207 protein-coding genes, 2 tRNA genes, 8 pseudogenes and 1 other annotated feature (2 of these 218 only partly in view) are annotated in these 227,508 nt (G+C 59.5%); of the genes and pseudogenes, 115 read left to right on the top strand and 102 right to left on the bottom strand.

All coding sequences use genetic code 11. The annotated features are described in order from the left end of the window. The 17 genes and pseudogenes from RBH10_RS18040 to RBH10_RS17960 all read left to right on the top strand — a co-directional run. A protein-coding gene (locus RBH10_RS18040; RefSeq protein ID WP_281036271.1) for a DUF2163 domain-containing protein crosses the window boundary here: on the top strand, window positions 1–44 show its 3' end. Its footprint begins 841 nt before the window's first position; only the last 44 of its 885 coding nucleotides appear in the window; its start codon lies beyond the left edge, outside the window; the stop codon is at window positions 42–44. Further along, window positions 41–475, top strand: coding sequence for an NlpC/P60 family protein (locus RBH10_RS18035; protein WP_281036272.1), 435 nt, complete (start codon window positions 41–43; stop codon window positions 473–475). The genes RBH10_RS18040 and RBH10_RS18035 overlap by 4 nt, the downstream gene beginning before the upstream one ends. A gap of 17 nt (window positions 476–492) precedes the next feature. Further along, window positions 493–4,178 (top strand): annotated as a pseudogene (locus RBH10_RS18030) (glycoside hydrolase/phage tail family protein). 34 nt (window positions 4,179–4,212) lie between these two features. Next, on the top strand, window positions 4,213–4,419 hold the full coding sequence (locus RBH10_RS18025; protein WP_045022833.1) for a hypothetical protein: 207 nt from the start codon (window positions 4,213–4,215) through the stop codon (window positions 4,417–4,419). 138 nt (window positions 4,420–4,557) lie between these two features. Next, a complete protein-coding gene (locus tag RBH10_RS18020) occupies window positions 4,558–4,812 on the top strand; it encodes a hypothetical protein (protein WP_045022834.1) in 255 nt (84 codons plus the stop codon). Window positions 4,813–4,907: 95 nt separating this feature from the next. Further along, complete coding sequence (locus tag RBH10_RS18015) at window positions 4,908–5,579, top strand: response regulator transcription factor (RefSeq protein WP_003512135.1); 672 nt, start codon at window positions 4,908–4,910, stop codon at window positions 5,577–5,579. Next, a complete protein-coding gene (locus tag RBH10_RS18010) occupies window positions 5,569–6,969 on the top strand; it encodes a HAMP domain-containing sensor histidine kinase (RefSeq protein WP_045022835.1) in 1,401 nt (466 codons plus the stop codon). Before RBH10_RS18015 ends, RBH10_RS18010 begins: the two co-directional genes overlap by 11 nt. Window positions 6,970–7,076: 107 nt before the next feature. Next, on the top strand, window positions 7,077–7,505 hold the full coding sequence (locus RBH10_RS18005; protein WP_281037358.1) for a hypothetical protein: 429 nt from the start codon (window positions 7,077–7,079) through the stop codon (window positions 7,503–7,505). 143 nt (window positions 7,506–7,648) lie between these two features. Then, window positions 7,649–8,812, top strand: coding sequence for a c-type cytochrome biogenesis protein CcmI (gene ccmI, locus RBH10_RS18000; protein WP_281036274.1), 1,164 nt, complete (start codon window positions 7,649–7,651; stop codon window positions 8,810–8,812). Then, window positions 8,809–9,321 (top strand): cytochrome c maturation protein CcmE, encoded by a 513-nt coding sequence (ccmE, locus tag RBH10_RS17995; RefSeq protein ID WP_281036275.1) that lies wholly within the window; start codon window positions 8,809–8,811, stop codon window positions 9,319–9,321. Before ccmI ends, ccmE begins: the two co-directional genes overlap by 4 nt. Then, a complete protein-coding gene (locus RBH10_RS17990; protein WP_281036276.1) occupies window positions 9,318–11,309 on the top strand; it encodes a heme lyase CcmF/NrfE family subunit in 1,992 nt (663 codons plus the stop codon). Before ccmE ends, RBH10_RS17990 begins: the two co-directional genes overlap by 4 nt. Continuing rightward, window positions 11,306–11,770 carry a cytochrome c-type biogenesis protein CcmH gene (locus tag RBH10_RS17985; protein WP_281036277.1) on the top strand — a complete coding sequence of 155 codons (465 nt, stop codon included), beginning with the start codon at window positions 11,306–11,308 and terminating at the stop codon, window positions 11,768–11,770. The genes RBH10_RS17990 and RBH10_RS17985 overlap by 4 nt, the downstream gene beginning before the upstream one ends. A gap of 156 nt (window positions 11,771–11,926) precedes the next feature. Further along, window positions 11,927–13,480 (top strand): Do family serine endopeptidase, encoded by a 1,554-nt coding sequence (locus RBH10_RS17980; RefSeq protein WP_045022840.1) that lies wholly within the window; start codon window positions 11,927–11,929, stop codon window positions 13,478–13,480. A gap of 302 nt (window positions 13,481–13,782) precedes the next feature. After that, window positions 13,783–14,541, top strand: coding sequence for a response regulator transcription factor (locus RBH10_RS17975; RefSeq protein WP_082065983.1), 759 nt, complete (start codon window positions 13,783–13,785; stop codon window positions 14,539–14,541). Between the two features lie 9 nt (window positions 14,542–14,550). After that, entirely contained in the window at window positions 14,551–15,960 is a 1,410-nt protein-coding gene (locus RBH10_RS17970) for a HAMP domain-containing sensor histidine kinase (protein WP_281036278.1), read from the top strand. 190 nt (window positions 15,961–16,150) lie between these two features. Continuing rightward, a complete protein-coding gene (locus tag RBH10_RS17965) occupies window positions 16,151–16,576 on the top strand; it encodes a thiol-disulfide oxidoreductase DCC family protein (RefSeq protein WP_281036279.1) in 426 nt (141 codons plus the stop codon). Beyond that, window positions 16,573–17,217, top strand: coding sequence for a DUF4166 domain-containing protein (locus RBH10_RS17960; protein ID WP_281036280.1), 645 nt, complete (start codon window positions 16,573–16,575; stop codon window positions 17,215–17,217). The genes RBH10_RS17965 and RBH10_RS17960 overlap by 4 nt, the downstream gene beginning before the upstream one ends. A gap of 78 nt (window positions 17,218–17,295) precedes the next feature. Here the strand turns inward: RBH10_RS17960 and RBH10_RS17955 are convergent, their stop codons facing one another. Continuing rightward, window positions 17,296–18,156: a MipA/OmpV family protein gene (locus RBH10_RS17955; protein ID WP_281036281.1), complete on the bottom strand. Its 861-nt coding sequence runs from the start codon at window positions 18,154–18,156 to the stop codon at window positions 17,296–17,298. Window positions 18,157–18,474: 318 nt separating this feature from the next. Here RBH10_RS17955 and RBH10_RS17950 point away from each other — a divergent pair, with 318 nt between their 5' ends. Next, on the top strand, window positions 18,475–21,441 hold the full coding sequence (locus tag RBH10_RS17950) for a bifunctional [glutamine synthetase] adenylyltransferase/[glutamine synthetase]-adenylyl-L-tyrosine phosphorylase (protein ID WP_281036282.1): 2,967 nt from the start codon (window positions 18,475–18,477) through the stop codon (window positions 21,439–21,441). 221 nt (window positions 21,442–21,662) lie between these two features. On the opposite strand, the pseudogene RBH10_RS17945 reads toward RBH10_RS17950, so the two are convergent. From RBH10_RS17945 to pepN, 3 genes and pseudogenes are all read right to left on the bottom strand, one after another. Then, window positions 21,663–23,998 (bottom strand): annotated as a pseudogene (locus RBH10_RS17945) (PAS domain-containing sensor histidine kinase). A 192-nt stretch (window positions 23,999–24,190) separates the two neighbouring features. Continuing rightward, window positions 24,191–24,514, bottom strand: coding sequence for a carboxymuconolactone decarboxylase family protein (locus RBH10_RS17940; RefSeq protein WP_045022507.1), 324 nt, complete (start codon window positions 24,512–24,514; stop codon window positions 24,191–24,193). Between the two features lie 143 nt (window positions 24,515–24,657). Further along, a complete protein-coding gene (pepN, locus tag RBH10_RS17935; protein ID WP_281036283.1) occupies window positions 24,658–27,306 on the bottom strand; it encodes an aminopeptidase N in 2,649 nt (882 codons plus the stop codon). Window positions 27,307–27,819: 513 nt separating this feature from the next. Between pepN and RBH10_RS17930 the strand changes: the two genes are divergently transcribed. Next, window positions 27,820–28,758, top strand: a complete 939-nt coding sequence (locus RBH10_RS17930) for a DMT family transporter (protein WP_045022511.1) — start codon at window positions 27,820–27,822, stop codon at window positions 28,756–28,758. A gap of 160 nt (window positions 28,759–28,918) precedes the next feature. Here RBH10_RS17930 and RBH10_RS17925 read toward each other — a convergent pair whose 3' ends face one another. From RBH10_RS17925 to RBH10_RS17915, 3 genes and pseudogenes are all read right to left on the bottom strand, one after another. Beyond that, window positions 28,919–29,110 (bottom strand): hypothetical protein, encoded by a 192-nt coding sequence (locus tag RBH10_RS17925; protein WP_003497027.1) that lies wholly within the window; start codon window positions 29,108–29,110, stop codon window positions 28,919–28,921. 152 nt (window positions 29,111–29,262) lie between these two features. Then, a pseudogene (locus RBH10_RS17920) lies at window positions 29,263–30,163 on the bottom strand (uracil-DNA glycosylase family protein). A gap of 43 nt (window positions 30,164–30,206) precedes the next feature. Further along, on the bottom strand, window positions 30,207–31,505 hold the full coding sequence (locus RBH10_RS17915) for an Hsp70 family protein (protein ID WP_281036285.1): 1,299 nt from the start codon (window positions 31,503–31,505) through the stop codon (window positions 30,207–30,209). A 301-nt stretch (window positions 31,506–31,806) separates the two neighbouring features. Between RBH10_RS17915 and RBH10_RS17910 the strand changes: the two genes are divergently transcribed. Next, the gene (locus RBH10_RS17910; RefSeq protein WP_281036286.1) at window positions 31,807–32,784 is read left to right on the top strand and encodes a diguanylate cyclase; all 978 of its coding nucleotides are present in this window, start codon (window positions 31,807–31,809) and stop codon (window positions 32,782–32,784) included. Between the two features lie 22 nt (window positions 32,785–32,806). On the opposite strand, the gene RBH10_RS17905 is transcribed toward RBH10_RS17910, so the two are convergent. Further along, window positions 32,807–33,595, bottom strand: a complete 789-nt coding sequence (locus RBH10_RS17905; RefSeq protein ID WP_281036287.1) for an SDR family oxidoreductase — start codon at window positions 33,593–33,595, stop codon at window positions 32,807–32,809. Between the two features lie 143 nt (window positions 33,596–33,738). Here RBH10_RS17905 and RBH10_RS17900 point away from each other — a divergent pair, with 143 nt between their 5' ends. Further along, complete coding sequence (locus tag RBH10_RS17900; RefSeq protein WP_281036288.1) at window positions 33,739–34,659, top strand: cation diffusion facilitator family transporter; 921 nt, start codon at window positions 33,739–33,741, stop codon at window positions 34,657–34,659. Between the two features lie 8 nt (window positions 34,660–34,667). On the opposite strand, the gene RBH10_RS17895 is transcribed toward RBH10_RS17900, so the two are convergent. Next, on the bottom strand, window positions 34,668–35,039 hold the full coding sequence (locus RBH10_RS17895; protein ID WP_281036289.1) for a cupin domain-containing protein: 372 nt from the start codon (window positions 35,037–35,039) through the stop codon (window positions 34,668–34,670). Between the two features lie 423 nt (window positions 35,040–35,462). Between RBH10_RS17895 and RBH10_RS17890 the strand changes: the two are divergent. Both RBH10_RS17890 and RBH10_RS17885 read left to right on the top strand, forming a co-directional pair. Then, window positions 35,463–37,128, top strand: a pseudogene (locus tag RBH10_RS17890) (electron transfer flavoprotein-ubiquinone oxidoreductase). Between the two features lie 378 nt (window positions 37,129–37,506). Next, window positions 37,507–38,247 carry a pentapeptide repeat-containing protein gene (locus tag RBH10_RS17885; RefSeq protein WP_281036291.1) on the top strand — a complete coding sequence of 247 codons (741 nt, stop codon included), beginning with the start codon at window positions 37,507–37,509 and terminating at the stop codon, window positions 38,245–38,247. A 49-nt stretch (window positions 38,248–38,296) separates the two neighbouring features. On the opposite strand, the gene RBH10_RS17880 is transcribed toward RBH10_RS17885, so the two are convergent. Continuing rightward, complete coding sequence (locus tag RBH10_RS17880) at window positions 38,297–39,313, bottom strand: zinc-binding alcohol dehydrogenase family protein (protein WP_281036292.1); 1,017 nt, start codon at window positions 39,311–39,313, stop codon at window positions 38,297–38,299. Window positions 39,314–39,416: 103 nt separating this feature from the next. Between RBH10_RS17880 and RBH10_RS17875 the strand changes: the two genes are divergently transcribed. Beyond that, the gene (locus RBH10_RS17875; protein ID WP_045022523.1) at window positions 39,417–39,806 is read left to right on the top strand and encodes a helix-turn-helix domain-containing protein; all 390 of its coding nucleotides are present in this window, start codon (window positions 39,417–39,419) and stop codon (window positions 39,804–39,806) included. Between the two features lie 120 nt (window positions 39,807–39,926). After that, window positions 39,927–40,763 carry an undecaprenyl-diphosphate phosphatase gene (locus RBH10_RS17870; protein WP_281036293.1) on the top strand — a complete coding sequence of 279 codons (837 nt, stop codon included), beginning with the start codon at window positions 39,927–39,929 and terminating at the stop codon, window positions 40,761–40,763. A gap of 67 nt (window positions 40,764–40,830) precedes the next feature. Here the strand turns inward: RBH10_RS17870 and mgtE are convergent, their stop codons facing one another. Then, the gene (gene mgtE / locus RBH10_RS17865; protein WP_281036294.1) at window positions 40,831–42,204 is read right to left on the bottom strand and encodes a magnesium transporter; all 1,374 of its coding nucleotides are present in this window, start codon (window positions 42,202–42,204) and stop codon (window positions 40,831–40,833) included. 286 nt (window positions 42,205–42,490) lie between these two features. Then, window positions 42,491–43,735 carry an MFS transporter gene (locus tag RBH10_RS17860; RefSeq protein ID WP_281036295.1) on the bottom strand — a complete coding sequence of 415 codons (1,245 nt, stop codon included), beginning with the start codon at window positions 43,733–43,735 and terminating at the stop codon, window positions 42,491–42,493. 233 nt (window positions 43,736–43,968) lie between these two features. On the opposite strand from RBH10_RS17860, the gene RBH10_RS17855 reads away from it, so the two are divergent. From RBH10_RS17855 to RBH10_RS17845, 3 genes are all read left to right on the top strand, one after another. Beyond that, complete coding sequence (locus RBH10_RS17855) at window positions 43,969–44,877, top strand: diacylglycerol kinase family protein (protein WP_045022531.1); 909 nt, start codon at window positions 43,969–43,971, stop codon at window positions 44,875–44,877. Window positions 44,878–45,005: 128 nt separating this feature from the next. Next, window positions 45,006–46,379: an aspartate aminotransferase family protein gene (locus tag RBH10_RS17850; protein WP_281036296.1), complete on the top strand. Its 1,374-nt coding sequence runs from the start codon at window positions 45,006–45,008 to the stop codon at window positions 46,377–46,379. 61 nt (window positions 46,380–46,440) lie between these two features. Beyond that, window positions 46,441–46,911 carry an OsmC family protein gene (locus tag RBH10_RS17845; RefSeq protein WP_281036297.1) on the top strand — a complete coding sequence of 157 codons (471 nt, stop codon included), beginning with the start codon at window positions 46,441–46,443 and terminating at the stop codon, window positions 46,909–46,911. Window positions 46,912–47,083: 172 nt separating this feature from the next. Here RBH10_RS17845 and RBH10_RS17840 read toward each other — a convergent pair whose 3' ends face one another. From RBH10_RS17840 to RBH10_RS17815, 6 genes are all read right to left on the bottom strand, one after another. After that, complete coding sequence (locus RBH10_RS17840; RefSeq protein WP_281036298.1) at window positions 47,084–47,293, bottom strand: type II toxin-antitoxin system VapB family antitoxin; 210 nt, start codon at window positions 47,291–47,293, stop codon at window positions 47,084–47,086. Between the two features lie 58 nt (window positions 47,294–47,351). Then, on the bottom strand, window positions 47,352–48,857 hold the full coding sequence (gene amn / locus RBH10_RS17835) for an AMP nucleosidase (protein WP_306180744.1): 1,506 nt from the start codon (window positions 48,855–48,857) through the stop codon (window positions 47,352–47,354). 103 nt (window positions 48,858–48,960) lie between these two features. Then, complete coding sequence (locus tag RBH10_RS17830) at window positions 48,961–49,134, bottom strand: hypothetical protein (protein WP_281036300.1); 174 nt, start codon at window positions 49,132–49,134, stop codon at window positions 48,961–48,963. Window positions 49,135–49,144: 10 nt separating this feature from the next. Continuing rightward, window positions 49,145–49,327, bottom strand: a complete 183-nt coding sequence (locus tag RBH10_RS17825; RefSeq protein WP_045022538.1) for a hypothetical protein — start codon at window positions 49,325–49,327, stop codon at window positions 49,145–49,147. 158 nt (window positions 49,328–49,485) lie between these two features. Continuing rightward, window positions 49,486–50,082 carry a hypothetical protein gene (locus tag RBH10_RS17820; RefSeq protein ID WP_281036302.1) on the bottom strand — a complete coding sequence of 199 codons (597 nt, stop codon included), beginning with the start codon at window positions 50,080–50,082 and terminating at the stop codon, window positions 49,486–49,488. Between the two features lie 122 nt (window positions 50,083–50,204). Then, entirely contained in the window at window positions 50,205–50,543 is a 339-nt protein-coding gene (locus RBH10_RS17815; RefSeq protein WP_281036303.1) for a DUF2147 domain-containing protein, read from the bottom strand. Window positions 50,544–51,024: 481 nt separating this feature from the next. Between RBH10_RS17815 and RBH10_RS17810 the strand changes: the two genes are divergently transcribed. After that, entirely contained in the window at window positions 51,025–51,291 is a 267-nt protein-coding gene (locus RBH10_RS17810) for a sel1 repeat family protein (protein ID WP_281036304.1), read from the top strand. Between the two features lie 413 nt (window positions 51,292–51,704). Here the strand turns inward: RBH10_RS17810 and RBH10_RS17805 are convergent, their stop codons facing one another. Continuing rightward, on the bottom strand, window positions 51,705–52,817 hold the full coding sequence (locus tag RBH10_RS17805; protein ID WP_281036305.1) for a pyridoxal phosphate-dependent aminotransferase: 1,113 nt from the start codon (window positions 52,815–52,817) through the stop codon (window positions 51,705–51,707). A gap of 158 nt (window positions 52,818–52,975) precedes the next feature. Further along, window positions 52,976–53,323 carry a hypothetical protein gene (locus tag RBH10_RS17800; RefSeq protein WP_045022543.1) on the bottom strand — a complete coding sequence of 116 codons (348 nt, stop codon included), beginning with the start codon at window positions 53,321–53,323 and terminating at the stop codon, window positions 52,976–52,978. Between the two features lie 329 nt (window positions 53,324–53,652). Here RBH10_RS17800 and RBH10_RS17795 point away from each other — a divergent pair, with 329 nt between their 5' ends. Together RBH10_RS17795 and RBH10_RS17790 are read left to right on the top strand one after the other, a co-directional pair. After that, window positions 53,653–54,870, top strand: a complete 1,218-nt coding sequence (locus RBH10_RS17795) for an NAD(P)/FAD-dependent oxidoreductase (RefSeq protein ID WP_306180743.1) — start codon at window positions 53,653–53,655, stop codon at window positions 54,868–54,870. Between the two features lie 7 nt (window positions 54,871–54,877). After that, window positions 54,878–55,678 carry an HpcH/HpaI aldolase/citrate lyase family protein gene (locus RBH10_RS17790; RefSeq protein WP_281036307.1) on the top strand — a complete coding sequence of 267 codons (801 nt, stop codon included), beginning with the start codon at window positions 54,878–54,880 and terminating at the stop codon, window positions 55,676–55,678. Between the two features lies 1 nt (window position 55,679). Here RBH10_RS17790 and RBH10_RS17785 read toward each other — a convergent pair whose 3' ends face one another. Together RBH10_RS17785 and RBH10_RS17780 are read right to left on the bottom strand one after the other, a co-directional pair. Beyond that, complete coding sequence (locus RBH10_RS17785; RefSeq protein ID WP_281036308.1) at window positions 55,680–55,856, bottom strand: hypothetical protein; 177 nt, start codon at window positions 55,854–55,856, stop codon at window positions 55,680–55,682. 91 nt (window positions 55,857–55,947) lie between these two features. Continuing rightward, the gene (locus tag RBH10_RS17780; RefSeq protein ID WP_281036309.1) at window positions 55,948–56,289 is read right to left on the bottom strand and encodes a hypothetical protein; all 342 of its coding nucleotides are present in this window, start codon (window positions 56,287–56,289) and stop codon (window positions 55,948–55,950) included. Window positions 56,290–56,451: 162 nt separating this feature from the next. On the opposite strand from RBH10_RS17780, the gene RBH10_RS17775 reads away from it, so the two are divergent. The 3 genes from RBH10_RS17775 (at window position 56,452) to RBH10_RS17765 (ending at window position 59,783) form a co-directional block, all read left to right on the top strand. Next, window positions 56,452–56,542 (top strand) — tRNA-Ser (locus RBH10_RS17775). Between the two features lie 604 nt (window positions 56,543–57,146). Then, the gene (locus RBH10_RS17770; protein ID WP_306180741.1) at window positions 57,147–58,163 is read left to right on the top strand and encodes a porin; all 1,017 of its coding nucleotides are present in this window, start codon (window positions 57,147–57,149) and stop codon (window positions 58,161–58,163) included. 597 nt (window positions 58,164–58,760) lie between these two features. Beyond that, the gene (locus RBH10_RS17765) at window positions 58,761–59,783 is read left to right on the top strand and encodes a porin (protein ID WP_281036312.1); all 1,023 of its coding nucleotides are present in this window, start codon (window positions 58,761–58,763) and stop codon (window positions 59,781–59,783) included. Window positions 59,784–59,948: 165 nt separating this feature from the next. Here RBH10_RS17765 and RBH10_RS17760 read toward each other — a convergent pair whose 3' ends face one another. Further along, the gene (locus RBH10_RS17760) at window positions 59,949–62,021 is read right to left on the bottom strand and encodes a lytic transglycosylase domain-containing protein (protein ID WP_281036313.1); all 2,073 of its coding nucleotides are present in this window, start codon (window positions 62,019–62,021) and stop codon (window positions 59,949–59,951) included. Window positions 62,022–62,409: 388 nt separating this feature from the next. On the opposite strand from RBH10_RS17760, the gene dapA reads away from it, so the two are divergent. Both dapA and smpB read left to right on the top strand, forming a co-directional pair. Then, window positions 62,410–63,294 carry a 4-hydroxy-tetrahydrodipicolinate synthase gene (dapA, locus tag RBH10_RS17755; protein ID WP_281036314.1) on the top strand — a complete coding sequence of 295 codons (885 nt, stop codon included), beginning with the start codon at window positions 62,410–62,412 and terminating at the stop codon, window positions 63,292–63,294. A gap of 159 nt (window positions 63,295–63,453) precedes the next feature. After that, window positions 63,454–63,936: an SsrA-binding protein SmpB gene (gene smpB / locus RBH10_RS17750; protein ID WP_003512228.1), complete on the top strand. Its 483-nt coding sequence runs from the start codon at window positions 63,454–63,456 to the stop codon at window positions 63,934–63,936. Between the two features lie 162 nt (window positions 63,937–64,098). Here the strand turns inward: smpB and RBH10_RS17745 are convergent. Continuing rightward, window positions 64,099–65,599: pseudogene (locus RBH10_RS17745) on the bottom strand (methyl-accepting chemotaxis protein). 224 nt (window positions 65,600–65,823) lie between these two features. Beyond that, the gene (locus RBH10_RS17740) at window positions 65,824–66,393 is read right to left on the bottom strand and encodes an NYN domain-containing protein (protein ID WP_013635795.1); all 570 of its coding nucleotides are present in this window, start codon (window positions 66,391–66,393) and stop codon (window positions 65,824–65,826) included. Between the two features lie 392 nt (window positions 66,394–66,785). Here RBH10_RS17740 and rpoZ point away from each other — a divergent pair, with 392 nt between their 5' ends. From rpoZ to recO, 11 genes are all read left to right on the top strand, one after another. Then, complete coding sequence (gene rpoZ, locus RBH10_RS17735; protein WP_045022655.1) at window positions 66,786–67,178, top strand: DNA-directed RNA polymerase subunit omega; 393 nt, start codon at window positions 66,786–66,788, stop codon at window positions 67,176–67,178. A gap of 131 nt (window positions 67,179–67,309) precedes the next feature. Further along, window positions 67,310–69,544 (top strand): bifunctional (p)ppGpp synthetase/guanosine-3',5'-bis(diphosphate) 3'-pyrophosphohydrolase, encoded by a 2,235-nt coding sequence (locus RBH10_RS17730; RefSeq protein WP_045022564.1) that lies wholly within the window; start codon window positions 67,310–67,312, stop codon window positions 69,542–69,544. 196 nt (window positions 69,545–69,740) lie between these two features. Beyond that, entirely contained in the window at window positions 69,741–69,887 is a 147-nt protein-coding gene (locus tag RBH10_RS17725; protein ID WP_003496944.1) for a hypothetical protein, read from the top strand. A 299-nt stretch (window positions 69,888–70,186) separates the two neighbouring features. Continuing rightward, the gene (locus tag RBH10_RS17720) at window positions 70,187–70,765 is read left to right on the top strand and encodes a DUF2062 domain-containing protein (protein WP_045022567.1); all 579 of its coding nucleotides are present in this window, start codon (window positions 70,187–70,189) and stop codon (window positions 70,763–70,765) included. Beyond that, on the top strand, window positions 70,762–71,166 hold the full coding sequence (acpS, locus tag RBH10_RS17715) for a holo-ACP synthase (protein WP_281036316.1): 405 nt from the start codon (window positions 70,762–70,764) through the stop codon (window positions 71,164–71,166). The genes RBH10_RS17720 and acpS overlap by 4 nt, the downstream gene beginning before the upstream one ends. Before the next feature lie 210 nt (window positions 71,167–71,376). After that, a complete protein-coding gene (gene lepB / locus RBH10_RS17710) occupies window positions 71,377–72,123 on the top strand; it encodes a signal peptidase I (RefSeq protein WP_045022573.1) in 747 nt (248 codons plus the stop codon). Beyond that, the gene (gene rnc, locus RBH10_RS17705; protein WP_045022580.1) at window positions 72,120–72,839 is read left to right on the top strand and encodes a ribonuclease III; all 720 of its coding nucleotides are present in this window, start codon (window positions 72,120–72,122) and stop codon (window positions 72,837–72,839) included. The genes lepB and rnc overlap by 4 nt, the downstream gene beginning before the upstream one ends. Before the next feature lie 76 nt (window positions 72,840–72,915). Then, complete coding sequence (gene era / locus RBH10_RS17700; protein ID WP_372339792.1) at window positions 72,916–73,866, top strand: GTPase Era; 951 nt, start codon at window positions 72,916–72,918, stop codon at window positions 73,864–73,866. 145 nt (window positions 73,867–74,011) lie between these two features. Continuing rightward, window positions 74,012–74,764, top strand: a complete 753-nt coding sequence (locus tag RBH10_RS17695) for a Crp/Fnr family transcriptional regulator (RefSeq protein ID WP_045022584.1) — start codon at window positions 74,012–74,014, stop codon at window positions 74,762–74,764. 135 nt (window positions 74,765–74,899) lie between these two features. Further along, window positions 74,900–75,277, top strand: coding sequence for a response regulator (locus tag RBH10_RS17690; protein ID WP_045022586.1), 378 nt, complete (start codon window positions 74,900–74,902; stop codon window positions 75,275–75,277). A 56-nt stretch (window positions 75,278–75,333) separates the two neighbouring features. Further along, the gene (gene recO, locus RBH10_RS17685; protein ID WP_281036318.1) at window positions 75,334–76,098 is read left to right on the top strand and encodes a DNA repair protein RecO; all 765 of its coding nucleotides are present in this window, start codon (window positions 75,334–75,336) and stop codon (window positions 76,096–76,098) included. A 2-nt stretch (window positions 76,099–76,100) separates the two neighbouring features. Here the strand turns inward: recO and RBH10_RS17680 are convergent, their stop codons facing one another. Continuing rightward, window positions 76,101–77,315, bottom strand: coding sequence for an MFS transporter (locus RBH10_RS17680; RefSeq protein WP_281036319.1), 1,215 nt, complete (start codon window positions 77,313–77,315; stop codon window positions 76,101–76,103). A gap of 179 nt (window positions 77,316–77,494) precedes the next feature. Between RBH10_RS17680 and RBH10_RS17675 the strand changes: the two genes are divergently transcribed. Continuing rightward, the gene (locus RBH10_RS17675) at window positions 77,495–78,229 is read left to right on the top strand and encodes a class I SAM-dependent methyltransferase (RefSeq protein ID WP_281036320.1); all 735 of its coding nucleotides are present in this window, start codon (window positions 77,495–77,497) and stop codon (window positions 78,227–78,229) included. Between the two features lie 231 nt (window positions 78,230–78,460). Here RBH10_RS17675 and RBH10_RS17670 read toward each other — a convergent pair whose 3' ends face one another. The 4 genes from RBH10_RS17670 to RBH10_RS17655 all read right to left on the bottom strand — a co-directional run bounded on the left by RBH10_RS17670 (window position 78,461) and on the right by RBH10_RS17655 (window position 84,415). Then, the gene (locus RBH10_RS17670) at window positions 78,461–79,303 is read right to left on the bottom strand and encodes an MOSC domain-containing protein (protein ID WP_281036321.1); all 843 of its coding nucleotides are present in this window, start codon (window positions 79,301–79,303) and stop codon (window positions 78,461–78,463) included. Window positions 79,304–79,313: 10 nt separating this feature from the next. Then, window positions 79,314–79,958: an HD domain-containing protein gene (locus tag RBH10_RS17665; protein ID WP_281036322.1), complete on the bottom strand. Its 645-nt coding sequence runs from the start codon at window positions 79,956–79,958 to the stop codon at window positions 79,314–79,316. Beyond that, window positions 79,955–82,717: a DUF2339 domain-containing protein gene (locus RBH10_RS17660; RefSeq protein WP_281036323.1), complete on the bottom strand. Its 2,763-nt coding sequence runs from the start codon at window positions 82,715–82,717 to the stop codon at window positions 79,955–79,957. Before RBH10_RS17660 ends, RBH10_RS17665 begins: the two co-directional genes overlap by 4 nt. 144 nt (window positions 82,718–82,861) lie before the next feature. Further along, window positions 82,862–84,415 (bottom strand): VOC family protein, encoded by a 1,554-nt coding sequence (locus RBH10_RS17655; RefSeq protein WP_281036324.1) that lies wholly within the window; start codon window positions 84,413–84,415, stop codon window positions 82,862–82,864. 291 nt (window positions 84,416–84,706) lie between these two features. Between RBH10_RS17655 and RBH10_RS17650 the strand changes: the two genes are divergently transcribed. The 3 genes from RBH10_RS17650 to RBH10_RS17640 all read left to right on the top strand — a co-directional run bounded on the left by RBH10_RS17650 (window position 84,707) and on the right by RBH10_RS17640 (window position 87,545). Further along, the gene (locus tag RBH10_RS17650; RefSeq protein ID WP_281036325.1) at window positions 84,707–85,750 is read left to right on the top strand and encodes an ABC transporter substrate-binding protein; all 1,044 of its coding nucleotides are present in this window, start codon (window positions 84,707–84,709) and stop codon (window positions 85,748–85,750) included. Between the two features lie 191 nt (window positions 85,751–85,941). Continuing rightward, window positions 85,942–86,730: an ABC transporter ATP-binding protein gene (locus tag RBH10_RS17645; RefSeq protein ID WP_003512279.1), complete on the top strand. Its 789-nt coding sequence runs from the start codon at window positions 85,942–85,944 to the stop codon at window positions 86,728–86,730. Then, the gene (locus tag RBH10_RS17640) at window positions 86,727–87,545 is read left to right on the top strand and encodes an ABC transporter permease (RefSeq protein WP_281036326.1); all 819 of its coding nucleotides are present in this window, start codon (window positions 86,727–86,729) and stop codon (window positions 87,543–87,545) included. Before RBH10_RS17645 ends, RBH10_RS17640 begins: the two co-directional genes overlap by 4 nt. 61 nt (window positions 87,546–87,606) lie before the next feature. Here RBH10_RS17640 and RBH10_RS17635 read toward each other — a convergent pair whose 3' ends face one another. From RBH10_RS17635 to RBH10_RS17595, 9 genes are all read right to left on the bottom strand, one after another. Further along, entirely contained in the window at window positions 87,607–88,284 is a 678-nt protein-coding gene (locus tag RBH10_RS17635) for a metal-binding protein ZinT (protein ID WP_281036327.1), read from the bottom strand. Between the two features lie 201 nt (window positions 88,285–88,485). Then, a complete protein-coding gene (locus tag RBH10_RS17630) occupies window positions 88,486–89,307 on the bottom strand; it encodes a mechanosensitive ion channel family protein (protein ID WP_281036328.1) in 822 nt (273 codons plus the stop codon). Between the two features lie 76 nt (window positions 89,308–89,383). After that, window positions 89,384–89,902, bottom strand: a complete 519-nt coding sequence (locus RBH10_RS17625; RefSeq protein ID WP_281036329.1) for a tyrosine phosphatase family protein — start codon at window positions 89,900–89,902, stop codon at window positions 89,384–89,386. Then, window positions 89,899–90,534, bottom strand: coding sequence for an HD family hydrolase (locus RBH10_RS17620; RefSeq protein WP_281036330.1), 636 nt, complete (start codon window positions 90,532–90,534; stop codon window positions 89,899–89,901). Before RBH10_RS17620 ends, RBH10_RS17625 begins: the two co-directional genes overlap by 4 nt. 2 nt (window positions 90,535–90,536) lie before the next feature. Beyond that, window positions 90,537–91,385, bottom strand: coding sequence for a folate-binding protein YgfZ (locus RBH10_RS17615; protein ID WP_281036331.1), 849 nt, complete (start codon window positions 91,383–91,385; stop codon window positions 90,537–90,539). Between the two features lie 189 nt (window positions 91,386–91,574). Further along, window positions 91,575–92,342 (bottom strand): hypothetical protein, encoded by a 768-nt coding sequence (locus RBH10_RS17610; RefSeq protein WP_045022622.1) that lies wholly within the window; start codon window positions 92,340–92,342, stop codon window positions 91,575–91,577. Window positions 92,343–92,356: 14 nt separating this feature from the next. Then, window positions 92,357–92,614, bottom strand: a complete 258-nt coding sequence (locus tag RBH10_RS17605) for a hypothetical protein (protein ID WP_003496894.1) — start codon at window positions 92,612–92,614, stop codon at window positions 92,357–92,359. A gap of 105 nt (window positions 92,615–92,719) precedes the next feature. Beyond that, the gene (locus RBH10_RS17600) at window positions 92,720–93,160 is read right to left on the bottom strand and encodes a TIGR02301 family protein (RefSeq protein ID WP_045022627.1); all 441 of its coding nucleotides are present in this window, start codon (window positions 93,158–93,160) and stop codon (window positions 92,720–92,722) included. Between the two features lie 83 nt (window positions 93,161–93,243). Further along, window positions 93,244–93,660, bottom strand: a complete 417-nt coding sequence (locus RBH10_RS17595) for an NUDIX hydrolase (RefSeq protein ID WP_281036332.1) — start codon at window positions 93,658–93,660, stop codon at window positions 93,244–93,246. Between the two features lie 106 nt (window positions 93,661–93,766). On the opposite strand from RBH10_RS17595, the gene RBH10_RS17590 reads away from it, so the two are divergent. Continuing rightward, window positions 93,767–94,090, top strand: a complete 324-nt coding sequence (locus tag RBH10_RS17590; RefSeq protein ID WP_045022661.1) for a YnfA family protein — start codon at window positions 93,767–93,769, stop codon at window positions 94,088–94,090. Window positions 94,091–94,100: 10 nt separating this feature from the next. Beyond that, window positions 94,101–94,862 (top strand): SOS response-associated peptidase, encoded by a 762-nt coding sequence (locus tag RBH10_RS17585; protein ID WP_281036333.1) that lies wholly within the window; start codon window positions 94,101–94,103, stop codon window positions 94,860–94,862. A gap of 33 nt (window positions 94,863–94,895) precedes the next feature. Here the strand turns inward: RBH10_RS17585 and RBH10_RS17580 are convergent, their stop codons facing one another. The 6 genes from RBH10_RS17580 to RBH10_RS17555 form a co-directional block, all read right to left on the bottom strand. Then, window positions 94,896–96,188, bottom strand: a complete 1,293-nt coding sequence (locus tag RBH10_RS17580; RefSeq protein ID WP_045022633.1) for a PleD family two-component system response regulator — start codon at window positions 96,186–96,188, stop codon at window positions 94,896–94,898. Between the two features lie 502 nt (window positions 96,189–96,690). Beyond that, window positions 96,691–96,822 (bottom strand): hypothetical protein, encoded by a 132-nt coding sequence (locus RBH10_RS17575; RefSeq protein ID WP_281036334.1) that lies wholly within the window; start codon window positions 96,820–96,822, stop codon window positions 96,691–96,693. 172 nt (window positions 96,823–96,994) lie between these two features. Next, window positions 96,995–97,864 carry a CDP-diacylglycerol--serine O-phosphatidyltransferase gene (gene pssA, locus RBH10_RS17570; RefSeq protein ID WP_045022663.1) on the bottom strand — a complete coding sequence of 290 codons (870 nt, stop codon included), beginning with the start codon at window positions 97,862–97,864 and terminating at the stop codon, window positions 96,995–96,997. 22 nt (window positions 97,865–97,886) lie between these two features. Beyond that, window positions 97,887–98,585, bottom strand: coding sequence for a phosphatidylserine decarboxylase (locus tag RBH10_RS17565; RefSeq protein WP_281036335.1), 699 nt, complete (start codon window positions 98,583–98,585; stop codon window positions 97,887–97,889). Between the two features lie 165 nt (window positions 98,586–98,750). Beyond that, window positions 98,751–100,637 (bottom strand): ABC transporter ATP-binding protein/permease, encoded by a 1,887-nt coding sequence (locus tag RBH10_RS17560; RefSeq protein ID WP_281036336.1) that lies wholly within the window; start codon window positions 100,635–100,637, stop codon window positions 98,751–98,753. A 109-nt stretch (window positions 100,638–100,746) separates the two neighbouring features. Then, the gene (locus RBH10_RS17555) at window positions 100,747–102,735 is read right to left on the bottom strand and encodes a LysM peptidoglycan-binding domain-containing protein (RefSeq protein ID WP_281036337.1); all 1,989 of its coding nucleotides are present in this window, start codon (window positions 102,733–102,735) and stop codon (window positions 100,747–100,749) included. 156 nt (window positions 102,736–102,891) lie between these two features. On the opposite strand from RBH10_RS17555, the gene RBH10_RS17550 reads away from it, so the two are divergent. Further along, the gene (locus tag RBH10_RS17550; protein ID WP_071242735.1) at window positions 102,892–103,512 is read left to right on the top strand and encodes a TIGR00730 family Rossman fold protein; all 621 of its coding nucleotides are present in this window, start codon (window positions 102,892–102,894) and stop codon (window positions 103,510–103,512) included. Between the two features lie 193 nt (window positions 103,513–103,705). After that, window positions 103,706–105,466 (top strand): penicillin-binding protein 2, encoded by a 1,761-nt coding sequence (locus tag RBH10_RS17545; RefSeq protein WP_281036338.1) that lies wholly within the window; start codon window positions 103,706–103,708, stop codon window positions 105,464–105,466. Window positions 105,467–105,480: 14 nt separating this feature from the next. On the opposite strand, the gene rarD is transcribed toward RBH10_RS17545, so the two are convergent. The 14 genes from rarD to alr all read right to left on the bottom strand — a co-directional run bounded on the left by rarD (window position 105,481) and on the right by alr (window position 117,630). Continuing rightward, complete coding sequence (rarD, locus tag RBH10_RS17540) at window positions 105,481–106,389, bottom strand: EamA family transporter RarD (RefSeq protein WP_281036339.1); 909 nt, start codon at window positions 106,387–106,389, stop codon at window positions 105,481–105,483. Between the two features lie 218 nt (window positions 106,390–106,607). Continuing rightward, window positions 106,608–107,564, bottom strand: a complete 957-nt coding sequence (gene pip, locus RBH10_RS17535; protein WP_281036340.1) for a prolyl aminopeptidase — start codon at window positions 107,562–107,564, stop codon at window positions 106,608–106,610. Between the two features lie 3 nt (window positions 107,565–107,567). Continuing rightward, complete coding sequence (locus RBH10_RS17530) at window positions 107,568–108,047, bottom strand: GFA family protein (protein ID WP_281036341.1); 480 nt, start codon at window positions 108,045–108,047, stop codon at window positions 107,568–107,570. Continuing rightward, window positions 108,044–108,508: a GFA family protein gene (locus RBH10_RS17525; RefSeq protein ID WP_045015806.1), complete on the bottom strand. Its 465-nt coding sequence runs from the start codon at window positions 108,506–108,508 to the stop codon at window positions 108,044–108,046. Before RBH10_RS17525 ends, RBH10_RS17530 begins: the two co-directional genes overlap by 4 nt. Then, window positions 108,508–108,981, bottom strand: coding sequence for a GFA family protein (locus RBH10_RS17520; protein ID WP_281036342.1), 474 nt, complete (start codon window positions 108,979–108,981; stop codon window positions 108,508–108,510). The genes RBH10_RS17525 and RBH10_RS17520 overlap by 1 nt, the downstream gene beginning before the upstream one ends. Beyond that, on the bottom strand, window positions 108,978–109,346 hold the full coding sequence (locus RBH10_RS17515) for an endonuclease domain-containing protein (protein ID WP_281036343.1): 369 nt from the start codon (window positions 109,344–109,346) through the stop codon (window positions 108,978–108,980). Before RBH10_RS17515 ends, RBH10_RS17520 begins: the two co-directional genes overlap by 4 nt. Before the next feature lie 258 nt (window positions 109,347–109,604). Next, window positions 109,605–110,990: a cysteine--tRNA ligase gene (gene cysS / locus RBH10_RS17510; protein ID WP_281036344.1), complete on the bottom strand. Its 1,386-nt coding sequence runs from the start codon at window positions 110,988–110,990 to the stop codon at window positions 109,605–109,607. A gap of 213 nt (window positions 110,991–111,203) precedes the next feature. Further along, entirely contained in the window at window positions 111,204–111,944 is a 741-nt protein-coding gene (locus RBH10_RS17505; RefSeq protein ID WP_281036345.1) for an SDR family NAD(P)-dependent oxidoreductase, read from the bottom strand. 150 nt (window positions 111,945–112,094) lie between these two features. Beyond that, window positions 112,095–113,603: an amidophosphoribosyltransferase gene (gene purF, locus RBH10_RS17500; RefSeq protein WP_045015810.1), complete on the bottom strand. Its 1,509-nt coding sequence runs from the start codon at window positions 113,601–113,603 to the stop codon at window positions 112,095–112,097. Between the two features lie 138 nt (window positions 113,604–113,741). After that, the gene (locus RBH10_RS17495) at window positions 113,742–114,329 is read right to left on the bottom strand and encodes a CvpA family protein (RefSeq protein WP_045015811.1); all 588 of its coding nucleotides are present in this window, start codon (window positions 114,327–114,329) and stop codon (window positions 113,742–113,744) included. Window positions 114,330–114,424: 95 nt separating this feature from the next. Further along, window positions 114,425–115,825: a DNA repair protein RadA gene (radA, locus tag RBH10_RS17490; protein ID WP_045015812.1), complete on the bottom strand. Its 1,401-nt coding sequence runs from the start codon at window positions 115,823–115,825 to the stop codon at window positions 114,425–114,427. Between the two features lie 5 nt (window positions 115,826–115,830). Beyond that, the gene (locus RBH10_RS17485) at window positions 115,831–116,121 is read right to left on the bottom strand and encodes a type II toxin-antitoxin system RelE/ParE family toxin (protein WP_281036346.1); all 291 of its coding nucleotides are present in this window, start codon (window positions 116,119–116,121) and stop codon (window positions 115,831–115,833) included. After that, window positions 116,078–116,389: a type II toxin-antitoxin system ParD family antitoxin gene (locus RBH10_RS17480; protein ID WP_281036347.1), complete on the bottom strand. Its 312-nt coding sequence runs from the start codon at window positions 116,387–116,389 to the stop codon at window positions 116,078–116,080. The genes RBH10_RS17485 and RBH10_RS17480 overlap by 44 nt, the downstream gene beginning before the upstream one ends. Before the next feature lie 65 nt (window positions 116,390–116,454). Further along, entirely contained in the window at window positions 116,455–117,630 is a 1,176-nt protein-coding gene (gene alr / locus RBH10_RS17475; protein ID WP_281036348.1) for an alanine racemase, read from the bottom strand. Between the two features lie 86 nt (window positions 117,631–117,716). Here alr and RBH10_RS17470 point away from each other — a divergent pair, with 86 nt between their 5' ends. The 3 genes from RBH10_RS17470 to RBH10_RS17460 all read left to right on the top strand — a co-directional run bounded on the left by RBH10_RS17470 (window position 117,717) and on the right by RBH10_RS17460 (window position 119,672). After that, window positions 117,717–118,574, top strand: a complete 858-nt coding sequence (locus RBH10_RS17470) for an AraC family transcriptional regulator (protein WP_045015816.1) — start codon at window positions 117,717–117,719, stop codon at window positions 118,572–118,574. Window positions 118,575–118,668: 94 nt separating this feature from the next. Beyond that, window positions 118,669–119,373: an AzlC family ABC transporter permease gene (locus tag RBH10_RS17465; protein ID WP_281036349.1), complete on the top strand. Its 705-nt coding sequence runs from the start codon at window positions 118,669–118,671 to the stop codon at window positions 119,371–119,373. Then, window positions 119,370–119,672, top strand: a complete 303-nt coding sequence (locus RBH10_RS17460) for an AzlD family protein (protein ID WP_281036350.1) — start codon at window positions 119,370–119,372, stop codon at window positions 119,670–119,672. Before RBH10_RS17465 ends, RBH10_RS17460 begins: the two co-directional genes overlap by 4 nt. A gap of 110 nt (window positions 119,673–119,782) precedes the next feature. On the opposite strand, the gene RBH10_RS17455 is transcribed toward RBH10_RS17460, so the two are convergent. Continuing rightward, window positions 119,783–121,279, bottom strand: coding sequence for a replicative DNA helicase (locus RBH10_RS17455; protein WP_281036351.1), 1,497 nt, complete (start codon window positions 121,277–121,279; stop codon window positions 119,783–119,785). 324 nt (window positions 121,280–121,603) lie between these two features. Here RBH10_RS17455 and RBH10_RS17450 point away from each other — a divergent pair, with 324 nt between their 5' ends. Genes RBH10_RS17450 through RBH10_RS17440 form a run of 3 tightly spaced genes read left to right on the top strand, consistent with a single transcriptional unit; the run spans window position 121,604 to window position 124,899 of the window. Next, entirely contained in the window at window positions 121,604–122,059 is a 456-nt protein-coding gene (locus tag RBH10_RS17450; protein ID WP_281036352.1) for a MarR family winged helix-turn-helix transcriptional regulator, read from the top strand. Continuing rightward, complete coding sequence (locus RBH10_RS17445; RefSeq protein WP_281036353.1) at window positions 122,056–123,813, top strand: MFS transporter; 1,758 nt, start codon at window positions 122,056–122,058, stop codon at window positions 123,811–123,813. Before RBH10_RS17450 ends, RBH10_RS17445 begins: the two co-directional genes overlap by 4 nt. Window positions 123,814–123,831: 18 nt before the next feature. Beyond that, window positions 123,832–124,899: an HlyD family secretion protein gene (locus RBH10_RS17440; protein WP_281036354.1), complete on the top strand. Its 1,068-nt coding sequence runs from the start codon at window positions 123,832–123,834 to the stop codon at window positions 124,897–124,899. Between the two features lie 267 nt (window positions 124,900–125,166). Here the strand turns inward: RBH10_RS17440 and rplI are convergent, their stop codons facing one another. The 5 genes from rplI to RBH10_RS17415 form a co-directional block, all read right to left on the bottom strand. Then, window positions 125,167–125,742, bottom strand: coding sequence for a 50S ribosomal protein L9 (gene rplI / locus RBH10_RS17435; RefSeq protein WP_045015823.1), 576 nt, complete (start codon window positions 125,740–125,742; stop codon window positions 125,167–125,169). A gap of 14 nt (window positions 125,743–125,756) precedes the next feature. Beyond that, window positions 125,757–126,731 (bottom strand): hypothetical protein, encoded by a 975-nt coding sequence (locus RBH10_RS17430; protein WP_045015824.1) that lies wholly within the window; start codon window positions 126,729–126,731, stop codon window positions 125,757–125,759. A 193-nt stretch (window positions 126,732–126,924) separates the two neighbouring features. Further along, on the bottom strand, window positions 126,925–127,173 hold the full coding sequence (gene rpsR, locus RBH10_RS17425) for a 30S ribosomal protein S18 (protein WP_003496832.1): 249 nt from the start codon (window positions 127,171–127,173) through the stop codon (window positions 126,925–126,927). A 13-nt stretch (window positions 127,174–127,186) separates the two neighbouring features. Beyond that, the gene (rpsF, locus tag RBH10_RS17420; protein ID WP_003512373.1) at window positions 127,187–127,648 is read right to left on the bottom strand and encodes a 30S ribosomal protein S6; all 462 of its coding nucleotides are present in this window, start codon (window positions 127,646–127,648) and stop codon (window positions 127,187–127,189) included. Between the two features lie 291 nt (window positions 127,649–127,939). Beyond that, complete coding sequence (locus tag RBH10_RS17415) at window positions 127,940–128,983, bottom strand: aldo/keto reductase (protein ID WP_281036355.1); 1,044 nt, start codon at window positions 128,981–128,983, stop codon at window positions 127,940–127,942. Window positions 128,984–129,204: 221 nt separating this feature from the next. On the opposite strand from RBH10_RS17415, the gene fabD reads away from it, so the two are divergent. The 7 genes from fabD to gmk all read left to right on the top strand — a co-directional run bounded on the left by fabD (window position 129,205) and on the right by gmk (window position 136,274). Next, window positions 129,205–130,149: an ACP S-malonyltransferase gene (fabD, locus tag RBH10_RS17410; RefSeq protein WP_045015826.1), complete on the top strand. Its 945-nt coding sequence runs from the start codon at window positions 129,205–129,207 to the stop codon at window positions 130,147–130,149. Between the two features lie 99 nt (window positions 130,150–130,248). Further along, entirely contained in the window at window positions 130,249–130,986 is a 738-nt protein-coding gene (fabG, locus tag RBH10_RS17405; protein WP_006314577.1) for a 3-oxoacyl-[acyl-carrier-protein] reductase, read from the top strand. A gap of 351 nt (window positions 130,987–131,337) precedes the next feature. Beyond that, complete coding sequence (locus RBH10_RS17400) at window positions 131,338–131,574, top strand: acyl carrier protein (protein ID WP_003502080.1); 237 nt, start codon at window positions 131,338–131,340, stop codon at window positions 131,572–131,574. Window positions 131,575–131,821: 247 nt separating this feature from the next. Beyond that, the gene (fabF, locus tag RBH10_RS17395) at window positions 131,822–133,084 is read left to right on the top strand and encodes a beta-ketoacyl-ACP synthase II (protein WP_045016405.1); all 1,263 of its coding nucleotides are present in this window, start codon (window positions 131,822–131,824) and stop codon (window positions 133,082–133,084) included. 350 nt (window positions 133,085–133,434) lie between these two features. Next, entirely contained in the window at window positions 133,435–134,646 is a 1,212-nt protein-coding gene (gene mltG / locus RBH10_RS17390) for an endolytic transglycosylase MltG (RefSeq protein WP_281036356.1), read from the top strand. 69 nt (window positions 134,647–134,715) lie between these two features. After that, window positions 134,716–135,603 carry a YicC/YloC family endoribonuclease gene (locus tag RBH10_RS17385; RefSeq protein WP_281036357.1) on the top strand — a complete coding sequence of 296 codons (888 nt, stop codon included), beginning with the start codon at window positions 134,716–134,718 and terminating at the stop codon, window positions 135,601–135,603. 5 nt (window positions 135,604–135,608) lie between these two features. Next, window positions 135,609–136,274, top strand: coding sequence for a guanylate kinase (gene gmk / locus RBH10_RS17380; protein WP_281036358.1), 666 nt, complete (start codon window positions 135,609–135,611; stop codon window positions 136,272–136,274). A 14-nt stretch (window positions 136,275–136,288) separates the two neighbouring features. Here gmk and RBH10_RS17375 read toward each other — a convergent pair whose 3' ends face one another. The 8 genes from RBH10_RS17375 to RBH10_RS17340 form a co-directional block, all read right to left on the bottom strand. Then, window positions 136,289–136,738: a type II toxin-antitoxin system VapC family toxin gene (locus RBH10_RS17375; RefSeq protein ID WP_281036359.1), complete on the bottom strand. Its 450-nt coding sequence runs from the start codon at window positions 136,736–136,738 to the stop codon at window positions 136,289–136,291. Further along, complete coding sequence (locus RBH10_RS17370; protein ID WP_281036360.1) at window positions 136,731–136,985, bottom strand: type II toxin-antitoxin system Phd/YefM family antitoxin; 255 nt, start codon at window positions 136,983–136,985, stop codon at window positions 136,731–136,733. The genes RBH10_RS17375 and RBH10_RS17370 overlap by 8 nt, the downstream gene beginning before the upstream one ends. 91 nt (window positions 136,986–137,076) lie before the next feature. Next, window positions 137,077–137,907: a 16S rRNA (adenine(1518)-N(6)/adenine(1519)-N(6))-dimethyltransferase RsmA gene (gene rsmA, locus RBH10_RS17365; RefSeq protein WP_281036361.1), complete on the bottom strand. Its 831-nt coding sequence runs from the start codon at window positions 137,905–137,907 to the stop codon at window positions 137,077–137,079. Further along, on the bottom strand, window positions 137,907–138,929 hold the full coding sequence (pdxA, locus tag RBH10_RS17360; RefSeq protein ID WP_281036362.1) for a 4-hydroxythreonine-4-phosphate dehydrogenase PdxA: 1,023 nt from the start codon (window positions 138,927–138,929) through the stop codon (window positions 137,907–137,909). The genes rsmA and pdxA overlap by 1 nt, the downstream gene beginning before the upstream one ends. Before the next feature lie 19 nt (window positions 138,930–138,948). Then, the gene (locus tag RBH10_RS17355; protein ID WP_281036363.1) at window positions 138,949–139,896 is read right to left on the bottom strand and encodes a peptidylprolyl isomerase; all 948 of its coding nucleotides are present in this window, start codon (window positions 139,894–139,896) and stop codon (window positions 138,949–138,951) included. A 299-nt stretch (window positions 139,897–140,195) separates the two neighbouring features. Then, window positions 140,196–142,577, bottom strand: coding sequence for an LPS-assembly protein LptD (locus tag RBH10_RS17350; RefSeq protein ID WP_306180727.1), 2,382 nt, complete (start codon window positions 142,575–142,577; stop codon window positions 140,196–140,198). Then, entirely contained in the window at window positions 142,577–143,665 is a 1,089-nt protein-coding gene (lptG, locus tag RBH10_RS17345; RefSeq protein WP_281036365.1) for an LPS export ABC transporter permease LptG, read from the bottom strand. Before lptG ends, RBH10_RS17350 begins: the two co-directional genes overlap by 1 nt. After that, complete coding sequence (locus RBH10_RS17340; RefSeq protein ID WP_281036366.1) at window positions 143,662–144,831, bottom strand: LptF/LptG family permease; 1,170 nt, start codon at window positions 144,829–144,831, stop codon at window positions 143,662–143,664. Before RBH10_RS17340 ends, lptG begins: the two co-directional genes overlap by 4 nt. A gap of 313 nt (window positions 144,832–145,144) precedes the next feature. Between RBH10_RS17340 and RBH10_RS17335 the strand changes: the two genes are divergently transcribed. Next, complete coding sequence (locus tag RBH10_RS17335) at window positions 145,145–146,638, top strand: leucyl aminopeptidase (protein ID WP_281036367.1); 1,494 nt, start codon at window positions 145,145–145,147, stop codon at window positions 146,636–146,638. 25 nt (window positions 146,639–146,663) lie between these two features. Then, entirely contained in the window at window positions 146,664–147,113 is a 450-nt protein-coding gene (locus RBH10_RS17330; RefSeq protein WP_281036368.1) for a DNA polymerase III subunit chi, read from the top strand. A 109-nt stretch (window positions 147,114–147,222) separates the two neighbouring features. On the opposite strand, the gene RBH10_RS17325 is transcribed toward RBH10_RS17330, so the two are convergent. Continuing rightward, the gene (locus RBH10_RS17325) at window positions 147,223–148,149 is read right to left on the bottom strand and encodes a Gfo/Idh/MocA family protein (protein ID WP_306180725.1); all 927 of its coding nucleotides are present in this window, start codon (window positions 148,147–148,149) and stop codon (window positions 147,223–147,225) included. Window positions 148,150–148,909: 760 nt separating this feature from the next. Between RBH10_RS17325 and RBH10_RS17320 the strand changes: the two genes are divergently transcribed. The 4 genes and pseudogenes from RBH10_RS17320 to RBH10_RS17305 all read left to right on the top strand — a co-directional run bounded on the left by RBH10_RS17320 (window position 148,910) and on the right by RBH10_RS17305 (window position 153,706). Beyond that, entirely contained in the window at window positions 148,910–150,847 is a 1,938-nt protein-coding gene (locus tag RBH10_RS17320; protein WP_281036369.1) for a GGDEF domain-containing phosphodiesterase, read from the top strand. A 9-nt stretch (window positions 150,848–150,856) separates the two neighbouring features. Beyond that, window positions 150,857–152,529, top strand: a pseudogene (locus RBH10_RS17315) (sensor histidine kinase). After that, window positions 152,526–153,134, top strand: a complete 609-nt coding sequence (locus RBH10_RS17310) for a response regulator transcription factor (RefSeq protein WP_281036372.1) — start codon at window positions 152,526–152,528, stop codon at window positions 153,132–153,134. The pseudogene RBH10_RS17315 and the gene RBH10_RS17310 overlap by 4 nt, the downstream one beginning before the upstream one ends. 89 nt (window positions 153,135–153,223) lie before the next feature. Then, window positions 153,224–153,706, top strand: a complete 483-nt coding sequence (locus tag RBH10_RS17305; RefSeq protein ID WP_045015842.1) for a heme-binding protein — start codon at window positions 153,224–153,226, stop codon at window positions 153,704–153,706. Between the two features lie 51 nt (window positions 153,707–153,757). Here RBH10_RS17305 and RBH10_RS17300 read toward each other — a convergent pair whose 3' ends face one another. After that, complete coding sequence (locus tag RBH10_RS17300) at window positions 153,758–155,641, bottom strand: ABC-F family ATP-binding cassette domain-containing protein (protein WP_306180950.1); 1,884 nt, start codon at window positions 155,639–155,641, stop codon at window positions 153,758–153,760. A gap of 69 nt (window positions 155,642–155,710) precedes the next feature. Beyond that, window positions 155,711–156,757 (bottom strand): diguanylate cyclase domain-containing protein, encoded by a 1,047-nt coding sequence (locus tag RBH10_RS17295; protein WP_281036373.1) that lies wholly within the window; start codon window positions 156,755–156,757, stop codon window positions 155,711–155,713. A gap of 258 nt (window positions 156,758–157,015) precedes the next feature. On the opposite strand from RBH10_RS17295, the gene RBH10_RS17290 reads away from it, so the two are divergent. After that, the gene (locus tag RBH10_RS17290; RefSeq protein ID WP_281036374.1) at window positions 157,016–157,711 is read left to right on the top strand and encodes a glutathione S-transferase family protein; all 696 of its coding nucleotides are present in this window, start codon (window positions 157,016–157,018) and stop codon (window positions 157,709–157,711) included. 101 nt (window positions 157,712–157,812) lie between these two features. Further along, window positions 157,813–158,235, top strand: a complete 423-nt coding sequence (gene ndk, locus RBH10_RS17285) for a nucleoside-diphosphate kinase (protein WP_003502118.1) — start codon at window positions 157,813–157,815, stop codon at window positions 158,233–158,235. A 101-nt stretch (window positions 158,236–158,336) separates the two neighbouring features. Here ndk and RBH10_RS17280 read toward each other — a convergent pair whose 3' ends face one another. Together RBH10_RS17280 and RBH10_RS17275 are read right to left on the bottom strand one after the other, a co-directional pair. Beyond that, the gene (locus RBH10_RS17280; protein ID WP_281036375.1) at window positions 158,337–158,849 is read right to left on the bottom strand and encodes a hypothetical protein; all 513 of its coding nucleotides are present in this window, start codon (window positions 158,847–158,849) and stop codon (window positions 158,337–158,339) included. Further along, window positions 158,846–159,397 (bottom strand): CGNR zinc finger domain-containing protein, encoded by a 552-nt coding sequence (locus RBH10_RS17275; protein ID WP_281036376.1) that lies wholly within the window; start codon window positions 159,395–159,397, stop codon window positions 158,846–158,848. Before RBH10_RS17275 ends, RBH10_RS17280 begins: the two co-directional genes overlap by 4 nt. Before the next feature lie 58 nt (window positions 159,398–159,455). Here RBH10_RS17275 and RBH10_RS17270 point away from each other — a divergent pair, with 58 nt between their 5' ends. After that, window positions 159,456–160,352: a branched-chain amino acid ABC transporter permease gene (locus RBH10_RS17270; RefSeq protein WP_281036377.1), complete on the top strand. Its 897-nt coding sequence runs from the start codon at window positions 159,456–159,458 to the stop codon at window positions 160,350–160,352. A gap of 61 nt (window positions 160,353–160,413) precedes the next feature. Here RBH10_RS17270 and RBH10_RS17265 read toward each other — a convergent pair whose 3' ends face one another. The 5 genes from RBH10_RS17265 to RBH10_RS17245 form a co-directional block, all read right to left on the bottom strand. Continuing rightward, entirely contained in the window at window positions 160,414–160,881 is a 468-nt protein-coding gene (locus RBH10_RS17265) for a molybdenum cofactor biosynthesis protein MoaE (protein ID WP_281036378.1), read from the bottom strand. 4 nt (window positions 160,882–160,885) lie between these two features. Next, window positions 160,886–161,140 carry a molybdopterin converting factor subunit 1 gene (moaD, locus tag RBH10_RS17260; RefSeq protein WP_045015849.1) on the bottom strand — a complete coding sequence of 85 codons (255 nt, stop codon included), beginning with the start codon at window positions 161,138–161,140 and terminating at the stop codon, window positions 160,886–160,888. Then, a complete protein-coding gene (gene pgsA / locus RBH10_RS17255) occupies window positions 161,140–161,727 on the bottom strand; it encodes a CDP-diacylglycerol--glycerol-3-phosphate 3-phosphatidyltransferase (protein WP_045015850.1) in 588 nt (195 codons plus the stop codon). Before pgsA ends, moaD begins: the two co-directional genes overlap by 1 nt. A gap of 102 nt (window positions 161,728–161,829) precedes the next feature. Next, window positions 161,830–163,881, bottom strand: a complete 2,052-nt coding sequence (uvrC, locus tag RBH10_RS17250) for an excinuclease ABC subunit UvrC (protein WP_306180722.1) — start codon at window positions 163,879–163,881, stop codon at window positions 161,830–161,832. Then, a complete protein-coding gene (locus RBH10_RS17245) occupies window positions 163,878–164,666 on the bottom strand; it encodes an SDR family oxidoreductase (RefSeq protein ID WP_281036380.1) in 789 nt (262 codons plus the stop codon). Before RBH10_RS17245 ends, uvrC begins: the two co-directional genes overlap by 4 nt. 348 nt (window positions 164,667–165,014) lie before the next feature. Here RBH10_RS17245 and RBH10_RS17240 point away from each other — a divergent pair, with 348 nt between their 5' ends. Further along, window positions 165,015–165,671, top strand: a complete 657-nt coding sequence (locus RBH10_RS17240) for an outer membrane protein (RefSeq protein ID WP_045015853.1) — start codon at window positions 165,015–165,017, stop codon at window positions 165,669–165,671. Window positions 165,672–165,788: 117 nt separating this feature from the next. On the opposite strand, the gene RBH10_RS17235 is transcribed toward RBH10_RS17240, so the two are convergent. Both RBH10_RS17235 and RBH10_RS17230 read right to left on the bottom strand, forming a co-directional pair. Continuing rightward, complete coding sequence (locus tag RBH10_RS17235; RefSeq protein WP_281036381.1) at window positions 165,789–166,385, bottom strand: glutathione S-transferase; 597 nt, start codon at window positions 166,383–166,385, stop codon at window positions 165,789–165,791. Window positions 166,386–166,418: 33 nt separating this feature from the next. Further along, window positions 166,419–167,192, bottom strand: a complete 774-nt coding sequence (locus RBH10_RS17230; RefSeq protein WP_281036382.1) for a ribonuclease — start codon at window positions 167,190–167,192, stop codon at window positions 166,419–166,421. A gap of 208 nt (window positions 167,193–167,400) precedes the next feature. Here RBH10_RS17230 and RBH10_RS17225 point away from each other — a divergent pair, with 208 nt between their 5' ends. After that, the gene (locus RBH10_RS17225; RefSeq protein ID WP_281036383.1) at window positions 167,401–168,348 is read left to right on the top strand and encodes a lysylphosphatidylglycerol synthase domain-containing protein; all 948 of its coding nucleotides are present in this window, start codon (window positions 167,401–167,403) and stop codon (window positions 168,346–168,348) included. A 4-nt stretch (window positions 168,349–168,352) separates the two neighbouring features. Here the strand turns inward: RBH10_RS17225 and RBH10_RS17220 are convergent, their stop codons facing one another. After that, window positions 168,353–169,216 carry a 23S rRNA (adenine(2030)-N(6))-methyltransferase RlmJ gene (locus tag RBH10_RS17220; protein ID WP_281036384.1) on the bottom strand — a complete coding sequence of 288 codons (864 nt, stop codon included), beginning with the start codon at window positions 169,214–169,216 and terminating at the stop codon, window positions 168,353–168,355. Window positions 169,217–169,244: 28 nt separating this feature from the next. On the opposite strand from RBH10_RS17220, the gene RBH10_RS17215 reads away from it, so the two are divergent. The 3 genes from RBH10_RS17215 (at window position 169,245) to RBH10_RS17205 (ending at window position 173,245) form a co-directional block, all read left to right on the top strand. Beyond that, window positions 169,245–171,473 (top strand): molybdopterin-dependent oxidoreductase, encoded by a 2,229-nt coding sequence (locus RBH10_RS17215; protein ID WP_281037360.1) that lies wholly within the window; start codon window positions 169,245–169,247, stop codon window positions 171,471–171,473. A gap of 57 nt (window positions 171,474–171,530) precedes the next feature. Then, entirely contained in the window at window positions 171,531–172,154 is a 624-nt protein-coding gene (locus RBH10_RS17210) for an NUDIX domain-containing protein (protein ID WP_281036385.1), read from the top strand. Window positions 172,155–172,291: 137 nt separating this feature from the next. Next, entirely contained in the window at window positions 172,292–173,245 is a 954-nt protein-coding gene (locus RBH10_RS17205; protein WP_281036386.1) for a peptidoglycan-binding protein, read from the top strand. 90 nt (window positions 173,246–173,335) lie between these two features. Here the strand turns inward: RBH10_RS17205 and RBH10_RS17200 are convergent, their stop codons facing one another. From RBH10_RS17200 to purM, 3 genes are all read right to left on the bottom strand, one after another. Continuing rightward, on the bottom strand, window positions 173,336–174,271 hold the full coding sequence (locus RBH10_RS17200) for an omptin family outer membrane protease (RefSeq protein WP_281036387.1): 936 nt from the start codon (window positions 174,269–174,271) through the stop codon (window positions 173,336–173,338). A gap of 132 nt (window positions 174,272–174,403) precedes the next feature. Then, a complete protein-coding gene (purN, locus tag RBH10_RS17195) occupies window positions 174,404–175,078 on the bottom strand; it encodes a phosphoribosylglycinamide formyltransferase (RefSeq protein ID WP_281036388.1) in 675 nt (224 codons plus the stop codon). Further along, window positions 175,075–176,148: a phosphoribosylformylglycinamidine cyclo-ligase gene (purM, locus tag RBH10_RS17190; RefSeq protein ID WP_281036389.1), complete on the bottom strand. Its 1,074-nt coding sequence runs from the start codon at window positions 176,146–176,148 to the stop codon at window positions 175,075–175,077. The genes purN and purM overlap by 4 nt, the downstream gene beginning before the upstream one ends. A gap of 295 nt (window positions 176,149–176,443) precedes the next feature. Between purM and RBH10_RS17185 the strand changes: the two genes are divergently transcribed. From RBH10_RS17185 to RBH10_RS17165, 5 genes are all read left to right on the top strand, one after another. Continuing rightward, window positions 176,444–177,583 carry an AI-2E family transporter gene (locus RBH10_RS17185; RefSeq protein WP_045015862.1) on the top strand — a complete coding sequence of 380 codons (1,140 nt, stop codon included), beginning with the start codon at window positions 176,444–176,446 and terminating at the stop codon, window positions 177,581–177,583. A gap of 2 nt (window positions 177,584–177,585) precedes the next feature. Further along, window positions 177,586–178,314 carry a DnaA regulatory inactivator HdaA gene (gene hdaA, locus RBH10_RS17180; protein WP_281036390.1) on the top strand — a complete coding sequence of 243 codons (729 nt, stop codon included), beginning with the start codon at window positions 177,586–177,588 and terminating at the stop codon, window positions 178,312–178,314. 86 nt (window positions 178,315–178,400) lie between these two features. Continuing rightward, the gene (locus tag RBH10_RS17175; RefSeq protein ID WP_370953812.1) at window positions 178,401–180,611 is read left to right on the top strand and encodes an RNA degradosome polyphosphate kinase; all 2,211 of its coding nucleotides are present in this window, start codon (window positions 178,401–178,403) and stop codon (window positions 180,609–180,611) included. Then, window positions 180,608–182,131, top strand: a complete 1,524-nt coding sequence (gene ppx, locus RBH10_RS17170; RefSeq protein ID WP_045015865.1) for an exopolyphosphatase — start codon at window positions 180,608–180,610, stop codon at window positions 182,129–182,131. The genes RBH10_RS17175 and ppx overlap by 4 nt, the downstream gene beginning before the upstream one ends. Window positions 182,132–182,344: 213 nt before the next feature. Further along, entirely contained in the window at window positions 182,345–183,268 is a 924-nt protein-coding gene (locus RBH10_RS17165) for a hypothetical protein (protein ID WP_281036391.1), read from the top strand. 196 nt (window positions 183,269–183,464) lie between these two features. Here the strand turns inward: RBH10_RS17165 and RBH10_RS17160 are convergent, their stop codons facing one another. From RBH10_RS17160 to RBH10_RS17135, 6 genes are all read right to left on the bottom strand, one after another. Continuing rightward, window positions 183,465–183,812 (bottom strand): hypothetical protein, encoded by a 348-nt coding sequence (locus tag RBH10_RS17160; protein ID WP_281036392.1) that lies wholly within the window; start codon window positions 183,810–183,812, stop codon window positions 183,465–183,467. Between the two features lie 158 nt (window positions 183,813–183,970). Then, on the bottom strand, window positions 183,971–185,326 hold the full coding sequence (locus RBH10_RS17155; RefSeq protein ID WP_281036393.1) for an esterase-like activity of phytase family protein: 1,356 nt from the start codon (window positions 185,324–185,326) through the stop codon (window positions 183,971–183,973). A 149-nt stretch (window positions 185,327–185,475) separates the two neighbouring features. Continuing rightward, window positions 185,476–186,504 (bottom strand): adenylate/guanylate cyclase domain-containing protein, encoded by a 1,029-nt coding sequence (locus tag RBH10_RS17150; protein WP_281036394.1) that lies wholly within the window; start codon window positions 186,502–186,504, stop codon window positions 185,476–185,478. A 179-nt stretch (window positions 186,505–186,683) separates the two neighbouring features. Then, the gene (locus RBH10_RS17145) at window positions 186,684–187,298 is read right to left on the bottom strand and encodes a hypothetical protein (protein WP_281036395.1); all 615 of its coding nucleotides are present in this window, start codon (window positions 187,296–187,298) and stop codon (window positions 186,684–186,686) included. A 144-nt stretch (window positions 187,299–187,442) separates the two neighbouring features. Then, window positions 187,443–188,603, bottom strand: a complete 1,161-nt coding sequence (rnd, locus tag RBH10_RS17140; protein ID WP_045015870.1) for a ribonuclease D — start codon at window positions 188,601–188,603, stop codon at window positions 187,443–187,445. An 82-nt stretch (window positions 188,604–188,685) separates the two neighbouring features. Continuing rightward, window positions 188,686–189,957: an MFS transporter gene (locus RBH10_RS17135; protein ID WP_281036396.1), complete on the bottom strand. Its 1,272-nt coding sequence runs from the start codon at window positions 189,955–189,957 to the stop codon at window positions 188,686–188,688. A gap of 180 nt (window positions 189,958–190,137) precedes the next feature. On the opposite strand from RBH10_RS17135, the gene aspS reads away from it, so the two are divergent. The 4 genes from aspS (at window position 190,138) to RBH10_RS17115 (ending at window position 197,743) form a co-directional block, all read left to right on the top strand. After that, complete coding sequence (gene aspS / locus RBH10_RS17130) at window positions 190,138–191,925, top strand: aspartate--tRNA ligase (RefSeq protein ID WP_281036397.1); 1,788 nt, start codon at window positions 190,138–190,140, stop codon at window positions 191,923–191,925. 257 nt (window positions 191,926–192,182) lie between these two features. After that, window positions 192,183–193,628, top strand: coding sequence for a cell envelope integrity protein CreD (creD, locus tag RBH10_RS17125; RefSeq protein ID WP_281036398.1), 1,446 nt, complete (start codon window positions 192,183–192,185; stop codon window positions 193,626–193,628). Window positions 193,629–193,948: 320 nt separating this feature from the next. Then, window positions 193,949–196,054: a methyl-accepting chemotaxis protein gene (locus RBH10_RS17120; protein WP_281036399.1), complete on the top strand. Its 2,106-nt coding sequence runs from the start codon at window positions 193,949–193,951 to the stop codon at window positions 196,052–196,054. A gap of 77 nt (window positions 196,055–196,131) precedes the next feature. After that, window positions 196,132–196,187: a sequence feature (sul1 is cis-regulatory element that is thought to sense ions involved in sulfur or methionine metabolism; They are found in Alphaproteobacteria), on the top strand. 74 nt (window positions 196,188–196,261) lie between these two features. Continuing rightward, window positions 196,262–197,743 carry a SulP family inorganic anion transporter gene (locus tag RBH10_RS17115; RefSeq protein ID WP_281036400.1) on the top strand — a complete coding sequence of 494 codons (1,482 nt, stop codon included), beginning with the start codon at window positions 196,262–196,264 and terminating at the stop codon, window positions 197,741–197,743. Between the two features lie 43 nt (window positions 197,744–197,786). On the opposite strand, the pseudogene RBH10_RS17110 reads toward RBH10_RS17115, so the two are convergent. Further along, window positions 197,787–198,978: pseudogene (locus RBH10_RS17110) on the bottom strand (hypothetical protein). A 230-nt stretch (window positions 198,979–199,208) separates the two neighbouring features. On the opposite strand from RBH10_RS17110, the gene parC reads away from it, so the two are divergent. Beyond that, the gene (gene parC, locus RBH10_RS17105; RefSeq protein WP_306180717.1) at window positions 199,209–201,461 is read left to right on the top strand and encodes a DNA topoisomerase IV subunit A; all 2,253 of its coding nucleotides are present in this window, start codon (window positions 199,209–199,211) and stop codon (window positions 201,459–201,461) included. A 53-nt stretch (window positions 201,462–201,514) separates the two neighbouring features. Here parC and RBH10_RS17100 read toward each other — a convergent pair whose 3' ends face one another. From RBH10_RS17100 to hemB, 4 genes are all read right to left on the bottom strand, one after another. Continuing rightward, on the bottom strand, window positions 201,515–201,760 hold the full coding sequence (locus RBH10_RS17100; RefSeq protein ID WP_281036403.1) for an AbrB/MazE/SpoVT family DNA-binding domain-containing protein: 246 nt from the start codon (window positions 201,758–201,760) through the stop codon (window positions 201,515–201,517). A 58-nt stretch (window positions 201,761–201,818) separates the two neighbouring features. Next, window positions 201,819–202,577, bottom strand: coding sequence for an arginyltransferase (locus RBH10_RS17095; RefSeq protein WP_281036404.1), 759 nt, complete (start codon window positions 202,575–202,577; stop codon window positions 201,819–201,821). 178 nt (window positions 202,578–202,755) lie between these two features. Continuing rightward, the gene (locus tag RBH10_RS17090; protein ID WP_281036405.1) at window positions 202,756–203,214 is read right to left on the bottom strand and encodes an RDD family protein; all 459 of its coding nucleotides are present in this window, start codon (window positions 203,212–203,214) and stop codon (window positions 202,756–202,758) included. A 113-nt stretch (window positions 203,215–203,327) separates the two neighbouring features. After that, window positions 203,328–204,341 (bottom strand): porphobilinogen synthase, encoded by a 1,014-nt coding sequence (hemB, locus tag RBH10_RS17085; protein WP_281036406.1) that lies wholly within the window; start codon window positions 204,339–204,341, stop codon window positions 203,328–203,330. A gap of 195 nt (window positions 204,342–204,536) precedes the next feature. On the opposite strand from hemB, the gene RBH10_RS17080 reads away from it, so the two are divergent. Both RBH10_RS17080 and ldtR read left to right on the top strand, forming a co-directional pair. After that, the gene (locus RBH10_RS17080; RefSeq protein WP_281036407.1) at window positions 204,537–204,974 is read left to right on the top strand and encodes a DUF6163 family protein; all 438 of its coding nucleotides are present in this window, start codon (window positions 204,537–204,539) and stop codon (window positions 204,972–204,974) included. Between the two features lie 234 nt (window positions 204,975–205,208). Further along, entirely contained in the window at window positions 205,209–205,718 is a 510-nt protein-coding gene (gene ldtR / locus RBH10_RS17075; protein ID WP_174035327.1) for a transcriptional regulator LdtR, read from the top strand. A 147-nt stretch (window positions 205,719–205,865) separates the two neighbouring features. Here ldtR and RBH10_RS17070 read toward each other — a convergent pair whose 3' ends face one another. Further along, on the bottom strand, window positions 205,866–206,906 hold the full coding sequence (locus tag RBH10_RS17070) for a hypothetical protein (RefSeq protein ID WP_281036408.1): 1,041 nt from the start codon (window positions 206,904–206,906) through the stop codon (window positions 205,866–205,868). Window positions 206,907–207,491: 585 nt separating this feature from the next. Between RBH10_RS17070 and RBH10_RS17065 the strand changes: the two genes are divergently transcribed. The 10 genes and pseudogenes from RBH10_RS17065 to RBH10_RS17020 all read left to right on the top strand — a co-directional run bounded on the left by RBH10_RS17065 (window position 207,492) and on the right by RBH10_RS17020 (window position 218,286). Continuing rightward, on the top strand, window positions 207,492–208,823 hold the full coding sequence (locus RBH10_RS17065; RefSeq protein ID WP_306180716.1) for a murein L,D-transpeptidase: 1,332 nt from the start codon (window positions 207,492–207,494) through the stop codon (window positions 208,821–208,823). A gap of 379 nt (window positions 208,824–209,202) precedes the next feature. After that, the gene (gene glyA, locus RBH10_RS17060) at window positions 209,203–210,492 is read left to right on the top strand and encodes a serine hydroxymethyltransferase (protein WP_003512506.1); all 1,290 of its coding nucleotides are present in this window, start codon (window positions 209,203–209,205) and stop codon (window positions 210,490–210,492) included. Between the two features lie 12 nt (window positions 210,493–210,504). Next, complete coding sequence (gene nrdR, locus RBH10_RS17055) at window positions 210,505–210,984, top strand: transcriptional regulator NrdR (RefSeq protein ID WP_003502218.1); 480 nt, start codon at window positions 210,505–210,507, stop codon at window positions 210,982–210,984. Window positions 210,985–210,986: 2 nt separating this feature from the next. Further along, window positions 210,987–212,229 (top strand): annotated as a pseudogene (gene ribD / locus RBH10_RS17050) (bifunctional diaminohydroxyphosphoribosylaminopyrimidine deaminase/5-amino-6-(5-phosphoribosylamino)uracil reductase RibD). Further along, complete coding sequence (locus RBH10_RS17045; RefSeq protein WP_045015886.1) at window positions 212,229–212,840, top strand: riboflavin synthase; 612 nt, start codon at window positions 212,229–212,231, stop codon at window positions 212,838–212,840. Before ribD ends, RBH10_RS17045 begins: the two are co-directional and overlap by 1 nt. Window positions 212,841–212,936: 96 nt before the next feature. Further along, window positions 212,937–213,569, top strand: coding sequence for a LysE family translocator (locus tag RBH10_RS17040; RefSeq protein WP_281036410.1), 633 nt, complete (start codon window positions 212,937–212,939; stop codon window positions 213,567–213,569). A gap of 164 nt (window positions 213,570–213,733) precedes the next feature. Then, on the top strand, window positions 213,734–214,180 hold the full coding sequence (gene ribH / locus RBH10_RS17035) for a 6,7-dimethyl-8-ribityllumazine synthase (protein WP_045016420.1): 447 nt from the start codon (window positions 213,734–213,736) through the stop codon (window positions 214,178–214,180). Between the two features lie 4 nt (window positions 214,181–214,184). Further along, window positions 214,185–214,682 (top strand): transcription antitermination factor NusB, encoded by a 498-nt coding sequence (gene nusB, locus RBH10_RS17030; protein WP_045016422.1) that lies wholly within the window; start codon window positions 214,185–214,187, stop codon window positions 214,680–214,682. A 21-nt stretch (window positions 214,683–214,703) separates the two neighbouring features. Next, on the top strand, window positions 214,704–215,927 hold the full coding sequence (locus RBH10_RS17025; RefSeq protein ID WP_281036411.1) for an MFS transporter: 1,224 nt from the start codon (window positions 214,704–214,706) through the stop codon (window positions 215,925–215,927). A gap of 220 nt (window positions 215,928–216,147) precedes the next feature. Further along, window positions 216,148–218,286, top strand: a complete 2,139-nt coding sequence (locus RBH10_RS17020; protein ID WP_281036412.1) for a sodium-translocating pyrophosphatase — start codon at window positions 216,148–216,150, stop codon at window positions 218,284–218,286. Window positions 218,287–218,365: 79 nt separating this feature from the next. Here the strand turns inward: RBH10_RS17020 and RBH10_RS17015 are convergent, their stop codons facing one another. Next, entirely contained in the window at window positions 218,366–218,896 is a 531-nt protein-coding gene (locus tag RBH10_RS17015) for an outer membrane protein assembly factor BamE (RefSeq protein ID WP_045015890.1), read from the bottom strand. 270 nt (window positions 218,897–219,166) lie between these two features. Between RBH10_RS17015 and RBH10_RS17010 the strand changes: the two genes are divergently transcribed. The 11 genes from RBH10_RS17010 to RBH10_RS16960 all read left to right on the top strand — a co-directional run. After that, entirely contained in the window at window positions 219,167–219,706 is a 540-nt protein-coding gene (locus RBH10_RS17010; protein WP_281036413.1) for a ubiquinol-cytochrome C chaperone family protein, read from the top strand. 8 nt (window positions 219,707–219,714) lie between these two features. Next, window positions 219,715–220,278 carry a DUF177 domain-containing protein gene (locus tag RBH10_RS17005; RefSeq protein ID WP_281036414.1) on the top strand — a complete coding sequence of 188 codons (564 nt, stop codon included), beginning with the start codon at window positions 219,715–219,717 and terminating at the stop codon, window positions 220,276–220,278. 99 nt (window positions 220,279–220,377) lie between these two features. Continuing rightward, window positions 220,378–221,439 carry a phosphate acyltransferase PlsX gene (plsX, locus tag RBH10_RS17000; protein WP_003512528.1) on the top strand — a complete coding sequence of 354 codons (1,062 nt, stop codon included), beginning with the start codon at window positions 220,378–220,380 and terminating at the stop codon, window positions 221,437–221,439. A 4-nt stretch (window positions 221,440–221,443) separates the two neighbouring features. After that, entirely contained in the window at window positions 221,444–222,415 is a 972-nt protein-coding gene (locus RBH10_RS16995; RefSeq protein WP_281036415.1) for a beta-ketoacyl-ACP synthase III, read from the top strand. A 243-nt stretch (window positions 222,416–222,658) separates the two neighbouring features. Continuing rightward, window positions 222,659–222,997 (top strand): integration host factor subunit alpha, encoded by a 339-nt coding sequence (locus tag RBH10_RS16990; protein WP_003512530.1) that lies wholly within the window; start codon window positions 222,659–222,661, stop codon window positions 222,995–222,997. Window positions 222,998–223,272: 275 nt separating this feature from the next. After that, complete coding sequence (locus RBH10_RS16985; protein ID WP_281036416.1) at window positions 223,273–223,803, top strand: MerR family transcriptional regulator; 531 nt, start codon at window positions 223,273–223,275, stop codon at window positions 223,801–223,803. Between the two features lie 116 nt (window positions 223,804–223,919). Next, window positions 223,920–224,648 carry a nuclease gene (locus RBH10_RS16980; RefSeq protein ID WP_281036417.1) on the top strand — a complete coding sequence of 243 codons (729 nt, stop codon included), beginning with the start codon at window positions 223,920–223,922 and terminating at the stop codon, window positions 224,646–224,648. Window positions 224,649–224,790: 142 nt separating this feature from the next. Next, a tRNA-Leu gene (locus RBH10_RS16975) sits at window positions 224,791–224,876 on the top strand. 59 nt (window positions 224,877–224,935) lie between these two features. Beyond that, window positions 224,936–225,511: a hypothetical protein gene (locus tag RBH10_RS16970; RefSeq protein WP_281036418.1), complete on the top strand. Its 576-nt coding sequence runs from the start codon at window positions 224,936–224,938 to the stop codon at window positions 225,509–225,511. Continuing rightward, window positions 225,508–226,263, top strand: coding sequence for a hypothetical protein (locus RBH10_RS16965; protein ID WP_281036419.1), 756 nt, complete (start codon window positions 225,508–225,510; stop codon window positions 226,261–226,263). The genes RBH10_RS16970 and RBH10_RS16965 overlap by 4 nt, the downstream gene beginning before the upstream one ends. 683 nt (window positions 226,264–226,946) lie before the next feature. Then, window positions 226,947–227,508: the 5' portion of a heavy metal translocating P-type ATPase gene (locus RBH10_RS16960; RefSeq protein WP_281036420.1), read on the top strand. It continues 1,943 nt past the right edge of the window; 562 of the gene's 2,505 nt are visible here — the first part of the coding sequence; its start codon is at window positions 226,947–226,949; its stop codon lies off the right edge, out of view.

Here is a 227,508-nt window from a genome sequence, read left to right as displayed (position 1 = left end):
CCAGCGGTGGCGAGACCCATGACGGCAAGGCGTTGTTTCCATGAGCGATACAGCAGAAAGAGTGCTGACGCTGGCGCAAGGCTGGATCGGCACACCCTATCGGCATCAGGCGTCGTTGCAGGGCGTCGGCTGCGATTGCCTCGGCCTCGTCAGGGGCATCTGGCGCGCGCTTTACGGCGAGGAACCGGAACTGCCGCCACCCTATGCGCCTGATTGGGCCGAAAGCGGCAGCGAGGATCGGCTGCTGGCGGCCGCGAAGCGTCATTTTTCGGCGGTGCCTGATATGGACGAGGCAAAGCCCGGTGACCTGTTGCTGTTCCGCTGGCGGGCTGATGCGGCGGCGAAACATCTTGGCATTCTCGCCGGGCCGCGGCATTTCATCCACGCCTATGAGCAGGCGGCGGTGGTGCGCTCTGCACTGGTGCCCGGCTGGAAGCGGCGTATTGCCGGCGTTTTCCGTTTTCCCGAACCCTAATATTTTCCGAGGCGATTATGGCGACCATCATTTTCCAGGCGGCGGGTGCAGCACTCGGCGGTATTTTCGGCCCCGTGGGCGCCATCATCGGTGGGGCGGCGGGCGCGCTGACGGGCAATGCCGTTGATCGCGCGCTGCTTTCCAGCGGCCGGACGGTGTCGGGTGCCCGGCTTTCGACGGCGCGGATTCCGGGGCGGATGAGGGCGCGGCGATCAACCGGCTTTACGGCACGGCGAGGATCGGCGGCACGCTCATCTGGGCGACGCGCTTCGAGGAAAGCGTCGAGGTGGAGCGTCGCGGCGGCAAGGGCAATCGCGGCCAGAAGGTCGAGACCTTTCGTTATTTCGCCAACTTCGCCATCGGGCTCTGCGAGGGCGAAGCGGCCATGGTGCGGCGTGTCTGGGCCGACGGGCGGGAACTGGATCTGAGCGCCATCGAGATGCGCTTTTATCCCGGCAGCGAGACGCAATTGCCCGATCCGCTGATCGAGGCGAAACAGGGTGCTGGCAATGCGCCCACCTTTCGCGGGCTTACCTATGTGGTGTTCGAACGCCTGCCGCTCGACAGCTATGGCAACCGCATTCCGCTGATGCAGTTCGAAGTGGTGCGGCCGGTCGGAAGGCTGGAGAAAGCCATCCGCGCCATCACCATCATTCCGGGTGCCACGGAGCACGGGTACGCCACGGCGCAGGTTTCGGAACGCACCGGCATGGGTGAAAGCCGCATCATGAACCGCAACGGTATGACGGCTGCGACCGACTGGCAGGCGGCAATCGACGAACTGCAGGCGCTTTGCCCCAATCTGCAAAGTGTGGCGTTGGTGGTGAGCTGGTTCGGCACCGACATGCGGGCGGGCGAATGCCGCATTCTTCCCGGTGTGGAGGTGGCAGACCGCGACAGGGAGAGTGCGCCATGGTCCGTCGCCGGTCTTTCGCGTGGGGAGGCGCATCTGGTCAGCCATCACGCGGGCGGCCCGGCCTATGGCGGCACGCCTGACGATCAAAGCATGTTGCAGGCGATAGCGGACCTCAAGGCTCGGGGTCTGCGCGTCTGCCTTTATCCGTTCGTGATGATGGATGTGCCTGCCGGCAACGGCCTGCCAGACCCCCACGGCAAAGGCGAGCAGGATGCCTATGGCTGGCGCGGGCGCATCACCTGTTTTCCCGCACCCGGCAGGGCCGGTTCTCCGGACCGCAGCGCAGGCGCACGGGCGGAGATTTCAGCTTTCTGCAACCGCACTGAGGGTTATCGCCGCATGGTGCTGCATTATGCGGCGCTGGTGGCGCAGGCGGGTGGGGTGGATGCCTTCCTGATCGGCTCGGAGCTTCGCGGACTGACGAGCCTGCGCGATGGGAGCAACACCTTTCCTTTCGTGGCGGAACTGGTGCGGCTGGCAGGCGATGTGCGCGCCATTGTCGGGCCAACCACGAAACTCACCTATGGCGCGGACTGGAGCGAATATTTCGGCTATCAGCCGGCGGACGGTTCCGGCGACGTATTCTTCAATCTCGATCCGCTGTGGGCAAGCCCCGATATCGATGCGATCGGCGTCGACAACTATATGCCGCTTTCCGATTGGCGCGACGAGGATGCCGCAAACGGCAATCCTGATGGTATGACCGGCCCGGATGATGATAGTGCCTTCCGCCGCGCCATCACGGCGGGCGAGGGCTTTGACTGGTATTATTCCAGCGATGCGGACCGTGCCGCGCGTAGGCGCACGGCCATCACCGATGGTCTTGCGAACAAGCCGTGGGTGTTCCGCTATAAGGACCTTCAAAGCTGGTGGCAGAACGCCCACTACGACCGGGTGAGGGGCGCAGAGAAATCAACGCCGACCGCGTGGGTGCCGGGCTCAAAACCGATCTGGTTCACCGAACTCGGCTGTCCGGCAGTCGACAAGAGTGCGACGCGGCCGAATGTCTTTCCCGATCCGAAATCGGCAGAAAACGCTTTTCCTCACTTTTCCCGCCGAAACCGAGCCGATAGCCAGCAAAGGCGGTTTCTGGAAGCGCATCTCGACCGTTGGAGGGGTGAGGGCGATGCGGCGATGGTGGACGCAAACCGGGTCTACATGTGGACATGGGATGCGCGGCCCTTTCCCGCCTTTCCGCAGAATGGCGCGGCCTGGAGCGACGGTGGCAACTGGCGCACCGGCCATTGGCTGAACGGTCGGCTGGGCACGGCAACGCTTGCCGATACCATCGCCGCGATCCTGACCGATCACGGCTTTTCCGCTTTCGACGTCTCCGCCGTCAGCGGCGATTTGACCGGTTATGTGCAGGGCGACGTGACCTCGGCGCGTAACCTGCTGGAGCCGCTGATGGCGGCGTTTCAGGTGGATGTGGCCGAGGACGGGGGAACGCTGCGCTTCCGGTCCCGCAATACAGCGGTTCTGCCTGTCCGCGACGTTCCCGTATTCGCCGATCTGGACGACGAGCCGCTGTGGTCTGAAAATCGTGGCCATGACAGTGATTTCGCCACTGAGGCCGTTCTGACCTCATTCAACCCGGCGCTCGACTACGAGCAGGCAAGCGTGCGGTCGCGCCGCATCGACAATGCCGGTAGTCGCGTGATGCGGCTGGACCTTAACGCGGCACTGCCGGCGGAAACGGCGGAAGCTGCGGCTGAAGCCCTGTTGCGTGACAACAGGCAGGCACGTCGCACCCTGCGTTTTGCCCTGCCGCCCGCAGACATCGCTCTGGAACCCGGCGATTGTATCCGCCTGCCGGAAGGGACATTGCCGGAGGCTCCGGCAGGGCGGTTTCTGGTTGCCCGCATCGAGGATGGTGCTGTGCGGCAGGTGGAGGCACGCGCCTTTTCCGCTGCATCTTCCGCTTTTGCGGGCGCTGCGGATGAGCGGCGTGCAGGCGGCGCGAGCGGTGCCGAAGGTTTTGCCCCGGAAGTGCTGTTTCTCGACCTGCCACGCCATGACGGCATCGCGCCGGAAAATTCGGCGCGGATCGCCGTTTTCGCAAGGCCCTGGCGGCCAATCCTCGTTTCGGCTTCGCCCGGTACGGAAGGTTACCGGCAGCGAGCCGTGCTCGATCGGCCCGCGATGATCGGTACGCTGGCGATTCCCATGACACCCGGTCCCTCCGGGCGTTTCGACCGCAAAAACACTATCCAGATCGACCTGCCATTCGGCGAGCTTTCCTCGGCAGAGGAGCTTGCGGTGTTGAACAGTGAGAACCGTCTCGCCATCAGGGCTGCGAACGGCGTGTGGGAGATTATCGCTTTTGCGCGGGCCGAGGAAATTGCCCCCTCGCGCTGGCGGCTGTCCGCTTTGCTGCGGGGGCTTGGCGGCACGGAGGATGCGCTGGCCGCGGGCGCGCCTGCCGGGCCTTTCGCTTTCGAGGGCGGCTTGCGGGCCGAAACGCCGCTTGCGCCGGCGCATCTTTCCGGTGAGCGGCAGAGGGATGGCGTGCTGCTGCGCTGGACCCGCCGGGGCCGGGTGGAGGCCGATGGTTGGGATGCCAGCGAGATACCGCTGGACGAACCTTTCGAGCGTTACCGCGTGGAGGTGCTGGAAGGAGAGGCCGTGCGACGCACTGCGGAGGTCTCCGAACCCCTCTGGTTGTACCCAACTGCTGCCGAACTCACAGATTTCCCGGCATTGCGGGATCACATTTCCGTGCGTGTCCGCCAGCTCGGCCGCGCGGTGCCTCTGGGAGTGGCGGCGCAAGCCGTTCTCCCGCTCTGACAACTGCCTGAAAAACAACGCAAAGGACGAGATTATGGACAGTACCAAGCCATGGTATCAATCGCGCACGATATGGGGCGCGCTGGTAGCGGTCTTCGCACCGCTTTTCAGCGTCGCCGGCCTTGATCTGCCCGCCGGCCTGCATGGTGAGCTGGCGGAGGGGCTGGTGACGGTCGCGGGCGGAATTGGTGGTCTTATCGCACTTTACGGCCGCCTTTCGGCAACCAGCACCATTCGCTGACAGCCTTTTGACCGAGAGCGTCCCCGCCGTGCGCCATTGCGGCGGGGGCGGCATTCATTTGCCATTCAGACGCTTTGCGCTACATATTCGGTCACAATACGGTTCGAGACGCACCCGATTTTTTGGAAGATTTGTGCAATGGCATCACCTCTCATCATCGCGACGCTTGTAGCCGGGCTTTCCGGTTTCACGGCGCCCGAGGCTGATTTGCAGGGCCATTACATTCTGGCTGCAAGCGATTGCGGCGCAGCCGTCGCCCGCGTGGTGCGCGAAACCGGTGGCCAGCTTCTTTCGGTCTATCCCGCCGGTGACGGTCAGTCCTGTGTCGTCACCGTTCTCGTCCAGGGTAACGGCGAGCGCCCGCGCAAGGTGACGATGCGCGTGCCGATGTAGCCTTGCCCGCATCGCCGAAATATCGGAAAACAATCCGAGACAATTAGCATGACCGGCAACGCGCGCGCGGGCCGGGACACAGGAAAGGGCGGACAATGCGTATTCTCGTGGTTGAGGACGATGCCAATCTCAATCGTCAGCTGACCGACGCGCTGAAAGAAGCCGGTTATGTTGTCGATCAGGCATTCGACGGCGAGGAAGGGCATTATCTCGGCGATACCGAGCCCTATGACGCGATCGTTCTCGATATCGGCCTGCCGCAGATGGATGGCATCACCGTCGTCGAGAAATGGCGCGCGGCGGGCAAGGCCATGCCGGTCCTCATCCTCACCGCGCGCGACCGCTGGAGCGACAAGGTGGCTGGCATCGATGCCGGCGCCGATGATTACGTCACCAAGCCCTTCCATGTCGAAGAGGTTCTCGCCCGTGTGCGCGCGCTCATCCGCCGCGCCGCCGGCCATGCTTCCTCAGAACTCGTCTGCGGTCCGGTCAAGCTCGACACTAAATCCTCCAAGGCAACGGTCAACGGCGTGACGCTGAAGCTCACTTCGCACGAGTTCCGCCTGCTTTCTTATCTCATGCATCACATGGGCGAGGTCGTCTCGCGCACGGAGCTGGTCGAACATATGTACGATCAGGATTTCGACCGGGATTCCAACACGATCGAGGTGTTCGTCGGACGTTTGCGCAAGAAGCTCGGGGTTGATCTGATCGAGACCATCCGTGGTCTCGGTTACCGGATGCAAGCGCCGGCAGATGCGAAGTAGCTCTCTTACCGCCCGCGTTCTTCTTCTCGCCTCGGCCTGGTCGGCGCTGGCGCTGGTGGTGATTGCCGTGGTGATCTCGACGCTCTACCGGCAGGGCGTGGAGCGCAGCTTCACCGATCTTCTGCGGGCGCAGCTCTACAACGTCATCAATTCCGTGACGATTTCGAATGAGAATACGCTGGCCGGTAGCCCGCAGCTCGGCGATCTCCGGTTCTCGCAGCCCGATACCGGTTGGTATTGGGTGGTGGAGCCGCTCGGCAATTTCCAGACCGCACCGCTGGTCTCCTCTTCTCTCGGGGTAGCGTCGCTGCCGGTGCCGAGCATTATCGATGCCCCCTTCGACAACCGCTATGAGCGGTTTTATGCCGTGACCGACGAGGCCGGCAACAAGGTGCGGGTGGCGGAAACGGAAGTCGTGCTGGATGGCGAAGGCCGCGCGGCGCGGTTTCGCGTTTCCGGCAATCTCAACGTCGTTGAAGACGATGTGCGCAATTTCTCCAACAGCCTTTATCTGGCGCTCGCCGTCTTCGGCGTCGGCAGTCTGGTCGTCAACGGCCTTGCCATTCTCTACAGTCTGCGGCCGCTCGATCAGGCCCGTGTGGCGCTTGGCAAGATCAGGGGCGGGGAGGCGGAAAGCCTCGAAGGCGAATTCCCGCGGGAAATCCAGCCGTTGGCCAACGAAGTCAACGCGCTGATCGACAGCAATCGACGGATCGTCGAGCGCGCCCGCATGCAGGTCGGTAATCTCGCGCATTCGTTGAAAACGCCGATTGCCGTGCTTCTGAACGAGGCCCGCACGCTGGAGCCGCAGCATGGCGATCTGGTCCGTGCGCAGGCGGACGCCATGCAGGCGCAGGTGCAATCCTATCTTTCCCGCGCCCGCATCGCCGCCCAGCGCGGCTCTATCCTTGCCCGCGTGGAGGCGGAACCGGCGCTGGAACGGCTGGTGCGCGTGATGCGCCGCCTGAACCCCGACAAGCAGTTCGAGCTGAATTTCGAACACCCTGGAGCGGTGCTGGGCATGGAGCAGCAGGATCTGGAAGAGATCGTCGGCAATCTTCTCGAAAATGCCGCACGTTTTGCGCAGACCAAAGTCGTCGTCACGCTTGCGACCGGCGCGCACCCGTCCTCCGATCCTGAAATGGGCCGTCGCTCCTGGGTGGAGCTGATGGTGGAGGATGACGGACCGGGGCTGGAGCCGGGGCAGATCAGCGAGGCGATGAAGCGCGGCAGGCGGCTGGACGAAAGCCGTCCGGGAACCGGCCTTGGATTGTCGATCGTTTCCGAGGTGGTGTCTGAGTACCATGGCCACTTTTCCCTCTCGCGCAGCGCGATAGGTGGCCTGAAAGCCGATCTGATTTTGCCGGGCCTCTCGAAAGAGCTTGCGTGAGCCAAGAAAAAAGGCAAGAAATTCAATGCCGGTATATTAGGTGCGATGCGGTAAGGAAAAGAGGACAGGGTTTGGTTGACGTGTATGATGGCTGTCGCTCCGTGACGATGCGTTCGCTGGTGTCACGCCCGGCACTTCTCTCGATCCTGTGCGTATCGATGCTGAGCGCCTGCGCCACCACGGGCACCCGCCCGGCCGGTGGCAGCCTGTTCGGCGGCCCGGCGCAACCCTCGACGCCGTTCCTTGCCAATATGCAGGGCGGCATTGTTGGGCGAAGCGGTCTGGACCTCGAAAAGGGCGACCGGACCAAGGCGCTCGAGGCTGAATATCGCGCGCTCGAAACCGCCCCGGTCGGCACGCCGGTGGTCTGGACCGGCGAAGATGCCAGCGGGCAGGTGGTTGCCAATGCGCCCTATCAGGTGGGCAACCAGAATTGCCGGCAATATTCCCACACCCTGACCGTCGATGAAAAGGAAACCCGGGTGCGCGGTGCGGCCTGCCGCAATGCCGATGGCAGCTGGTCTCCTTTGACGTAAATCAAGGTCACGGGCCTTTCTGAATGACAGGAAGGGCCATAGCGGCGCAGCTGGACGCCGGGTGGTGCGGCGTGATGTCTCAAATTCACGTCATCTCCGCGCTTCATGTTTCCATGTGCCGTGCATTCGAGTAATTGAGCCTTATGTTCTGGATTGTCGTTGCGATATTGACGGCGGCTGTCGCCATCGTCCTGATGTACCCGCTGATGCGGAAGACCGAGGTGTCGCAGACGCGCCGCGACGGCGAAGTTGCAGTCTATCGCGACCAGCTTGCCGAACTGGACCGTGAACGTGCCGCCGGCCTGATCGGCGAGACCGAGGCCGAATATGCCCGTGCCGAAATCGGCCGCCGGCTGCTGGCCGCCGCCGATTCCGGGCAAGGTGTTGAAACCAGCGCCCGGCCGCTCCGGCACAATCTCGCCGTCACGCTGATTACCGTTCTGCTGCCTGCACTTGGCCTCTGTCTTTACATCTGGAAGGGAAGTCCGGAGGCGCCGGATATGCCTCTACAGGCACGTCTTGAACAGCCGGGTAACGACATGAACCTTCTTGTCGCCCGGGCCGAGCGGCATCTGGCCGAAAACCCCGATGACGGTGCCGGCTGGGATATTCTGGCGCCGATCTATTTCAAAACGATGCGGCTTGGCGATGCCGAGCTTGCCTATCGCAACGCGCTTCGTCTTCAGGGACCGAGCACGGAGCGGCTGACGGGACTTGGCGAAACGCTGGTGGCGGGCAATGACGGCATCGTCATCGAAGCTGCGCGCGACGCTTTTGCCGAGGCCGAGCGGTTGCAGCCCGGCAATCCGCGCGCCCGTTTTTATCTGGCGCTGTCGCTGGAGCAGGCCGGCAAGATGCAGGAGGCGCGTGCGGCCTTTGCGGCACTGGCCGCGGATGCGCCCGCTGGTGCGCCGTGGCTGCCGCTGGTGCGCGAACATATCGCCAGAACCGGCGGCGAGGCAGCGCCCGTAGCACCCGGCCCGACCGCGGACGACGTGGCGGCTGCGAAAGACATGACGCCCGCCGACCGGCAGGCGATGATCGAGGGCATGGTGGCAAGCCTCGACGCCAAGCTGAAAGAAAATCCCGGCGATTTCGAAGGCTGGATGCGCCTCGTGCGCGCTTATTCCGTATTGAATAATGCAGCGAAGGCGGGCGAGGCATTAAGAGCCGGCTTGCAGGTTTTCCCGCCTGAGGGCGAAGAGGGTAAACAGCTTCTGGCGCTGGCGAAGGAATTGGGAGTTTCCGCCGGACCCGTTCGCATGGACGGGCAAGGGCGCGCGATGCCGCAGGGAGTGACACAATGACCCGCAAACAGAAACGGCTCGCAATCATCGGCGGCGGCATGAGCTTCATCGTCGCGGCGGTGCTGCTCGTCATGTTCGCCTTCGGCCAGTCCATCGCCTATTTCTACATGCCGGCCGATCTGGAGAAGACGCCAGTCAATCCCGGCACCCGCATCCGCCTTGGCGGTCTGGTGGCGGAAGGCTCGGTCAAGCGTGGCGAGGGCCGTACGGTGAGCTTTACCGTGACGGACGGTGAAGCAAACGTGCCGGTCAGCTATACCGGCATCCTGCCCGATCTTTTCCGTGAGGGGCAGGGCGTGGTGACGGAAGGCGTTTTTGATGCCGCCACCCACGGTTTCGTGGCCGACAGCGTTCTGGCCAAGCATGACGAGAATTATATGCCGAAGGAAGTCGCCGACCGGCTGAAGGACAAGGGCCTCTGGCAGCAAACGGAAGAGGGCGGGCAACCTTCCGGCACAACACCTTCTCCTCAGGGGGCTTCGGCCGACAAGACCGGAGCGACAAAATGATCAACGAGATCGGCCATTACGTTCTGGTTCTGGCACTCGCCGTCGGGTTGATCGTCTCGACGCTGCCGGTGATCGGCGCGCGCCGCAACGACCGGGCGCTGATGGATATCGCCTCGCTCGGCTCCATCGTGATGTTCCTGCTGGTTGCCTTGTCCTTTGCAGCGCTGACGCGGGCCTATGCGGTCTCGGATTTTTCCGTGCGCAACGTCTGGGAAAACTCCCATTCGCTGATGCCGATGCTCTACAAGCTGACCGGCGTCTGGGGCAACCACGAAGGCTCCATGCTGCTTTGGCTGCTGATACTGGTGTTTTTCAGCGCGCTCGTTGCCGTCTTTGGCCGTAACCTGCCGGAAACGCTGAAAGCCAATGTGCTGTCCGTACAGGCGTGGATTTCCGTCGCCTTCCTGTTGTTCATCTTGCTGACCTCCAATCCGTTCATGCGTCTGGATCGGGTGCCGGCTGAAGGGCAGGACCTGAACCCGATCCTTCAGGATTTCGGCCTCGCCATCCATCCGCCGCTGCTTTATCTCGGTTATGTCGGTTTTTCCGTCTGCTTCTCCTTCGCCGTTGCAGCACTTCTGGAAGGCCGCATCGATGCGGCATGGGCGCGCTGGGTAAGACCTTGGACGCTGGCCGCATGGACCTTCCTGACGGCGGGCATCTCCATGGGGTCCTACTGGGCCTATTACGAACTCGGCTGGGGTGGCTGGTGGTTCTGGGATCCGGTTGAAAACGCCTCCTTCATGCCGTGGCTTGCGGGAACCGCGCTGCTGCATTCGGCGCTTGTCATGGAAAAGCGCGAGGCGCTGAAAATCTGGACCGTGCTTCTGGCGATCATGACCTTTTCGCTGTCGTTGCTCGGCACCTTCCTCGTCCGCTCCGGCGTTCTAACCTCGGTCCATGCCTTCGCCACCGATCCGAGCCGCGGCATCTTCATTCTTTGCATTCTCACCGTGTTCATCGGTGGAGCCTTCACGCTGTTCGCATGGCGTGCGCCGTCCCTGAAGGTAGGCGGGCTGTTTGCGCCGATCTCGCGGGAAGGGGCGCTTGTCCTCAACAACCTGATCCTGACGGTCTCGACCGCGACCGTGCTGATCGGCACACTCTATCCGCTCATTCTGGAAACGCTGACGGGCGAAAAAATCTCGGTCGGCGCGCCTTTCTTCAATCTCACTTTCGGCTTGCTGATGATCCCGATCCTGATCGTCACGCCGTTTGGGCCGATGCTGGCCTGGAAACGCGGCGATCTTCTCGGCGCATTCCAGCGGCTTTATGTGGCCGCCGCCCTTGCGGCCCTTGCCGGGCTGACGCTGTGGTACGTCGAAAACGGCGGTCCGGTGCTGGCGGCACTCGGCATTGCAGCCGGTTTCTGGCTGATCTTCGGGGCGCTTGCCGATCTCTGGAATCGCGCCAATTTCGGCAAGCTTGCTTTCGGCATCGCCTTTCGCCGCCTCAAGGGCCTGCCGCGTTCGGCCTTTGGCGCTGCACTTGCCCATATGGGGCTTGGCATCACCGTGCTCGGCATTGTCACCGTCACCACTTTCGAGACCGAAACCGTGCTGGAAATGAAGCAGGGCATGGTGGCGGAAGCGGGTGGCTATAGCCTCACCTTCGACGGCATTCGCCATGCCGTCGGCCCGAATTTCACCGAGGATCGTGGCCATTTCACCATCCGCAAGGCGGGTGTGGAGGTGGCCGATGTCTGGTCTTCCAAGCGGCTTTATACCGCGCGGCGCATGCCGACGACGGAAGCGGGCATTGTGACCTTCGGCCTCAGCCAGCTTTACGTCTCGCTCGGCGACCCCATGGCCGATGGCGGCATGGTGGTGCGCGTCTGGTGGAAACCTTTCATCCTGTGCATCTGGGGTGGCACGCTGTTCATGATGGCGGGCGGTTTCATTTCGCTCTCCGACAGACGATTGAGGGTGGGCGCACCAAACCGCAAGGCAAAGCCCGTCAGGACAGCAATGCCGGAGGCGGCGGAATGAAGGGGATCGCGGTAAGGCTGGCGCTTCTTCTCACTCTCATCTTTGCCGCGTCTCCGTCCTTCGCCTTCAATCCCGACGAGGTGCTGAAGGACCCTGTGCTTGAACAGCGGGCGAGGAACCTCACCTCGCAATTGCGCTGCATGGTCTGCCAGAACCAGTCCATCGACGACAGCAATGCCGCATTGGCGCGCGATCTGCGCGTTCTGGTGCGCGACAGGCTGGTGGAAGGTGACAGCGATCAGGCCGTGATCGACTACGTCGTGTCGCGTTATGGCGAGTTCGTGTTGCTGAAACCGCGCCTCAGCCTGCGCACGGCGCTTTTGTGGGGCGCGCCTATTGTTTTGACGCTTGCGGGGATTTTCGCGGTCCTCGTCTTTTCGCGCCGCCGCGCAAATCAGGAGCGGCCGGAAAGACTGAGCGCGGAGGAAGAAGAGAGAATTCGTAATCTCATTGAAAAATAATCGATTTTCATGGTCGTCCTCGGTTCTTTTTCAACATTACGATTATTTCATTCGTCAGACACTTCGCTGTAAGGTGTCGCCTCCTATATCTTCATCATCCACCGCTTCTCCCCCGGTCAAACGGGTTCCAGTCTGAATGAAGAAAGAAGGTACACCATGTCTCACTCGCAAAACGGACGTTCCTCGCTGAAGACGGTTCTGAAGGCGACAACCGTTGGCGGTCTTGCCGCGCTGATGCTTTCGACCGGCATCGCCGCACCGATCACCCATTTGTTTGCCGCACCCGTCGAGGTGAATGCACCGCAGGTTCCAAGCTTCGCCAATGTGGTCGAGGCAGTTTCGCCAGCCGTCGTCTCCGTTCGCGTTCAGTCGAACGTGCAGCCCGCTGCCGATGATTCCAGCAATTTTTCCTTCAACTTCGGCGGCCGTGGTCTCGACCAGCTGCCGGACGACCATCCGCTGAAGCGTTTCTTCAAGGAATTTGGCGGCCCGAACCAGGATCGCCCCGACCGTGGCCCGAACCGCCACCGTGATGGCAAGGGTCCGCTGCGTCCGGTCGCTCAGGGCTCCGGTTTCTTCATCTCCGAAGACGGTTATGTCGTCACCAACAACCACGTTGTCGATGATGGTTCCGCCTACACGATCGTGATGAATGACGGCACCGAACTCGAAGCCAAGCTCGTCGGCCGCGATCCGCGCACCGATCTGGCGCTCCTGAAGGTCGATGTGAACCGCAAGTTCACCTATGTGCAGTTTGCCGATGACAGCAAGATCCGCGTCGGTGACTGGGTCGTTGCCGTCGGCAACCCCTTCGGCCTCGGCGGCACGGTAACCTCTGGCATCGTTTCCGCCCGTGGCCGTGACATCGGCTCCGGCCCCTATGACGATTACCTGCAGATCGACGCTGCCGTGAACCGCGGCAACTCCGGCGGTCCCGCCTTCAACCTCAACGGCGAAGTGGTCGGCATCAACACCGCCATCTTCTCGCCCTCCGGCGGCAGCGTCGGCATTGCCTTTGCTATCCCGTCTTCGGTCGCCAAGGAAGTGATCGCCGATCTGAAAAAGGACGGCAAGGTCGAACGCGGCTGGCTCGGCGTGCAGATCCAGCCCGTCAGCAAGGACATCGCCGAATCGCTCGGTCTTGCCGAGGCAAGCGGCGCGCTCGTCGTCTCACCACAGTCCGGTTCTCCGGGCGACAAGGCCGGTATCAAGCAGGGTGACATCATCACCGCCGTCAACGGCGACCCCGTCAAGGATGCCCGCGACCTTTCGCGCCGCATTGGCGCCATGGCGCCAAACGCCAAGGTTGAAATCTCGCTCTGGCGCGGCGGCAAGTCGCAGTCGGTCACCGTGACACTCGGCGATCTGGCAAGCGACGAAGCCTCCAAGACAACGCCGGGCCAGGAGAACGACAGTGGCAGCAAGGCTTCCAGCGCGAAGGTGCTGTCCAGCCTCGGCCTGACGGTTGCGCCCGCCGATGACGGCAACGGCCTTGCCATCACCGACGTCGACCCGGACAGCGACGCTGCCGCCCGTGGCCTGAAGACGGGTGAGAAGATCACCTCCGTCAACAACCAGCAGGTCGCTTCCGCCGCCGATATCGAGAAAATTCTCGAACAGGCCAAGAAGGACGGACGTTCCAAGGCGCTGTTTCAGATCCAGACGGATAGCGGCAGCCGCTTCATCGCGCTGGATATCGACCAGAGCTGATAATTCGAATGATGATGCCGGTTTCCTTGTGAGGCCGGCATCATATCCCGCTCTTGAGATGGGGCGGTTGAGTATGGCAGGGCGTTGCGGCCCGTTTCTTCTCCCCCGCCGGGGAGAAGACGCCCCAAAGGGTAGACGAGGGGGCAACCTCCCGGTTTATCGCCAATGTCGCCCCATATCCCGCTGCCGCGACCTTCTCCCCGGCGGGGAGAAGAAACAAGCGGCATCCATCCGTCATAGGGGCGATTGTCCCGTCTCAAGGCGCGGATGATGCCAGAGACCAGGTCTTCGGAGGAAACCTCATGGAAAACAAGGCTCACGAAATGTCTGTCGCATCTGTTTCCGGTTGTGTGGAAAAGGGCGAGGGCGCTATTGTCCCGCACATGAAGATTCTTGTTATTGAAGACGATCTCGAGGCTGCGGCCTATATGACCAAGGCGTTCCGGGAAGTCGGCATCGTTGCCGACCACGCGAGCGATGGTGAAAGCGGCCTGTTCATGGGCTGCGAGAATTCCTATGACGTGATGGTAATCGACCGCATGCTGCCACGCCGCGACGGGCTTTCCGTCATCAGCGAGCTGCGCCGGCGCGGCATCGAGACGCCGGTTCTTATCCTTTCCGCACTGGGACAGGTGGACGACCGCGTGACCGGCCTGCGTGCGGGCGGTGACGACTATCTGCCGAAACCCTACGCCTTTTCCGAACTGCTCGCCCGCATCGAGGTGCTTGGCCGCCGCAAGGGCAAGCCCGAGCAGGACATGGTCTACCGGGTCGGCGATCTCGAACTCGACCGGCTGTCGCACGATGTCCGTCGTGGCGGCAAGGAAATCCTGTTGCAGCCGCGTGAATTCCGCCTGCTGGAATATCTGATGAAGAATGCCGGTCAGGTGGTGACCCGCACCATGCTTTTGGAAAACGTCTGGGATTATCATTTCGACCCGCAGACGAATGTGATCGACGTACATGTGTCCCGCCTCCGTTCGAAGATCGAAAAGGACTTCGAAAAGCCGCTGCTGAAGACCATTCGCGGCGCGGGTTACATGATGAAGGACGAGGGCTGATTGGCGAAAATGGTCCGCCTCCAAATATTGTTCCGGTCTACAGCGGTACGCCTTTCAGCGCTTTATATCCTGCTGTTTGCACTCTGCGCCGCCTTCCTCGTGTTTTATGTCACTGCCCTTTCTGAACGGCTCTTGAACCAGCAGACGCGTGATGCGGTGCTGCAGGAAGTGTCGGATGTGCAGCGCATCTACAATCGTGGCGGTATCAACCCGCTTCTGCGGATGATGGACCGCCGCGCGCGCCAGCCGGGGGCGAGCCTTTACATCATCGCTGGTCCGAATGGCGAAATCCTCGCCGGCAATGTCGCCTCCGTGCAGCCGGGCGTGTTCGACAAGGAGGGCTGGACGGGTTTCCCCTTCCGTTACGAGCGTTATTCCGAAAGCGGTGACAGCATCCAGCATATGGCGACCGCCAATGTCTTCATGCTGGATAACGGTCTGCGCATCCTGATCGGCCGCGATCTCGGCGAGCCGACCAAGTTCCGGGCACTGGTGCGCAACGCACTGATGGTGGCGCTTGCCATCATGAGTGCCGGTGCGCTGCTCATCTGGTTCGGTATCGGCCGCAATGCGTTGAAGCGCATCGACCGCATGTCGGTGGCAACCAAGAAGATCATGGCCGGCGATCTTTCGCAGCGCCTGCCGCAGGGCCGCTCCGGCGACGAGTTCGACCGGCTTTCCGGCTCGCTCAATGCCATGCTCGGCCGTATCGAGAAGCTGAACGAAGGTCTGCGGCAGGTCTCCGACAACATCGCCCACGACCTGAAGACACCGCTGACAAGGCTGCGCAACAAGGCTGCCGCAGCACTTGACGACAATGACGAGACGAAACGGCGCGCAGCGCTCGAAGGCATCATCGCCGAATCCGATCAGCTCATTCGCACCTTCAACGCGCTGTTGATGATTTCCCGCGTCGAGGCAGGCTCCATCGCCGCCGAAATGACCGATGTGGATATGTCGGCAATCGCCGCCGACAGCGCCGAGCTTTACGAGCCGGTGGCAGAGGATGCCGGGCTTGCGCTCCAGGCCGAGATCGAACCCGGCCTTTCGGTGCAGGGCAACCGCGAACTGATCGGCCAGGCGCTTTCGAACCTCATCGACAACGCCATGAAATATGCCTGCGAGGGCGAAGGCGACAAGAAACTCGTGGTGCGTCTGGTGATGCAGCCCGATGCGATCGTGCTTTCCGTCGCCGATACCGGCCCCGGCATTCCCGCCGACAAGCGCGGCGAGGTGCTGAAACGTTTCGTGCGGCTGGACGAGAGCCGCTCGAAGCCCGGCACGGGACTTGGCCTGTCTCTGGTGGAGGCCGTGATGGAACTGCACGGCGGATCGCTCGTGCTGTCGGACACGGACGCATCGAATGCCGCCTGTCCGGGGCTGACCATTTCGATGGTCTTTCCCGTTTCCACGCCGTAGGCCGTAACATCTGTCACTCCTGACGACAGCGCCGGCTGGCCATCGACGTGCGCGCAGAAGTTCTTTTCCATTTGAGAAGTAACCATCTTTCGAGATTGAATTGAAAGATCATCGGAAGAATATTCTATAGGGATTATTGCTGCATTTTATTCGGCGATCGCAGCGCGATCGACAGAAGGACTTACGACGGATGGCAGAGATAGCCCCCTTGGCCGGTGACCGGCATGGCCCGATCATTCTGTTCGATGCCGAATGTGTGCTGTGTTCCGTGAATGCGCAATTCGTGCTGCGGCATGACAAGGCCGGATATTTCCGGCTGGCATCCATGCAGGGCGCCGTCGGTACGGAAATCTACCGGCGTCACGGCATGGACCCGAAAAATCCAGCCAGCCTGCTGGTCGTGGACGGCGACAGGGTGCGACAGGATAGCGACGGTGTTCTCAGCATCTACGAGGCGCTTGGCATGCCCTGGCGCCTCCTTGGCATATTGCGCATCATTCCCGCCTTTCTGCGCGATCCCGCTTATCGCTGGGTTGCACGCAATCGCTACCGCTGGTTCGGAAAGCGTGAGCAATGCTGGATAGCGCCACCGGAATACAGGGACAGGATCCTTTGAACATAGCGACGCGGTTGGCGGTTCGTCACGAAGAACCCGACGCTCCCTTGTTTCGCAAGCTTCTTGGGTCCGCCTTCGACGACCTGCCGCCGCGCGTGCGGGAGCTTCACGATAGCGGGCAGGCGCGGGAATGGCGCGGGGTCGCCGAAGTGCGGCGGGGCCGGGGTGTGCTGGCCCGGCTGATTTCGGCGGTCCTCGGTTTTCCGCAGGCGGGAACGCATGTGCCTGTCAGCGTCGCGTTTGCGCCGGACAAGGGAACCGAGCGCTGGATACGGACTTTTGGCGGCAGGCGCTTCTCGTCGACGCAGTCGGTTGGCAAGGGTAGGAATCAATATCTGCTGGAGGAGCGTTTCGGCATCGTCACCGTTGCTTTGGCTCTTGTGCTGGATGGTGGCCGGTTGGCCCTCATTCCCCGGCGATGGAGTGTTCTGGGCATTCCGTTGCCCGGTTTCCTTTTGCCATCGGGGGTGAGTTTCGAGTCGGAGGAGGAGGGCCAGTTCCGCTTCGACGTGGAAATTTCCCTGCCCTTTGTCGGTCTGGTGGTCGCTTACAGGGGAACGCTGGAACCGGCTGCCGGTTCTCCGGAGCATGGCGGCACCAGTGAAGCGCCATGTGGCGCTTCACTGGGTGAGGAGGCGTGAGGGCGATGACGCCTTTCCTCACGGGGGACGTGCCGGGAGTTCGCGGCCGTAGCCGCGTATTCTTCCCGCTCTCGCGGCTTAGAACGTGTAGGCTACGCCCACCATCGCAAAGGGCTGAATATCCTTCTTCGACAGGGGGCTTTCCTTGGCGTCGCCGAGCAGGAAGCCGACGCCGCCGGTGCCGGTGATCGACCAGTTCTCGGTCATAAGGTAAGTGAGGGAGGCGCTGGCGTCGATGCGCTTGAAGCCTGCCTTGGCGTCGTATTTGCGCAGGCCTGAGCGGGCGGATTGGGCCGAGGTTACGCCGAAATAGGATTTCATGTGGTTGTCGTCCGCCCAGGTGGCCGACAGGTCAGCGCCGAAGATGAACTGTTCATATTTATGGGAGACGCTGGCGCCGACGGTGGCGGTCAGGCCTTCGCTGCCGCCGATGGTCTTGTCCACCTTGGCATAGATTTCGAAGGGGTCGACGCCGTAAGCGACGATACCGCCGATCACGCCACCCGCCTTGATGTCGCCCATCCCGCGCAGGTTCTTGCGGTCGTCCTTTTCCTTGCGCCCGGCTTCCCAGCCGCCCTTGATGCCCAGTCTGAAACCGTTCTGGTTCAAGAGATTGACGGTGGCGCCGCTGAAATCGATGTTCAGCGTATCGCCATACTGGACGGAAACCAGCGGAACGGCGCCTACTTCCAGCTTGTCCGAGCCCTCATATTTGGGTGCGTAGGCCGCACCCACACCAAGCGTGATTTTCCACTCACTGGAACTGCTGTAGCGGGCACTGTCGAAATTGCCCGGATCGGCCGCCCTGTCCGATTTGCCGATATCGGCGGCGAAAACGGGCGTAGAGACGACCTGCACCACCGGCAGCGTTGCCAGGCACAACGCCATGGCACGCAGGTTCTTCTGCCATTTCACTGTAAAAATCTGTTTCATGATCATATCCGTTGCAGCGTCGAGCGTTGGAAAACCGGGAGTCGGGTTTCTTTGAGCAGGACGCTACGTGGGTACAATTGCGGAGACATTACGCGGTGCAACATTCGGCGTGCGAAACGAAAGCCGATATGCCGGGCTGGGAAAACATCGGCGTGCGCGGTTTTCCTGATCGCAAAGCGCCCGGCTTTTGTTACAACGTGGAGCGTATGTGCCTGAAGTTTCGGCGATGTGTGGCGGCAGGACGACTTTCGAGGAGAGGTCTGTCCTGATAGCGAAGCACTGCTAAAGGGTGCAGACGAGACAGTCGGAAGAGGGAGAGAGACAGTGACGAAACCCCAAACCGCTGAGAGGCGGCTGAGCGAGGTTCTGCCGGGCGTGATCCGCCCCTATACGCAGACGGAACTGAAATCGGTTCTTTCGACGCTGAAAGACATCGCCAAGGGCGAACCGGCGGTGGCCGCCCTTCTGGCCGGCGAAAGCCAGCTGAAGGACTTCATCGCTGCGGCCTTCACGCTGTCGCCCTATCTGCGCGACATGGCGGCGGCGGATGAGGGGTTGCTGACGCTCGCTATTTCCAAGCCGCTGGAGCCATTGCTGGGCGATCTCGTCCGTGAGGCGCGCGATTGCTGGAGGCCGGGGCAAGAGGGTGGCGTGCCCGCCGAAAACGAGGTGATGTCGCGCCTGAGAATAGCCAAGCGACGGCTCTCCTTCATTGCCGCCCTTGCCGATCTGGCGCGCATCTTCACCGCCCGCGATACGACGCGCTGGCTGAGCGACATGGCGGATGCATCGCTTTCCGCCGCCATCGATCACCTGCTATTGTCAGCCCATGAGAGCGGCAAGCTCAAACTGAAGAATGTGGCCTCTCCCAGCGAAGGCTCGGGGCTGATCGTGCTCGGCATGGGCAAGCTCGGCGCGCGCGAACTCAACTATTCCTCTGACATTGACGCCGTAGTGTTCTTCGAACCCTCGGCGGGCATCATCGACGACCCCTATGCTGCGACGGAGAATTTCGGCCGCATGATGCGCCGCCTCGTGCGCATCATGCAGGAGCGCACCGCCGATGGTTACGTTTTCCGTACCGATCTGAGGCTCCGGCCTGACCCCGGCTCGACGCCGCTTGCCATCCCCGTTGAGGCGGCTCTGCTTTATTACGAGGGCAGGGGCCAGAACTGGGAGCGCGCCGCTTACATCAAGGCGCGGCCGGTGGCGGGCGACATCAAGGCGGGCGAAAACTTCCTACGCGAGTTGACGCCCTTCATCTTCCGCAAATATCTCGATTATGCGGCGATTGCCGATATCCACTCCATCAAGCGGCAGATCCATGCGCATAAGGGCCATGGCGCGATTGCCGTGAAGGGCCACAACGTCAAGCTCGGGCGCGGCGGCATCCGCGAGATCGAGTTCTTCGCGCAGACGCAGCAGCTCATCGCCGGTGGCCGCATGCCGCCACTCCGGGTGCGCTCGACGGAAAGCGCGCTTGCCGCACTGACCGAAGCGAAATGGATCGACGCCGAGACGCGTGACAGCCTGACGGACGCCTACTGGTTCCTGCGCGAAGTGGAGCATCGTATCCAGATGGTGCGCGACGAGCAGACCCATGTGCTGCCTGACACCGAAACGGAATTGAAGCGCATCGCCTTCATGCTCGGTTTTGAAGATACCAAGGCGTTCTCCGAAAAGCTGGAAGAGGTGCTGCGGCTAGTGGAGCGCCGATATTCGGCGCTGTTCGAGCAGGAAACAAAGCTCTCCGGCGAGGCTGGCAATCTGGTCTTCACCGGCCAGAAGGACGATCCCGATACGTTAAAGACACTTGCGGCACTGGGCTTCGGCCGGCCCGAGGATATTTCCCGCGTCATTCGCACCTGGCACAATGGCCGCTACCGGGCAACGCAATCGGTCGAGGCGCGTGAACGGCTGACGGAACTGACGCCGGATTTGCTCAGAGCCTTCGGTGAAAGCAAGCGGGCGGACGAGGCGCTGTTGCGCTTTGATAATTTCCTCTCCGGGCTTCCGGCGGGCATCCAGCTCTTCTCGTTGCTCGGCAACAATCCGGCCCTGCTGGACCTTTTGGTGACGATCATGTCGTCGGCCCCCCGGCTTGCCGAAATTATTGCCGCCCGCCCGCATGTCTTCGATGGCATGCTGGACCCGGCGCTGATGAGCGACGTGCCGACGCGCGAATATCTCGCCCACCGCATGACGAATTTTCTATCCAATGCCCGCCATTACGAGGATATTCTCGATCGGCTGCGCATCTTCGCCGCCGAGCAGCGGTTCCTGATCGGCGTGCGGTTGCTAACCGGCGCGATCCGTGGCGAGATCGCCGCCCGCGCCTTCACCCATCTCGCCGATCTGGTGGTCGAGGCTGCATTGAAGGCCGTTCTGGCGGAGATGGAAGCGGCGCATGGTCCTTATCCCGGCGGGCGCGTGGCCGTCATGGGTATGGGCAAGCTCGGCTCATTCGAGCTGACCGCCGGGTCGGACGTCGATCTCATCCTCCTCTATGACTACGACGATGCCGCCCATGAATCCACCGGCGCAAAACCGCTCGATGTGGTGCGTTATTTCACCCGCGTCACCCAACGGCTGATCGCCGCGCTGTCGGCGCCGACGGCCGAGGGCGTGCTTTACGAGGTCGACATGCGGCTTCGCCCCTCCGGCAACAAGGGGCCGGTGGCGACGCGCATTTCCGCCTTCGAGAAATACCAGCGCGAGGAAGCCTGGACCTGGGAACATATGGCGCTTTCGCGCGCCCGGCTCATCTGCGGCGAAGCCTCGCTGACGGAGGATGCGCGTCGCATCATTGCCTCCGTCCTATCTCAGAAACGGGAGGTGGCGAAAATCTCCGCCGACGTGCTGGAGATGCGCAGCCTCATCGAACAGGAAAAGCCGCCGGAAAATATCTGGGACTTCAAGCTCATCAATGGCGGGCTGATCGATCTCGAATTCATCGCCCAATATCTGGCGCTGGTCGGCCCCGCCAAGGGCCTTGCCCCGCATGAACCCGGCCGTAACACGGCCGAGGCGCTGCAAGTACTGGCCGCCCCGGTGATGGAACAGCAGTCCTTCGACGACTGCATGGCGGCAATGGCGCTTTATACCGAGATATCGCAGATCGTCCGGCTTTGCATCGACGGTGCCTTCAACCCGAAGGAAGCGCCCGCCGGCCTAATCGATCTCGTCTGCCGGGCGGGAGATTGCCCTGATATTTCCACGCTGGAGGGCGAGGTGAAGCGGCTGGCGAAGGCGGTGAGGAAGGCTTTTGTGGCGACGGTGAAGAATGGGTGATGTTGGTGGGTGTGGTTTACCCCCTCTGCCCTGCCGGGCATCTCCCCCACAAGGAGGGAGATCGGCAAGACGCGCTTGTCGCCACTTTATTCTCTGACGTCGAGATGGGCAAAACCTCGCCGCATATCGATCTCCCCACCTGTGGGGGAGATGCCCGGCAGGGCAGAGGGGGGTAAACCACACCCACCAACCCAAAGGCGCGCACGCCACACCCGCCAAGCCTAATGCACCGTGCCGCAATGCCCCGCCGCATGCGGAATGATGATCGTCACCACTGTGCCCTTGCCTTCGCAGGAGCGGATTTTCATCGTCCCCCCATGCAGCCGAACAAGCGAGCGGGAGATGGCAAGGCCGAGGCCGGAGCCGCCCTGGCTTTTGGCGTATTGGCTCTGGACCTGCTCGAAGGGCTGGCCGATCTTGTCGAGCGCCTGGGCGGGGATGCCGATGCCGGTATCGGCGATGGTGAGGATCATGGCTGCCTGATGCACATGGGTGCGCAGCGCGATGCGACCGCCGTCGCCGGTGAACTTCACGGCATTGGACAGAAGGTTGAGCATGATCTGCTTCATGGCGCGGCGGTCGCCCTGCATCGTCAGCCCGGCGCAGACCTTCTGCTGCACGGTGATGTTCTTCTGTTCGGCCTGAATGGCGGTGAGCCGCAGGGTTTCTTCGATCAGCGGCGCCAGATCGATCGTCTCGCGGTTGATGCGCATATGGCCTGCTTCGATCTTCGACATGTCGAGAATGTCGTTGATGACGTTGAGCAGATGCTTGCCGCTGTCGTGGATATCGCGGGCATATTCGGAATATTTCGGCGAGCCGACCGGTCCGAACATCTCGTTTTGCAGGATGTCGGAGAAGCCGAGAATGGCGTTGAGCGGCGTGCGCAGCTCATGGCTCATATTGGCGAGGAATTCGGATTTTGCGAGGTTGGCGGCCTGGGCGCGCTCTTTTTCGGCGAGATAATTTTCGTTGGCGTCGGAAAGCTCCGTCTTCTGCCGCTCCAGTTTGTGCTGCGAGGCGGAAAGATCGCCGATGGTGGCCATCAACCGGCGTTCGGAATCGCGCAGGCGTTCCTGATGGCGCTTCAGAAGCGTGATGTCGGTGCCGACGGAGACGAGGCCGCCGTCACGGGTGCGGCGCTCGTTGATCTGCAGCCAGCGATCGTCGGCAAGCTGCACTTCCGTCATGCGCGAAAGGCCTGACTGGTCGGGGTCCGCAACGCGCCGTTCCACCACCGGGCGTGCAGCGGCCGCATGCACGGCGCTTTTTCCGTACCCGCCACCAGCACGCTGTCCGGCAGGCCGTAAGCCTTCTGGTAATGGGTGTTGCACATCACGAGGCGGTCGTTCTTGTCCCACAGCACGAAGGCTTCCGAGGTGGATTCGATGGCGTCTGCAAGGCGCTGGTCGGCCTCGGCGTAGCGCTGCGCGAGGCGATGCTGCTCGGTTACGTCCATGGCGATGCCGATGACGCGCGGGCCGTTATTGGTGCGGATGACCTGGGCGCGGGCGCGCAGCCAGACATAATGGCCCTTGGCATGGCGCATGCGGAAAATCTGGTCGATCTGGCGCAGATCGCCGCAACCGACGGCGCGGGCAAGCTCGTAGAGGTTCCCATCTTCGGAATGCATCATGCGCGCGGCATCGGAAAAGGACAGCGGCGCGGCCTTCGGCGGCCTGCCGAGGATTTCGTAGAGCGAACCGGACCAGAACATGCGCCGCGTGGAAAGATCGAAGTCCCAGAGGCCGCAGCGACCGCGCGACAGCGCCGTCTCCACCCGCAGGTTCGATTCGGCGAAGATGTCGTCGGCGTCGCGGGCGCGCTTCACCTGCATGTAATAGGCATAGAGCACGACAAGCAGTATCGAGGAAATGCCGGCGAACAGGGTGACGTTCATGGCGATTTCGCTGCGCCAGAAAGAGCGGATCGGCTCAAGCGAGCGCGCCGCGATGACCATGCCGCCATCATCGCCGAAGGGGATCATCGTCGCGTAATGCGGCTGGTTGTCGATATTGGTTTCGATTGTGCCGGGTGCACCCGGAAAACGCTGTACGATGGCGATTTCGGGAAGCAGGGCGGGCAGGGAAGTGCCGATATAAAGCGTGGCGTCCTTGCCGGTGCCCGCGAAAATCCGGCCATTGCTGCCCGACAGAAGCACCATGGTGCCGTCGGCGAGGCTGCCCGACGGCAGGGCTGCAACAAGGCTCGCCTCGGCGCGGCTGCGCTCCTGCGAGGCGAAGACGATACCGTTGTTGATAAGGGCTGCCTTGGCCGTCAGCGCCGTCAGCGCGGTGGAGTGGCGGGCGGCCTCTTCCATGCGGCTGTATTCGGCAACGATGCCCAGCATGCGCGAAGCCGCGATGACGACGAGAAAGGCGAGGATGAGAATGGGGATGAGGCGTTTCAGCAGGGTCTCGACCTGCGGCATCGGGCGGTCGGAGCCATTCATCAAACCCATCAGGTCGCTGGAGAGCCTTTCGCCCCAGGCCGCAAGATCAGAAAATTTGGCATACGGCCGCTCATCGCCCGCAGTCGCCCGCCGCACGTTCGTCATTGTCCCGCCTTCAAGATGTCCCCAGTGATTCGAAGCGCCGCCGCTCGAATATGTCTAGTGAATCAAATGTGATTCGCCGTGTCCAGAGGCAAAAGTTAAAAGAATTTTAACCCTTTGAACCGACTCCGTATTTTTTCGGGACAGCTTGGGACAGTCTGCGCAGCAGCTTGAACTGCGAGAAAAGCCGGCCTGTCAGGAAGCCTTGTCGAAGGCGTCCAGTGCAGGCCCAAGCGCGCTGAGTATGCCATTTCCGGCTGCGGGAAGTCCGGTCAGCACCGCGCTGACGATATCCTCGCGGCTCGCGCCATGCGCCTTGGCCTCAATCACATGGAATGCCAAGCCGCCCTCCAGCCGCAGCGCGGCGAGAATGCCGATATATACGAGGCATTGCGTCCTGGCGTCCAGCGTGGAGGCCGCTCCCAGCCCCTGAACCGCCTGAAGCCAGACCGTTTGATGAGCCGGGGCTTCGGCGATAAAGCGCTGGAAGGAATTGCTGGTGTTGGAAATATCCGCCATCGGAGGTCCTTTTCCGGTTTGCGGCCGGTCCCCGGCCTGTCGCGGACGATCATGTCGCGAAATGCGTTGCGCCGCCTTGACGGAAATCAAGACGGCGCACTGGCATTTTCAAGAATATCGGCCCCAGCTGATGTCGCCGGGTATCATCCCTTCAGGATACGCCCGACGATGTCGCTCACATCCGTCGAAAGGCCTTTTGCTTCGGCAATCGACGAAAGTGCGGCCTTGGCGTGTTCGGCGCGGCTCGCCTCAAGCGAGCGCCAGGAGCGCATGGAGGTGAGAATGCGGGCGGCAAGCTGCGGATTGCGCTTGTCGATGGCGATGATCTGCTCCGCCAGGAACCGGTAGGCGGCCCCATCGGCACGGTGGAAACCGGTGGGATTGGAGAAGGCGAGCGTGCCCACCAGCGACCGGACCCGGTTCGGATTGGTGGCGATGAAATGTTTCGATTTCATCAGCGCCTTGATGCGATCCAGCGCGCCGTCGCCGGGAATGGCGGCCTGCAGCGAGAACCACTTGTCGAGAACGAGCGCATTATCGGCAAAGCGCGCCTCGAAGGCGGCAAGCGCCTCTTTGGTTTCCACGCTGTCGGGGAAGCGCTGAGTCAGGACGCTAAGTGAGTGCGCAAGGTCTGTCATGTTGCTGGCATCGGCATAGGCCTTTGCCGCCCGCGCCGGCGTTCCCTCAGCAAAGGCGAGATAGTTGAGCGCACCGTTGCGCAGCGAGCGGCGCCCGGCACTGTCAGCATCGGGGCTGTAGGCCTCGCCGTTACCCGCGCAGTCGGCAAGTTGCCGGAAGGTTTCAAGCCCGGCAGTCGCAATGGCCTTTATCGTGGCGTTGCGCGCCTTGTAGATGGCTTCGGGATCGTAGCCGCCGCCCAGTTCACGGGCAATGTCCGTTTCGCTTGGCAACGCCAGCGCCTGCGCGCGGAAAGCGGGTTCGACCGCCGCATTGCCGGCGATTTCGATCAGCGTTGCGGTGAGGTCCGCATCCGTGCGCACCTCTTTGCCGTTCTGCACGGCCTTGGTGGCGGCAATCAGCGCCGGCAAAGCGAGATCGGTGAGCGCCTGGAAACGGGCGAACATATCCGTCTCGTGCCGGGCGATCTGTACCAGATCGGCGGCAGTCTGTTCGAAATGCAGGTTGATCGGGGCCGAGAAGCTGCGGTTGATCGACAGCACCGGCCGCGAGGAAATGCCGGAGAAGGAGAATGTCTGGTTACGTTCGGTCAGGTGCAGCACGCCGTTGCGGTATTCGCCGCCTTCGACAGCCTGCGGTTCGGCGATCTGGCCGTTATCGAGGATAAGCGCCAGCGACAGCGGGATATGGCGGGGATGTTTCACCGGCTGGCCGGGGGTGGGGGCAACCGTCTGTTCCAGCGTCAGCCTGAAGGTGGCGTTGGCGGCGTCGTAAGCGGACGAGACAGAGACGAGCGGCGTTCCGGCCTCGGTGTACCACAGCGAAAACTGGGTGAGGTCGCGACCGCTGGCATCGGCAAAACTCTTGACGAAATCCTCGACGGTTGCCGCTTCGCCGTCATGGCGTTCGAAATAAAGGTCCATGCCTTTCTTGAAGTCGTCTTCCCCAAGGATCGTGGCGATCATGCGGGTGACTTCGGCGCCCTTTTCATAGACGGTCGTCGTGTAGAAGTTGTTGATTTCGCGATAGGTATCGGGACGCGGCGGGTGTGCCAGCGGACCGGAATCCTCCGGGAACTGCTCCGATTTCAGGTGGCGCACATCGGCGATGCGCTTGACCGGGCGCGAGCGCATGTCGGCGGAAAATTCCTGGTCACGATAGACCGTCAGGCCTTCCTTCAGGCAGAGCTGGAACCAGTCGCGGCAGGTGATGCGGTTACCCGTCCAGTTGTGGAAATATTCATGCGCGATAATGCGCTCGATATTGGCATAGTCAGCATCGGATGCGGTTTCCGGGTCGGCCAGCACGAATTTGTCGTTGAAGACGTTGAGACCCTTGTTCTCCATCGCGCCCATGTTGAAATCGGACACGGCGACGATCATGAAGATATCGAGATCGTATTCGCGGCCGAAACGCTCCTCGTCCCATTTCATCGAACGTTTCAGCGCGTCCATGGCATAGGCCGCGCGCGGCTCCTTGCCGTGCTCGACATAAATCTTCAGCGCCACCTCGCGGCCGGACATGGTGGTGAAGGTATCTTCCACCACGCCAAGATCGCCGGCGACGAGCGCGAAGAGATAGCTGGGTTTCGGATGCGGATCGAACCAGGCAGCGAAGTGCCGGCCTTCATCATAATTGCCGCCACCCAGAAAGTTGCCGTTTGAGAGCAACAGAGGATTGCCTTCCTTGGCGGCGATGATCGTCACCGTATAGGGCGCCAGAACATCCGGCCGATCCGGGAAATAGGTGATGCGGCGGAAACCTTCCGCCTCGCATTGGGTGCAATAGACGCCGTTGGTGCGGTAAAGCCCCATCAGCTGCGTATTGACCTGCGGATTGATGTAATTGGTGATACAGATCTCGAAGGGAGCTTCTGCCGGCAGATCGCGGATGGTCAGGCTATCCGGCGTCGCGTCATATTGGCTCGCGGGGACATCCACCTGATCGAGCAGCAGGCCCGAAAGCTTCAGTTCGTCGCCATCGAGAACGAGCGGCGCTGCCACGTCGGCGCCCTCTCGGCGATGAAAGATCAGACGGGCTTCGACCTTGGTATTCTTGGGGTCGAGTTCGAAGGTGAGATCCACCCGCTCCAGAACGAAATCGGTGGGGCGGTAATCTGCCAGGTGAACGATCTGGCCCGTGTCTGTTCGCATGACTGTTCCTGAATAACTTTGTCGTTGTTCTCCGGGCATCATGTCGTCATAAGGCCCGGATGTAAAATAGGTGCAGTATTCGTCACATTCATGTGCGCGTCGGAGGACGTTCTGTCCCGCCATGGAAGGCTTCTCCGGCCCTGCAGACGATCCCCCCGCCGCCGGACCTGCGGACCATGCCAGCAAATGTTGAACGATTGCTGAAATTGTATTTTATTTTCTTCAAATTTTAGCGCGCCGGTTTTAGCCGACTATGCTTTGCATGCCCAGACACTTCTGCTTCCGTCATTGCGGCTCAAGGCTGGCGTGACGGATGTGAGGAGGTCTCAAGCCGAGGAAAACAATCCCCCTCCACAATTAGATCAACCGAATTCATGGGTGAATAATAATTTTTGATGCAAGCGTCGGGGTAATTGTTCTAGCCTTGCAAAAGTCCAATCCCCCTTGCGTCGTCCTTCCCCCGTGAAAAATTACCCGATGGCGTGTTTGCGCAGCCGATATGAGTAACTGCCGATGAACGCCGAACCGACAAATCCCTTTCGGGGGATAAGCCTGAAGCTGATTTCGGTCGGCTTTTTTCTGGTGATGCAGACCTGTATCAAGGCCTCCGGTCCCGATGTGCCGGCGGGCCAGATCACCTTCTTCCGCTCCGCTTTCGCCATCATCCCCATTGTCATTTATCTTGCCTGGCTGCATGCGCTGACAAGCGCGCTGCACACCAACAATCTCTTCGGCCATTTCAAGCGCGGTTTTCTTGGCATTCTCTCCATGGCCTGCGGGTTTTATGGCCTGACTTTGCTGCCGCTGCCGGAATTCATCGCCATCGGTTACGCCTCGCCGCTACTCGCCGTCGTGTTTGCGGCCTTCATCCTGCGCGAGAAGGTGCGCATCTACCGCTGGAGCGCGGTTTTCGTCGGCATGATGGGCGTGCTGGTGATCCTGTGGCCGAAGATGACGCTGTTGCGCGAAGGCGGTTTTGCCGCGGGCGAGGGGCTGGGCGCTATTGCCGTGCTCTGTGGTGCAGCGCTCGGCGGTCTTGCAATGATCCAGGTGCGGCAACTGGTGGACACGGAAAAGACGCCGACCATCGTGCTTTATTTCTCGCTCACCGCCACATTGCTGTCGCTGGTCAGCGTGCCTTTCGGCTGGAGCGCCCTGGATGCGAAACAGGCCATGCTGCTGATCACCAGCGGCATTTGCGGCGGTGTCGCGCAGATCTTCCTGACGGAGAGCTATCGCCATGCGGAGGTCTCCACCATCGCGCCTTTCGAATACAGCTCCATCGTGTTCGGGATCGCGGTCTCCTACATCCTGTTCGGAGACATTCCCACGCTCACCATGCTGATCGGCACGGCAATCGTGATTTTTGCGGGCATCTTCATCATTTTCCGCGAGCATCAATTGGGGCTGGCGAGACGCGCGGCGCGCAAGGCCTCGACGCCGCAGGGGTGATGCACCCAATGTGCCTGATGTCACAAGCCGTACGGCATCTTCGGCCAAAGCCGCTGTCGTGTCGGCGCCCAGTCCCGCAAAAGCAAAAGGCGCCCTCCCGAAGAAAGACGCCAGCGCGCAATCATAGATGTGGACAGGCTTTAAACCTGTCTGAGTGCTCTCAGCGCTCGCGGAAATCCGCGAAGACAGCTGCAGGACGTGTGACGCGAACCTGCTGCATGGCAGCACGTGCGGTCATCTGTTCGTTAGCGGCAGCGCCGAAACGATGGTAACCCTGACTGGAGCGTGGGCCGAGGCCCGCCAGTCGGAGCGTTTCAAAGCCGGAATGTACCGGACGGAAGCGAGTGGTCATTGCCTTGGTTCCTTAAACCGAATTCCTCCCAAGACACGTTCGCCTTATCGCAGTGCAGCATGGATTCGGCAAGCCGGGCCAGCGCGTCGCTGTTATGCGTAATGCGCATGGCTTTTTTCATACTTCGTTTACGTTGAGTAAGAATCAGGCAATCAGCCTTCGGAGATTTTAGCCTGAAACGCCAATAAATCCTGCCATGCCAATGACTTGCTGGCAGGAGCGTTTAGAAGTTCCTGCGGATGCAGGCTGGCCAGCGCCGGTAAAACCAGGTGTCCGGCTGCGACATCACGCCACTGTCCGCGCAGCGTATGGATCGTTCCCGTACCGCCAAAAAAGAAACGTGCGGTCAAGTTGCCAAGAAGCAACAGGTGTTTCGGCTCCGCAAGGGCGATCTGGCGCTCGATGAAGGGGCGGCAAATATCCATTTCGGCCTGCGTCGGCGGGCGGTTGCCCGGTGGCCGCCAGGGCACGACATTGCCGAGCATGATGCCGGAGCGCTCAAGGCCGATTGCGGCCAGCATGCGGTCGAGCAGAAGCCCGGTCTTGCCGGCAAAAAGCAGGCCCTCGCGGTCATCATCCGCATCCGGCATGGGGCCGATGACCATGACGGCGGAAGCGGGATCGCCCTCGGTGAAAACCGTGTTGCGGGCGCTGTTCTTGAGGTTGCAGCCGCTGAAACCCTCAAGCGCGGTTTTCAGTTCGGAAAGCGACCTTGCGCTTTCCGCCGCAAAACGTGCGGCTGCCACGGCCTGTTCGTCCGGCATGGCGACATTTGGCTGAACTGCGGGAGCGGGCGGCGCGCCTCTCGTCGGGGCGGTACGACCTGCAGGCTGCCGCTGAGGAGCATCGGCACGACGCTCTGTTCCGCCGTCCATCTGGCGTGCGGGTGCGGAATTTTTCCTGTCGCGCTGCCGGACGGGCAGCGCGGGCGGCGGCAAATTCGGCAAAACGGTCAACCGGCCCATCTTCCAGCAACCAGTCCACGCCCGCATCCGCATGGAAATGCAGAAGCGCGGCGAGTTCGGCCGGGGAAAGGTCGTGAGCGGCGATCATGGGGGGAAATTATCCCATGTTCCCCGCCCGGGGAACCCGTAAATCACGCTGTCCAGCGCTGAATGTCGCCGCTTTCGCCAATCATGGCGAGACCATGGGCAATCGAGAGCAACTCGCCGCCGGTTTCGATCCGGTCCGCGTCGAAACGGCGGGTGAAAAGCTCGCGCACCGCCGGCACGAAGGAGGTGCCGCCGGTCAGGAACACCTTGTCGATTGCTTCGGGTGCGACTTGCGTCTTTTCCAGAACCTCGTCCAGCGCGCCTTCGATCTTGGCGAGGTCGTCGGCGATCCAGTTGTTGAAATCGCTGCGCTTGACCATCTTGCGGCCGGCCTTGCCGAGCGGCGCGAAGTTGAATTCCGCTTCTTCGGCCGAGGACAACGCCATCTTGGTGGCGGAAATCGACTGATAGAGCGGGTAACCCTCGTCGTGCTCCACCAGATCGATGAAGAGTTCGAGTTTGTCCGGCTCGAGCGCCGAGCGCACCAGCGATTTCAGATCGGTGAATTCCTTCGAGGTCTTGAAGATCGATAGCTGGTTCCAGCGGCCGAAATTCACGTAATAGCCGGAAGGAACGTCCAGCACCTTGTCGAAACTCTTGAACTTGCTGCCCTTGCCGATTTCTGGCGAGACCAGATTGTCGATCATGCGGAAGTCGAAATGGTCGCCTGCCACGCCCACACCGGAGTGACCGATAGGGGTGGCGGAAAGCTTGCCGGCATGGGTCTCGAAACGGATCAGCGAATAGTCGGTGGTGCCGCCGCCGAAATCCGCCACCAGCACATTGGCGTCCTTTTTCAGGCTCTGGGCGAAATAATAGGCGGCCGCTACCGGCTCGTAGACATAGTGGATATCAGGAAAACCAGCGCGGGTCAGCGCTTCGTTATAACGGGCAAGCGCAAGGGTTTCGTTCGGATTGCTGCCGGCGAAACGCACAGGCCGGCCGGCGATGACGGTCGAAACGTCGCTCGGCCATTCCGCGCCCGCATAGGTTTTCAGCTTGCGCAGGAACACGTCCATCAGGTCTTCGAAGCTCTGGCGCTTGGCGAAGATCAGCGTGCCCTGAAACAGCGGCGAGGCCGCAAACGTCTTGATCGACTGCAGAAAACGGCAATCGCCCGCATTGTCGATGAATTGGCGGATGGCGGCATGGCCCGCTTCCACATGCAGGGCGGCAGCGCCGAGGCCCGAATCCTTCATGAAGGAGAGCGCGGTGCGCATGCTGTCATCCGTGCCCGCGCTGCTGGTAAACTGCATGGAACGGCTTTCGCCGCTACCGTCGGAAAGAGCCATGACCGTGTTGGTCGTGCCGAAATCGAGGCCCAGTGCACGCTTTTGCGTCATCGCCATATCCTTGTCGCCGATAGAAATGCTCGCCCGGCCTGAGAGGTGGCCCGACGTGAAAATAAAGGACGCCTTTGGCGTCCCGATGTCAGAGGAGGGCGGTTGATTGCATAAGCCCGCCGGAATGGCAAGCGCCGCCTACGCGTTTATTGTGACATTTGCATGAAGTAATTGCCGAGGAGGGGCCGGTCCTTGATGCGTGCATTAAATATTTTTTCGCACAAGCCGAGTATAAATCCGAAATATATCCTTGATGAATAGATTTTGCTTTATGTTGTTGCGTTTGTAAACGGAAGCCTCGATGTCCCACAAGCCGGCCCGTTCCGCCCTCGAAGAAGCGCCACCCGAGCGGGCGGTTCTCGTGCGCGGCGACGCGGAAAGTTTCAACCACCACCTCATGGATCTGATGGAGGCGTCGCAGCAGGGTTATGCCCTTTTCGACGGTGGTGATGAGCTGCGCTTCGCCAATACGGCGTTCCGCGAGGCGCTCGGCATAGGGCCGGACGATTTCCCGAGCTGGATGGAGCTGATGCGCGGCGGTTATCGCAGTTCCACCGGCACCGCCATTGAAACCTCCGATTTCGAACTGTGGTTACGCTCTGCAAAAACACGACGCGGCAAATTACCCTTCCGTACCATCGAGACCAGCCTCAATGACGGGCGCTGGATACTGACGACGGAAACGACCCTGCCGGGCGGCTGGATGTTGTGCGTCATTACCGATGTCTCCGAACTCGGTGTCGAATTGCGTGATCTCAGGCAGGAGCGCGACAAGGCATTGAAATCGGCCTTGAGCGACGAACTCACGGGCCTTGGCAACCGCCGTTACGCCATGGAAATTCTCAACCAGATGCTTGGCCCCAACAAGGCCCAGGCATTGGCGGTGATCATCATGGATATCGATCACTTCAAGTTGGTCAACGACCGCTTCGGACATGCGAGCGGCGATCTGGTCCTGAAGGATTTCGCCGGACGTCTCTGCGCCGCTGTCGGCCGCGACGATCTGATCGGCCGGATCGGCGGTGAGGAATTTCTGCTTGTTCTCAGCGGTTCGCGAATGCTGAGCGCGGAAAGCGTCATGCAGCAACTGCTGTCGTCGTTGACCACGGCATCGCCGCTGAGCGAGGTGCCGGATTTCCGCTATAGCTGCTCGGCGGGCATTGCGTTTGCCAATCCCGGCGAGAGCGCCAGCGAGGTGCTGCGCCGAGCCGACACCGCGCTCTATGAAGCCAAAAATACGGGCCGAAACCGCTTCGTGATTTACGGAGCGGCTTCTTGACCGGCCTTAACTCTTTTTAACGTCAGTTCGATTTCGCCGCGCCGCCATCTACCCTGAGCATCGTGCCGGTGATGTAGCTGGCCGGCACGGAGCAAAGGAAGGCGCCGGCGGCGGCGAATTCCTCCACCGAGCCGAGGCGGCCGGCCGGAATGCTCTTGACGGAGGCCTCGCGGATTTCCTCGATGCTTTTGCCCTGACGCTTGGCGTTGGCGCTATCCAGCTCGTCGATACGGTCGGTATGGATGCGGCCGGGCAGGAGAAGGTTGGAGGTGACGCCAAAGGCGGCCACTTCACTCGACAATGTCTTGCTCCAGCCGACAAGTGCGCCGCGCAGCGTGTTGGAAAGCGCCAGATTGGGGATGGGTTCGAACACGCCGGAGGAGGCGACGGTCAGGATGCGGCCAAAGCCCTGTTCCTTCATCTGCGGCAGCAGCGCATTGGTGAGCGTGATGACCCGCAGCACCATCGACTGGAAGAAGCCCTCCAGTTTCTCGGCGGTGATCTCCTGCGCGGTACCCGGTGTCGGGCCACCGGTGTTGTTGACGAGAATATCGATGCCGCCGAGCTTGTCGTTCACGGCCTGAACCATGGCCTCGACGAAATTGTCCTCGGCAAGGTCGCCCCACACCCAGTCGGCCTTGCCTTTGCCGAGCGCGTTGATCGCCTTGCAGTTCGCATCCAGCTTTTCGCCGCTTCTGCCGACGAGAAGGACATGTGCGCCTTCCTTCGCCAGCGCCGTCGCAATGCCCAGCCCAAGGCCGCGAGAGGAGGCGAGAACGAGAGCGCGTTTGCCGGAAATGCCGAGATCCATGGGTTTTGTCCTGTCCTGTTTGCACCAGATCAACGAATGAGAGCGGGTTTTCGGGCGAAAATCGTATAGATTTTTCGCTATCCCGCTCCATCTGTGCTGTTTATAGGAAGGCGGCGCCCGCTTTTGAAGGTGAAATACGCGTCATGACGGAACAATCTCTACTTAAATTCTCCATCGCCATCACGGTTCTTCTGGCCGTGTTCGGCATTGGTGCGGGCTTGTTCTCCGGTTCCTTCGCGGTGGTGTTCGATGGCGTTTATGCCCTGACCGACGCTTTCATGACGGTGCTGGCGCTCTTGGTAGCACGGTTGATCGCCGCCTCCGCCGCGCCCAGGCCCGGTGGCCGGCTGGCGGAGCGTTTCACCATGGGCTTCTGGCATCTGGAACCGATGGTGCTCGGCCTTAACGGCACGCTCTTGATGGGGGCTGCGATCTATGCCCTGATCAATGCCGTCGACAGCCTGATGGATGGCGGCAGATCGATCGAGTTCGATTACGCCGTCATCGTCACCTTCGTCAGTTTTGCCGTCTCACTCGCCATGGCGTGGTTCGTCAGAGGGCAAAACCGCAAGCTGAAATCCGCCTTCGTGGCGCTGGACGCCAAAAGCTGGCTGATGAGCGCGCTGTTGAGCGTGGCACTGTTTGCCGCCTTCTCCATCGGTTACGGGCTCACGGGAACGACCCATGCGTGGATCGCCCCCTATATCGACCCCGCCGTGCTGGCGCTGGTCTGCCTTATCATCATTCCCATGCCGCTCGGCAATGTGAAACAGGCGCTTGCGGACATACTTATGGTCACGCCGCTGGAGTTCAAACAGCATGTGGACAGGGTGGCGGGAGAAACCATCGAAAAATTCGGCTTCTCCTCGCATTATTCCTACGTGGCGAGGGTAGGGCGCGGCCGGCAGATCGAACTGTTCTTCATCGTGCCGAAAAACTGGCCACCCCGGCGTCTGGAGGAATGGGACGCCATCCGCGACGAGATCGGCAATGCGCTCGGCGGCGAAAGCTCCGACCGCTGGCTGACGATTGTGTTCACCACGGATGAGGAATGGGCGATCTGAGGGGCGCTTCAGATCCAGATATCATTCTGGGCTGTGCGGTCACCGCCAGCCTTTCCAGTGTTGAGGACGCCGCGCGGCTCGATCAACAGAAGATGGACCTCCTTCTCCGCAAAGGGCTTATGCTCGACCCCCTTGCCAACAACGAACATCTCGCCGGGGCCGATCGAAACCGCTCCGTCGCGAAAATCGATGCGTAGCTGGCCCTGGAGAACGATGAACGTCTCATCCGTATCGGGGTGATCATGCCAAACGAAATCCCCTTCGATACGGACCACCTTGAACTGGTAGTCGTTCATTTCCGCGATAACCCGCGGCTGCCAGAGATCGGCGATCTTTGCGATCTTTTCCGAGAACTTGATGGACTGGTGTGTGGTTTTCACTCTGTCTTGCTCCTTTTTGACTGAACAAGCCTAGGGATTTCGACCATTCTCGTCTTGAACGATTGTGCAGTTTCAGACGTTTAACTCGCCTGTAGAAATGGTGTGCCTGTGTCATGTGCCGTGCTTATTACCGCCTCGCCACCAAGGCCAATTACCCTTGACGCCCATATCAGCTGCTCCTATTCTGAACCTTACGTGCACGTAAAAGTAATAAAATAGTCGTCAGGTTGTCTGACAATAGACTGGCGTGCGACATGTTTTGCCGCTATGGAAGCTCGACAAAGGCGTCGTGCTTTGCGAAGACAGGCTAGGGCGAATGTGTTGGTGCAGACGGGCTTTTCGGCCTGTGTAGGCAATGCGGTGCGAATGCCGGGAAGCGAATATAACAACAGCCGGATGGGACCGGCGAGGTGAGAGGACAAGATGACGGAAGCGATGGAACTGCCGGAACGCGAAGCGATGGAATTCGACGTTGTGATCGTTGGTGCGGGTCCTGCGGGCCTTGCGGCCGCGATCCGTCTGAAGCAGGTCGAGTCGGAGCTTTCGGTCGTCGTTCTGGAAAAGGGCGCCGAAGTCGGCGCGCATATCCTCTCGGGCGCCGTGGTCGATCCCATCGGCATCGACCGGCTTCTGCCCGGTTGGCGCGAAGAGGAGGGGCATCCCTTCAAGACCGAGGTCACGGACGACCAGTTCATGTTCCTGGGCCCGGCTGGCTCCATCCGTCTGCCGAATTTCATGATGCCGCCGCTCATGAACAATCACGGCAATTACATCGTCTCGCTTGGGCTGGTCTGTCGCTGGCTGGCGGAAAAGGCGGAAGCGCTCGGCGTCGAGATCTATCCGGGCTTTGCCGCCACCGAAGTGCTTTATAACGACGAAGGCGCTGTCATCGGCGTCGCCACCGGCGACATGGGCATCGAGAAGAACGGCGAACCTGGCCCCGCCTTCACCCGCGGTATGGAGCTGCACGGCAAATATGTGCTTGTTGGAGAGGGCGTGCGCGGTTCGCTTGCCAAGCAGCTGATCGCCAAATTCGACCTGTCGAAGGATCGCGAGCCGCAGAAATTCGGCATCGGCATCAAGGAACTCTGGCAGGTCAAGCCGGAACACCACAAACAGGGCCTCGTGCAGCACTCCTTCGGCTGGCCGCTCGGTTTCAAGACCGGCGGCGGTTCGTTCCTGTATCATCTGGAAGACAATCTCGTCGCCGTCGGCTTCGTGGTGCATCTCAATTACAAGAACCCCTATCTTTATCCTTTCGAGGAATTCCAGCGCTTCAAGACGCATCCGGCCATCCGCGATACCTTCGAGGGCGGCAAGCGCATCTCCTATGGCGCGCGCGCGATTACCGAAGGCGGTTACCAGTCGGTGCCGAAGCTGACTTTCCCTGGCGGCGCGTTGATCGGCTGTTCGGCTGGTTTCGTCAACGTGCCGCGCATCAAGGGCAGCCACAATGCGGTGCTCTCGGGCATGCTGGCAGCGGAGAAAATCGCCGTGGCGATTGCCGCCGGCCGCGCCCATGACGAGGTGGCGGAGATCGAGGCCGAATGGCGCGACGGCGATATCGGCAAGGACCTGAAGCGGGTGCGCAACGTCAAACCGCTGTGGTCGAAGTTCGGCACACTGGTCGGCGTCGGCCTTGGCGGTCTCGACATGTGGACCAACCAGCTGTTCGGTTTCTCCTTCTTCGGCACGCTGAAGCACGGCAAGACGGATGCACAGAGCCTGGAACCGGCCTCGAAGCACAAGCCGATCGCCTATCCGAAACCGGATGGCGTTCTGACCTTCGACCGGCTGTCATCGGTGTTCCTCTCCTCCACCAACCATGAAGAGGACCAGCCGGTGCATCTTCAGGTGAAGGATATGGAGTTGCAGAAGCGTTCCGAACACGACATCTATGCCGGCCCTTCGACGCGTTATTGTCCCGCCGGTGTTTATGAGTGGGTGGAGAAGGACGGCAAGGAAACTTACGTCATCAACGCCCAGAACTGCGTGCATTGCAAGACCTGCGATATCAAGGACCCCAACCAGAACATCAACTGGGTGCCGCCGCAGGGGTGGTGAGGGGCCGGTCTACGCCAATATGTAATATTGGTGCCGGCCCGCCGACAACCTTCGTCATGCTCGGGCTTGTCCCGGGCATCTGCAATCGATTGATTTTACGAGACGTGGTTGGATCCTCGGGACAAGCCCGAGGATGACGTCGCGTGGTGTTTGATCGCCAAAGGCTCTTTCACGGCGCGGACACGCCATGGCTGGATGCCTGCTCAATGCCGTCATGACGGAGGAGAGGCGTCGAAAGCCTCTTTCCCCCCAGTATTTGTGGATTGCCCTTCGATTTCTTACATATAGGATGTTGGGGTGTTGTACCGTCGCGTGGCCCATGGATTGTGGGTCAGGGATGCGGTAACGCCTTGAATGTGCATATGTTGCGTCTGGGCCGTGGCCCGGCGGCGGGAGTGAAAGAATGTCCGGCTTTCAAAGGCTGAATATCGTGCGGAATACAAGGTTCGTCGCCGGTTTGGCAGCAGGTGTGGTGGTTGCCGCGTCACTCAGTGGCGGTCCTCTGATGGCCGCCAGCTGCCGCGCCGACGCCATGGCCGGCATAGACTGGCGCGAATGCAACAAGCGCCTTCTGATGCTGGGTGGCAGCAATCTCGATGCGGCGATGCTTTACGGCACGGATTTCACCTATACCGATTTGCGCGGCTCGTCATTTAAGGGCGCCAATCTCGAAAAGGCGAAACTCATCCGCGCCGCGTTGGGAGAGGCGAACCTGCAGGGCGCCAATCTGACCAAGGTGGAAGCCTATCGCAGCGACTTTACCGCCGCCGACGCCACCAGTGCCAAATTCAACAATGCGGAAATGCAGCGGACCAATTTCACCAAGGCCAAGCTCGACGGCGCGGATTTTACCAAGGCCGAACTCGGGCGCGCCGATTTTCACGATGCCAGCCTATCCGGTTCGAAATTTTCCCTGACCAACCTGTCGCGTGCCAGTTTTGCAGGTGCAAATTTTGGCGGTCCGGTGGATTTCGCCAATGCCTTCCTGCTACTGACCCGGATAGAGGGGGTCGATCTTTCCGCCGCCACCGGCCTTGAGCAGAAGCAGATCGATATCGCCTGCGGTGACGCCAAGACGAAATTGCCGAGCGGCCTGACCACGCCCGCCGCATGGCCGTGCCCGGAAGATCCGGAAGACGACTGATAGAGAAGGCGCGCGCCCTTTCAGGCGCGCACCTCGTGTCACGTATCGATCAGAAGCCCGAAAGCACGATCTTGCCCTTGGCCGTATTGCTTTCGATCAGGGCGTGAGCCTTGATGAGATTTGTGGCATTGATGGTGCCGAAAACCTCCGTCAGCGTCGTTTTGATCTTGCCGGCGTCGACCAGTTCCGCAACGTGATTGAGCAGCCTGTGCTGTTCGATCATGTCAGGTGTCTGGAAGACAGCGCGGGCGAACATCATTTCCCAATGGATCGAAATGCATTTGCGCTTGAACGCCATGACGTCGAAACCGCCGGCCGGATCGTCGATCAGCGCGAAACGGCCCTGCGGCGCAATCGCTGCCACGCTGTCGGCGGCGTGGATGTCGCTATGGGTGGTGGAGAACACGAAGCCCGGCGCACCGAGGCCAAGCGCCTCCACCTGCGGGGCAATCGGCTTGCTGTGATCCACGACATGATGCGCGCCAAGATCCTTCACCCATTGCATCGTTTCCGGTCGCGAAGCCGTGGCTATGACGGTGAGGTCCGTCAGCGCTCTCAGAAGCTGGATGGCGATCGAGCCGACGCCGCCAGCGCCACCGATCACCAGAACGGCATTTGCCGCACCCGGAACCGGTTCCTTCACCCGCAGCCGGTCGAACAGCGTCTCGTAAGCGGTGATCGCGGTCAGCGGTAGCGCTGCGGCTTCCTCGAAATTCAACGACTTCGGCTTTGCGCCGACGATGCGCTCCTCAACCAGATGGAACTCGCTGTTGGAGCCGGGGCGGTTGATGACGCCAGCATAAAACACCTCGTCGCCGGGTTTGAACAGCGAGACCTTTTCGCCGACAGCCTTCACCACACCGGCGGCATCGAAGCCCAGCACGCGGACAGCACCGCTTTCCGGCGCCTGGTTGCGGCGAACCTTGGTGTCGACAGGATTGACCGAAACGGCCTTCACCTCCACCAGAATGTCGTGTCCCGTGGCTTCCGGCTGCGGCAGGTCGATGTCGATAAGGGCATCCTTCGCGGTGATGGGCTGGCTCGTCTTGTAACCGATGGCGCGCATGAAAAGTCTCCTTTGCTTGTTTGCGTGCCTCTTACTTGATACATATGAACACCGATCGCAAGAATGCACATTTTGTGATGATACATACAAAAAGGATACTGTGATGTCGCGACCGCGCGCCAAGCTTACCGGCAACTTTCCCGGCTGCCCGGTGGAGTCCGCCTTGAGTTTCCTCGACGGCAAATGGAAGGGCGTGATCCTCTATCATCTCATTAATGAGGGCACCCTGCGCTTCAACGAGCTGCGCCGTCATATTCCCAGTGTCACCCAGCGCATGCTGACCAAGCAGCTGCGGGAACTGGAAGAGGCGGGCCTGATTTCGCGCACCGTTTTCCCGGTGGTGCCGCCGCGTGTGGACTACGCGCTGACGCCGCTCGGCGAGACCATGAAGCCGGTGATTTCGGCGCTGAAAAGCTGGGGCGATGCCCATGTCGTCTGCAAGAACGGCGCGAAATACACCCAGCTTCCAGAGGCTGCGGAGAAGGCAGCCTGAAAAATCACGGGTAAAACCACGCCCTGCCGCGTTCCTTTTTCATGGTGCGGCGCAACACGGATTTGCCCCGTTTGATGCATAATGCTGCGAACTTGATTCGCAGCAGGGACATCAAAACACATGAGCATCGGTTGGTTGGAGGCCGGATTTCTCGGCCTTTTGCAAGGACTTACGGAATTTCTTCCGGTTTCTTCAAGCGCGCATCTGAGGATAGCCGGGGAGTTTCTGCCCTCCGGTGCGGATCCGGGCGCTGCCTTCACCGCGATTACGCAGATCGGTACGGAAATGGCTGTTCTGGTCTATTTCTGGTCCGATATCATGCGGATTGCTGCCGCCTGGCTGCGGCAGAACCTTCGTCTCGGCCCCTATGACAAGTCCGATGCGCGGCTCGGCTGGCTGATCATCGTCGGCTCGGTGCCGATCGTGCTGCTCGGCCTGTTCTTCAAGGATGCCATCGAGCATTCGCTGCGCAACCTCTACATCACCGCCGTGATGTTGATCGTCTTCGGCATCGTGCTTGGTGTTGCCGACAGGATCGGCAAGAAGCGCTACAAGCTGAACCAGTTGATCTGGCGTGACGGCATCCTGTTCGGTTTCGCGCAGGCGATGGCGCTGATCCCCGGCGTATCGCGCTCGGGCGGCACCATCAGCGCCGGCCTGCTTTTAGGCTACACCCGCGAGGCCGCCGCACGGTATTCCTTCCTGCTCGCCGTTCCCGCCGTCTTCGGTTCCGGTTTCTACCAGCTGTTCAAAAGCATCGGCGAGGAAAACCCTGTTGGCTGGGGCCAGACGGGGCTTGCGACGCTGATCGCCTTCGTCGTCGGTTATGCCGTGATCGTCGTCTTCCTCAAGCTGGTATCGACCAAGAGCTACATGCCCTTCGTCTGGTACCGCGTGGTCATCGGCGTCATTCTTTTGGGACTTCTCGGAACAGGCGTCATCAGCGCCGGCGGCTGACAGGCTTGCCCTCCAGGGACACTCCGCAAATGAAAAGGCCCGCTCTTTCGAGCGGGCCTTTTTCGTTTCAGAGCAATGTGCCGCTGAGGATGACCAACGCCACCGAGAAGTAGATGACGAGGCCGCTGACATCCACCAGCGTGGCGACGAACGGTGCCGATGCGCTGGCGGGATCCAGCCGCAGGCGCTGCAGCAGGAACGGCAGCATGGAGCCGGCCAGCGAGCCGAAGGTGACGATGCCGACGAGTGCAGCAAAGACGGTAGCGCCCACCAGCAGCCAGTGGTCACCGTAATCGTAGAAGCCTGCCTGCTGCCAGATCGTCAGACGCAGGAAGCCGATGGCGCCCAGGATGCAGCCGAGCGTCAGACCCGTCGGGATTTCCCGCAGCAGCACCCGCCACCAGTCCGAAAGCTTCAACTCGCCAAGCGCCAGCGCCCGGATGATGAGCGAGGTGGCCTGCGAACCGGAGTTACCGCCCGACGACATGATGAGCGGAATGAACAGCGTCAGCACGACGGCTTTTTCCAGCTCGCCTTCAAAATGCTGCATGGCGCTTGCCGTCAGCATTTCACCCAGGAACAGGGCAGCCAGCCAGCCTGCGCGCTTGCGGATCATGTCCGGAAAGCCCATTGCCATATAGGGCTTGCCGAGCGCTTCCATACCACCGAACTTGTGGGCGTCTTCCGTGGTGTCTGCGATCATGGTGTCGATCACGTCGTCCACGGTGACGATGCCGAGAATGTGCGAGTGGTCGTCAACGACGGGAAGCGCCAGAAGGTCGTGCTTGCGGATCAGCCGGGCGACATCCTCCTGCGACATCAAGGGGCTGGCACAGACGATGCCTTCCTTCGATGCGACGGAGAGAATGGAAGCGCCGGCTTCGCCGGTCAGCAGGCGACGCAGCGTCACGACGGTTGTCAGCGTTCCGTCCTGTGCCAGCACATAGATGGCATAGACCGTTTCACGCGACCGCTCGACGACGCGGATGTGCGAAAGGGTCTGTTCCACCGTCCAGTTATCAGGCACGCTGACGAATTCCGTGGTCATGATCGAGCCGGCGGTGCGCGGCGGATAACCCATCAGATGTTTGATGGAGAGCGCGGTCGTGCGGTCCAGCCGGGAAAACAGCTTTGCGCGGGGCTCTTCTTCCATTTCCGCCATGACGTCGGCCACGCGGTCGTCAGACATCAGGTTGACGAAACGGGCGGCCTGTTCAAGCGGAATGCCGGCAATGATCGTGGCTGCGTCATGCAGCTCCGGCCGGTCGAGAATGGCGACGGCCTTTGCCTGCGGCATGGCGAGCAGGGCAGTTACGGCAGCATCGGTATCAAGCGTGTTGAGGTGCTCGACGCGTTCTGCAATTGTCGTGGAACCGGCATTTCCGCTGCGGAGAAGACGTGCGGCCTTGCTGGCTCTCTGGGAGAGGGTGTGGAAGTTCATGATTGCTCACCTTTCCGTCGATTCGCCGATTACGGCGAACGCGGTGGTGAGCCGACAGGGGTCGGATCAGTTCCCGTTCGCCGCTTTCGGCAAAGGCAATCGACTACTACTGTCGCTAGACATCAAATGATGCTCCGTTGAAATCCGCGCCGTGCCGGGTCACGGCCTGTGCGTAGCGTCGTGTTGCGCCTGAAACGAAAAAGAGTCAAGCGAGGCAATTGTGAAATTTCCGTAAGGTTTCAGGCCGGTGCCGGAAAGGGCATTCCAGCCGCTGAAAAACCGGCATTCAGCCGGCTTTTGCGCGCCTCTCGACGGTGACGGAAACAAGGAAAACGCCTAGCCCGAGAAGGGAAAGAACCGCACCGACATAACCGGTGGAAGCGTAACCGAAGCCCATGGCGATGACCATGCCGCCGAGCCATGCGCCAAGCGCGTTGGCAATGTTGAAGGCGGAGTGGTTGGAGGCAGCGGCAAGCGTCTGCGCATCCGCTGCGACATCCATCAGCCGCGTCTGCACGGCGGGGCAGGCGGCGAAACCGCAACCGATCAGGAAGACGCAGAGGCAGAGCATGAACGGGTCGTGCGCCGTCATGCCGAACACAGCCATGACGATGACGTTGAAGGCCAGCATGCCGCCAATCGTGCCATTGAGCGAGATATCGGCGAGCCGCGAGCCGACGACATTTCCGACATTCATGCCGATGCCGAACAGTGCCAGCACCATGGAGACGGTGGAAACCGGCATCATCGCGACATCGGTGGTGGTCTTGGCGATATAGCTGAAAACCGAGAACATGCCGCCGAAACCGACCGACGCGATGGCGAGCGTCAGCCACACCTGCACGCGGCGGAAAGCGCCGAGTTCACGCCACACGCTTGCGCCTTCCTCCACCTTGTCACGCGGCTGGAACAGCCATAGCAGCGCGACGGTCAACAGCCCGATGCCGCCGACCAGCATGAAGGCCGCGCGCCAGGAAAGCATCTGGCCGAAGAAGGTTGCAAGCGGGGTGCCGAGCAGCGTGGCGATGGTGAGGCCGAGCATGACGCGGCCGACCGCGCGGGCGCGTTTATGGATTGGCGCCATGGAGGCCGCCACCAGCGCCGCAACGCCGAAATAGGCGCCGTGCGGCAGGCCGGTGATGAAGCGCAGCACGGTGAAGCTCAGGAAATCCGGTGCAAGGGCACTCAGAATATTGCCGAGCGCAAAAAGCCCCATGAGGCCGAGCAGCAATGTGCGCCGTGTCATGCGCGCAGCGAGCACCGCGATGATGGGCGCGCCGATGACGACACCGAGCGCATAGGCCGTGATGACGTAACCCGCCTGCGGCACCGTCACGCCATAGGTTGTGGCGACATCCGGCAGCAGGCCCATGATGGCGAATTCGCCGGTGCCGATGCCGAAACCGCCGGCGGCCAGCGCCAGTTCGATAAGCGCGACGGCAAACGGCGTCAACGCCACGGCGGGAGTGGCCGTAACAATGGTTTCACTCTCCGCGTCAAGGCGGGCTTCCGAAATGTTCGTCTGGCTCATTGTGACCTGAAAGGGGGAGGACCCCACAGAAAAAGGGCAAGACCGTATGGGAACGGTCTGCCCTGACTGGAGATGCGCGGCCATGAAAATGACCTTAAGTGATCCCTAACATGAAATGATGCGTTGCGGTAGAGCGATTCTCGGCAAAAGTGCATCTTCACGCGATGGTGTTCGGAACTCTATAGGGCCCCAGGCATTTACGCGCGGCTGCGTCGCGGGAACGGGTTGGAAATATGAAGCTCATTGCAGTTTTCAATCGTGACGGCGGCACTTTTCGCACCACGGATATGGATGCCTATTGCGACCATGTCCGTGCGGTGTTTTCCCGTGCCGGCCACGCAATCGATTGCCGTGTCGTCTCCGGCAAGGAAATCGTCGAGGAAATGCAATATGCCGCCGAGGAGCCTGATATCGAAGGCATCATTGCCGGCGGCGGCGATGGCACCATTTCGGCGGCTGCCAGCATTGCCTGGAAACACGGCATCGCGCTCGGCATCGTGCCGGCCGGCACCATGAACCTGTTTGCCCGCTCGCTGAAACTGCCGCTCGATATCCACCTGGTATTGGAGACGCTGGCGAATGGCGAGGTCGCCAATGTCGATATCGCCAGCGCCAATGGCCGCCTCTTCGTGCATCAGTTTTCCGCGGGCCTGCATTCGCGCATGGTACGCTACCGCAACAATCTCGCTTTCGCTTCCCGTATCGGCAAGATCAAGGCGAGTGTCCGCGCCGCCATCAGCGTCATTCTCAACCCGCCGGTCTTCGAAGTGGAATATACGGTCAACGGCAGGACCCAGCGCCGCAAGGTCTCAGCCATTTCCGTCTCCAACAACGAATTCGGCCGGAATTCGCTTTTGGTGGCGGATAATGTCTCGGGCGGCCATCTCGGTTTTTACCTCACCGATCCCCTGCGCCCCTCCGGCGTCGCAAGGCTCGCTTTCGACATTCTGCGCGGCAAGCTCAAGGAAAACGCCGCGGTGACGGCGACGACCGTGACCGATGTGGAGCTGCATTTCCCGAAGAAGCGCCATGATCTGCGCTGCGTCATCGATGGCGAATTGCTGCCGATGCAACGTGACGTCGCGCTGGAGGTTCATGCCGGCGAATTGAAGGTGCTGGTGGGGCAGGCGTTCTTCGCCTAGTGCCCGCTCGTTCAACAGGCGGTTATTCCCCCTAAAAACGCCAGTCTTGCCAAATCGGGGCCGCCCGGCCATGTTCGGTTGGGTGCGGTTCCGCCGGGGCCGTTGCTTTTGCGGGAGTGCGATCTGTCATGAATGAAGTCTCCAGGGCGATGTCCAATCTGGCCGCCATCGATGCTGCCCATCATCTTCACCCCTTTTCCGATATGGGCAAGCTGAACGCTAGCGGAACCCGCATCATCGAGCGGGCGGAAGGGGTCTTCATCTATGACAGCACCGGCAAGAAATATCTCGACGCCTTTGCCGGCCTCTGGTGCGTGAACATCGGATATGGACGCCGCGAGATGGCCGATGTCGTGCAGCGCCAGATGAACGAACTACCCTATTACAACGCCTTTTTTGGCACCACGACACCGCCTGCGACACTTCTGGCGCAGAAGATCGCCTCCCGTGCCGGGCCGAAGATGAACCATGTGTTCTTCACCAATTCCGGCTCGGAAGCCACCGATACCTGGTTCCGCATGGCGCGGGTCTATTGGAAGGCGCTCGGTCATCCGGCAAAAACGAAGGTGATCGCAAGGCGCAACGGTTATCACGGCTCGACGGTTGCCGGCGCTTCGCTTGGCGGCATGAAGTGGATGCACGAGCAGGGCAACCTGCCGATCGAGGGCATCGCCCATATCGGCCAGCCCTATTGGTACGCCGAGGGCGGCGATCTCTCACCGGCTGAATTCGGCCTGAAGGTTGCCCGCGAACTGGACGCGAAGATCGACGAACTCGGCGAAGAGAACGTCGCCGCGTTCGTGGCGGAACCCATTCAGGGCGCGGGTGGCGTTATCGTGCCACCGGAAACCTACTGGCCGGAAATCGCCCGCATCTGCAAGGCGCGCAATATCCTGCTCGTGTCCGACGAGGTGATCTGCGGTTTCGGTCGTCTCGGCTCGTGGTTCGGTTACCAGCATTTCGGCGTGGAGCCGGATTTTGCGCCCGTCGCCAAGGGCCTGTCTTCCGGTTACCTGCCGATTGGCGGCGTCATCGTTTCCGACCGGGTGGCGGAGGTGATGCTGACTGAAGTCGGTGATTTCAACCACGGTTTCACCTATTCCGGCCACCCCGTTTGTGCCGCCGCCGCTCTGGAAAACCTCCGCATCATCGAGGATGAGGGGCTGGTGGAGCGGGTGCGCGACGATATCGGCCCTTATTTTTCGCAAGGCTGGAACAGCCTGACCGACCACGAACTGGTGGGCGAGGCGGTGAATGTCGGCCTGATGGGTGGCCTGCAGCTGACCGCTGACAAGGCGACCCGCAGGCGTTTTGCCAAGCCGGACGACATCGGCACTGCGGTGCGTAATCATTGCCTGGCAAACGGTCTCGTCATGCGCGCCACGGGTGACCGCATGCTGGCCTCGCCGGCCCTGACGATCAGCCGCTCGGAGGTGGACCAGATCATCGAGACGCTGCGCAAGGGGCTCGACCACCTGCGCGATACACAAGAGCATTTCTAGGAAAAGGAGGCTCCGGTTTTCCGTTCGGAAATGCGACAAAACGCTCCAAGGGAGGAATGACATGGCAGGACAGGAACATCATTACGCCGTTCAGGTGAAGTGGACGGGCAATCGCGGCAAGGGGACTTCCGGTTACCGCGACTATGAACGCGATCACGTCATTTCGGCCGGAGGAAAAGCGGATATCGCCGGCTCTTCCGATCCCGCCTTCCGCGGCGACCCCTCCCGCTGGAACCCGGAAGACCTACTGGTCGCCTCGCTCTCGGCCTGCCACAAGCTCTGGTACCTGCATTTCTGCTCCGTCAACGGCATCATCGTTGAAGACTATGTCGACAATGCCGAGGGCACGCTGGTGATGGAAAAGGATGGAGCGGGGCAATTCAGCGAGGTGGTGCTGAAGCCGGTCATCACCATCTCGAAAGGCGATCCGGCGAGAGCGGATGAATTGCACCACGATGCCCACGAGAAATGTTTTATCGCCCGGTCGGTGAGTTTTCCGGTGCGTGTGGAGGGGACGGTGAAGGTGGTTTAAAGGCACACGTCGCCTTCACTCAGTCGGTGTGAGCAGAACTGTTAAAGCATCCCTCACACTCGACGTCATCCTCGGGCTTGACCCGAGGATCCACCATCACGCGCGGCAATGGATCCTCGGGTCAAGCCCGAGGATGACGTCGGAGAGGTTTCCGGGCCTTCGTCAGTGCCCGCTAGACGTCGTCCTTGCCCCAGCCATCTCGGATTTCATCGAGATTACCTTCCCAGCCAATCCCCCGCAGTTCCTCAAGCGCACGTCTCTGCCGGTATATCCGAACAAGTTCTCTCAGAGCCCGTTCGACCGTCGCCTCGGCGGTGGACAACCCGGTGATTTCCATTGCTTCGGCCATCAAGTCGTCATCAAGGTCGATAGTCACACGCATCGCACGGCCTCAAGGTGTATGAACAAACATCAACACCTTGAGGGCGCGATGACCAATCTTACTGGAACGCCGTTTCGTAAAAACTTCTGAGCTTGCGCGAATGTAGGGTTTCCGTCGGCATGGCGGCCAGTTTCTGCACAGCGCGGATGCCGATCTGCAGATGCTGGGCGACCTGGGTGCGGTAGAACTCCGTCGCCATGCCCGGCAGCTTCAACTCGCCGTGCAGCGGCTTGTCGGAAACGCAGAGCAGGGTGCCGTAGGGCACGCGGAAGCGGAAACCGTTGGCGGCGATGGTGGCCGATTCCATATCGAGCGCGATGGCGCGCGATTGCGACAGGCGCTTGACCGGGCCGGCCTGATCGCGAAGTTCCCAGTTGCGGTTGTCGATGGTGGCGACGGTGCCGGTGCGCATGATGCGCTTCAGCTCGAAGCCCTCGTAACCGGTGACTTCCGCGACAGCGCCTTCCAGCGCCAGCTGCACTTCGGCCAGCGCCGGGATAGGCACCCAGACCGGCAGGTCGTCGTCGAGAACGTGGTCCTCGCGCACATAGGCATGCGCCAGAACATAATCGCCAAGCCGCTGGCTGTTACGCAGGCCAGCACAATGGCCGACCATCAGCCACGCATGCGGGCGCAGCACGGCAATGTGGTCGGTAATCGTCTTGGCATTCGAGGGGCCGACGCCGATATTGACGAGCGTGATGCCGGCATGGCCCTTTTTCTTCAGGTGATAGGCGGGCATCTGCGGCAGGCGACCGAGGACCGAGTCCGTTTCCGGCTTGTCGGAGCCGGCGGGGGTGATGATGTTGCCCGGCTCCACGAAGGCGGTGTAGCCTTCGCCGCCATTCTTCATCAACTGCCGCGCCCATGCGGCGAATTCGTCGATATAGAACTGGTAGTTGGTGAACAGCACGAAGTTCTGGAAATGGCTGGCGCTGGTCGCCGTATAGTGGCTGAGGCGGGCCAGCGAATAATCGATGCGCTGCGCCGTGAAGGGCGCGAGCGGCGCCGGTTCGCCGGGCACCTGATCATATTCGCCATTGGCGATGAGATCGTCGGTATTGTTGAGGTCCGGCGTATCGAAAAGATCGCGCAACGGCACGTCGGAAAGCGAGGACGCCGCCGCCGCCTCGACATAGGCGCCTTCGCCAAAGGCGAAATGCAGCGGAATGGGCGTGGCCGATTCCGAAACGGTGACCGGAACGCTGTGGTTCTTCATCAGAAGCCCCAGCTGCTCTTTCAGGTAATGGCGGAAAAGCTCCGGCCGGGTGATCGTCGTCGTGTAGACGCCGGGGGCGGAGACATGGCCATAGGAAAGCCGCAGATCGACGTGGCCGAAGGTGGCGGTCTCGAGGCTGACCTGCGGGTAGCAGGCGCGGTAGCGGCCGGTGATCGGCGCGCCCTTGGCAAGGTTGGTGAAGGAGTTGATGAGGAACGCCGTATTGCGTTCGTAAAGCGCGGTCAAAGCCTCGACAGCTTCTTTCGGGTCCGTGAATGTCTGCGGAGCGAAAGGCTCGGGGCTGATAAAGGAGAAGGGCGGAATCGTTCGTTTTGCTATTGTCATGGCCCATTATAAGAGGCCTATTTCGACAGGCAAGCGACAGAAATACGAAGAAACTGAAAAGAAACGGAAAAAGCGGTTCGGATAATGGCGGAGCGGCGAAATCTCAGCCGAGCGCGCCGCGCTGCAGGCTCATCAAAAGCACAAAGCCTGCACCCTTCGATGCCGGGCGGGGATCGGCCTTGTAGACCGCAAGTCCCGCCACCGGGCCGAGAAAGATCGAGGCCATCAGCACCAGTCTCAGTGCGGAAAACAGGCCGTTGGAAAAACTTGCGGTCATCGGCCGGTCCTCAAAGCACAACGGGGCAATGGGCAGCAGGCGTCGGGCCATGCTGGCAGGCGAGTGCCGCCCCCGCATTCACGCGCTGAAAACTGCGGTTGGGATTAACGACGAGCGAGGCGAAGGACATGGCGAAGATCGCCATGAGAAACGCGAAGATTGCCAGCCGGCTGATCAACTTTGTCATGTCCATTCCCCTTTATTGGAGTTCATGGACAGAGTTTTGCCACACTCGGACTGAACGGACCCTGAGACCCCGGTTCATATGGTGTTCAGGGAGATTAACGGGGTTGTCCCGGCATGAATTGAGGCGACGGCTGGCTCCAGCGGCGTCAGATCGCCACTTTTCGATCATGCCGGAGAGGCTGCCGCTCGTGCGGTGAGTTCGGTGACGAGGTCGTCGAATGCTTCGGGATTGGTAATGTCGACGACCGGTATGTGGTGTTCCCGTGCGGATGCCAGCATTTCGGTATTTTCACGTAGCGACCGCTGGATGAAGGCATCCATGATCCGGCGCTGGTCCGCCGTCGCATCTTCGTATCGTGCCTCTGAGCGCATCCTCGCCAGAAGAAAATCGTTCTTGGCATGGAGAAAGACCCCGGCAACGGTGCCACCGAGCAGCGGCGCAATGAGTTCCGGTCGCAAAGCCGCGCCTTCGAAAATTACGGGATTGCCGATGTCCGATCTGCTGTCGATCAGTCCACGGATAAGCGGCCAGATATTCTGATGATGGACCTTCAGAAACCAATGGATCGTTTCTGCCGATAGCTGCGTGTAATATTCCTCCACAGGCACCGGAATGCTGGGCCAGGGTCGCCCGGGGTGGCGCGCGAGACTGTCGGTGGAAATCGCCTCGCAACGGAGCTTTGCGCTCAACAGACCGGCAAGGGTGCTCTTGCCGACATGAGAGGTGCCCGAAATCAGGATTGTCGAAATGGTGGGGCGCATTAAGTCGCTCTTGATGGCGTTCGGCTGGGCCGCAACAATACCTCAGCGGATATATCTGTTCCACACCGCATTCGCCTGCGACGACGGACAAGCTGTCAAAAGCCTGCCCGCCGCATCTTATATCACAACCGCGTCCAGGTCTGTGATTTGCACAGGATCTTAAGCACGCAGCCCTTCATGCTCAGCGAGTTGCCGGAAACGGTGCCGGTGCCGCTATAGGTCTTGTCATTGGCGGGGTCGGTGATTTCGCCGGCATAGTTGTTTCCCTTGCCGGAAAGCTTGCCGATCTGTTTTCCGGCGCTTTTGCCGGTTTTCAGCGTTACGCAAAAGGCCGTGCCGCACGGGGCGATCGCGGCTGTCTCCCCGCTTGCCGTCTTCCAGTTGCCTTCAATCGGCTCGGCGGCAAAAGCAAGGTTGCCACCCATCATGAGGGCAGCGGCAATCATCATCACACGCTTCATAAAAACTCCTCCGTCCATGTCGCGCTGTTCTTTGCCCGTTTCGTCCTCCGCACGGGCAGGCGGATAGTATTTGACGTTCACGTAAAAGGAAACAGAAAATTGCGGCTGCAAGGCGGCATTTGCGCCGGTTGCGGGAACGGAAGAGGGGGAATTCAAAAATCGTTGTTTGGATCGTGGTGAATGAAGGATTGAAATCCATTTCTAAAGTTTTCGTAAAATTCGCTCCAAAGTCCTTAATTTCCGCACCTTGCGATATTTAACAAAAACCCAATTTTACCAATCGTTTGCAGTTTGTTTGCGGCCCATTAATCATGCCTTTTAAGCGCCCGTTGAAAGCCTCATGGCATATTGGGGTCATCAAAAGCGCAGGGAAAACCTGCCGGCCGGAAGAACAAAAAAACCGCATAAGACGGCGGTTCCGAAGGTTAGCCTCAACAAGAAGGCAATTGATGAAACAGGCGAGAAGACAGGGATTAAAACAATGGCACGCTTTGAAATTCGCGATATCGAAATGGCAGTTGCCGGTGGCGAAACCCGCGCCGACACTCTTTGCAATCTCGGCCTGGTCTATGCGACCGGCCGGGGATGCAAGGTGGATCTGGTCGCGGCCCACAAATGGCTCAACATCGCCGCGATCCGCGGATCGGAAAGAGCCGCTTCGATGCGTGCCGATCTTGCCCGCAACATGACGAAAGCGGAACTGGCCGAAGCGCTGCGTGCCGCCCGCGACTGGATGACGATGCACTAAAACATCGCATCCGCGACAGAATTTCCGGTCTGGTTCCCTCCAGTCCCGAAGACCGGTACAAACGAAAGTAAACCCGAAGGGGAATGCGGCGAGGGCTTTGAAAAGGAGCTTTTGCGCTGACACATCAAACCGCGACCGGCAGAAACAAGGCCGGCGCGGTTTTCTTATGTTTGGCGATGTCGTTTGTGGGGAAATGATTCGCGAACAGTGGTTTGCCGGAGGATGTTGAATCGATGCACGCAGTGTGCGGCACCGGATTATATGCCGCCTAGCTCGCCACCCTCATCCCTGTGCTTGTCACAGGGATCCAGCCGACGCACGTCCGTGCGGCGAAAGACTCCTCTCAGCCCAATGACTTGGGCTGGCTGGATTCCTGTGACAAGCACAGGAATGAGGAGAAGGTACGCGAAAGCTCACCCAATCGCCTTGATAACCTTCGGCAGCGCCCGCTCAAAAAGATCGAGCTTGTCGTCCGGTCCCACACTCACACGAATGCAGCGGTTGAGTGGGGCGATGCCCGGCATGCGGATGAACACGCCATGTTCCATCAATCCGTCGACGATGGCGCGGGCGTAAGTGCCATCGCGGTGGCAATCGATGGTGACGAAATTGGTGGCGGAGGGCAGGGGCGAAAGGCCGTTGTCGCGGGCAATCGCGGAAATGCGATCGCGGGCCACCGAAATTTTTCCAACGACCTCATGCAGATAGGCTTGATCCCTAAGCGCAGCCAACGCGCCAGCGACCGAAACGCGCGCCATGCCGAAATGATTGCGGATCTTGTCGAAGGCTTCGACGTTGCCAAGCGTGCCGATGGCGTAACCGACGCGGGCGCCCGCAAGCCCATAGGCTTTCGAGAAAGTGCGCATGCGCAGGATGTTCGGCTGGCCGATCAGCGCATCGATGGCCGGAACGGCGCTGGCAGGTGCCGTCTCGCAATAGGCCTCGTCGAGAATGAGCAGGCAGGTTTCCGGCAGCGCGCGGGCAAAGGCCACGACCTCGCTTGCCTCCCACCAGCTTCCCATCGGATTGTCTGGATTGGCGAAATAGACCAGCGGCGCATTTTCCCGGATGACGAGATCGAGAAGCCCGTCGAGGTTCTCGTGATCATCGACATAGGGCGTGGTCACGAGTTTTCCGCCAAAGCCGTTCACATGGTAATTGAAGGTAGGATAACCGCCGAGCGAGGTGACCACCGGTGTGCCCGGCTCGATGATCAGCCTTGCGATTTCACCCAGCAATCCGTCAACGCCGCAGCCGATGGCGATATTATCGCGCGAAACGCCGTGGTGGATGGCGAGCGCTTCCTTCAGTTCGAAATTTTCCGGATCGCTATACATCCAGGTCTCGGCCGCCGCATCGCGCATTGCCAGAAGTACGGAAGGGGCGGGGCCGAAGCCGCTTTCATTGGCGCCTATCCGCGCTTCCACCTTCAGGCCGCGGTTCCGCTCGATGGCTTCAGGGCCGACGAAGGGAACAGTTGAGGGAAGAGAGACGGCAAGCGGCGTAAGACGTGAAAAAGCGGACATTGGCTGAGAGTTCCGGTATCTGTTTGAAAACCCGGCACACAATAGGTCCAAAAAAACCGGACGCAAGCCGCGCCCGGTTGCCGGATGACTGTTTTGGAACAGTTTTTCCACCGTTGCGCCGGGAAAGAAAAACCTGTCGGCGATTCGGTGGGTATGGCTCAGACGCTGGTCTCAAAACTCAGCCTGCGCACATGGTGCAGGAATTCCGCATCGATCAGCATATTGAAACCGATGGTGACCTTTTCCTCCTCCCGGCGGATCAGCGTGCAGCCGATCTCATCGCGGATGCCGAGAATTTCCAGATAGAAATTGGTGGGCATCTCCAGGTGCGGACTGACCTCAAGCTCTGCGCCATAAAGGGAAATGGTGCGCACGAGGCAGCGCATGGTGTTCTTGGCGCTGAGATGATGCCCGATGAAGGTGATCTTGCCGGGCCGGTCGATCTGAAATTTCTCGTACTGTTCGTCCTGCGGGACGCTTTGACGGGGATCCATATGTAAAGCCATGACAACCTCCCGGATTGCCTTTTCCTGATGCCGATTTTAACGCGGCTTCCTTGCCAGTGCGTGAAGGAAATCCGCGCAATTGTCTGTTGTCCGTCTCGACATGGGCCAGACTGCCTTTCGGAAGCCGATGTTTCCTTTAGGGAAATGCACCCGACCCCATCCGGTTGCAGGGGTGTCGCAGCTTGTGGTGATAATGTGTCATGCTTGCACCGGGCTGGCGTCGCTGCGCGGTTGACGCGGGCCGTACTTGGCGTTACGCCTGATCCCGCAATATGGCTTCGCGGGGTGCGGCAGGATCGGCCCCTTGGCGATTGTTCTGGGAGTGGAATGTGACGGGAAGGCTGGTAATCGTCGGGGCAGGGCAAGCCGCTTTCGCGCTGGCGGCAAAGCTCAGGACGCTGAAGGACGAGCGCCCCATCACCATCATCGGTTCCGAGAACGCTTATCCTTACCAGCGGCCACCGCTGTCGAAAAAATACCTTCTCGGTGAGATGAGCTTCGACCGGCTGATGTTCCGGCCCGAAGAGTGGTACGCGGAAAACAATGTCGATATCCGGCTTTCCACCTGGGTCGAGGAGATCGACCGAGCCGCCAAATCCGTGCGTATGCAGGATGGCAGCACGCTTGCCTACGACAAGCTGGTGCTTGCAACCGGGGCCTCACCCCGCCTGCTGCCCGCCAGCATTGGCGGCGATCTGGAAGGGGTTTTGACCGTTCGCGACAAGCGCGATGCTGACCGGTTGATGCATGAGATGAAACCCGGTCACAGGCTGCTGGTCATCGGCGGCGGTTATATCGGTCTGGAAGCGGCCGCCGTTGCCCGCAAGCTCGGTCTGGAAGTGACGCTGATCGAAATGGCCGACCGTATCCTCCAGCGCGTGGCGGCCAAAGAAACCGCCGACATCATGCGCGGCATTCATCAGGCTCAGGGCGTCTCCATCCGTGAAACGACCGGCCTTGTACGCCTTGTCGGCATGGATGGCCGGGTGGCTGCCGCAGAGCTTTCTGACGGTTCGATGCTCGATGTGGATTTCGTTATCGTCGGCATCGGCGTGACACCGAACGACCGACTTGCCCGCGGATCGGGCCTCGATGTCGGCAACGGTATCGTGGTGGATGAACACACCCGCAGCTCGGACAAGGATATTCACGCGGTGGGCGATTGTGCGCTGCTGCCCTGGCGCGGCCAGCATGTGCGTCTCGAATCGGTACAGAACGCGGTCGATCAGGCCGAGGCCGCCGCCCATGTGCTGGCCGGTGCCGAGGCCGCTTATGACGCCAAGCCATGGTTCTGGTCAGATCAATACGAGGTGAAGCTGCAGATCGCCGGCTTCAATCTCGGTTATGACGAAACGCTGCTGCGGCCCGGCGCCCGCGAAGGCAGCTGGTCTGTCTGGTATTTCCGCGACGGGCGATTCGTGGCCGTCGATGCCGTCAACGATGCCAAGGCCTATGTTGCCGGCAAAAAACTGCTCGATACCGGCGCAGAGCCGGATCGCGCCATCCTGGCGGATCCGTCCGCCGATCTGAAATTACTGCTCTCCTGAGGATATCATGCCCGCTCCCGAAAACCGTTTCAAAACCGCCATTCACGCCGGCAAGCCGCAAATCGGCCTCTGGCTCGACATGGGCGAAGCCATCACGGCTGAGATCGCCGGAACGGCCGGTTTCGACTGGCTGGTCATCGACGGCGAGCACGGGCCGAACGATCTGCGCAGCATCATCGACCAGCTGCGTGCGCTCGCGACATCGCCTGCCGAGCCGGTGGTGCGTGTGCCGGTCGGCGAAAGCTGGATGATCAAGCAGCTGCTGGACGCGGGTGCCCGCACGCTTCTCATCCCCATGGTTGATTCGGCAGCGCAGGCTGAAGGTTTGGTCAGCGCCATGCATTATCCGCCGCGCGGCATTCGCGGCATGGGAGCGGCGGTTGCCCGCGCCTCAGCCTTCAATACGATAACGGACTATGCCGACAGCGCCTCCGACAGTGTGTGCCTGCTGGTGCAGGCCGAAACACGGGCCGCGATTAACGATCTCGACAATATCCTTGCGGTGGATGGTGTGGACGGTGTCTTTATCGGCCCGGCGGATCTTGCGGCGGATATGGGCTATCTCGGCAGGCTGGATGAGCCGGAAGTGCAGGCGGTGATCGAGGCAGCGATCGTCAAGATCGTCGCGGCCGGCAAGGCCGCCGGCATTCTCACCTTCAACGAGACCTTCAATCGCCGTTATCTCGAACTCGGCGCGTCTTTCGTGGCTGTTGGTGCCGATGTCACGGAATTCGCCAACACCCTGCGCGCGCTTTCCAGCCGCTACAAGGGCGGGGCGGCGCCTCAGCCATCCAAATCTGGATACTAAATCAGTCGTCGTTGCTGGCGTTCAGCTTTTCCGGCGGAATGCCTTCTTCGCCGGAGGCGAGATAACCGGTGTTTATAAGGGCGGCGCGGACGATGCGCTGGATGGCCTCATCCCTGTTGATACCGTGATCTCTCGCGAAATCGGACAGTGCCTCTTCAAGATCGTCGCTGAACAACATTTCCGCCCCCATTTGCCCCGTCTTTGAAATCACGAACAGGCAAGGCGGAATGTATCCCGTCTTGCCTTATTTTTGATTTTCCGCTCAGTGATCAGCGCCAGCGATAAAGGCTGCTGTTCGACGAGCTTTGCTGCGTGCCGGCGCCGACCGCATAACCGATCGCAAAACCGAGTGCGCCGACGATCGTCAGCAGCGAGGTTGCGGTGCCGGGGTTCTCCTTGACCGCTTCCACGACATTCTGGCCCTGGGCGCGGACATTATGCGCCGCCTTGCGAACGCGGCCGCGTGCCTCATCAAGAAATTCCGACGCATCCTCGCTGACACCTTCCGCGCGGGCGGAAACGGATTTGGAGAGAGACGAAATTTGCGAACGCAACTCCGCAATCTGGTTTTCGATCGTATCTTCGACAACATTCAGTTTGGTCTGAGCCATTAAAGCACCTCTTTTGTTACCGAAGCCACAACGTGCCGGCGGACAAGAAGTTCCCGAATTGCCCGCAAAGTTTCTCCAGCCGGTGTTCAGCCAACAGGTTTTTCGGCTTCTTGGCGAAAAAGCCTTGCATTCGTTTTTTTAAAGCAATAATCAGGCCGCACCGGAGAGGTGGCCGAGTGGTCGAAGGCGCTCCCCTGCTAAGGGAGTATACGTCAAAAGCGTATCGTGGGTTCAGATCCCATCCTCTCCGCCATCAAGCGCAATGCGTAAATCCCCCTGACAATTCTTCTTCAACCGACTCGCTTTCCTTGATGCCCGCAATTTCTCGCGACTCATCCAGCAAGACCCGGTGGATGCAAATCGGCCCACCAGGTGAGCTCCCTAAGCAGCCCGCCGAATCGTTGCGCAGGGAATCGGCGGCAAGCGGCATGGGTTTCTCCACCGTTTCTCCATGGCCACCGCGGGATCATGCCAAGGGTAGGGGCAGGAGCAGCCAAAAGTTTCCATCATCCTTGCCCGGCAGAGCAAGGTATCGCTGAAAAGGCCGGTAGTTTAGAAAGACCTTGTTAACCCCGCTAACTAACGGATTTTCAAGGAATTTCTTAACGCATTGTAAAGCCGGCAGCGGGCCGGGTGCGCACTGTGTGTTGTTTCCGCAACAAACCGAAATGAAGCATGTACGTAAATACGCTTTATCGGATGTTGGTGATTGCATGCGGCGAAACCTTTTGTATTTTCACGACCAGAAGCGAGGCGGTGGATCGTTTGGCTTCTAAGAACACGGGAATGGGGCAGGGAATGCTGTCCTTCGGCAAAAGTACCCAGACCCACTTAAAAACTTTGACTGGAGGTCAATCATGAACATCAAGAGCCTTCTTATCGGCTCCGCTGCAGCTCTCGCAGCAGTATCCGGCGCTCACGCTGCCGACGCTATCGTCGCTGCTGAGCCTGAGCCCCTGGAATACGTTCGCGTTTGCGACGCTTTCGGCACTGGCTTCTTCTACATCCCCGGCACCGAAACCTGCCTGAAGTTCGGCGGTTACGTTCGTTTCCAGACCGACTTCGGTCGCGACAAGTCCGGCACGTCTGACTGGAACTCGTTCACGCGCGCTCAGTTCGAAGTTGACACCCGCACCGACACCGAACTCGGTGCTCTGCGTGGCTTCATCGGCTTCCGTGGCAACGCTGACAACGGTTCTTCCTCGTCTTCGAGCGTTTTCGTTGACCAGGCCTTCATCGAACTCGGCGGCCTGAAGGTCGGTAAGTTCTACAGCTGGTGGGACGATGGTCTCTCTGGCGAAACGGACGAGCTGTCTTCCAACGCTCTGTTCAACTCGGTTCGTTACACCTACGACGCTGGTTCCTTCTGGGCAGGCGTTTCGGTTGACGAACTCCAGGGCATCAACGTTCAGGGCTTCAACAGATCCGACAACAACGTTGGCGTTGCACTCGGCGTTGGCGCAAAGCTCGGCGCAGCTTCGTTCCAGCTCATCGGCGGCTACGACACCGACCGCGAAAACGGCTCGGTTCGCCTGATCGCAACGGCTGACGTTGGTCCGGGCACGCTCGGTCTGGCTGGTGTTTGGGCTTCCGGCGCAAACGCTTACTACAACGTCTCCGAGTGGGCAGTTGCTGCTGAATACGCAATCAAGGCAACTGACAAGCTGACGATCACCCCCGGCGTACAGTACTACGGTAACTACGGCCTGGTTTCTTTCGACAACTTCTCGAACGACGACGGCTGGAAGGCTGGTCTGACGCTTGATTACAAAATCACGCAGGGCCTCTCCACGAAGATCGCTGTTAACTACACCGACATCGACAACCGTGACGACCAGGTTTCTGGTTTCGTTCGCCTTCAGCGTTCGTTCTAATCTGATCTGACATTGTCAGTGATGGAAAGCCCGGCTCTCGAGCCGGGCTTTTTCGTTTGAATGCGCGTTCGCCCAGGGCGAGCTATCCCAGCGGGGAGCGACCACAGTGTTTCGCTGCTTCAGCAATTTTTTTCATAAAATCGGTGGTCGTGTCTTGCTGAGTCGCTTGTCATCCCGGCTTTTCAACCCGTCGAAACATTGGAGGCTGCAAGCCTTGTCTTCCGGGATGATTCGCACTCGCGGATAAAAGCTCGATTTTCCCTAAATAGAATCGCGTTTTGGACAATTTTCCATGGCCCGGCGATGTCGGGATTCTGGCGGACGGATGAATTTCACTCCGGCAGATTTATTGGCTTTTCTCTTAAGTCTCTGAAAAGCGTACATTATTAACGTTTTATTAGGAAAGGCGGCCTGTCGATTAGAATTGTAGCTATTTCGCAACAATACGAAACTAAGGACACCTTACTGTCTTCCTTTCGTCATGATTAGGATTGCCTCTCCGCCCGGTTTTGGCTCTAATCATCTCCATAAGCGGCATGCATTGATTTGTGTATCCCACCGCTGCTTAGAAAATTAGCGTTTGACTGGAGGTCAACCATGAACATCAAGAGCCTTTTGATCGGCTCCGCTGCGGCTCTCGCAGCAGTATCCGGCGCTCACGCTGCCGACGCTATCGTCGCTGCTGAGCCTGAGCCCCTGGAATACGTTCGCGTTTGCGACGCTTTCGGCACCGGCTTCTTCTACATCCCCGGCACCGAAACCTGCCTGAAGTTCGGCGGTTACGTTCGTTTCCAGACCAATTTTGGTCGCGATCAGTCCGGCGTGTCTGACTGGAACAGCTTTACGCGCGCGCAGTTCGAAGTTGACACCCGCACCGACACCGAGCTCGGCGCCCTGCGCGGCTTCATCGGCCTCCGTGGCAATGCCGACGACGGCACTGCTGCTGGCTCCAGCGTTTTCGTTGACCAGGCCTTCATCGAACTCGGCGGCCTGAAGGTCGGTAAGTTCTACAGCTGGTGGGATGACGATCTGAACGGTGAAACGGACATTCTGTCCACCAACACGCTGTTCAACTCGATCAAGTACACCTACGATGCAGGCTCCTTCCAGGCTGCTGTCTCGGTTGACGAGCTGCAGGGTGCATTCGGCCAGTTCAAGTACGATCCGGACAACAACGTCGGTATCGGTGGTATGATCGGCGGCAAGTTCGGCGCCGTTACGGCTAACCTGATCGCCAGCTACGACTTCGATGCAGAAAATGTTGCAATCCGCGGCATTCTGTTTGCAGACGTTGGTCCGGGCACCTTCGGCCTCGCTGGTGTATGGGCTTCGGGCGACAATGCTTACTACGCAAAGTCGGAATGGGCTGTTGCTGTTGAGTACGCTGTTAAGGCTACCGACCGCCTGACCATCACCCCCGGCTTTGAATATCTGGGCACGCTTGACGTTAATCCGCTTGATGGCGACTTCGTTGGTAACCGTGACGCCTGGACTGCTGGTCTGACGGTTGACTACAAGATCACCGAAGGTCTGAGCACCAAGATCACCGCAAACTACTACGACGAAGATGGTCGTGACGATGAAGTCACCGGTTTCGTTCGTCTTCAGCGCACGTTCTAATCTGATCTGACATTGTCAGTGATGGAAAGCCCGGCTCTCGAGCCGGGCTTTTTTGTTTGTATGTCGTAAGAAGCGGAAACGCGGGTCACCGGGGCGGGACAAAAAAAGCACCGGACTAGCCGGTGCTTCGATGTTCTGAAACCGATCGGCCGATGATCTCGACTTTTACCCCGCGCGCCCATGGCGCAGGTCGTCGACGATATCGGCCTGTTGCCCCAGCCGCGTCTTGTAGACCTGATAATTCTCCATCACCCGCTGCACGTAATTGCGGGTTTCGGGGAAGGGGATGCGCTCGATCCAGTCCACCACCTCATCGATCGGCTTGCCGCGCGGGTCGCCATAACGGGCGATCCATTCCGGTACACGTTTCGGTCCGGCATTATAGGCGATGAAGGTGAGGATGTAGGAGCCGCCGAAACTGTCGATCTGTTCGCCGAGATAATGGGCGCCGAGCGTGGCGTTATATCCCGCATCGCTGGTCAGCATCGCCTGTGTATAGGGCAGGCCGTGGCGTCCGGCCACGCCCTTGGCGGTTCCTGGCAGCAATTGCAGCAGGCCGCGGGCATTGGCGGCGGAGACGGCGGCCGGGTTGAAGGCGCTTTCCTGCCGGGCGATGGCGTAAGCGAGCGCCTTGCCGGAACCGGCAATATTGGCGCTGGCGGGAATGACGCCGAGCGGATAGGCGAGTGCCGCCGCATCGATACCACGGCTGAACGCCGTCTTGCCGATTTGCAGCGAAACCTGATGGTTGCCGTTGCTCTCTGCCCGCGCCGCAAGGATCGCAAGCTCGCCGGGACTATCGAGCTGGTCCGCCAGCGACCGGTAAAGACTGTCGGCCCGCCAGCCGTAACCTGCGGCTTCCAGCCGATCGATGGCGCGCACGGCCTCGCGGCCGGTGAAGCGGTCACGGTCGGCACCGCTCGGGCTGGGGTAGGTGACGTTCAGCGTCTTTGCGCCTATCCGTGCGGCGGCAAGCTGGCCGTAAAAGGTGCCGGGATGGGCGGCGGCCTTGGTGAAGAAATCGCGGGCATTGCCCGGCCCGCCCGCTTCCGCCGCCCGTCCGAGCCAATAATAGGCGCGCGAGGCGGAAAGTGGCCGGTTCGAGGTCTGCAAAAGCGTGTTGAAGTGGCGGGAAGCCGTCGCGGGATCGCGCAGCGCCCTCAGTGCGTACCAGCCGGCATGGAACTCCGCATCGGCGATATCGACGGCGGAGGTGGCCGAATGATTGGCGACGATGCGATAGGCCTCGGCAAAATCACCGAGATCGCCAAGACCGCGCGCAACGATGCGCCGCTCGTTCCACCATTCACCGGGGTTGACGAGCTTGGCCGTATCCTTCGGTGCCTGCTTCAAAAGTGCTGCGGCTTCGGGGTATTTCTGCTGGTTGCGGAGGTTTTCAATGCGCGCAAAGAGAAAAGCCGGGTCGTTGCGCCAGTTGGCGTCAACCTTGCCCAGCAGGGCCACGGCATTGCCGGAGCGCTGCAGCACAGCGGCCCAGGCATTATAGAGTGACTGCGCCTTGCCGAGATCACCGAAACGCTTCGCCTGGCCGATGCGGCTGCGGTACATCAGGTAATCCATGCGCGCCTTGTGGTCGGCGGGCGTCAGGTAGGTGGGGAACTGGGCAAGAACACGGTCTTCCATGTCCTTGTCCATGCCCTCGCTCACCCAGAGCTGGCGGATGAGGCGCTGCGCTTCCTCGGCCTTGCCGGAAGAGGTGAGGGCCTTGGCCAGAACCACGGTACCCTCGGCGGTTTCCGGCCGGCCGCTGCCAAAGGCGGCAAGCACCTGTGGTGCCGGCGGATCTTCGCGGTAAAGTGCTTTTTCGGAATTGGCGCGCAGCGTCGCCGCACCCGGCCAGCCGGTAAGCTCGCGCTGGGCTGCCGCGATCTCGGCGGAAGGCACGTCCTTCTGACCGGAAACGGCAATTGCCCAGGATAGAATATGCCGGTCGAGGTTTCCCTGCGGCATGGCGTTGCGAAGGGCGATGGCGCGTGCCGCATCGCGGCTGGAAAGCGCATCCAGTCCGGCCTTAAGCTGGCTGGTGTCGTCAGGTCGGTTGAGGCGCGGTATGGCGCCGGTAATTTCGGGCGAAGCGGGCATGAACGCAGGAACGGCAGGTGCATCCGGCTTCACATAGGGAAGCGGCACAGCGCTCTCCCGCACGGGCTGTGCCAATGCGCCCCAAACGCTGGCGGTAAGACCCGCCGCTATCAAACCCAGAACTGTGTTCTTCATACCGCTCTTCATGACTAGACGGAAACAATCGACCTTCTTGTATTGTCGTTTCATTGCAGCGGGATTGCGAAATGCGCCGGTGGATGCGCCCTCAAGGGTTTCGCCTGAGATCCCGCTCTGGAATCTACGGAGTTTGTGCTTAACGAAACCTTACTTTCCGCGGCGCGACCCTATCAACTTTTATTCACCGGCCTGCGAGCGGCGTAAAATTCCACCGCCTGGTTTTTGGCCCGCCGCGTGAGGCTCCCCCACTGTCACACTTCCGACAATTTCGGACAAAATAGGCTGCCTTTGCGCTTGTCGGCGCCAAGGGCTGGCACTAATGTGTGCCGGTTTTAACCATCGAATGCGGCCGAAGCATGAACCAGCTCGGCGCCAGGAGCTTTGCATGTTCAAGGGATCAATTCCCGCCCTCATTACCCCGTTCACGGACAATGGTGCCGTGGACGAACAGGCATTTGCCGCCCATGTGGAATGGCAGATCGCCGAAGGCAGCAACGGTCTTGTGCCAGTGGGCACGACGGGGGAGTCTCCAACTCTCTCCCATGACGAACACAAACGTGTCGTCGAGCTGTGCATTGAGGTAGCGGCGAAACGGGTTCCTGTCATCGCGGGCGCTGGCTCCAACAATACGGATGAGGCAATCGACTTTGCGCTGCACGCGCAGGAAGCCGGTGCGGATGCGCTGCTAGTCGTCACCCCCTATTACAACAAGCCGACGCAGAAGGGGCTTTTTGCCCATTTTTCTGCCGTGGCCGAAGCGGTGAGACTGCCGATCGTCATCTACAATATCCCGCCGCGCTCGGTGGTGGATATGTCGCCGGAAACGATGGGCGCGCTCGTTAAGGCGCATAAGAACATCGTCGGCGTCAAGGATGCGACGGGCAAGCTCGACCGTGTTTCCGAACAGCGTATTTCCTGCGGCAAGGATTTCATCCAGCTTTCGGGTGAAGATGGCACGGCGCTCGGCTTCAACGCCCATGGCGGTGTCGGCTGCATTTCCGTGACCGCCAATGTCGCGCCGCGCCTCTGTTCCGAATTCCAGGCGGCGATGCTTGCAGGTGACTACGCCAAGGCGCTGGACTATCAGGATCGCCTGATGCCGCTTCACCGGGCCATCTTCATGGAGCCGGGCGTCTGCGGCACCAAATATGCGCTTTCCAAAACCCGTGGCGGCAACCGCAAGGTTCGCTCGCCGTTGATGAGCACGCTGGAACCGGCAACGGAAGCGGCGATCGACGCGGCGCTGAAACATGCCGGCCTGATGAACTGAGAGACAATATAATCTCTGATGGCGCGCGGAACGGCTTCTCGACAGAAGCTGTTCCGCGCGCCTTTTCTTTTTGTCGCGGCGATACTAAATAGAAGTTCGAAAACCGCTCTCGGCGGATAGGCCGCAGGCGCAATAAGAAAAACAAGGGATTGAAATATCATGGCCCCCAAAGGCAGCCAGCGCGTGGTGAACAAGATCGTTGCGGAAAACCGCAAGGCCCGTTTCAACTACGAAATCATCGACACCTATGAGGCAGGCCTCGTGCTGACCGGCACCGAGGTCAAGGCGCTGCGCGAAGGCAAGGCGAACATCGCCGAATCCTACGCGTCGGACGAGGGCGATGAAATCTGGCTCATCAATTCCCATCTGCCGGAATACCTGCAGGCGAACCGGTTCAACCACGAGCCGCGCCGCCGCCGCAAGCTGCTGCTGAACAAGCGCGAGATCAACCGTCTGCGCGCCGGTATCAACCGCGAAGGCATGACGCTGGTGCCGCTGAAGGTCTATTTCAACGAAAAGGGCCGCGCGAAGCTGGAACTGGCGCTGGCCAAGGGCAAGAAGCTGCACGACAAGCGCGAGACGGAAAAAGAACGCGACTGGAACCGGCAGAAGTCCCGGCTGTTGAAGGGCAACAACGCTTAAAGCTTACTCCCTCATTCCTGTGCTTGTAACAGGAATCCAGCCGCCGCGCGTCTGCGCGGCGAGAGGGTCGTTTCAGCCCAAGGACTTGGGCTGGCTAGATTCCTGTGACAAGCACAGGAATGAAGAGAGTGAGGATGCTTTCGCCTCTGGAATAGACCGCTCTCACGCTGCCCTGTAAGTCCGCTCCACATAGGACGTCGACGCTGAAACGCTGAATCTGCTGACGAGGGCCGCGAGATTGGCGCTGACATCGCTCAGATTATGCGTCGCCGCGTTGGTTTCTTCCACCATGGCCGCATTCTTCTGCGTCAGATTGTCCATGCTGTTGATGGCGGCGCTGATTTCCTGAATGCCGACGGACTGCTCCTGCGCCGCCTTTGTCAGCGAGGCGATATGCTCCTGAATATGATCCACCTTGTTGCCGATCGTATTTAGGGATCTCGCCTGTCTTGTTAACCAGCGAGACGCCCTGCATCACGTCCGCGGAGGATTTGGAGATGAGGGTCTTGATTTCCTTGGCGGCGTTGGCTGAACGCTGCGCCAGTTCGCGCACTTCCTGGGCAACGACGGCGAAACCCTTGCCCGCTTCACCGGCACGCGCGGCTTCCACGCCGGCATTCAGCGCCAGAAGATTGGTCTGGAACGAAATCTCGTCAATGACGGAAATGATCTGGGTGATCTTCTGCGACGACTCCTCGATGGCGCCCATGGCTTTTACCGCTTCCGTCACCACATCCCGCGACCGCGCCGCCTCGACGGCCGAGCTTTCGACGATGGCCTTGGCCTCTTCGGAGCGCTGCGCCGAAAGTTTGGAAATGGTGGTGATTTCCTCGACGGCGGCGGCGGTTTCCTCAAGGGCTGCGGCCTGCTGTTCCGTCCGGCGGGCCATGTCGTCGGTTGCCGAAGTCAGTTCGCGGGTATTGCCGGAAATCTTGGTGGCTTCCTCGACGATCTGCGAAAATGCACTCGAGAGATTACCGACCGCAGCGTTGAAATTGGCGATCAGCCCCTCAAATTGCGGTGCGGTCTTTTCCTTGATGCTGGAGGTGAGGTCGCCATTTGCCAGCTTGTTGAGGGCGCTGTTGAGCAGTTCGAGAACCTGCTCCTGCTCTTTCTTCATTTGCGCCTGCTGCGCCTCGACCTTCAGCCGCTCGGCGGCAAGCACGTCGAGGTAAACAGAAATTGAATAGTCCATGTCGAGAAGGGCGGCCTTGATCGTCACCGTCAGGGCGTCATTCAGCTTTTTGGCCTTCTTTTCCATGAAAAGGCCCTTCAATTCCGAATCGACGACGGCCTTGACGATGCCATCGAGCATCAGCGCATAACCACCAATATACCATCTCGGCTCCAGCCCCAGCCTTGCGTGGGTGCGGCCGATGGCGGTCACGGCGTCGGTGTAGTCCGCGTTGAAGGTGCCGGAGGCAATTCTCGCCCAGTGTTTAAGCTGCATGCCCTTGGCATGCTGGACATGCGCGTCGTTCGCAAAGAACTTCGCCGTTTCCGGCACCGCACGGGCCTTCGCATAAAACCGGTCGAGAGAGGCGTCGAGGGAGCCGGTGATGACGCCCTTCATGTCTGAAAGTTTTTGCCGTTGCTCTTGGCCAAGCCCCAGAAAATTCAGTCTTTCGTCGAGTTGTTGATTGGTTTTTACTTGGCCATGCATGTCTGAACATCCTGATTTGACACCGAAATCACGTCGCTGGTGCCTTTGGGTGATTTAGACACGCCTAAAATTAACCAAGATATAATTTTGACTGGCCGAATTTGATGTTTGTTAATTTTAAGGGGAATTTTGCGGCGGTGATACATGGCCGCAGGACCAAACAAAAACGCGCCCGCCTTGAAGACGGACGCGTTCTCATTGTGTCGGCGGCGTAAAGACCGGGATCAGATCGTCTCGGGGCTTTCGACGTGCCGGGCAGGGCGCTCGTTCGGGTCACGCCCGATTTCGGCCTTCAGCGTCATCAGATCGATGAAGTGATCGGCCTGCCTGCGCAGGTCGTCGGCGATCATTGCGGGCTGCGTAGCCATGGTGGAAACCACGGAAACCTTGCGGCCCTTGCGCTGAAGGGCGTCCACCAGCTTGGTGAAATCGCCGTCGCCGGAAAACAGGACCAGATGATCAACGGTCTCGGACTGTTCCATGGCATCGACAGCAAGTTCGATATCCATATTGCCCTTGATCTTGCGGCGGCCGAGCGCGTCGGTGAATTCTTTCGCCGGCTTCGTCACGACCTTGTAACCGTTATAATCCAGCCAATCGATCAGAGGACGGATCGAAGAATATTCCTGATCCTCGATCAATGCGGTGTAATAATAGGCGCGCAGCAGGTATCCGCGCTTCTGAAACGCCTTAAGAAGCTTGCGATAGTCAATATCGAACCCCAGGCTTTTAGATGCTGCATAAAGATTGGCTCCATCTATAAAGAGCGCAATTTTCTCCCGTGGATCGAACATTCCATCCCATTCCTTTTTTGGAAAGGCCATTGTCTGGCTTTTATATCCGGTCGATAAAGCGAAAAAATATGTCGCATTCAACGAGTTTCGCGCATCGCCGTTGCGTTTTAAGTAAGCTACCTTCCCGCGTATTCCAAGACAAATTTGCTAGACAATTTGTTCCGGAGACGCCAAACTTAGCGGATAAGGTGCCAAAAGACGCCAAAGACAGGAAAAACTTGAATTCCGCGGCCAATGGCTGTATCGGAAGCCGGACAGCATCGTCGCGAGAAATCATAAGCGTTTTTCGCAAAGCACGAGGCGCAGATTCAATAGGTTAGAGTGGCCCTTGTGCATCCGCAAGAACGCACGGCACTTTGATCGGCGACACCACGACCCATAAAGGACAGGCAATGGCCCGCGTCACAGTAGAAGATTGCATTGATAAAGTAGACAACCGTTTCGAGCTGGTCCTTCTCGCAAGCCACCGCGCGCGCCAGATTTCCCAGGGCTCGTCCATCACGGTTGACCGCGATAACGACAAGAACCCGGTTGTAGCGCTGCGCGAAATCGCCGACGAGATGCTTTCGCCCGACGACCTCAAGGAAGACCTCATCCATTCGCTGCAGAAGCACGTTGAAGTGGACGAGCCCGAGCCCGATCCGGTCACGCTCGCAGCCTCCGCTTCTGCCGATGGCGAAGACGACGACCAGCCGGAAACCGTCACTTTCGACCAGATGTCGGAAGAAGAACTGCTGGCTGGTATCGAAGGCCTTGTGCCGCCAGAGAAAAATGACGACTATTGATCTGACTTTATGACGCCATGACAGGCGGTGGTTACCGTCTGTCAATATTTGCCGTCATAATCTGATCCCTATTGATGCAGCATTGTGCGCCGACCCCAAGGTTGGCGCGCTTTCTTTTTGTGGAATATCGCATGATGCGGCAGTACGAACTCGTTGAGCGGGTTCAAAAATATAAACCGGATGCGAATGAGGCCCTGCTGAACAAGGCCTATGTTTATGCCATGCAGAAACATGGCCAGCAAAAGCGGGCCAATGGCGACCCCTATATCTCGCATCCGCTGGAAGTTGCCGCCATCCTGACGGAAATGCATCTCGACGAATCGACCATCGCTGTTGCGCTGCTGCACGATACGATCGAGGACACTACTGCCACCCGCGCTGAAATCGACGAGCTTTTCGGCGAAGACATCGGCAGGCTGGTGGAGGGGCTCACCAAGCTCAAGAAGCTCGATCTCGTTACCCGCAAGGCCAAGCAGGCCGAAAACCTGCGCAAGCTGCTGCTTGCCATTTCCGACGACGTGCGTGTCCTTCTGGTCAAGCTCGCCGACCGCCTGCACAACATGCGCACCATGGAATATATGCCGGCTGACAAGCGCAGCCGCATTTCCGAAGAGACCATGGAAATCTATGCGCCGCTTGCCGGCCGCATGGGTATGCAGGACATGCGCGACGAGCTGGAGGACCTGTCCTTCCGTTATCTCAATCCGGAAGCCTATGAGACGGTGACCAACCGTCTGCAGGAACTGGAAACGCGCAACGAAGGCCTCATCAAAAAGATCGAGGACGAGTTGCGTGAGCTTCTCGTGGCGAACGGCCTGATCGGGGCCAACGTCAAGGGGCGTCAGAAGAAGCCCTATTCGGTATTCCGCAAGATGCAGTCGAAGTCGCTCTCCTTCGAGCAGCTTTCCGACGTCTACGGTTTCCGCATTCTGGTGGACGATATTCCCTCCTGCTACCGGGCGCTGGGCATCGTGCACACCCGCTGGCGCGTGGTGCCGGGCCGCTTCAAGGATTATATCTCCACACCGAAGCAGAACGACTACCGTTCCATCCACACCACCATCGTTGGCCCTTCGCGCCAGCGTATCGAGCTGCAGCTGCGCACCAAGCGCATGCACGAGATCGCCGAATTCGGCATCGCCGCCCATGCGCTTTACAAGGACGGCGAAAACGGGGAGGGCGATCTGCTCTCCAAGGAGTCGAACGCCTATTCGTGGCTGCGCCACACCATCGAATCGCTGGCCGAAGGCGACAGCCCGGAAGAGTTCCTCGAACATACCAAGCTGGAACTGTTTCAGGACCAGGTGTTCTGCTTCACGCCCAAGGGCAAGCTGATTGCGCTGCCGCGTGGTGCGACACCCATCGATTTCGCCTATGCCGTGCACACCAACATTGGCGATACGACCGTCGGCGCCAAGATCAACGGGCGGATCATGCCGCTCGTGACCCGGCTCAACAACGGCGACGAGGTGGAGATCATCCGCTCGGGCGTGCAGGTGCCGCCTGCCGCATGGGAAGAGGTGGTGGTGACCGGCAAGGCCCGCTCGGCCATCCGCCGCGCCACCCGTATGGCGATCCGCAAGCAATATTCCGGCCTCGGTTATCGCATTCTCGAGCGCACCTTCGAGCGCGCCGGCAAGGCCTTCTCGCGGGAAGCCCTGAAACCTGTGCTGCATCGTCTGGCGCAGAAGGATGTGGAAGACGCGATCGCCGCCGTCGGGCGCGGGGAGGTCTCCTCGCTTGATGTGCTGCGTGCGGTCTATCCGGATTATCAGGACGAGCGCGTCACGGTGAAGATGACCGGCGACGACGGCTGGTTCAACATGCGCAGCGCTTCCGGCATGGTCTTCAAGATTCCCGGAAAGTCTCGCTCCGTTCTGGAGGACGATGGCGCGGCCGAAATGCTGGATGGGCCGGACCCGCTGCCCATCCGTGGCCTTTCCGGCAATGTCGACGTGCATTTCGGTGCAGCCGGCGCCGTTCCCGGTGACCGCATCGTCGGCATCATGGAAAAAGGCAAGGGCATCACCATATATCCCATTCAGGCACCGGCGCTGCAGCGTTTCGATGATGAGCCGGAGCGCTGGATCGATGTCCGCTGGGATCTCGACGAGGCGAACAAATCACGCTTCATGGCGCGGGTGATGATCAACGCGCTGAATGAGCCGGGCACGCTCGCTTCCGTCGCGCAATCGATCGCGACGCTTGATGTCAACATCCGTGGTCTCAACATGGTCCGCATCGGCACGGATTTCTCCGAGCTGGCGCTGGATGTCGAAGTCTGGGATTTGCGGCAGTTGAATCAGCTATTGTCGCAGCTGAAGGACCTCGATTGCGTCTCTACGGTCACTCGTGCCTTCGATTGAGGCATTTTTGATCATTCGCACATTCCAAAAGGCCGTTGCTATGCGTTGAGTGCATGGCAGCGGCCTTTTCCTGTCTCTGGTCGCAGGTGTGGTTTGCGACTATCTTCCTTTCAGAAATTGAAAACGGAAAACGCGGCGTGCCGGTGGTCCTTCACCGATGAGAAACGCCATTTCCAAACTGAAAGGACATGAAATCATGTTTACTCCGCTTCGCAAGATCGCCCGTGCAGTTCGTGGCAAGACTACCCAGGAACGCGAATTCGAATATCTCAGCGGCTCCGTGTCGAATGTCGACCTCGAGTTCCGTCAGCGCGAAATCGACCGCGGCCTGTTCCGCCGGTAATGCACTCAGTGCATGGCAGCCCTTCGCCATGCGTATGCGGTTCGCAAGATTTGCGGCCATTGTAGTCCGGTCTCACGGGCTGCGTCATAAGAATGTATGCGGATGCACGCCCATGAGCGGGCATCCGGTGTAAGGCTGCCCCTTTGCGGATGGCCTTTGCCTCGCGGCGCCGCGCCATGATAAGCGCCTGCGCCCGCCCGGCTTCCACATGCAAAACCGCCTGCACAATTCCTTCGCCGCGGCTGAATGTGGCTTTGTGCCCCTTGGCTGGGCCGGAACGATGAAATAGACTGCCCCTCATGCCGTTTCGCCGCCGTGAACCTGTTGGTTTTTCAGAGAAGATTCGCGACCTCTTTTGGCCGCGCACGGGTTTTACCCGTTCGCTGCGCTATATGAAGCTGCGTCTCCTGCGGCTTTCCGCGTCTCCACATTCGATCGCCGCCGGCGTTGCGCTGGGTATCGGCGTGGCGTGGACGCCGTTTCTCGGTGTCCATATCATCATCGCCATGGCGCTCGGTTTTCTCATGCGCGTCAATCTCGTCGCGGCCGCACTCGGCACGACCTTTGCCAATCCCCTGACATTTCCGTTCATATGGGCATCCACCTGGGAACTGGGGCACTTCCTCCTCGGGCGCCAGAAGGAGGCGGGGGCGGCACATGTGGATTTCGTCGCGCTATTCAACCATCTCGAATTCCGGCAGATATGGACGCCGGTGCTGGAACCCATGACCGTCGGGGCGCTTCTTCCCGCGACTGTTAGCGCAGTCATCGCCTATGTCGTCGTCTACAGCCTCATCAGCGGCTTCCAGCGCCGCAAGATGGAAAATCTCGCGCACCGCGCCGCCAACAAGAATGCGTCTCTGGAGATGTTGAAATGATCCTTGGATTGGGCAGCGACCTGATCGATATCCGCCGCGTTGAACATTCGCTCACCCGTTTCGGTGACCGTTTCACGCACCGCTGTTTCACCGATATCGAGCGCGCCAAATCCGATGGCCGCAAGAACCGCGCGGCATCCTATGCCAAGCGCTTCGCCGCCAAGGAGGCCTGTTCCAAGGCGCTCGGAACCGGTCTTGCGAACGGCGTTTTCTGGAAGGACATGGGGGTCGTCAATCTGCCGGGTGGCAAGCCGACCATGTTGCTCACCAACGGTGCAGCGGAAAGGCTGGCGGCCATGCTGCCCGCCGGTCACCGCGCCAATATCCATCTGACGATCACGGACGACTTCCCTTACGCTCAGGCATTTGTGATTATCGAGGCGCTTGCCGTGAGCGACTGAAACCGCAGGCTGCCGCAATGGCGGCCTATTTGCAGGCGTATGACAGAAGCGCTTCCCTTCGGGCTGGAAAGGTTCTAGAGAAGTCGCAGAAATATGAAAGCGTTGCAGGCTGCGTGAAAATCGCTTCACCCGCCGCAAACGCGACCAGACAACGGCCCGGATATCTTCGTAAAATCGCAGGAACCGGTAAACAATCAGGCAGGTCTTTAAGTGTCCGAAAAAGCTGAAAAGAAGCAGAACGCCCTCTGGGAAAACGTCAAGGTCATCATTCAGGCGCTGCTGCTGGCCATGGTCATCCGCACAGTTCTGTTCCAGCCCTTCACGATCCCATCGGGCTCGATGATGCCGACGCTGCTGGTTGGCGACTATCTTTTCGTCAACAAGTTCTCCTACGGCTATTCGAAATATTCGCTGCCCTTTTCTCCGAACCTGTTTTCGGGCCGTATTCTCGAATTCAGCAAGCCTAAGCGTGGCGATGTCGTGGTGTTCCGCCTGCCGCCCAATCCTGAAGTCGATTACATCAAGCGTCTCGTCGGCTTGCCCGGTGACCGCGTCCAGGTGACGAACGGCGTGCTGTTCATCAACGGCCAGCCGGTTCCGAAGCAGCCCGACGGCACCTTCACCTCCGACTACCGTGCCGATCCGGGCGCCAATGTGCCGGTTTTCCGCGAAACGCTGGATAATGGCGTCACCTACGACACGCTCGACCAGTCGCCCGATTCGCGCGGCGACAACACCCGCGAATTCCTGGTGCCGGAAGGCCATTATTTCATGATGGGCGATAACCGCGACAATTCGCTCGACAGCCGTTTCGACGTCGGTTTCGTGCCGGAAGAAAACCTGATCGGCCGCGCCAGCGTCATCTTCTTCTCGCTGGGTAACGACACGCCGTTCAGCCGCATTTGGGACTGGCCGTCCAACATGCGCTGGGACCGTCTCTTCAAGGTTGTCGGATGAGCAAGACCAAGCCGCTTTCGATTGCGGAGATTTCCCGTCTCGAAGCGTTGATCGGATATGAATTCAAGGAAAAGGCCCGGCTCGACCGGGCCTTGACCCATGCGAGTGCCCGTTCCGCTGCGGCCGGCAATTACGAACGGCTGGAATTTTTAGGGGATCGCGTCCTCGGCCTTTGCGTTGCCGAACTGCTGTTCTCGACCTTCCGCCACGCCAGCGAAGGTGAGCTTTCCGTTCGTCTGAACCAGCTCGTCAGCGCTGAATCCTGCGCGGCCATCGGCGACGAGATGGGCCTGCACAATTTCATCCGCACTGGATCGGACGTGAAGAAGCTGACCGGCAAGGCGATGCTGAACGTGCGCGCCGATGTGGTCGAAAGCCTTATCGCCACCATCTATCTGGATGGCGGGCTGGAAGCATCCCGCAAGTTCATTCTGAAATACTGGCAGGGCCGCGCGACCAGCGTGGATGCCGGGCGGCGCGACGCCAAGACCGAGTTGCAGGAATGGGCGCATGCCAGATTTGCGGTTACGCCCGCTTATCGGGTTGACGATCGCTCCGGACCGGATCACGATCCCAGCTTCACCGTAACGGTGGAAATTCCCGGCGTGAAGCCGGAAACCGGCGTCGAGCGCTCCAAGCGCGCGGCCGAACAGGTGGCGGCAACCAGATTGCTGGAACGCGAAGGCGTCTGGCAGAAAAGCACCACCCGAACCTGAGCACCCGACAAAAGGGTGCTGCAATCGAGCGCATGGCGGACCCTTGTGGCCGCATGTTGAATACCTCAGACCTTGAATGGATATCATGACCGATCACGAAAACCCCGCCGTAACAGGCGAAGACATCGCCCTTCCGACCCGCTCCGGTTTCGTCGCCCTCATCGGCCCGACCAATGCCGGCAAGTCGACGCTGGTCAACCGGCTGGTGGGCGCAAAAGTCTCGATCGTCAGCCACAAGGTGCAGACGACGCGCGCCGTGATGCGCGGCATCGCCATTCACAAGAATGCACAGATCGTTTTCATGGACACGCCCGGCATCTTCAAGCCGCGCCGCCGGCTCGACCGCGCCATGGTCACGTCTGCCTGGGGCGGCGCGAAGGATGCCGATCTCATCCTGCTGCTGATCGACAGCGAGCGTGGCCTGAAGGGCGATGCCGAGGCCATTCTCGAAGGGCTGAAAGATGTTCCGCAGAAGAAGATCCTCTGCCTCAACAAGATCGACCAGGTGAAGCGCGAAGACCTGCTGAAGCTTGCCGCCGCCGCCAATGAGAACGTGACCTTCGATCGCACTTTCATGATTTCGGCCACCAATGGTTCGGGCTGTGAAGACCTGATGGATTATCTGGTGGACACCCTGCCGGAAGGCCCGTGGTATTACCCGGAAGACCAGATTTCCGATCTGCCGATGCGCCAGCTCGCCGCCGAAATCACCCGCGAGAAGCTGTTTCTGCGTCTGCATCAGGAACTTCCCTACGCCTCGCATGTCGAGACGGAGAAGTGGGAAGAACGCAAGGACGGATCCGTGCGCATCGAGCAGGTGATCTATGTCGAGCGCGACAGCCAGAAGAAGATCGCTCTCGGCAAGAACGGCGACGCGATCAAGGCGATCTCCACCGCCTCGCGCAAGGAGCTGTCGGAAATCCTCGAGCAGCCGGTCCATCTCTTCCTGTTCGTCAAGGTTCGCGAGAACTGGGGCGATGACCCCGAGCGCTTCCGCGAAATGGGTCTGGAATTTCCGCGGGGCTAAACGCATCTCACCCTCGTTCCTGTGACGAGCACAGGAGTGAGGGTGGTGCGGGCGCTGAATATCTTCAACATTTTATCGGGAACCGAATACGTTCGGGCGGGTTGTTCAATGAATTGAGCGCAACCTTTTTCGATAATGGATATTCATGTCGCCCAAAAAACCGAATGGAATTTCCACCACGCCGTGCCAGCAATGTCCCTTGCGGGACCTGCCGCATTTCAGGGATTTCTCCTCTCCCGAACTCGATTTCGTCTCCCGTTTCAAGACGGGGGAACTTGCGGTCGAAAGCGGTTCGCTGATCCTGATGGAAGGTTCGCACAGCGCTCACCTCTATACCGTGCTGCATGGCTGGGCCTTCCGCTACAAGACGCTGGAGGATGGCCGACGGCAGATCCTCAACTATGTCATGCCGGGCGATCTCGTCGGTCTGCAGGGCACGGTGATGGGGGAGATGCAGCACTCGGTGGAGGCGCTTTCGCCCGTCACCTTGTGCGTCTTCGAGCGGTCGCGCCTCAACAACCTCTTCACCGATCATCCGACCCTTGCCTATGACCTGACCTGGATCGCGGCGAGCGAGGAACGCATGCTCGACAGCCATCTCCTCAGCATCGGCCGACGCACCGCGCTGGAACGCGCCGCCTATCTCATCGCGTTCCTCTACAGCAAGGCGAAGGCGGCCCAGCTTGTGCAGGGCGAAACGCCTATCCCGGTCACCCAGCAGCACGTTGCCGATACGCTCGGCCTTTCCATCGTCCACACCAACAAGACCTTAAGAAAGCTTGTCGAGCGCGACCTGATCCGCTGGACCGACAAGGGCTGTCTGGTGCTTGACGATGCCGGGTTGGCCCATGTGGCCGGCTGGCAAAGCGACGAGCAGCGGCAAAGACCCTTCATCTGATCTCTCCTCCACATGTCTTTTTTAAATGACGGTCGGGCAATAATTTGCGACTGCTGCACCATGGCGCTCGAAAATCATTTTGGACGCAGCGATGAACAATTTGCTGCCGCCCCTCACGTCGAAAGAAGAAAACATATGGTGCCACAACGGGTTATCATCGTTGAGGATGAATATCTTGTGGCGCTCGACGTCGAAGCGGTTCTTCAGTCCATGGGCGTCGAAACCGTCGTCATCGCAACGACGCTTGCGCAGGCAAGGCAGGCCGTCGATGCGGACGGCGCCGACTGCGTGCTTCTCGACGTCAGCCTGTCCGACGGCACGAGTTACGATTTCGCACGTCTTCTGGGTAAGGCGGGTGTTCCCTTCGGTTTCGTCAGCGGTTACGGCGACACGACCGGCTTTCCCGACGATCTTTCGCAGGCGCCGCTGCTCGGCAAGCCTTTCGGGGAAGATGAAATCGTCGATTTTGTTCTCAGGCTCGTCGGTGCGGGCGATAGTGCCGTAAAAGAATAACGTTTCGCCGCCAGATCGGGTATGATCAGGCTTGAATCGGAATTCGGACACGTTTCATGCAGTGGCAGGACGAGGCAATCATTCTCGGCGTAAAACGCCACGGCGAGACGAGCGTCATCGCCGAGGTGATGACCCGTTCGCGTGGCCGCCATCTGGGCATGGTGCGCTCCGGGCGCTCCCGCAGCATGCAGCCGGTGTTGCAGGCGGGAAACCGGGTGGATGTCATCTGGCGCGCGCGTCTCCACGATCATCTCGGCGAATACCGCATCGAGCCGCTGCAATTGCGCGCGGCGCAATTGATGGAAACGGCAACCGCCGTTTATGGCGTGCAGGCCATGGGCGCATTGCTGCGGCTTCTACCGGAACGTGATCCGCATCCGCACCTCTATCAGGCGCTCGACGTCATTCTCGACAATCTCCACGATCCTGTTGATGCCGGGGAACTGTTCGTGCGCTTCGAGCTGGCGGTGCTGAACGATCTCGGTTTCGGGCTTGATCTCACCGAATGCGCGGCGACCGGGCTGCGCACCGATCTCATCTATGTATCACCGAAAACGGGCAGGGCGGTGTGCCGCACGGCGGGCGCGCCCTATGCGGAGCGGATGCTTTCGCTTCCGGCTTTCCTTGGCGAAGGCCAGTCGAAGGCGGCTGACCGCGACAGCCTCGCGGCTGCCTTTCGCCTGACCGGCCATTTTCTCCACCGACATGTCTATGATCCGCGCGGCCTCAATGAAAACGCCGCCCGCGACGGTTTTGTGCAGGCGGCGCTGAAGGCGCTGGAGCGCAAGGCGGTACAGCCTGCGCTCGATAAGGCTATATAGTCTCAGGCCATTGCTGGTCTGGGTGCCGGCCGTTCCTGAATGGGCCAATGTACAATGGCCGCAAAAATCCCCATGCCGACGCCGAGCCACCAGACGAGATCATAGGAGCCGAGCCGGTCGTAAAGGAAACCGCCCAGCCAGACGCCGAGGAACGAGCCGATCTGGTGCGACAGGAACACGACGCCGCCGAGCATGCCGAGATGGCGGGTGCCGAACATGATCGCCACCAGCGCATTGGTCGGCGGCACGGTGGAAAGCCACAGAATGCCCATCACGGCAGCGAAGATGATGACCGAGAGCGGCGACTGCGGCAGAAGCAGAAATGCGGTGACGGCAATCGAGCGGGCAATATAGATATAGGCCAGCAGATAGGGTTTCGAATAACGCTGGGCGATGACGCCTGCGGCCAGCGACCCGATGATGTTGAAGAAACCGATCAGCGCCATCGCTATCACCGCATATCGCGGTTCGATGCCGATATCGCCGAGATAGGCCGGGAAATGAGCGGTGATGAAGGCCACCTGAAAACCGCAGACGAAAAAGCCGGTAGTCAAAAGCAGATAGCTCTTGTGCCCAAGCGCTTCTCTCAGCGCTTCACCCGCCGTCTGTTTGAATTGCGCCTGTGACTGGCTGCCGGAAGAGGAATTGCCGCGCATCGGATAGGCGAGCAGCGGCACGAGCATCATCATCACGGCCAGCCAGACGAGGCTATCCGACCAGCCATAGGTGGAAATCAGGCCCTGGCTGATCGGTGCGAACAGGAACATGCCGGCCGAGCCCGCCGCCGTGCCGATGCCGAAGGCAAGCGAGCGCTGCTGCGGCGTGACATGGCGCGCAAATGCCGAGAGGATGACGCTGAAGGAACCGGCAGCAATGCCAAGCCCGACAAGAACGCCGCCGCCGAAATGCAGCCAGAAGGGCGAGGTGCCGAAGGACATGCAGATGAGGCCGGCCGCATAAAGAATGCCGGAGAGCACAAGCACGCGGCCCGTGCCGAATTTATCGGCGATGGCGCCGAAGAAGGGCTGGCCAAGGCCCCAGAACAGGTTCTGCAACGCCATGGCGAGACCGAAGGTGGAGCGATCCCAGCCGGTATCGGCAAGCATGGGCAACTGGAAAAAACCCATGGCCGACCGTGGCCCGAAGGTCATGACCGCGATCAGCGATCCGGCAATAATAATCGCCCAGGGCATGGCCTGGCGTGTGGCTTGCGACATGAAACTCTCCCGATGCAGCGTCTCGCCCCCGAGGGAAAGTGTGCTGCAAAATTCCCCTTTGAAGGAAGGAATATTATCTTTTGTCAGGCCGCCCCACTAGCGACTTTTCTTGACCGCACTATTCGTGTGATTGATAGGATACCCAAAGATGGAATGTCCTCGGGGCAGGTGAGGCGGCAATGAAGCAGAATATTTACGACGATCCCCTGTTTTTCGAGCGTTACAGCGCCATGCCACGCTCTCTGGAAGGGCTGCGGCAGGCGGGTGAGTGGCATGAGTTGCGCGCCATGCTGCCGCCTTTGAAGGACAGGACTGTTCTCGATCTCGGTTGCGGTTTTGGCTGGCATTGCCGTTATGCCGCAGAGCAGGGGGCAACCCATATCGTCGGCGTCGATCTCTCGGAGAATATGCTGCGCCGCGCCGCCGAGATAAACGGCGGTCCCGGCATCGAATACCGCCGCGCCGCAATCGAGGACATCGATTTTGCGCCCGCAAGCTTCGATCTGGTGCTGAGTTCGCTTGCCCTGCATTACGTCCGCGATCTCGACACGGCATTCGCCGGGGTTTTCGCGGCGCTGAAACCCGGCGGCGATTTCGTCTTCTCCATCGAGCATCCCGTGTTCACGGCGCTGGATAAGCAGGATTGGTTTTATGGCGAGGATGGCGAAATCCTGCACTGGCCGCTCGACCACTATCAGAACGAGGGCGTGCGGCATTCCAACTGGATGGCGGACGACGTCGTCAAATATCACCGCACGGTGTCAGGCATTCTCAACACCCTGCTGGCCGCCGGTTTTGCCATCACCCGGCTGGCGGAACCGAGGCCAGACCCCGCTTTGCTGGCTGAGCGGCCGGAGATGAAGCACGAAGACCGCCGCCCGATTTTCCTGATCGTTGGTGCGAAGAAACCGTGACATGAGAGCGGCGTTGCACGGCGTGCGCGATATGATGGATTGAGATCGGTGCGTCGGGCTGGACGCTTGCCGTCGTCCATAGTGCTCCGTGGTCTCCTCATCCCTGTGCTTGTCACAGGGATCCAGCCAGCCCAAGTCCTTGGGCTGAAAGCAGTCCTCCCGTCACGCAGACGCGCGTCGGCTGGATTCCTGTGACAAGCACAGGAATGAGGGAGCGAGGTTGGACCGGCTCTAGCGCCTTTTGATCGCCCAGCCGTCGGCGCGTTCCTCAACCACCTTTGCCACATCGCCGACAGACAGCCTGCCTTCGCCGCGCGGCGTGACGTTCCAGCCGAACAGCGGGCCGGGCACGCGCCGGTCGCCGGACATGCGGATGCGGCCCATGGCTTTCATGGGCGAGGGCACGTCGCGGGAGCCGGTGATCTGGTCCTGTGTGGTCATGATGCAGCGGGCGCAGGGTTTGACGAGATCGAAACGAATGCCGCCGATCTCGATGGCCGCCCAGCGATCCTCCGCCCACGGCTCGTCTGTTTCCAACACTATATTGGGCCGGAACCGTTCCATGCCAACGGCATCCTCGCCATTTGCACGCATATTGTCGTTAAGGGCTGCAAGCGAAGCGGTGGTGGTGACGAGGATCTGATAACCGTCCGCAAAGGTGACGGGCGTTTCGTTGCCGGTCCATTCGAGGCTCGCAATGCGTTTCGACGTGTCGTCAAAGAACACCAGCCTGACCTCGCGTCCAAGCCATGTCGAAAGCGTATCGTTGGTTTCACTGTCGGCGATGTTGGCGCTGACGATCGATTTCCACACCGCCACATCCATGCGCTGCCCGGAAGGCCTGGCGAAAATCTCGCCATTTGATTCCCGCGAAAGCGCCATGCCGCCATCCTCGTGCCGCGCCAGAACCGTGGCGATATCAGGCAATTCGCGCTGGGTGATGAAGTGGCCGGAAGGGTCGGTCAGCATGGCGCGGCGGTCGCCGGGCAGGCCTTCCGCCGTAACATCGCTTTGCGAGAGGACAATGCCGCGCGCGCTTTTCAGCGGATAGATGTTGAGTTCGGTCACACGCATTCAGGTCTCCTCAGATTTCGTCGAGAAACAGGTCGAGTACCTGTTTCAGCCGCTCATGGCGGGCCTTTGCGAGTTCTCGCCCGGTCTTGGTGCGGAAACCGTCTGCAAGCCTGAACAGCTTGGTTTCGAAATGGTCGATGGCAAAGGCGCGGTCATCGAGCGGGCGGTCTCTCGCCAGCGGATCGGCCGGGTCGTAAAGCGCCGAGCCCATGCGTCCGGCAATGTAAAAGCAGCGCGCCGCCCCCACCATACCGATGGCGTCCAGCCGGTCGGCATCCTGAAGGATTTTGGCCTCCAGCGTTTGCGGCTCGATATTGGCGGAAAAACTGTGGGTGGTTATGGCGTGTGCGGCGGCATCTATGTCCGCCTGTTTCCAACCAAGCCCGGCCAGAATGCCGGATGCCTTTTCCGCCGCCAGCCGTGAGGCCTCAGCGCGCAGCGGCGAGTTCTTCTCCACAGCTACGCAATCATGCAAGAGCACGCTCGCCGCCAGCACCGTGCCATCACCGCCTTCGCCCGCATGGATGCGCATGGCGTTGCGGAAGACGCGGTGGATATGGGCAAGATCATGCGAGCCGTCACCCGCATCGGCAGCATGGGGGATCAGTTCCTGCGCAAGCGCCGTATAGGGCGCAAAAGCCTCGGCGGGGATCATGTCTTTGGCTGCCGGGTGAGGATTTTCTGATAGAACAGGCCGATGCCGATCAGCACCGCGCCAAGCCCGATGAAGGACAGTGCTCGCAGCACGCCTTCCAGGTTGCTCATGTCGATCAGGAAGGCCTTGGCAACGGAGATCAGCACGAAGGCAGCCGATGCCAGACGCACGCTGCGGGCATTAAAGCGCGAGCCGAGGACGAGCAGCAGCACGCCGATCAGCAGCCAGACCACCGAATAGCTGTAGGTTTCACCCTGAAGGAAACCCTTCCAGTCAGCGATGTTTTCGCCCTGCCAGAAGCGGCGGACCGAAAGCGTGGCCCAGGCAAAGCCGAGTGCCGCACCGGCCACCGCGAGCAGGCTGACATAAGCGGCGGGCCGCTTGCCGCGTGCGTAATAGGCAAGGCCGCCATAGGCGAGCGCCGGTAGCAGGTAACCGATCAGCAGCAGGTTGAGGAACGGGATGCGGCCGGTATTTTCGCCGGTGAAATAAGGGTTCAGCGTGAAGAAATGCATCGTCAGCACGTTGATGACGGCAATCACGCCGGCGATCATCGAACCGTACCGGAAGACGGGGCTGGGGCTCTTCAGGTCGAGCGTCATCAGCACGCCTGAGAAACCGATGGTCAGCAGCGTGTAGATCGACTGTTCGCCGAGCGTCGGCACACTTTCGTCCAATGTGCCGCCATTCATCGCATGGCGGATGAGGATCGCGACCGCGAGCAGGCCCATAAGGCTGGCGATGGCTTGGAGGAAATTCTTGGCCCTGAAGCCCGGCCAGTCGCGCAGCATCCATGCGGAGACGATGGCGAGCAGCGCCGGAATGCCGTAACCCGGCAGAAGCGCGTTGAAAACCGGCGTGAGCCCAAGATTTTGCGGCCCGACGATGGTGGGTTCCCAGGCGATACGGCCAAGAACAGCAACGCTTGCCACCGCCATCACCCAGGGCAAAATATCCCAGTTGCGATGGCGGGTCGCCAGCACATAACCGAAACCGATGACGGAAAGCAGTACGGTTGTCACAAGCCCTTCCGTCAGCGTGTGCAGGCTAAGCGCGAAGGCGGCGAAGGAGCCGAGCACGAGAATATTGAGCGGTTTGCGATAGGCCTCGTTATTCTGCCGGTGCAGCCATTCAGCACCCGCAATCAGTGCGAAGCCGAGGCCGAGGCCATAGGCCGCGTGCAGCCAGTCGCGGCCGAGATTGCCATATTCGACGAAGCTTGCCGTGCCGAGCCAGACCGGGAAAACTGCGGCAATCCCCGCCCAGAGCTGGGCGAAATCCGGATCGTCCGCGCCCTTGCGTTTCAGGAAGGAAAAACCGCAGAGAAGAAGGATAGCGCCGAGGCCGAGCGCCATGGCGACTGCTGCGGTATAGCCCGTTCCCACAGGGGGAAGGGCGATTGCCGTATCGTTCACGAAGCCGATGAAATCGAGCGCCTGACGCGACATCAGCGAGACCGCAGCCTGCGCGCCGAGCGCGGCGACAATGGCGGGCCACACGGCGTAATGGCGGGAAGCGCCAAGTGCCGCAAGTGTTGCGATAAGAGCCGAAACGATCAGCGCCGGATGTGTATCGATATTGCCCTCGATGACGAGAAAGGCGAATGCCGGCAGGATAGCGGCCATCGATACGGTAAGATTGATGGCCAGCGACGGGCGCAGCAAAAGCCGCATGGCGCGAATGCCGCGCGGCTCAGGCGTGGCGGCTTCGGCAGGTGGCGTATCGAAGCGCCTTCCGGGCCAGATGAATATGGTGCCGGCCAGCATGGCGAGCAGGGAAAGCGTCGGTGGAACGGCTTCTAGCGTGTTGGCGAAGGCGATATAGGCGAGCACCCAGAGGCCGAGACCGGCATTGGCAAGTGAAGGAACCGCGGTCCAGCCCTGTCTGCGCGCTGCAAGAGCGGTCGCCAGCCAGGTGATCGTCAGGAAAATGAAAAGCGACCAGGCACTCGGCGTTTCCGTGGCAATCAGCGCGGGCGTCAGCATCGAGCCGAGAAGGCCGAGACCGGCCAGCGCCTGCCCGTGCAAAAGTGAAAGGCCGATGGTAGCGAAGGCGACAAGCCCAAGCAGGATGAAGGCCGTGGTGGGGCTGATATAGTCGTAAATACCGTAGGCGGCATAAATAACCCCGAACAGGGTCAGTGCACCCGCCGCCGTCAGTACGCCTGGTATCATGGCGTTGGCGTATGTGGTGGCGATGCCAGGCACGGCCTTGCGGCGGATCGCTTCGCCGGCAACGCCGAGAATGAGGCCGAAAATGGCGGCGAGCGAAAGCCGCACTGCCGGGCTGAGCAGCCCCGACTCGATCGAATATTTGACGAGGAAAATACCGCCGAGCGCCAGCGCCAACCCGCCGGCCCAGACGGCCCAGCGCGCGCCGAGCTGGCTTTCGAAGCTTTCTTTTGTCGCCGGTGCGGATGCGCCCTCGCTGGAAAGCGCAAGCGGCTGTTCCTCGCGGGCAACATTCTCCGGCTCCGCCGTGGCTGTGGCCTCTCCGGCTTCGGGTAAATATTCCCTTTCGACGAACTCGTCTTCCGGAGATGCCCGGTTTTCCTGTTCTGCCTCGAAATCCGGGTTTTCCGCGGATGCCGCCGTCTCCGCCTGTGTGGCAAGAGGAGAGGTAACCCCAGTGGCCATCAGGCGCTTCAGGCCGTGAACCTCACGTTCCAGAGACTTGATTCGGCTTGAATTGCGGATGCTCGCGACCAGCGTGTAGATGAAGGCGGCGATGACGGCGAGGATGAGAAACGGGATTTCCAAACAGATTCTCCAATTACGAAGCTGTTTTTAAAGCCCTTTTGGCGAATTTATGCAAGGCTTGGTTGATGAAGGCGGGAGGCTGCCGTTTGTTTCTTCTCCCCGGCGGGAGAAGAAACAAAGAGGCGACGCTGTATCTTTAGATGTTCACGCCGCAAGCCAGCGCCGCGCCGTTTCGATGTCGGCAAGTCCGAGATCATGCCCGTCATCGACCGTTTGCACCTCTGCCTGCGCGCCGCTCGCCGCAAGCCTGCCCTGCACATCGGCCGCCCTGTCGCGGTATTTGTCGCGCTCGCCGGGGACCAGCAGGAAATTCCGGCTGGAAAGATCGGCTTCCGGCCATGTATCGAGAACCGGAATCGGGCGGTAGAGCAGCGCGTCGCCGGCAAATTCGGGGTGAAGCGCCGCAAAGGCCGCATAGAAATTCGCGCCGTTGGAATGGCCGATGAAGCGCAGTTTCGAACGATCGAGACCATAAGACCGGATGGCGCCGTCCATGAAGGCGGCAAAGGCTTCCGCCTCCGCGACGATATCCTTCTGGTCGAAGCTGAAATCGGGAAAACGCCGGAACCAGCGGGCGACGTCTTCTTCCGTACTGCGGCCACGAACGCCGAGAAGTACAGCGCCCGGAGCCGCCCGGTGGGCGAGCGGCATCAGGCTCGTCTCACTGCCACCGGAACCGTGCAGCAGGACGATGGTGCTACCGTCAGGCTTTTCGGGCGTATAAAAACGATGCACGAAGGGCAGGTCGCGATAGACGATGCGCTCTTCGCCCGGCATCGAGAATTGCGGCAGGGCGACGCGCACATCCGCCTCGTCCTTCATGAACAGCGGCGGAATGAACAGGTTTTCGCCGAGTGCCTCCAGCGGTTCGTCAACCGTCATGCCCGGAGCGTCGGTCGCCATTTCGATCAGCACGCCACCCGGTTCGCGGACATAAAGCGAATGGAAATATTTCCGGTCATGGGCATTCGTCGTGCTGGAATTGAGCGATTTCAACCCGGTGAGAACCGTGTTCAATTCCTCCAGATCCTTTGCACGGAAAGCAATGTGATCGACGGTGCCTGTGCCCGGCGCGCTGGACCAGAAGCCGGTGGCGTCACGCACGTCGATGATGTCGCCGCTCTCTGAGACGAGCCGGCGGATCGCGCCCGTCTGGGTTTCCTGCCGGTAGCCGAAATGCTTTTCCAGAAACGCTACCGTCTCTTCCGGCACCTCACTCAGCATCGTCGCGCCATAGATGCGGCGAATGGCGTCTTCTGCGGGGATATCATCCGTTTTGTGCGGCGTGGCATCGGGAAAGGCGTGGGTGCCGACCAGCTTGATAATCAGGCCATCTGGGTCTTTCAGACGGATGACCGGGGTGCCGAATTCGTCGGACGGTCCCTCGGCGCGGATGCCGAATTTCAGCGCCCGCGTCAGCCAGAAACCGATGCTGGCGGGATCGATCGCCAGCGAGACTTCCAGCGTCTGGCCATAGCCGACTCGGCCCTGACCGCCGTCTTCCCAGACCAGAAAGGTCAAAAGCGTGCCGGGCGAGGCATTGCCGTCGCCGTAAAGCAGATGAAGCTGCATGGCATCTTCAAAGCCCGCAGTGCGCTTGACGAGCCTCAAGCCCAGGAAACCGGCGTAAAAATCGACATTCGCCTGCACCTTCCGGGTGATCATCGTGATGTGGTGTATGCCCAGTGCAGAATTCATCTTGCCGTCCCGCCGTTTCGCCTGCTGTTCGTTGCCCTATTTGTCTCACGCGGCACCCGATCCGCAACCCCGGCAAATGAGAACGCTGTGTTCTCTGCGTGAACGATATTCCCGTCGCTTCGTTGCATGCGGCATGCGCAGAAACCGGGCTTTTTGCCTTCTCGGCGATCATTGGTGATTATAAAATGAGCATACAGAATTACGGCTATTTTGTATGCAATTTTATCTTGCCTTGATGGCTGGAATTGGGTCTTATGCAACCAATCCAAACATAACCATCAGGGGGAATAGATGATATTAACGCGTAGGTTGTTGTCCAAGGCTCTGGCCATTGCCGCTGTCGGCGCCGCTGCCGGAATTTCGCTGCCTGCCACGAGCGCCCATGCCGAAACGCCGGTGAAATTCACGCTCGACTGGAAATTCGAAGGCCCCGCCGCCGGTTTCCTGCTGGCGCTCGACAAGGGTTACTTCAAGGCCGAGGGCCTCGACGTGACGATCGACAGCGGCAACGGCTCCGTGGAAGCCATTCCGCGCGTGGCGACGGGCGCTTACCAGATGGGTTTCGGCGACATCAACTCGGTGATGAAGTTCCTCGATGAGGATCCGAGCCAGAAGATCAAGGCCGTATATATGGTCTATGAGCGCCCGACTTTTGCCGTCGTCGGTCGTAAATCGCTCGGCATCACCGGCGATCCGAAATCTCTGGAAGGCAAGAAACTCGGCGCGCCGCCGCCGGATGGCGCTTTTGCACAGTGGCCGGCCTTCAAGCAGGTTGCCGGTCTCGATGACAGCAAGATCAAGATCGAATCGATCGGCTTTCCGGTGCGTGAACCGATGCTTGCCAAGGGTGATGTCGACGGCGTCTTCGGTTTCGCCTTTTCGGTAATCCTCAATCTGAAAAAACAGGGCATCGCCGACGACGATATCGCGACTATCCTGATGGCTGAGCATGGCTTGAATCTTTATGGCAATGCGGTGCTGGTAAACACTGATTTTGCTGAGAAAAACCCGCAAGCGGTCAAGGGATTCATCAAGGCGCTCGCCAAGGGCTTCGCCGATTCCGTCAAGGTCCCGGAAGAGGGTGTGGCGGCCGTTCTCAAGCGCAACGAGACGCTCGATAGCGCCATTGAGCTCGAACGCCTCAACATGGCCAACAGCATGAACATCAAGACGCCCTATGTGGTGGAAAACGGCATGGGCGGCGTCGATCCGGCCCGGCTGGCCGCTTCCCTCGAGACGCTGAAAGTTTCCATGGGCCTGAAGGGCAACGTCAAGGCGGAGCAGGTCTTCGACGCGGCTTATCTGCCGCCCAAGGAAGAGCGCATGCTTCCCTGATGGAGATTGGGGGCAGCACCTGTTTGGCGCGCTTTGAGTGGCGGACTTTCTCCACGTCATCCTCGCCCTTGAGGCGAGGATCCATAGGCGGCTGAAATAGCGGATCCTCGGGGGCAAGCCCGAGGATGACGAAATAGAGGTGTGGCGTTGACCGTGGTGAGGTTGCGCGCGCCGAAAAAATGGGGACTGCGATGTCACATCTCGTGGAAATAGACAATGTCGACATGCGTTACGGCGGGGCGGCCGGTACGCTTGCCGTATCCGGCCTCAACCTGACGGTCGACAAGGGTGAATTCGCGGCCGTCGTCGGCCCGTCCGGCTGCGGCAAGTCGACCCTGATGAAGCTGGTGACGGGGCTGCATATTCCACAGAAAGGCAATGTCATCGTTGCCGGGCGGCAGGTCACGGAACCGGTTTCCATCGTCGGGATGGCGTTTCAAAACCCGACGATGCTGCCATGGCGCACGACGCTTGAAAACATCCTGCTGCCGCTGGAGATCGTCGAGAAGCATCGCCGTCGATTGCGCGCGCATAAGGCCGAATATGTCGCCAAAGCCGAACGCCTGCTGGAAATCGTCGGCCTCAAAGGCTTCGGATCGAAATTCCCCTGGCAGCTTTCCGGCGGCATGCAGCAGCGCGCCAATCTCTGCCGGGCATTGATCCACGAGCCGGACCTTCTGATGTTGGACGAACCGTTCGGCGCGCTCGACGCCTTCACCCGTGAGGAACTGTGGTGCGTCATCCGCGATCTGCATACGGCGCAGCGCGTCACCATCATTCTGGTGACGCATGATCTGCGCGAAGCGACCTTTCTCGCCGACAAGATTTTCGTGATGAGCGCAAGGCCGGGCCGGGTGCTCGCGGAACACCGCGTGCCTTTCGCGCGGCCGCGCCAACTCGATATCATGTATGACAAGGGTTTCAATGACATGGTGCAGGAACTGCATGGCGAGATAGCGCAGGCGAGGGTGGCGGCATGAGTGCGGTCGTGGAAAGCAACATGGCGGCCGCGCCGTCAAAGCCGTTGATTGCCAGGGTCAACTGGGTGAAAGCCGCGCCATGGCTTTATACGCTGGCGCTGTTCGTGCTGTGGGAGTTGCTGGTCTATGCGCTGAAAATGCCGCCGACCATCCTGCCGTCGCCGTTAAGGGTAGGGCAGGCCATCGTGCAGTATTGGTCGCCGATCTGGAAGAACTCGCTGCAGACGCTTTATACGACGACGCTTGGTTTTGCCATCGCAGTCGCCGCTGGCCTCGCCATGGGCCTCTTTATCGGCTGGTCGAAAACCATCTATGCCGGGCTTTATCCGCTGATGATCGGTTTTAACGCCATACCGAAGGTGGCGCTGGTTCCTATCCTCGTTATCTGGTTTGGCATCGGCACCGTGCCCGCCGTTCTGACCGCCTTCCTGATCTCGTTCTTTCCCATCGTCGTCAACGTCGCGACCGGCCTTGCCACCATCGAGCCGGAAACGGAGGATGTGCTGCGCGCACTTGGTGCGAAGAAGATGGACATCATGCTGAAGGTCGGTATTCCGCGCTCCATGCCGTATTTTTTCGGCTCGCTGAAAATCGCCATCACACTTGCCTTTGTCGGCTCGGTCGTGTCGGAAACCGTCGCTTCCAATTACGGCCTCGGCAATATGATGAGTTCGGCGCAGAGCCAGTTCAACGTACCGTTGGTCTTTGCCGGCCTGCTCATGCTCGCCGTAGAAGGCATCGTCATGTACGCAATCATGGCCTGGCTCGAAAAGCGCATGACCGGCTGGGCGCATCGCTCGACCATGGGGCAGTGAATTCAAGAAGGATCGCCCTCCCTCCAGGGTGAGGGCGATCTTTATAAGGCGAGCCGCGCTGTTAATGCGCCGCCATTTCCTTCACGATTTCAGGACCGTCCATCATGAACGGATAATAGGTCGGCCAATTGGTCACCTCGTCGAGCAGCCCCTTGCGGTCATTGCCCCAGTAGAGGTGGTAATGGCCGGCCTTGGTGGGTTCGATGGTGTGGTCGCTGAACTGGATGAATTGCGGCGCTGCCTCGTCGCCACCGATTTTCTTGAAAATGTATCTCACGCCCCTGTTACCCTTTTTATAGGTCAGGATTTCGTAGCCATCGTCGGCATAGGTCGCTTCAACGGGCTTGGCTTCGCGGTAGAACGAAACCTTGCCGTCTTTGATGGTGATGCGGTTGACGTCCGTCTTGTAGCCGATGGCATAATAGGCGCGGTATTCTTCGGCGGTCTTGTCGCCGTGTGCCGCCTTTTCCGCCATGACGGCGTCGAGCGAGCCGTTCAGCAGATAGGGGTAGACCGACTGCCAGTCGCCTTCCCAATCGGAAAGCGTGCGCGGCTTCACCTGTGCGTCCTCGAAATAACCCTTGTAGATCTGTTTCTCGGCTTCGGTCTGGCTGTGGTCATGGCCGTGACTATGCGCGGAGGAAGCCTTGTCGTTTCCGGCCGCCAGTGTCGCGGTCGTCATCAGCAGCATTGAACCGATTGCAAGCGCGCCGGTGACGCGGGTGATGGTTTTTTGCATTTTTCTGGCCCCTTTGTGTGTCCCAAAATCGAAAATTAAGTAATGTAATAACATTACGAATAGGTCGTATAAACACGTCTTTCGCCAGACGCAAGAGCGCCTGTCGCCACCCTTGCGCGAAAAATGACGAAAGCCGGCTGGAGGGCCGGCTTTCAGATGGGGCAGAATGGATGGGAAGGGGGCGGTTCGGGCCCGCTCAGCTCAAGCGGTCTGTGCGTTCAATTCCGCTTTACGCTCATCGAAAGCGAGCTTCATCGCCTTCGTCACGTCACGCGTGGTTGCGAAATAATTGTCGCTGCGCGCCCAATAGCGCAATTTGACGGTGGCGCTGTCGGCGGTGACCGAATCGACGAAGGTGACGGGGGCGGGGTCCAACAGCACCCGGCTCTCCGAGCGCACCACGCGCATCAGCATATCCTGCGCTGAAGCCAGATCCTCGTCATTCGTCACCGTCAGGCTCAATTCGTGGCGGCGTGAAGGGAAGCGGCTGTAATTGGTGATCGGCACGTTCCACAGGGTGGAATTGGGGGCAAGGCGGTAAAGCCCGTCGCTGGTTTTAAGCTCGGTCGCAAACAGGCCAATTTCGATCACCGTGCCGCTGACGGCACCGGTCTCGATATACTCACCGACCCGGAAGGGGCGCAGTACAAGAAGCATGATGCCGGCGGCGATGTTCTGCAACGTGCCCTGCAACGCAAGGCCGATGGCGAGACCGGCGGCGCCGAGTGCGGCAAGAATGGAGGCCGTCTGCACGCCGAACTGGCCGAGCACCATGACCAGCACCAGAATAAGCACCACATAACGGATGGCGCCTGCGAAGAAACCGGCAAGCGTCGCATCGAAGCCGCGGATGCGCGACAGTCCCTGAAAAGCCCAGCGTTGCAGGAAAGTCGCGGCCAGCCAGCCGATGATCAACAGCACAAGCGCGCCGATGATCGAAAAGGAATATTGCACCGCCAGCGTGCTCGCCTGCCGTACCGCAGCCTGCGATGCGACGATGATGTCCGTTGCCTGTTGTTCCATGAATTATCCCGTGATTCTTATTGCTGTTCAGCTTTGGTAACGACCGGACGCCGCAGGGTTCCGCCAAAAGGCGGTATCAGTTGCCGAGCGGCAGCACGAAGGGCACGTTGCCATCCGTATCCGCCCCCCGGCCGATCTTCTTGATTGCCGCCACCAGCCTGCCATCGCGCCCGAGCAACCGGTCGCCGATTGCGATGATGCGGGTATTGGGGGTGGCATAGGGCGAGACAGCGCGCAGGCTGAGAGCAAGCGCCATGTCGTCCTGATCAGGATAAAGGCTAAGTGCGGCGATGACGGCGGCGGCGGGCGAGCGCGACACGCCCATCCAGCAATGGATGAGAAGCGGCGCGGACTGGTCCCATTCGCGGGCGAACTCGATCAGCCGCAGCACATGCGCATCATCAGGCGCAATGAGATCACCAGTGCCCTTGAAGGCAATGTCGTTCATGGCAAGCGTCAGGTGGCGGTCGGCGGCAATCACCGCCGGGCGGTGAAAGGTCTGCTCCTTGGCGATCAGCGTCACCATTTCGCGGGCCTTGTGTTTCACGGCCATTTCCGCGATCCGCGACAGTGGCGAGACAACGATAGCGGTCATTTTGCCCCTCCAGCCGCTTTGCCGGTTTTGACCACACGCATCGTCTCGATCGCCTCGAAGCGTTCGACGAACCGCTTCTGCGCCTCGGTGGAGGGGAGCGGAATAATATCGAACATATCGCGGGTGATGCCGCGCGGCAGGCCAAAGAATTTCTGGGCTTCAGTGATGGAAAAGCCGGCAAGCTCCGTCGCCTCGAAAAAGGCGGCAACCGTATCGGCCTTCTTGATGCGGTCCTTCAACTCTCGCGAGGCATGCGGCGGCAGGCCGAAGCGCAAATGCACGGCGGCTTCCAGCCTCTTCTCCACGGTCTTGTAACCGCCGCCGACCACGGATTTGAACGGCGAGATCATGTCGCCGATGACATATTCGGGTGCGTCGTGCAAAAGCGCCATCTGCATGTCGTCGGGCGTCGCATTCGTGCACATGCGGCAGAAGATGTTTTCCACGATAAGGCTGTGCTGGGCGACGGAAAAGGCATGGTCGCCACGCGTCTGACCGTTCCAGCGGGCGACGCGGGCAAGGCCATGGGCGATATCGGCAATTTCCACGTCTAGCGGCGAGGGGTCGAGCAGGTCGAGCCGCCGTCCGGAAAGCATGCGCTGCCAGGCGCGCGGGCTTTTAGCGGGCGCCACTCTTATTCCTCCGCCTGAGCTGCGGGATCAACCGCCGGGAAGGAGAGGCCGCTCCAGACCGGCAAGGCCACGGTGACAGTGACGGTCTCCGCAAGCAGCGGCGTACCGGATGCAAGCGCATCGGCAATGCGGTCGATCCGCACGATGGCAAGCGCCCTGTTGCCGCAAACGGTTCCAAGCGTGCCGACGGGCTTTCCATTGGCGGTGATATCAGTTCCCGTGGCGGGAAGCGCGCTTTCGGCGGAAACGGTCACAACGCGCCGTCTTGCCGTGCCGCGATGTTTCATGCGCGAGACGACTTCCTGACCGACAAAGCAGCCCTTCTTGAAGGAGACACCGTCATTCACATCCATCAGCACGTCATGGGGAAAAGCGTCCTGAAGCGCGTAATCCCGGCCGGATTCGGCAATTCCGTGGTCGATGCGCAGGGCGTCATAGGCCGCTATGTCGCCTGAGGTTGAAGCACCCGGAACACGGTAAAGATCGATACCGGCCTTGGCAAAACGGCCATCCTTCGTGCCTGCCTCCGGCATGCCCTCGTTCCAGAAAACGCTGATGCCTTCCGTTGGTTCGAGTTTGAGATCGACAGGCGCACGCAGCTTGTACATGGTCAGGCGGCGTAGCAGCGCATCCTGTTCGGCGGCACCCGTTTCAATCAGGTAATCCGTGCCGTCGCGCGCAATCAGGAAATCAAACAGGATCTTGCCCTGCGGCGTCAGAAGTGCCGAAGCACGCGCCTCGCCTTGCGGCAGGTTTTCAACATCGGCCGTGATCAGATTGTTCAGAAACTCTTCGGCACCCGTGCCGGAAACTCTGATCAGGCGGCGGTCGGCAAGAAAGGCGGAAGGCATGGCGTCACCGTTCGGTTCATCGAGAGCGTCTCCGGCCACAATTGCTGAGGGCTGCCCGAGGCAATCTGCGGAAATGCTCTTTTTCTGTTTCGCGCAATTCCTGGTGCGGAACCGCAACGCGGCTCTGCTGAATTGCTCATTCCGCACAGTTAGGATTTTTGCAAAAGAACGGCAAGCACCACGATGCGATCAATCGCCGGCGGTGAAGAACTTCCACTTGCCATCGGGCGAAATGCCGATGCGGTAAAAGCTGTAATTGCCATATTCCTGCATGTCGGCCAGATCGCCTGCCGTGATGATGCGCAGCAGCTCCACCTTCTCGGGCGCGGTCAGCGTATTGAGCGGCTTTCCGGCGAAATAGGGGAAAACATAGGCTTCATCCGGCGTGCCGGCGTCGATATGGGCATAACCCGTCGAAAGCAGGTCGATGATGATCGCCAGCACTTCAAGACCATCGGGATCGCCGGAATAGCTTTTCAGCGCCGCAATCGGGTCGTCGCTGTCAGTGCCGTCGATACGGAACTGCTTGTCGCTGGCGGTGATGAACGGCCGCATTTTTTCGATATCGCCCGAAGAGGCAGCGTCGATGAGCTGCTGGCGAAGCTTGCGCACGGCTTCCGGCGCCTTGGAGACGTCATGCTCGATCACGACGGACATCTCAGGCGTATTGTCCGGCTTGGCGGGCTGCTGGGTCGATTGACCGGCAGAACGGTCGACGAGAGGGTCGGGCAGGGGAATGCCGTCCGAATCACCTTCGATCTCGTCGGGCTCGGGAGTCTGGGGCCGCTGCGGCTGCTCGCCATTTTGGGCTTGCGGCTCGCTTTCGGTATTTTGCGCCGGTTTCAGCTCGGAAAGTGCAAAGGCACGGCTGGGCAAGCCAATAGACCCGGCGGTCAGGGCAAGCAGGATGGACAGCATGGCGGAAGAGCGCAAAAGCCCCTTGCTCAGGCAAGACATGATAGACCCCGACTTTACTGTATCACCCGCTGCGGAGAAAATTCGCCTTCAAGCATGCGCTGGCGCAGCGATTCCAGCATTGCTTCAGCACCGGCTTCGCCGTGCATACGGATGGTTTCGCGCATGGCCAGAGCGATTGCGGCGTCGGCGATGATCTCCGGCTCGATGCCGTCGGCCATGCCGTCAGCCCATGCCTCGTTCTGGTGTTCCAGAGCGACCTGCATCTTTTCATGCACGATCATATCGTCGATTTCGTTACGGCTCGTCTGCATTTTTCATCCTCGACAGGGCGGGCAAGTCCTTACCACCCTGTTAACAACACTAGCAGCCTTTTATCAAAACGGCACGGGCTGCGGCGAAAAGAGGTTAACAATCCGCTAATTTCCGAACCTTGACGCTATTTCTTGAGCAAGTGTTGCCCCTTCGTTACGGTAGCCCTCTTCTGCCATGACGGCGGCGCGTGTGCAACTGGTGTGGATAGCCGCAAAGGAACGATATCCACGGTTGAATGCAGCCGTCATGCGCTGGCGCCTTTCGGGTTCGTTGGCCGTATCGGCAGCCAGAAGATCACTCATCGATTTGCGCCAGTCCTCCGGTCCGGAGGAAGGGCACAGCGTTCTCAGATATTGCACCGCGCCCAATATTTCCGACAGCCGTGCCAGCCTGTCGTCATAGGGTGCGGGTTTGGGCGGTTGTGCTTCCGCCGGGCGAACCTCATTGGAAACGGCCTTGGAAGGCTGCGCATAGGCAACGCCTTCTTGCCCGGCAGGAACCAGCATGGTGAGGAAAAGAGACAGGAAAATGGTTGGCCGTATCAAAATTCTATTCTGCCCCACACATACTCGTGAACACCCGGCGGGCGGATAGACCTTAGATAATAGCGATTCTGGCTGGCTGGCAATCATGCAAGCAGACGCTCGGCGCATTCGACCACGCTTTCCGGCGCCGGCAGCCGGCGGATTTCCGCCAATGTGTACCAGCCCGCATCCGCCGCGTCGTCGGCCGCCGTCACTGCCGGGTCCGCATCCGTTTCCACGGTAAAAACGGAGAGGAAATAGTGGCTCGTCAGCGCGCCTTCCGCATCACGCGACGGCAGGTCGTAGGTCGCGAACAATTGCGGTTTGCGTGCGAGGATACCGGTTTCCTCGTGAAGTTCACGCAACGCCGTCTCGGCTGGCGTTTCTCCCTCTTCGCCGCGCCCGCCCGGAAAGGCGAACATGTCTTTCGACGGCGGGTTGATGCGGCGCACGAGAAGCAGCCTGTCTCCATTCCTGACGATGGCGGAAGAGGCGGGGCGGGGCTTTATACGAAGGGTCATGAATGGTTTCGCTTGTTTCAGCCGTCTTGGGCCTGTCTATATTGGTCCGGGAACACCGATGCTGTATTCGGGAATCGGTTCGATTGTGCACGCAGAAGACGGTGGAATGAAGGTCTATCTTATCTATGCATTGGCCGCTGTCGCGGAAATCGCCGGTTGCTTTTCCTTCTGGGCCTGGCTGAAACTCGACAAGACGGGCTGGATATTGCTGCCGGGCATGCTGGCGCTCGCCGCTTTTGCCTGGGCTTTGACGCTGGTGCCGACCGAGACGGCGGGCAGGGCATATGCCGCCTATGGCGGAATTTACATTGCCGCATCGCTTCTCTGGCTCTGGGGCGTGGAAGGGCATGTGCCGGATAAATGGGATATCGCCGGCGGTGCCGTCTGCCTTGCGGGCACGGCCATCATTCTATTCGGCCCCCGCGCCTGAGGAGACAAACATGTGCGGACGTTTCGTGCTGAAAGCCACGCCGGAAGAGATCGCTGATTATCTCGACCTGATCGGTCTTGAGGATTTTCCCGCCCGTTTCAACATCGCGCCCACGCAGCCTATCCTGATCGTGCTTGAGGGCGAACGGCAGGAGCGCGGCAGTAACCTGCCCAACCGACGGGCCATGCTGGTGCGCTGGGGTTTTCTGCCCGGCTGGGTCAAGGATCCGAAGGATTTTCCGCTGCTCATCAATGCGCGTTCGGAAACGGCCATCGGCAAGGCATCGTTCCGGGCGGCGATGCGCCATCGCCGCGTGCTGATACCGGCAACCGGCTTTTACGAATGGCGACGGCCGCCGAAGGAGGAGGGCGGCAAGCCCCAGCCCTATTTTATCCGCCCGAAAAACGGCGGCATCGTCGCTTTTGCCGGCCTTATGGAGACGTGGTCCTCTGCCGACGGGTCCGAGGTCGATACCGGCGCCATCCTCACCACCGCCGCCAATGCCGCGATCGGCCGCATCCACGACCGGATGCCGGTGGTGATCGCGCCGGAGGATTTCAGCCGCTGGCTGGATTGCAAGACGCAGGAGCCACGCGAGGTGGCCGACCTGATGCGGCCGGTTCAGGACGATTTTTTCGAGATGATCCCGGTCTCGGACAAGGTCAACAAGGTCGCAAATGTCGGCGCGGACCTGATTGAGCCGGTGCCGGAAAGTGCGCCGCTGGCAAAGATCAGACCGCCCAAGGATGACGGCCAGATGTCATTGTTTTAACGTGCCGGTTGGGCCTGCCTCGGGTGAAAAATATCAGCCGTTCCGGCCCATTTTCAGCAGGCCTTCCTGAATCATGATGTCGGAATAGACGCGATTGCGGCCATTCGCCTTGGCGAGATAGAGCAGCTGGTCTGCGGCATTGAGCTGGTTGTCGAAGGGTTCGCCCTTTTCGATTTCCACGACGCCGAGCGAAATCGTCAGGCCGAGACTGCTGCCGCTCAAATGGCGGCCGTCCTTTTCCACGCGTTCGCGCAGCTTTTCGCAGAACTGGGAGGCGGCATGGGCATCCAGCCCGCGCAGGAACACGGCGAATTCCTCGCCGCCGAGGCGTGCAGGAATGTGGCGCGCCTCATGACACATTTCATGCAAAAGCTCGGCGAGCTTTTTCAGAGCCCTGTCGCCTGCATCGTGTCCCAGCGTGTCGTTGATCTTCTTGAAATGGTCGATGTCGAGAATGGCAACCGCGCCGTTCTCGGCATCGTCATTGATGACCTGCATCAGCGCCCGCGTGCGCTCGAAGAAGGAGCGGCGGTTCGGCAATCCGGTCAGATGGTCACGCTCTGCCAGTTCCCGCAGCCGTTTGAGCTGTTTCAGCGTTTCAATATTGTTGTCGATGCGGCACTGCAATTCTTCCGGCACGAAGGGGCGGTAGACGAAATCCGACGCCCCGGCCTTCAGGAAGCTTGCCGAAAGCAGCCGATCCGTGGAGGACGATATGCCGATGACCCGCAGATTTTCGGATGAGCGGCTGTCGCAGATGCGGCGCGTCAGCTCGTAACCATCCATGTCGGGCATATGATAATCGGTGATGACAAGCTGGATCGACGGGTCCTGCGACAGGATTTCCAGCGCCCGATTGCCCGAATGGGCTTCGCTGACCTTGAAATTCTGCCGTTCCAGAATTTCCACGAGACCGGAACGCGCGGTGCGCGCATCATCGACCACCAGGACGGAAAACTGCCTGTTGGTCAAAATCCGGTCGACCGTCTTGACCACCGCATCGACGGTGCGATGACCGTCCTTGACGATGTAGTCGATGATTTTCTTCTCGGCGTAGCGCTTGCGCGCCTCCTCGTCCACCGTGGCGGTGAAGACGATAGCCGGTACCTTGCGTTCGGAAAGAAGTGCGAGAATTTCGCCCTTCGGCGCATCGGGCAGATTGAGCCCGGTCAGCGCCAGTGTGAAATCATGGGCCTGCAACAGGATATCGGCCTGCGCCATGCTGTCACAATGAATGACCTCAGCCTGCGTTTCCTCCGAGAGCCGCGTTTTCAGCAGTATGGAAAGAGCAACGGAATCTTCAATCAGAAGGATTTTGTCCTGCATGCCGTCCCAAGCCCCCCAATGGCCCGTCTCGACGTTTTTCCCGAAACACCGGACTCTCCGTCACCGTATGTCTACGGATGCGAAAATCGAGCTTGCGCATTGTTGCGGGAAGAATCGCGAAAGTAGAAAACTCTTTGATGTTCAGTAGTCTATACGAAACTATCCGTACAGCCAAACCGCAGAAGTGGAGCGTTGTACGCCTGTTTCGTTGCAACTTGGTTACGGAAAATGTCAGGATTTATGAAATGTCGTATCTTTTGTATGATTTTTGAAGTTGTGACTTATAAAAGCTACGGCGCCGATGATGGCGCCGCGCGATTGCCGGAAATTTTTTCGGCAAGATGTTGGTGAGCAGCAAGACCAGCAACTACTTCGCCGGCGATAGTAAAAACCGGAAGCTGTCCCTGAATGAAACAGTCTTGTCTCAGGCGGTACTATTGTGCAAAAACAAGGTGTTGCAGCGCTTTGCTCTTTCCGTTCAAGTCGGAAGGAGCAAATGTGTTCAGACGGTTTTGGCGGCAGGCTTGCGCTTCTGCATCAGGGCTGCGGCCGCGACGGCCTTCAGTCCGAGCGGGCGGTAGTGGCTGTTGAGGTCGGGCTTCGCCTGCGGCTGTGCCTTCGTCTCGTTCGTCATTTTTCTCTCTCCACAATTCACGCCAATCGCCTGTGCGAAGCGTGTGAGCGACCTCTTTCGAGGGAAATCTTGACGGATTCGAGGCGAAAAAAACGAAGCCGACTTTTCGGGGCTGCGACATTTTGTGCCACATCCCAAAGCCGGCTTGCGCGAGAAAAATAAACCTGCGGTTTTAAATACCGCGATCGAGGCCGTCGCCGCCATCCGCATCGCCATGCGCGTCTTCTTCGATGGTCAGCGTGCCGTAACGGCGGTGCCACAGGCGGGCGCTGAGGGGAATGAAGAGGAGATAGGCGGCAACGGTCAGAACCAGTACTTCCCAGGTGAAGCTCATCAGCATCGCCACGTAAAGCACAACGACGAGGATCATCGGCAGCACCAGATCGCGACGGATGCGGCTGGTGCCGGATTTTCCCGACCAGACCGGCAGGCGGCTGATGAGAAGATAACCGATCAGCACGGTGTAGGCCGCAGCAACATAGGCGAAGGGCTTGCCCGGCTCGACGCCGAGGAAACCGAGATAAACAGGCAGAAGCACCAGCATGGCGCCCATCGGGGCCGGAACGCCGACGAAAAATTCGTTCTGCCACGGCGCTTTCACCGGCCGCTCGATCATGACGTTGAAGCGCGCCAGGCGCAGGCCGGCGGCAATGACATAGATGAGCGCGGCGATCCAGCCGATCGAGCGGACCTGATCGAGCAGATAGATATAGACGACGAGGGCAGGGGCGACACCGAAATTGACGATGTCGGCCAGACTGTCCATCTGTTCGCCGAATTTGGAGGTCGCCTTCATCATGCGGGCGATGCGCCCGTCGATGCCGTCGAGGAAGGCGGCGAGCAGCACCATGCCAACGGCCAGCTCGAAGCGGCCTTCGATGGCAAGGCGCACGCCGCTCAGGCCCGCACAAATGGCCAGAACGGTGATGAGATTGGGAACCACGAGGCGAAAGGGGATTTCCCTCAGACGCGGCCCACGGCCGCTATCGTTGCGGCCCTCAGGTTTTCCGTTCTGTTGCGGCTCCGAAATCGGCGTTTCCATGCGCATGCCCTTCCTGTTTCCGTCAGCCGCGGCGGCTGACGACCGGGCCCTTGGCGGAGCCGAATTCGGCAAGCACGGTTTCACCGGCAATTGCCGTCTGGCCCACCGAAACGCGCGGCTCAAAACCTTCGGGAAGAAAGATGTCGAGGCGCGAACCGAAGCGGATAAGACCGAAACGCTCGCCGGCATCAACAGGTTCATTCGGCTTGACCCAGCAGACGATGCGGCGGGCGACCATGCCGGCAATCTGCACCACGCCGACCTTGCCATGCGATGTCTCGATCACGAGGCCATTGCGCTCATTGTCTTCGGAGGCCTTGTCCACTTCCGCGTTGAGGAAGAGGCCGGGGCGGTAGGCGACATTGACGATGCGGCCACGCACGGGCGCGCGGTTCACATGGCAATTGAACACGTTCATGAACACCGAGATGCGTACCATCGGCTCCTTGCCGAGTTCCAGCTCCAGCGGCGGAACGACGGTCTGGACGGCGGAAACCTTGCCGTCGGCAGGGCTGATGATCAGGTCGTCATCCTGCGGCGTCACGCGCTCGGGATCGCGGAAGAAGTAGGCGCACCAGGCCGTCAGAACGAGACCGACCCAGAACAGCGGTTCGGAGATCCAGCCGAGCACCAACGATGCGACGAAGAAGGCGGCCACGAAGACGTAGCCTTCCTTGTGGATCGGTACGATGGTGTTGCGAATGGTGTCGAACAGATTCATAAGTTTCCTTGCTCCGGTTTTCGCCTGTCACGTCTGTATATTGTCGTGATACGACATGATCCATACGGGCATGCGACAAAGTTCGCCTAGCTGGTTACAGCCAAACTTCCCGCCCGGCAATGGTCCGGTTGGTGTGCAGCCCCTGTTGTCAGGGGTTTATGCCCGTCAATGCGCGGGTTCGCCGCGGTCTACTACGCCCAGATCGTCGGTTTCGCGTACATGGCGCAACATTTCCTCTGCCCGGATCGCTTCGCGCTGGCGGCTCCACATCGAGGCATAAAGCCCGTTCTGCGCCATCAGTGAGGCGTGTGTTCCACGCTCGGCGATCAAACCTTCCTTCAGCACGATGATTTCATCGGCACTGATGACGGTGGAGAGGCGGTGGGCGATGACCAGCGTCGTGCGGTTTTTCGAAACGATATCAAGCGCGCTCTGGATTTCCTGTTCGGTGTGGGTATCGAGCGCCGACGTCGCCTCGTCGAGAATGAGGATCGGCGGCGCCTTCAGAATGGTTCTGGCAATCGCCACGCGCTGCTTTTCACCGCCGGAAAGTTTCAGGCCCCGCTCACCGACCATGGTGGCGTAACCATCCGGCAGCTTGCCGATGAAGGCGCTGATCTGCGCCGCATCCGCCGCCGCCGTGACTTCGTCATTCGTTGCCGAAGGGCGGCCGTAACGGATGTTGTAGGCGAGCGTGTCATTGAACAGCACCGTATCCTGCGGGACCATGCCGATGACGGAGCGCAGGCTCTGCTGCGTCACGTCGCGTATGTCCTGTCCGTCGATGGTGACGGCGCCTTCCTGAATATCGTAAAAACGATAGAGCAGGCGCGAGATCGTGGATTTGCCCGCACCCGAAGGGCCGACGATCGCCACGGTCTTGCCCGCCGGCACATCGAAGGAAACACCCTTCAAAATAGGTCTTTCGGGATCATAGGCGAAATGCACGTCGCGGAAGGAGATGGCGCCCGGTCCGGCGGCAAGCGGTTTCGCATCCGCCTTGTCGGTAACCTCGGCCTCGACCTCGAGAAGCTCGAACATCTGTTCGATATCGGTCAATCCCTGGCGGATTTCGCGATAAACGAATCCGATGAAGTTCAGCGGCACCGAAAGCTGCAGCAGAAGCGCATTGACGAACACGAAATCGCCGATGGTCTGTTCGCCGCGCTGCACGGCAAGCGCCGACATCACCATCATGACAGTGGAGCCGATGCCGAAGATCACGCCCTGGCCGAAGTTCAGCCAGCCGAGCGATGTCCAGATCGAGATCGCTGATTTTTCGTAACGCTCCATGGCGACGTCGAAGCGTTTGGCCTCCATCTCTTCGTTGCCGAAATATTTGACCGTTTCGAAATTCAACAGCGAGTCGATCGCCTTGGTGTTGGCGTCGGTGTCGCTGTCGTTCATGGCGCGGCGAATGCCGATACGCCAGTTGCTGGCCCGGACGGTGAACCAGATATAGGCCCAGACGGTAATAACCGTAACCAGCACGTAGGAAAATCCGTAGGACGCCCAGAAGATAATCGCCGTCAGCAGGAACTCGATGAATGTCGGCGCGGTGTTGAGGATGGTGAAGCGGACAATGGTTTCGATGCCCTTGGTGCCGCGCTCGATAACCCGCGAAAGCCCGCCAGTCTTGCGTTCCAGATGGAAGCGCAGCGAAAGCCGGTGCATGTGCACGAAGGTTCGGTAGGCGAGCTGGCGCACCGCATGCTGGCCGACGCTGGCGAAAAGCGAATCGCGCAGCTGGTTGAGGCCGACCTGGATCAGTCGCGTCAGATTATAGGCGATAACAAGGGCGACTGCGCCGAGCAGGAAGGCCGGAACCAGCCCGACCATGTCCAGCTTGCCGTTCAGCGCATCCGTTGCCCATTTGAAGAAATAGGGGACGAGGATCAGTACCAGCTTGGCGACGATGAGGAACACCGTCGCCCAGATCACCCGCATCTTCAGGTCAAGCCGACCTTCCGGCCACATATATGGCCAGAGATTGATCAGGGTCTGCGTGGGATTACTGGAATCCGCCGAAATGGTTTTTTTCTTGGTGGCCATCATTCGCTCCGGTCACTGCCGGAAGCCGACAGCAGGGCGGCGGCTTTGATAAGCCGCCGTGCTTGTCACAGGTAGGGTTGTTGCGGCTTCAGCGCAACGTCTTGAACGATCAGGAACCGCTCTTCAGACGCTTGCGGTGAAGTTCTTCCGCATTCGGCAGGGCCTTTTCCGGCACGCCGAAAATCTGGCCGGGCTCGATGAGATCAGGATTTTTGATCTGATCCTCGTTGGCGAGGTAGATCGTGGTGTAACGCACGCCCTGTCCGTAAACGCGGCGGGAAATCTGCCACAGCGTATCGCCGCGGCGGATGATGACGCTGTTCTGGCTCTCGGCAAGCGGCTGCTGCTCGAATGTCTGCGGACCGGCAGGTGCCTGCGGCGCGGGTGCGGGAGGCGCGATGATGTGGAGGTCGGCAAGGCGGCTTGCCAGCGTGGCGATGCCCTTGCCGATCCCGGCAACGTCGTTCGGCCATGCTTCGACCGATGTCAGCAGCTGACGCGCCTTGGCGGCGATGTCGCCTGCAAAGGCGGTGAAAGACGGCTCGGTGCCGGCGGCGGTGCGGAACTCGGAGAGCGACTTGAGGCCGATCACCACCGCAGAGCGGCCGGCAATGGCCTGATCGAGCGCCGGCGTGGCCTGATCCTTGTAGAGATTGGAAAGAATGCCGAATGCCTTCGCGACATCCGTGCGCAGCTTTTCAAAAGTCGCGCGGTCGCTTGCCGTGCTCTGGTTCTCGGTGGGCGCGGTGGTTGTGGCAGCGGAGGGCGTGACGGTTGGTGCCTGCATGGCGACGGTTGCCTGATCAGTCTGCGGGCGCTCGAAAGGAACGCGCACGCGCACCTTCGCCGTGCCATCGGCGTTCAGTTCCTCGACGGTGATGATATGGCTGCCGACGGAAAGATCGACATTGCCCTCGATGACGAAATGGCCGGAGGCTTCCGTGGTGCTTTTGCCGATTTCCTTGTCATCGACCAGCGCACGCACGGTCGAGGCGGCAGGCGCGGAACCCGCAACGAAAATCTTCGATCCCTCGAATTCGACGGCGGTGACCTGAACGGTCGCCGTCAAAGGCGCAGCGACGGGAGCCGTAGTGCCGGCGGCAGGCGCAGGCGCGTTGTTGGCGGTTGCGGCTGCAGGCTGTTCCGGTTGCGCGGCTTGCGGGGGCTGAAGTGCGGAAGGTGCGGCCTCCGGCATGGCCAGCACGCGGCTTGCCTCGCCGGGCTTGGAAACCATTGCCAGCAGTTCGCCCGCCTTGCCGTTGGGCACGGAAACGGTTGCCACTTCTTCGGATTGCGTCGCCTTGCCGGCAGTGTCGGTCGAGCGCAGCACCAGCTCATGGTCGCCGGGCGGCAGTGGATTGTCGAAAACGGCGGCGAAATCGCCCGAGCCATCGATGGTCGTCTGGGCGATCACCTTGCCATTGCTGAGAATTTCCAGCTTGGAGCCGGGCTGTGCCTTGCCTGCGATTACAGCCGAGCCATCTGGCTCGACGCGAAGCACGTCGAAGGTCGGCGCGCCGGAATTGGTCTGGGCAGCATCGGCAGCAGGCTTTGCCGGTTCGGCTGCACCATCATCGGTGCCCGTGAAGACGCCAGCCAGACGACGAACCTGTGCTGCCGCAGCGGCGGCGCTATCGGGCAGTCCGCGCAGGAAAACGCTGGTGCGTTCGGCCGCAGTGCGCGCCGTGGTGATGAGCCGCGACGTCGTTTCGTCCAGCGTTTCAGGGATTTCGATATTGGTCAGTTCTTTCAGCGATGCTTCGACATTCTTGCGAGCGGTCGCGAAATCGGCGTCGGAGGGAACCTTGCTGTCGGCGAAAAGCGTGGTCAGATCCTTGATCGACTGGGTTGCGGAGGCCGCGAGGCGCCCCACCTTGTCGGCAATATTGGCCGTCTCTTCGGCAGCGTCGGAGAGAATGTCTCCGGCCTTGTCGCCGCCCATTTCAACGCTGTTCTTCACGGCGTTGCCCGCTTCATTGATGGCGTCGCCGATCGGTTTGCCGTCATTGGAAATTCTTGGCAGGACGAAAAAGATCATGAGCAGGGTCGCAATGCCCAGCACGATCAGCGCCAGCAAACCGGCTTTATTATTTTTCATCCTGGAATCTCCGGGTATTTTAAGCTTTTTACACGAGTTGAGATTGCTAGCGTCTTACCTTGCCCCAGACAAGCGGCGTGTGGCCAAAAGGCTATATTTGCAAGGGATTTCCCAAATTTTCTTGACGTGCCGCATCCGGCATAGTTCCTTCCCCTCATGACGGACAAAAATACAGCGATTCGATCCATCTGCGTTTATTGCGGCTCCCAGCCTGGACGTGACCCGGCTCACATGGAAGCGGGCCGCGCGCTTGGGAAATCCATTGCCGAAAACGGCATTCGCCTGGTTTATGGCGGCGGCACCAAGGGCATCATGGGCGCGGTTGCCAGTGGCGTTCTTTCCAATGGCGGCGAAGTAACCGGCATCATACCGGAATTTCTGGTCGACATGGAGGCCACGCGCCATTCTCTCGGACAATTGAACGAGCTTGTCGTCACCAAGGACATGCATGAGCGCAAACATATGATGTTCGAGCGCTCGGATGCCTTCGTGACGCTGCCGGGTGGTGTCGGCACTCTGGAAGAGATCGTCGAGATCATGACCTGGGCACAGCTCGGCCGCCACGCCAAGCCGATGGTTTTCGCCAATATCAACGGCTTCTGGAACCCGATGCTGGAACTGGTGCAGCATATGCGCGATCAGGGTTTCATCCATCGCGCCCATCTTCTCAACCCGCTTGTCATCGACGAGGTGAAGGACATCGTGCCCGCCATCATCGAGCGGGCGCTGGCGCAGCAGAACCCGGAAGGCGACCCTTCGGTAATCTCCCGTCTCTAAGCTTCGGGAAACCGTTAACGAACTGCCAAGCGGTTCGTTATAATTTTAAGTGTATATTAATAGAGATTTGACTGCGGCATCGCCCCGCCCGCTCTTTTTATGGCTCCGCGCCCGATCCTGTGCCAGCGTCTACAAGGCGTAGGCTGAGCGCGGAATTTGATTTCGCCGCCATGAGAGCGGGGCTCATTGGGGAATGATTGCTTTTTTGGTGCGGCTGAAAAGCCAGGCACATTTTATTATTCAGAGAAGCCCGTTTCAGGGCAGGGATGCGATCCTCGGTTCGGCTGCCCGCCGCCGGGTTGAGGCGAAAAAGCGGCTCGGCATATTGATCGCCGGTTTCACCGTGGTCTTTGGCGTCGTTACCGCCCGTCTCGTTCAATACGGCCTTTCAGAACCCGTCGCGACCGCATGGATCAACACCGGTGCCACCGCAGTCGCCTCCCGGCCCGATATTATCGACCGCAACGGCACGCTGCTCGCAACCGATCTCAACATGGTGTCGCTTTATGCCGATCCGCGCAGGATCGTCGATGCGGACGAGGTGGTGGAGAAGCTCGCAACCGTGATACCCAATCTCGACTGGCGCGAGACGCACCGCAGATTGCGCTCGGACACCGGTTTCCAATGGCTACGGCGCCAACTGACACCGCGCCAGCAGTCGGATATCCTCGACCTCGGCATACCCGGCATCGGTTTCCGGCCGGAAAAGCGGCGTTTCTATCCGGGCGGCCCCACGGCTTCGCATATCATCGGCCACGTCAATGTCGACAATCAGGGGCTTGCCGGCATGGAGCGTTATCTCGACCAGCAGGGGCTGGCCGACCTGCGTGCCGTCGGTCTCGCCAGCGGCGCGCCGCTGGAGCCGGTGAGGCTGTCGATCGATCTGCGGGTACAGAACATCGTCCGCGAGGTCGTGCTGAAGGCAAAAAGCGCCTATCAGGCCGAAGCGGCGGGATCGGTGATCCTCGATGTGGAGACGGGCGAGGTGCTGGCCATGGCCTCGGTGCCGGATTACGATCCGAACGAGCCTTCCCGCACCCTTGCCGATGGCAGCATCGACAGGGAGTATGAAAAGGGCTGGTTCAACCGCATGAGTAATGCCACCTTCGAGATGGGCTCCACCTTCAAGAGCTTCACGCTGGCCATGGGACTGGATGCGGGTGCCATCACGCTCAATTCGGTGGTGGATGCGTCGCGCCCCATCCGCATGGGCGGCTTCACCATCAAGGATTTCAAGGGCAGGAACCGCCCGCTTTCGATCCCGGAAGTGTTTCAATATTCATCGAATATCGGCACGGCGGCGGTCGCCGACAAGGTTGGGGTCGAAGGCCACCAGCAGTTCCTGACGAAGCTCGGGCTTCTCTCCAGAATGGACACGGAAATGCCGGGCGTGGCGACGCCTACCCAGCCGCGAACGTGGAAGAAGATCAACTCCGTCACCATCTCCTTCGGGCACGGCGTTGCCACCACCCCATTGCAGACGGCGGTTGCCGCCGCCGCGCTCATCAATGGCGGAAGCCTGATCTCGCCGACCTTCCTGCCGCGTTCGAAAGAGGCCGCGGCATCGCTTTCCCGCACCGTCGTCAATCAAAAGACCAGCGCCGATATGCGCTATCTTTTCAACTGGAACGGCATCAAGGGGTCGGGTCGGGGCGCGCAGGTAGAAGGATTTCATGTGGGCGGCAAGACCGGAACCGCCGACAAGGTGATCAATGGCCGTTATGCCAAGGATATCAACTTCAACGCCTTCGTTGCCGGGTTCCCGATGCACAAGCCGAGATATGTCGTGCTGACGATGATCGACGCGCCGCGGACCGGTGTGAACGGCGGGCGCACGGCAGCCTCGACCGCAGCCCCCATGACCCGCGAAATCATCACCCAGACGGCGGCCCTTCTCGGGGTCAAGCCGCGCTTCGGTTATGACGCGACACCGCAATTACTGGTCGATTATTAATTTGCAGGGCTTCGTTATCGCTTGAGCCGCAGCAGGCTCGAGCCGGTATAGATCGCCAGCGCCACCCAGATCATCCCAAAGGCTGCCATCCGCACCATGTCGAAGGGCTCCTTGAAGATGAAGATGGCAATGAGGAAGATCATCGTCGGCGCGATATATTGCATGATGCCGATGGTCGACAGCCGCAGGAGCTTTGCGCCGTTGCCGTAAAGAATGAGCGGAACGGCGGTGATGAGGCCGCTAGCGACCAAAAGCCAGGTGTCGGTCGCGTTACCTGCCATGAAATGCGCCTGTCCGCTGAGGCCCAGCCATGCCATGACCAGAACGGCGGGAACGGAGAGAAGCATGACTTCGAGCAGGAAGCCCTGTGTGGCGCCAATCGGCAGCGTCTTGCGGAAGAAGGCGTAAAAGCCCCAGGAGACGGTGAGCACGATGGAAACCCACGGCAGGCTGCCCGCATGCCAGGTAAGGATCGCGACCGCAAGCGCCACCAGAACGATTGCGGCGATCTGCGCGGGATAGAGCTTTTCCTTCAAAAGCACAGCACCAAGAAAGATGCTGAACAGCGGATTGATGAAATAACCCAGCGCCGCATCGAGCGCGCGGCCAGCACCAATCGACCAGATATAGACGCCCCAGTTTATGCTGATAAGTGCGGCCGTCAGGCTCGCCATGGCCAGCATTTTCGGGTTCTTCAGCGCCGCCCTTATCTCCGCCGTCCGCCCGATCGCTATAAGCACGGCGGCGGCGATGGGCACCGACCAGATGACGCGGTGAACGATGACCTCGATCGGCGAAATATGCGCAACCGCCTTCATGTAGAGGGGAAGGAACCCCCACAGCAGATAGGCGGAAAGCGCGAAAGCAAAACCGCGCGCGCTATCGCCGCCCTCTTGGGCCGGGAGCGTTTTATCGAGTGCCATGGGAGTACCGCCAATTATTAGGGATAGCCGCTTTTATAGCGGATCGGTGTGGCGGCGGCCAATTCATTTCCGTGAAGCGTTCATGAGAAAAACTGCATGAATAAAAGGCGCTTTGCCCTTGAAACGGGCTGTCGCTGCAGCCAGCCGGATGATGGCCGCTGGAAAGCCCGCGTGAATCATTCTCTCATCCGGCCGCCGCAAGGTTCTGAAAGGGCTGGTTATTTTCCTGCAAAACGGTCGTTTGCGCGGATCAGCTGGTCGAGAATGCCGGGTTCGCTCAGCGAGTGTCCGGCCGCCTCGATGATATGGAAATCTGCCTTCGGCCACGCCTTGGCGAGCTGCCAGGCATATTTCAGCGGGCAGGGCATGTCATAACGTCCATGCACGATGACACCAGGAATGTCCCTAAGCTTGCCGGCATTGCGCAGCAATTGCTCATCCTCCAGCCAGCAATCGTTGACGAAGAAGTGGTTCTCGATGCGGGCGAAAGCGATGGCATATTTGTCCTCGCCGAAATCCTCGACACGTTCCGGATCGGTAACCAGCGAAATGGTCGCACCTTCCCACTGGCTCCATGCTCTGGCGCATTCGAGCTTCTTGGCCTCGTCCGTGCCGGTGAGGTAGCGGTTATAGGCCTGCATCATCTCGCCGCGTTCCGCTTCAGGAATGGGAGCGATGAAGTTTTCCCAACGGTCGGGATACATTTCGGATACGCCGAACTGATAATACCAGTCCAGCTCTGGTCTGGTGACGGTGTAGATGCCGCGCAGAACCAGCTCGCTGACGCGCTCGGCATGGGTCTCGGCATAGGCGAGCGCCAGCGTCGAGCCCCAGGAACCGCCGAAAACCAGCCATTTTTCGAAACCGCAGAGCGCGCGCAATTTTTCGATGTCGGCGACCAGATGCCAGGTGGTGTTGGCTTCCAGTTCCGCATGCGGCGTGGAACGGCCACAGCCGCGCTGATCGAACAGGATGACGTCGTAAAGTGCGGGATCGAAAACGCGGCGATGCGTGGGATTCACCCCGCCGCCCGGACCGCCATGCAGGAAAACCGCCGGTTTTGCACCGCGTGTGCCCACCCGTTCCCAATAGATCGTGTGGCCATCACCGACATCGAGCATGCCGGTCTCGAAGGGTTCGATCTCTGGGTAAAAGCTGCGCAATTCCTGCTTCATGTTTCACTTTCCTTCGGGTGGCCATTTGGCCGTGTCGTGGTCGGGGTGCTGCCGGTTGTTCACCGGTACTCGGTTCTCATCCGGCGCAGGTTCCGGCTCCACCGGCAAGCCGTCGAGTTCGGCGAACCAGTGTATTTTGCTGCCCAGATTGGACTGCGCCTCGGGTTTTACCCGCTCCGGCTCATCCAGCGAGCCAAGGGTGATGTTGATGAAATCGGCGTCCGGTATGTCGTAGAAAAGCGGCGTGCCGCAACGCCCGCAAAAGCCCCGGCGGACATCATCGGAGGATTGAAACCACGAAGGCTCGCCACGGGTCATTTCAAATTTTGCGCGGCTGCTTGCGGCAAGCGGCATGAAATAATTGCCGGCCGCCTTCTGGCACATGCGGCAATGGCACACATGCGGATAGCGCAAACTGCCCTCAACGCGGTAACGCACGGCCCCGCATTGGCATCCACCACTGAAGTTTTCGATAGCACTCATGCGCGGTCGTCTTCCGGCGGCCAGACCTTGGTGTCGTGGTCCGGGTGCTGGAAGGAGGTGATTTCCGCTTCATCCACGCCCTGTTCCACGGCCGGTTTGCCGAACAGCTGCTCGATCCACGGCATGCGCTTGTGGAAATTGACCTGCACTTGCGGTTCGATCCGCTCCGGTTCATCGAAAGCGCCGATGGCGATCTCCACGCCGCCAGGGTAATGATAGGTCAGCGGCGTGCCGCATTTGCTGCAGAAACCGCGATGGATTTTGGCCGACGAGCGGAAGAGGGACGGCTGGCCGCGTGTCCAGGTCAGATGCGCCTGATCGGCGCTGACGAGCGCGCCGAAGAAATTGCCGAAATGTTTCTGGCACATGCGGCAGTGGCAGATGGAGGCCCGGCCAAGCTTGCCCGCATGGAACCGCACGGCGCCGCATTGGCAGCCGCCGGAAAAACCCGTTTCACTCATTATTTGTTCTCCGGTGGCCAGCTCTCGGTGTCGTGGTCGGGATGCTGATAAGAAACGAGATCGGCGAGGTAATCCACCGACGTCAGGTCATCTTCCGTGGGGACCGCGGGCAAAGTGTGGATGCTGTCGACAAAATCGATCTTGCGCTCAACACCCCATTGTACGGTGGGCGGCAAGGCGGCGGGATCATCGAAAGCACCGGCCGCAACCGCCATGCCATCCGGCGCCTCATAGGTCAGCGGCGTACCGCATTCGGGGCAGAAGCCGCGCTTGACGACGCTGGAGGACTGAAACCGTTTCGGCTCGCCGCGCGTCCATTCGAATTCCACCTCGCGCACGGATACCAGCGGCGCATAATAGGCTCCAAAAGCTTTCTGGCACATGCGGCAGTGACAGACCGAACTGTCTTTCAAGTCGCCGGTTGCGCGGAAACGGATAGCACCGCATTGGCATCCGCCTGTGTAGGTGGTCATGGTTGGGCCTCCTTTATCGTTCGAACAATATGGAGACAGACATTGTCTATGTCTTTCAGAATATCGTCGTTCCAGAAACGGAGGACGGTCCAGCCGTCTTTCTGAAGCCGCGCCGTTCGTTCCTGATCGTATTGTAGCGCTGCCTCGGTTGTATGTTGGGAGCCATCGATCTCGATAATTAGGCGATGATCCGAACATGCGAAATCGACGATAAAACCGGCAATCGGCATTTGTCTGCGGAAACTTAACCCCTCGAGGCGATGCGCGCGAATAGCATTCCAGAGCTTCAGTTCGGCATCCGTCATTACTTTCCGCATCTGCTTCGCATATTTGCGATGCATCGGGTCTACGTCCGCGTGTGGCATGATTGGTTCGCCAGTTAGCTGCCTCATCGTAGATTGGTTGAGGTAACTTAAAATCGCAAGCAGATTGTGGTGACTGTAGTAGACCCCCCTCTGCCCTGCCGGGCATCTCCCCCACAGGTGGGGAGATCAGCTGGAAGCATACTCCCGCTCCATATTCAGCGTTAAAGATGGGCGAGCGATAACAGCGATTAATCTCCCCACCTGTGGGGGAGATGCCCGGCAGGGCAGAGGGGGTAAGCCCCAACCACCGCCGGCTTACTACCGCTTCAACTCCCAGGTCGTCGTCCGCTCACCAGTTTCCTTGTCCTTGCCATCCTTCAGCTGAATACCCTTCTCGGAAAGCTCGTCACGCAAACGATCAGCCTCCGCGAAATTCTTCGCCTTCAGCATTTCCAGACGCAGTTGCACCAGTGCATCCACGGCCGAAACGATGGCTTCGTCCATTTCCGCTTTTTTCGGCAAAACGCCGAGCAGGGCGGCGCTTGCCGCAAAGGCAGGCAGTCGGGTTGGATCGGTATTGGCGGCGTGTGCCAGTGCATGCAGCGCCTGCACGGCGGCAACCGTGTTCAGGTCATCGGCAAGCGCATCAAGCACTGAAGCATCCGGCTCGGCGTCGGAAACCTCAGCCGTCGGCCACTTGGCCAACAGGCGTTCGGCCTCTTCCAGACGCTTCACCGAAAAATCGATCGGCTCGCGGTAATGCGTCATCAGCATGGCAAGGCGAAGCACTTCGCCCGGCCATTGGCGGCCGCCGAATTTTTCGGTGTGCAGCAATTCGTAGATGGTCACGAAGTTGCCCTCGGACTTCGACATCTTGCGGCCTTCCACCTGCACGAAGCCGTTGTGCATCCACACATTGGCCATGACCTGCGTGTCATGGGCGCAACGCGATTGCGCGATTTCGTTTTCGTGATGCGGGAAGATGAGATCGAGCCCGCCGCCGTGAATGTCGAACACTTCGCCGAGATAGCGACCGGCCATGGCCGAGCATTCGATGTGCCAGCCCGGACGGCCGCGACCCCAGGGGCTTTCCCAACCCGGCTCATTGTTTGAAGAAAGTTTCCAGAGCACGAAATCGCCCGGGTTCTTCTTGTGGGCTTCCACCGCCACGCGCGCACCCGCCTGCTGTTCGTCCAGCGGCCGTTTGGAAAGCTGGCCGTAGTCCGCCATTGAGCGGGTGTCGAACAGCACCTCGCCGCCGGCCGTATAGGCATGGCCGCGCGCGATCAGTTTTTCGATGAGGTCGATCATCTCGGCGATGTAGTCGGTGGCGCGCGGTTCGACGGTCGGCGGAAGGCAGCCAAGCATGGCCACGTCCTCATGGAACTGGTCGGCGGTCTTTCTCGTCACCGCGTGAATAGCTTCGTTCAGCGGCAGTTGCGGATAGTCGCGCAGTGCCCTTGCGTTGATCTTGTCATCGAGATCGGTGATGTTGCGGGCGTAGGTCACATGGCTTTCGCCATAGACGTGGCGTAGCAGCCGGAAAAGAACATCGAAAACGATGACCGGGCGCGCATTGCCGATATGGGCGAAATCGTAGACCGTGGGTCCGCAGACATACATGCGCACATTGTCGGCGTCGATTGGCGCAAATTCGGCCTTTTCGCGTGTCAGGGTATTGTGGAGTTTCAGGCGCAAGGACATGCGGGTGTTCCCTAAAGGCAGTCAATTGTCCTGACCGGACCGTTTGTCTGTTGGACCTTGCGGGGAGACGAAAACGATCTGGCCGGTGGCGAACCAGCAAAAATTATTCAGCAGCAGGTGCAGATCGTTGTTTTCATGCCTTGCCTTATGGCGTGCCGGTCTTGCGCGGTCAAGCGTTTCTCTTGGGGCGCCAGAACCGCCTTGACCAAAAGTCTATTCCGGCTGGCGATAATCCAGGAATTTACCCTCGCGCACCACGAAGAGCTTGCCGGTTTCGGTAAGCTCGGGCGAGGCGAGTTGAACAATAGCGGCGGCCACTTCAGAAGGGTGCGGCACGTCTGCGGGGTCTTCGCCGGGCATGGCCTGGGCGCGCATGGCGGTGCGCGTCGCGCCGGGGTTGATGCTGTTGATGCGCAGCGCGGTTTTATCAGTTTCCGCAGCCCAGGTGCGGGCAAGCGCTTCGACGGCCGCCTTGGAGGTGGAATAGACACCCCAGAAGGGACGACAGGTGTGAGCAACTCCCGAAGACAGGATCAGCGCACGGCCGGCATCCGATCTCAAAAGCAGCGGCTCAACCGAGCGGATCAGCCGCCAGGTGGCGGTGACATTGATGGTCATGACCCTTTCGAAGACTTTCGCCTCGATATGGCCGACCGGGGAGATGACGCCGAGAACGCCGGCATTGGCGACCAGAATATCGAGCTTGCCCCAGCGCTCGAAGATATTGGCTCCCAGCGCATCGATGGCATTCATGTCGGCGAGGTCGAAGGGAACCAGCGTCGCGGTGCCGCCGACGGCCTTGATGGCGTCATCAAGATCTTCGAGGCCGCCGACCGTTCTGGCGCAGGCAATGACATGCGCGCCGGCCTTGGCGAGTTCCAGTGCCGTGAAATAACCGATGCCGCGCGAAGCGCCGGTGACGAGCGCGATCCTGCCCTTGAGATTGATGGTCATGTTGCCCCCTCCGAAATTCATTCCGCTTCTTTTATGAAGCGACTGACGTCAACCGCAAGCGATCAAAACGCCGCAGCGGGCACAGTTTCAATCGCACGCAACAAAAAAGCGGCCACCGGAAACCGGTGGCCGCTTGTTATTTCCGGACTATCAGCCGTTGCTGGCCAGCATGGAAATCTTGCTGCCCATCGCCTCGCCGTTCTGGTCGAGAAGGCGGGTGGGATAGTCGCCGGTGAAATAATGGTCCGTGAATTGCGGACGTGCATTGTTGCGGTTTTCGCCGCCGACAGCCCGGTAAAGCCCGTCGATCGACAGGAAGGCAAGCGAATCAGCGCCAATGAATTTCGCCATGGCGTCCACATCGGCATATTGGTTGGCCAGAAGCTTGTCGGCATCAGGTGTATCGATGCCGTAGAAATCCGGATGGAAGATCATCGGGCTGGCGACGCGGATATGCACTTCCTTGGCGCCCGCTTCGCGGATCATCTGCACGATCTTCACCGAGGTCGTGCCGCGCACGATGGAATCATCCACCAGCACCACGCGCTTGCCTTCAATCATCGCCCGGTTGGCGGAATGCTTGAGCTTTACGCCGAAAGCGCGAATCTGCTGCGTCGGCTCGATGAAGGTACGGCCGACATAATGGTTGCGGATGATGCCGTATTCGAAGGGAATACCGCTTTCCTGCGCAAAACCGAGTGCAGCCGGCGTACCGCCATCGGGAACCGGAACCACGACATCGGCTTCCAGTGGGGCTTCCTTGGCAAGGTTCATGCCCATGTTCTTGCGCGTCGTATAGACGTTGCGGCCGCCGACGACGGAATCGGGGCGGGCGAAATAGACATATTCGAACAGGCACAGACGTTCCGGCTGCGGCTTCGATGGCTTGCGGGCGTCGATGGTGATCGAGCCATCCGGCTGGATTTCGCAGATGATGACTTCGCCGTTTTCAACGTCGCGCACGAATTTCGCGCCGATGATATCGAGAGCACAGGTTTCCGAGCAGAAGATAGGCTTACCATCAAGCTCGCCCATGACCAGCGGGCGTATGCCGATCGGGTCGCGCGCGGCAATCAGCTTGGTGCGCGTCATGGCCAGCATCGAATAGCCGCCTTCCATCTGGCGGATGGCGTCGATGAAACGGTCGGCGGTGGAGCTGTGACGCGAACGGGCGATGAGGTGGAGAACGACTTCGGTATCGGAGGTCGACTGACAGATGGCGCCGGTGGCGATGATCTGGCGGCGAAGCGTGAGGCCATTGGTGAAGTTGCCGTTATGGGCAATCGAAATGCCGCCTTCTTCCAGCTCGGCAAACAGCGGCTGCACGTTGCGCATCGCCACTTCGCCTGTGGTGGAATAACGGGTGTGGCCAATCGCGATGGAGCCGGGCAGGCGGGCAAGCGTTGCCGGATCGGTATAATGATCTCCGACGAGGCCCATATGGCGTTCCTGATGGAAGCGCTTGCCATCGAAGGAGACGATGCCCGCTGCCTCCTGGCCGCGATGCTGAAGCGCATGCAGGCCGAGAGCGGTGAGGGCGGAGGCATCGGCATGGCCGAGAATGCCAAATACGCCACACTCTTCGTGCAGCGTATCGCCGTCGATCTCTTCTTTGAACGTGGCCCCAGGAAACTTGGAATGCGAAAGCGGCTCAATCATCCGGCTTGCCCTTGCTCTCTAACGAGAAAAAAGAAAGACCCCTCCGGTGAGTTTGTCTCCCGGTCGGCCTGTCTGTGTCGTGCTTGATATTTAGCACAAATAGCGCGCCTTGCATGCATTGCAAGGCGCGACACTGTGTCAATTATTCGTTGCCGGCGCATTTGTCGCCGGAGCATCTTCCGCAGGCGTCTGCGCGGCTGCCGGTTCCTGCGGTTTTCCGAGGATACGGGCGCGGATCTGCGGCTCGATATCGTCAGGCAGAACCGCTTCCAGCTTGCCCACCAGCCCGTCGAGGAAGGGCTTGGCCTTGGCCTGCGTCACCCATTGCGGCTGCGTTTTCACGTCCACCAGCCAGTTCCAGAAGGCGACCGCGACGACCAGCAGCAGAATGCCGCGCGCTGCGCCGAACAGGAAACCGAGCGTGCGATCCAGCGCACCGATGCGGCTGTCGATGATGAAATCGGCAATACGCGAGGTGATGAAGGAAATGACGACGAGGGAGACGAGGAAGACGACGCCCGCCGAACCGGCAATGGCGATCTTGTCGTCATCGGTATAGTTGCGCGCATAGGGCAACAGGATCGGGAACAGATAATAGGCAGCGGCGACCGAACCGGCCCAGCTCGCGATGGACAGAATCTCGCGGGAAAAACCGCGTACCATCGCGAGAATGGCGGAGAAAAGAACAACGGCGATGACGATGCCGTCGAAAATTGTAATGGGCATATACCAACTCCGGAGGTGCGACGCCTTGTCAGGCGCTGCCTTGCCAATTGTGCGACCCTCTTACACCACTGTTTCCCTTGGCGAAAGGATCAATATTAGTCGTCCTCAACCTGTTTGAACCGGTTGCCGGAACCGGCGATGCGCGCCACAAGGTCCGGTAGGCTTTCTATTTCTGTCCAGCGACCCTTGCCCGCCTTCGGCAATTCAGCCGAAGCAGACGGCAGAAGTGCGGCGGAGAAACCGAGTTTTTCAGCTTCTTTCAATCGCTGGCCCGTGTGCGAGACGGGCCGTACCGCGCCCGACAGGCTGATCTCGCCGAAATAGACGCAATCGGCGGGCAGGGCAAGACCGGCAAGTGAGGAAACCAGCGCAGAGGCAATCGCCATATCCGCAGCCGGTTCGGAAATGCGGTATCCACCGGCGACGTTCAGATAAACGTCATGTTGCCCGAGCTTCACGCCGCAATGGGCCTCCAGCACGGCAAGGATCATGGCGAGTCGCGAACTGTCCCAGCCGACCACGGCGCGGCGCGGCGTGCCGAGTGAGGTGGCCGCGACCAGCGCCTGCACCTCGACCAGAATGGGGCGCGTGCCCTCCATGCCGGCGAAGACGGCAGCGCCCGGCGATTTCTCATTGCGCTCGCCGAGGAACAGTTCGGAAGGATTGGAAACCTCGCGCAATCCCCGGTCGGACATTTCGAACACGCCGATCTCGTCCGTCGGTCCGAAGCGGTTCTTGACGGTGCGAAGAATGCGGTAATGGTGGCCGCGGTCGCCTTCGAAATACAGCACGGCGTCAACCATGTGCTCCACCACGCGCGGACCGGCGATCTGGCCTTCCTTGGTCACGTGGCCCACCAGCACCATGGTCGCGCCCGTCTGCTTGGCATAACGGATCATCGCCTGCACGCCGGTGCGCACCTGCGTCACCGTGCCGGGGGCGGAATCGGCCGTGTCGCTCCACAGCGTCTGAATGGAATCGATGATGACCAGATCGGGACGTTTGCCCTCGGAAATCGTTGCGAGAATATCCTCGACATTGGTCTCGGCCGCCAGCAGCACATCGGTTTCCGCTGCACCAAGACGCTGGGCGCGCAGACGCACCTGCGCCACCGCCTCTTCGCCGGAGACGTAGATGACACGGTGTCCGCGTCGCGAAAGGGCAGCCGCCGCCTGCATCAGCAGGGTCGATTTACCGATGCCAGGATCGCCGCCGATCAGAACTGCCGAACCGCGCACGAAGCCGCCGCCGGTCGCCCGGTCGAGTTCGCTGATGCCGGTCGGAATGCGGGGCGCTTCCTCGATCTCGCCGGAAAGTGCTGTGAGCGCGACCGGCCGGCCCTTTTTCGGCGTCTTGCCGGGGCCGGAGCCAATGCCACCCATCGGGTCTTCCTCGACGATGGTATTCCACTCGCCGCAGCCTTCGCATTTTCCCGCCCAGCGGTTGTGAACCGTGCCGCAGTTCTGGCACACGAATTGGGTCTTGGCTTTGGCCATCTATGTCAATTTTCTTCTTGTTTGAAATCTTTGGCGGAAATGTCCTGGTGGCCGTGCAGCACGCGCAGGACATACATTTTCTTGTCGTCGACTACGAAGTAGATGCATCGGTCGCGATGGGGAAATGCCCGCAAATTCGGTGCATAACTTCTGGGTACCCCTGTCATCCCGTACCGTGCCAGGGAAATCATTTTATCGTTGATGTCGTCAAGAAAACGCCTTGCAGCGGCAGGATTGAATTGCGCGATATAATTATGATCGGCGAGAAGATCGCTCAGCGCCCGTGCGGAGACCACCAGACGCCTTCGCTTCATTCTGCTCCTCCGCGAGCTTCATAATGTGTGCGGTTAAATCATCCGCCGTGGAAAATTCCATAACCCTTCCGGCTTCCACATCGTCCAGCCCTTCCTGAATCAATCGCTGAAGCTCTACGAAGCGGCCTTCTTTACTGCCCATAAGGCGAAGACCAGCGGAAATCACCGCATCCGCATCCTTGAAGATTCCGGCAGCCACCTGCTCTTCGATGAACTTTTCGTCCTGCTCGCTCAAATGGATTTCGGGCATTTCGATCTCCTTTTGTTCTCTTTTAGCACAGGTCGCTTCCGCTTTCCAAGAGCTAAAGACGTGGTTCAGTCGTCAGCCATCAGATATTGCCGCTCATAGCGCAGGCCGAGACCCGTCAGCATCTCGTAACCGATGGTGCCGGCCGCCCGCGCTACCTCATCGACCGGCACGTTCGGGCCGAAAAGCTCGATATAGTCGCCGGTGCGAACGGCATTTGCCGGTAGATCCGTCACATCGAAAATGGTGAGGTCCATCGTCACGCGGCCGGCCACCGGCGCCTTGTGACCGTTGATGATGCCGTAAGCGCCGCCATGGCCCATTTCGCGCAAGGGAATGCCGGAACCGGAAAGCGAACGCTGGTATCCGTCGGCATAACCGACGGAAGCGATGGCAAGCCGGCTTGCCCGTTTCAGCAGGAAGGAGCCGCCATAGCTGACGGTCTGGCCTTCACCCGCCTCGCGAATCTGGATGATCCGCGCTTCGGCCTTCGCAACGGGTCGCATCGGGTTTGCGACGTCGTTGATAGCCTCGCCGCCGTAGAGGGCGATGCCGGGACGGGTGAGATCGAAATGATAGTCGTTACCCAGAAAGATACCGGCCGAAGCCGAGAGGCTTGATTCGATACCTTCGAAAGCGGCGCTAACCTTGCGGAATGATTCGAGCTGGACCCTGTTCATCGGCGAAGAAGGCGTATCGGCGCAGGCGAGATGCGACAGCACCAGAACCGGGTCAAAACTCGCCGGCCGTGTCACGTCGTCGGCCAGAAACAGCGCGTCGTCGAGCGGCAGGCCGAGCCGGTTGAAGCCGGTATCCACATGCAGCGCGCAGGGGTGTTCGCCACGGTCCGCAACCGTCGCCATCCAGAAGGAAAGCTGTTCCTCTGAGGCCAGAACCGGCACGAGATCATTGTCGAAGACCTGACGCTCCTGGCCCTGCCAGATGCCTGATAGCACGAAGATACGTGCTTCCGGGGCGTAGGATCGCAAGGTTGCCCCTTCGGCTACCGTTGCCACGAAGAAATCGCGCGCGCCGGCGTGATAGAGGGTTGCGCCGCAATCCTCGATACCAAGCCCATAGGCATCCGCCTTCACGACAGCCGCCGTCCGCGCCTTGCCGGACCGCTTCTTCATGTCCCGCCAGTTATCGGCCAGCGCGCCGAGATCGACGGTGAGCCTCAGCGGCGCATATTCGAAAGCGTCGGTTTCGTTTTCGGAAAAGGTCTCTTCGAAGTCGTCTGTCATGCCATGCGTCCAGATTGAATTGGAACCGGCCGGACCCTAGCACTTTTGTTCAAGACGGTAATGACCGATTGATTTAAACTCACTCTATGCACAATGTTTCGCAGGAACAGGCTCTGGATTTCATGCCCGTCGCGGCGACGGAAACGACGCGTTTCTGGCGTGACCGGCGGTTCGGCGGCATGGAATGTCTGAGCGCGACATTCCTGACACATGAATATTCGCCGCATGCGCACGATACCTTCTCGATCGGTGCGATCGAAAGCGGCTCGCAGATTTCCACCATTCAGGGCACCACCGAACAGACGGGACCGGGCCATCTCTACCTCATCAACCCGGATGAGATTCACGATGGTGCGCCGGGTGGTGGCGGTTATCGCTACCGGATGATCTACCCCGATGCAGCGCTTCTGCGCGATATCATCGAGGATGTGACGGGCAGGGCCTTTCATGGCATGCCATCCTTTCCGCGATTTCTGCCGCGTGATCCACAGATGGCGGCGGCTTTCCAGATGGCGCATCGGCGGCTGGAGGCCAAATCCGGCGCTCTTGAGGCGGATGAGGGCATGTTTTCGGTTCTGGCGGCGCTGTTCGGCAGGCATGGCAGCGCCATCATCCTGCCGCTCGAAACCCGCGAGAAAACGGCGGTCCATACCGCCCGGGATTATCTTTCCGACAATTACGAGACCGATATCGGTCTTGAGGAACTGGCTTCAATTGCCGGCCTTAGCCGCGCCCACCTCATCCGGGCTTTCCGCAAGGAATTTCACATCACCCCGCACGCCTATCTGACGGATGTGCGCATCCGGCAGGCACGCCGTCTTCTGCGTGCCGGCGAGATGCCGGCCGAGGTGGCGGCGCTGTGCGGTTTTGCCGATCAGGCGCATTTCACCCGGCATTTCAAGGCGCGAACCGGCGTCACGCCGGGGCAATTCCGGGTGGCATAAACCCAACTTGGCGTTTCCGCCGTGCAATGTCACTTTCCTTCAAGACTGTGGGGCTTGCCGGGCGTAATCGCACTCTTCTGAAAAGGAGAATGCGATGTCCCACTTGCAAAAACGCGGGGAATTCAGTGCCGGCTTGAGAGCCGCGGCACCTTTGCTGGTCGCCATGGTCCCGATCGGCGTGGTGTTCGGCGCCGTCGCGGTCGGCAAAGGATTGTCGCCGTTCGAAGCGTCGCTGATGTCGCTGCTGGTCTTTGCCGGCGGCTCGCAATTCGTGGCCATGGATGTGTGGACGCATCCGGCAAGCTGGAGCGCACTCGGCTTTGCCGCGCTGCTGGTCAATCTGCGCCATGTGCTGATGAGCGCCTCCATCGCCGGCAAGCTGGAGGACTTCAGCGGCTGGCGAAAATATGCGGCGATGCTGGTGCTGACGGACGAATCCTGGGCGCTGTCGGAGTTCCGGGTCATCACCGGCAGGCTGACTGCGGCCTTTTTCACAGGCGCCGCACTATCGATCTATCTGGTCTGGAACCTTGCCACTCTGGCAGGCGCGCTGCTCGGGTCGGTCATGGGAGACATGTCGGTCATCGGTCTGGATTTTGCGTTCCCGGCCGTCTTCATCGTGCTGCTCATGGGGTTCTGGAAGGGCAGGGAAACGGGCCTCGTGCTTCTGGCAAGTGCAGCCGCCGCTTATCTCACCCATGCGCTGGTGCCGGGAGCCTGGTATATCGCCGCTGGAGCGCTGGCGGGACTTGCCGTTGCCGCCCTCGGTGATGCTGAACAGGTGGAGCAGCCTGCATGACGCTTGATACAAACACCCTTTTGGCGATCCTTGCCATGATGGCGGCAACCGTTGCCACACGCCTTGGCGGCCTGCTTCTGGTCAACCACTTTACCTTGACGCCACGTTTGAAAAAAGCGCTTGGCGCAGTTCCACCCGCTGTTCTGATGGCCGTGGTCACGCCGACGGCGCTTGCAAGCGGGACGGCGGAAACCATCGCCTGTGCTGTGACGGCCATCGCCGCACTTCGCCTCAGCCTCCTGCCGGCCGCAACGCTCGGTGTCGTCACCGTGGCGCTGCTGCGCGGAATCGGATTGTGAGACAATCCTGCCAAAGCCCTGAAAAGACTCGATGCATTCAACTGTAAACGCGAATCGGAATGCCGAGGGCGACAGGCTAGAGCCGTCTCGCCCCCGTTATTTAATTCGGATCAATGCTCTTCGTACTGGCTGAAGCTCGGGTCGGCCAGATCGGCAAAGCGGGTGAATTCGGACTGGAAGGCGAGCTTCACCGTGCCGGTCGGTCCGTGACGCTGCTTGGCGATGATGACGTCGGCGGTGCCTTTCACCTTGTCAAACAGGGCTTCCCACTCGCCATATTTAGGATCGGAAATATCGCGCGGCTCCATGTTCTTGACGTAATATTCCTCACGGAACACGAACAGCACCACGTCGGCGTCCTGCTCGATCGAGCCCGATTCACGCAGGTCGGAGAGCTGCGGGCGCTTGTCTTCACGGCTTTCCACCGCACGGGAGAGCTGTGAAAGCGCGATGATCGGAACGTTGAGTTCCTTGCCCAGCGCTTTGAGACCCGTGGTGATCTGGGTGATTTCCTGCACGCGGTTTTCACCGCTTTTACCCGCCCCGGTCATCAGCTGAATATAGTCCACCACCAGAACGTCGAGGCCGCGCTGGCGCTTCAGGCGACGGGCGCGGGCGGAAAGCTGGGCGATGGAGATACCACCGGTCTGGTCGATATAGAGCGGCACCTTCTGCATCATCTGGGAGCAGGCGACGAGCTTTTCGAAATCGGCCTCGGTAATGTCACCGCGACGGATTTTCGAGGACGAGACTTCGGTCTGCTCGGAAATGATACGGGTCGCCAGCTGTTCGGACGACATTTCGAGTGAATAGAAGCCGACGACGCCGCCGTTTTTCGCCTTGAACGAACCATCAGGCTGGACTTCCTGATCGTAGGTCGCCGCGATATTATAGGCGATGTTGGTGGCAAGCGAGGTCTTGCCCATACCAGGACGACCCGCAAGCACGATAAGGTCGGAACGCTGCAGGCCGCCCATGCGGGCGTCGAGCGAGTGAATGCCGGTGGAAATGCCGGACAGATTGCCGTCGCGTTCGAAGGCGGCACCAGCCATGTCGATCGCCAGGGCCACAGCATCGTTGAACGACTGGAAGCCGCCGTCGTAACGGCCGGTTTCCGCCAGCTCAAACAGGCGGCGCTCGGTGTCTTCGATCTGCGACTGCGGCGGCATGTCCAGCGGCGCGTCATAGGCGATGTTGACGACATCCTCGCCGATCTGGATCAGCGCGCGGCGCAGGGCGAGATCGTAGATCGCCCGGCCGTAATCTTCCGCGTTGATGATCGACACGGCTTCGGCCGCCAGACGCGCCAGATATTGCGCCACCGTCAGGTCGCCAATCTTGTCGTCGGCGGGCAGGAAGGTCTTGATCGTCACCGGATTGGCGGTCTTGCCCATACGGATGATATCGCCCGCCACTTCGAAAATCTTGCGATGCAACGGCTCGTAGAGGTGCACGGGTTTAAGAAAATCCGACACACGGTAATAGGCGTCGTTGTTGACGAGGATGGCGCCCAGCAGCGCCTGTTCGGCCTCGATATTGTTCGGGGCTTCGCGGTAATGCGGTTCCGCCGGTTGCGCGGGGGTGATCTTTCTCACAGCGTCGTTCATGGTTTGCGCGATCTCCCTTTGCCTGTGTGCTTAAACCTTGGGTTTGGCTTTCTGGGGCATGGCAGTCAATGATATTGTTGCAACACTATACGGCGGGCTGACGTCCGCTCTGCAAAGCTGGATCACATTTTTAGTTGTCCCCAGCAATCCACAGGCGGGTGAGGGACAGACCCGGTTTGATGGCTCCGGAATTTCATGGCAACGTGATTCGCTGCCATGAGTTTAGCGCATGGCAGACCCGGCGTGAAAGAAACTTGAAAATCGTCAGTCTTCCAAATAAATAGGCAGTAAATAAGTAGTGTGCTAATTATAAGGCTAGCTGACATGTCCCGCGAAACCGACAAGGAACAGCTTCTGGACGAGGTTTCCGCTTTCACTCGCAAGCTGCGCGCATTTTTTGACGCGCGGGTAGGGGAAAGCGGTCTGACGCTGGCGCGTGCGCGTGCGCTTTTCGCCCTGTCGCGGCGCGGGCCGCTGACCCAGACGGAACTTGCCGAGGAAATGGAAATCGAAACGCCCACGCTGGTGCGCGTGCTTGACGGCATGGAGAAACAGAACCTCATCGAGCGCCGTTCCGATGAGACCGACCGTCGTGCCAAACGCATCCACATGACGGCGGAGGGAGAGAAAACCTCCGAGACGGTGCAGGCGGTGGCAAAAAATCTCCGTTCGGAAATCGCCGCCGATATTTCCTCGCAGGATCTGGCGATGGCGCTGGATGTCATGCGGCGGCTTTCGGCCAATCTGCAAAATCTGGCGAGCGGGAGGGTACAATCGTGAGTACCGTGGTGCCGCAAACGGCGGATGAGGCCGCTTCCGAAAATGCCGAAGCGACGGTCAAGCCCGCCGACGTACAGAAAGAAGACGCCGCTGCTCCTCAGGTGACGAGCAGCGCAAACCCCGACGGAACCGCGCCGGAACCCGCCACTCCCGCCGCACCGCAACCGGTGGAGCGGCCAGTGTGGTTGCGGCTGTGTTTCATCTTCGCGGGCCTCGCGTTCTTCATCACGCAAGGGTTGGGCATGAACCTCGTCATGGCCAATCTCTACCAGTTGCAGGGCGAGTTTTCCGCTACGGTGGCCGAGGTTGCCTGGCTTTCCGCCGCCTATATGGCGCCCTACGCCACGTTTTCCATCGCGCTGTTCAAGGTGCGCACGCAATATGGATTACGGCCCTTTGCAGAACTTTCGATTATCGTTTTCGTGATCGCCTCCTGCCTCAACCTGTTCGTGACAGATCTGCATTCGGCGATCGTTATCCGCTTCCTCAGCGGCATGGCGGCGGCACCTCTTTCCTCGCTCGGTTTTCTCTACATTCTGGAGGCCTTTCCACCGGCGCGAAAATTCTCGCTGGGCTTCAGCATCGCGCTCACCGGCACCTTGCTGTCAGCGCCGCTGGCGCGCATCGTTTCGCCCTCCCTGCTGGAAATTGGCGGCTGGAATGCCCTCTACACCATGGAAATGGGCTTCGCGCTGATCTCGCTCGCTTTGATCTACATGTTGAAAGTCACGCCGCCGCCACGCGCGAAAGTCATCGAGCGTACGGATATTCTGAGCTATCTCCTGTTTGCGGGCGGTCTTGGCTGCCTGGCGGTCATGCTGACGCTTGGCCGGTTCTACTGGTGGTTTGAAACATGGTGGCTTGGCGTACTCCTGGCCACGTCGATCACGCTCCTCACGCTGATGGTCTTCATAGAGTTGCCGCGCAAGAACCCGCTGCTCGACCTGCGCTGGATTTTCTCGAAAACCAACCTGCACGTCATCGCGGTCCTGCTTATCTACCGCGCAGTTTCCTCCGAGCAATCCTCGACGGCGGTCAGCTTTTACCAGCAGCTTGGTCTTTTGAACGACCAGACGATCTCGCTTTATGCTCTGGTGCTTCTGGCGACGGTTCTCGGCGGCGCGGCCTGCGCGTGGCTGATGCTGACGAAATATGTCGATACGGCCCATGTGATTGCGCTTGCCCTTATCGCGGCCGGCGCTTTCATGGACAGCCAGTCCAACAATCTGACGCGGCCGGGTGAGATGTATCTCAGCCAGATGATGATCGCCTTCGGTGCCGCCATGTTCCTGCCACCTGTGATGGCTAAGGGCTTTGCCGCCGCACTTGCGCGGGGGGCGCCCTATCTGGTGAATTTCATCACCATCTTCCTGTTTACCCAGATCACCGGATCGATGCTGATGACCGGGCTGCTCGGCAGTTTCGTGACGCTGCGCGAAAAATTCCATTCCAATATTCTGGTGGAAAATATCCTGCTCACCAACCCCGTCGTCGCCCAGCGCGTGTCGCAGCTTTCCGGCGCCTATAGCCATGTCATCACCGATCCGGCGTTGCTGAAGGCCGAAGGACTTTCCCTCCTTGGCCAGCAGGTCACCCGAGAGGCCTATGTGCTTGCCTATAATGATACCTTCCTTTTGATTTCCACCGTTGCGGCGCTGGCGCTCATGGCGCTTTTGCTCCACCTTGCATGGCTGCGCATCCGTCCCCGCTTTTTCCGGGACAATGTCGATGCCGCGCCGGCGCCACAGTCTTGAACCTCCAAGAGTGATAAAATGCTGAAGAAGATTTTTACCCCCGTTTCCATTCTCGTGCTGCTCGGTGGCCTCGCCGGTGTCGCGCTCGTGCTTTACGCGTGGCGCCTGCCGCCGTTCCTCTCCTCCGTCGAAATGACCGACAACGCCTTCGTGCGAGGTTACGTCACGACGATGAGCCCGCAGGTGAGCGGTTACGTCGTGGATGTGCCGGTGAAGGACTATCAGGAGGTCAAACAGGGCACGTTGCTTGCAAAGATCGACGACCGCATTTACCGCCAGAAACAGGCGCAGGCGGGAGCCGCTCTCGATACGCAAAAGGCGGCGCTGGACAATTCCCGCCAGCAGGAAAACGCGGCCAACGCCAACATCCTTTCCAGCGAGGCGGCGGTCGACAGCGCTGAAGCATCGCTGAAGCAGGCGCAACTTGCATCCGATCGTCAGGACAATCTCATCAAGAGCGGCGTCGGAACCTCCAGCCTGCAGGAAGAGGCGCATGCCGCGCTTGAAAAGGCACGGGCATCGCTCTCGCAGGCGAAAGCGGCGCTCGAAGTGTCACGGCAGGATTTGCAGACGATCATTGTCAATCGCAGTTCCCTGCAGGCCGCTGTCGCCAACGCCGAGGCTGCTGTCGAACTCGCAAAAATCGACCTCAACAATACCGAAATTCATGCGCCGGTGGACGGCAGGCTCGGTGAAGTCGGTGTGCGGACCGGTCAATATGTTACGGCTGGTACGCAATTGATGGCCGTTGTGCCACACGATGTCTGGGTCATCGCCAATTTCAAGGAAACCCAGCTTGCGGGCATGCAGGTCGGCCAGCCGGTAACGATCTCGGTGGATGCCCTGCATCGCCGCAAGCTTAACGGCCGCGTCGAGCGGTTCTCACCCGCCACTGGATCTGAATTCGCTGTTATCAAACCCGACAATGCGACCGGCAATTTCGTGAAGATCGCCCAGCGCCTCGGCGTGCGCATTGCAATCGACGCCGATCAGCCGCTGGTGGCCGATCTGTCGCCGGGCATGTCGGTGGTCGTGCATGTGGACAAGAGCAATGAGCCGGTGGAAGCGGAGACGGCGGCGAAGTAGTCTGGCTATTGAGTATGCCGAGAGGCACCCCCCTCTGTCCTGCCGGACATCTCCCCCTCAAGGGGGGAGATCGACCCGAGGCGAGGTCTCGGCCATCTCGACATTTTGAGAATGAAGTGATGGGAAAGCTTCTTGCCGATCTCCCCCCTTGAGGGGGAGATGTCCGGCAGGACAGAGGGGGTATCCCTCCACACACTCCAACCCCAAAAAACGAAAAACCCCGGATGTCGCCATCCGGGGTTTTCCTTATGACCACAAGGCCAAATCTTATTCGTCGTCGCCGTTGCCGTCAGCTTCCGGATCGAAGAAGTCTTCCGGACGCAGCGCGTCTTCGTCAACGCCGTAGATGGCGTCGGCGGAGGTGAGGCTTTCGCCCTTGGACTGACGCTCAGCTTCTTCAGCCGAACGGGCAACGTTCAGCTCAACCTGAAGCTCGACTTCAGCATGCAGGTGCAGCGTAACGTCGTGCAGGCCGATGGTCTTGATCGGCGTGTTCAGTTCGACCTGGTTGCGGCCGATGTTGAAGCCTTCGGCAGCCAGGATATCGACAACGTCGCGAGCGGCGACAGAGCCGTACAGCTGGCCGGTTTCGCCAGCCGAACGGACGACGATGAAGGACTTGCCTTCAAGTGCTTCGGCAACCTTCTGGGCTTCCGACTTGCGCTCGAGGTTACGGGCTTCAAGCGTTGCGCGCTCGGTTTCGAAGCGGGTCTTGTTGGCGGCGTTGGCGCGCAGCGCCTTGCCCTGCGGCAGCAGGAAGTTACGTGCGTAACCGTCGCGAACCTTTACGGTTTCGCCCATCTGGCCGAGCTTGTTGATGCGTTCGAGAAGAATAACGTCCATCTTCTTGATCCTTTCTAGTTGTTGTTTTCGTTCGTGTTGTCAGTTTTCCGCGTCGGGGTGAGGGAGATCGTGCTGCGCACGTCGCTCAATCCCAACACAAGAATGAGAAGCAGCGGAAAGACAAAGACCGCCGAGAGATAGGCGAGGATGAGAACCGGCAGACGCCAGTCCTTTCCGCGCGCGCGTTTGTGCAGCGAGGCGTAACCCGCCATCAGGAAGCCTGCACCGAATGTGCCGCAGACGACCGCGCCGATCATGGCGGCAGCGCCCCCGAAGAACATGGCGACGATGCCGCAGAGAAAAACGAAGATGGCGTTGCGGTGCATGCGCAGCGCGGAAGGGATGTCCTCGCGCGGGCGAAGGCCCTTACCGAAGGAGCCGACCAGCCGGGCCGCGAAATAATAGGCCGCAAACAACAGGATGACCCACAGGCCGCCCTGAACGATCGGCAGCATCAGAACCAGCAGCGATTTCGTCTGCGCAAGCGCCTCGACATTGGGTTCGAACAGCGGTTCGCGGCTCTGCACTGATGTCATCATCAGGTCGACCATGCGGGCGACGAGATCGGGACCATATCCGATCATCCAGCCAAGAATGACGACCGCGACCGAAACCAGAAGGCAGAGATGCAGGACGATGCCAGACAGCGGATACCAGGCAAGCAGATCATCCGGGCCACCGAGTTCGGAGGCCGGGCGCGCCAGATTGGCAAGATGCGAAAGCCAGCCCGCCGGGATCAGCGTGAAGATCGCGATGGTCAGCGAGAAAAGCGGCGATATGACGAGCGCGCCGATGATAGCCGTGGTGATGATCGCAACCACGGCAGCGCGATTGCCCCAGCCCATGCCGGCGATGAAGATGGGCATGGCCGAACCGGCGTAAAGCAGGAAAGAAAAGGACGACTGTGCCGTTGCGCCAAGCGTTAGAAACGCGGCGCATATGCCGGCGAGAACGCCGGTGATCAGCACTGTCTGGTTCAACTTTTGCACTTCGCTGTCCTGCTGGAAACTTGAGCAGTTAGAGGACCGGTCCAATCAGGATCGTCGTCCCCAACATGGGATTTATGGTATCGATCCGCGCCCAACGCGGAAGGATCTAGAAACCCTCAACCTACTGCGTAGAAGGCAGTAGCTTCGAGAGGAAAAACGAGGCCGCGCCAAAACGCAGCCTCGCTTCAAATCATTACGCTACGACGTAAGGCAGCAGGCCGAGGAAACGGGCGCGCTTGATCGCCTGGGCGAGTTCGCGCTGCTTCTTCTGGGAAACGGCCGTGATGCGGGAAGGAACGATCTTGCCGCGCTCGGAAATGTAGCGCTGCAGAAGACGTACGTCCTTGTAGTCGATCTTCGGAGCGTTTGCGCCGGAGAAGGGGCACGTCTTGCGACGGCGGTGGAATGGGCGGCGTGCCTGGGAAGAGGATGTATCAGCCATTGGTCAATTCTCCTTATGCACGGTCTTCGCGCGGACGGCGCGGACGGTCTTCGCGGTCGCCGAAGCCACCTTCGCGCGGTGCGCGGGGACCACGATCTTCACGCGGGCCACGGTCCGGACGGTCGCCATCGCGGCGCGGACGGTCGTCACGGTCGCGCTTCTGCATCATCGCGGACGGGCCTTCTTCGTGGGCTTCGACGGCGATGGTCATGTAGCGAAGAACGTCTTCGTTGATGCGCATCTGGCGCTCGATTTCATGGATGGCAGGCGCCGGAGCGTCGATGTCCATGAGAGCGTAGTGAGCCTTGCGGTTCTTCTTGATGCGGTAGGTGAGGGACTTCAGACCCCAGTTCTCGACGCGTCCGACTTTACCGCCGAACGATTCGATAACGCCCTTGTACTGCTCGACAAGTGCGTCGACCTGCTGGGCAGAAATATCCTGCCGGGCAAGGAAGATGTGTTCGTAAAGAGCCATTTAAGCTTTGCCTTTCTTGCGTTTCGTCCTTCACCCGGCAACGGCGCTAAGCCTCAACGACTGCTCTTGGGTAGGCGGTAAAGCCTTAAAGCAAGAAAAGCGTTGTTCGAGACGGTCGAGAGCGGAGACACGGGAGGCCGGAAAAACCTTATGGTTCCTGCTGTTCCGTTACCGGAACCAGCCCTCCGTTCAGCCACCAGCCAATTGGACCGGGTGTTGTGAACAGCGCGCTTATACCCATTTTTGCCCGGAATGCAAGGACCGAGGGCGAAAAAGCGCGCCGTGATGTCGTCAGATCGGCATCGGATATTGCCGGTGGATCGCCGCGATGCCCTTCAGCACCTCTTCCGGCAGCACCACATCGGCTGCTGCGATATCCACCTTCAGCTGTTCCATCGTCGTTGCGCCGATGATGACGGAGGCCATGAAGGGGCGCGTCAGGCAGAACGCGATGGCAAGCTTTGCCGGATCGAGGCCATGTTGCGCGGCAAGCTCCAGATAGGCCCTGACCGGCGCTTCCTGAAGCGGCTGCAGGCGGCCGCCGAGATCCGCGTTGATGGTGGCGCGCGATCCCGCCGGGCGGGCGACGTTCTGGTACTTGCCGGTGAGAATCCCGGCCGCCAGCGGCGAATAGGCGAGCAGGCCGACATCCTCGTGATGGGCGACTTCCGCCATGTCGAGATCGAAGGTGCGGTAAAGCAGGCTATATTCGTTCTGGATGGTGGCGACGCGCGGCAGGCCACGGGCCTCGGCAATATCGATATACTTCTGGGTGCCCCAGGCGCTTTCATTGGAAAGACCGATGGCGCGGATCTTGCCGGCTTTCACCAGTTCGCCGAGCGTGTCGAGCTTCTCGGTGATTTCAGCCAGCGTGCGCTCTTTCTCCTGACCGAAGGCATTGAAGCTCCAGGCGCCGCGGAAATGATAGGTGCCGCGGTTCGGCCAGTGGATCTGGTAGAGGTCGATATAATCAGTCTTCAGCCGCTTGAGGCTGGTATCCACCGCCTCGCGGATGGCGCTCGCATCGATATCGCGGCCACCGCGAATATAGTCGCGACCGGCGCCGGCGACCTTGGTGGCGAGCACGACCTGATCACGCTTGCCGGTCTTTTCGAACCATGTGCCGATATAGTCTTCCGTCCGCCCCTGCGTTTCAGCGGAAACGGGGGTGGTGGGGTAAAGCTCGGCCGTGTCGAAGAAATTGACGCCGTTCTCCAGCGCGTAATCCATCTGCGCATGCGCTTCGGCTTCGGTGTTCTGCGTGCCCCACGTCATTGTGCCAAGGCAAATTTCGGACACGGAAATACCCGTGCGGCCCAATAGTCTCTGTTTCATGGAAATGTTCCGGTGCTTGGGGAGATGTTTTGAAAGGTGGCATGAAAGTAATGGGGAATTGCCGCAGTGCAAGAAAAAATATGATGAAAAGAAAGGGGAAAATAGATCGGCAAAACCCGTGGATGGGGTGCCGGAGGGCTTCAAGCCTTGACTCCTAAGGCCGGAATGTGAATGGAAGTCCAAAGAATAAAGGCAAGGCCAGACAAGAAGGACCACATCCCATGGGTATTGCATTCACATTTCCCGGTCAGGGAAGCCAGGCCGTCGGCATGGGCAAGGAACTCGCCGACACCTACGTTGAGGCGCGCGCCGTATTCGAGGAAGTCGATGAGGCGCTCGGCCAGAAGCTTTCCGATATCATGTGGAACGGCCCGGAAGAAACGCTGACGCTGACGGCCAACGCCCAGCCGGCCCTCATGGCGGTGTCCATGGCGGTCATGCGGGTTCTGGAAGCGCGCGGTCTCAAGCTCTCCGACGCCGTCTCCTATGTCGCGGGCCATTCGCTCGGCGAATATTCGGCGCTCTGTGCCGCCGGTACCTTCTCCATCGGCGATACCGCACGGCTTCTCCGTATCCGCGGCAATGCCATGCAGGCCGCCGTGCCGGTGGGCGAGGGCGCGATGGCAGCGATCATCGGGCTGGAGCATGATGTGGTTTCCGCAATCTGTGAAGAGGCCGCCATTCTCGGCGTCTGCCAGATCGCCAACGACAATGGCGGCGGCCAGCTGGTTATCTCCGGCGGCAAGGCGGCTGTCGAGAAGGCCGCGGCGCTCGCTTCCGAAAAGGGCGCCAAGCGCGCCATTATGCTGCCGGTTTCCGCGCCCTTCCACTCCGCGCTGATGGCGCCTGCCGCAGAAGCCATGCGCGAGGCGCTGGCGGCTGTCGAAAAGCACAACCCGGTCGTACCTGTTATCGCCAATGTGCGCGCCGCTCCCGTTTCCGACGCCAATGAGATCGCCGCCCTGCTGGTCGAGCAGGTGACGGGTCAGGTGCGCTGGCGCGAGACGGTGGAATGGTTTGCCGCCAACAATGTGACGCAGCTTTATGAGATCGGCTCCGGCAAGGTGCTGACGGGCCTTGCCCGCCGCATCGACAAGACGGTGAATGGCGTTGCCGTCAACGGCGCTGCCGATATCGACCAGCTTCTGGCCACTCTTATCGGCTGAGACGGGCCTCGCCCCGTAACGGCCTTTTGTTTTACGATAATTCCCGATGCAATTCCGTTAAAAGGCTTTTGCGGAATTGCTCTAAAGAAGGAACGGACCATGTTAGATCTGACAGGCCGCAAGGCTCTCGTAACCGGCGCGACCGGCGGCATCGGCGAAGAAATCGCCCGCCTTCTGCACAAACAGGGCGCAACCGTCGGCCTGCACGGCACGCGCGTTGAAAAGCTCGAGGCGCTGGCGGCGGAACTTGGCGATCGCGTCAAGATTTTCCCGGCCAACCTTGCCGACCGCGCCGAAGTCAAGGCGCTCGGCGAAAAGGCCGAAGCCGAGCTGGAAGGCGTCGATATTCTCGTCAACAATGCCGGCATCACCAAGGACGGCCTGTTCGTGCGCATGAGCGACGAGGACTGGGACAACGTCATCGAAGTGAACCTGACCGCGATGTTCCGCCTGACGCGTGAGCTGACGCATCCGATGATGCGCCGCCGTTTCGGCCGCATCATCAACATCACCTCCATCGTCGGCGTCACCGGCAACCCCGGTCAGGCCAACTATTGCGCCTCCAAGGCCGGCATGATCGGTTTTTCGAAGTCGCTGGCGCAGGAAATCGCCACGCGCAACGTCACCGTCAACTGCGTGGCGCCCGGCTTCATCGAAAGCGCCATGACCGGCAAGCTGAACGACAAGCAGAAAGACGCCATCATGGGTGCCATCCCCATGAAGCGCATGGGAACAGGCGCTGAAGTCGCTTCGGCCGTTCTTTATCTGGCTTCCAATGAAGCTGCCTACATGACCGGCCAGACCTTGCACGTCAATGGCGGCATGGCGATGATCTGACGCCGGGTAAAAGGTGTCTTGAAACGATTGCGGCGCTATTTCAGCACCTTCTTGGGTAGCTGGGCGCCGCAAGACCCTCCACGCCGGTTTCCGGCGAAATTGCCTGTCATACGTTGTGCTTAGCGCGTTTTCAGGCTTTTCGACCGATTGAAACCGTGTTAATCGGGCCAAGACTGTGAACAGTCGTCCCGGAGAGACAGGAAGCCGTTGCGATTTTGCGCGACGATGTCTAGCTTGGACCGGGTTGAACGGGTTTGCCAGCAGTGCCGGATTTGAACGGCGCATGAGGGCTTCTAACAGGGCAGGGTGCCGCGAGGCATTCCCTTCAAAATAAAGGTCGAGGAAACCGACATGAGCGATATCGCAGAACGCGTAAAGAAAATTGTAATTGATCATCTGGGCGTCGACGCCGACAAAGTTGTTGAAGGCGCAAGCTTCATTGACGATCTGGGCGCTGATTCGCTCGACACCGTTGAACTGGTCATGGCTTTCGAAGAAGAATTCGGCGTCGAGATCCCTGACGACGCAGCTGACTCGATCCTGACTGTTGGCGACGCCGTCAAGTTCATCGAGAAGGCCCAGGCCTGATCGACCTGCATCGGGGAGGTGTAATATCCTCCCGTCTTGGCCCGGCTTGTCCGGGCCAATATTTTATCGTGAGGCGGAACGCGCCCGAAAGACGTGCGTCCTGACGAATGCATAAGTTTCCGAACCGGCTCTGGCCTGCGGAAAATTATGCGAAAATTCAAAATGTTGCTGCGCCTGTTTCCGCCATTCCATGGCGTGCGGCGTTGCAAAAAAGACCGATGATTTGGATAAGGGCGGAGCGTTGGCGATGAGGCGTGTCGTTATCACCGGTACCGGCATGGTATCTCCTCTTGGATGCGGAACGGAAATCACCTGGGAACGGCTGCTGGCCGGCCAAAACGGTGCCCGTCTCGTAACTGAATTCGAAGTCGAAGACTTGCCCGCAAAGATTGCCTGCCGCATTCCCGTCGGCGATGGCTCCAACGGCACCTTCAATGCCGATGACTGGATGGAAGTCAAAGAGCAACGCAAGATCGATCCGTTCATCCTGTATGGGGTGGCTGCTGCCGACATGGCGCTTGCCGACGCCGGCTGGCATCCCGAAACGGACGAGGACCAGATCGCGACAGGCGTTCTGATCGGCTCCGGCATCGGCGGTCTGGAAGGTATTGTCGAGGCGGGTTACACGCTGCGCGACAAAGGCCCGCGCCGTATTTCTCCATTTTTCATTCCCGGCCGTCTGATCAACCTTGTTTCCGGCCACGTTTCCATCCGCCACAAGCTGCGCGGGCCGAACCATGCCGTGGTAACGGCCTGCTCGACCGGCGCGCATGCCATTGGCGATGCCGCCCGGATGATTGCGTTCGGTGATGCCGAGGTCATGGTCGCCGGTGGTGCCGAATCGCCGGTTTGCCGCATCGCGCTTGCCGGTTTTGCCGCCTGCAAGGCGCTTTCCACCCAGCATAACGACGATCCGCAGAAGGCATCCCGCCCCTATGACCGCGACCGTGACGGTTTCGTCATGGGCGAAGGTGCCGGCATCGTGGTTCTGGAAGAGCTGGAACACGCCAAGGCGCGTGGCGCAAAGATTTATGCCGAAGTCGTCGGTTACGGTCTGTCCGGTGATGCCTATCACATCACGGCGCCGTCCGAGGATGGTGATGGCGCATATCGCTGCATGCAGATGGCACTGAAGCGCGCCGGTCTGACAGCTGACGATATCGACTACATCAACGCCCACGGCACCTCCACCATGGCTGATACGATAGAGCTTGGTGCGGTTGAACGGCTTGTCGGCGAATCGGCCTCAAAGATTTCGATGTCTTCCACCAAATCGGCCACCGGCCATCTTCTCGGTGCGGCCGGTGCGATCGAAGCGATCTTCGCGACGCTCGCGATCCGCGACAATATCGTTCCGCCGACGCTGAACCTCGATAATCCCGATGTGGAGACGAAGATCGACCTCGTGCCGCACAAGGCGCGCAAGAGGCAGGTCAATGTCGCCCTGTCGAATTCCTTCGGGTTCGGCGGCACCAACGCCTCCCTCGTGCTGCGTCGTTACGAAGCATAAATTGCGAAGACCCGGCGCCGCAAACCGCCTGAGGCGGTGCGGCTCCCTCCTGCCGGGTGTCGAGAGTGCTCTTCTTTTGAAGAACGCATTGCGGTTTGCGAAAGCCATTCCGATTTTCGCGCCGATATTGTAGTCGTTTACGGGAGACGGTTTACCGGGTTTGGAATAGTTTCCTGCTGTGGGCGGATTTCCCGCAGCAAGCGGCTTTCTCTGGCCGGTTTTGCCGGGAACGACGATTCGTGAAGGAGGACACGATGTCTCTATGTGGTGCAGGAAGATATTCCGAACCTGTTTTTGCCGCATTACCTGCGCAAAAGGCGCTGACAACGCCGAACTGAAAAGGAACGACGGTGAGCGACACGAATCAGAACAACCAGGGACCATACGGCGCGGGCGAGGGCAATCGCGGCCCGATCATCCCTAAATCCCCGACCGAGGCCCTGCGTCCGGAAAAGGTGCCGGCTCCGCCGAAGCGTTCCCGCAAGGCCCATGGCCAGCTGGTGATCTTCCTGAATTTTCTGATGACGCTTGCGGTTGCCGTCTGCGTGCTTGCGATCGCGGCCTTCTATTACATGATCAATGCGTTCCAGGAGCCCGGTCCGCTTCAGACGAACACGCATTTCACGGTGCGCAACGGCGCCGGCCTCATAGAGATTGCCAATAATCTCGAGCGCAACGACGTTGTCTCCAACGCCCGTGTCTTCCGCCTGATGACGGGCAGCTATCTGCAAAAAGACCAGACGCTGAAAGCGGGCGAATACGAAATCAAGGCCGGTGCATCCATGAAAGATATCATGATGCTGCTGGAATCGGGCAAATCGATCCTTTATTCCGTGTCGCTGCCCGAGGGTCTGACCGTCAAGCAGATGTTCGCGCGCCTCGGCGCAGACGAGATACTGGATGGTGAACTGCCCTCGACCCTGCCGCCGGAAGGCAGTCTTCGCCCCGATACCTATCGCTTTACCCGCGGTACGAAGCGCGAGGAAATCATCAACCAGATGAGTGCGGCGCAGGACAAGCTCATCGACATGATCTGGGAACGACGCGACCCCGACCTGCCGATCAAGACGGTCGAGGAGTTCGTGACGCTTGCCTCGATCGTCGAGAAGGAAACCGGCAAGGATGACGAACGCGCCCATGTCGCCTCGGTCTTCTACAACCGTCTGAAAAAAGGCATGCGCCTGCAGTCGGACCCGACGATCATCTACGGTCTGTTCGGCGGTGACGGCAAGCCTTCCGACAGGCCGATCTACCAGTCGGACCTGCAGAAGCAGACGCCGTTCAACACCTATGTCATCAAGGGTCTGCCGCCGTCTCCCATCGCCAATCCGGGCCGGGCGGCGCTCGAGGCGGTTGCCAATCCGTGGCGCACCGACGACATCTATTTCGTTGCCGATGGCACCGGCGGCCATGTGTTTGCAAAGACGCTGGACGAGCACAACGCCAATGTGCGCCGCTGGCGCAAGCTCGAGGCGGAAAAGGCGGCTTCCGGCGCCAATCCCGACGTTGCCGTGGATGGTCAGCCCGGTGGCACCGAGGCGGAAAAACCGGCCAATAACTGATAATCCAGACCGGGCCTTGTCATTACAAGGCCCGGTTTTTTTGAACGGCATGATGGGGGCTTTCTGAATATGACATTGCAATCGATGACCGGGTTCGCGCGCAGCGAAGGAACATCCGGCCGTTACCGTTGGGCGTGGGAATTGCGCTCGGTCAACGGCAAGGGGCTGGATGTGCGCCTGCGCCTGCCCAACGGTCTGGAAGCGCTGGAGACGGGTCTGCGGGAAATCGCAGGCCTGTATCTTTCCCGCGGCAATGTTCAGGCGGGGTTGACGCTGTCGATTGCCGAAAACCGGCTGGAGGCGGTGATCAACCGCGATGCGCTCGCCGCTGTTCTCGCTCTCAAGAAGGAACTGGGCGACGTCGTCGACGACAAGCCTTTGAGCTTCGATACGCTGCTGTCGCTGCGCGGACTGGTCGATTTTCGCGAGGCGGAAGATGACGCAGAGGCGCAGGCCGCGCGCAACGCCGATGTGCTTGCCGGCTTTGCCGCCGCCGTCGAGAAGCTGAAGGACATGCGCGAGCGGGAAGGGGCTTCCCTGTTTGCCATCCTCTCCGGCCAGATCGACAGGATCGAGCAACTCGTGAAACTCATCGAAAACGATCCTTCCCGACAGCCGGAACAGATCGCGGCAAGGCTTGCCCAGCAGATCGCCCTGATCGGTGAGGGCCTGCACGGGCTTGATCGCGACCGTCTGCACGCCGAGGCGGCGCTGATCGCCACCAAGGCGGATCTGCGCGAGGAGGTCGACCGGCTGCACGCCCATGTCGAGGCGTCGCGAGAGCTTTTGGCCAATGGCGGGCCGGTTGGCCGCAAGCTCGATTTTCTTGCACAGGAATTTAACCGCGAGTCGAATACAATCTGTTCCAAATCGAACGCCAGTGCGGTAACCGCAGCAGGCATAGAACTGAAAGTGGTTATCGACCAGTTCCGCGAGCAGGTCCAAAATCTGGAGTAGACCCCATGGTCCCGGTGAACAATTCTCCCGTCACGATTGCCCGCAGAGGGTTGATGCTGGTGATTTCGTCGCCATCGGGCGCGGGTAAATCCACGATCGCGCGCAACCTGCTCGACAAGGACAAGAACATCAGCCTTTCCGTCAGCGTGACGACGCGCCCGCGCCGCCAGAGCGAGATAGAAGGCATCCACTATCACTTCATTACCAAGCGCGAGTTCGAGCGCCTGCGTGACAGCGATGAGCTTCTGGAATGGGCCGAGGTTCACGGCAATTTCTACGGCACGCCGCGCGAACCGGTGGAAGTGGCAATGGCGGCCGGACGCGACATGCTGTTCGACATCGACTGGCAGGGCGCCGAGCAGCTTCAGGACAAGATGAAGGCCGACGTCGTGTCGATCTTCATCCTGCCGCCGACCATGACCGAGCTGCAATCGCGCCTGCACCGCCGCGCCGAAGACACCGAAGAGGTGATAAAGACCCGGCTTCACAATTCCCGCGCCGAAATCGAACACTGGCGCGATTATGATTATGTCATCCTCAACGACGACCTGCAGGCGGCCTTCGAGGCCGTCGAGGCGATCGTCAAGGCCGAACGCGTCCGCCGCGACCGCCGCCACGGCATGTTCGATTTTGTGCGCGAACTACTTGCGGAAGAGCCGAAGCTCGGCTGAGCACTGTTTTTGCGCTACTTCTGGAGTGACGACGGCAAATCGACCTGAATTCCCAACGGAAGAAAATGCTTCAAGTTTTCGGTTATCACAGTCAGACTATAGACTTGAGCGGTGGCGGCAATGATCAGGTCGCCAAGCCCGGGATGACGGCCTTTGCTGTTTGCCATATCTTCCATCGCGCCCGCTACACGGGCAACCACGATGTCCATTGGTAATATTCGATCCCCGAAGTTTTCGGTCAGCGCGTTTAACCAGTCATTCAGTCGTTTGGCGCGACCGACCGCGCCTTTGCGATCAAGATATCCTATTCCCTTTTGGATTTCCGCAATGGTCATTGCTGACAGATAAAGTGCATATGCCTCGCCTTGCACATGGAACCATGTGCGGGCCGCTTCGGAGGGTGTAGGTTTGTCGGGGGCAAATCGGGATATGATATTGGTATCGAGCAGGAAGCCGTTACTCAAAATCGGTTTCCCTCATGGTTGACGGATTGCGCGCCAGATCCACTCCGCCCGGATAGGTCAGCAGGAAATCACCGAAATTGGGGCGCGGCGTCTTCAGCGCCTTTTTTGCGGCTTCGGCCGCCTCAACGGAAACGAGCACCGCTGCCGGTTTGCCGTGACGCGTGATCGTCACGAACTCGCCCTTCGCTGCTTCATCGATCAGTGTGGCAAAACCGGCTTTTGCTTCGGCGACGCTCATGCTCGACATGCGGAATCTCCAAAAATGACCATATAAGGACATAATAGTAGAGCACAGAGTTGCAAGCAACCTCCGTCGTTGCCGTCTGCCTAACCTGACCTCAAAGACAATTCGCCAACGTCACGAATTCCTCCACCGAGAGCGTTTCCGCCCGTCGTGTCGCATCGATGCCCGCCTTTTCCAGCAGGGTTTCGCCGCCCAGGCTTTTTACGCTCTGGCGCAGCATCTTGCGGCGTTGGCCGAAGGCGGCCTCGGTCACCTTTTCGAGCTTCGCGACGTCGCAAGGCAGCGGTTTTTCTTTTGGCAGCAGGTGTACGACAGTCGAGGTGACTTTCGGCGGTGGGCTGAAGGCCTGCGGGGGGACGTCGAAGGCCATTTCCGATACCGTGCGCCAGCCGGAGAGGACGCCGAGGCGGCCGTAATGGTTGTCGCCTTCTTCCGCCACGATGCGTTGGCCGACTTCCTTCTGGAACATCAGCGTCATGGAAAGCCAGAAAGGCGGCCATTCTTTCGGCAGCAGCCAGTTGACCAGCAATTGCGTGCCGACATTGTAAGGCAGGTTGGCGATGATCCGCACGGGTTCGCCGGCCGGAACCAGAGCCTCGAAATCGGTCTTCAGCGCATCGCCTTCGATGACTTCGAGACATCCGGGATAATGCGCTTCGATTTCCGCCAGCGCCGGCAGGCAGCGGCTGTCGCGCTCAATCGCGATGACCTTTTTGGCACCCAGCGAAAGAATGGCGCGGGTGAGACCGCCGGGGCCGGGGCCGACCTCGATCACCGTCACGCCTTCAAGCGGACCGGCGGTTCTGGCGATCTTCTGGGTGAGGTTGAGATCGAACAGGAAGTTCTGCCCGAGCGACTTCTTCGCGTCGAGCCCGTGGCGCTGGATGACATCGCGCAGCGGCGGCAGTCCGTCTATTGCGGCCATTATGCGCTGACCTTGCTGCGGAAGGAAATCTCCGCCGCCATCTTCAGCGCCGCGACAAGGCTCGTCTCGCTGGCAATGCCTTGGCCGGCAATACCGAAGGCGGTGCCATGGTCGGGCGAGGTGCGGATGAAGGGCAGGCCGAGGGTGACATTGACGGAATCATCAAAGCCGAGCGCCTTGGCCGGAATGAGTGCCTGATCGTGATACATGCAGACGGCGACATCATAGCGCCTGCGGGCGGCATCGTGAAACATCGTATCGGCGGGCAGGGGGCCGAAGGCGTCGATCCCGTCTTTCCGCAACCGCATGGTCGCGGGGTGAACGATATCACGATCCTCGGTGCCGAGCGCGCCGTCTTCACCCGCATGCGGGTTGAGACCGGCAACGGCCAGACGCGGTGCCTCGATGCCGAATTTCTGCCGGAGATCGGCATCGATGATGCGGCAGGTGGTAACGATCAGTTCTTCGGTCAGCGCCGAAGGCACGTCCTTGACGGGAATATGGATCGTCACCGGCACGACGCGGACTTTGGGTCCGGCAATCATCATGACAGGCATCACCTGTTTGCCGGTCAGGCGCAAAGCGAGATCGGCTAGAAATTCCGTATGACCGGGAAAACCGAATCCCGCTTCGTAAAGCACGGACTTCGCAATCGGATTGGTGACGACGGCGGATGCCTTGCCCTCGACAGTCAGGGCAACGGCGGTCTCGATCGCCTTGATCGTCGCATGGGCGGCTCCGACATGCGGCTGGCCCGCCTGAACCTCAAACCCGACGGGAAGAGGAAGGATGGGAAAAGCACGGTCGAACAGGCCGACGGCATCCGCCGTATCGCAGGTCTCGATATTGACCGGAATGCCGATCAGCGAGGCACGGCTTGCCACCACATCGGGATCGCCGATGAAGATGAAAGGCGGCACGCCGTTCTCCCGGCGCTTGGCCCAGGCGGCAATGGCGATATCGGGGCCGATACCGGCTGGATCTCCCTGTGTCAGGGCAAGCGGCAGGGATGCATGTGTCACGGAAAGGCCGGCTCTCGTATCAGGTGTTGACGATCTGCGCCTTCTTGCGCAACTCATCCATATATTTCTTCTCGTTCGGGTTTTCGCCGCTCTTGGCTTTCATCAGGTCTTCGGATTTGAACACCATTTCCGCGGCATAGTCGTCTGAAACCTGACGTTGCTTGCAGATCGCCAGATATTCGACGCCCTTGTCGGTTACACGCGTACCGGTGGTGCCGCCTTCCTTGGTCTTTTCCACCAACGCCTTCCAGTCTTCCGGCAGCTCGGGCGCCAGAATCCGTCCGAGATCCTTGATCGCCACGTCACGCATGGTCGCAGCAAAGGTCATGGCCTGATCGCAGCCGGGATAACGCTTGCGCGAGGCTTCAGCCTCGGCCTTGCGCTTGCCGGTGATGGCGTTGCGTTTTGATTCAGGGATGACGAAGATCACCTGTTGCAGGAAATATTCCGTCGTGACCGGCTTGTCGCCACGTTCCTTCAGGCGGGTGACGAGGTCCTGATTGGACATCTTGCCACGCGCGCCATAACGGGCGTTGACCAGGCGCGGCCAGCTCATCTGCACGGCGATGAAGGATTTGAAATGGTCCGCACCGACGCCGGCCTTGGCAAGGATCTGCGTCAGTTGGTCCGGTTTCATCTTGTTGTTGGCAGCAAAGCGCGCAAAAGCCGCATCAACCTCTTCGGTACTGACGGACATCTTCACGCGGCCGATTTCCTCGCGTTTCAGCGCTTCATCAACTAGCTGCTCGCGTGCCTTTTCGGCGAGATTGCCGGACTGGCGCTGCAATTTCAGAAAGGCGACACGCTTTGCAATATCGTCATTGGTGATGGGGGTCTTGTTGACGACGATCTTGACCGTGCTGTCGGCGAAGGCCTGGCCGGTATAGGGTAAAACGGCCATGGGAGCGGCAAATATCGCAAAGGCGAATGCAGCGCCACGCAAAGCCGTCTTTCCGAAATTCATCATATCCTTCTCCCTTTCGTCGGGCGGGGTTCTGTTCCCCGTCCCGCCAATCTGTTCTGTCTGCCAATGGGGAAATATTCCTTAACCCCGGCTTTTCAGACCTGCACCTGTGCGTCCGCACCGCGAATTTGCCACGTATATATCATCGCGATCCGCAAAACGGCAATGCGTCGGTTTGTTGAAAGAAACCCCGATGGTCCTATACCGGACCGACACTGGCGCGTTGTTGCGGCAAAACCGTGACTTTTACTGACTGGGCAGCAAAAAGGCAGGCCACAATGCTATGCGGCCTGCCTTTAAACTCAGTAATTGTTCGGTTTCCAGCCGATATCCATATCGGACCAGTCCTGGTTTGCGGAACCGACGCTGATATCGCCGAGCGTACGGAACGCCAGCCGGGCATTGATCGACCAGTCATTGGCGGCCTGCCTGCTGGAATTGATATTGCCCTCATCGGAATAGCTGACCGTGAAGATCGTGCATTCATCCTGATAGAGAATTCCGATACGGCGCTCGGCAGCAAATTTTCCGTTCAGATCGTAGTTGATCGAGCCGAACAGCGACCAGTTGTCGTCCATGCGCAACGTGCCGGAGGCCTGAACGATATCGCGATCTTCATTGTAGCCGTACTGCGGTTGCGCCTTGACCTGCGTATAGCTGAGCTTGCCGGTGACGCGGCGGTCCGAATAGCTGACGCCCGTCTCCGAACGGTTGATCTCGAGATTGTCCTTGTCGAAGCGCAGGCTCGACGACAGCGAAAGGCCGATCGGCGCATCGAAGGCAGCCATGGCGACGTAGTCCGACCGATCGGATTCGAGACCGGAATTGGCGCCGGCATTGACGAGATCATAGGAGGCGAAGGAATTGTCGCCCGCCAGATGGAAAGACTGGCCGGCAATGGCGCGAATGCCGTAGCCATTGTCGAACGTGCCGTTGTAGCGGAAACCGATATTTGCACGCGTGCCGCCTTCGATCCGGTCGAAACCGGAGAACTTGTCACGCTCGAACAGGTTGGTCGCATCGAACACGAAAGCCTGCGCATCCTCGTTGGGGAAGCGGCCAGCATATTGTTCGTTCGGACGTACGAAAATCTGCGCAATCGGCTCAATCACGTGGTTGCTGTTAAGCGCCGTGAAGAGCCAGGGGTAACGCAGTTCCAGACCGCCGGTGACCATGCCGCGCAACGCCGCATCGTCCTGCATCATGCCCTGATAGGCATAGGACGTGCCACCTGATGTAAAGCTTGCAGCAGACATATCCGTCCACAGCGCGTCACCGCGCGCGGCAAGGATCGGGGTGATTTGCAGGCCGCCATCCGTCGTGACGGTACGTTTCCATTCAGCTTCGGTGGTAAAACGCGTATAGTTGCCCTCAAGCCCGTTGAACCGCGAATAGCCTCCAAGCGCGTAGGCATCCTGTTTCTGGCGGGTGATGCTGGTCAGGTTGGTGGTCAGCGAAAGTTCGCCGCCATAGATCGGATCCGGTACGAAATAACGGTAGTCGACAACCGGATGAACGATGGCCTGCTTACGTTCGTTGGACTCGTTGTTGTCCGTATCCTGAACGTTGAAATAATAACCGCGGGCATCGAAGCTGTTCCGCTCGCCTGTGCCAGTCAAATAGATCTGATTGGTCTGGACGTCGTTCTTGTAACCCTTCAGCCCGTAGGTGCGCGAAAAGTTATTGTCGGTCTGCACCATGGCATCCCAGCCGAATGCCCAGCGCGGATTGATGGTGAAGTTGCCTTTGCTTGCAATCATGCCGCGATTGTCGTTAAGGGCGTCACTGGTTCCAGCCGTAAATGTATCGGACTTCAGCTGGCTGATGCCAGCGATGGTCACGGTATGCATGCCGGTTTCGAAACGCTGGCGCAGTTCCGCCTGCAGAAGCAGACCCTGCGTCGTGTAATAGGTCGGGGTAACGGTCACATCCGAAGTGTCGGAAAGGACCTGGAAATAGGGCACGCCGATGCCGAAACCGAGATTGTCGGTAATGCTCATCTGCGGGAACAGGAAACCCGACTTCCGCTTCACCGTATTGTCAGGAACCGTCAGGAACGGCACATAGGCGATCGAATGACCGAAAAGCTGCAAGCGAGCTTTTTCCAGCCGGATCGTATGGGTCTTTCCGTCCTGAATGACACGCTCGGCCTTGACCTGCCAAAGTGGTGCCTTTTCGGGGCGCTCGGCGCAGGGCAAACAGGCGGTGTAGACGCCGTTATTGAGGACCATCCGGTCGCCTTCGAGCCGTTCGGCGCTTTCACCCGCGATACGGGTATTGTCCGGGGTCTCGACGCGCAGCGCATTGACGAAGCCCTGACCGAAATCGTCAGTGACGTCCATCTCGTCGGCATAGATCTTGTTGCCGCCTGGCTCGATCAGCTCGATATTGCCATGCGCGATCACGCGGCCGGTCTGCTGATTGTATTCCACTTGCTGGGCCACCATGCGATAGCCCGAATAATGCATGCGAACCACGCCCTTCGCGATGACACGCTGGGCATCGCGATTATAGGTCAGTTCATTTGCCGTAAGCAGGAGTTTCAGATCGTCTTGGCTTCCGGGCGCGAGCAAGCCATCCTGGCCGAAAGCGACCGGGCTGGATGCCAAATACGCGCACACAGCGGCACCTGTCAGAAGGGCCGTCCAAAGCCGCCTGATATTCCCGCGGTCATATACCGCCACTAGCCGTCCTCCTGATGAAGCAGAATGGTTGCCCCCAAAGCCAACGCCACGACGACTGGAACCCAGACCGCGACGGTGGGAGGGACAACACCACCACTCCCGAATGCCCTTACGAGCACGGTTACTACATAAAGCACGAAGCCGGAAACGATTCCACCCAGAATCACGGAACGCGACTGGGCGAAGCGGCTGAACTTTAATGAAACGGTCGCGGCAATCAAGGTCATCGCAACCAGAAGCAGGGGCGTCGATAGCAGGAAATGATACTGCGTCTCAAGCGCTTTTGAAGACAGTCCAAAAGACTTTGCAACTTCGATCTTGTGAGAAAGATCAAAGAAAGCAACGGTTTCCGTCTGCGTCATACGTTCCTGAACGAATTCCCGTCTCAGATTGGTACTGATCCGTGTGCTCTCTTGCCGAACTGGCACATAGCCGGCGCGGGTTTCCGTCACACCATTAAGAAGCCAGTAACCATCTTCCAACTTTGCCGACTTAGCATCCTGCCGCGAGACGATGTTGCCGCCCTTGTCGAGGTGGATCAGAACAACGTCGAGAAGCATCGTTCCGTTGTCTTCGAAGCTCTTGGCACCGATGATCGTATCCTGGCCGCCGCTTGACTGGCGCATCCACGGAATGATGTCTTGCTGGCGGCCGCCGCTACCTTCGTTGCGCCAGCCCGCCTCCATCGACAGCGACCGGTTTTGGCCCCATGCGGCGATTGGATTGAGGACCACGACGGACAGGAAACCGAGAATGACCGATCCGAAGACGAAGGGAAGGATGAATTGCCAGGCGGAGACGCCTGCCGCACGCGTGACGACCAGCTCGTAGCGCCGGTTGAGCGAGATCAGCGTCGTCATGCCGACGAAGAGGGCGATGAAGGGAACGGTCTGCTGCAGGATCAGCGGCAGGCGAAGCGCGGTGAGGCCCAGTGCGCCCGGCACCGAATAGCCCGGCACGCCAGACATGCGCCGTGCCGTTTCGCTGAAATCGGCGAGATAGATGATCGACGACACGCCGAGCAGGAACCAGATGGCCGTGATCAGATATCGTTTGAGGAAATACCGGGCGAGGGTGTTGAAAATCATGCGTTGCCGCTCCCGGAGCTTCGCGCCAGCCGGCTGGAGAAAAGACGGCGTAGACGGCCCACCGCATCCACGATGACCTTCGGCATTCTCGGCTTGTGGCCCGTGATGAGAACGAAGGCGGCTGCGGCGCCGCTGAGACCCGGCACGGCATAGACCAGCGGAATGAACGCTACGCTCTGCTTGACCTGATTGGTGACGTAAAAACCGAGCCAGCGCAGCATGAAGGCCGTCACAAGTGCTGCGACCATCGGATGCATGCGTGCTTCACGATGGGAGCGCGCATCGGCGGCGATAACCAGTGAGATCAGCGCGAAGGCGAAGGCGAACATCCAGTCCGAAAGGCGCTTGTGCAACTCGCTGCGGAAGCTTTCCGGTGAGCGCTTGTAGCTTGCATTGTTTTCGTCGGGCGAGAGGAGGAAACCGAGGCTCGCATCGCCCGGGGAAAGCGACGGTTCGGAAGCCTGCTTTTCCGACATGGTCGAAAGGTCGAAAGCATAGGACAGGAACTTGACGATGGAGACCTTACCATCCGGCGTCTTCTGCTGGACTTCGCCGTCGCGCATGGTCAGCGACGTGCCGCTTTCATCGATCATGCCTTCCTTGGCGTAATAGATGAGATCGAAATTCGGATCGCGGCGGTCGGCGACGAACAGGCCCTTGAGGATGCGACCCTGACGTTGCGCGATCTGCACGTAGAGGCCGTCCTGAATGGCGCGGAAGGTCTTTTCCTCGATGACCGAGGACAGGAGGTCGGCATAGGCCGCCGCCACCATCTGCCGGGCCGAGTTTCGGGCAGGCGGCTCGATGAAGTTGGTGATGGTGAAGGAAAGCGCGCTTAGAACGGCGGCCAGAATAATAACCGGGCGAAACATGATCGAACGCGGCGCTCCGGCCGCATCGATGATGGCAAGCTCGGAATCGTTGTTCATCGCCGTGAACGTCTGGGTAATGCCGATGACGAGGGCGAAGGGCAAGACGACGGGGATCAGCGTTGGCAGAATCATCGTCGCAAGCGCCATGAAGGAGCCCATCGACTGGCCGGTATCGGTGACGAGGTTGATTCTCTGGAGAACCTGGATGGTCCAGATGATGGCCAGCACCGGCAGCAGCGCGACCAGAAACATCTGCGTTGTCCGTCGCAGGATATAGTTCTCGAGAAGCTTCATACTGCCCTTGTCGACATTGTTTTTCTGCGCGATCGCCCGCCGGATTTCCGCCTATCTAATCGCATCGTTTGCAATTGGCTATTCCGGCATGCTCACAAATATGTTTTGCACGATGATTTTTCCACCGCCTGTGTCTTTTTGTGGAACAAGCTGTCGGTTTCATGACGTGATCGGCCATTCCACAAAAATGCCTTTCCTTTAGCGAATGTCGGCCTTTAAAGAGTGCAGCCTTTAAAAATGCAGGGTTGCGCCGGGGGCCGAAAAGGCCATGATCGGGCGCACCATGCAAGTTATCCACGAAGAGCAGGAAAACATGTCCGCCAAATTCGATATTTCTTTCGCCAATTCCGCCTCGCTTGAAAATGCCCTTGCCGTTGTGCTGCAAGCCTCGGGTGAGGCGCAGGCCGCTGCCGGCGCATCGGAGGCCGATCCGGGCGGCGTGCTTGAACGGGCGGCAAAGATTTCCGGCTTTTCCGCAAAGTCCATGACGACGCTCGACGTGATCGCGCCGCAGGGTTCGAGCGCCGACAGGCTGCTCGTCATCGGCCTCGGCAAGCCGGCGAAACTTACAGCCCATGACTGGCTGCGCGCCGGTGGCACTGCCGCTGCCAACTTCAAAAAAGCGGACAAGGTCGTTGTTTATCTCGACGCTCCCTGTGTCGAGGTCGGCGCACAGGCGGCTGCGGATTTCGCGCTTGGCCTTCTGCTGCGCGCCTATAGCTTCGATGCCTACAAGACCAAGAAGAAATCCGACGACGAAAAGTCGCCGAAGAAAGTAGAAGTCGTCATCGTCACGGCGGCCCATCAGGAAGCGGAAAAGGCCTTTACCGTCTCCGAAGCCGTGGCGGGTGGCGTTATCCTGGCGCGCGATCTCGTCAACCTGCCGCCGAACGTTCTCGGCCCTGTCGAGTTCGCCGAGAAGGCGGAAGAGCTGCGCAAGCTCGGTGTCGAGGTCGAAATTCTCGGCGAGAAGGAGCTGAAGAAGCTCGGCATGAACGCGCTTCTCGGCGTGGCGCAGGGCTCGGCGCGTCCGCCCCGGCTTGCGGTGATGCAGTGGAATGGCGGCTCCAAGAAGGATGAGCCGATTGCCTTTGTCGGCAAGGGCGTCGTATTTGATACCGGCGGCATTTCGCTGAAGCCCGGCCTCAACATGGAAGACATGAAGGGTGACATGGGCGGCGCTGCGGCCGTGACCGGTCTCATGCATACGCTTGCGGCCCGCAAGGCAAAGGCGAATGTCATCGGTGTCATCGGTCTGGTGGAAAACATGCCTGACGGTAACGCCCAGCGTCCCGGCGACATCGTCACGTCCATGTCCGGCCAGACCATCGAAATCATCAATACCGATGCCGAAGGCCGTCTCGTTCTGGCAGATGCGCTCTGGTACACCAAGGAACGTTTCAGCCCGAAATTCATGATCAACCTCGCCACCTTGACGGGAGCGATCACGGTTGCGCTCGGCAATCTTCAGGCCGGTCTTTTCTGCAATGACGATGAACTGGCCACGCGTCTTTCGCAGGCGGGTGACGTGACGGCTGAAAAGCTGTGGCGCATGCCGCTCGGCAAGGATTACGACAAGATCATTGATTCCAAGTTCGCCGACATGAAGAACAGCTCCGGCCGTCTGGCCGGCTCCGTCACTGCGGCGCAGTTCCTCAAGCGTTTCGTTGGCGAAACACCCTGGGCGCATCTCGATATTGCCGGCACCGCCATGGGGTCGCCGATGACCGAGATCAATCAGTCCTGGGGATCGGGCTATGGTGTACGGCTGCTGAACGAGCTCGTTCGCGCCCATTACGAAGATTGATGCGACCGGAGCTGCAAGTCCGCAGATGACTGAAATCCTGTTCTACCATCTGACGGAATCGAAGCTGGAGGATGCGTTGCCTCCTTTGCTCGAAAAATCGCTGGAACGCGGCTGGAAGGTCGCGATCCAGACGGTGGACGAGGAGCGGCGCGATTTCCTCGACACGCATCTGTGGACCTTTCGTGATGACAGTTTTCTGCCGCACGCCACGGACAGTTCTTCCGTGCCACAAAACCAACCGATTCTCTTGACCGCGTCTGATGCAAACGGCAACGAGGCCAGTGTCCGCTTTCTGGTCGACGGTGCCGAGCCGCCGGCGGTGGAGGGCTACGAGCGCATCGTGTTCATGTTCGACGGATACGATGCCTACCAGCTCGAAATGGCGCGGAATCACTGGAAAAGGCTGAAGACCGAAGGTCACGCGCTGACCTATTGGCAGCAATCGCCGGAAGGCCGCTGGCAGAAGAAGGCCTGATCTCAGGCAAGGGGTCGATAGTGATTGTGGGCTAAGGCCCACACAAATAAGGGCGCGGCTGTTTCATCAGCCGCGCCCTTTTGTTTCCACCGCGAAACGTCTCGGCGTCTCAGTCGTAGAAGGAATCCACGAATTTGTGGCGGCCGAGCAGGAAGGCGTCGGCGACATGGGTCAGTGGCGCGAGATCAACGTCCGAGCGGCCGGCCTTGATGATTTCCGCAAAACGCTCGTAAAGTGCCGGATATTCCCGCTCCGGCGCCGACAGTGTCTGCTCGCCATTGATGGAGAGCTTCGCGCCGCCTTCCGAAAGCACCATCTGTCCGGCTGCCGTTTCGGCAACGATATCCCAGCTCTGCTTGCCGGTCTGGCGCCAGTCGAATTCGGCGTGCACGGGCATTTTCGTCACGTCGGAAAAATGCAGTTCGGCGGCGATCGGCGCATCGCGGTTTTCCGGGAACTCGAGCGTCGCCTTGGTCAGGAACAGCGCGCGGGGCAGGATATGGGTGATGATGGATAGCGCGTTGATACCGGGATCGAACACACCGAGACCGCCTGCCTGCCAGATCCATGCCTGGTTCGGGTGCCAGTGGCGCACATCCTCTTTCCAGATGACGTGCACGCTGTCGATCTTCGTCGAGGCGAGAAACGCCTTCGCCGCCTCGACGGCAGGCGCATAACGCGAGTGCCAGCTTGCAAACAGCGAAAGACCTTTCAGATCCGCGAGGCGAACGAGATCCTGAACTTCCGAAAGCGTCGCGCCCGGCGGCTTTTCGAGGAAAACGTGCTTGCCGGCATTCAGCGCCGCATAGGCAGCCTCGTAACGGTACTGCGGCGGCATGCACAGTGACACAGCTTCGATGTGCTGGACCGCCTCCAACATGGTCTCGATGGTGCCGTAAGAAGCGACGCCATCAACCGTGCCGTGGCGGCTGGCCGTGCAGATCAATTCAAAGTCCGGATTGCCTGCGATGGCGGGAAGGTGCTGGTCGCGAACGATTTTGCCGACGCCGACGATGGCAAGCTTGGTGGCTGACATGGAGTGGAACCCGTTTAAGTGATGCGTGGGATAAAGTGTGACTTTACCAGTTTTTTAGCAGAAACGCTCGAAGGAGCAAGGCGATCGTCCTTGCAGCTCCGGTCTTTTTTCCATGCGTAACGTTATGACAAAAAAGGTTGGTATGCGTATTTTACATCGCATAATATTTGAATCATGAAAATATCTTCCCAAAATTAAAAGTGTTGATTTTTATAAATTGCTGGTTTTAAACTATGAATCTAAAGATATATATCAAAAAATTGAAGTATAATTTCATATCGAAATTAATCGAAGATTCAATAGTAAAAGTATGATAATTTGCAGTGAAACTGTTCTGGCATCTAGAATTCGTTGGCAATTCAACGAAGGCAATTGTCAATTCAATACATACGGATTAATTTTGGTATCGTTCTCTACACTCTGCCCCTGTTTGTCGACGTGAAATTGGTGCGGGAGATCATCTGGCTGGATTTAGTCGTCCGGTTGTTTGTTAGCGCTTCGCTTTGTTGCTTTATTTTCCTGCTCGGCATTATGCGATACCGGCGGTGAGGGGGTGGTTTTGCCCGACCTCGCATCCTGTCAGCCGCTCGTTGTCGGGGCCTGTCCGGCGGATTTCACCGGGGCCGGGGCCGCGATGGGGAACAGGCCGTCAGCAGCGGTTGGCGATATGTGCTGATTTTCCTGCGCATACGCGGGATTTGTGAAGGTCAAACGCCGGAACGACGGCGCCAGAATAAATAATGACCCGGGGGTTATGCAGATGATGGAATTGATCGCCGCCCAAGCGGCAGCGTCGGCCGCCGAGCTGCCGTTCCTGCTGCTTCAGGCGGCCGCCGTTGTTGGCATGGTGTCCATGCTTATCCTTCTGCGGCGAAACATAGCCCTCGATGATGCGCGTTATAAAATCTACTACGGCATCGTATTCGGAATGGCCGGCTTTTTGCTGACGCTGCTGGTTTCCGAGTTCATCAAGCTGCCCTCCAAACCCTATATCCGCTCGGACCTGCTGTTCCTGGCCGGGGTATTGGGTTCCTGGCAGGGCGGGTTGATCAGCCTTGCACTTGTCTCCGCAGGGCGTTTTTTGTTCGGTGGTCCTGCGCTCTTTGGGGCCGCTTTTCTGGACATGAGCATCATCTCGGCTTTCGGGATCGCGATGTATGGCTGGATGCGCAGGCGCAGTCTCGCCGACCTCGGCATCCGGGAAGTCCTTGGCGTATTCGCGATCAGGATTTTTGCGGCGTTGTTCGCTGTTGGTCTGACCTACAGTCTCAGCATGATAAGCCAGGACGTTTTTCTGAGTAATGTCGGACGGCGTATCTTCGGCTCGATAGTCGGCCTTCCGATGATCGTCTGCCTGTTCATTTTGCTGCGCAGCGAGGCGCGGGGGCGCGAAGAGGTCAGGAAACGCGAGGCTGCGGCGCGGACGGATTCGTTGACGGGCCTGCCCAACAGGCGTGCCCTCAAAGACCATATCGAAGCTGTAATGCGGCAGGAGCGTGCCGTTCCGCATGCTCTCCTTCTCATCGAAATCGTCAATATTGCCGACGTCGCCGCCTGCCAGGGCGAAGACTGGGGCGATCTTTTCTGGCCGCGGCTGGCGCAGGAAATCTGCGACGGCGATAACGGCCTGCTGTCGAAGTCCAATGCGCCGCGCAGCTTCATGTTCGGCGATACCACGCTTGCGGTCGTCATCGAGGGGATTGCGCTGGAAAGGTCGGAAAGCGCGCGATTGATGATGCGCCTCCATGACGGGCTGAGTGCATTTTCAAGGTCTGCTGAGGCCGAACCGGTGCCGCATCTGAAAATCGGTGCGGCTAATCTGGATAAGCTTTCCCGGCAGAACGTGGCCTCCTTCCTCCGGCAGCTTAGTCTGGCGCTGCTGGCAAGCGAAAATCCGGTGCAGATTTTCCCCTTCTCCTTTGCCGAAAAAGCGACGCGGGACGAGGGGGTGCGCAAGATGCTGGTCAACTGGATCAGATCCGGCAAGCCGCCGATTTTTTATCAGCCGAAATTCGAAATGCGCAATCGCCACATGATTGGTGCGGAGGCTCTTTTGCGGGCGGTCGATGCACGCGGACAGCCGCTTTCGCCCTATTATGTGCTGGAGATCGCCGAACGTCATCGGCTGCTGGTGGAGTTCGAGTGGTCGACGATCGAAGCCGTCGTGCGCGATCTCAGCGACCTGCGCGGCCTCGATCCGGATTTTCATCTGGCGGTGAACATTTCCGCGTCGTCTTTTGCAACCGCGCGGTTCGGAGAGCGGGTTGTGGCTTTTTTGAACGAGATGGCGGTCCCGGCGCATCGCCTGTCGATCGAAGTGACGGAGATGAGCAGGATACCGGTCATCGACATCGTTCAGCAGAATTTCGACAGGCTGAGCGAAGCGGGCGTGCGGCTGGCGCTGGATGATTTCGGCACCGGTTATGCGGCGCTCACCCTGCTGGCGCGGTTCCCTTTCGAGGAGGTCAAGATCGATCACTGGATGACGTCCCGGCTTGAACAATCGCGGTTCAAGGACGCTATCGCACTCGCTTTCGAAAGTGCGGAACGTTACGGGGCCAAGCTGGTGACGGAAGGCATAGAAACGGAGGAGCAGAGCAGGTTGCTCATGCAGATGGGCATCCGCTTCGGTCAGGGTTATCTTTATTCGCCCGCCGTGCCGCTCGAGCGGTTGCAGCCTCGCAAGGAATGCGCTTAGTACGAATGGATGCCTGAAAACAACGACGCATGGAACAACTCATCCGGAACGCCCGGTCAGCCTTTGCCGGACGCGGGCGCCGTACGGGCGGGGAGTGGTAACCAATCGTTGCAGGCCGTTGCTCACGCCGTATCCGGTCGCCGGCGGCTGTCGGGCGATCCGCGTTTGCTGGCAGCTTGGCCATTACTTCGGGCGGTGCTGGTCTGGGCGCTGCTCATGCTGGCGGTCATTTCGGCGTTGGCTGGATATCAATATGTCAGCCTGCTGGGCGAACTGGCGCGACAGAGCGACGCCTTGCAGGCCGAGGCTTCGCGCCGGGCGGATCAGCACGACGCCCATGTGACCGCGCTTTCGGCGGTAGCGCAGGCGGAGCAGGGGGCGGATTACGGCCTGCTGCTCGCCATCGCCGCACCCATTTTGCAATTTTACCCGCGCATTGATGAAGTCCAGCTGGTTTCCCTCAATGAGGGCGGCCCCGCCATCGGCACTCGGCCGCTGGAAAATGAACTGGTCGTGGCGATCCGCAAGGCGGCTTCGGTATTCACCGGCCGCCCCGCACTGCTGGCAAGCGCGCTCCGGCCCGGACATTACATGATCGTCAAGCGCAGCCCCAACAGCGAGACGGCATCGAAGGCGCTGGTTCTCGCCGTCGATAGCGCGCAGCTGCTGGCGTCCGACGCTCCTTTCTGGTCGGAGAAACAGGCGGTGATCCGCCTGAAAATGCCGGATGGTACAGTGCTGTTCGGTCCGCCGGAACTGCCGGTAAAACCGCAATATGCCCGGCAGCTGAGCAGCGCCACCCAGCCGTTGCTGCTGGAAGTCGCCCTGTCGATCACCTGGCGGGATCTTTGCCGGGACGCGCCCTGTTGCTCGGCATGGCCGGTGCCAGCGTCATTTTTGCGCTCGGCATCGTGATGGCAAGACAGAGGACGCGTATGCGCGCCGCTGAAAGACGGGCCGAACTGAGCGGCATGGAGGCAAGGCTAACCCATGCCTCGCGGGTCAATGCGCTGGGAGAGATGGCGAGTGGTCTGGCCCATGAGCTGACCCAGCCGCTGACGGCGATATTGGCGCAGGCACAAGCCGGACGGCGGCTTCTTGCCCGGCAGGACGTCGCAACACTTTCCGGCGCTCTCGATGACATGATCGAACAGGCACGGTGCGCCTCCAACATGCTCGATCGCTTTCGCAACTGGTCGCTGCCGCACCGCCAGCCTGCGGCGGCGCATGACCTGCGCATTGCCCTGCGCAATGTGGACGCGCTTCTCGCCAATGAGGCGGCGCGTCAGCATGTCGTCATCGATATCGCCTTGCCGGACGCACCGCTGCTGGTGCGGGTCGATCCGGTGGAAATCGAACAGGTGATGTTCAACCTGCTGCGCAACGCCCTTGATTTGGTCGCAGCTTTGGAAGTCAGAGGTGCAATTACCGCCACACTCAGCCGGACAGACAATCTTGCCGTGCTCGAAGTTTCCGACAACGGTCCAGGCGTCGCGCCGGAATTGCGCGGACGATTGTTCACGCCTTTCGCAACCACGAAAATGAACGGCATGGGGCTGGGGCTTGCCCTCAGCCAGCGGTTGGTGGAGCGCGCCGGCGGCGAAATCCTTTACGTCGATGGAGACAAAGGCGCTGTTTTCCGTGTCGTCCTGCCGGTCACGGTAGAGGGACAAAGGCTATGACGCTGCCCGTCTATCTTGTCGATGACGACGATGCCGTGCGCAAGGCGCTGATCCTGCTGTTGTCCACCGTTGGCATTGAGGCAAGGGGTTTTGCCGATCCGGTCGTTTTTCTCGGCCAGCTGTCCGGTCTCGAACCCGGTTGCCTCATCCTCGACATCCGCATGCCGGCCATCACCGGATTAAAGTTGCAGGAAAAGCTGCTGGAGCAGGGCTTCGATTGGCCGGTCATCATCATTTCCGGCCACGGAAATATCGAGGCCTGCCGCCGTGCCTTTCAAAACGGCGCGGTGGATTTTCTGTCCAAGCCGATCGATGAACAGGATCTCATCGACGCGATCCAGAAGGCGCACCAGACCCTGTCGCGCTCGCTTGATGCCAAGGCATTGCAGGCGGAGACATTGGCGTTGCTGTCGCTGCTGACCGCGCGTGAGCGAGAGATACTGGAGAGAATCGCGCTCGGTTTCACCACCCGCCAGATCGCCGATGGACTTGGCCTGTCGCCACGCACGGTGGACAGCCACCGCGCCGCTATCGGCCTCAAGCTCGGCACCACCTCGCAGGCGGAAATGACAAGGCTGTGGCTGGAAGCCGGCGAGGATCGGTAGAACTACCGATAGCTTGGCAAGCCTTACGGATTCGCAGGCCGCTGCCGCCCGCCTAAGGTGTAGTCCTCACCAAGCAAGAGGACCTATCCATGATCCGTAACCTTTTTATCGCTTCCGTTCTGATCGCGCCTTCGGCAGCTTTTGCTCAGACCTTGCCGACCGCCCCGTACCTGCCGCTCGAAATGGCGGAAAAGGCAGCCAAGGCTGCACTTCAGGCTTGCTCGACAAAAGGCAATGCCGTCACCGTTGCCATCGTTGCCCGTGATGGCGCCACCAAGGTGGTGCTGAAGGCTGATGGTTCCGGCCCGCATACGGTCCCCAGCGCAACGGGCAAGGCCTTTGCCGCCGCATCGCTCGGCCGCGATACCGGCGAGATCGCGGAATTCATCGCCTCCAAGCCAGCCAATGAAGGCCTGCGGACCATGGATGAGCGTCTGGTCGTTCAGGCTGGCGGTCTGCCGATCAAGATCGGTGACGCTCTGGTCGGTGGTATCGGTGTCGGCGGCGCACCGTCGGGTGCAATCGATGCCGAATGCGCCCGCGAAGGTCTCAACGCCATCGGCGCGAAGTAACCACCGTCAAATACGGTCCGACGGCTTCGCAAGAAGCCGTCGGTTCGCGCATCACTGCGCCATCGCATCCTCATATTCGCCGGAAAGCAGCAGCCATTGCTCCTCCGCGTCGGAGAGCTTGCTGGCGGCTTCGCCACGCTCTTTCACTTTCAGCGCGGCCTTGGCGGGTGCTTTTTCGTATAGAGCGGGGTCCGCCAGCTCCTTGTCGAGCGCCTGAATCATTTTCTCAAGCTTCGCCGTCAAAGATCCGATTTCGTTGATCTTTTTCTTCAGCGGTGCGAGCTGCGCGCGCTTTTCGGCATTGGCCTTGCGCTGGTCGGCTTTCGACGTCTGGTCGGCGGTGGTCTCGGTTTTCTCTTCCTTCTTTTTGCCTGAGGAAACGACGAGGTCGCGATATTCCTCCATGTCGCCTTCGAAGGTCTTCACCGTGCCATCGGCCACCAGCCACAGGCGATCCACCGTTGCCTCGATGAGGTGACGGTCGTGGCTGATGAGGATGACGGCGCCGTTATAGTCGTTCAGCGCCTCGATCGGCGCGCGGCGGCTGTCGATGTCGAGATGGTTGGTCGGTTCGTCGAGGATGAGCAGGTTCGGCGCATGGAAGGCTGCAAGCCCCATCAGCAACCGGGCTTTTTCGCCGCCTGACAGGTCTTTCGCCGCCGTCGCCATCTTTTCCGTCGCAAGGCCCATCTGCGCCACCCGCGCCCGCACCTGTGCTTCAGACGCCAGCGGCATCAGCTTGCGCACATGTTCGACCGGCGTTTGGTCCGGCACGAGGTCGTCCAGCTGGTGCTGCGCGAAGAAACCGATCTTCAGACCGGGGGCGATGCGAAGATCGCCGGCCTGCGGGGCAAGCCGGCCGGAGATGAATTTCGCAAAGGTCGATTTGCCGTTGCCGTTGGAGCCAAGCAGCGCGATGCGGTCGTCATTGTCGATCCGCAGATTGAGCTGCTTCAGGATGGATTTGCCCGGCTCGTAACCCACGGCACCGCCATTGATGGCGACGATGGGCGAAGCGGGTTGCTTTTCCGGCTCGGGGAATGTGATCGGCTGGACGTGATCCTCGATCACGGCGGCAACGGTGCCCATGCGCTCCAGCGCCTTGATGCGGCTCTGCGCCTGGCGTGCCTTGGTGGCCTTGGCGCGAAAGCGGTCGATGAAGCTTTGCAGGTGTTTGCGCGCGGCGTCGCTTTTGACCTTCGCCTTCATCTGCAATTCGTCGGCTTCCGCTTTCTGGCGCTCGAATTGGTCGTAACCGCCGCGATAGAAGGTCAGTTTCTTCTGGTCTAAATGCACGATGGAATTGACGGCATTGTTCAGAAGATCGCGGTCATGGCTGATGATGATGACGGTATGCGGATAACGGCGGATATAATCTTCCAGCCAGAGCGTGCCTTCAAGATCGAGATAGTTGGTCGGTTCGTCGAGAAGCAGCAGGTCGGGTTCGGCAAACAGCACGGACGCCAGCGCCACGCGCATGCGCCAGCCGCCGGAGAAGGAGGAGGCGGGGCGAAGCTGCGCTTCGTGATCGAAGCCGAGACCGGCAAGAATGCTCGACGCGCGCGCTTCCGCCGAATGCGCGTCGATATCGACGAGTCGCACCTGAATTTCCGCAATCCGGTGCGGGTCGGTTGCTGTTTCCGCCTCGACCAGAAGGGCGCTGCGTTCCTTGTCGGCGGCAAGCACGATGGAGATCAGCGAATCTTCCGTGCCCGGCGCTTCCTGCGCCACCTGGCCGATGCGCGCCTGTTTCGGGATCGTCACCGAACCGCTTTCCGCCGAAAAATCGCCGGTGATGACCCGGAACAGGGTGGATTTGCCGGCGCCGTTGCGGCCAACGAGGCCCACCTTCACGCCAGCCGGAAGCGTCACGCTGGCGTGGTCGAGAAGCAGGCGCCCGGCGATGCGGGCGGAGAGATCGGTAATCGTAATCATGGCGCCGTTTTGGCCGAACTGCGTGGCCAAGGCAAGAGCTCTGGAGCCACACAGGATCAGATTACCGTTTCAACAGCCGAGCTGCGCCAGATAGCTGTTGCGGCTGTGCTGCGCCACGTCCCTGTAGTAACCGATGACGCAATTGCGCGTGCCGCAGCGCGCCGAAAGCAAGGCGAGTTCGGCATGGCCGAAAAATTCGGCGGGTGTGGCGGTGCCGTCCACTGCCGCGACGCCGATTGAAACCGTCAGATGTTCGCCTTCGCCCTCGCTGGTCACGAAGCGCAGCGCCTCCACATTTTGCCGCAACCGCTCGGCAATTGCTTCAGCCGTATTTTGCGAGACGCCGGCAAACAGAAAGGCGAATTCATTGCCGCCGATACGGGCGACGAAATCGTCCTTCTTGATCGTCTTGCGGAAGAGCGCCGCCAACCGCCGCAGCGCCTTGTTACCGGCAGCGGGGCCGTATTTGCCGTTGATTTCGCGGAAATGGTCGATGTTGAGCAGCACCAGCGACGTGGCGGACGCCGCCTGATCGCCCGAAAAGAGGTCGCCGAGTTTTTCGAGGAAAGCCGCCCTGTTGGGAAGCGCCGTCAAGACGTCACGCAAGGAACTTGCCTGAAGCTCGGCCCGGTCTTTCTCAACCTCGCGGATTTTCATCAGCCCCATGGAGACGAAATGCCGGAGGCTCGTTTGTTCCTCGTGAATATCGCCCATCAATTGCATTAACCGCTCCGTTGATGGCGGCTCAGGCTGATCTTCTTCGGAAAGGCTGGCGATGAATGTCTCGGTACGCTGCAGGCCGGCTTCCAGCCGCGCGGAAATCTGCTTCAGCGTATCGAAAGCCGTGGCTGCCATCTGCTCGGCCTCGATCTTTGAAAAGCCCGGCAGATTGTGTCTTTGGCCGACAATATCGATTTCATGCTGTTGCGGCGCGTTGCCAAGGGCAAGAATATCACGCCCCATGGCCGGATTGTGCCCGGACAATATTTCGTAGATCAATTCGTAGTTGCGCGGCAGCGGCGCAATGTTCATCTTGTCGATGAATTGTGCGATTTTGGTAAAGACGAGGCCGTTTCTTGCCTGTTCGCGTTTTTTATCGCCCGCCGATGTCGTCACTGACAGCCCCAATACCGATAGATTATTATGATGCACCGGCAATACCGGTTGTTGAATGCTATTATTCTTACAAGCAACGGTTTAAAATAGACTAAATCTGCGGAATTTTTTGGCGCTGCAAAGTGCAAATTTCCTCGTGACGAAGGTTCTTGCGCCGGAAGCGATCTTTTGATCGGTAGTATGACAAATCCTGATTTGATTTCAGGCGACGGGCGTTTTTATATCGCTGCATCGATCCTACAGAAGAGGGTGCAGCCCATGACGACCTCCAGAACTCTATATTCGCTGTGCGGAAGCGATAGCTCCCGGCCGTTTTCTCCCCATTGCTGGAAAACCGTGCTTTCGCTGGCGCATAAGGGGCTGGATTTCGAGGAGCGCCCCTTGCCCTTCACGGTCATTCCGACGGTGGAGGACGGTTTTTCGAGGACGGTGCCGATCCTGCGCGATGGCGACCAGCTGGTGAGCGACAGTTTCGAAATCGCGCTTTATCTGGATGAAGCTTACCCGGAGCGCCCATCGCTGTTTAGCGGAGAGGGCGGCAAGGCAATGGCGCGGTTCGTGGAAAGCTGGTCGCAGACGGTGCTTCACCCGGCCATTACCCGCATTGCCGTGCTCGATATCCACAATATGCTTGATGAGCAGGACCGCCTTTATTTCCGCGACAGCAGGACGAAGGCGCTTGGCCGCCCGCTGGAGGATGTAGTGGCCAACCGGCAGGCGGAAATCGCGGCCTTCCCGGCGCTCTTGGCGCCGATCCGCCGTATGCTGAGCTTCCAGCCCTTCATCGGCGGCACGTCGCCGCTGTTCGCGGACTATATCGTTTTCGGCGCCCTGCAATGGGCGAGGATCACCACCGGGGCTGATCTGTTTTCTGAAAACGATCCTGTCCGGGACTGGTTCGAGGGTTGCCTCGATCTCCACGACGCGAGAGGCCGCAGTGTGACAGCGGCGTGAAATGTCTGTCGCCATCGTCGCAATGTGTTTGATCCCCCTTGTTTTCGGGCCTTTGGGCGGGTAAAGACCGCCCACTTTCTATAGGAAAAGGAAACGGACACATGGCGATTGAACGCACATTTTCGATGATCAAGCCGGACGCAACCAAGCGTAACCTGACGGGCGCGATCACCAAGGTATTTGAAGACAACGGCCTGCGCATCGTCGCCTCCAAGCGCGTCTGGATGAGCAAGCGCGAAGCTGAAGGCTTCTACGCCGTTCACAAAGAGCGTCCCTTCTTCGGCGAACTCGTTGAAGGCATGACCTCCGGCCCGACCATCGTTCAGGTTCTGGAAGGCGAAAACGCCATCCTCAAGAACCGCGAAATCATGGGCGCAACCAACCCGGCCCAGGCTGCGGAAGGCACCATCCGTAAGAGCTTCGCGCTTTCCATCGGCGAAAACTCCGTTCACGGTTCCGACGCTCCGGAAACCGCCGCACAGGAAATCGCCTACTGGTTCGCTGAAACCGAAATCGTCGGCTGATTCAAAATATCAACGGCTTGAATCTCCCTGTCAGGGGATTGTGTGAAGCCGCTGAAATGACTCGATGAAACGGAGCCGAAAGGCTCCGTTTTTGTTTGTGTTCACGACGCCGGACACCCCTCGGCAGGCCGCATATCCGTCGTGCCGTCCGGTTTGAACACTTCCGGATTGGGCGTGTAGAGCGGGCCGACGACCAGCGGCTTGGCGGGAAGAAGCGACTGGTCGGTGTCGGAGCGGATCGTGGTCTCTATCGTTTGCAGTATATCACCCTCCGGCCCTTTTATGCGGATGGTGACCTTGTAGGGGCGGTCCTGCTTCACGCACTCGACCGGTGGGCTTTGGACGGCGATCTTTTCGTCTTTCGGGAAAATCTTGTCCTTGGTCGTCAGGTCAGGGCCGCCGCGAGGATTTTCGAACGTCGCCTCCAGCGTGCTGCCGTCGCGGATGGGCGCGATGCGCTGCAGGGTCACGAGATAGGTGGCGATCGCCACGCGGTAGTTGAAGACGAACATACGGCCGGAAATCTTGGCGACATCGCGCGGCTCGTCGCGCTGGCAAGCGGAAAGACCGAGCGCCGCCACGATTGCCAGCATTGGAATGGCAATTGTTTTCATGTCCGCTCCTCCTTTTTCCGGTGATAATGCCGGCTGGCTTTCTGCCGGTTGCCGCAAACCGTCATGTCGCACCAGATCCGGCTTCTGTTCTTGCTGCGGTCAATGAAAAGCCAGCCGCAATTGCCGCAAATCTTCAGCCGTTCCTGCGTCTCTGCCGAAAGCAGCGACAGGGCGGAATGGGCGGTCGCATTGCCAAGGCTTTCCCTTAAGGGAAACGACCGCAGCGCCGTGCCGCAGGCGAAGAGAAGCTCGGCAAGCCTGCCATCGTCATTACTGCCATTGGCGATCGAAGCACGGAAATAGTCGTCGATAGCCTCACGCAGACCGAGAAAAACCGGCCGCTTTTCCGCTTCGGGCGCAAAAAGGGCGGGAAACCTGTCGCGCTCTGCCCCCAGCCGGGTCGACGCCTCGGCAAAGGTGGCGATCTGCTCGGGCGCGGCGAAACGGTCGACTGATTTTGCCGCGTCGGCGCGCAGGATGACGCTATTGGCGACATCGAGGGCCAATGCGCCGCCTGCAAAACGATGTTCTGTCCAGCGAAATGTCATGCCACATTATAACTGTCAAAATGGATTTTAATAGTTATAATGCGACGGGGAGGACGGATTGGCTTATTTCCTGCAACAATTGCTGAATGCCGTGCCGGTAGCCTCGCTTTATGCGGTTTTGGCTTTCGGCTATGCCATCGCCTTTTCGGTCACCAAACGGGCCGATGTCACCTATGGGGCGATTTTCGCTTTCGCCGGCCAGACCTGCCTGCTGTTTGCCGATTTCGGCTGGAACCGGCTGTGGCTGGTCTTGCCCGCAACGCTTGCCCTTGGGGCAGGGGCGGGCCTGTTCGGCGGGTTATGGGCGGCGGCTTTCATCGGCAGGGCAGTGATGCGGCCGCTGGCAAAAGCCTCCCCAAATGCGGTGACGGTCGCCTCCATCGGCGTGCTGATTGCGCTCACCGAAAGCGCGAGGCTCGCCGCCGGCACGCGGCAATTATGGCTGCCGCCGCTTTTGTCCGAGCCGGTGCGTTTCTGGGCCGACGGCAGCTTTGCGGTTACCCTGACGCCCATGCAGATGCTGAACACGGCTGCCTTCTGCCTGCTCGTTCTCGCAGGCTCCTATTATTTGCGACGTTCCGGTTTTGGCCGCTGCTGGAAGGCTGTGTCGGACGACGCTTTCGCCGCCTCGCTTTGCGGGGTGAATGCGGGCAGGATATTCCTGCTGTCCTATTGCGCGGCGGGTCTCGTTGCCGCCATCGCCGGTGTGCTGGCGACGTTTTATTACGGCACCATGGATTTCGGCGCTGGTCTGGTGTTCGGCCTGAAGGTCGTGTTGATTTCGGCAGCGGGCGGTTATGCAAGCCCGCTTCTCTGCGCGCTGGGAGCCGCCGCCGTCGGCTTTGCCGAAACGTTATGGGTCGGTTACGGTCCGGTCATCTGGCGGGATGCGGCGGTTCTGGCGCTTCTGGTCGGCTGGCTGATCGTCATGCGCAGCAGGGTACAGGCGCCTTAGAACATTCCCAGGAAAAGTGGTGTCCGGTTTTCCGTCAGTAAATGCGAGGAAAGACGAAGCGTTACCGCCACTTGTCCCTGGCCGTGTCGTCGGTCGCCTTTGCCGCAACCCAGTCACCCGTCGTGCCATCCTTGCCGTGTTCCTTCTTCCAGAACGGGGCGGATGTCTTGAGGTAGTCCATCATGAAATTGGCGCCGTCGAAGGCGGCCTGCCGGTGGCTGGAAGCGGCGATGACGAGGACGATATTTTCGCCGGTGGCGATCTTGCCGTGGCGATGGATGGCGGTGAGGCCAAGAAGGGCGAAACGTTCAATGGCGAGTTCGGCAATGCGGGTCATTTCCGCTTCCGCCATACCGGGATAATGTTCGAGTTCCAGCGCCGCCAGCGTGCCGCCATCATCACGGCAAAGCCCGGTGAAAGCCACAACCGCGCCGATGCTCCTGTCGCCTTCCGTCAGCCTGCGGGTTTCTTCCGCGGCGTCGAAATCCTGTGCCTGCACCCGGATTGTCGGCTTGACGGCTGGCTGCATCCGCTCATCCCCCGGTCATCGGCGGAAAGATGCCGATTTCGCGCGCCCCGGCAATGCTCTCGTCATGTTCGACATGTTCCTGATTGACGGCAACGCGAATGACATCGGGGAATTCAAATGCAGCTTCGTAATTTTCGCCACGGGTCGAAAGATAGGCGATCAACTCGCCGGCCGTCGTCACGGAGGAGGGGATGTCCAGCTCCTCTTCTGCCGTACCGATCTTTTCGCGAACCCAGGCGAAATAAACGATCCGCGCCATCATTCTTCGTCCACGATGTGCTTGAGACCTGCCTTGAAGTAATCATAGCCGGTATACATGGTGAGTGCCGCGGCGAGCCAGAGAAGCGTAATTCCCATCTCGGTCGTGTAGGGCAGAACCTTGTCGCCCGCAGGACCGGCAAGCAGAAAGGCGATGGCAACCATCTGGATGGTGGTCTTCCATTTGGCGATGCGGGTAACGGGAACGCTGACCTTCAGCGCCGCCAGATATTCGCGCAGGCCCGAGACCAGAATTTCGCGGCAGAGAATGGTGATGGCGGCCCAGAGCGACCAGCCGGCAATGGTACCGTCAGCGGCCATCAGCAGCAGTACGGAAGCCACCAGCAGCTTGTCGGCAATCGGGTCCAGCATGCGGCCGATATTGGAGGTCTGGTTCCAGATACGCGCCAGATAACCATCGAGAAAATCGGTCAGCGAGGCGATGATGAACAGCCAGAGCGCGGTCCAGCGCGCAAAATCCGAGCTTTCCAGTTTTCCTTCGACGTAAAAACACAAAACGATGACAGGAACCGCCAATATGCGGGCATAGGTGAGGAGATTGGGAATATTGTATGCGCGCGAAGCCATGGGAAACCTGTCAGTCTGGATAAGCTGCCTTGATGCCGCCCCTGACGCATAGGGTCAACACGTTATTATGTTTTTTTAGCAGTTCGTCACGACAGCGCGGCGTCAATCGCCACCACTCTCGTGGAAGTGATTGTAGATTTGCCGCGCTACCGCTTCGGAAATGCCGCTGACGTTCATCAGATCGTTGAGACCGGCACGGGAAACCGCCTTCGCAGTCCCGAAATGCTGCAGCAGCGAGCGCTTGCGTCCGGGGCCGATCTCCGAGATTTCATCCAGCGGATTGCGTACCATTTCCTTCTTGCGCCGCGCCCGGTGCGAGCCGATGGCGAAACGGTGCGCTTCGTCGCGCATGCGCTGGATGAAATAAAGCACGGGATCACGCGGCGGCAGGGAAAAATCGCTGCGGCCATCCGCGAAGAAACGTTCACGGCCCGCCTCGCGGTCCACACCCTTGGCCACACCGATGGCGATGACGCTGTCGCGAATGTCGAGTTCATCGAGAATGGCGCGCACCGCCGTCATCTGTCCCTGACCACCGTCGATCAGGATCACATCCGGCCAGGCGGGGAAAGGCATGTCGGCGGCTTCCTCCGGTGTCGGCGCCAGCGTCTGCTCGCGGTTGGGCTTACCCTCATCTTTCAACAGGCGCGAGAAACGACGGGTCATCACCTCGCGCATCATGCCGAAGTCGTCACCGGGGGTGATGTCGGTCGATTTGATGTTGAACTTGCGGTATTGGTTCTTGACGAAGCCTTCCGGCCCCGCCACCACCATGCCGCCCACGGCATTGGTGCCCATGATGTGCGAGTTGTCGTAAATCTCGATCCGGCGCGGCACATAGGGAAGGCCGAAGGTCTCCGCAAAACCCTTCAGTAACCGCGCCTGCGAGGATGTTTCCGCCAGCTTGCGGCCATGCGCCTCGCGCGCATTGGCAAGAACATGGTCGGTAATGTCTTTCTTCTCGCCGCGCTGCGGCACGCTGATCGTCACCTTGTGTCCCGCTTTTTCACCGAGAGCAGCGGCCAGCAGTTCCTGTTCCTCCACCGTTTCGGACAGCAGGATTTGCTTCGGCACGGGCTTGTCGTCGTAAAACTGTGCCAGAAACGCATTGAGGATTTCTGAGCCGGGCAGGGACGGGTCCGCCTTCGGGAAATACGCGCGGTTTCCCCAGTTCTGCCCGGTGCGGAAAAAGAATACCTGAATGCAGGATATGCCGCCTTCGTGATGAATGGCGAAGACATCCGCCTCTTCGATGCCGGCGGGATTGATTCCCTGATGGCTCTGGACGTGGGAAAGCGCAGCCAGCCGGTCGCGATAAACGGCGGCGCGCTCGAAATCGAGATCCTCGGCCGCCTCGTTCATCTGCCGCGCGATTGCGGTCTTGACGCTCTGGCTCTTGCCGGACAGGAAATCCTTGGCTTCCTTGACGAGTTCCGCATACCCCTGATCGCTGACCTCATGCGTGCAGGGGCCGGAACAGCGCTTGATCTGGTAAAGAAGACAGGGTCGTGTGCGGGTCTCGAACACGCTGTCGGTGCAGGTGCGGATCAAGAAGGCGCGTTGCAGCGAATTAATCGTGCGCCCCACGGCGCCGGCAGAGGCGAATGGCCCGAAATAATCGCCCTTGCGCGCTCTCGCACCCCGGTGCTTGAAGATCGCCGGCGCACGGTTATCGGCGGTGATAAGAATATAGGGAAACGACTTGTCGTCACGCAAAAGCACATTAAAGCGCGGCCGCAAGCGTTTGATGAGATCCGCTTCCAGCAGAAGCGCCTCTGTCTCCGTGCGGGTGGTGACGAATTCCATATGGGCGGTCAGCCGCACCATCTGGGCGATGCGGTTGGAATGCACCCGGCCCTGCGCATAGTTGCCGACACGCTTCTTCAGCGAGCGCGCCTTGCCGACGTAGAGAACGTCGTTCGCCTCGTTGAACATGCGGTAGACACCCGGCGAGTTCGGCAGGTGTTTGACGAATTCGCCGATCAGATCCATGCCCTTTAGGCCGGATCTGTTTTTCCAGCCGGCATTCCAGTCCATGCCGACGACGTCGCGCGGGGCCTCTGTCGCATCTGTTGCGGCAAGGCTGGCGTCGTCGTCTTCATCATCGGTCTCATCGAACAGAATACCGCCGTCAGGCAGCTTCTTTCCGTTCATTCAGTTATCTCCGCCACATCAGGGGTTTCCCAGCCAAGATGCTGGCCGCCGTCGAGCGCGATCATTTGTCCGGTGATCGACGGCGTGTCGAAAAGAAAGCGAATCGTCCGCCCGAACTCGTCGGGTTCCGGACCACGCTTTAATATAAGGCCGTCGATCTGCGCCTGAAAGTCCTCCGGCGCCTGTCTTTCGCTTTTGAAGGAAGGCCCCGGTCCGATGGCGTTGACCCGTACCCGCGGCGCAAAGCTCTGCGCCATGGTTCGCGTCGCGGTCCAAAGGGCGGATTTCGACAGCGTATAGGAGTAAAAACGCGGCGTGAGCGCAAGCACGCGCTGATCGATGACGTTGACGATCAGCCCGGATTTATCCTGCGGCAATTGCTGGACGAAGGCGGCCGCAATGAGGGATGGCGCCCGGACATGCACGGAAAAATGCGCGTCGAAGATCGCTGGATCGGGTGTTTCCGCCGAATCGTCGAGAAAGATGGACGCATTGTTGACGACGACGCCGATGGGGCCGAGAGCGGAAGACGCCTGTTCGACAAGCGCCATCGTCGGCGATGATTGTGTCAGGTCCGCCTGAACGGCAACGGCTCTGCCACCTTTTTGCCTTATTTCGTTAGCGAATTCCTCGGCTTGCGCCATCGAGGCATTGGCGTGCACAGCAATCGCAAAGCCATGGGAGGCCAAATCCGTAGCGATCGCCCGCCCGAGCCGCCGGGCGGCACCCGTTATCAAGACTGTCTTCGGTATATTTTCTTTCACAGCGGACCTGCATTTGCTCATACACGCCCTATTTGCTGGATATAAACGCAAATCGCAAGCTGTCCGTTGACGGTAAAAGAATTGTGTCTGTTTTTACTCACAATGTAATTTCAATTTAATTTGAATAAAACTAAGTTTAAATTCGATCTATTGGAAATTAAGTTTCCGGTAGGGTTAATAAAACCCTTGTGGCAATTAGGCAACGTCTAATTCTAGTCACGCCTCTGCCCCAAACAATTCACATTTTGGCTCTTTGATCTCCGCATTCTCCCATCAAATTCAGTTTCCAGAGGGGCGATTAACCCGACGATTTTTACCGCGTCTAAAAACAATGTTTTGAGTACGGCGCGGTCCTGAAAGGAGAATAACATGCGTATTTTCGTAGCAACCCTTATGGCTTCGACCATTGCAGCTGCCGGTTTCTCGGCTGCTCACGCTGCTGACGCCGTAAACGACGTGCCGCAGGCACCGGTCGCCTACGACCAGCCCGCTCCGGTCAAGAACTGGACCGGCGCTTACCTCGGTGGTACGGCCAACTACGATTGGGGCCGTTTCAGCTCCAGCAACGACGGTCGTGACGCCAAGGGCGCCGGCGGCGGTATCTACGGCGGTTACAACTGGCAGAACGGCCAGATCGTTTACGGTGCCGAAGCAGACGTAAACCTCGGCCGTGAACGCGGTTCCGCTGGTACGGTTGGCGGCAACGCCGTCGAAGGCAAGCAGGGCGTCAACGGCTCGCTGCGTGCCCGCGTCGGTTACGACATGAACCCGTTCCTGCTCTACGGTACGGCTGGTCTCGCAGCCTCCGACAACAAGGTACGTGACGCGACCTCCAAGGACAGCGCAACCGCCCTCGGTTACACCGTCGGTGCCGGCGTTGAAGCCATGGTTACGGACAACATCACTGCCCGTCTGGAATATCGCTACAGCGACTACCAGAAGAAGGACTACAGCCTGGACTCCGGCGCGTTCTCGCGCGGCTTCGACGACCACTCCGTCAAGGCCGGTATCGGCGTCAAGTTCTGATCCTTCAAGGATCGGTAAAGGAAAAGCCGGGGTTTACGCCCCGGCTTTTTTTGTTTTTGCAATTCGCGACCACATCAATGCCCGGCGATCAGGCCGGGCATCGTTCTCGCATTCGCGTCAGGCGGCGGCCTTCATTTCCGTATAGGCTTCGAAGCGCTTGCCGAATGTCTCCGGCCATTGCGCCAGCGCCTCGTGGCCCTCAGCCCATTCGCCGGCAAAACGCAGGTCGAGATAACCGATCAGTGCCGCAAGGGCGAAATGGCCGCCATGCAACTTCTTGCCGGTTTTCGGCAGGTTGGCATTGAGATGATCGAGGCCCTTCACGGCCTTTTTCCACTGCTTGTCGATCCATGGCTGGTGGACCTTGTCTTCAGGACGGGAGCGGCGCTCGTAAACGATGGCCAGCAGGCAATCCATGATGCCGTCGCAGAGCGCTTCCAGAATTTCCGCTTCCGTGCGCTTGCCGTTCTTTTTCGGGTAGAGTTTGCCGCCCGAAAGACGGTCGAGATAGTGCATGATCGCGACGCTGTCATAGACCGAGCCGCCATCGTCCAAAAGCAGGACCGGAATTTTGCCGAGCGGATTGTTGTCCGTAAGCGTTGCGGGTTCGGCATTGGTGTCGACTGTTACATTGGTAATGTCGATGCCGAGATGGCGGGCGGCCATGCGCACCTTGGCGGAGTAGGGGGAAGTGACGGAATAAAGCAGTTCCATAGTCGGGTCCTGACGTATGTTGGCGTGTGAGTGTTAGCGTATGGGGACGATTTCGGTGGCGCTGGCGCGGCAACCCTTGCGGTCAAGCTCCGGGCAGTCGCGGAATGTCATGTCCTTGTTGAGGCAGATGCGGACTTCCTCCAGGCGCTTCCCGTCGCAGCTAATCGAGACCCCGCGTTTCGACAAGCCAGGATTGGCGTCGGTAAAGGCGGTTTCGATGGCGTCGGCGGAAAGGGGCGCACTTTCAGCACCCGAGGCAATCTTCTCCGGCAGCCTGACTGCCTCGAAAGCGGATCGGACTGTCGAGAAATAATCCTTCTGCGAAAGACCGGAGCAGGCGCCGTGTTTGCGCCACTCGTGGCCGATCAGGCCCATGGACGGCATGATGTCGAGCATCGTGCGGCCGATAGCCTCGGGCACACGGTCCGGCTCGCTGCTCGTACAGAATTCGGGATAGCCGTTTTCGTTCTGTGGCCAAAGCCCGTGAACGACGAAGCCGTAACGCCTGTCGCTGCCGCATTGCTGGCGATTGCCGGAGCCTTCCGAACTGGCGCAGAACGCCGGTGACCACGACAGGGAAAGAACGTAAAAATCGAAGCCCGTTCCGGCGGGCATGGGGTTTTTGCCCGCATCGCGCCGGGGAATTCCCGGCTGGGACGTGTCCGGCCTGGAGTTGCCGGCGGGCTGCGTTTGCGATTGCGTCTGCCGGCTGGTGGCAGAACCGGTCGGGGCTGGGATTTCCTGCGAGAACCACAGGGCCGCAAGCGACAGAAGACCGAAGGCGATGAAACCGGCATAACGCTTCATTCCGTGCACGCTCTCCGGAAAATGAACAATCTCATATCGCCGAAAGACGACGATCCGGTCTTACATCAACTTGTGAACGGGGCAAACGGGCAATCTTCGATGAAAAGGTTGAAAGCTTCGCCGCATAACGAATAGAGTCGACCGAATCTTCTGCGGAAGCGGAAATCGGGTTGGGGTGAGGCCGGAGGAAATAGGCGGGCATGACCGCATGACATTGAAGAAATACATCTGGCCGGTCATTGGTCTGGCGACGATCGGTTTTTCGGCCTGGTTGCTCTATCACGAGCTGCGAGGGCTTTCACTCGATGATCTCTGGGAAAGTCTCACCGCCATCCGCGCGCGGGACTGGATGTGTTCCGGCCTGTCGACGCTTGTGGCCTATGCTGCCCTTGCCGGTTACGACCGCATCGCTCTCCAGCATCTCGGCCGCAAGGTGAACTGGTTCTTCATCACGCTCACCTCCTTCACCACCTATGCGCTTTCCCACAATGTCGGCGCATCCGTATTTTCCGGCGCCGTGGTGCGATACCGGGCCTATACGTCCAAGGGATTGAGCGCTGCCGAAGTCGGTGTTCTCGTCGGCCTTTGCTCCTTCACCTTCATCATCGGCACGATCATGCTGATTGGTCTGGTGCTGCTTTACGAACCTGATATTACCGAGCGCTTCACCGGCATCCTACCCGTCGAGGCATCGACGACCACCGGCATCCTGCTGCTTGTTGTCGTCGCACTTTACGTGCTCGGCAGTCTGCTGAAGCTGAGGCCGCTGAAAATCCGCTCGTTTTTCCTGCCCTATCCGGTACCGAAACTGGTGGCGCAGCAGCTGGTCATCGGTCCGATCGAGCTGATCGGGGCGGCAGGCATCATCTATTTCGCGCTGCCGGAAGCCGGAAATCCCGGCTTCATGATCATTCTCGGGATTTTCCTGATTTCCTTTTCGGCGGCGCTGATTTCACATGCGCCGGGCGGGCTTGGCGTGCTGGAACTGGTCTTCGTCACCGGCCTTCCGGATATGAACCCTGCCGACGTGATTGCGGCGCTGCTGGTATTCCGGCTGTTCTACCTCATCATTCCGTTCATCATGGCCCTGTTCGTGATCCTGTTCTTTGAGCGATCACAGCTTGCGCAGGCGCAGAAGAGAGAAGGGGCGGGGTAAAACCTCAATCCTCTTCCGGCTTCTCCTCGCCACGCAGCCAGAAGGCGCGGTGTGAGGCGTATCTGTCCTGCGCCATGACAGTCTTCAGGAACGGCAGCAGCGTGTGTAGCTCGTCCTTCAGCGTATAGGGCGGGTTGACGACGATGAGGCCGGAGCCGCTCAAGCCTTCAAGCCGGTCGCTTTTGACGGACAGTTCCGCACACAGCATCTTTGGAATGTCGAAAGATTGCAGCCGCTCGTGGAAATCCCGGATCGGAGCACCCTTTTTCAACGGATACCACAGGCAATAGGTGCCGGTGGAAAACCGCCGATAGGCTTTGTTCAAGCCATCGGCCAGCCGCTGATATTCGTTTTCAAGCTCGAAAGGCGGATCAACGAGGATGAGGCCGCGCTTTTCCTTCGGCGGCAGATGCGCGCCGAGTGACAGCCAGCCATCCAGCTCCGTCACGCGAGCCTGATAATCCCCCTCGAACAGGCGTGACAAGGCGCGTGCGTCGTCCGGATGCAGTTCCATGGCCGAAAGCCGGTCCTGCGGGCGGAACAACATGCGCGCGAGTTTCGGCGAGCCGGGGTAGAATTGCATGCCGCCATCTGGATTAAGTTCACTGACGGCGGAAAGATAGGGCTCCAGCAATTCGGCGATGGGAGCGGGCAGGTCCGCCTCCATTAGCTTGCCGATGCCGGTCTGCCATTCGCCTGTCTTTTGCGCCTCTTCAGAGGAGAGGTCGTAAAGGCCGATGCCGGCGTGGGTGTCCAGCACGCGAAATGCCTTGTCCTTGTTTTGCAGGTAACGGACGAGGCGGGCGAGAACGGCGTGTTTGAGAACATCCGCGAAATTGCCGGCGTGGTAGATGTGGCGATAGTTCATGGATGTGTCTCGCTTGCCGATGGTGATGATGAATATTCTTGATGGACGTCACTTCGGCCTTTTTGCCGCATCGCTGATGCAATATAGAAAAGACATGAACGTTGCGACCCCGATTTCCACTAAAAACGCCACCCCGAAGGCCGAAGGTGCCACGCGCATCGGCCACACGGTCTGTCCGCACGACTGTCCGAGCGCCTGCGCGCTGGAAGTCGACATCAATGCCGATGGCCGCATTGGCCGTGTGCGCGGCGCCAATGCCAATACATACACCGCTGGCGTCATCTGCGCCAAGGTGGCGCGTTATTCCGAGCGCATCTATCATCCCGGCCGTCTTTTGACCCCGAAGCGCCGCAAGGGCGCGAAAGGTGCCGGCGACTGGCAGGAGATTTCCTGGGAAGCGGCGCTGGACGAGGTCGCCGACGCTTTCGTCAAGGCGGAAGCCCGGCACGGCGCCGAGGCCATCTGGCCGTATTTCTACGCCGGAACCATGGGGCAGGTGCAGCGCGATTCCATCGAGCGCCTGCGCCATGCCAAGAAATATTCCGGCTTTTTCGGATCTATCTGCACCAACATGGCCTGGACGGGTTACGTGATGGGCACGGGGGCTCTCCGCGGTCCCGATCCGCGCGAGATCGCCAAGGCCGATGTTGTGGTCATCTGGGGCACCAATGCGGTCGCCACGCAGGTCAATGTCATGACCCATGCGGTCAAGGCCCGCAAGGAACGCGGCGCAAAGATCGTCGTCGTTGATATCTACGACAATCCGACCATGAAACAGGCGGATATGCGCATCGTCGTGCGCCCCGGCACCGATGCAGCGCTCGCCTGCGCCATCATGCACATCGCCTTCCGTGACGGTTACGCCGATCGCGATTACATGGCGCGCTTTGCCGACGATCCGGCCGGGCTGGAAGCGCATCTGAAGACAAAGACGCCGCAATGGGCTTCCGAAATCACCGGTCTTTCGGTTGACGAGATCGAGGATTTCGCAAGGTTGGTCGGTACGACGAAAAAGACCTTCTTCCGGCTGGGTTATGGTTTTGCCCGCCAGCGCAATGGCGCCGTCGCCATGCATGCTGCTCTTTCTATCGCGACGGTGCTCGGCTCCTGGCAATATGAGGGCGGCGGCGCCTTCCACAACAATGGCGATATCTTCCGGCTCAATAAGGCGGAACTGATGGGAACGGCCTATGCCGACCCCGATGTGCGCCAGCTCGACCAGTCCCAGATCGGCCGTGTGCTGACGGGGGATGCCGAAGCGCTGCGGCACGGCGGCCCGGTGACGGCACTGCTCATCCAGAACACCAACCCCGTCAATGTCGCACCCGAGCAGCGGCTGGTGAAGCAAGGTTTCCTGCGCGACGATCTTTTTGTCGCCGTGCATGAGCAATTCATGACCGAAACGGCTGAGCTGGCCGATATCGTGCTGCCGGCCACCATGTTCCTCGAACATGACGACATCTACCGCGCCGGCGGCCAGAACCACATTCTGCTTGGCCCCAAACTGGTGGAGCCGCCGGATACGGTGCGCACCAACCTCTTCGTCATCGAAGAACTGGCGAAACGTCTCGGTATCGATCATATGCCGGGCTTTGGCCTTTCCGCCCGCGACCACGTTGACCGCATGCTGAAAGTCAGCGGCTGGGGTGATTTCGATACGCTGGCGGAAGAAAAATGGATCGATGCGCAGCCCGCTTTCGAGGTGGCGCATTATCTCGAAGGCTTCGGCTATGGCGACGGAAAATTCCGTTTCAGCCCCGAATGGGCGACGGGGCCATCTCCGAACAAACCGCCGAAAAACATTGGCGTGATGGGACCGGTTTCGCAATTTCCGAAGTTCCCGGATCAGGTCGATGTCATCGAAACCGCCGACGGCGACCATCCCTTCCGGTTGGCGACATCGCCGGCGCGCAACTTCCTGAACTCCACCTTCGCGGAAACGAAAACCTCCGTGCAGAAGGAAGGCCGTCCGGAACTGATGATCTGTCCCGAAGATGCCAACCGCAAGGGTATCGCCGATGGTGACATCGTGCGTATCGGCAACGGCCGCGGCGAAGTCCGCCTCCATGCGAAAATCGTGGAGGGCGCCAGACCCGGCGTTCTGGTTGCCGAGGGGTTGTGGCCCAACAAGGCGCATCTGGACGGCGAGGGCATCAACGTGCTGACCGGTGCCGATGCCGTTGCCCCCTATGGCGGCGCGGCTTTCCACGACAACAAGGTGTGGCTCCACCGCGACGATCAAGCCAGCGAGGCTTGATATTGCACCGCAACAGGGCCAGGTTGAAAACTTCCACGACAGGCAAGGGAATATCCGGTGACACAGACGCAAGCGAAAAACGCTCCGGCCGATACTGATACCGGCAGGGTCCGACTGGTGGAAAAAGAAACGGTGTGGAAGGGCTTCGTGCATATGCAGAAGCTCGTTTTCGATCAGCGCATGCCGGATGGCAAGACGATCCGCATCGTGCGGGAAGTCCACGACCACGGCAGCGCCGCCGCCATCCTGCTTTACGATGCCAAACGCGATAGCGTGGTGATGGTGCGCCAGTTCCGCCCCGCCGTCTTCGTGAACGGTGATCCAAGCTTCATGATCGAAGTGCCGGCGGGTCTTCTCGATGACGACAACGCAGCCGATGCCATTCGCCGTGAGGCGATGGAGGAATCCGGTTACGCGGTCGAGAAGGTCGAATATCTGTTCGACATGTATGCAAGCCCCGGAACGCTGACCGAAAAAGTCAGCCTGTTTGTCGCCAGTATCGATCTCGACGTACAGGCCGGCAGCGGCGGCGGGCTGGAGACCGAAGGCGAGGATCTGGAAGTCCTGACCTACGGCCTCGACGAAGCCGTTGCGATGATCGCGTCTGGCGAAATCACCGATTCCAAGACGATCATTCTATTGCAATGGGCGATGTTGAACCGGGACAGACTTTCCCGTTGAATGCTTGCTCGTGATGAGGAGATTATACGTAAGTATACTCTAAATTACTTGAAATTCAATTAAAGATTGCTGTTGATTCTTTTTTCAACCCAAGTAGGTTTGCTGAACATAGGTTCGCAAACGGCTGAGGGCTGACTATGATTTTGGAGAAGGGTTCGCGCGGTAGCGCGGTGCAGGCGATACAGGAAATACTGAATTTCCTGCATTTTGCGGGGCGTAAATCGGCCTCGTCCGACTATGACGGCCTCGAGACGGACGGCATCTTCGGTGCCGATACCGAAGATGCGGTTCTTTCTTTTCAGGCAGATAGCAGTCTCTATGAAGACGGTCGCGTTGGTCCGGTGACGCTCGCCGCACTGGAAAAAGCGTTCGAGACACGGCAGCGGGAATTGTCGTCACCGCTTTCGCTTGGAACGCCTGCGGGCTACGGCCTAGAGAGTTGTGCCACAGACGGCTTCAAGTTCGGTAAAGACGATGGCTATCTGAAGGTCAGGCTGCGTAACGATGTTATGTCCGCTTACCGGCAGGTCAGTGACGAGGTTCATCGTCAGGGCGGATTGATGACGTCCTCTGGTGGCATTCGCGATTTATACGCCACGGTCAACAAGAACCGCAGCGCCACCTCGTTCCACTATTCCGGCCGGGCGCTCGATCTCTTCATCTGGAGCGGCATGCAGGATCCGGCAGCGGATGCATACGTGGTTCAGCGGGTGAGCGAGCGGCGTTACAATGTTTACGCCCGCTGCTGGCAGGAGAGGGCCGAAAAAGGCGCGCTGCCGCCTCAGCAGACGATTACGGATGTCGTGACCAACAAGAGCCGGAGCAAAGGCGTGCCGGTCACGGGCCATTTCCTCGATCTGACAGCGCTTTTTGCCAAGAACGGCTTCAAGCCGATCCGGGCGCGCGCCGCCTTCGAGAAGGGCGGCGATTATCTCGGCGCCGAATGGTGGCATTTCCAATGGGAAGTCGGCCTCGTTCCCGGTGTCTCGACCTTCGGTGCCGAACTGCAGAAGATCTATTCCAAGTCAGCTCTGGTCAATTCGCCGCCCTGGGCCTATCGGGACTACGTCTGGCAACAGGACTGGTTTTAAGGGCTGACAGTTGATGCATGCCCGATAAATAGAAGCCGCGCCTTTTTTGAAGGCGCGGCCATTTTCAAGAACAGCGGGGCGCACGCGGCATCAGAACTTCCCCTTGACGCCAGCCCCCACGAAAATCGACTGCAAGTCGCCGCCGCCGGCATTCTTCTCCGATGAGAGGTTTCCGGCGCCGGCACCGCTGTAGTGGGTGTCTCCACGTCCGAGGCTGGTATATTCGTAAGAGCCGTCGAGATAGATTGAGGTGTTCTCGGTCAGGTCATAGGCAACGCCCGCCTTTACCCCGAACATGCCGGCAACGTCGAATTTGTCGGTGAAGCGCATGTCGCGCAGCCAATGGTCGTCCGTCGCCTTGGCAAAAACCATCGCGCCGCCCTCCAGGCCGGCATTGAGTGACCAGTTGCCGAACCTCTGGCCGCCGGTCAGATTGCCGTAAAAAACCGGGATTTGCTGACGGTAGGTGATGACTTTCTCGTCATCCTTGAATCTTCCACGCAAATCCCTTGGAGAGAAAAGGCTGTAGACGGCGCTGCCGCCATAGGCCGACCATTGCACATCCGTGTAGCGAAAACCCAAGCCGGCGCTGAGATATTGCTGGGGGTCGTCCAGCAGCATGCGATTGAGTTCGAAGCTTCCCGAAAAATAGTGATCAAGCCGCGTATCGTCATGTTGGGAGCGGTGGCTCCAGTTGTTTTTGGACGTGTCCCTGGAAAAAGGCGCCTTCCAATCATAGTCGGTCATGTAACCATCGCCTTCGAAGCCGACCCGCCCTTCCGCCTTCACCCGCCAGCCGGGTGCAAGCTCAAGCCCGAGTGAGCCGCGCAACGCCATGGCATTTTTGGTTTCCCATTCGAGTTCGCTTAATTTGCGATTACCGATATGGACGGTTTCCGTCGCCCTGAGATTGAGAACACCTGCATCCAGCGACGCTGTGATGCCGCTCTGTTCGGCGGCGAGCGGAAGGCTGCTGCTCATCAATAAAATGGCCGAAAGCGGCAGGGAAAACCTCGAAAATAGCATAATCGCTCCTGAATGACCGGAGGGCCCGAAATGCGGGGCCGTTGCGGGCATTAAGGGTGATTATGGTAAATGATTGGTTTATTTTGCGTAAAATACCATTTTAAGTACTGTTGTACTTTAGGAATTTCTTTATCAGTCGGCAGAAATCAAGCTGAAATACTCGGATTTACTTGCAGTATTGGTGGAGACGGTTTTGCCACCTTCCATCCGCACCTTGCCTTCAGCAAGTTGCTTGAGGGCCAGCGGGTAAAGTTGGTGCTCGACAGTCAATAGTCGCGCCGCCAGCGTCTCGGCCGTGTCGTCGGAAAGAACCGGCACCGCGCCCTGCGCGATCGTCGGGCCTTCGTCCATGCCTTCGGTGACGAAATGCACGGTGCAGCCGGAAATCTTCATGCCGCTGTCGATGGCGCGCTGATGGGTGTGCAGGCCAGGGAAAAGCGGCAGCAGGGAAGGGTGGATATTGATGATGCGGCCTTCATAGGGGGCAATGAAATCCCCCGAGATCAGCCGCATGTAACCGGCAAGGCAGATGATGTCAGGCGCGATCTCGCCAAGTGCGGCCAGAATGGCGCCCTCGTGCTCAGCCTTGCTGGCATAGGTCTTGCGCTCGAAAACCAGCGTCGGAATACCGAAATCCCGCGCCTTCTCAAGCCCGCCAGCTGACGCCTTGTCCGAAATCACGCAGACGATTTCAGCCGGAAACTCCGGCGCCTGACAGGCCTTGGCCAGCGACACCATATTGGAGCCGCCGCCGGAGATGAAAACGACGACGCGTTTGCGGCCAGACGAGAAGGCAGCGCTCATCATAGGCCGAGAGTGCCCTTGTAGATCGTGCCGTGCGCGCCCTCTTCGCGGGCGACCATGCGGCCGAGCGGGAATACGGTCTCACCTTCCGCCGTCAGGGCGTCGGTAACCTTGCCGGCATTTTCAGCCGAAACGACGACGATCATGCCGACGCCGCAATTGAAGGTGCGCAGCATTTCTTTGGCTTCGACGCCGCCTGTTTTTGCGAGCCACGAGAAGACGGCCGGAACCTTGATCGCATCGAGATCGATCTCGGCGGCGAGATGCTTCGGCAGAACGCGCGGAATATTCTCGGGGAAGCCGCCGCCGGTAATGTGGGCCAGCGCCTTCAGCGCGCCGGTTTCGCGGATTGCCTTCAAAAGCGGCTTCACATAGATGCGGGTCGGCGTCAGCAGCGCTTCGCCGAGCTTCTTGCCATCGGCAAAGGGGGCAGGAGCGTCCCAGCCAAGACCGGAGAGCGAAACGATCTTGCGCACCAGCGAGAAACCGTTCGAATGAACGCCGGAGGAGGAAAGCCCGAGAATGACGTCGCCTTCGGAAATATCACCGGCGGGCAGAAGCTGGCCACGTTCGGCAGCACCCACGGCAAAGCCAGCGAGATCGTAGTCGCCATCGGAATACATGCCGGGCATTTCAGCGGTCTCGCCACCGATCAGCGCGCAGCCGGATTCGCGGCAACCGGCGGCAATGCCGGAAACGATAGCCGCACCCTGGTCGGGGTCCAACTTGCCGGTTGCGAAATAATCGAGGAAGAACAGCGGTTCTGCGCCCTGCACGACGAGATCGTTGACGCACATGGCAACGAGGTCGATGCCGACGGTGTCATGGTAGTCAGCGTCGATGGCGATCTTCAGCTTGGTGCCGACGCCGTCATTGGCTGCGACCAGAACCGGATCGGTGAAGCCAGCGGCCTTCAGATCGAACAGGCCGCCGAAGCCGCCGATTTCGCCATCCGCGCCGGGACGACGCGTCGAGCGCACCGCCGGTTTGATCTTTTCGACCATCAGATTGCCGGCGTCGATATCCACACCTGCATCACTATAGGTAAGACCGTTCTTGCCCGACTGGCTCATGGCTCTCGTCTCCGCTGGTTCCTTTGGCGTCGCCATTCGCACGGGACGGGGCCTGATGCAAGGGTTTGAGTGGCAAAGGCTCCGGTTTTTAACGGCTTTACGACGGTTTGATGCCTTGTTTGCCCCGTGTCTCTTTGTGGTGATATGCTCGGCAGAGACTCGGAAACTCTTCCCCGTCGCGCTTCCTCGGGCAACCCCTGCTGACCGCTGCCGGGCCACCGGCCTTGACCATGTGCATATGCACATCCTATCTCCATGATGGGCGATGACGGCACGGCGACAAGAGGATGAACGGATGCAACCCCATGTGAGTGGAATGAACCTGCGCCGACAGGTGTTTTTCTGGATCGGCGTGCTCGCCGTCTTTGTCCTTTTCCTGATGGTCTTCAGCTCCATTCTGCTGCCTTTCGTGGCCGGTATGGCGCTTGCCTATTTTCTCGATCCGGTGGCCGACTGGCTGGAACGGCGCGGCCTCAGCCGGTTGATGGCAACCGTCGTCATCCTCGTCTCCTTCGTGCTGATTTTTGCGCTGTCGCTCATCATCATCATTCCGCTGATCGCCGCTCAGGCCTCGGAGTTCATCACGCGCATCCCGCAATATATCTCGTCATTGCAGCAGCTTATCGCCGGTGCGGATACCAACCTCCTGCCGGATTGGGTGAGCAACCAGATCGACGCCGTGAAGGAGAATTTCTCCAAGCTGCTGACCGAAGGTGCAGGCTTCATCGGCACGCTTTTGACGCAGATATGGAATTCCGGCAAATCGCTGGTCGATGTCATGTCGCTGCTGGTCGTTACGCCCGTCGTCGCCTTCTACCTGCTGCTCGACTGGGACCGGATGATCGACAAGGTCGATAGCTGGATACCACGCGATTACGTGCATACCGTTCGGCAGATCGCCCGCGAGATGGACAAGACGATCGCTGGTTTCGTGCGCGGGCAGGGGTCGCTCTGCCTCATTCTGGGCGTGTATTATGCCGTTGGCCTGTCGCTCGTCGGGCTTAATTTCGGACTGCTGATCGGCCTTTTCTCCGGCCTCATCAGCTTCATTCCCTATATCGGCTCCATGGTTGGTCTCATCCTTGCCGTCGGTGTCGCCATCGTGCAGTTCTGGCCGGACTATATCTATGTGTTCCTGACGCTCGCCGTGTTCTTTTCCGGCCAGTTCATCGAAGGCAACATCCTGCAGCCGAAGCTCGTCGGCAAAAGCGTCGGCCTGCATCCGGTGTGGCTGATGTTCGCCCTGTTCGCCTTCGGCGCCCTTTTCGGTTTCGTTGGCCTTATGATCGCCGTGCCGGCGGCGGCAGCCGTTGGCGTGCTTGTCCGCTTTGCATTGTCGCGGTATCTTGAAAGCGATCTTTACCATGGGCACGCCGCCAACCTTCCCTGGGAAGAACAGGAAACCTCCTCCGGCAAGGTTGACTCTCAGGGCTGACGATGACTGACCAAATCAAAACCGACAACGCCCGGTCGAAGGCCGAGCAGCTGCCGCTCGCATTCTCGCACCAGTCCGCTTCCGGCAGGGACGACCTTCTTGTGTCCGCCTCGCTTGAAGCGGCCGTGAGCCTTGTGGATGAATGGCCGAACTGGCCATCGCCCGTGGTGGTTCTGGCCGGGCCGCCGGGTTCGGGAAAATCGCATCTCGCCAATATCTGGAAAAACATCAGCAGCGCGCGGGATATCCACCCGCAGGCAGGTGCCGACGCCGCGCGTCTTGCCGGAACCGGACCGGTTCTGTTCGAGGATGCCGACCGCCGCGGTTTCGACGACACCGAACTCTTCCATGTCATCAACAGCGTGCGCCAGCACGGCACCACGCTTTTGATGACCAGCCGGCAATGGCCGGCCGCATGGCCGGTGACGCTGCCGGATCTGCGCTCGCGCCTGAAAGCCGTGACGGTGGTGGAAACAGGCGAACCGGATGAGGGGCTTCTGGCGCAGGTGCTGGTGAAACTCTTCGCCGACCGGCAGCTTTATATGGATGACAAACTCATAGGCTACATCGTCAACAGAATGGAGCGTTCGCTCGATACGGCGCAGACGATCGTGGACCGGATCGACAGGCTGGCACTGGCGCGTGGAACAAGGATAACCCGTCCGCTGGCGGCGGAAGTCCTCAACACGATGGGCGACGGAACAACGGGTGACGGACTGGAGGTCGATTGACTGTCACAGTTCCGTCGTCAAACTGTTATACGGGCAAGAAGGACGATCACGGGATGCAGCAGGATCACGGGACGGAAGGTCAGGGGATGGAACAGGACATGGACGCTATCGTGCAGGAAGACTTCAACAAGGTTCAGCCGGCGACCGAGGGCGATACCCTCTGGGACAGCCCCGCGCGTTTCGTCAACCGCGAATTCTCCTGGCTCCAGTTCAACCGCCGTGTTCTCGAAGAAACGCTGAACACGGATCACCCGCTGCTGGAGCGGCTGCGTTTTCTATCCATCTCTGCCGCCAATCTCGATGAATTCTTCATGGTCCGCGTCGCCGGCCTTGAGGGCCAGGTGCGCCAGAAGATCACGGTCCGCACGCCTGATGGCAAGACGCCGGCCGAGCAGCTGGAAGACATCCTGAAGGAAATCGACAATCTGCAGATGGAGCAGCAGGCTTCGCTCGCCGTTCTGCAGCAATATCTTGCCAAGGAAGAAATCTTCATCGTCCGGCCTGCCGCACTCTCCGAAGCGGATCGGACCTGGCTGGGCACGGAATTCGAAGAGCGTATCTTCCCGGTGCTGACGCCGCTGTCCATCGACCCTGCGCACCCGTTCCCCTTCATTCCGAACCTCGGCTTCTCGATGGGCCTGCAGCTCGACAGCGTCAACGGCCGCGAGCCGATGACGGCGCTGTTGCGTCTTCCGACCGCGCTCGACCGCTTCGTTCGTTTGCCTGATGAGAAAAACGCCATCCGCTACATCACGCTTGAAGATGTGGTCGGCCTGTTCATTCACCGGCTTTATCCGGGCTATACGGTCCGTGGATTCGGTACTTTCCGCATCATCCGTGACAGCGATATCGAGGTGGAAGAAGAGGCGGAAGATCTGGTCCGTTTCTTCGAAAGCGCGCTGAAGCGCCGCCGCCGCGGTTCGGTGATCCGTATCGAGACCGACAGCGAAATGCCGCAGTCGCTGCGTCAGTTCGTGGTGCACGAGCTTGGCGTTCCGGATAATCGCGTCGCCGTTCTGCCCGGCCTTCTCGCGCTCAACACCATTTCGGAAATTGTCCGTGCGCCGCGCGACGACCTGAAATTCGAGCCTTACAACGCCCGTTTCCCCGAGCGTGTGCGCGAACATGCCGGCGATTGCCTCGCCGCCATCCGCGAAAAGGACATGGTGGTTCACCACCCCTATGAAAGCTTTGACGTGGTTGTGCAGTTCCTGTTGCAGGCTGCGCGCGACCCCGACGTGCTTGCCATCAAACAGACGCTTTACCGCACCTCCAACGACAGCCCGATCGTTCGCGCGCTGATCGATGCTGCGGAAGCCGGCAAATCCGTGACCGCGCTGGTGGAACTGAAGGCGCGCTTCGACGAAGAGGCGAACATCCGCTGGGCGCGCGACCTCGAACGCGCCGGCGTGCAGGTGGTGTTCGGCTTCATCGAACTCAAGACCCATGCCAAGATGTCGATGGTGGTGCGCCGTGAAGACGGCAAGCTCAGAACCTATTGCCACCTCGGCACCGGCAACTATCACCCGATCACGGCCAAGATTTACACCGACCTGTCCTTCTTCACCTGCAACCCGAAGATCGCTCACGACATGGCGAATATCTTCAATTTCATCACGGGTTACGGCGAACCGGAAGAGGGCATGAAGCTCGCCATTTCGCCCTATACGCTGCGTGCGCGCATCGTGAAGCACATCAATGAAGAGATCGAGCACGCCAAGCGCGGTGCGCCGGCGGCGATCTGGATGAAGATGAACTCGCTGGTCGATCCTGAAATCATCGATACGCTTTACCGCGCCAGTGCTGCGGGCGTTGAGATCGATCTCGTCGTGCGCGGCATTTGCTGCCTGCGCCCGCAGGTGGCGGGTCTGTCGGACAATATCCGCGTCAAATCGATCGTCGGCCGCTTCCTCGAGCACAGCCGAATCTTCTGCTTTGGCAATGGTTTCGGCCTGCCGTCCGACAAGGCGCTGGTCTATATCGGTTCGGCCGACATGATGCCGCGTAACCTCGATCGCCGTGTCGAAACGCTGGTACCGCTCACCAATCCAACCGTGCACGAGCAGGTTCTTTCACAGATTATGCTGGGCAATCTCATTGACAACCAGCAGAGCTACGAGATACTTGCGGACGGAACGTCGAGGCGCATTGAGGTGCGTAAAGGCGAAGAACCGTTCAACGCGCAGCACTATTTCATGACCAATCCCAGCCTTTCCGGACGTGGTGAAGCCCTGAAATCCAGTGCGCCCAAATTGATTGCCGGGTTGATTTCGTCCCGCAAGAAACAGGCTGAATGACTCGATCAGAAGCACAGGGGCGGCTGACCGGCCTTGCCCCCGTTTCCGTCATAGATATTGGTTCGAACTCCGTTCGTCTCGTCGTATATGAAGGTCTTTCCCGCGCGCCCGCCGTGCTGTTCAACGAAAAGGTCCTTTGCGGTCTTGGCAAGGGACTGGCCCTCACGGGCCGCATGCATGAGGAAGGCGTTAGCCGGGCTTTGATGGCCCTGCGTCGCTTCCATGCGCTTTCCGAGCAGGCACAGGCGCAAAAACTCTACGTGCTGGCGACAGCGGCAGCGCGTGAAGCGGAAAACGGCCCGGATTTCATCCGTGAAGCGGAAGCCATTCTCGGCTGCGAGGTCGAAGTGCTTTCCGGGGAAAAGGAAGCGCTCTATTCCGCCTATGGCGTGATCAGCGGTTTCCACGATCCTGATGGTATTGCCGGCGACCTGGGCGGCGGTTCGCTCGAACTCATCGACATCAAGGGCAAGAGCTGCGGCGAGGGCATCACCCTGCCGCTTGGCGGCCTTCGCCTGTCGGAGCAATCGGACGGCTCATTGGAAAAGGCGACCACCATTGCCCGCAAGCACGTCAAATCCTTCGCAAAGCTGCTGGCAGCGGGCGAAGGGCGCACCTTTTATGCCGTGGGCGGCACCTGGCGAAACATCGCCAAGCTGCACATGGAAATCACCGGTTATCCGCTGCACATGATGCAGGGTTATGAATTGCCGCTGGCGGAAATGCTGAATTTTCTGGAAGAAGTCATCGTCTCCAGGGACAGCAAGGATCCGGCCTGGCAGGCGGTCTCCAAGAACCGCCGTTCGCTTCTGCCATTTGGCGCCATCGCCATGCGCGAAGTTCTGAAGGCGATGAAGCCGTCAACGATCGCCTTTTCGGCGCAGGGCGTGCGCGAAGGCTATCTTTATTCGCTGCTGACGGAAGCGGAACGAGATACCGACCCGCTGCTGGTCACGGCCGACGAACTTGCCATTCTGCGCGCCCGTTCGCCCGAACATGCGCGCGAACTGGCGGACTGGAGCGGCCGCACCTTCCCGGTCTTCGGCATCGAGGAGACGGAAGAGGAAAGCCGTTACCGGCAGGCCGCCTGCCTTCTTGCCGATATCAGCTGGCGGGCGCATCCGGATTATCGCGGCCTGCAGGCGCTCAACATCATCGCCCATTCGTCCTTCGTGGCGATCACCCATCCGGGCCGCGCCTATATCGCGCTTGCCAATTATTACCGCTTCGAAGGGCTGAACGACAACGGCACCACGCAGCCGCTTGCCGCCATGGCGGGAGACCGCCTGCTGGAACTCGGCAAGTTGCTTGGCGGCCTGCTGCGTGTGGTTTACCTCTTCTCGGCCTCGATGCCGGGTGTCGTCGATCACCTGAAATTCCGCAAATCCACCAATCCGGATCTGGATCTGGAATTCGTGGTGCCGCACGCCTATTGCGACTTCGCCGGCGAGCGTCTGGACGGACGCTTGCAGCAACTGGCGAAGCTGACGGGCAAGCGGTTGGCGTTTGTGTTCGAATAAGACGGCCAAAATGGCCAGCCCGCAGCGTGGGTCGAGATAATCCCTCGACCCCTATTTCCGGAGTTTCGGCTGCGCGCGGCAGGTGTCTCATGTCATTTGTAGTTAGATCATCGGCAACGTAACCGAAGGTTGATTTTTGTATTGCAACCAATGGAAGAAAGTTTAAGGTTAAACACAATACTTCACTGATTATCTCTTTTTTGGAGGCTTCTCATGAAAATATTGTGTGCTGTTGCGGTGTTTGCTGCCTCTATTTTAGCGTCTGGTCACGCTGATGCTCAATCAACATGTGAAGGTAAAAGGACCCGTGAAGTATCGGGTTTGAGTTCGGGGAGAATAACCAGCGACGGTACTGTCCTTGGTTATTCGAAGATCAATATTAATATTGACGGATATGGTAAAGCTTACCACCCGAAAAATGCCGCTGCGGGTGCGCTTATTCACCTTTGCAATGCAGGACAGGTATATTTACCGGACGGCACGAAATACCACGGCTCTGTCAACAACGCGACGTGTACCGGCAAGTTCATGAGCGATGTCGCGCGGATTGGCAAAGCGCACTGGAAAGACAAATCCGTCGGCGTGGTACGTTGGTACGGCATACTCGGTAAAGACACCGTATCTTTGAATGGTAGCACCGTTCGCGGGGTTGTTCCGGTAGAGCAAGCGGACGGAAGCGGTTTTTTTGTCTCGCCGACAAAGTTTGCCGATCAAAGCATCAAGGATGAGGCCGTTCAGCGTCGTTACGTCAATCCTTTGAGAATTCCCGCTGCGGTCATTCCTGAAAGCGCTATTCTTTCTTCTAACGGCGTTGTCATGGGCTCCTTCGGCGTTGCCATCCGCAAGGATACAAAAATTGCGGTGCCATTTGTCGTGGGTGATGCCGGTCCGAGAATTGGAGAGGGAACGCCCGCCCTCGCGAGATCGCTTGCCGGTTTGCCAATCACCGATAATGTGACGCGCAACAATAGGTTTGCCGGGCAGGTCGATACAGCGGATGTCTTATGGGTGTTTTTTGGGAAAAAAGTACCCGCGGTCAAGTACGATGCAAACAACGAGAATGCATTGATTAGTGCTTCTCAGAAGGCATTCGCTGCATGGGGTGGCAAGCAGCGTCTGGATGATTGCCTGAAGTAGAATTCCCTTCCAGCGAATTTGCCAAGAGAGGCAGGTCTCCGCAGAAATTGGCGGGGCCTGCCGACACTCAACCAGAGTGCGTCCGGTTAAACGGAATCGCCGGAGGCGTTCTATATCTTTGTTTTTATGCATTTTCCGGGCGTAAAATTGCCACACACTTCTACCGGAAATGCTCCAACCTTCATGTTCTGAAAGATCAGCAGTGCCCCAGCGCCTTTCTGATACAGGCACTGAGATAGGCATATTGCAGGGGCGTGGCTCTTGCCATTGCTTCCGTGCGGGTGGCGGGCTGGTCCTGATAACCGACCGGAATATCAAACTGGGCGAAGGTGAAGTCCCAGCGAGTGCCGTTGACGATGTTGTAGAAATGGTCCGCGCCGCTGACGGCGGTTTTGGCGAGGTCGCCGCCGAAAATGTCCTGCACCACAAGCGCAGTGACGCTGCCTTGCCCCTTGGCGGGGTTTTCTCTCGACCACAGGCTGCTGGTCTCGAGCGACCAGCTTTTCCTCAGGGCGTAATACAGTCGCTCGGCATTGTCCTGCATGAAGGGGCTTCCCTGTTTCGGAACCGGGTTCCGGGTCAGGCTTGGTCGGTAGAGGAACGGAGCGTCATGCATCCTCGGGAGGCTGCAGGGACGCTCCGCCGTGTTGAGTTTGCGCCGGTGCGCGGGTGGTGCCGGAACGAATTCCGGCACCTTTTTCCTTACTTCGCGTCGAGCAGTTCCTTGACTTCCAGCAGAACGAACTCGTTGTCATCAGCCTTGTCCAGCGCGCGGCCGGCCGAGAAAGGCAGGTTGTTGTCGTTGCCGACGATGATATGCGTGGCGTCGACGCGATCGACATTCTCGATGGTCACGAAGGGCATGTCGTAGAAACCGTTGCCGCCGCCCTGACGCTTCTTGTTATCAGGATCGGAGATTTTCAACAGATCGATATAGCCGATCTTGCGCGCGGCCTTGCCGGCATTGGCGTCGTTGAATTCGATCTTGTAGATGCGCTTGACCTTGGAAGGCACGGCAAAGCAATTCACTTCCGGCTTCTTCGGGTCGGCGCAGGCCTTGTCGGCGGTGCCGGCGCCATTGTCACGCTCGATGACCAGCGCGGTGCTCTCGTCCAGCATGTTGAAATCGCCGATGGCTTCGCCACCCTGCGCCAGCGGGTAGAGCCAGGTGCGGCCGGTCCATGCCTTCTTGGCGGTATCGAGTTCGATGATGCGAAGTGCGGTCGAGCCGTCTTCAGTCTTTTCGACCTGACCTTCGGCGGTGTAGAGCGGGCCTTCCAGAAGGCCGTAGAGCTTCGAGCCGTCCTTGGAGAGCGCCATGCCCTCATAACCGCCGGAACGCTTCAGGTTGAAAGCGGGCAGCTTCTGCGTCGGGTTGCCGGGCAGCGTCAGGGTCGGATGATCCGGCGACTTCACCTCGATATCGCCGGCCTTGGTGGCGATGACGTCGGTCAGTTTACCGTCGCGGGTGAATTTCAGGATGTAAGGCCCGAATTCTTCGCCCACCCAGAAGCCGTCGGCAACGGGCTGAATGGATTCTACGTCGAAATCGGCGCCCGTCAGGTAACGCTTGTCATTGCCTTCCATGACGATGGGGAAGGGTGCCTTTTTGTCAGGATCGGAAAGGAACAAGGTTTCAAGCGCGTTTACCTTGCCTGCGTCCCAGTCGAATTTCAGATGATGAAGCATCAGCATGGCGTCGCTGGAGTTGGCCTTGGAACCGAAACCATTGTCGGAAAGGCTCCAGAAGCTGCCGTCCGCCATTGCCTTGATGCCGGAAAAGCCCTGCATCGGCTGGCCGTTGAACGGCATGGAAAGGCCGGTCGGGCGAACGCCGTCCTTGCCGGGAACGGTGCCGAGACCTTCGGCGCGCTTGCGGTCCGGCGTCGTGAACTTGGCGGATGTCTTGAGGTACTCCGGTGCGTCCGCAGGTGCTGCGATGATGGTGTTTGCGGGCAGAATGGCGTGGGAAACCAGCTTTGCCGGAAACTCCTGCTCTGCATGGGATGCGGTGGCCAGCGCTAGAACGGCGCAGGAGGCGAAAAGAATATGCTTCATGGTGGAGACCCCTCAATACCTGTTGAAGACAGGACTGAGGCGATAGGGGTGCCACATGACAGGCAGGTGATTGCAGTTTGAAGCTTTGATGAATTTTGATGACGGCGGCCTCGGAAAACGAAGCTACCCGTTTGTTTTCAGGGGTTTTTTCAGGCGGCGGGAGCCTGATATTGGCTGAGCGTACACACGCCCAGCGTCTGGCCGCGTCCCTTGACCGCATGTTCGCCGAGATATTCGCTGCGCACACCCTTGGGAAGCACCAGCTGATGGGCGAGATCGGCGGAAATCAGTACCGGATGGCCGAGCATCTTGCTGAGTGATTCGAGCCGCGAGGTCGTGTTCACCGTATCGCCGAAATAGGTGATCTTGTGGTGATCGACGCCGATTTCGGCTGTTATGACCGGCCCGCCATGAATGGCAAAGCGCAGGCGCGGCACTTCGCCAAAGCGGGCAAGCCACATGTCGCGCTTGTCCTCGATGGTCGCCTGAATATCGAATACACAGCGCACGCAGGCCGCCCGCCTTATCGCCATGTGATAGGGCCAGGTGATGATGGCGGCATCGCCGATATAGTCGTCGATGACGCCGCCATGTCTTCTGACCGGGGCTGCGTAGCTTGCGAAGATTTCGCCCAGAAACTCCTGGGCTTTCAGGTCGCCGTGGGTTTCGGCAAAGGAAGTGGAGCCGACGAGGTCGATGAAGATGAAGACGCGGTCTTCGCTGACCGGACGGCGATAGCGTCCAAGTATGAGATCGATGAAGATGTCCCGGCCAAGCAGCTCACGCACGCGCATGATGAAAACGATGATGCCGCAGACGATGAGGGTAAAGATCAGCGTCTGCACCTCGGCGTGCACGGCCTTCTTCCATGTGCCGGGGAATATGCCGCTCACCCAGAGAATGGTGCCGCCAAGCCCGAAGCCGCAGAAAACGAGGATGGCGTAGATGATGAGGCCGACGGCAATATAGGCCGGTGTCGGTAGTGCGCTGACCTGCCGCGACAGGCCGGGCAGCACGTAACCGCGCTCAAAGGCGAGGATCGGCGCGCAGGCGAACAGCGCATAGGTGGCGCCGATGAATGCGCCGCCGCCATATTCCAGAAATGCGTAGGCCACGCCGCTGCCGGCCACGGCAACGAAGAGCACCACGTAATCCAGAATGGGCAGCAATTTTCTCATATCGGTTCTTGATCTCGGGAAAGGAAGGTCCTCCCATCGGGCGAAGCTTCTGTCGTTGTCATATGCGACATTAGTGTGGAAAATGCGCTGCAAAAAGTGACCATTCGGTAAGGTCACATGAAGGATTGGAAAGGCTGTTGCCCCGTTGCCGCAGAACGGGCGGGGATCCTGCGCTACGCCTAATAGGATGTTCTGTAATAGACCGTTTCAAGCGGGGATTGCGGTCGGTCGTCCGGCGAGCGGTTTGACCATGTGACGGGGAAGGCGGCAAAACGCAGCCGGTTGCCGTCGATCCATGCCCGGTCGAACAGGGTGTCTCCCTTGCCAGCGAAGGTAATGGCCGCGCAGGTTTTGCCATCGACATCGAAGGGAATATTCTCCTTCCAGCCGCTCAACCCGCAGCCGCTGCCTTTCGGGTCGCGATTATAGTGGTCGACGACCTCGCCATTATTCGGTGTCATGGTGATCGAGGTGACGGTGTGGGCAAAGAGCAGGCTGTCGTGGTCTTTCAGGCCACCATCCAGTGCGCCTTCGTAACGCACCTGTACCGTCGGCTGCTGGCAGCTGCTGCGGGCGTAGACCTGCGAGACGGCGTGCATGCGACCACCGCGTATGGTGATGCGCGTAACGATGCCGTGGCGGTCATTCTTGCCGATCTTCAGGCAGTCGGTCGTCCATTCGCCCTGAAGGTCGACCCCGCCGTCATCGGCGTGGGCGGGAGCGAGGGAAAAGGTGGGGAGAATGCCTGCGGCCGCCACAAGGGCGACCAGCAGCAGGGTGCGGGCAGGTTTCATGGAAAGACCCTCAAAGCGAGACCATCAACAAAGAGATGGAACGCGATGCGGGCAAAATTGGGGTTAAGCATTTCCAGTAAAAGCGGAATCGCTGTTACATCAGGACAATGCTTGAAAATAATGCGCTGGGGACGGGACGAGCGGTTACGCTTCGCTCGCCGCCAGCTCCACTGCCTCGACCTTCTTGCCGGCGAAACGCAATGCCACTTCGCCATTGATGAGTTTCAGCGCCACATCGCCGAACAGTTCACGCCGCCAGCCGGTCAGGGCTGCCACGGTGGCTTCCTCGCCTTCGGCCGCGATCTTGTCCAGATCTTCGCTGTTGGCGATGACCTTGGCGGCGACGCCATGCTTGTCCGCCGTCAGCTTGAGGAGAACTTTCAACAGCTCCACGGCAGCGCCCGAGCCTTCCGGCGCATGGCTGTGACGTGGCGCCTTCGGCATTTCCTCTTTCGGAAGCGCCAGCGCCGCATTCACGGTCTCGATGATGGCGGTGCCGGAGGATGAGCGTTCCCAGCCCTTGGGGATGGTGCGAAGCCGCGACAGTGCCTCGGTATCCTTCGGTTGCTGCTGGGCGATCTCGAAGATCGCGTCGTCCTTCAGGACGCGTGAACGCGGCACGTTGCGCGAACGTGCCTCACGCTCGCGCCAGGCGGCCACGAATTTCAGGATGGCAAGTTCCGTCGGCTTGCGCAAGCGCGATTTCAACCGCAGCCACGCATCGTCGGGATGCATGTCATAGGTGTCGCGCGATTCCAGAATGTCCATCTCTTCGGTCAGCCACAGCGAGCGGCCTTCGCGCTCCAGCTGCGCCTTCAGCGCCAGATAGACATCACGCAGATGGGTTACGTCCGCCAGCGCGTAATCCAGCTGCTTTTCGGTGAGCGGACGGCGGCTCCAGTCGGTGAAACGCGAGGATTTGTCGATCTGCACATTCTTGATCTTCTGAACCAGCTGGTCGTAGGAGATCGAATCGCCGAAACCGCACACCATGGCGGCGACCTGCGTATCGAAGATCGGATGGGGGATAAGCCCGCCGAGATGGTAGATGATTTCGATGTCCTGCCGTGCGGCGTGGAAAACCTTCACGACATTGGGATTGGCCATCAGTTCGAACAGCGGCGCAAGGTCGAGGCCCTTGGCGAGCGGATCGACCAGCACTTCAAGCGTCGGGCTTGCCATCTGCACGAGGCAGAGTTCCGGCCAGAAGGTCGTTTCGCGCAGAAACTCGGTGTCGATGGTAATGAATTCCGATTTCGCCAGTTCCGTGCAGGCTTCGGCGAGGGCGGCAGTCGTTTCAATCATTGCAAATGGCCACTCGTGAAAATTATCCGTCTTACTTTCCCTTTGCCGCCCTCATGTCAATACAAAGCCCGCTTTTGAAGGCTCAAGGATCGTTTTTCTCAGGCGGTTTTGGTGTCGGTCCGTCCTTTTTGGGCGGTGAGGGGGCGGCCAGCTTCTGAAAATAGGCGGAGGTGCGCAAAAGCGAGCTGAACCGCCAGTTCCTCTCCTCGACAGGCACGCCCTCGCGCACCCGCAGCCGGTAGATGGTGTAGGCGATGAAAACGATCTGGATCGCGGCGGTATAGCTGAACAGCGCTTTCGGGCCGAACTGGTCGATCAGGACCGAGGCGAGCAGCGGCCCAACGGTTGCACCCACCGACCAGAAGAACAGCAGCCCGGCAGACACCATCGCATGTTCGCCCTCCTTGGCATGGTCGTTGCCATGGGCGGAACTCAACGAATAAAGTGGCAGGGCAAAGGCGCCGAAGATGAAGACGCCGATGATGTTGCTCCATTCGTCCGTGCCGGCGAAGAAGGCAAGGAACAGGCCGACGATGACGGAGCCGGCGGTGGTGGCGAGAATGATGATGCGCCGGTCGTAGCGGTCGGAATAGACGCCGAGCGGATATTGCAGCACCACGCCGCCGATGATGCCGGCACTCATGAAGGTGGCGATGGCGGTAACCGAAAGGCCGATCTGTTCGGCATAGATCGGGCCGATATTGCGGAACGCCGCCATGCTGAGGCCGACGGCGACGCAGCCGACGACCGCAAGTGGCGAGATGCGCCAGACCGCGAAAAGATTGAATGGGATCTGTTTCGGTGGCGCGGGGTTGGATTTGTCGGCAAGCGAGATCGGCACCAGCGACAGCGTGAGCGCCATCGCGATCAGCGAAAACACCACCGGCCCGTCGATGCCTGCGATGGGTATCATATATTGGGCAAGCGTCACGGAGCCGAGGTCGACAAAACGATAGATGGACAGCGTGCGCGCCCGGTTGGAATTCGTCACCTGCGCGTTGATCCAGCTTTCGATCGCAGCGAAAAGACAGGCAACCGCGATGCCGATGACGAAACGCATCAGCATCCAGAACAGCGGATGGATGACAAGCGGCATGGCGATCGATGCGGCGGACGCGACCGCCGCCATGGTCGCGAAGGTGCGGATATGGCCGATCTTGCGCAGAAGCCGCGTTACAAAAATGCAGCCGAGCGCAAAGCCGATGCTGTAGGCGGCACTGATGAGGCCGATGGTGCTGGCCGAAAACCCTTCGGACAGGCCACGTAGCGCAATATAGGTTCCCTGCAGGCCATTGCCGCCGATCAGAATGCCGGCGGTGACGAGAAGCGGGATAAGAGGTCTGATCTGGCTCATTGCGGGCCGACTCGGTTTGGCGGGCTGGATAAGCACTATCTAAAGCGAAGCCGGGGGAAAGGACAGGCGGAAGGCGACATTGTTGTGCTTTGCCTTGACAAATCAGGCTGGTCATGCGTTTTTCCGGCCAAATTCGACAGTGCGGCCCATCTGGCCCACGATACGCTCCAGGATATAAAAATGCATCGTTACCGCAGCCACACCTGTGCCGCTCTCCGCAAGTCCGACGTCGGCGAAACCGTTCGCCTTTCCGGTTGGGTTCACCGCGTGCGAGATCATGGCGGCGTTCTCTTCATCGACCTCCGCGACCATTACGGCATCACGCAGGTTGTGGCCGATCCGGACAGCCCGGCATTCAAGATTGCCGAGACGGTGCGCGGCGAGTGGGTCATCCGCATCGACGGTCTCGTCAAGGCGCGCTCGGAAGACACCATCAACAAGGGCATGGCAACCGGCGAGATCGAGCTTTACGCTCAGGAGATCGAGGTTCTGGGCGTTGCCAAGGAGCTGCCGCTGCCAATCTTCGGCGAGCCTGAATATCCGGAAGACGTTCGCCTGAAGTATCGCTTCCTCGACCTGCGCCGCGAAACCCTGCACAAGAACATCGTCAGGCGCACGCAGATCATCTCCGCCATGCGCAAGGGCATGGGTGATCTGGGCTTTGGCGAATATACGACGCCGATCCTCACCGCATCCTCGCCGGAAGGCGCACGCGACTTCCTCGTTCCCTCGCGCATCCATGAAGGCCAGTTCTTCGCGTTGCCGCAGGCGCCGCAGCAGTACAAGCAGCTTCTGATGGTGGCCGGTTTCGACCGCTACTTCCAGATCGCGCCGTGCTTCCGCGATGAAGACCCGCGTGCCGACCGTCTGCCGGGTGAGTTCTACCAGCTCGACGTCGAAATGAGCTTCGTGACCCAGGAAGATGTCTGGACCACGATGGAGCCGATGATGACGTCCGTGTTCGAACAGTTTGCCGAAGGCAAGCCGGTGACGAAACAGTGGCCGCGCATTCCCTATGACGAATCGATCCGCAAATACGGCTCCGACAAGCCGGACCTGCGCAACCCGATTGTCATGGAGGCCGTGACCGAGCATTTTGACGGTTCGGGCTTCAAGGTCTTCGCCAACATGATCGCCTCCAACCCCAAGGTTCAGGTCTGGGCGATCCCGGCGAAAACCGGTGGCTCGCGCGCTTTCTGCGACCGCATGAACGTCTGGGCGCAGAGCCAGGGCCAGCCGGGGCTCGGCTACATCTTCTGGAAGGAAGAAGACGGCAAGGTCGGCGGCTCCGGTCCGCTTGCCAAGAACATCGGCGAGGAGCGCACCGAAGCGCTGCGCACGCAGCTTGGCCTGGAAGTGGGCGATGCTTGCTTCTTCGTTGCCGGTGATCCCGCCAAGTTCTACAAGTTCGCCGGCGAGGCGCGCACCCGCGCCGCCGACGAATTGAACCTGATCGATCGCGACCGTTTCGAAATGTGCTGGATCGTCGATTTCCCCTTCTTCGAATACAACGAAGAAGAAAAGAAGATCGACTTCGCCCACAACCCCTTCTCCATGCCGCAGGGTGGCATGAAAGCGCTGGAGGGCCAGGATCCGCTCTCCATCAAGGCATTCCAGTATGACGCGGTCTGCAACGGCTTCGAAATCGCCTCCGGCTCGATCCGTAACCAGTCGCCCGAGCTGATGGTCAAGGCCTTCGAAAAGGTCGGTCTGTCGCAGAGCGACGTGGAAGAACGCTTCGGCGGTCTCTACCGTGCCTTCCAGTACGGCGCGCCTCCGCATGGCGGTTGCGCTTTCGGCATCGACCGTGTGGTCATGCTGCTGGTCGGCGCCAAGAACCTGCGCGAAATCACGCTGTTCCCGATGAACCAGCAGGCGCAGGATCTTTTGATGAACGCACCGTCGCCGGCAACGCCGACCCAGCTTCGCGAACTTGCGCTCCGCGTTGTGCCGTCCAAGAAGGACTGATCTCGACCCATACGGGTTTTAAACAAAGGGCTGGCGGCAACGCCGGCCCTTTTTTGTTTTTGCAACGACCGCGGCAAAGTCACAATTTTACCGCGAGTTAAACTGAATTCCGCACACAATCAGCCGAAATCCGATCCCAGTATAGTTCTCGCGTCCACTTCGGCGCGCAAGATCATTTCGGGGTTTTAAACTTGAAACAGCGCTTGGCCGAACATTGCTTCCGGTTTTGGCGCTATCATATTTAGAGGGATTTCAGAATGGAAAATGAAGCGGAAAAAGACCTTGCCCAGTGGGGCGGGCAGGTTCCTCCAACCCAGCCGCGCGGCAATTTCGCCGTCAGCCTGCGTTCGCCGGGCGCGAAGTTCCTGATGATCGGTTTCATATCGATGGTTCTGCTGGTGCCGCTCCTGCTTGTCTGGGGACTGACGGAGGAGCGTGCCACGCGGGCGGAAAGCGTGTCGGCGCGCATTGCAACTGGCTGGGGCGGCGATCAGGTGGTCAACGGACCTTATCTTGCCGTGCCCTTCGACGTGGACCGCCGCCGCGAGGTGAATGGCCAGAGCCTGGTCGACCGCACCACCGAATGGGCGCTGGTCATGCCGGAAACATTACAGGTGAGCGCCGATCTCAAGACCGAGGAGAAGCAGCTGTCGATCTACAGCCTGCCGGTCTATAGCGGTAACCTTGTCCTGAACGGCCGTTTCGGCCCCGAAATCCTTCGGGATCTCGCCCGTTTCTCCGGTACGCCGCGGCTGGACAACGCCATTCTCGTTCTCAGCATTCAGGATATGACCGGCATAAGATCGAGCGCCGGTGTGAGGATCGACGGCGGTGCCGTTTTGCCGTTCGATCCCGGTATGCGCGATATTTCGGTGATCGCCACGCGTGCCGGCCAGGAGACTGCGATCAGATCCGATGCCGGGGTGCACAGGTCGATTGATAGAAACCTTGTCGAAACCGGTTTCGCCTTCGATATTGCATTTTCCCTGAACGGTTCCAGCAGTTTCGCCGTGGCACCCGCCGGCCAGACGACGAGTTTCGCGGCAAAAGCCGATTGGCCGCATCCCGGCTTCGAAGGTTTGTTCCTGCCGGAGGAAAAGACCGTCACCGCCACGGATTTCAAGGCCAACTGGACGATCCCCTATCTTGCGAGGGGAATAGACCGGGTAGTGGAGGGCGCGCGCCTGCCGCTGTCCAATAGTCTGATGACGATCAACCTCGTCGAACCCGTGAAGTTCTACCAGGTCATCTCCCGAACGCTGAAATATTCGATAGGGTTCATCTCGCTAGTTTTTCTTGCCGTCTTCATCGTTGAAATCAAGGGCGGCAGTATCGTGCATTGGATACAGTACGTGCTGACGGGGTTGGCCTTGATTGTTTTCTACGTATTGCTGCTGGCGCTTTCGGAGCACACGGGGTTCACCATCGCCTATACCACGGCTTCGGTGTCGACGGCGTCGCTGATCGCTTTTTATCTCGGAAGCGCAACCAATAGTCGTAGAAACGGTGTAGCACTGTTTACGGTTTTGGCGGTCGCCTATGGCGTTATGTATCTGGTTCTTAATGAAGATGAATATGCGCTGCTGGCCGGCGCGGTGATTTCCTTCATCACCATTGCCGCAACCATGTTTGCCACCCGGCGGGTCGACTGGTCCGGTGCCGGGGCCTCCGGAACGCCGCGGGCCGCAAGCGATGCGGCATAAATTCCGCCCCGGCTCGTTCGTGTGAGCCGGTAAAAATCGCCGAAAACTCCCGCTTTTCGTTGCCCGGCTTGGTACCTGGCATGAAAAGCGGGGGATCGGCGGCGAGGCGGGCGGGGCGGTGCCCGGCCCCATCCGTTGTTCACCGTATTTGCGATAAAGAGGGCGTCGCGGTTGCCGGTCTGCTTTCAGGCTTCGCGGGATGCGCTCCCGCAAAGCTTGTGGATTGTCATAAAAACTTAATCGAACTGACAAATCCGGTAGAGGACTTTTTAAGTCTTGTCGATCATTCATCCACGTAAAGTTTCGCAAACGAGGGTTGCATGTTTTCGCTGGTTTCGACGTTCAAAATTGCGCATCGCGTGTCGATGCTGGCGCTGGCTGCACTATGCGGCATCGCCGTCATCGCGGGCATGCTGCTGTGGCAGAGGGAAATGGAGGCGCGTTATCGCGTCGCTGAAGAGACTTTGATCCAGAGGGACGGGGTGCTGACGGGACTGGTGGGTGATCTGGATGAAAGCCGCCTGCACCAGCGGGATTTTCTGCTTTCCAGGGACATGAAATCCGTGGCTGAGTTCGATGAGACGATGGGCAGGGTCCGCCAGTCCCTGAGCACGCTCGAAGGCAGCGCGACGCCGCAGACCCGCGCAAGGCTCGATACGCTGGCGCAGGGCGCTGCTGCCTATACCGAACGCATGAAGGCGCTTGTTGCCAAAAACAGGGAATTGGGCCTCACGCCCACCGACGGCCTTGAAGGGGCAATGCGAAACGGCGTGCATTCCATCGAAAAACTCGTCGATGTCGTCGCCAATGCCGAGATCCGCGCCAGCATGCTGATGATGCGCCGGCACGAAAAGGATTTCATCCTGCGACGCGATGAGGCCTATACGGCAAAACATGCCGCCGAGGTGGAGACCTTCAAGGCGCTGGTGAAACTGGAGTACCGGCCGGGCGCCGAGCGCCAGCGCATCATGGACGCGCTGGAGATTTACACCGCCTCCTTCCGCTTTTACGCGCAGGCCGTGCTGGAGGAGCAGAAGGCGCGCGAAACGGTTGCCTCCGCCTATAATGCGCTGCTGCCCGTCGTCGCGGACATTTCCGCGGCCTATCGGCAGGAACGGGAAGCCAGCGCGCTAGAAAACAGGACCGCTGCGGAAACGACGGTTTCGATTGTCGTCGCCCTTATCGCGCTTGCCGTCGTCAGCCTTTTTGCCGGGGTCTATTTCATCGGCCGGTCGATAACCCGCCCGGCGACCGCTATCACCGGCGCGATGCGTCGTCTGGCTGAAGGGGAAACCGAGTTTACCGTTCCCGGTCTTCGCCGCGGGGATGAATTTGGCGCCATGGCGCAGGCGCTGGAGATTTTCCGGCAGGCGGCCATCGCCAAGGTCGAGCTGGAGACACAGGCGCTCGCGGCCCGGCAGCGCACCGAGGATGAAAAAGCACGGTTCCAGCGCGAGGCAGAAGCCCAAGCGCAGGCGCGGTTGATGCAGGCGACAACAGGATTTGCGGCGGCGCTGCGCCGCCTTGCCGCCGGCGATCTGTCTTTCGAGCTGAACGAACCTTTTGCAGCGGATTTCGAAGCGCTGCGCCACGATCTCAACCAAACGATCCGTCAACTCGATGCCGTGATGTCCGGCGTTGTGCAGTCCAGCGTGGCGATCGACGGCGGCAGCCAGGAAATAAGCCAGGGCGCTGCCGATCTCGCCCGCCGCACCGAGCAGCAGGCCGCCTCACTCGAAGAGACCGCCGCCGCGCTTGATGAGTTGACGGCGAATATCCGTATTTCGGCGGACCGTGCGGTGGAGGCCCGCGCGGTTGCGCACTCGGCTGATGAGGATGCCAATCGCACGGCCAATCTGGTCGTCGATACGATCACGGCCATGGAAAAGATCGAGCAATCCTCCGGCAAGATCGGCAGCATCATCAGCGTCATCGACGAGATTGCCTTCCAGACCAACCTTCTCGCGCTTAATGCCGGCGTCGAGGCCGCGCGTGCGGGCGAGGCGGGACGTGGCTTTGCCGTCGTTGCGCAGGAGGTTCGCGAACTGGCGCAGCGCTCCGCGAAAGCTGCCGCCGAGATCAAGGTGCTTATCCGCAACTCCGGCACGGAGGTGACGGAAGGTGCGCGTTTCGTCCGGGAAACCGGTGCTGCCCTGTCGCGCATCGGCGGCTCGGTCAAGGTGATCAACGACCATATCGAAGCGATTGCCGCTGCCACGAAGGAACAGTCGCTCGGGCTTTCCGAGATCAACACCGCCGTCAACCATCTGGATCAGGGCACGCAGCAGAACGCCGCCATGGTCGAAGAGAATAATGCCGCCAGCGCCATGCTGGCCGGCGAGACCGCGCGTCTCAAGGAACTGGTCTGTCAGTTCCAGTTGAGCGACGCGGACATGCAGCGGTACGGCCTGCGCGAAGCGGCCTGACACTGTATTGCGTGAATCGAAAAGCGGGCGCGCAACTTGCTGCCCGCTTTTTTGCCGTTTATAGGTGGGTCACTCACCACGGACCCGGTGAAATTCCGGGTGGCTCTTCTGGCCGCCGATCCGCCAGACAACGCAAAGCACCGACATTCTTTTTCAATCTACCGGACTTGTTTCCGGCCGGTGCGTCATACTTTGCGAAAAAATCAAATGAACAGATTTCAGACTTACAAACGTGAGTGGTTCTCCAATATTCGCGGCGATGTGCTTTCCGGCATCGTCGTCGCACTTGCCCTCATTCCCGAAGCAATCGGCTTTTCCGTCATCGCCGGCGTCGATCCGAAGGTGGGGCTGTTTGCATCCTTCGCCATCGCCTGCGTCTGCGCCTTCACCGGCGGCCGTCCGAGCATGATTTCCGCAGCAACAGCCGCCACCGCCGTCCTGATGGTCACGCTCGTCAAGGAACACGGCCTGCAATATCTCTTTGCAGCCACCATCCTCATGGGCGTGCTGCAAATAGCGGCGGGCTTTGCCAGGCTCGGCCGGGTGATGCGCTTCGTCTCGCGCTCGGTCATGACCGGTTTCGTCAACGCGCTGGCGATCCTGATCTTCATGGCGCAATTGCCCGAACTGATCGGCGTACCGGTCGCAACCTATGTCATGATCGCGGCTGGCCTTGCGATCATCTATCTCTTTCCGCTGGTCACGAAAATCATCCCGTCGCCGCTGGTCGCCATCGTCGTTTTGACCTGCGTGGCGGTTTTTTCCGGCATGGATATCCGCACGGTCGGCAATCTCGGCGAGCTGCCCTCGACGCTGCCGGTCTTTGCCCTGCCGCAGGTGCCGCTAACCTTCGAAACGCTTCAGATCATCTTTCCCTATTCCGCAGCGCTTGCCGCCGTCGGTCTACTGGAATCGCTGCTGACGGCACAGATTGTCGATGACATGACGGATACCGGTAGCAACAAGAGCCGGGAATGCATCGGGCAGGGGACAGGCAACATCGCCTCTGCGCTCATCGGTGGTATGGGCGGTTGCGCCATGATCGGCCAGTCCGTCATCAATGTCAGATCCGGCGGCAGGGGCCGGCTCTCCACCTTCGTGGCGGGCGCCTTCCTGCTGTTCCTCATTCTGGTGCTGGACGATCTTGTCCGCATCATCCCGATGGCCGCTCTGGTGGCTGTCATGATCATGGTTTCGATTGGCACCTTCTCGTGGCGCTCGATCCTCGATCTTCGCCGCAATCCGCCATCTTCCAGCATCGTCATGCTGGTGACGGTCGGCACGGTGCTGGCGACCCATGATCTTGCAAAGGGTGTGCTGGCGGGCGTGCTTCTGTCCGGCGTGTTTTTCGCGGGCAAGGTTTCAAAACTCTTCCACGTCCGCCCGGAACTTGCGGAGGGTGGTCGGCACCGCATCTACCGCGTCGATGGCCAGATATTCTTCGCCTCGACCGAAAGCTTCATCGCCGCTTTCGATTTTGCCGAAGAAGTGGAGGCGGTGACGATCGACGTCACACAGGCGCATCTGTGGGATATTTCGGCTGTCGGCGCGCTGGACAAGGTGGTGCTGAAATTCCGCAAGACCGGCAAGAGGGTCGAGGTGATCGGCGTCAACGCGGCGAGCGCCCATATGATCGACCGTTTCGCCCTGCACGACAAGCGGGATAGCGCAGCGACGCCGCTGCATTGAGCAGAAGTGAAAAGCCCCGGCGTAACCGGGGCTTTTTGTCGTGCTATTCGTTTGCCGTCACCGAGACGCCGAGCATTGTCGGCAGGGTGTTCGGCGCGCCCATGGCAGCGCCCATGATCATCGGGAACGGGACCGGCTTTTCCGGTGCTGCCGAGATGGAGAAGCTCTTCGGATCGTCGATATAGGCGTTGATCGCTGCCGACACCATGTTCTGCAATTCCGGAACGTTGAGCGAGGCCATCATCATTGGCGCCATGCCCTTGATGGTCTGGGCGAGCTGCTCGCCGGTCATGCCCTGCTGGCTGGCGGCGTAATCGATGGCGCGCTTGGTGATGCTGGCGTCCTCGAAGCTGATTTCAGCATTAACGAAGGAAAGCTGCTGCATCAGGCCGAGCATTGCGAGGCCCGCTGCCTGGTCCGCCTGTTCCTTGTTCGGATTTGCGGCCTGCGCCTTTACCGTCTCCTGCATCGACTTGATGAAGGCGAGCGTGTAACCGGAGAAACCGAACGACATGTTGAGACGACCGACATTGTCGAGGTCGATGGCGTATTCCTCGACGTCGACGGTGCCGGAGGCAACTTCCCAGCTTCCGCTCATGGTCATGTTGCCGGAAAGGGCCTTCAGATTGAGCTTCTCAATGGCGTCCTTCGTGGCCGGATCGGTGACTTCGCTGAGGATCGGCCTTGAAACCGGAGGCGTCGAGATCGAAGCCGATCGAGGCCTTGTCGTCGCTGACGGACATCGTCGCGCTGCTTTCCGCAAGCGAGAAAGCCTGCTTGCCGTCGACAGAAACGGAAATCGGGCCGCTATGCGCCTCGTCATAGAACATCAGCGCGTCAATTGTGCCCGTCGTCGCATCGGCAGGGATGGTGAGACCCGACATGTAGATGTCGTTGGCCTTGATCTCCACATTTTCCTGCTTGTAGTCGACATTGTCGAAACGCGCGTTCTTGATCTTGTAGCCGCCGTTATTTTCTTCAACGCCTTCGAGCGTAACGTTGCCGACGGGAATTTTCTTGGCCGGATCGGCAGCCGCGCTGAAGGTCACGCCGTTCAGCGTCACCGTGTTGCCGTTGACGGCAACGGAGCCGACAGCGAGTTCCCCGCCCTGCGCGCCGTAGGCTGCATTGATCTTTTTCAGCACGTCGCCGCCGTCAAGTGCGAAAGCCGGTGCGGAAAGCGCGAGAAGCGCGGCACTTGCGAAAAGAATCTGCCGGGTGGATTTCAGTCTCATGATGTTTCGTCCCTCAATGTGCGGATGCGCACCGTGTTCTAAATGCGAATGGTGACAGTTATATTCGCGATTATTCAAAGGTCTACAGGATTTAGATCGATTCGTATGACGGCGGCATTGCGGCATTCCCAACGCAGTTAACAAAAATCGTTATAAAAGGGGTGCTTTCGTCCACAGCCGAGACCCCTGAATTCCTTGCCGGGAATCGGCATTTCCGCTAGTCAAGCACCATGGGAAAAAATCTTGTACCTCCGTCAGGCGGAGACGATAACATTCATCCGGTCGATTTGAAGGCGGCGCTTGAAGAGCGCTACCTTGCTTACGCTTTGTCCACGATCATGCATCGTGCGCTGCCGGATGTGCGCGACGGCCTGAAGCCGGTTCACCGCCGCATCATCCACGCCATGAGCGAAATGGGCATTCGCCCCAACTCGGCCTTCAAGAAATGCGCCCGTATCGTCGGTGACGTGATCGGTAAGTTCCACCCGCATGGCGACCAGTCGGTTTACGATGCACTGGTGCGTCTCGCGCAGGATTTCTCGCAGCGTTATCCGATTGTCGACGGGCAGGGCAATTTCGGCAATATCGATGGCGACGGTGCCGCCGCCTATCGTTACACCGAAGCGCGCATGACCGATGTGGCGGCGCTGCTGCTTGAGGGCATCGGTGAAGATGCGGTGGATTTCCGCGCCACCTATAATGAAGAAGACGAGGAACCGGTTGTCCTGCCGGGTGCCTTCCCCAATCTGCTTGCAAACGGTGCCTCCGGCATCGCCGTCGGCATGGCGACATCGATCCCGCCGCACAACGCCCACGAACTTTGCGACGCGGCGCTCCATCTCATCAAACATCCCGATGCGACGGTTGAAAAGCTGGTGGAATTCATTCCCGGCCCCGACCTGCCGACCGGTGGCGTGATCATCGAAAGCCGCGAGAATATTCTCGATGCTTATAAGACCGGGCGCGGCGGTTTCCGTGTGCGCGCCAAATGGGAAACGGAAGATCTCGGACGCGGCGGTTATCAGATCGTCATCACCGAAATCCCGTTCCAGGTGCAGAAATCGCGGTTGATCGAAAAGATCGCCGAGCTGCTGCTCGCCCGCAAACTGCCGCTGCTCGAAGATGTCAGAGACAGATCCGCCGAAGACGTACGCATCGTGCTGGTGCCGAAAAACCGCACCGTCGATGCGACACTGTTGATGGAATCATTGTTCCGCCTGTCCGACCTCGAAAGCCGTCTGCCGCTCAACATGAACGTGCTGTCGCTTGGCAAGGTGCCGAAGGTCATGGCGCTGAACGAGGTGCTGAGTGAATGGCTGGCGCACCGCAAGGACGTGCTGGTCCGCCGTTCCCGCCACCGTCTCGCGGCCATCGACCGCAGGCTTGAGATTCTCGGCGGCCTGCTGGTCGCCTATCTCAATCTCGACGAGGTGATCCGCATCATCCGTGAGGAGGATGAGCCGAAACAGGTGATGATGGCGAAATGGTCGCTCACCGACAATCAGGCCGAAGCCATCCTCAACATGCGGCTGCGCAATCTGCGCAAGCTTGAGGAATTCGAAATCCGCAAGGAGTTTGACGAACTCAGCAGCGAGAAGGCCGAGATCGAGTCGCTGCTCGCCTCCGATGAAAAGCAGTGGCAGACCGTCGCCTGGGAAATCGGCGAGGTCAAAAAGAAATATGCCAAGGCAACCGAGATCGGCCGTCGCCGCACGCAGTTCGCGGACGCACCGGATGCCGATATCGAGGCCATCCAGCAGGCGATGATCGAGAAGGAACCGGTCACCATCGTCATCTCGCAGAAGGGCTGGATCCGGGCCCTGAAGGGGCACATGTCCGATACGTCGGCCCTGACCTTCAAGGAGGGCGACGGCCCGAAGCTCGCCTTCCCGGCGCAGACGACCGACAAGCTGCTTTTGCTGACGACCGGCGGCAAGGCCTATACGCTCGGCGCCGACAAGCTGCCCGGCGGGCGCGGCCATGGCGAGCCGATCCGCATCATGGTCGATATGGAGAACGATCAGGACATCCTGACCGCCTTCGTCCACGATCCGTCGCGCAAGCTTTTGCTCGTCTCCACCGGCGGCAACGGTTTCATCGTGCCGGAGACCGAAATGATCGCCAATACCCGCAAGGGCAAGCAGATCATGAATGTCTCCATGCCTGACGAAGCCAAGCTCGCCGTGCCGGTAACCGGCGACCATGTCGCCGTGGTCGGCGAAAACCGCAAGCTTTTGGCCTTCCCGCTGTCGCAGGTGCCGGAAATGTCGCGCGGCAAGGGCGTGCGCCTGCAACGCTACAAGGACGGCGGCGTCGTCGACGTGAAATGTTTCGCGCTCGCCGAGGGCTTGAGCTGGTCCGACACGGCCGGGCGTCTCTTCACCAAGGTCGGTGAGGAATTGCGCGAATGGCTGGCCGACCGCGCCACCGTTGGCCGCACCGTGCCGAAGGGCTTTCCGCGTAGCGGGAAGTTTGGCGGGTAATAGTTGAGTGGCGTCCCGGGAGATTACCCGGGACGTCTTTCATGGCGTCTGTTTCAGGACTTGGCGAGCGTTCTTAGCGCAACGTGGTACTTGCGCATCGCACTCCGCGCATGTTCCAACTGTCGATGAAAATCATCCGTCAGTTCTTCGTCAAAACAACCAGCAGCTCGTAATTCAAGCATGTTGCCGTCTACCCGTAGATCGAGAACGTCGCCTACCTTCCAGTCGAGCCGTTCAAGCATATCCTTTGGGATGACAATTCCTTCGGCTTCGCCGATCTTGCAAATGGTTGCTTTCATCTAGGCCCCCTCAATTTAAAGGGATTTAGCATAGTCTCTTGACGGTTTGGCGAACCCTTTATTCTTCCGCAGGGTGATAAACCTCCCACCCGCGCGGCGTCAGATGCTCCTGCGGATGATAGCGGGTCTTGTAGCCCATCTTTTCCGAACCATCGACCCAGTAGCCTAGATAGACATGCGGCAGGCCGAGCGAGCGGGTGCGGGTGATGTGGTCGATGATCATGAAAGTGCCGAGCGAGCGTTTTTCGAGATCGGGGTTGAAGAAGGAATAGACCATCGACAGGCCGTCGCTCATCACGTCGCTGAGCGCTACGGCCAGAAGCTCGCCGCGTTTGCTGGAATCAATGCCGGAGCCGGGTTCGCGCACGCGGTATTCGATAATGCGGGTGTTCACATGCGTGTCTTCGATCATGATCGCATAGTCCAGCGCCGACATGTCGGACATGCCGCCAGACTGGTGCCGATGGTCGAGATAGCGGCGAAACAATGAGAACTGTTCGGTGGATGGCTCGGCGGCGTGAACCGTGGCGACGACATCCTTGTTAATGGAGAGAACGCGCCGCATCGATTTCGTCGGCTGGAACTGTTCGGTGAGGATGCGCACGGAAACGCATGCGCGGCAGGTTTCGCACGCCGGACGATAGGCGATGTTCTGCGAGCGCCTGAAACCGCCCTGGGTCAGAAGGTCGTTCATTTCCGACGCACGCGGACCGACCAGATGCGTAAAGACCTTCCGCTCCATCTGGTTCGGCAAATAGGGGCAGGTGGCCGGTGCCGTAAGATAGAATTGAGGAGAGGGCGTCGCCTGCGTGTTCATCGAACCGTGATCGCCTCCTGCGTCTGTTGTGAAAGCGCGCCGCGATTTCACGGGGCCTGCGACGGCGCTTCAAGCGACATGCATAATATCACAGAATGGCAAAATGCCGGAAAACGTCAACTGCGAGATACGGCATTTGCTGGATTTGAAAGCCACGTTTTCGTGGCTTTCCGCGATATCAGCGTGTTCTGACCAGGACGGTGCCCAGCAGGAAGTCGTGAACGAGGCGCGAGCGCTCGGTAAACAGGCCTGCGAGCAGGATCAGCGGTGTCAAAACCGAGTTGATGACCCAGAAAAGCACGATGTGCACGGTCGCCAGAAGGAAATCGATTCGCCGGCCGTCCATGCGCGCCATTGCAATGCCCATCGCCCGCATGCCGGGTGTCGCCTGCGAAGCGCCGCTGAGCGTCACGCCGAAATAAAGCACCGCCACGATGACGAACAGCGCCGGATAGAGGAAGAAGCCGAGACCCAGCGTTATCACGCCGAGAAAGAAGACGATCACGGCAGCTGGAATGCACAGCAGGAGAACGATCGCATAATCGATCAGGAACGCGAAAACGCGTCGGCTCAGGACGCCGCTATAGGCGCGCCAGTCGTCCGGTGCGACATAGGTAGGGTTCTGGTCGAGGTTCATCGGTCGTTTTCTCCTGAGAGGTTAAAGCTCGGGACGCGCCTTCTTAGTCGGCAACGCCCGGTATCAGCAGACAATATGGGAAGCAAACGACCGAATACAATAAGTGCCCATTATCAGCCCTTCGCGAGTTTGCGGGCGGCCTCCATGGCGAAATAGGTCAGGATGCCGTCGCAACCCGCGCGTTTGAAGCAGAGAAGCGTTTCCATCATCACGCGCTCGCCGTCGATCCAGCCATTCATGGCTGCGGCTTTGATCTGGGTATATTCGCCGGACACCTGATAGGCGAAGGTCGGCAGCCCGAAAGTCTCCTTCAGCCGCCAACAGATGTCGAGATAGGGCAGGCCGGGTTTGACCATCAGCATGTCAGCGCCTTCCTCCACGTCTAGCGCTGCGTCGCGGATCGCTTCCATGCCGTTGGCGGGGCTGATGTAATAGCTGTTCTTGTCGCCTTTAAGCAGACCGGCCGTGGAGATGGCCTCGCGATAGGGGCCGTAATAGCCGGAGGCAAATTTCGTGGCGTAAGCCATGATGCCGACATTCTGGTGCCCGGCAGCATCAAGGCCACGACGGATAGCGCCGATGCGGCCATCCATCATCTCCGATGGCGAAATAATGTCCGAGCCGGCATCGGCCTGAAGGATTGCCGCTTTGACGATCTGCTCCACGGTCTCGTCGTTGACGATCTCGTCGCCGCGCAGAATGCCGTCATGCCCGTGGCTGGTGAAGGGATCGAGTGCGACATCGGTGATCATGCCGATATTTGGAACGGCTTTTTTGACTGCGATGGTCGCCTGATTGATGAGATTGTTGGCCTCGAGCGCATTCGAGCCGGTTTCGTCGCGCAGGTCCATTTCGATATTCGGGAAGGTGGCGATTGCCGGGATGCCGAGATCGGCGGCTTCTTTCGCGGCTTCGACCAGCCTGTCGACGCTCATGCGGTTGACGCCGGGCATCGCCGGTATGGGATCGAGGATATTGCTGCCCGGCACGATGAAGACCGGCCAGATGAGATCATCGACGGTCAGGCGGCTTTCCTGAACCAGACGGCGCGTCCAGTCCGCCTTGCGATTGCGTCGCATGCGGCGATGGCCGGTGATCTCGTCGACCAGATGCGTTTTATCCTGCATGTAAGAATGTCCTTCGTATCCCACTCAAGTCAGTAAAGGCTGCATAACACGAAGCATGCGCCGTGCGAATGCGACAATGTTGCCCCTTGGCTTCCTGCTTTGAACGCCCCCGACGTGCGAGGATGCTTTGACAAGGCGAGGCGTGGAATTCAATATGGGCTGGTCGCCCGCCCGTCGAAACCGTATCTTCCCGCCATGGAACCTGATTCTCAACTTCTGCCGAAACTTCCGCTTACGGAAATCCTCTTTCTGGTCTTCATGAGGCTGGTCGCAGTTTCCTGTTTCTGGTTCGGCCTGCAATATTGGGCGATGCTGACGGGATATTCACTTGGGGGGCAGGGCCGGTTCGATATGCTGAACCTGCCATGGCGGGTGGCGGGCAGCGCGCTTGCGGTGATTTTCCCCGTCGCAGCCCTTGGCCTCTGGCTCGGCGCCTCCTGGGGTGCGGTCATGTGGGTCCTGGGTGCCGGCACGCAGATCGCCATGTATAAGGTGTGGCCGTATATCTTCGGTGCCAACACGCTTGTGCCCGTCATGCACGGTCTCGTGGCAACCATTTATATACTATTTCTGGTCGCTTTCTGGCTGGATCAGCGCCAAAATGAAGAGCGCGCAAGAATTGATTTACCATAATAATAAAGCAATTGGCCCCGTTTTCTGGCCGAATTTCGCCTCTAAGTCATTGATTTATAATGGATGGATGCGGGCCGTTCCCGCTTCGCCACAGATTCGGACCGCTGGGGAAAATGCAGGTAACCATTTGTTAATCGTAGCTTTTAAGTAGAATTTTATGCGCATTGATTAGGTTCTCACTCAAGGCGGGAGACAAACAAACACACCGCCAAACAAAACAGTGAGGCAGTCATGATCAATAGCAAAGTAAAGCCGCAGGCCGTTGTTGCCGACGCACATGAAGATACCATCCGTTCGCTCTACATGGAGTCGCTGCACCTGGTGGAACGTCTCCACCGCCGCCTCCTCGATGTCATCAAGGACGAGTTCGATCGTCAGGGTCGCGATGACGTCAACGCCGTTCAGGCACTGCTGCTGTTCAACATCGGCAATTCCGAACTGACGGCAGGCGAGCTTCGTTCGCGTGGTTACTACCTCGGATCGAACGTCTCCTATAACGTCAAGAAGCTGGTCGACCTCGGTCTCATCAACCACCAGCGCTCCCGCGTCGACCGCCGCTCGGTCCGCATCAGCCTGACCGAAAAGGGCCAGGAAATCGCCGAAACGGTTGCCCACCTCTATGAGCGCCATGTCGGCTCCATCGAAAAGGTCGGCGGCATCGGCACCGGCGAGTTCTCCGAAATGAACAAGCTGCTGCAGCGCCTCGACCGCTTCTGGAACGACTCGATCGCTTATCGCCTTTAATTCGACAGAACATTGATAGCGTTGCGGATTTATAAGCTTTCAATGTTACGTAGAAGCAAAAATAGGAAATGAGAATGTGGGCTGTGGCGCATGATAGCGCCACTTCAAGATGCAGCGATGCTCAACAAAGTTTTAGCTTCCATCACATCATGCCAAGGTTCTGAAGTAGTCATTCAGAAGTTGGTTGCATGTGACGGCGTCAAAAGATCGCGTACCCATAAAGTGTTCGCCCATTACGTACATGGTCGAGTTTATTAAGTCGGTGATCGCGGACATGTTTGGAGCGGCGATTCCAAGTGCGGTGCCACGCACGGTCTTCATTGAGCATCGTCGCCTGAGCCGCATTAAGTCCATGTTCATGGAGCCATACGAGAAGCCAAGGTAAACCACTTGCTGTGCTTCCTCAATCAGCTCACGCATTTTTTCTGGAACAGTCTCATCCTCCACTTGCTCAGTGAACGTCCGGATGTGGCTCGCAACTTTGGGGAGCGTTTGTCCCTCCACAGAAGCCCCATACGGTACAGACGTCAGGCCATTACGTTGCCAAGGCAGACGTCCAACTTGACCATATGGGTGGATCACCGTGAGTTTTCCGGTTAGCTCTTGCGCATCGGGTAAAGGGATTTGCATATAGTTGCTCACCCATTGCGAAACGTAGTGTTCAATACACCGGTCATAATTAAATGTGATGAAACTCACGTTGTCGAAAAGCTTTTCGAGATCACGAGTCTGAACGCCTTCACATAACATTTTGCAGAACGTATTATGCCAGATGTCGGGGTGAGATGCGAAATTAATCTGTCCATAACGGCGCTGATCGCCAGATATTTTACTACTCGACTCCGCTTCCATGATTGTGGCGGCGATACCGAGCTTTCCCATTTGAACAATCAATTCATTATCGGAATGGGTGTGTAGAAAATTGTCGATAGATAGCGCTTGATGCATCGCTGAAGCGATGATGCGTCCTGCTTGGCAGTGCGGATTAATATCGCGCTCTTGTTTTTCTTGTAAAACATGACGGACAGCTTCGACGATCTTTCGATCACCCGCCGAAAGATCGTAGCCATTGTCGAAGCGGATGTCGAGTTTCACACCAATTTTGAGCTTCAGCTCGTCACCGATTGGGAGGCCAACTTCCTTACTAGCGCCCGCGCCGACAATAAAAACGGTTTTCTTTTTAAACATGGTAGCTCCGGCCAATTACTCTATAATATAGCGCTGTGCCGAGCTGCGGATAGCTTCCTTTTGTAGTAATTCACAAGATGATTATAGCTTTTAAGGGCTTCGATTTTTGATGCGCCATATCTGATACAACATCACCGAAATGCACGCCCCAGCCTGCGAATTCTCTCAATAAGTTGGTAAAACCATTGAGAATGTCCAATGCGTGACTAAACACCTCAAGGCGCTAACAATCCAAAAGGAGGCGGGCACCCGATGCAGATTCGATGTTTAGGCATCGCTTTGGTGCCGCTTCTCTTGCATGTCGGGCCAAGCCCCTATGCCGTATTCCCTCTTATTTTCAGGCGAACACAGCTTCGTGAGAACGGCCCCGTGACACAGATCGGCCATATTGATATGGGACCCGCAAAGGTGAAGAAGCCGGCGGTTTCTCCTGCTGTCGTGGCAAGTCCCGACTGTTCTGCCAGACAATGGCGCCCCGATCACGGCGTTTCGAGTATTCCAGCCGGCAGACACGTTGTACGTGTTTGTTAATCATATTGATTTAGGCATTGTTGAGAATGCCGAAGAGAGTGGCTGGTAGGTAGAATGACAAAAAAATCCGTTTCCGATTCCGTATCGCGCCGTGCGCTTCTGCGCTCAGCCGTTTCCGTTGGTGCCGCAGCACTTGCCGCGCCGGCCTTTGCGCAGAACGCGCTCAACGATCTCATGGGTTCGTCGCGCCGCGGCAACTGGGATGACCAGTTTGATGCCAATTCGTCGCGTTCCGCCGTGGGTGTTGTCTCCAACAATCCGGTTCTCGGACGGGAAGCCCCCATCTACATGCAGCAGGCGATCCAGCAATATCAGCAGATCGTGCAGAATGGCGGCTGGCCGCAGGTGCCTGCCACCCAGCAGCGTCTTCAGATCGGCGTTTCTGATCCTTCCGTACAGGCGCTTCGCCAGCGACTGATGGTGTCCGGCGACCTGCCGCGCGAAGCCGGAATTTCCAGCGCTTTCGATTCTTACGTCGACGGTGCGCTGAAGCGCTTCCAGGCCCGCCACGGCCTTCCCGCCGATGGCGTCAGCGGCGAATATACCACCAAGGCGCTCAATGTTTCGGCCCAGATCCGTCTGGCGCAATTGCAGACCAACCTCGTGCGCATCCAGTCCATGTCGGGTGATCTCGGCCAGCGTCACCTGATGGTCAACATTCCGGCCGCTGCCATCGAGGCGGTGGAGAATGAACGTGTAGTTCTGCGCAACACGGCCGTCGTTGGCCGCGCCAGCCGCCCGACGCACGTCATCAATTCCAAGATCTACGAAGTCATCCTCAACCCTTACTGGACAGCGCCGCGCTCGATCGTCGAAAAGGACATCGTGCCGCTGATGCAGAAGGACCCGACCTATCTGGAGCGGAACAACATCCGCCTCATCGACGGCAAGGGACAGGAAGTTTCGCCGACAGCGGTCGACTGGTTCGCGCCGAAGGCCCCGAACCTGATGTTCCGCCAGGACCCCGGCAAGATCAACGCCATGTCCTCGACGAAGATCAACTTCCACAATCCGAACAACGAATACATGCACGACACGCCGCAGCAGGGCCTGTTCAACAAGCTGATGCGGTTCAGATCGTCCGGCTGCGTGCGCGTGCAGAACGTGCGCGACCTGACAAGCTGGCTGCTGCGCGACACGCCCGGCTGGTCGCGTCAGGAAATGGAACGTGTCATCGCAACCCGCGTCAACACGCCGATCAAGCTGGCGCAGGAAGTTCCTGTTTATTTCGTCTACATCACCGCATGGTCGGCGAAGGACGGCGTAGTGCAGTTCCGCGACGATATCTATGAAAAGGACGGCAACGCCGAATTGGCGCTCAACACGACAACCGGCATCGAACAGCCGGCCGGCGCGGTCGATGACGACCTGTTGCCGCGCAACTGATCCGGCTTATGCCGCCAGTTTTATGAAAGGAAGCTGCATCGGTTCGGTGCAGCTTTCATTAGTGGGGATGATTTTGTTTTCCCTTCGCTCCGATCGTTGACGTGGGCGCGAAAACCTCTCCTCCGTCATCCTCGGGCTTGACCCGAGGATCCACAGCCGCACGTAGAATGGATCCTCGGGTCAAGCCCGAGGATGACGTGGAATGTGGAGTTTACAAGTCGCATTACTCCGCGCGGCTCTTTCTTGCGATTTTCATAAAAACAACTGTCGTTTTTTGTCGCAACGTCGCAGTTTGACGGGCAAATCTCGTTGCCCGTATTGCTCTTGTTCGGGCAGGGCGCTAAGACGCCATCGCATTACTGTTTCAGGAGCCTTCACCATGTCGAACACAGATGCTTTCTTCTCCCGTCCGCTTGCCGAAGTTGATCCCGATATTTTCGGCGCGATCGAGAAGGAACTGGGTCGCCAGCGCCACGAGATCGAACTGATCGCCTCGGAAAACATCGTTTCCCGCGCCGTGCTTGAAGCGCAGGGTTCGATCATGACCAACAAATATGCCGAAGGTTATCCGGGCAAACGTTATTACGGCGGCTGCCAGTTCGTCGACATCGCTGAAGAGCTTGCCATTGAGCGCGCCAAGAAGCTGTTCGGCGTCAACTTCGCCAACGTCCAGCCGAATTCCGGTTCGCAGATGAACCAGGCCGTGTTCCTCGCGCTCTTGCAGCCGGGCGACACCTTCATGGGTCTCGATCTGAACTCGGGAGGCCATCTGACGCACGGTTCGCCGGTCAACATGTCCGGCAAGTGGTTCAACGTCGTGTCCTACGGCGTGCGTGAAGGCGACAACCTGCTCGACATGGACGAAGTGGAGCGCAAGGCCAAGGAAACCCGGCCGAAGCTTATCCTCGCTGGCGGCACCGCCTATTCGCGTATCTGGGACTGGAAGCGCTTCCGCGAAATCGCCGATGAAGTCGGCGCCTATCTGATGGTCGATATGGCCCACATCGCCGGTCTCGTTGCCGGTGGCCAGCATCCGTCACCGTTCCCGCATTGCCACGTTGCCACGACGACGACGCACAAGTCGTTGCGCGGCCCGCGTGGCGGCATGATCCTCACCAATGACGAGGATCTGGCCAAGAAGTTCAACTCCGCCGTATTCCCCGGCCTTCAGGGCGGCCCGCTGATGCACGTCATCGCCGCCAAGGCCGTTGCCTTCGGTGAAGCGCTGCAGCCGGAATTCAAGGACTATGCCGCACAGGTCGTCAAGAACGCCAAGGCGCTTGCCGAAACGTTGATCGAAGGCGGTCTGGATGTCGTCTCCGGCGGCACCGACAACCATCTGATGCTGGTTGACCTTCGCAAGAAGAACGCCACCGGCAAGCGTGCGGAAGCAGCACTCGGCCGCGCTTACGTCACCTGCAACAAGAACGGCATTCCTTTCGATCCGGAAAAGCCTTTCGTCACCTCTGGCGTCCGTCTCGGCACGCCGGCCGGCACGACGCGCGGTTTCAAGGAAGCGGAATTCCGCGAAATCGGCAAGCTGATCGTCGAGGTTCTCGATGGTCTGAAGGTTGCCAATTCGGATGAAGGCAACGCTGCCGTCGAGGCTGCGGTGCGTGAAAAGGTCGTCGGCCTGACGGACCGTTTCCCGATGTATCCGTATATGTAAGGAAAAGAGACGATGCGCTGCCCATTCTGCGGTTCCGAAGACACACAGGTCAAGGACTCGCGTCCGGCGGAGGATAATACCTCCATCCGCCGGCGGCGCATCTGCCCGGATTGCGGCGGCCGCTTCACGACCTATGAGCGCGTGCAATTGCGCGAGCTGATGGTCATCAAGAAAAGCGGCCGCAAGCTGCCCTTCGACCGGGAAAAGCTGGTGCGATCCTTCGAGATCGCGCTGCGCAAGCGCCCGGTTGACCGCGACCGGATCGAGCGGGCCGTCTCCGGCATCGCTCGTCGTCTGGAAAGTTCCGGCGAGACGGAAATTCCCTCGGAAGAAATCGGCCTGCAGGTTCTGGAAGCGCTGAAAAGCCTCGATGACGTGGCCTTCGTGCGTTACGCCTCGGTCTATCGCGATTTCAGCCATGCCGAGGATTTCGAGAACGTGATTGCTGAAATCAACGCCAAGATCGCCCGTGATACGGACGGTGGAGCATAGCCGTGACGAGCCGTGCCGATGACGAAAAATTCATGGCCCGTGCAATTGAGGTTTCCCTCCGCCATCAGGGGCAAACGCTCACCAACCCTTCAGTTGGCTGCGTTCTCGTAAAAGACGGAAAAATCATCGCGGAAGCGGTTACTGCCGTGGGCGGTCGCCCGCATGCCGAACGTCAGGCGCTGGAGATCGCCGGCGAGGCGGCGCGTGGCGCCACTGCCTATGTCACGCTCGAACCCTGTTCCCACTGGGGCAAGACCCCGCCTTGCGCCAATGCGCTGGTTGAATACGGCGTTGCCCGTGTCGTGGTGGCGGTGGACGATCCGGATGAGCGCGTTTCGGGACGCGGTTACTCCATCCTGCGCGATGCGGGCATTGTCGTGGAAACCGGCTTGCTGCGCGACGAAGGCAAGAGAGCGCTTGCCGGTTACCTCACACGGCAGATTAAAAAACGCCCGCATGTGATTCTGAAGCTTGCCATTTCCTCCGATGGCATGATCGGCAGACAAGGCGCGGGGCAGGTGGCGATCACCGGGCACGAGGCTCGCCACGCCGTGCATGAACTCCGGGCGCGCTGTGATTGCATCCTTGTGGGGATCGGGACTGCGATTGCGGATGATCCGGAATTGACGGTTCGCGTTGAAGGTCTTGAGGATCGCTCGCCGGTCCGCATCGTGCTGGATCGGCATTTTGAATTGCCGCTGGCCTCGAAGCTGGTGAAGACAGCGAGGGACGTGCCGGTGGTGATTGCGGCTTTACCCCCCTCTGCCCTGCCGGGCATCTCCCCCACAAGGGGGGAGATCGGCAAGGGGCTGTCCCCTCGCTCAAGTTTTGACTCCGTTTCTCATTCTCCAGCCGTTGATGTCGGGCAAGACGGCGCTCCGTCGATCTCCCCCCTGTGGGGGAGATGCCCGGCAGGGCAGAGGGGGTAACCCCGACCGCCGACGCCAGCAACTAACCGAAGCCGGCGTCGAAATCCTCGAAGCACCATCGCTCGAAGACCTCCTCCACATTCTCGCCGAACGCGGCATGTCGGAACTTCTGGTCGAAGGCGGCGCTTTTGCCGCAAAATCATTCCTTGAAGCTGATCTGGTGGACCGTATCATGCTGTTCGAAAGCCCGGTGGTGATCGGTGAGGGCGGCATTGAAACGCCGCTCAACCGTGCCGATATCACGGGCGATTATGTTTTGGTCAGCGAAACCGCCTACGGGCCGGATCGCTGCTTCGATTATGAAAGGCCGCTTTGATGTTTACCGGAATTGTCACCGACGTTGGAACCGTGTCCGAGCTTGAAGCCCTGGCAGAAGGCATCCGTCTGCGGGTGGCGACCAATTACGATCCCAAGACCATCGATATGGGCGCGTCGATTTCCCATGGCGGCATCTGCCTGACGGTGACCAAACTGCCGGAAGACGGCAGCAATGAGCGCTGGTACGAGGTCGAGGCCTGGGAAGAGGCGCTGCGTCTGACGACGATTGCCGGCTGGCAGACGGGCACGCATGTCAATCTGGAGCGCGCGCTGAAGATCGGTGACGAGCTTGGCGGCCACATCGTTTCCGGCCATGTCGATGGCAGGGCGGAAATCTTAGCCGTGGAGCCGGAAGGCGAGGCGGTCCGCATCCGCCTGCGCGCCCCGGAGCATCTGGCGAAATTTGTCGCGCCCAAGGGTTCGATTGCGCTTGATGGCACCTCGCTGACAGTCAACGCTGTCGAAGGCACGGATTTCGACGTGCTCCTGATCCGCCATACGCTCACCGTCACCACATGGGGCGAACGCCAGCCGGGCGATTTCGTCAATTTCGAAGTCGACACCATGGCGCGTTACGCTGCAAGGCTTGCGGAATTCCCTTCCCAGTAAAGCGCCTTACCATTAGATGGAATGGCGACGTAAACAGGGGTGCTTTTTGGCCCGCGCTGTAAGGATTGCGGGCCAACCGGGTGAGGGGATTTCGACATGCCGTCTTTTGAACTGCTGACAGCCTTTTTCATAACCACAGCCCTGTTTGCCTATATTCCCGGCCCGGCCATGCTTTATGCGGCGGCGCAGACCATGGCGCGTGGCCGGTTTGCCGGGCTGATGGCGGTGCTCGGTATCCATGTCGGCTGCTATTTCCACATCATCGCCTCTGCGGCAGGGCTTTCGGTGCTGTTTCAGGCGGTGCCGTGGCTTTATCTCGCCGTGAAACTGTGCGGCGCGCTGTATCTCATCTGGCTCGGCTTCTCGATGTTGCGCAGCAAGCTCGAAGGTGAGGCCATTAATCTGACCATCGAGCCGAAATCGGCAAGGCGCGCCTTTATCGACAGCATCATTGTTGATGTGCTCAATCCGAAGACGGCGCTGTTCTTTCTGGCGTTTCTGCCGCAATTCATCGATCCGGCGGCGGCCTTCCCGATCTGGCTGCAATTGCTGATCCTCGGCATCGCCGTCAATTTCATTTTTTCCTCCGCCGATCTCGTCGGCGCGCTTCTGGCCGGCGCCATGGTCGGGCGTCTGAAGCGTTCCAGCAGGGTGCAGATATTTGCCCGCCGCACTGCGGGAACGGTGCTGATGGGGCTGGGCGTGCATCTGGCTTTCCAGAAAACCTGATTTTCAGGCGCTACGCCGGATAAGGCGTAAAACCGGCGAAATGCCCCGCAAACGGGGCCTCTTGCGCGGGTGACACATGAAATTACTTGCCAAAAACGGCCAGCCGTGGTTTGACCGCCGCAAAAGCCGGTATGATCCGGCCCGAACCTTTTCAGGAAAATCCCATGTCCAAACCCCATCTTCTTATCGTGGAAGCACGCTTTTACGACGATATGGCAGACGCTCTTCTCGAAGGCGCGAAGTTCGCGCTCGATGAGGCTGGTGCAACCTACGACGTCATCACCGTTCCCGGCGCGCTCGAAATCCCCGCTGCCATTGCCATGGCGCTGGATGGCGGCGACAATGAAGGCACGGAATATGACGGTTTCGTAGCGCTCGGCATGGTCATTCGTGGCGAGACCTACCACTTCGATATCGTCTCCAACGAATCGTCCCGCGCCCTGATGGATCTTGCCGTCAGCGAATCGCTCGCCATCGGCAACGGCATCCTCACCGTCGAGAACGACGAGCAGGCATGGGCGCGTGTTCGCCGTTCCGACAAGGACAAGGGCGGTTTTGCAGCCCGCGCGGCGCTGACGATGATCGAGCTCAAGAAAAAACTGGGTGGCTGAACGCATGTCGGATGTTGAAAATGGCGGCGAACCGCGCCAGCCTTCGGTAAAGCCCGCCAACCAGCGCGGCGCTGCACGTCTTGCTGCCGTGCAGGCACTTTACCAGATGGATGTCGGCGGAACCGGCGTGGTGGAAGTCGTGGCTGAATACGAGGCACATCGTCTCGGTCAGGAAGTTGACGGCGATACCTATCTGAAGGCCGATCCTTCCTGGTTCCGTTCTATCGTATCCGGCGTCGTCCGCGACCAGACGAAGATCGACCCGCTGGTGCGTTCGGCATTGCTGGAAGACTGGCCGCTGTCGCGTCTCGATGCCACCGTGCGCGCCATTCTGCGTGCCGGCACTTTCGAGATTCTGGAGCGCAAGGACGTGCCGGTCGCCGTTATCGTCACGGAATATGTCGAAATCGCCCGTGCTTTCTTTGAGCACGATGAGCCGAAGCTGGTGAACGCGGTTCTGGACCGCATTGCCAAGCAGGTGCGCGGCGAGGCAAAACGCTAAAATACAGCAGGCGAGGAAGATATGAACGTTGTCTCCGTCCCCGGACTTGAAGTTCAACTGGGCGAGGCGAAGCGCAACGTCTTCCTCCTCACCGCCGCGCAGGCGATCATGGGCTCGGCAGCCCCTATGAGCTTCTCGGTCGGCGCGCTTGCCGGTTACCAGTTGCTCGGGGCTGACAAGTCGCTTGCAACGGCGCCGCTCACCGGTTTTAACATCGGCGTGGCGCTGGGGGCCATCTGCGTTGCGGCGGCATCACGTTTTCTCGGCCGCAAGGCCGGTTTCATGGTCGGCGCGCTGATGTCTTCGATTGGCGGGGGAATAGCGGCAGTGGCGCTCTTCCGCTCCGACTTCTGGCTGTTCGCCATCGGTCTGCTGCTGATCGGCATTTCCGGCGGCTTCACGCAGAAGATCCGCTTCGCTGCCGCCGATGCCTCGCCATCCTTCTACAAACCGAAGGCTATTTCCTGGATTCTGGCAGGCGGCATCGTCTCCGCCATTGTCGGGCCGCAACTGGCCATCTTCGGCAAGGACGTGTTCGCGCCCGTCACCTTCGCCGGTGCTTTCATCGCGCTGGTGCCACTCGGCATCATCGCCATCGTCATTCTGTCATTCCTGAAATTGCCGGACCCCAAGGCGGCGTCCACCCATGCACAGGCGGCACGGCCCCTGTCGGAAATCGTCCGCACGCGCCGTTTCGTTACCGGCATGGTCTGCGGCATCGGTTCCTATGCGTTGATGACCTTCATGATGACCGGCGCACCGCTCGCCATGGTAATCGGTTGCGGGTTTCCCACCGAACTTGCGACGCTCGGCATCCAGTGGCACGTTCTGGCCATGTTCGGCCCGAGTTTCTTCACCGGCATGCTGATTTCGCGATTCGGCGCGGAAAAGATCGTGGCAGTCGGCCTCGTGGTGCTGATGGCCTGCGCCGTCGTCGCCCATATGGGTATCGAATTGTGGAATTTCTGGGCGGCGCTGATTCTCCTAGGCCTCGGCTGGAATTTCGGCTTCATCGGCGCAACCGCCATCATCACCTCCAGCTATCGCCCGCATGAGGCGGACAAGGTGCAGGGCTTTCACGATATCGTGCTGTTTGGCACGGTGGCGCTGTCGTCCTTCTCTTCCGGCAAGGTATTTACGGCCTGGGGCTGGTCGGTGATGAACCTCGTCATCTGGCCGGTTGCGGGCCTTTGCCTCGTGCTGGTTGTGTCACTGTTGCTCACCCCGCGCAGAAACGCCGCGTAAGATCGCGTTCGATCTCTACCCCTTTCATGTTTCAGGCAAATTTGTGGGCTTGACGCCACGCCTTTCGCCAACGCAATCTTGCCGCGCAGGTCATTTTTCCTTGGGAGGGGAATAATGGCCACGACAGGACAGGCCGTGCGTCCGATCGCCCCCTGTTCTTGCACATGGTTCGCCACGCCGGGGAGGGAGTGAGACCCGGCCTTTTGGGAGGTAAGTGCGCATGACCGTAATACCCATAGTGATTTTATGTGGGGTCCTGTCCGTGGTTTACGCGGCGTGGACAACAAGGAGCGTTCTCGCTGCCGATCAGGGCAACGAGCGTATGCGTGAAATAGCAGGTTTTATCCGTGAAGGTGCGCAGGCTTATCTCACCCGTCAATATCTCACCATCGCCATCGTCGGATTGATCGTCGCCGTTCTCGCCTGGTATCTGCTGTCGGCCCTGGCGGCCATTGGTTTCCTCATCGGCGCGGTGCTTTCGGGCGCCGCCGGTTTCATTGGCATGCATGTCTCTGTCCGGGCCAATCTGCGCACCGCACAGGCCGCATCCCACAGTCTTTCCGCCGGTCTCGACATCGCCTTCAAGTCGGGCGCCATCACCGGCATGCTGGTGGCGGGCCTCGCGCTGCTCGGCGTCTCCATCTATTATTTCATCCTCACCTCGGTGCTGGGCCATGCGGCCGGATCGCGTCAGGTGATCGACGCGCTGGTATCGCTCGGTTTCGGCGCTTCGCTGATCTCCATCTTCGCCCGTCTGGGCGGCGGCATCTTCACTAAAGGTGCAGATGTCGGTGGCGATCTCGTCGGCAAGGTCGAGGCCGGTATTCCCGAGGATGACCCCCGCAACCCGGCAACGATCGCCGACAATGTCGGCGACAACGTCGGCGATTGCGCCGGCATGGCGGCCGACCTTTTCGAGACCTATGCCGTCTCGGTGGTTGCGACCATGGTTCTCGCGGCGATTTTCTTTGCCGGAACGCCGGTGCTGGAAAGCACGATGGTTTATCCGCTGGCCATTTGCGGCGCCTGCATCCTGACCTCGATTGCCGGAACCTTCTTCGTCAAACTCGGCACCAACAATTCCATCATGGGCGCACTCTACAAGGGGCTGATTGCCACCGGCCTTTTCTCGATTGGAGGTCTTGCCGTGGCAACCTACGCGACCGTCGGCTGGGGAACCATCGGCACGGTGGCCGGAATGGAGATCACCGGCAGGAACCTCTTCCTGTGCGGCATCGTCGGCCTTGTGGTGACGGCGCTGATCGTCGTCATTACCGAATATTATACCGGCACCAACAAACGCCCGGTCAATTCCATCGCGCAGGCATCGGTCACCGGCCACGGCACCAACGTCATCCAGGGCCTTGCGGTCTCGCTGGAATCGACGGCGCTGCCGGCGCTCGTCATCGTTGGCGGCATCATCGGAACCTACCAGCTCGGCGGCCTGTTCGGCACCGGCATTGCGGTCACCGCCATGCTTGGGCTCGCGGGCATGATCGTGGCGCTCGACGCTTTCGGTCCGGTGACTGATAATGCCGGCGGCATCGCCGAAATGGCCGGTCTCGATCCGGATGTGCGCAAGGCGACAGATGCGCTGGATGCGGTCGGCAACACCACCAAGGCCGTGACCAAGGGTTACGCCATCGGCTCGGCCGGTCTCGGCGCACTGGTGCTGTTTGCAGCCTATTCCAACGACCTGTCCTATTTCGCCGCGAATGGTGATACCTATCCCTACTTCAAGGACATCGGCGAAATATCCTTCAGCCTTGCCAATCCATATGTCGTTGCCGGTCTGCTGTTCGGCGGCCTCATTCCGTATCTCTTTGGCGGCATCGCCATGACGGCGGTGGGCAAGGCGGCAAGCTCGATCGTCGAAGAAGTCCGCCGCCAGTTCCGCGAAAAGCCGGGCATCATGGCCGGCACGGAAAAGCCGGACTACGGCAGGGCGGTCGATCTTTTGACCAAGGCGGCGATCAAGGAGATGATTATTCCGTCGCTGCTGCCGGTTCTGGCGCCGCTCGTCGTTTATTTCGGCGTGCTGCTGATCTCAGGCTCCAAGGCGTCAGCCTTTGCGGCGCTCGGTGCTTCACTACTCGGTGTGATCATCAACGGCCTGTTCGTGGCAATTTCCATGACATCAGGCGGTGGTGCCTGGGATAACGCCAAGAAAAGCTTCGAGGACGGTTTCATCGACAAGGACGGCGTGCGCCATCTCAAGGGTTCCGACGCCCACAAGGCTTCGGTGACGGGTGATACGGTCGGCGATCCTTACAAGGACACCGCCGGCCCCGCCGTCAACCCGGCCATCAAGATCACCAATATCGTGGCGCTGCTGCTGCTGGCGGTTCTTGCCAACTGAAGACTTGCCGCATGACCAACAAAAAAGGCCCGGGGAGCGATCCCCGGGCCTTTGATTTTTTTTACAGTTTTTTTGCCGATCAGGGCGTGTTGTTGCCCTGACCGAGAATGCTCTTGGCGATATTGGCGCCCGAGGTGCCGCCGGAGAGCAGCTGCTGCAGGAAGGTCAAATCCTTGCCGCCGGTCGGGGTGGTGCGCGAAATCGTGTCGAAGACCTTGCCGTCCTGCAGCGCGTAATTGGCCTTGCGCTCGATCACGCCGTCCTTGTTGAAATAGATCGCGAGAATGTTCTGCTCGACCAGCGTCGGCTTCATGAAGGCGGCGCGGCGTACGCGCTTCTGCGAGATGTAATAGAAAACCTCGTTGCCGAAGGTCGCCGTGGTCGAGGGCGTGCCCATGGTCAAGAGAACCTGCTCGCGGCTGGAACCTTCCGGGATCAGCTGAAGCGACTGCTCGTCCATGACGTAGCCGTTGTGGAACACGTCGGTGGTTTTGGTGCAGGCGGAAAGCAGAGTGGACGCGACGACGATTGCGATGGCGGTCTTGCCCAGAATTTTGCCGTGACTTGCGGATTTCTGCTTGCTCAACTGCTTTTCCCCGACTGCGATCATGAATGGCACCTTCCGGCATTGCGTGGTGCACAGTGTCTGTGCACATGATTGTGTCAATCCGGGGACGGAAAATCCCGATCACCCCCCAAATTCAATGCTTTCACGGCCTTTGGAAACTCCTCGGGTCTCTTAGACTGTTTCAGCCGAAAGACGAACGTGACCGCGACAGCATTGCAATTCGTGGATGCTTCGGTAAACCAGCTTTGGCGATCATGCAACAAGTGCGATGGGCGGGTGAGCGAATTCACCAGCCCCGTTCGGAAAAAAACGATGATATTCGGGCTGTTCAGACAGAAAAACAACAACCGCGCCATAATAGACCGGCAATATGCGACCTTGACGGCTGCCGCCCGCACGCCCGCTTTTTATCTCGACCTCGGCGTTCCCGATACCGTGATGGGCCGCTTCGAGATGCTGTCGATCATCATGATTCTCTATTTTCGCCGCACCAAATCCTCCGGCGTCAGCGGACAGGAGATCGCCCAGGAAATCGTCGACGCCTTTTTTCAGGATATCGACCATTCCATCCGTGAGCTGGGCATCGGCGACCAGGGCGTGCCGAAGCGGATGAAGAAATTTGCCGGCATGTTCTACGGGCGGCTCGAATCCTATGCGGCGGCGCTGGATGCATCCGACCCCGTTGCCCTTGCCGCAGCGCTCCAGCGCAATATATACCCGCAGACAGATGAGCAGGCACCGGAACTGGACGGGCTGGCGGGCTGGATGATGGAGACGTCTTCTGCCCTTTCCACCCGCTCTGAAGAAACGATAGCAACCGGAAGCCTTACGCTGCCCTTGCCTGGACTATGAGGTTTACGATGAACGCGCGACACGCCGCAAATGACGACCTGCCTTTTTCCTATCCCGTAAAGGTAGGTCATATTTCCGCCAATCCCGTCAGGATTGGTCTTGAAGCCAATGCCGAGGAACTGAAGGCGCTGGCGAAGTTCTGGGATGTGGTTTCCGTCGAATATCTGAAGGCGGAATTGCAGGTTACCCGCTGGAAGAGAGATGGCGTGAAGATCAAGGGCGAGGTGCATGCGGCCGTGACCCAGTCCTGCGTTGTGACGCTGGAGCCGGTGTCCAGCAAGATCGACGAGGCCGTGGAGCATATTTTCGTGCCGGAAGGATCGAAGCTGGCGCGGATGGTCACCAATGAGGAAGGCGAGATCGTGCTCGACCCCAATGGCCCTGACATTCCCGACCAGTTTACCGGCGACAGCATCGATGTTGGCGCTACGGTCGCGGAATTCGCGGCCCTCGCGATCGATCCCTATCCACGCAAATCGGATACCGAATTTACCGATACGGCCGAAAACGAGCCTGAAGAAGAAAAGCGTCCGTCGCCCTTCGCCGTGTTGAAAGACTGGAAAAAAGACTGAATGCGCCGCCGGGCTGAAATAATTTTATTGTAACACAGGCCGGAACAGGTATTTTCGCGCAAATTCCGCTTGAGTGGCGGCAAAAAGGATAAGGGACGAGTGATCAGAATAGCGATTGACGTCATGGGTGGCGATTTCGGCCCTGATGTTGCCATACCCGGTGCCGCCAAGGCGCTTGAACGGCACAACGATGTGACTTTTCTGCTCTACGGGCAGAAAAGCAAGTGCGACCCCATTCTGGCACAATATCCCGCACTTCGGGAAAAGTCGGTCTTTCACGATTGTGAAATCTCGGTTGCTATGGACGAAAAGCCAAGCCAGGCGCTTCGTCGTGGCCGTTACGTCTCCAGCATGTGGCGTGCCATCGAAGCCGTGAAGCTTGGTGAAGCCGACGTCGTGGTTTCCGCCGGCAATACCGGCGCGCTGATGGCCATGGCCAAATTCTGTTTGCGCACCATGGCGCGGGTGGAACGCCCGGCCATCGCCGGCATATGGCCGACGCTGAAAGGCGAAAGCATCGTGCTTGATGTTGGCGCGACGATCGGCGCCGATTCCCAGCAATTGCTCGATTTTGCCCTGATGGGCGGCGCCATGGCGCGCGCGCTTTTCGATATCGACCGTCCCACCGTCGGCCTGCTCAATGTCGGCGTCGAGGAGGTCAAGGGTCAGGAAGAGGTACGTGAGGCCGGACGCCTGATCCGCGAGGCCGATCTCGGCACCATCGATTATCGCGGTTTCGTTGAAGGCGACGATATCGGCAAAGGTACGGTGGATGTCGTGGTGACCGAAGGTTTCACCGGCAACATCGCGCTGAAAGCCGCCGAAGGCACAGCACGCCAGATCACCACGCTTCTGCGTGAGGCGATCTCCCGCAGCTTTTTTGCCAAGATCGGTTATATCCTGGCGAAAAGCGCGTTCGACGTGCTGAGAGAGAAAATGGACCCGCGCAAGGTCAATGGCGGCGTGTTTCTCGGCCTGAACGGCATTGTCATCAAAAGCCATGGTGGCACGGATGCCATCGGTTTTGCCTCCGCCGTCGATGTCGGCTACGACATGGTCCATAACGGTCTTACGGCGAAAATTGAAAACGATCTGAAGATTTACCACGCAAGACGGCTTCCGCCCCCGGCGCCCGAAGCTCTCGTGGCTGACGAGGAATAAGGGAATGATCCGCTCTATCGTACGTGGTTTCGGGGCAGCGCTTCCGAAGCGTGTCATGACCAACAGTGAAATCGAAGGGGTCGTCGAGACCTCCGACGAATGGATCGTGCAGCGCACGGGCATTCGCCAGCGCTACATTGCCGGCGAGGGTGAGACGACCGCTTCGCTCGGCGAGGCGGCCGCACGCGCAGCGCTCGACAATGCCGGCCTGACGCCTGACGACATCGATCTCATCATTCTGGCGACATCGACACCGGACAACACCTTTCCGGCAACGGCGGTGAACATCCAGAACCGCCTCGGCATGACCCATGGTTTCGCCTTCGACATGCAGGCTGTCTGCTCCGGCTTCGTCTATGCCGTGGCGACCGCCGATCTTTACATTCGCGGCGGCATGGCCAAGCGTGTGCTGGTGATCGGCGCTGAAACATTCTCGCGCATTCTCGACTGGAAGGACCGCACCACCTGCGTTCTGTTCGGCGATGGCGCAGGCGCACTGGTTATCGAGGCCGGCGAAGGCGAGGGTACCTCTGGCGATCGCGGCATCCTGACCTCGCAGCTGCGCTCCGATGGTTCGCACAAGGACAAGCTTTACGTCGATGGCGGACCTTCCACGACAGGCACGGTCGGTCATCTGCGCATGGAAGGCCGGGAAGTGTTCAAGCACGCCGTCGGCATGATCACCGACGTCATCGAACAGGCCTTCGAGGCGACGGGCACGACGGCTGATGATCTCGACTGGCTCGTTCCGCATCAGGCCAACAAGCGCATCATCGACGGATCGGCGAAAAAGCTCAACATCGATCCGGAAAAAGTCGTCATCACCGTCGATAAGCACGGCAATACGTCGGCCGCCTCCATTCCGCTGGCGCTGGCAGTCGCTGCCGGTGACGGACGCATCAAGAAGGGCGATCTGGTCATGCTGGAGGCCATGGGCGGCGGTTTCACCTGGGGTGCAGTGCTGCTGCGCTGGTAACAGCGGATTTTAACGTTTACCGGGGCGCTGGCGCAAAATCGGTTGTGATTTTTGCGGCCGTACCCCGTTCAAACCCGCCGAAGCGCCCTGCGCTTGCGGCAAAACCGTGTCGGGCGCTCTAAGCCCTTGCACTGATTGCCGAAAGCCTCAAATGAATCTGGAACAATCCCTTGACCGGTCGCCACAAGGGAAATAATCTCGGCAGCTCCTAGAGAAAAATTCAGACACGGTTTGTGGGGAAAAATGGCCGGGAAGACAGTGACACGCGCAGATCTTGCAGAATCTGTGTTTCGTAAAGTCGGGCTGTCCCGCACCGAATCCGCCGAGCTGGTCGAAACGATCATCGACGAGATTTGTAATGCGATCACGCGCGGCGAGGTCGTCAAACTTTCGTCCTTCGCGACATTCCAGATCCGGGAAAAGAACGAGCGCATCGGCCGTAACCCGAAAACGGGTGAGGAAGTTCCGATTTCGCCACGCCGCGTCATGACCTTCAAGGCGTCGAACGTGCTGAAACAGCGAATCCTCAAGGCGCATACGGCGCGCAAGACCAAGCAAAAGGGTCAGAAGGCCGGAGCCTAAGCCCGCTGCGGCACGGGTTTTTTGCCACACGGCAAGCCCTTATCCCCATTCTTCTTGTGAACATGCTTGAATTTCGACGTGCAAGCCGTTGAAATCTGGTCGACTCGCATCATAATCAATTTTAGATAATTGGTATCTTGCCGCCACGGGCATCGCTGCGAGGATCGGATCTGATTTTCGCCAAGAAGTGATGCACGGGATCGGCGGGTGAAAAGCGTTCTTGTTCAGTGTCCGGCTGGGTGCATGGCGCTTCAGGCCCGGATGGGAGTGGAAGTTTGGACAAAAGCCCCGACGCGTTTCGGACGATCAGTGAAGTGGCGGATGAGCTGAACCTGCCGCAGCACGTGCTGCGTTTCTGGGAAACACGCTTTCCGCAGATCAAGCCGATGAAACGGGGCGGGGGCCGCCGTTATTACCGCCCTGATGATATCGATCTCCTGAAGGGCATTCGTCATCTTCTTTATGACCACGGCTACACCATCAGGGGCGTGCAGAAACTTCTGAAAGCCAATGGAAACCGTTTCGTGGCGGCAATCGCCTCGGGCGATCTTGCGACCATGGAAGCCATCATGGTGGCGAGCGGCGAAAAGGAAGTTGCCGAACCGCGCGTGATGGATCCGGACGGGGACGAGGTCGTCGGCCGCCCGAAAGCCAAGCCCAGCGGCCGCTTTTTCGGCTTCGGCGGCGGCAGCGATACCGAGATATCGGTCGGCAAATCGGGTATCGGCAAGGATGACCAGGCGCTGTTGCAGGAAGCGCTATTCGATCTTCTCGAATGCAAGCGGCTTCTCGATCAGGTTCGCTGATCGTTTATCCACAGCTCTGTCAGGGCATTTCCAGGAAAAACGAAGAGGCTCTGGAACGCCAACCTTTCGGAAACTCTCTTGACCGATAATGCGGCTCCGTAAAAAGGAGTCTGATCGTGAGCAATCGAAAACCGACAGCGCGACGCCGCACGGCGAAGAAATCGGGTGGCGGCAGCGTTTGGCCCTGGGTGCTGATGCTGGGCGTCGTTGCCGGCGGCATTCAGGCTTATGAACATCGCGACAGTCTTCTGCCACAGCGGCATATCGCGAAGGCGACATCCACGACGACAAGTTCCCCAAAGGTTGCCGTGGCTGCCAAACGCGAGACCCCCACACCGGAGAAAGCCGCGACCATCCGGCCCGCATTGCCGGTTTCACCGGGCAACGGACCCGTACCGCCACGCTCGATCGCCATGCCGCCCGCGGCACAGCAGAGCCAGGTTGCCGCTATCCTGCCGGAAACCCGCCCTTCGGTCGAAAAAGTCTCTCTTGGAGAAAAAAGCGGCGCCTTTGCCTTTTGCGGGCGCTCAGGTCTCACCAATTGCGTGGCCGACGGCAATACCTTCTGGATGAAGGGCGTAAAAATGCAGCTTGCCGGCGTCGAGGTTCCGCAAATCGACCGGGCGCGATGCATGGAGGAACGCCAGCGCGGTTTCATCGCCAAGGTACGGTTGCGGGATATGCTGAATGCAGGAGCCTTCGATGTAGCCTCTTCCGGAACCACGGGCGGGCAAGCCATGGAACGCAAACGGATTTCGCGTTCGGGTGTGTCTTTTGCCGATCAACTGGTGCGGGAAGGCCTGGCCCATCCGGCATCGGCAAAAAATCAGTCCTGGTGTGGCTAAGGCCCCGTTGACCGAAACGGTCCGGCCTGTGTAGATGAGGCGCTGTCAGCGCTTGGGGTAGGGTCGTGTTCGATCCTGCGCCTGAATAATGACGAAGCAGTTTTGCAAGCGTCGGGGCCGGATCGGCACGCGGCGCGGCAATGCGGACGTGGCGAAATCGGTAGACGCAGCAGACTTAAAATCTGCCGACCATTGGTCTTGCGGGTTCAAGTCCCGCCGTCCGCACCACCCCTCCTTGCGAATCAGAAAGTTCCCTGTAATCTTTGGTTGATTGGGGGGATTTACGCATGAGTACTACAAAACTTCATATAAATCTAAATCAAGGCCTCATTGATGTTGAGGGAGACGAAGCTTTTGTCCGTGAGGTATTCGAGAGCTTCAAGTCGGTTCTGGCTGAACGACGCGGAAATACTACTGACGATCTTCCCGGTGAAGAAGTCATAGTCGGAGCCTCCTCTGAAGCACCTAGTAAAACCCAACAGAAGTCAAAGAAACGACGGCCCCGCAAGCAACAAGAGGGGACGGAAAGTCGCTCAGGATGGGGTCTGTATTCACCGCAACTTGACAATAGTCTCACCACTACGAACCTAAAAACTTTCTTCGAGAAATCTAAGGCAAAGTCACACGCCGATAAGATATTGACGTTCGTACGTTTTCTCAGCGACGAACTTAGCATCACTCCCTGTACTGCGGACCAAGTTTACACCTGCTACAAGGTGTTGCGGGAGAAAATGCCCGAGGCGTTTGCGCAAGCGTTTCGCGATACTCAGAACAAACAAAAGTACATTGATGCGGCCTCACCTGCGGCAATAACCGCCACGATAGTAGGCGACAATCGGTTTGAGGACATGATCAAGGAATGAGCATAGAAAGATTTTACAATTCCATCGATACGGTAGATTCTCTGAGTACTGGCGATTTGATTTCATGTTTCGTCTATTATCTCGCAGTCGAAAATAACACACCTGCGACCGCCCCTAAGATTGCCGATTGCTTTCAAGATGCGAGGCTCTCCGCACCTAAACAAATCGGCCCTTACCTGTCGAAAGGACTGACTGAAAAGCCCCCGCGCTACGTGAAGGCTGTGGGTCACGGCTACCTACTTCACAGAAACTGGCAGGTCCAAATATCGAAGCGGCTTGGCGTCCATGTTTCGACAGTCCAGTCGAGCGCCGAGCTTCGTAACCTGGAGACTAGTCTTCCAGCGGGACCCAAAAAAGACTTTCTTAGCGAGACGATCACCTGCTTTGAAGCCGGTTGCAATCGTGCGACTATCACGATGTGCTGGATACTGACTATAGACCACTTATACGACCATATTTTCGTACATGGCCTCGCAGCTTTCAACGCGGTCCTCGCTAAAAACACTGACAAGCGCGTCAAAATCACGTCCATAGTCAAACGAGACGACTTTAGCGAAATCCCCGAGGGAAAATTTATCGAGTTCACGCGCTCCGCTAACATCATCTCAAATGACGTACGGAAAATCCTTGACGAAAAACTTGGAATTCGGAACTCGGCAGCTCATCCTTCGGGGATAGAGATCAAGAAAAGCAAGGTGGTGGAATTTGTCGAGGACCTAGTTACGAACGTGGTACTAAAGTTCCCCACTTAAGGCTCACCATCCTTTTACGGTCTGCGGCTTGGGAGAGGCATGCCAACCTGCCAAAACTTGCAGAACTTTGCCTTCACCAGCGACACCTCTGGGTAGGTCTCGTCTTCCAGTCGGGCCATGCAAGTGCCGCCCTTCGTCCAACCAGAGTTCGCCGCGTCGTAGTCGTCCTTGTGTTCGACCACGATCTGTTGCGGGTAACCGTGCCACAACGGTCATCGTAGACGAGATCGAGACGGACACCCAAGCGCTCCCCAATTCTTCTCGCAGTTGCCACAAGATCAGCTCAAAGCGATTTTTAAGACTGTGATTAAAGCGTCTTAAGTCGCACACTGGAAATAATCATCTTTTGCGTCTTGTGGCTGATGTCGTGGCCACGTCCTCCATATCACGACAATTATAGGCTTCGGGCGTAGATAGAGCCGAAGCGTTATCAACGGCTTGGCCAGACAGTATCGTCACCCAGCAGACTTAAAATCTGCCGACCATTGGTCTTGCGGGTTCAAGTCCCGCCGTCCGCACCATCTTTCCCTTGATTTTCGTATCTTAAATCGCGAGCCGACGTCAAAAACGTGCCCGTTCACGCGCGCGGCATCTATCCGTGAAAATCATCCAAAAGAGCCTATTGACCTTGCCACGATGGGAAGCCCTATCTTTTTCCATATAAGTAAAAAGAGGTCATAAGCATGTCACAAAACCAGATCCGGGCGAGCCATACGATAGCCATCGACGGGATGACATGCGCCTCCTGTGTTGGCCGGGTGGAGAAGGCGATTGCCAAGGTGCCGGGGGTCGTCAAGGCTTCGGTCAATCTTGCGACGGAGCGCGCCGATATTGCTTTTTCCGGAGTACCCAACGTTTCGGCCGTTATCGATGCCGTGCGTAATGCAGGCTACAGCGTTGACGAAAAAACCATCGAACTTGATATCGAGGGTATGACCTGCGCGTCCTGCGTCGGCCGTGTCGAAAAGGCGTTGAAGGCTGTCTCCGGTGTCGCCGATGCCAATGTCAATCTCGCAACGGAGCGCGCTACCGTTCGCGTCGCCGGCAATGCCGTATCCGCCGCCACGTTGGCCGAAGCGATCAGCCAGGCTGGTTACAAGGCGAGCGAGATCGTCGCCGATAAAGCCAAGGGTGACGAGCCGGACCGGCGCGAAGCCGAATTGCGCGGTTTGAAAATCAGTCTTGCCGTTGCCGTTGCGCTGACGTTGCCAGTCTTCGTGCTGGAGATGGGCTCGCATCTGGTGC

The sequence above is a fragment of the Rhizobium sp. AN73 genome (assembly GCF_030757975.1).
GTDB classification, from domain to species: domain Bacteria; phylum Pseudomonadota; class Alphaproteobacteria; order Rhizobiales; family Rhizobiaceae; genus Agrobacterium; species Agrobacterium arsenijevicii.
Note: the sequence above shows the minus strand (reverse complement) of the source record. Positions and strands in the feature narration are given on the sequence as shown.

What these genes read in the sequence shown, in the direction of transcription:
- RBH10_RS18035 (WP_281036272.1), top strand. Translation starts at nt 41, where the DNA reads ATGAGCGATACAGCAGAAAGAGTGCTGACGCTGGCGCAAGGCTGGATC.
- RBH10_RS18025 (WP_045022833.1), top strand. Translation starts at nt 4,213, where the DNA reads ATGGACAGTACCAAGCCATGGTATCAATCGCGCACGATATGGGGCGCG.
- RBH10_RS18020 (WP_045022834.1), top strand. Translation starts at nt 4,558, where the DNA reads ATGGCATCACCTCTCATCATCGCGACGCTTGTAGCCGGGCTTTCCGGT.
- RBH10_RS18015 (WP_003512135.1), top strand. Translation starts at nt 4,908, where the DNA reads ATGCGTATTCTCGTGGTTGAGGACGATGCCAATCTCAATCGTCAGCTG.
- RBH10_RS18010 (WP_045022835.1), top strand. Translation starts at nt 5,569, where the DNA reads ATGCGAAGTAGCTCTCTTACCGCCCGCGTTCTTCTTCTCGCCTCGGCC.
- RBH10_RS18005 (WP_281037358.1), top strand. Translation starts at nt 7,077, where the DNA reads ATGCGTTCGCTGGTGTCACGCCCGGCACTTCTCTCGATCCTGTGCGTA.
- ccmI (WP_281036274.1), top strand. Translation starts at nt 7,649, where the DNA reads ATGTTCTGGATTGTCGTTGCGATATTGACGGCGGCTGTCGCCATCGTC.
- ccmE (WP_281036275.1), top strand. Translation starts at nt 8,809, where the DNA reads ATGACCCGCAAACAGAAACGGCTCGCAATCATCGGCGGCGGCATGAGC.
- RBH10_RS17990 (WP_281036276.1), top strand. Translation starts at nt 9,318, where the DNA reads ATGATCAACGAGATCGGCCATTACGTTCTGGTTCTGGCACTCGCCGTC.
- RBH10_RS17985 (WP_281036277.1), top strand. Translation starts at nt 11,306, where the DNA reads ATGAAGGGGATCGCGGTAAGGCTGGCGCTTCTTCTCACTCTCATCTTT.
- RBH10_RS17980 (WP_045022840.1), top strand. Translation starts at nt 11,927, where the DNA reads ATGTCTCACTCGCAAAACGGACGTTCCTCGCTGAAGACGGTTCTGAAG.
- RBH10_RS17975 (WP_082065983.1), top strand. Translation starts at nt 13,783, where the DNA reads ATGGAAAACAAGGCTCACGAAATGTCTGTCGCATCTGTTTCCGGTTGT.
- RBH10_RS17970 (WP_281036278.1), top strand. Translation starts at nt 14,551, where the DNA reads ATGGTCCGCCTCCAAATATTGTTCCGGTCTACAGCGGTACGCCTTTCA.
- RBH10_RS17965 (WP_281036279.1), top strand. Translation starts at nt 16,151, where the DNA reads ATGGCAGAGATAGCCCCCTTGGCCGGTGACCGGCATGGCCCGATCATT.
- RBH10_RS17955 (WP_281036281.1), bottom strand. Translation starts at nt 18,156, where the DNA reads ATGATCATGAAACAGATTTTTACAGTGAAATGGCAGAAGAACCTGCGT.
- RBH10_RS17940 (WP_045022507.1), bottom strand. Translation starts at nt 24,514, where the DNA reads ATGGCGGATATTTCCAACACCAGCAATTCCTTCCAGCGCTTTATCGCC.
- pepN (WP_281036283.1), bottom strand. Translation starts at nt 27,306, where the DNA reads ATGCGAACAGACACGGGCCAGATCGTTCACCTGGCAGATTACCGCCCC.
- RBH10_RS17930 (WP_045022511.1), top strand. Translation starts at nt 27,820, where the DNA reads ATGAACGCCGAACCGACAAATCCCTTTCGGGGGATAAGCCTGAAGCTG.
- RBH10_RS17925 (WP_003497027.1), bottom strand. Translation starts at nt 29,110, where the DNA reads ATGACCACTCGCTTCCGTCCGGTACATTCCGGCTTTGAAACGCTCCGA.
- RBH10_RS17915 (WP_281036285.1), bottom strand. Translation starts at nt 31,505, where the DNA reads ATGACGCAAAAGCGTGCACTGGGCCTCGATTTCGGCACGACCAACACG.
- RBH10_RS17910 (WP_281036286.1), top strand. Translation starts at nt 31,807, where the DNA reads ATGTCCCACAAGCCGGCCCGTTCCGCCCTCGAAGAAGCGCCACCCGAG.
- RBH10_RS17905 (WP_281036287.1), bottom strand. Translation starts at nt 33,595, where the DNA reads ATGGATCTCGGCATTTCCGGCAAACGCGCTCTCGTTCTCGCCTCCTCT.
- RBH10_RS17900 (WP_281036288.1), top strand. Translation starts at nt 33,739, where the DNA reads ATGACGGAACAATCTCTACTTAAATTCTCCATCGCCATCACGGTTCTT.
- RBH10_RS17885 (WP_281036291.1), top strand. Translation starts at nt 37,507, where the DNA reads ATGTCCGGCTTTCAAAGGCTGAATATCGTGCGGAATACAAGGTTCGTC.
- RBH10_RS17880 (WP_281036292.1), bottom strand. Translation starts at nt 39,313, where the DNA reads ATGCGCGCCATCGGTTACAAGACGAGCCAGCCCATCACCGCGAAGGAT.
- RBH10_RS17875 (WP_045022523.1), top strand. Translation starts at nt 39,417, where the DNA reads ATGTCGCGACCGCGCGCCAAGCTTACCGGCAACTTTCCCGGCTGCCCG.
- RBH10_RS17870 (WP_281036293.1), top strand. Translation starts at nt 39,927, where the DNA reads ATGAGCATCGGTTGGTTGGAGGCCGGATTTCTCGGCCTTTTGCAAGGA.
- mgtE (WP_281036294.1), bottom strand. Translation starts at nt 42,204, where the DNA reads ATGAACTTCCACACCCTCTCCCAGAGAGCCAGCAAGGCCGCACGTCTT.
- RBH10_RS17860 (WP_281036295.1), bottom strand. Translation starts at nt 43,735, where the DNA reads ATGAGCCAGACGAACATTTCGGAAGCCCGCCTTGACGCGGAGAGTGAA.
- RBH10_RS17855 (WP_045022531.1), top strand. Translation starts at nt 43,969, where the DNA reads ATGAAGCTCATTGCAGTTTTCAATCGTGACGGCGGCACTTTTCGCACC.
- RBH10_RS17850 (WP_281036296.1), top strand. Translation starts at nt 45,006, where the DNA reads ATGAATGAAGTCTCCAGGGCGATGTCCAATCTGGCCGCCATCGATGCT.
- RBH10_RS17845 (WP_281036297.1), top strand. Translation starts at nt 46,441, where the DNA reads ATGGCAGGACAGGAACATCATTACGCCGTTCAGGTGAAGTGGACGGGC.
- RBH10_RS17840 (WP_281036298.1), bottom strand. Translation starts at nt 47,293, where the DNA reads ATGCGTGTGACTATCGACCTTGATGACGACTTGATGGCCGAAGCAATG.
- amn (WP_306180744.1), bottom strand. Translation starts at nt 48,857, where the DNA reads ATGACAATAGCAAAACGAACGATTCCGCCCTTCTCCTTTATCAGCCCC.
- RBH10_RS17830 (WP_281036300.1), bottom strand. Translation starts at nt 49,134, where the DNA reads ATGACCGCAAGTTTTTCCAACGGCCTGTTTTCCGCACTGAGACTGGTG.
- RBH10_RS17825 (WP_045022538.1), bottom strand. Translation starts at nt 49,327, where the DNA reads ATGGACATGACAAAGTTGATCAGCCGGCTGGCAATCTTCGCGTTTCTC.
- RBH10_RS17820 (WP_281036302.1), bottom strand. Translation starts at nt 50,082, where the DNA reads ATGCGCCCCACCATTTCGACAATCCTGATTTCGGGCACCTCTCATGTC.
- RBH10_RS17815 (WP_281036303.1), bottom strand. Translation starts at nt 50,543, where the DNA reads ATGAAGCGTGTGATGATGATTGCCGCTGCCCTCATGATGGGTGGCAAC.
- RBH10_RS17810 (WP_281036304.1), top strand. Translation starts at nt 51,025, where the DNA reads ATGGCACGCTTTGAAATTCGCGATATCGAAATGGCAGTTGCCGGTGGC.
- RBH10_RS17805 (WP_281036305.1), bottom strand. Translation starts at nt 52,817, where the DNA reads ATGTCCGCTTTTTCACGTCTTACGCCGCTTGCCGTCTCTCTTCCCTCA.
- RBH10_RS17800 (WP_045022543.1), bottom strand. Translation starts at nt 53,323, where the DNA reads ATGGCTTTACATATGGATCCCCGTCAAAGCGTCCCGCAGGACGAACAG.
- RBH10_RS17790 (WP_281036307.1), top strand. Translation starts at nt 54,878, where the DNA reads ATGCCCGCTCCCGAAAACCGTTTCAAAACCGCCATTCACGCCGGCAAG.
- RBH10_RS17785 (WP_281036308.1), bottom strand. Translation starts at nt 55,856, where the DNA reads ATGTTGTTCAGCGACGATCTTGAAGAGGCACTGTCCGATTTCGCGAGA.
- RBH10_RS17780 (WP_281036309.1), bottom strand. Translation starts at nt 56,289, where the DNA reads ATGGCTCAGACCAAACTGAATGTTGTCGAAGATACGATCGAAAACCAG.
- RBH10_RS17770 (WP_306180741.1), top strand. Translation starts at nt 57,147, where the DNA reads ATGAACATCAAGAGCCTTCTTATCGGCTCCGCTGCAGCTCTCGCAGCA.
- RBH10_RS17765 (WP_281036312.1), top strand. Translation starts at nt 58,761, where the DNA reads ATGAACATCAAGAGCCTTTTGATCGGCTCCGCTGCGGCTCTCGCAGCA.
- RBH10_RS17760 (WP_281036313.1), bottom strand. Translation starts at nt 62,021, where the DNA reads ATGAAGAACACAGTTCTGGGTTTGATAGCGGCGGGTCTTACCGCCAGC.
- dapA (WP_281036314.1), top strand. Translation starts at nt 62,410, where the DNA reads ATGTTCAAGGGATCAATTCCCGCCCTCATTACCCCGTTCACGGACAAT.
- smpB (WP_003512228.1), top strand. Translation starts at nt 63,454, where the DNA reads ATGGCCCCCAAAGGCAGCCAGCGCGTGGTGAACAAGATCGTTGCGGAA.
- RBH10_RS17740 (WP_013635795.1), bottom strand. Translation starts at nt 66,393, where the DNA reads ATGTTCGATCCACGGGAGAAAATTGCGCTCTTTATAGATGGAGCCAAT.
- rpoZ (WP_045022655.1), top strand. Translation starts at nt 66,786, where the DNA reads ATGGCCCGCGTCACAGTAGAAGATTGCATTGATAAAGTAGACAACCGT.
- RBH10_RS17730 (WP_045022564.1), top strand. Translation starts at nt 67,310, where the DNA reads ATGATGCGGCAGTACGAACTCGTTGAGCGGGTTCAAAAATATAAACCG.
- RBH10_RS17725 (WP_003496944.1), top strand. Translation starts at nt 69,741, where the DNA reads ATGTTTACTCCGCTTCGCAAGATCGCCCGTGCAGTTCGTGGCAAGACT.
- RBH10_RS17720 (WP_045022567.1), top strand. Translation starts at nt 70,187, where the DNA reads ATGCCGTTTCGCCGCCGTGAACCTGTTGGTTTTTCAGAGAAGATTCGC.
- acpS (WP_281036316.1), top strand. Translation starts at nt 70,762, where the DNA reads ATGATCCTTGGATTGGGCAGCGACCTGATCGATATCCGCCGCGTTGAA.
- rnc (WP_045022580.1), top strand. Translation starts at nt 72,120, where the DNA reads ATGAGCAAGACCAAGCCGCTTTCGATTGCGGAGATTTCCCGTCTCGAA.
- era (WP_372339792.1), top strand. Translation starts at nt 72,916, where the DNA reads ATGGATATCATGACCGATCACGAAAACCCCGCCGTAACAGGCGAAGAC.
- RBH10_RS17695 (WP_045022584.1), top strand. Translation starts at nt 74,012, where the DNA reads ATGTCGCCCAAAAAACCGAATGGAATTTCCACCACGCCGTGCCAGCAA.
- RBH10_RS17690 (WP_045022586.1), top strand. Translation starts at nt 74,900, where the DNA reads ATGGTGCCACAACGGGTTATCATCGTTGAGGATGAATATCTTGTGGCG.
- recO (WP_281036318.1), top strand. Translation starts at nt 75,334, where the DNA reads ATGCAGTGGCAGGACGAGGCAATCATTCTCGGCGTAAAACGCCACGGC.
- RBH10_RS17680 (WP_281036319.1), bottom strand. Translation starts at nt 77,315, where the DNA reads ATGTCGCAAGCCACACGCCAGGCCATGCCCTGGGCGATTATTATTGCC.
- RBH10_RS17675 (WP_281036320.1), top strand. Translation starts at nt 77,495, where the DNA reads ATGAAGCAGAATATTTACGACGATCCCCTGTTTTTCGAGCGTTACAGC.
- RBH10_RS17670 (WP_281036321.1), bottom strand. Translation starts at nt 79,303, where the DNA reads ATGCGTGTGACCGAACTCAACATCTATCCGCTGAAAAGCGCGCGCGGC.
- RBH10_RS17665 (WP_281036322.1), bottom strand. Translation starts at nt 79,958, where the DNA reads ATGATCCCCGCCGAGGCTTTTGCGCCCTATACGGCGCTTGCGCAGGAA.
- RBH10_RS17655 (WP_281036324.1), bottom strand. Translation starts at nt 84,415, where the DNA reads ATGAATTCTGCACTGGGCATACACCACATCACGATGATCACCCGGAAG.
- RBH10_RS17650 (WP_281036325.1), top strand. Translation starts at nt 84,707, where the DNA reads ATGATATTAACGCGTAGGTTGTTGTCCAAGGCTCTGGCCATTGCCGCT.
- RBH10_RS17645 (WP_003512279.1), top strand. Translation starts at nt 85,942, where the DNA reads ATGTCACATCTCGTGGAAATAGACAATGTCGACATGCGTTACGGCGGG.
- RBH10_RS17640 (WP_281036326.1), top strand. Translation starts at nt 86,727, where the DNA reads ATGAGTGCGGTCGTGGAAAGCAACATGGCGGCCGCGCCGTCAAAGCCG.
- RBH10_RS17635 (WP_281036327.1), bottom strand. Translation starts at nt 88,284, where the DNA reads ATGCAAAAAACCATCACCCGCGTCACCGGCGCGCTTGCAATCGGTTCA.
- RBH10_RS17630 (WP_281036328.1), bottom strand. Translation starts at nt 89,307, where the DNA reads ATGGAACAACAGGCAACGGACATCATCGTCGCATCGCAGGCTGCGGTA.
- RBH10_RS17625 (WP_281036329.1), bottom strand. Translation starts at nt 89,902, where the DNA reads ATGACCGCTATCGTTGTCTCGCCACTGTCGCGGATCGCGGAAATGGCC.
- RBH10_RS17615 (WP_281036331.1), bottom strand. Translation starts at nt 91,385, where the DNA reads ATGCCTTCCGCCTTTCTTGCCGACCGCCGCCTGATCAGAGTTTCCGGC.
- RBH10_RS17610 (WP_045022622.1), bottom strand. Translation starts at nt 92,342, where the DNA reads ATGTCTTGCCTGAGCAAGGGGCTTTTGCGCTCTTCCGCCATGCTGTCC.
- RBH10_RS17605 (WP_003496894.1), bottom strand. Translation starts at nt 92,614, where the DNA reads ATGCAGACGAGCCGTAACGAAATCGACGATATGATCGTGCATGAAAAG.
- RBH10_RS17595 (WP_281036332.1), bottom strand. Translation starts at nt 93,660, where the DNA reads ATGACCCTTCGTATAAAGCCCCGCCCCGCCTCTTCCGCCATCGTCAGG.
- RBH10_RS17590 (WP_045022661.1), top strand. Translation starts at nt 93,767, where the DNA reads ATGAAGGTCTATCTTATCTATGCATTGGCCGCTGTCGCGGAAATCGCC.
- RBH10_RS17585 (WP_281036333.1), top strand. Translation starts at nt 94,101, where the DNA reads ATGTGCGGACGTTTCGTGCTGAAAGCCACGCCGGAAGAGATCGCTGAT.
- RBH10_RS17580 (WP_045022633.1), bottom strand. Translation starts at nt 96,188, where the DNA reads ATGCAGGACAAAATCCTTCTGATTGAAGATTCCGTTGCTCTTTCCATA.
- RBH10_RS17575 (WP_281036334.1), bottom strand. Translation starts at nt 96,822, where the DNA reads ATGACGAACGAGACGAAGGCACAGCCGCAGGCGAAGCCCGACCTCAAC.
- pssA (WP_045022663.1), bottom strand. Translation starts at nt 97,864, where the DNA reads ATGGAAACGCCGATTTCGGAGCCGCAACAGAACGGAAAACCTGAGGGC.
- RBH10_RS17565 (WP_281036335.1), bottom strand. Translation starts at nt 98,585, where the DNA reads ATGAATCTGTTCGACACCATTCGCAACACCATCGTACCGATCCACAAG.
- RBH10_RS17560 (WP_281036336.1), bottom strand. Translation starts at nt 100,637, where the DNA reads ATGGCCACCAAGAAAAAAACCATTTCGGCGGATTCCAGTAATCCCACG.
- RBH10_RS17555 (WP_281036337.1), bottom strand. Translation starts at nt 102,735, where the DNA reads ATGAAAAATAATAAAGCCGGTTTGCTGGCGCTGATCGTGCTGGGCATT.
- RBH10_RS17550 (WP_071242735.1), top strand. Translation starts at nt 102,892, where the DNA reads ATGACGGACAAAAATACAGCGATTCGATCCATCTGCGTTTATTGCGGC.
- RBH10_RS17545 (WP_281036338.1), top strand. Translation starts at nt 103,706, where the DNA reads ATGATTGCTTTTTTGGTGCGGCTGAAAAGCCAGGCACATTTTATTATT.
- rarD (WP_281036339.1), bottom strand. Translation starts at nt 106,389, where the DNA reads ATGGCACTCGATAAAACGCTCCCGGCCCAAGAGGGCGGCGATAGCGCG.
- pip (WP_281036340.1), bottom strand. Translation starts at nt 107,564, where the DNA reads ATGAAGCAGGAATTGCGCAGCTTTTACCCAGAGATCGAACCCTTCGAG.
- RBH10_RS17530 (WP_281036341.1), bottom strand. Translation starts at nt 108,047, where the DNA reads ATGAGTGCTATCGAAAACTTCAGTGGTGGATGCCAATGCGGGGCCGTG.
- RBH10_RS17525 (WP_045015806.1), bottom strand. Translation starts at nt 108,508, where the DNA reads ATGAGTGAAACGGGTTTTTCCGGCGGCTGCCAATGCGGCGCCGTGCGG.
- RBH10_RS17520 (WP_281036342.1), bottom strand. Translation starts at nt 108,981, where the DNA reads ATGACCACCTACACAGGCGGATGCCAATGCGGTGCTATCCGTTTCCGC.
- RBH10_RS17515 (WP_281036343.1), bottom strand. Translation starts at nt 109,346, where the DNA reads ATGCCACACGCGGACGTAGACCCGATGCATCGCAAATATGCGAAGCAG.
- cysS (WP_281036344.1), bottom strand. Translation starts at nt 110,990, where the DNA reads ATGTCCTTGCGCCTGAAACTCCACAATACCCTGACACGCGAAAAGGCC.
- RBH10_RS17505 (WP_281036345.1), bottom strand. Translation starts at nt 111,944, where the DNA reads ATGACCATCAATCTCAAGGGCAGGATCGCGCTCGTCACCGGCGCTTCG.
- purF (WP_045015810.1), bottom strand. Translation starts at nt 113,603, where the DNA reads ATGATTGAGCCGCTTTCGCATTCCAAGTTTCCTGGGGCCACGTTCAAA.
- RBH10_RS17495 (WP_045015811.1), bottom strand. Translation starts at nt 114,329, where the DNA reads ATGCCCATTACAATTTTCGACGGCATCGTCATCGCCGTTGTTCTTTTC.
- radA (WP_045015812.1), bottom strand. Translation starts at nt 115,825, where the DNA reads ATGGCCAAAGCCAAGACCCAATTCGTGTGCCAGAACTGCGGCACGGTT.
- RBH10_RS17480 (WP_281036347.1), bottom strand. Translation starts at nt 116,389, where the DNA reads ATGCCCGAAATCCATTTGAGCGAGCAGGACGAAAAGTTCATCGAAGAG.
- alr (WP_281036348.1), bottom strand. Translation starts at nt 117,630, where the DNA reads ATGACAGACGACTTCGAAGAGACCTTTTCCGAAAACGAAACCGACGCT.
- RBH10_RS17470 (WP_045015816.1), top strand. Translation starts at nt 117,717, where the DNA reads ATGCACAATGTTTCGCAGGAACAGGCTCTGGATTTCATGCCCGTCGCG.
- RBH10_RS17465 (WP_281036349.1), top strand. Translation starts at nt 118,669, where the DNA reads ATGTCCCACTTGCAAAAACGCGGGGAATTCAGTGCCGGCTTGAGAGCC.
- RBH10_RS17460 (WP_281036350.1), top strand. Translation starts at nt 119,370, where the DNA reads ATGACGCTTGATACAAACACCCTTTTGGCGATCCTTGCCATGATGGCG.
- RBH10_RS17455 (WP_281036351.1), bottom strand. Translation starts at nt 121,279, where the DNA reads ATGAACGACGCTGTGAGAAAGATCACCCCCGCGCAACCGGCGGAACCG.
- RBH10_RS17450 (WP_281036352.1), top strand. Translation starts at nt 121,604, where the DNA reads ATGTCCCGCGAAACCGACAAGGAACAGCTTCTGGACGAGGTTTCCGCT.
- RBH10_RS17440 (WP_281036354.1), top strand. Translation starts at nt 123,832, where the DNA reads ATGCTGAAGAAGATTTTTACCCCCGTTTCCATTCTCGTGCTGCTCGGT.
- rplI (WP_045015823.1), bottom strand. Translation starts at nt 125,742, where the DNA reads ATGGACGTTATTCTTCTCGAACGCATCAACAAGCTCGGCCAGATGGGC.
- rpsR (WP_003496832.1), bottom strand. Translation starts at nt 127,173, where the DNA reads ATGGCTGATACATCCTCTTCCCAGGCACGCCGCCCATTCCACCGCCGT.
- rpsF (WP_003512373.1), bottom strand. Translation starts at nt 127,648, where the DNA reads ATGGCTCTTTACGAACACATCTTCCTTGCCCGGCAGGATATTTCTGCC.
- RBH10_RS17415 (WP_281036355.1), bottom strand. Translation starts at nt 128,983, where the DNA reads ATGAAACAGAGACTATTGGGCCGCACGGGTATTTCCGTGTCCGAAATT.
- fabD (WP_045015826.1), top strand. Translation starts at nt 129,205, where the DNA reads ATGGGTATTGCATTCACATTTCCCGGTCAGGGAAGCCAGGCCGTCGGC.
- fabG (WP_006314577.1), top strand. Translation starts at nt 130,249, where the DNA reads ATGTTAGATCTGACAGGCCGCAAGGCTCTCGTAACCGGCGCGACCGGC.
- RBH10_RS17400 (WP_003502080.1), top strand. Translation starts at nt 131,338, where the DNA reads ATGAGCGATATCGCAGAACGCGTAAAGAAAATTGTAATTGATCATCTG.
- fabF (WP_045016405.1), top strand. Translation starts at nt 131,822, where the DNA reads ATGAGGCGTGTCGTTATCACCGGTACCGGCATGGTATCTCCTCTTGGA.
- RBH10_RS17385 (WP_281036357.1), top strand. Translation starts at nt 134,716, where the DNA reads ATGACATTGCAATCGATGACCGGGTTCGCGCGCAGCGAAGGAACATCC.
- gmk (WP_281036358.1), top strand. Translation starts at nt 135,609, where the DNA reads ATGGTCCCGGTGAACAATTCTCCCGTCACGATTGCCCGCAGAGGGTTG.
- RBH10_RS17370 (WP_281036360.1), bottom strand. Translation starts at nt 136,985, where the DNA reads ATGTCGAGCATGAGCGTCGCCGAAGCAAAAGCCGGTTTTGCCACACTG.
- rsmA (WP_281036361.1), bottom strand. Translation starts at nt 137,907, where the DNA reads ATGGCCGCAATAGACGGACTGCCGCCGCTGCGCGATGTCATCCAGCGC.
- RBH10_RS17355 (WP_281036363.1), bottom strand. Translation starts at nt 139,896, where the DNA reads ATGATGAATTTCGGAAAGACGGCTTTGCGTGGCGCTGCATTCGCCTTT.
- lptG (WP_281036365.1), bottom strand. Translation starts at nt 143,665, where the DNA reads ATGATTTTCAACACCCTCGCCCGGTATTTCCTCAAACGATATCTGATC.
- RBH10_RS17340 (WP_281036366.1), bottom strand. Translation starts at nt 144,831, where the DNA reads ATGAAGCTTCTCGAGAACTATATCCTGCGACGGACAACGCAGATGTTT.
- RBH10_RS17335 (WP_281036367.1), top strand. Translation starts at nt 145,145, where the DNA reads ATGTCCGCCAAATTCGATATTTCTTTCGCCAATTCCGCCTCGCTTGAA.
- RBH10_RS17330 (WP_281036368.1), top strand. Translation starts at nt 146,664, where the DNA reads ATGACTGAAATCCTGTTCTACCATCTGACGGAATCGAAGCTGGAGGAT.
- RBH10_RS17325 (WP_306180725.1), bottom strand. Translation starts at nt 148,149, where the DNA reads ATGTCAGCCACCAAGCTTGCCATCGTCGGCGTCGGCAAAATCGTTCGC.
- RBH10_RS17320 (WP_281036369.1), top strand. Translation starts at nt 148,910, where the DNA reads ATGATGGAATTGATCGCCGCCCAAGCGGCAGCGTCGGCCGCCGAGCTG.
- RBH10_RS17310 (WP_281036372.1), top strand. Translation starts at nt 152,526, where the DNA reads ATGACGCTGCCCGTCTATCTTGTCGATGACGACGATGCCGTGCGCAAG.
- RBH10_RS17305 (WP_045015842.1), top strand. Translation starts at nt 153,224, where the DNA reads ATGATCCGTAACCTTTTTATCGCTTCCGTTCTGATCGCGCCTTCGGCA.
- RBH10_RS17300 (WP_306180950.1), bottom strand. Translation starts at nt 155,641, where the DNA reads ATGATTACGATTACCGATCTCTCCGCCCGCATCGCCGGGCGCCTGCTT.
- RBH10_RS17290 (WP_281036374.1), top strand. Translation starts at nt 157,016, where the DNA reads ATGACGACCTCCAGAACTCTATATTCGCTGTGCGGAAGCGATAGCTCC.
- ndk (WP_003502118.1), top strand. Translation starts at nt 157,813, where the DNA reads ATGGCGATTGAACGCACATTTTCGATGATCAAGCCGGACGCAACCAAG.
- RBH10_RS17280 (WP_281036375.1), bottom strand. Translation starts at nt 158,849, where the DNA reads ATGAAAACAATTGCCATTCCAATGCTGGCAATCGTGGCGGCGCTCGGT.
- RBH10_RS17275 (WP_281036376.1), bottom strand. Translation starts at nt 159,397, where the DNA reads ATGACATTTCGCTGGACAGAACATCGTTTTGCAGGCGGCGCATTGGCC.
- RBH10_RS17265 (WP_281036378.1), bottom strand. Translation starts at nt 160,881, where the DNA reads ATGCAGCCAGCCGTCAAGCCGACAATCCGGGTGCAGGCACAGGATTTC.
- moaD (WP_045015849.1), bottom strand. Translation starts at nt 161,140, where the DNA reads ATGGCGCGGATCGTTTATTTCGCCTGGGTTCGCGAAAAGATCGGTACG.
- pgsA (WP_045015850.1), bottom strand. Translation starts at nt 161,727, where the DNA reads ATGGCTTCGCGCGCATACAATATTCCCAATCTCCTCACCTATGCCCGC.
- uvrC (WP_306180722.1), bottom strand. Translation starts at nt 163,881, where the DNA reads ATGAACGGAAAGAAGCTGCCTGACGGCGGTATTCTGTTCGATGAGACC.
- RBH10_RS17245 (WP_281036380.1), bottom strand. Translation starts at nt 164,666, where the DNA reads ATGAGCAAATGCAGGTCCGCTGTGAAAGAAAATATACCGAAGACAGTC.
- RBH10_RS17240 (WP_045015853.1), top strand. Translation starts at nt 165,015, where the DNA reads ATGCGTATTTTCGTAGCAACCCTTATGGCTTCGACCATTGCAGCTGCC.
- RBH10_RS17235 (WP_281036381.1), bottom strand. Translation starts at nt 166,385, where the DNA reads ATGGAACTGCTTTATTCCGTCACTTCCCCCTACTCCGCCAAGGTGCGC.
- RBH10_RS17230 (WP_281036382.1), bottom strand. Translation starts at nt 167,192, where the DNA reads ATGAAGCGTTATGCCGGTTTCATCGCCTTCGGTCTTCTGTCGCTTGCG.
- RBH10_RS17225 (WP_281036383.1), top strand. Translation starts at nt 167,401, where the DNA reads ATGACATTGAAGAAATACATCTGGCCGGTCATTGGTCTGGCGACGATC.
- RBH10_RS17220 (WP_281036384.1), bottom strand. Translation starts at nt 169,216, where the DNA reads ATGAACTATCGCCACATCTACCACGCCGGCAATTTCGCGGATGTTCTC.
- RBH10_RS17215 (WP_281037360.1), top strand. Translation starts at nt 169,245, where the DNA reads ATGAATATTCTTGATGGACGTCACTTCGGCCTTTTTGCCGCATCGCTG.
- RBH10_RS17205 (WP_281036386.1), top strand. Translation starts at nt 172,292, where the DNA reads ATGATTTTGGAGAAGGGTTCGCGCGGTAGCGCGGTGCAGGCGATACAG.
- RBH10_RS17200 (WP_281036387.1), bottom strand. Translation starts at nt 174,271, where the DNA reads ATGCTATTTTCGAGGTTTTCCCTGCCGCTTTCGGCCATTTTATTGATG.
- purN (WP_281036388.1), bottom strand. Translation starts at nt 175,078, where the DNA reads ATGATGAGCGCTGCCTTCTCGTCTGGCCGCAAACGCGTCGTCGTTTTC.
- purM (WP_281036389.1), bottom strand. Translation starts at nt 176,148, where the DNA reads ATGAGCCAGTCGGGCAAGAACGGTCTTACCTATAGTGATGCAGGTGTG.
- RBH10_RS17185 (WP_045015862.1), top strand. Translation starts at nt 176,444, where the DNA reads ATGCAACCCCATGTGAGTGGAATGAACCTGCGCCGACAGGTGTTTTTC.
- hdaA (WP_281036390.1), top strand. Translation starts at nt 177,586, where the DNA reads ATGACTGACCAAATCAAAACCGACAACGCCCGGTCGAAGGCCGAGCAG.
- RBH10_RS17175 (WP_370953812.1), top strand. Translation starts at nt 178,401, where the DNA reads ATGGAACAGGACATGGACGCTATCGTGCAGGAAGACTTCAACAAGGTT.
- ppx (WP_045015865.1), top strand. Translation starts at nt 180,608, where the DNA reads ATGACTCGATCAGAAGCACAGGGGCGGCTGACCGGCCTTGCCCCCGTT.
- RBH10_RS17165 (WP_281036391.1), top strand. Translation starts at nt 182,345, where the DNA reads ATGAAAATATTGTGTGCTGTTGCGGTGTTTGCTGCCTCTATTTTAGCG.
- RBH10_RS17160 (WP_281036392.1), bottom strand. Translation starts at nt 183,812, where the DNA reads ATGCAGGACAATGCCGAGCGACTGTATTACGCCCTGAGGAAAAGCTGG.
- RBH10_RS17155 (WP_281036393.1), bottom strand. Translation starts at nt 185,326, where the DNA reads ATGAAGCATATTCTTTTCGCCTCCTGCGCCGTTCTAGCGCTGGCCACC.
- RBH10_RS17150 (WP_281036394.1), bottom strand. Translation starts at nt 186,504, where the DNA reads ATGAGAAAATTGCTGCCCATTCTGGATTACGTGGTGCTCTTCGTTGCC.
- RBH10_RS17145 (WP_281036395.1), bottom strand. Translation starts at nt 187,298, where the DNA reads ATGAAACCTGCCCGCACCCTGCTGCTGGTCGCCCTTGTGGCGGCCGCA.
- rnd (WP_045015870.1), bottom strand. Translation starts at nt 188,603, where the DNA reads ATGATTGAAACGACTGCCGCCCTCGCCGAAGCCTGCACGGAACTGGCG.
- RBH10_RS17135 (WP_281036396.1), bottom strand. Translation starts at nt 189,957, where the DNA reads ATGAGCCAGATCAGACCTCTTATCCCGCTTCTCGTCACCGCCGGCATT.
- aspS (WP_281036397.1), top strand. Translation starts at nt 190,138, where the DNA reads ATGCATCGTTACCGCAGCCACACCTGTGCCGCTCTCCGCAAGTCCGAC.
- creD (WP_281036398.1), top strand. Translation starts at nt 192,183, where the DNA reads ATGGAAAATGAAGCGGAAAAAGACCTTGCCCAGTGGGGCGGGCAGGTT.
- RBH10_RS17120 (WP_281036399.1), top strand. Translation starts at nt 193,949, where the DNA reads ATGTTTTCGCTGGTTTCGACGTTCAAAATTGCGCATCGCGTGTCGATG.
- RBH10_RS17115 (WP_281036400.1), top strand. Translation starts at nt 196,262, where the DNA reads ATGAACAGATTTCAGACTTACAAACGTGAGTGGTTCTCCAATATTCGC.
- parC (WP_306180717.1), top strand. Translation starts at nt 199,209, where the DNA reads ATGGGAAAAAATCTTGTACCTCCGTCAGGCGGAGACGATAACATTCAT.
- RBH10_RS17100 (WP_281036403.1), bottom strand. Translation starts at nt 201,760, where the DNA reads ATGAAAGCAACCATTTGCAAGATCGGCGAAGCCGAAGGAATTGTCATC.
- RBH10_RS17095 (WP_281036404.1), bottom strand. Translation starts at nt 202,577, where the DNA reads ATGAACACGCAGGCGACGCCCTCTCCTCAATTCTATCTTACGGCACCG.
- RBH10_RS17090 (WP_281036405.1), bottom strand. Translation starts at nt 203,214, where the DNA reads ATGAACCTCGACCAGAACCCTACCTATGTCGCACCGGACGACTGGCGC.
- hemB (WP_281036406.1), bottom strand. Translation starts at nt 204,341, where the DNA reads ATGCAGGATAAAACGCATCTGGTCGACGAGATCACCGGCCATCGCCGC.
- RBH10_RS17080 (WP_281036407.1), top strand. Translation starts at nt 204,537, where the DNA reads ATGGAACCTGATTCTCAACTTCTGCCGAAACTTCCGCTTACGGAAATC.
- RBH10_RS17070 (WP_281036408.1), bottom strand. Translation starts at nt 206,906, where the DNA reads ATGTTTAAAAAGAAAACCGTTTTTATTGTCGGCGCGGGCGCTAGTAAG.
- RBH10_RS17065 (WP_306180716.1), top strand. Translation starts at nt 207,492, where the DNA reads ATGACAAAAAAATCCGTTTCCGATTCCGTATCGCGCCGTGCGCTTCTG.
- glyA (WP_003512506.1), top strand. Translation starts at nt 209,203, where the DNA reads ATGTCGAACACAGATGCTTTCTTCTCCCGTCCGCTTGCCGAAGTTGAT.
- nrdR (WP_003502218.1), top strand. Translation starts at nt 210,505, where the DNA reads ATGCGCTGCCCATTCTGCGGTTCCGAAGACACACAGGTCAAGGACTCG.
- RBH10_RS17045 (WP_045015886.1), top strand. Translation starts at nt 212,229, where the DNA reads ATGTTTACCGGAATTGTCACCGACGTTGGAACCGTGTCCGAGCTTGAA.
- RBH10_RS17040 (WP_281036410.1), top strand. Translation starts at nt 212,937, where the DNA reads ATGCCGTCTTTTGAACTGCTGACAGCCTTTTTCATAACCACAGCCCTG.
- ribH (WP_045016420.1), top strand. Translation starts at nt 213,734, where the DNA reads ATGTCCAAACCCCATCTTCTTATCGTGGAAGCACGCTTTTACGACGAT.
- nusB (WP_045016422.1), top strand. Translation starts at nt 214,185, where the DNA reads ATGTCGGATGTTGAAAATGGCGGCGAACCGCGCCAGCCTTCGGTAAAG.
- RBH10_RS17025 (WP_281036411.1), top strand. Translation starts at nt 214,704, where the DNA reads ATGAACGTTGTCTCCGTCCCCGGACTTGAAGTTCAACTGGGCGAGGCG.
- RBH10_RS17020 (WP_281036412.1), top strand. Translation starts at nt 216,148, where the DNA reads ATGACCGTAATACCCATAGTGATTTTATGTGGGGTCCTGTCCGTGGTT.
- RBH10_RS17015 (WP_045015890.1), bottom strand. Translation starts at nt 218,896, where the DNA reads ATGATCGCAGTCGGGGAAAAGCAGTTGAGCAAGCAGAAATCCGCAAGT.
- RBH10_RS17010 (WP_281036413.1), top strand. Translation starts at nt 219,167, where the DNA reads ATGATATTCGGGCTGTTCAGACAGAAAAACAACAACCGCGCCATAATA.
- RBH10_RS17005 (WP_281036414.1), top strand. Translation starts at nt 219,715, where the DNA reads ATGAACGCGCGACACGCCGCAAATGACGACCTGCCTTTTTCCTATCCC.
- RBH10_RS16995 (WP_281036415.1), top strand. Translation starts at nt 221,444, where the DNA reads ATGATCCGCTCTATCGTACGTGGTTTCGGGGCAGCGCTTCCGAAGCGT.
- RBH10_RS16990 (WP_003512530.1), top strand. Translation starts at nt 222,659, where the DNA reads ATGGCCGGGAAGACAGTGACACGCGCAGATCTTGCAGAATCTGTGTTT.
- RBH10_RS16970 (WP_281036418.1), top strand. Translation starts at nt 224,936, where the DNA reads ATGAGTACTACAAAACTTCATATAAATCTAAATCAAGGCCTCATTGAT.
- RBH10_RS16965 (WP_281036419.1), top strand. Translation starts at nt 225,508, where the DNA reads ATGAGCATAGAAAGATTTTACAATTCCATCGATACGGTAGATTCTCTG.